Here is a 225,971-nt window from a genome sequence, read left to right as displayed (position 1 = left end):
ATAATCAACGTGCCGCTGTCGCGTTGAATGCCTGTTGCGTGCTGCAACAGAAAACAGGGCAGGCGTTGCTGCGCATGTTGCGATGTGCAATGAATCGGCGTGGTGGTGTTGCGGGATGCAACAGATGGACATCAGTTCACGCTTGGGGCATGTTTCACGAGCACTGCAGCCACAACCGTCTGCCGCAACTGCATCCACAAGACGCATGCCGCGTTCTGGCAAACATGGGCACGCATGGGGAGAGTACGCATGGCACTTTTCAAACGCAGTCCGTCCCAGGAACCGTCTGTCGTTGCACCGCCGGCCACCGCAAGGGATGCCCCGGAGCCGTCGGACGCCTCTGCACCGGATGTGCTGGAATCCCTGCGTATTCGCCTCCAGCAGACCACGCTCCCCGAGGCCGCCCAGGCCGTGGCCCGGCGCGAGTTGCAGCGCCTGCAACGCACCGACCCCTCCCACGGCGAATACACCGTGGGGCTGGGCTATCTGGAATTCATCCTGGACCTGCCCTGGCGCAAAAGTGTCCGGGAGCGGCTGGATCTGGCTGCTGCCGCCAAGATTCTGGAGCAGGAGCACCACGGCCTGGCTGCAGTGAAGGAGCGGGTACTGGACCATCTGGCCGCGGCCATCATGGTCCGCCAGGCTGCGGCCCGCATTCTGGTGGTGGATGACGAGCCCATTGCCCGCGAAAACCTGGCCCATGTGTTGCGCAAGGAAGGGCACGAGGTCCTCGTGGCCGGCAACGGAGAGGAGGCCCTGACCCAGCTGGAGGCCAGCCCCGTGCAGCTGCTGATCACGGACATGAAGATGCAGGGCATGGACGGCCTGGAACTGCTCCAGCGCGTGCAGGAACGCTCCCCCGGCACGGACTGCATCATCGTCACCGGCTACGCCACCGTGGAAACCGCCGTGGATGCCCTCAAGAAAGGGGCCTTCCATTATCTGGCCAAGCCGCTGAACCTGGACCGCCTGCGGGCTGTGGTGCAGGAGGTGCTGGATTCGCAGCAGGATGCCCGCACCCGTCTGGCGCCGGTGCTTTGCTTCAGCGGCCCCCCCGGCACGGGCAAGACGTCTATCGGCCGGGCCATCGCCACGGCCCTGGGCCGGCCTTTTGGCCGGCTCTCCCTGGCAGGCCTGCGCGATGAAGCGGAGCTACGCGGCCATCGCCGTACCTATGTCGGGGCCATGGCCGGTCGCATCCTTCATGAAATCCGCCGTCTTGGCTGCAACAATCCCGTGCTTATGCTCGACGAGCTGGACAAGGTGGGCCAGGATTTTCGCGGCGACCCGGCCTCCGTCCTCCTCGAAATCCTTGATCCCGAGCAGAACAAGGCCTTTGTGGACAACTACCTGGAGACGCCTTTCGATCTCTCCAGGGTCCTCTTTCTGACCACGGCCAACACGCCCGAACGACTGCCCCGCCCCCTGCTGGACCGCATGGAGTTTGTGCCCTTCTCCAGCTACACCCTGGCGGAAAAGGTGGAAATCGGCCTGACCCATCTGGCCCCCCGCCAGCTGGAAGCCGCAGGCCTGCCTCCTGCGCAAGTGCAGATTACCGGGGAGGCCATGGCCGCGCTGGTGCGGGAGTACACGCGTGAGGCCGGAGTGCGTAATCTGGAACGCGCCATCGGCGGTGTCTGCCGCCGGCTGGCCCGGCAGGTGCTGACGGGAGAAAGAACCCTTCCGGCCGTCATCCAGCCCGAGGATGTGGCCCGCACCCTGGGCCGGCCCCAGCGGCCCCTGCCCCAGGGCTGCGGCGAGGCACTGCCCGGCGTGGCCACGGGACTGGTCTGGAGCGAGACCGGCGGTGAGGTCATCCAGGTGGAGGCCGCCCGCATGCGTGGTTCAGGCCGGCTCCTGATGACCGGCTCCCTGGGCCGGGTGCTGCGTGAATCCGCCCAGGCCGCCCTGAGTCACCTGCGCAGCCACGCCCCGGACTTTCTGGTCGATCCGGACTTCTTCCATCAGCACGACATCCACCTGCACATCCCCGCAGGCTCCGTGCCCAAGGACGGCCCCTCGGCCGGAGCCACCATTGCCATGGCCCTCTTGTCCCTGCTCACGGGGCGCCGATTCCGCGCCGACACAGCCATGACCGGCGAGCTGACTCTCAGTGGCCGCCTGCTGGCCGTGGGCGGGGTGAAGGAAAAGATCCTCGCCGCCGCCCAGGCCGGCAAGTCCCGCGTGCTCCTGCCCCGGGCCATGGCCGACGCTGTGGCCGACCTCGACGCCGATGTGCGTGAGGCCGTCACCATCATTTTTGTGGACGACGTGCGCCAGGCCGCCGCGGAGGCGCTGGAATGCATGAGAGAAGGATAGAGAACGGCCGGAGTTGGGGGGCTCCCTTTCTGGAGAAAGGGGTCCTCCCACCCCCCCTCCCCAAAGACTTGTCACAGGGGGTGGAGGGCGAGGCATTCATTGAATAGGTGGCCCGATGAGGCGGTGGCGCGGGATTCCTTTCCTGCAGCAGCAGGGTGCGCGCCACCCATGGCCACAGGAAAAAGTGAGTGGGAGTGGGGGAGGAACTCTTTTTGCAGAAAGTGGTTCCTCCCCCAACATGTTGTCCTGCCTCGTGTTATCCGGCCAGGGCGGCCTGCACTTCGGCCAGTCGGGCGGCGTAGTGGTCGATGTGCCGGCGCAGGTGGGCGTAGTAGTCCTGGGTGAGGAAGTCGAGCGTCAGGGGGCCGTCAGGGGTGCGCCAGGCATTGGCTCGGGCGTGGTCGGGAATGGTGGCGGCCAGGTGGAGGAGCAGGGCGTTGTAGCTGGTCCACAGGGCGCAGAGGGTGCGGAAGTCGCAGCTGGCATAGTCCTGGGCCTGCACCCAGGGTTCGGCGTCGTAGCCGGGAAACTGGTCGAGATCGCCGAAACGCAGCCGGGCGAAGCGCTGGTGATTGTTGCAGGCCGAGTCGATGAGGTGGCCGAGGATTTCACCAAGAGTCCAGACATCCGGGCCCAGGCGCAGCTGGCCGGCCTGGGGGGGCGTGGCGTCCAGCAGGGCCTGCATGTCGGCCACGGCGGCGCGGGCAAGGTCCATATCGAGCATCATGAGGTATCCTTATAGGTTGATGGCGGCTAGTGTTGCGTCCTCTAAGCAGCATGTTCCGTGAGTCAGCCGAAATCCCCGCATTTCGGCTGACGATCTTCCACGAAATCCGATGACATTCTTATCACCTTATTTCGTGGACATCACACTAGTCTTCGCCACCTGGTTCGAGGCCATAGCGTTTGAGTTTGCGCCAGAGGGAAACGCGGTCAATGCCCAGGATCTGCGCGGCGCGGGATTTGTTGCCTCCGGCCTGCTCCAGAACCCAGCGGATGTGCTGGCGTTCCACCTCTACGAGGGTCATGGGCCCATCGGGGGAGGCGGTAACACGGCGCAGCCAGGGGCTTTGCTGTTGCAGATCCACGGGCAGGTGGATGACGCGCAGTTCGTCCTCGCTGCACATGACCAGGGAGGATTCGATGATGTTCTCCAGCTCGCGCACGTTGCCGGGAAAGGCGTATTGATAAAAAATATCCAGGACTTCCCTGGAGATGGCCTCGACCTTTTTCTGCATGCGCGGGGCGTGCTTGTGCAGAAAGTGAGTGGCCAGAAGTTCGATATCCTCGCGTCGGTCGGCCAGGGCGGGGAGCTGCACGCAGATGACGTTGAGGCGGTAGAACAGGTCCTGGCGGAAGGTTTTTTCCTCCACGCAGGCCTTCAGGTTGCGGTTGGTGGCGGCCACGATGCGCACGTCCACGGGAATCTCGCGGCTGCCTCCCACGCGCATGACCACGCGTTCCTCCAGCACCCGCAGCAGCTGGGCCTGCATGGGCAGGGGCATGTCGCCGATTTCGTCCAGAAACAGCGTGCCGCCTTCGGCCTGCTCGAAGAGGCCTTTCTTCATGCTGCGGGCGCCGGTGAAGGCATCCTTCTCGTGGCCAAAGAGTTCGCTGGTGAGCAGGGTTTCGGTAAAGGCAGCGCAGTTCACAGCCAGGAAACGCTGGCTGCGGCGGGGGCTGGCTTCGTGGATGGCCCGGGCAGCCAGCTCCTTGCCAGTACCGGTTTCGCCAAGGATGAGCACCGTGGCGTCGGCCGGGCCAGCCATGGCAATCTGCTGGCGCACGCGCTGCATGGCCGGGCTGCGGCCAACGATGAGGGGCGCGGCATCCCCGGCGCGGGCCTGGCGCAGCAGGCGCAACTCCCGCCGCAAGGCATTCTTTTCCAGGGCCTTGCGGACAATGGCCCGCAGCTCATCCAGTTTGTAGGGCTTGGCCAGATAGTGGTAGGCGCCGCGGTTCATGGCCTCCACGGCCGTTTCCACGGTGGCGTAGCCTGTGAGCATGATCACTTCGGCGTCGGGCGAGAGGCTGCGCACGGCCTCCAGCACGGCCATGCCGTCCATGTGTTCTTCCCCGTCTGGCTCGCCATTGCTTCCGCGAGGCGCGCCGCACAGGCACAGATCAGTCAGGACCACATCATACACCTGCTCCTGCAGCAGGGTCATGGCCGCCGGGCCATCCGCCGCAGCGTCCACCACATGCCCCTCGGGCCCCAGGGTGCGGCCCAGAGCATGCACGAGGTTTTCGCGGGCGATGCGTTCATCTTCCACCACCAGCAGGCGTGTGGGGGGGGCAGTCGTATCCACGGTCATCTCTCAGGCCGCCACGGGATTACGCGGGTTCTTGCGGGGTGGTACAGATGGGAGTTGCCGGCAGGCGGATGGTGAAGGTGGTGCCCGTGCCGGGCGTGCTCTCCACGGTGATCTTGCCCTTGTGCCGCTCGATAATGCCATAGACGATGGACAGGCCCAGCCCGGTGCCGCCGCTCTCACCACGGGTGGTAAAGAAGGGGTCGAACACCTTATCCCGTACTTCCGGTGGGATGCCGCGCCCGCTGTCCTGCACGCGTATGAGCACCTGGCCGTCTTCTTCCTGCGCTTGCAGGGCGATGCGACCATTGCCGGGCTCGATGGCGTGCACGGCGTTGATGATCAGGTTCAGCAGGGCTTCCTGCATGCGCTGGACATCCAGCTCAAGGGTCAGGTGCTCGGGGATGTCGCTCTGGATGACGATGCTGCCGGGAACCTGGCTGGAGACGAGGCGGATGGTCTTGTCCACCACCTGTTTGAGCCGAACGGTGCTGCAGGCGAAGCTGCGTTCGCGTGAAAACTCCAGCAGACCTTGCACGATCTCCTTGGCCCGGAAGGACTCGCTGTCGATATTCGTCAGCATCTTGCGCAAGAAATCCAGGGCCTCGCCAGAAAGCGGCAAAGGGTTGGCGGGATCCGATTGCCTGGCTGTTTCCTCCAGTTCTTCCAGGGCAATCTGGCTGGAAGTGGAGATGTTGTTCAGCGGATTGTTAAGCTGATGGGCAATGCCGGCGGCCAGGGTGCCGATGGAGGAGAGCTTCTTGGCCTGAAGGAGCTGATCCTGCCGGATTTCCAGTTCCTTGACCATGGCGTTTAAGGCCTGGACGATGCGCTGGGCCTCGCGCTGGGGGCCGACCTCCGGCAGGGGCTCGAACACGCCGCGGGCGATGCGCCGGGTGGCGCTGTTGATGATGTGCAGGGCGTTGAACAGCTTGCCGAACATCAGCCAGGCCGCGAAGATGCCCAGGAGAAGAGATGCCGCCACCGCCACGGCCAGCTGGAGCAGCAGTTCATTGATGGTGGCCCGGATGCGGGCGGTTTCGTTGGCCAACAGCCGTTCGGAGCCGTCCACCATCTGCTTGCCGTGCAGGCGGGTCAGCTCAAGCTGTTCTTCATTGAGCCCGTCGGGGGCGTCTGTAAGGTGGGCCAGGGCATTCTTGTAGCCGGTAATGCTGGCGCGCAGGGTGCCGAGCAGGGCACGCTGGGTCACGGCCAGGCCGGAGTCGGCCAGGGTCTGGGCCAGCGCTTCGGCCTTGCCCACAAAGGCCAGACTTTCCCGCAGCTCCTCCGGGTTGTGGTACAGCAGGAAGTTTTTCTCAAACCGCCTGGATTCCAGAAGATCGTTGGAAACAAGCTGCATCTCCTCCACCGTGGAGAGATGGCGCTGCAGGGTGGCCAGATCCGTGTACGACAGATAGCCGACCACGGAAATGCTGATCACATAGCTGGCGATGCTGGCCAGGAATTTTTGCCGCAACGAGAGGCGGACCACGGGGCGTTCCATCGCGTGTGTCTCCCTGTTCTTCCTGGACAGGGGCTGTACACAAAAAACGCCGCCGGGTCACCCCGGCGGCGCAGTGGTTTCAAGGCAGAGGCATTGCGTTATTTTTCGAGCGCAAAGGGCCAGGCCATGAGCCCGCCTTCCATGACCTTGACGTTGGTCCAGCCCAGGTGCTGCAACACGCGCTGGGCCTCGTAGCCGCGCATGGAGATTTTGCAGTAGGCCACGATAGGCGCGTTTTTGTCCTGGGGCAGCTCATTCAGACGCTTGCGCAGCTGGCCCAGGGGGATGAGTGTTTCGCCCTTGCCCAGGCGCATTTCCTCAAACTCGTCTTGCGAACGGGCATCCAGCAGGAAGGGGGTCTCGCCGCGTTCGAGCATGGTATGGACCTCCACATTGGACAGGCCATCCATGAGCCCGCGGCGCTTGTTGTCCAGGATGTGGGCGGTGGCCATGAAGTGATCGATGGCCAGGGAGTAAGGCGGGGCGTAGGGCATGTCGGCCATGCAGATATCATCCACCGTGGCGCCCTGGCCAATGGCCATGGCCATGGCGGACAGCTGGCGGCTGACATCGCCGGGCCCAAGGCACTGGAACCCGAGCACACGGCCGGTGTTGGCGTCGGCCACCATCTTGGAGATAAGCAGCTTGGCGCCCATGAACCCGGGCTTGTCCGGGCTGGCGTTCAGGGCGGTGATGATCTCAAACCCTTCCTCACGGGCCCGGCGTTCGGAGAGTCCCACAGAGCCGGCCCCGAAATCAAAGACCTTGCAGATGCCGCTGTGGATGGTGCCAGGGAAGACAGCCGTGCTGCCCGTGGCCGCATTCTCCCCGGCCACGCGGCCTTCCAGGTTGGCCAGGTCGCCATAAGGCGCCAGGGTTTTCTTGCCCGTGAGGCGCTGCATCACCTCCACACAGTCCCCGGCGGCGTAAATGTCCGGGTCCGAGGTCTGCATGTAGGCGTTGACGGCGATGCCACCGGTCTGGCCGATCTCCAGTTCCGCGCCCTTGGCCAGGGCCGTGTTCGGCACCACACCAATGGCCACCACGGCCACATCGCAGGGCAGCACCGTGCCGTCGTTCAGGCGCACGCCGGTCAGTTTGCCGTCCTGGCCCTGGAATTCGGCCACGCCGTTGTTCAAAATGACTTTCGCGCCCTTGGCCTGCATGTGATTCTCCACATGCTTGGCCATCTCCCAATCCAGGAACATGAGCACCTGGGGCAGCAGTTCCACCACGGTCACGTCCAGACCGGCCTCGCGCAGGGCCTCGCAGGCCTCCACGCCGATGAGCCCGCCACCGACGATCACTGCCCGCCTGGCTGCGCCGGCATCGCGCACGCCGCGCAGGTAATCGGCGTCGCGCATGGCATGCAGGGTGGTCACACCGGCCAGCTCGCGGCCAGGGATGGGGGGAACGCGAGGGCTGGCGCCGGTGCACAGGATGAGCTTGTCATACTCGCGCACCGTGGTTTCGCCGCTGGGCAGGTGGCGGCAAAGCACGGTTTTGGCCTTGCGGTCGATGGACACCACCTCCGTCTCCACCACAGCCTCCACGCCCTTGGCCCCGGCAAAGAAGGCCGGGTTGCGCACCACGCCCGTGGGGGTGCAAATCAGCGCATTCCGGTTATCAAATCGACCGCTCACATAATATGGATACCCGCAGGAGGCCATGGACAGCTCGGGCTCCTTCTGGATGAGCGTGACCTGGGCGTCCTGGTTCAGACGCTTGGCGCGGGACGCCGCCTTGGGACCGGCGGCCGAACCGCCAACAACGATGATGCGAAGCGCAGACATGACAGGAACTCCTCCTGATTGTGGGTGTTTTATGAATGCGCTAGCACTACCACCCCTGCTTTGGGAAGACGTTGATTCCGATCAACAGCAGCAAAAGAAAGGCGAAAAATACGGGAGCAAGATAAGGACGGGGGAACTGAGTTCCCCCGAACCTACCCTCCAGTTGTTTTAAGGCGGCCAATCCCTTTGTGCACAAAGGAACTGGCCGCCAAAAAACGAACAGGGGGGCCAGGGGGGATTATCCCCCCTGGTTTTCTCCTCCCTCTTGTCGTTCCTTCTCCGCCCGCCGTGCTCGCGCAATGGCCGTCAGCGCGTCCACGGCGCGGCGGCCGAGGCCGTCCTGGTGGCCGAGGGAGCGGCTGAAGTCGGTGACAAAGGTCTGGATGTGCGCGTCGAGGACGGTGTTGTCCATGGACTGGGCATGCTGGCGGATGAAGTCCCGGCCGGCATCGGGATGGGCATAGGCGTGTTCCAGACTGCGCCGGATGGCGGTGTCGATGGCCAGGAGGCGGTCCGGGCCCAGGGACCGTCGGGCGAGGATCACGCCCAGGGGCAGGGGGAGGTGGAAGGTGGCCTCCCACCAGGTCCCGAAGTCCAGTACCTTGACCAGCCCGCGCTGCTCCAGGGTGAAGCGCTCCTCGTGAATGCAGACGCCGGCCTCGGCCCGGCCGTCCAGCACGGCGGGGGCAACGTCGTCATAGCGGACGACGAGGGTTTCGGCCGGGCGGATGCCGTATTCCCAGGCCAGGAGCGCGGCGGTGGTCCGCTCGCCGGGAATGGCCAGGGAGCTGACCGATTTGATGGCCTGGGCATCGGGCAGGGGGGGGCGGGCCGTGAGTACGGGGCCGTTGCCCCAGCCCAGGGCCGCGCCGGCGTCCAGCACAACGTATTCCGCTTCCACCTCGGCGATGATGGCTGCGGAGACCTTGATGATGTCCACCTCGCCAGCCAGGGCCAGGCGGTTCAGGGTTTCGATGTCTTCGTACCGGATGGAGGCAGGCGCTGGCGAATCCGGCACCAGCCCGTGCAGCCAGGCATGGAAGATAAAGGTGTCGTTGGGGCAGGGCGAGATGGCCAGGGAGCACGCAGCCAGAGAGGACGGGGATGCAGGCATGGCAGGAGTTCCGGAAAGGGTTGACAGGGAGGGGGGTTCGGTCTACTCGATGACCACCCGGTCATCATAGCCCCTCCGCACTATGTCCGCAACAGAGACCTTCGCCAAAATCGACCCCGAGAAACGCGCCCGCATCCTGGAAGCCAGCCTGCAGGAATTTGCGGAGCACGGCTACGCCCAGGCCAGCATCAACCGCGTGGTGCAGCGTTGTTCCATTGCCAAAGGGTCAATTTTCCAGTATTTTTCCTCAAAGGAAGGGCTCTTCGCCTATGTGTTCGAAGCGGCAGTCTCCCATTTTGGGGACCGCCTGCGCCAGGCCCGGGACCGCAGCGGGGATCTGCCGCTGGAAGCCCGGCTGCATTCCGTGCTCTGTGACGGGCTGGCCTTTGTGGACGAGCACCCCGGCGCCTACGGCCTGCTGCAGAAGGTGCTGCGCGGACGGGAGATTCCCATGCATGCCGAGATGGTCCGCCAGCTGCGGGCGCTGTCGGCCCGCTTCATCATCCATATGGTGGAGGCGGCCCAGGCCAGGGGCGAGGCCGCGGCGGACATTCCCGTGCAGGACGCGGCCTATTTTATCGAGACCCTGGCGGAAGGATTTTTGACGGATTTTCATGAATCCCGCGAGACCGCCGGCGCGAGGCAGCAGGCCGAGACCCGCGCCAGGGTGCTGGCCCGGCTCATGGCCGATGGGTTGGCCGGGGGCCTGGCCGGGGGCCTGGCCGGCACGCCCAAGACCACATCCTCCTAAGGAATGCGCATGTTCAACGAGTCGCTCTACGAGTCGCTGGGGCTGGGATCCGCCTATCGCAAGACGCTGGCCGGCCAGCGTCTGAGCCTGGAGGAGGGCGAGGCCCTCCTTGCCTGCCCGGACCTGCACGCCGTGACGGCCCTGGCGCATCATGCGCGGGTCAAACGCCATGGGGCGGATGTGCATTATGTGGTCAACCGGCAGCTGAATTACACCAATGTCTGCGTGAACCGCTGTCGTTTCTGCAGCTTCCGGCGGGAGGCGGACCAGGAAGGCGGCTACGTGATGACCGTGGACGCGGCCCTGACCCGGCTGCAGCAGAGCGGCCTGGACGACGCGCGCGAGGCGGGCGAGGTGCACATTGTCGGCGGCTGTCATCCCGAACTGCCGCTGGATTACTATCTTTCCCTGGTGGAGTCGGTCAAAACCCGCTGGCCCAATGTGGAGGTCAAGGCCTTTACGGCCGTGGAAATCGCCCACCTGGCCAGGACGCATGGACTGACCCCGGCCGCGTTGCTGGAGCGGCTCAAGGCCGCCGGCCTGGCCATGCTGCCCGGCGGCGGGGCCGAGGTCTTCAGCCCGCGCGTCCGGGCCGAGCTGTGCCCGGAAAAGGTGGATGGCGAGACCTGGCTGGAGGTCAGCCGCACGGCGCACCTGCTGGGCATCCCCTCCAACGCCACCATGCTCTTTGGCCATGTGGAGAGCTTCCGCGAACGAGTGGAACACCTGGACCGCCTGCGGCGCCTGCAGGACGAAACAGGCGGGTTCCGCTGCTTCATCCCCCTGCCGTTCCTCACCAAAAATAATCCCCTGGGCGAGCGCCTGGGCCTCAAAGGGCCGGACGCCACGGACATTCTGCGCACCACGGCCGTCAGCCGGCTGATGCTGGACAATTTTCCGCATATCAAGGCCTACTGGGTCATGCTCGGGGTCAGGCTGGCTCAGATCGCCCTGCACTGCGGCGCGGATGATCTGGACGGCAGCGTGGTGGAGGAGCGCATCGGCCACGAGGCCGGCGCGGGCAGCCCCCAGGGCATGACCGTGGACGAAATCGAGGCCTGCATCCGGGCCACAGGCGGCGCCCCCGTGCGGCGGGACGCCCTGTTCCGCGTGCCTGGAGCCGGCCGCCAGGCAGGATCCGACCGTCAGGCAGGGACCGGCGGCATGGCTGCGCAAAAGGAAGCCATTCCCTTCCACAGCCCGCTGGAAGAGTCGGAGTCCATCGCGGCCCTGGCCCGGAAGGGCGCGGCCGGCGAGCGGTTGTCCCGGGACGAACTGCTCACCCTGGGGGGCGAGGCCTCGCTGCACACCCTGGGCCGGGCCGCCGCCCTGCGCAGTCTGGCCATGCATCCTGAACGGCTGGCCACCTATGTGGTGGATCGCAACATCAACACCACGAACATCTGCGAATGCGGCTGCGCCTTCTGCGCCTTTCACGTCAAGGCCGGGGAGCAGGGCGGCTACGTGCTGACTGCGGATCAGGTGGCGGACAAGATTCAGGAACTTTTTGACCTTGGCGGCCGGCAGGTGCTCATGCAGGGCGGCCACAACCCGGCCTGCGATCTGGCCTGGCACGAGGGGCTTTTCCACGAGCTCCTGTCCCGCTTTCCGACGTTGCACCTGCATGCGCTCTCGGCGCCGGAAATCTTCGCCATGGCCGAGCGCGAGGGGCTGGCCGTAGCCACGGTCATTGCCCGGCTCAAGGCCGCAGGGCTCAGGTCCATCCCCGGCGCCGGGGCGGAAATCCTGGTGGACGCCATCCGCCAGCGGGTCAGCCCCAACAAGTGCAGCACGGCCCAGTGGCTGGGCGTGATGGCCGAGGCCCACCGCCAGGGCATGCTCACCAGCGCCACCATGATGTTCGGGCATGTGGAAACCCTGGCCGACCGGGTGGCGCACTTCCTGGCCATCCGCAACCAGCAGGACGCCACGGGCGGCTTCATCGCCTTCATCCCCTGGACCTTCCAGCCCGGCGGCTCGCAGATTGCCCGCGACCCGGCCGGCCCGGTGGTCTATTTGCGGACCCTGGCCCTGGCCCGACTGGCCCTGGACAACGTGCCCAATCTCCAGGCCTCCTGGGTGACCATGGGGCCGCAGGTGGGGCAGCTGGCGCTCTTCTTTGGAGCCAACGACCTTGGCTCCACCATGCTGGAGGAGAATGTCGTGGCCGCTGCGGGCACGGTGTTCAAGATGAAGGAACAGGAATTGCGGGACCTGGCCACGGCCGCGGGCTTCACCCCCCGCCGGCGCGATCAGGCCTATCGCGTGGCCGAATAGCGGAGCGTTTTTCATGACAGCCAGTACCGCATCCCAGCCCACCAGACTGGGCCGCATCGAATACGTCAACGTGGCCCCCATCTATTATCCGCTGGAGGCCGGCTGGCTGCAGCACGGCTGCGAGATGCAGTCCGGCACGCCTGCGGAGTGCAACGTCTTCATGCGGGCCGGGGAGGTGGACATCTCCTCCGTCTCCTCCATCGAATACGCTCGTGCGCCAGAACGGTATCTGCTCCTGCCCGGCCTGGCCATCGCCAGCTTCGGCCCCGTGGGCAGCGTGCTGCTGTTTTCCAGCGTGCCCCTGGAAGAACTCAAGGACAAGTCCATCCTGGTCACGGCGGCCTCGCACACCTCCGCCGCCCTGCTGCAGCTGTTGCTCACCCAGCGTTTTGGCGCATGTCCGCCCCTGGTGCATGCCGAAGGCGGCATCCGCAAGCACCTGAGCCGAGGCGCGTGCCCGGCCGCGGCCCTGGCCATTGGGGACGAGGCGCTGGTCCTGGCCAAGAATCCCTGCTTTTCCCATACCTACGATCTGGGGGCCATGTGGCGCGAGGCCACGGGCCTGCCCTTTGTGTTCGGTCTGTGGGCCGCCCGGCGGGAATGGGCGCTGGCCAACCCGGCGGAGGCCGCGCGCGTGGCCCGGCTGCTCTGCGTCTCCCGCGATCTGGGCCTGGGTCGGCTGGAAGAGGTAATCGAGGCCACCCAGCACCGGACCAATCGGAGCAAGGAACATCTTTTTAACTATTTCAGATGTTTGAGGTTGTTCCTTTCCGACCTGGAACATGCCGGGCTTAAACGTTTCTTTGAGATGCTGCATGGCTGCGGCATGTTGCCGGCCTTGCCCAGGATTGAGTTTCTGGGCGCTGGACAAGCCCTGAGCCAGAGTGATACCCCGGCCTAATGGCGACTCTGCTGCGGGCAAAACGCGCCCTGACCATGCTGCCGGACCGGCCGGTGCTCGACGACGCTGCTCTGGTGATCGGCGAGGATGGCATTGTCCATGATGTCGGCACCTGGAGCCAGCTGCAAAAGTCCTGGGCCTTCCCCACCGTTTCCGTGCAGGACATGGGCGAGGTGGTGCTTGTTCCCGGCCCGCTGAACTCCCACACCCACCTGGAGCTTTCCCACACCCTGGGCCGCACCCGCCTGGGCGAGGGCTTCATTCCCTGGCTCAAAAGCCTGCTGGCCCTGCGCCAGGAGCCCATCCCCCAGGCTTTTCTGCACGACGCCTGCCACAGCATGACCCTGGCCGGCACCGCCTTTGTGGCGGATGTCTCCTCCAGGTATCCGCAGATGGTCCGGCAGGCGCTGGAGCAAAGCCTGCTGGAAGGACATCTTTTTGTGGAGGGCATTGGCCAACAGCCACTGGCCGGATTGACGGAACAGGTGGAAGCGTCGGGAAATGAATCCGGCCTGGGAACAGGTGCGTCCAAATCCTCCATTCCCGCGAGTCTCATGGGCCATTCGCCATACACCACCAGCGCCCAGCTGCTGCGGGCAGCCAAGGCCTGGGACCGCAATCGCGAGCTGCCCTTCTGCATGCACTTGGCTGAACATGAGGCCGAGCGCGAGATGCTCCGCGAGGGCCGTGGCGAGTTGGTGGACATGGTCCTGGGCAATCTCCTCCCGGCAGACTGGCACCCGCCGGGGCAAAATGCCGTGGCCTATGCCCACACCCTGGGCCTCCTGGGCCAGCGGACCCTGGCCGTGCATTGCGTGCAGCTGGAAGGGGACGATGTGCGGACCCTCAAGGAGAGCGGCACCACCGTCTGCCTCTGCCCGCGCAGCAATGCCGCCATCGGCGTGGGCCGCGCGCCCGTGGAGGCCTTGCGCGCCGCCGGCGTGCCCCTCTGCCTGGGCACGGACGGCCTCTGCTCGGCACCATCCCTCAACGTGCTGGACGAACTGGCCTTCCTTCTGCCCACCATGGACCCGGCCCCTGGCCTGCTGGAAGCGCTTGGCTGGGTGACCACTATTCCGGCACGATTCTTCAACATTTCCCAAAAGCTTGGGATGATCGCCCCTGGCCGGCCCTCGCGGCTGGCCATGTTGCCGGCCTCCCTGCACGACGCGCCCTTGTGACGCGCCCCGTCTTGCACGGCATGTCCCCCTTGCTCATCCTCGCGGCCACGGGCATGGAGCTTGCGGCCTTTCTGCGTCGCAGCGCCATCCGGCTGCCACCCCTGACCCAGGGCCAATGCCTCGCTCATGGCAGCCATCTTTTCGCCGCCTGCGGCGTCGGGCCGGTCAATGCCGCCCTGGCTGCTGGCCAGCTGCTGGAACGGCACCAGCCCCGCGGGGTGCTGCTGGTGGGCATTGCCGGCAGCTTTGATACCACTGCCCATCCCCTGGGCTGCCTGCGGCTGATCAACGAGGAATGCTGGCCAGAGTATGGCATCGCCGGCAGCCATGGCGTTCACGCCCGGGCCCTGGGTTTTCCCCAGGCCGAGATCAACGGCCAGCCAGTCTGGGACCGCCTGGCCTGGGACGCCGCAGCCGACGTCCGCACCCTGGGCCTGCCCTGGGCCGGGCTCCCCATTGCCCGCGGTCTGACTGTGGCCGGCGTCACCGGCACCCCCCGCCGCGCTGCCTCCATGCGGCGGCGGTTTCAGCCTGATTTGGAGCACATGGAAGGCTTCCCCCTCGCCCTGGCCTGCCGGCAGGCCGGCCTGCCCTTTGTCCAGCTGCGCAGCGTCTCCAACCCTGTGGGCGTGCGCGACAAGGCCGCCTGGGACATCCCGGGCGCGCTGCAGGCGCTGGAGGAGGCAGGAGAAAAAGCAGGATTAGGCCAGGGGGGATAATCCCCCCTGGACCCCCTAGATAGTTTGGGCGGCGTGTCCCTTGGTACCAAGAGTCACGCCGCCCAAACATGATTGGAGGGGGCCCGGGGGAACTGAGTTCCCCCGGATTCATGGTCCTGTTGAACTCAGTTCCCCCGGATCGTCCGTCTGCTATTCTTCCTGCATCCGGAAATCCACGCGGATTTTGAAGAGCTTCTTGACGGGCAGGTTGAGGATGGTCAGGCCCGTGGCGGCGGAGAGTTCGTCCAGGGTGCGGCAGACGTCGTCCCAGCTGGGGCCAATGAGGGTGAACCAGACATTGTACTCGTGCTGGCGCAGGTAGTTGTGGGTGGTGCCGGGCAGGGCGTTGACGCGGGCGATGAAGGTATCCAGCTTGTCGGCCGGGACCTTGGCCGCGCACAGGGTGGAGCGGAAACCCAGGGCGCGGGACTGAAAATTCGCGCCCAGCCGGCGGATGATCTTCAGGGCCTTGAGCCGGCGGACGCGGGCCAGGGCTTCGACCTCGGTCAGCCCCAAAGCCTCGCCCAGAGTCTGGTAGGGCCGCGGCGTGAGGGGGAAGGCCGTCTGGATGATGTCCAGCAGCCGCTTGTCCACGTCATCCATCTGGACGGACGGTGTCGTCTTCGTTTCAGCGCCAGCTTCCATGCTACTCACCCAACCCGTATAAAAGTCTTTGGAAGGGGGTTCGGGGGAGAACCTTTCTCCAGAAAGGTTCTCCCCCGATCTTTCCATTCGTTCTCTTCTTCCTCCCCTACAGCGCCTTGCACAGGCGCTTGGGGGTGTAGGAGCAGAGGGGCTCTTCGGCCATATAGTTGCCGGACATGGTGTAGGCCCGGGCCCGGCAGCCGCCGCAGACGCGGTGGAACTCGCAGGGGCCGCACTTGCCCTCGTAGTCCGACGGCGTACGGAACTGCTTGAACTGCGGCGAGGTGCGCCAGATTTCCGGGAAGGGTTTCTGTTTGATATCCCCGCAGTTCAGGTCCAGGTAGCCACAGGGCTGGACGATACCTACGTGCGAGACGAAGCAGAAGCCCGTGCCGCCCAGGCAGCCGCGGGTCATGGCATCCATGCCGAAGTTCTCGCGGTCCACGGGCAGCCCCTCGGCCGCGGCGCGCTGGCGCATGATGCGGTAATAATGCGGGGCGCAGGTGGCCTTGAGGTGCATGCTGGTGGTTTTGCGGAAGTCGTAGAACCAGTTCAGCACCTGTTCATACTCGGCGGCGGCGATGACCTGATCGGCCATGCCGGCGGCGCGGCCCGTGGGCACCAGGAGGAAGATGTGCCAGGCCTTGGCCCCCAGGGATTCGCACAAGTTATAGATATCCTTGAACTGGTGCAGATTGTCCTTGGTGACGGTAGTGTTGATCTGAAATTCCACGCCCGCGTCGGTCAGGTACTGGATGCCGCGCATGGCCGCCTCGAAGGCGCCGGGCACGCCGCGGAAGACGTCGTGGGTGGCGGCATCGGGGCCGTCGATGGAGATGGAGCAGCGCTGGATGCCCGCGGCCTTGAGCCTGGCCACGTTCTCCGGGGTGAGCAGGGTGCCGTTGGGGGCCATGACGCAACGCAGGCCTTGGTCTGAGGCATGCTTGACCAGTTCGAAGATGTCCTTGCGCAGCAGGGGCTCGCCGCCGGTGAAGATGATGATCGGGTCGCCCACCTGCTTGAAGCTGTCGATGAGGGCCTTGGCCTCGTCGGTATTGAGCTCGCCGGGGTAGGGCTCCATGTGCGCCTCGGCCCGGCAGTGCTTGCAGGCCAGATTGCAGCTGCGGGTCAGCTCCCAGGCCACCAGCCGGCAGAGGGGCGAGCCGTCTTCAAGGGTCTTGGGCAGGCCGCCGGGATGGCCGCCCGGATGGCCTTCCGAATGATTGGAGGGATGGCCGGCAGCGTGGCCTGAAGAGGGGTGATTCGAATGCGGATGGCTCATGTCAGCCTCGCAAAGTCTTTGGCAAAGTACGTGAGGATGCCGTCCGCCCCGGCCCGTTTGAAGGCCAGCAGGGATTCCAGGGCCACGCGCTTTTCGTCCAGCCAGCCCAGCTGGGCCGCGGCCTTGATCATGGCATATTCCCCGCTCACCTGATAGACGAACAGCGGCAGGGGGAAGCGGTCGCGCAGCAGGCGGACGATGTCCAGGTAGGGCATGCCCGGCTTGACCATGAGCATGTCCGCACCCTCGTCCACATCGGCCTGGGCCTCGCGCAGGGCCTCGCGCACATTGGCCGGATCCATCTGATACGTGGAGCGGTCGCCAAAGGCCGGAGTGGAGTCCGCCGCTTCCCGGAACGGCCCGTAGAAGCCGGAGGCGTACTTCACGGCATAGGAGAGCACGGGGATCTGGGCAAAGCCCGCCGCGTCCAGGGCCTGACGGAGGGCCGCGATGCGGCCGTCCATCATGTCCGAGGGGGCGACGATGTCGGCGCCGGCCCGGGCGTGGGAGACGGCGGTCTGCTGCAGCAGGCGCAGGGTGGCGTCGTTTTCCACCTCCTCACCGCAGAGCTGGCCGCAGTGGCCGTGGCTGGTGTATTCGCAGCAGCAGACGTCGGTCATCACCAGCAGGTTGGGCGTGCGGGCCTTGATGGCGGCGATGCTGCGCTGGACGATGCCTTCCGGCGCAAAGCCCTGGCTGCCGATGGGGTCTTTTTCCTTGGGGATGCCGAAGAGGATGATGCCGCCCACGCCGGCGTCGGCCAGGCGGGCGGTTTCGTCCAGCAGGGCCTTCTCGCCGTAGCGGAACTGGCCGGGCATGGAGCCGATGGGCGTGACGGCGTGCGGATCCAGCGTCTCATCCACAAAATACGGCTGGATCAGGTCGCCGGCGTCCACGGCGTGTTCACGGACCAGATCGCGCAGGGCCGGGGTGCGGCGCAGACGGCGGCCACGGTGAAAGCGCTCGGGCAGGGGGAATGATTCCAGGGGCACGCCTTTCTCCTTACTCCTCTGGCCGAATCTCGTCGTCGGTCAGGTAGCAGGCCGGATCCTGGGCCCAGACGTCGCCGTAGAAGGCTTCGGCCCGGCAGCGGAAGTTGCCGCCGCAGATGTTCAGGAAGCGGCAGGTGGCGCAACGGCCGCCCACGTAGGGCTTCTTGTCCTTGAGTTTGGCCAGGAGCTCGATGTTCGGGTCGTCCCAGATTTCGGAGAACGGCCGTTCCAGGACGTTGCCGAAGGTGTGGTTGCGCCAGAACTGGTCCGGGTGCACCTGGCCGTCCCAGGAGATGCAGCCGATGCCGCGACCGGTGGAGTTGCCCTCGTTGAACTGCAGCAGCTCCATGACCCGGGCGGCGCGCTCGGGATCTTCCTTGAGCATGCGGAAGTAGACGTAGGGGCCGTCGGCATGGTTGTCCACGGTAAGGACTTCCTTTTCCTTGCCCTTGTCGTGCAGTTCGCGGGTGCGGTCCATGATCAGGTCCACCACGGCGCGGGTCTGGGTGTGGTCCAGATCTTCGTTGATAAGCTCGCTGCCGCGGCCGGCGTATACCAGATGATAGAAGCAGATGCGGGGGATGTCGCGCTCTTCGATGATGTCGAACAGCTTGGGCACTTCCTGCACGTTGCGCTTGTTGATGGTAAAGCGCAGGCCAACCTTGAGGCCTTCCTGCTGGCAGTTCTCAATGCCCTGCATGGCCGCCTGGAAGGAACCGGGCACGGCGCGGAACTTGTCGTGGATCTCTTCGCCACCATCCAGGGAAATGCCAACGTAGGAAAGCCCCACTTCCTTGAGTTCGCGAGCTTTTTCCTTGGTGATGAGCGTGCCGTTGGTGGAGATGACCGCGCGCATGCCCTTGCTGACGGCATGATGGGCCAGTTCCACGAGATCCTTGCGGACCAGGGGTTCGCCGCCGGAAAAGAGCATCACCGGCGCGCCGTAGGCGGCCAGGTCATCGATGATCTCCTTGCCCTTCTCGGTGGAAATCTGATCCTTGCCCTGTTCTTCCAGCGCCTTGGCGTAGCAATGCACGCACTTGAGGTTGCAGCGGCGGGTCATGTTCCAGACCACCACCGGCTTTTTGTCCTTGGAAAACTGGAGCAGGTGCGAGGGAAGTTTGCCGGAATGGCGGCCGTAGCGCAGCGCGTCGGATGGCTCCACCTGGCCGCAGTAGAGTTTCGATATGCCGATCATGAGGTCTCCTTGGGAAAGGTCGTCCTTACCCCAATGCGCCGGAAAACGCCAGCGCCCCAGGGCCGATTCTGACGATAAGGCCCGGGCGGCCGATGGCAAGGAAGACTGGAGAGAACGGCGCAAAGAAAGAAACGGCCCGGGGGAACTGAGTTCCCCCAAACTCCCCCCAAAACGAACAAGGGGTCCAGGGGGGATAATCCCCCCTGGCTTTCTCTTTCTTTTCTGGCGGTTCTTTCCCTCGCCATGCGCTCCTTACATCAGGCTCGGCGGGGGCGGCGGCGGGGCGTCGGTGACGGGCTGGCGCACTTCGCTGCCGTAGAGGTAGTCCTGGGTATCCTGAGAAGTGGGGGACGGGGAGAGCAGGGTGCCGTCAGTGGCGTTGGCCTGGTTGGCCAGCTGCTGCTTGGCCAGATCGCTTGGGGTGGGGTTCAGCCACTTGCGCACGGGAATGGCCATGTTGCGGGCAATGGAGGCGGTAATGGCGTAAGCCGGATCGGCCGGAAGATTGTTCTTCTGGAAGAAGAGCAGGAAATCCTTGGTGATGCCGACTTCCATCTGGCCGGAATGAGCCATGGACCAGACGAGCTGGCCGGAGTGGGCGTCATAGATTTCAATACGGATGGCCAGTTCGCTCTTGCCCACGGAACCGCCGGCGAGGAAGCGGGTCACTCGGCCGGTGATGGCCAGATCGGCCCCTTTCTGGCGGGCCACAGCCACAGCATAGGTCTGGCCGAAGCCTGCCTGCTGGGCGGAGACGCGCTCTTCAAACTCCATGACCGGGAAGAGCTTTTGGGAGAGCCAGGTCTGGTAGAAGAACCGGGCCACCTCGCGGCCGTAGTGGCTGGTGTTGTCCATGGCCTGATCCATGCGGAAGGGCATGAACACGGCAGTGTAGGGCCGCTCCGCGAACTGGGCCGGATGGACGTACACCTGCGGCGAGTAGGCCACGGTGACTGGCGGTTCAACCATCAGGGTTGGCGTGGAGGCCAGGTCGAACGTACTGCCGGAACAGCCGAAAAGACCCAGGGCCAGGGATGTGACAATTGAAATATACAGGAATTTGTGAGACATGCTCGGCTCCCATGCTGGCAATTGCCGGCCCGGATGTCGGGAAGCCGGCAGGGTGCCAGGGGAGAAGCAAGAATCATTCCGCGATGAGGCGAGCTATTGCAGGGTGCTGGTGGGGGCCGGCGCGTTCTGCACCGTTTCCATGAGCTGATCGCGGGACTGGATGAGACTCTTCTTCAGTTCCAGGCGTTTTTGCGGGGAAAGCCGGCGGAACTGCGGGGTGGAGACGAGGCGGTCCAGCTGCTCCATCTCGTCCATGATGCGCTTGATGCGTTCCTGGAAGGTGTGCTGCCGGGGCCACAGGGCGCTGGACATGCCGGCCAGTTCCCGCAGTTCGCGGGCCAGGGCCTGAAAGGATTCGGGGGTCAGCTCGCGCTCGAGTTGCCGGCGGTCGAGCACGGCGTCAAAGGTTCGACGCAGCCATTCTCCCAACCGCCTGAGCATCAGGACGCTCCCTTGAGCATGGACAGCCCCAGGCCAAGGAGCAAGCCAAACGCAAAGAGGATGACCATCAGGACCACGAAGAGCAGCAGCCAGGACAGGAACACCTTGCCATACGTGGTGTTGTGGACGTGCTTGAGGCTGATGAACATCAGCACCAGGCCCCACAGCGCTGCCGCAATGGGCCCAAGGATGGGGACAATGCCCAGCACGCCAACGGCAGTGCCGTATGCCAGGGCGCGGAAGGAGCCTTCAAAGCCGCCATGCGCGGCCTTGAGCAAACGCAAGGCCAACGTGACGAGAAAGGCGTTGATGCACAGGCCCAAGGCGATGATCAGTGGGGTGGCCACCACAATGCCCAGGGACATGCCAAGCAGCATCCCGCCGGCTGCATCAAGCATTTCATTTGATTGCATCGATTGCAGGGAGAGCCCCAGCATTTCCCAGATTACGCTGACCAGGGCGTTGAACGTGCCCAGGATCATGGCAAAGCCCAATGGTTTGGACACGCCATGCCCGATGGGCATTTCGGCAAAGAATTTGCTGGGCTGCAGGAGGACGCGTTTGATGGTCTTGACGATGGCGCTGAAAAAGCCGCCGTGCTCGCTCATGTGTTCCCAGGGAACCTCGCCGTGGCGGCCGCCCCGGCCTGCCTGACCTGCCTGACTGGCCCGCTCCCGGAAATAGGAGGGCTGGGCAAAGGTATCCGCCGAGGGGTGACGGGTGTTACGGGCACGGGTATAGCGCAGGAAGTCCGGATCATTGCCGGCACCTTCGCCATCACGGGCTGCTGCAGCTTCTTCCAGAGGGTTGGGCACCTGCCGGGCAAAGCCCGGGGTGTGGGCCGGCCCATGGGGGGGAGGGCTGGGCTGGCCGGCTGGACCTTCCATATCCAGGGCGTCCGGATCGAATGGCGGCGGGGTGGACTCTGGCGACATGGCCTCCAGGCGGTTCCAGATGCCTTCACCGGGTTCGCCGGGTGCCGCCGGCGGACGCAGGGCCGCGCGGCTGGCGGCAAGCTGCTGCCGGGAACCGGGCAGTGGCGGTGTGGCGGGCTGCTGAGGCTGCGCGGGCGGGGCCGACGGCACGTGCCTCCGCGGGGCAGGCTGCCCGGGCATGGTCTGGGTGGCTGCCTGGGCCGTTGCAGCGGGTGAAGGCGGAGGCGACCCTGCTGGCGGTACCTCTGCCACATCCTCAGGCAATTCCCGGAACTGGAATTTTATCTTGCACTTGGGACAGGTGGCCACCTTGGCGTTGGCAGGCACCTTGTCATCGGGAATCTCACGCGCGAAGTGGCACTTTGGACAGAGGATTTGCATGGATCACCTTTCGTGAGGGCATATTGTCCCTCCATATCCCTCCCTGGTCCGCAAATCAAGACCATCATGCGGGAATCCCCATCAATGGCCTGCATTGGGCGGAAGGTTCGCCAGGCTTTTGGGGCCGGCCAGCCTCGTGGGGCGCCGCGCAGCTTCAGGGCAGGCGCAACGCCCAGGGAGCGCCCTGCAACATGGCATGCAGGCGGGCGCGTTGCAGGGTCGGGTAGTCATCTCCCAGGCGATGCTGCTGGCGGGCATCCAGGGTGTTGAAGCGATCCAGCTTGGCGGCGAGGGCCTCGCGGGTTTTGTGGAGGCGCTGCTCGTGCCGGATGTGCAGGGCGCAGGCAATGGCCTGGCCTTGCCCCGTCTGCTCCAGGCCGCACAACCGTTCATGCACCACCCCTTCAAACCGCAGGCCGGGCAGGCGGCGGAACAGCCGCAGCTGCAGATCGGGCCACAGGCCGTAGCCGATGAGGCAGTGGTCGGCATCGGGATGCAGCGTCTCGCGCGGCAGCCACCAGCCGGCGATATCCGGCGCATGCATACAGGCCGGCAGTGCGGCCCAGGCCTCGGGGGCAAGACGTTCGTCCGCGTCGAGAAAGAGCACCCAGTCGCCCGTGCATTGGGCCAGGGCCAGGGTGCGCTGGTGTCCGAAGCCGCCATCGGTGGTGGCCAGGGGGTGCGCCATCTGCCGGATGGGGAAGGGGAGGTCGGAAAGAGTGGAAAGGGCGGGGAGAGATGCGGGTGGGGATTCGGCGTCCCAAACCAACACCAGCTCCCGCAGCCAGGCCGGAGCGGGAGAGGGAATCTGGGCAAAGAAATGCTCCAGCCCTGGCTCGTCCGGATGCAGGATGGCGGCCAGACTCAGGGAGGGCCAGGCCTCGAGGGCAGGAGACGCCGGCAAGGCCAGGGGCCGCACCGCCTGGACCAGCCGGCTCAGGCGCTGCAGGCCTGTGTCCGTCGTTGTTGCCGCGAGCAGGGGCTGCACATGGCCGCCGAGCCAGCCCGTGGCCGCCAGCAACAGCAGCAGAGACCAGGGGGAGGTGTCCGCCAGCAGGGACAGGGCGGGAAAGGCCTGCCGCAGGAAGCGGGCCTGCTCCAGGCGGGTTTCCACGATCAAGACCGGGGCTGTCTGTAGCTGGGCGTGCTCCAGCAAGGCTGGCTCCGCGCCCAGCAGCAGCAGGTGCGTGCGTCCGGAAGCCTGCATGAGCCGGTCTGCCCTCGCCAGCAGCCGCCGGGCGTCCGTTCCGGAGAGCGGCGCCGCAGGGGCCGGGGCAGGGGCATGCAGGCGATAGGCAAGCACTTCATCTGTCCAGGCCGTCAGTGGCCAAAGGGGCGGGGCGATGGGATCCATTGCGTGAGGGGACACCAGCTTGCCCCGGCTGTCAACAATCGAAACCGGGAACTGCCGTGCAATTTCGGAGAACGCATTGCCAAAGCCAGGAGTTCAGGTGTATTTTACAAGGTAGTAAAGAATCTGCGAACCCTGCGGGAGGTGCGGGCATGCAAGCTGTAACGCGTGTGGCGATTGGCGGACTGATCTGCCTGATGTGCGTCCTGGCCGGGTCGGCGCTGGCCCAGGAGGCCCCCAGCCAGAAAAAGGCCGACGGCCTGGAGCCCAAGGCGGCCGCCGTCTACAGGAACCTTTGCAGCGAGATGAAATCCCTGCGCAATTTTTCCGTTCAGGCAGACATCACTACCGATACCGTGTTCGAGGACGGCACCAAGATTCAGTACCATCGTGAAACCATGCTGGACGTGCGTCGTCCGGCGAACTTCCGGGCCGTCACCCGTGGGGATGACTATACTTTTTCCACCTTTTTCAATGGCAAGACCTTTACCCTGGTGCTGCCAAAAAAGCAGCGCTATGGCCAGCTGCAGGCGGATATGGATACCAATGCCCTGCTGGACAAGCTGTCCGTGGAATATGGCATGGATTCCCCCCTGGGTGACGTGCTCATGAACGATCCCTGTGCCTCCGTGCAGCCGGAGGCGGGTTTTTATGTGGGACGCTCCATGATCGACGGTGTGGCCTGTCATCACCTGCTGCTTCAGGGTGAGGAAGTGGACTGGCAGCTGTGGGTGGAAGACAGCGGCCGTGCCCTGCCACGCAAAATGGTGATTACGGAAAAGCTGCTGCCACAGGCCCCGCAGTTTGTGGCCGTGTTCAAGAACTGGAAGCAGCATCGCGAGGGTGATGCGGCGTTTGTCTACAAACCTTCCCCTGAATGTCTCCTGGATGCCGACATGTTCGCCAAGCCTGCTGCCCAGGCGCAACAGGCCACGCCATAGGAGGCTGCCATGTCCTCTCATTGGTTGCGCATGATCATGACCCTTGCGTTGGCGATTTGTCTGGTTGGCACGGGGATGCCGGTGGCAGAGGCACAACGTCGGGGTGGCGGGCCGCGAGGGCCGGCAGTCTCCGCGCCCAGGGGCGCAGTGCCCAGGGGGAATCCTGGCGTGCATGCACCAGCCGGTGTGCCCCGGCCTCCGGCGGCCAGGCCTCCCATGGCCGGCGCTGGCGTGGCTCCGCGTGGCCGGGTGGCCCCGCCTCCTCCGGCTGTACGCCCGCCAGCCCGTCCCCCAGTCCCGCCGGTGTATCCGGTCCCCCGTTCTCCAGTGGCCCCAGGCCCGCGGCCGCCGGTCTGGCCGTACCCGGTCCCCCCGCGGCCTGTGCCGCCCCTGCCGCGTCCCGTACCGCCCGTGTACGTCACCCCCTACCGCGGTCTGGTGTATGGCATGTTGCTGGCACTGCCAGCCACGGCCATTGCCATCGCCACCGCCACCGGGACGACCTACTACAAGGTGGACACCAAATGTTACGTGGAACAGCGTGACGGTGGGACAACGTATTATGCCGAAGTGGACTGTCCATAATCAAGGACAACACGATCCCTCTCACGCCAGGGCGTGTGCGAGCACATAACAGAAGAGGCCGATCCGGTGGCGGAACGGCCTCTTCTGCATGCAGGGGAACGGGCGCGGGGGCGTTCGCGCCATCAGCGGAACACCATCAGGTGGTGTTCTTGGAGATTTTTTCATACTGCCTGGAGCCGGCCAGACGCTTGGCCATGGGAGGCGGAGTCTCCTTGCCTGGAGCCGGCGCGGGCATGAGCAGGGTAGGCACCGGCCGGGCGGGGTCCTGGTCGGCCTGTTGGCCGCTGGTTTGCGCGGCGCCTGCGGAGGAAGGGCCGCCGGAGGGCTTGTCCGCTGTGGCCTGCGCGGCCGCGCGTCCCTTTTGCAGCCAGAACGAGGCGGAAAGCAGGGAGTTCTGATCCGGTGCAGCGTTTGCCGAGGTTGCGGCAGCGGGCGTGTTCGCTGGCTGGACAGGGGAAGGAGTGGCGGGTTGCGAGGGCGAATGGAGTGGCGCCGCCGTGCCGCGGACCACTTCCTGATACGCGGATTTGAGCCCGGAGAGGATGTTCACCACCTCTTCCACCATGGCCACATCCATATTGATGTTGGCTTGCAGCAGCCGTTTTTGGCAGTAAAAATACAGCTTGTGCAGGTTGCCGGCAATTTCGCCGCCCTTGGTCATGTTCAGGCTGCTCTCCAGCTCAGAGATGATGTCCAGCGCCTTGGAGATGAGAATGCCCTTTTGGGCATAATCCCGTTCCTTGATCTTTTCCTGGGCTTGACGCAGGAATTTGATGGCTCCCTCATAGAGCATGAGCAGGATTTCTCCCTGCGAAGTGGTGCCCACGGAGGTTTGCAGATACGCTGTGGCTGCTTTGTGCATGCACAATCTCCTGCACGGCGCCGCGCCCGTGCGTGCTCATTTTAAGACGACGACGAGGAAAGCTGGCTGATCTGGCTCGACATGGACGTACTGAGGTTTTCATACTCGCCCAGCAAGGCTTCCAGCCGGGAGAATTTGAGCCGCATGTTGGTTTCCATGAGCGCCAGACGGGCTTCTTCGTATTCGATTTTCTTGTCGATGCTCTTGATGATGTCCGTGTAGTTGTCTTCCAGGATGTTCAGCGTGCCGGTTTCGGTGTTCGTCAGGTCTTTGAGGACGTTCACCATCTCGCCGGCTTTGCCCTGCTTGAGACGGACCACGCCCTTGCCCGTGGAATCGGCAGGAAAATCGTTGATGGTCAGGACCATACCGCTGGAATCGCCAGCCATGGAAGTGATGGTGCCTTTGGTATTGTCCACCGAAGCGGCCTGACCGCCGATGTAGGCGTTGGTGATCACCCCTCCGCTGACGGTGTACGAGACATCGTACACCCCGGGCTTGGTCACGTTCTTGACGCTTGAGTAGTAGCTGAAGTTCCCGGAATCCACCCGCTCGCCGCCGACATCGGTGGCGGCAAAGAGCTCGGCCACGGCGTTTGGCTCTTTCTTCAGGACGTCATCAAGAATTTCATCATCAATGACCAGCAGCCCCTGAGTCAGTGAACCTTCATCGGCGTCCGTGAGAATCCCGATCTGGGAAAGGGCGGAAAGTTTGTCCCCTGTGGGCGGTGGTCCGGGGTTGTATCGCAGGAAGCCTTTGCCTATCTCAGCAGTGATGGACTTGAGGCGGCTGTCCACCAGTTGCACGGCATAGTTGCCGGTCATGACCGAGCTGGCGGCAGCTTCATCGTTGACCACGGTGACCTTGGTCATCTCCCTGATCATCGTGCGCACCGTGTTCACGTTGTCCACAAAGCTCTGGATGTTCGCCTTGACCGCGTCGTAGTCCGTGTCCGTGGTGACGGTGACGGTGGTGGGCGGAAACGATCCCAGGCTCTTGAGGTTCAGGGTCAGGCCCTGGACCACATCGGTGATGGTGTTGCTCTTGTATTCAATCCAGGCGTCGGACGCCGTGGGCCAGCCATCGACCTTGATTTTGGAGTTCTGGGCCGCCTGGGTCAGGGCATAGTCCGACGCGTCGTTGAAGGCGGCGTTGGACATGGTGGTAAGCGAGGCATTGAAGGAGAGCGTGGCATTACTGCCCAGGTCAAGGCCGCGCATCTGCAGGTAATATTGCGAACCATCGGTGATGATGGAGGCGCGCACGCCGGCGTTGGCGGGGTCGGCGTTGATGGCGTTGACCATCGTTTCCAGGGTGGCGCCTGCCCCCACCGTCACACTGTAATCCTTGCCCTTGTAGGTGTAGGCAAAGGTCTGGTTGCTGGTGCTGGAGTTCACCTTGGTGGTTTTGCTGGCAACGCCGGACGTGGTGGTGACCACGGAGTTGGTGGCCAGCTGGGCCACGGTGATGGTATGGGAGCCGGATTCCGCCGTGGCGTCTGCCGTGGCGGAGACCACGTCGGAATTACTGGAGGAAACGCTCTTGGTCATGAACTCGCTCATGGTGTCCAAAGACTCCAGCGAGGTCTTCAGGCTGAGCATGGCGGTGTTCAACTCATTGAGCGAATCAATCTTGTTCTGCCAGTCGGTCTTCCATGCCTCCATCTGCTTCTTATGATAGGCTTCCACTTCCATGAGCTTGGTAACCATGGAGTCAAAGTCCGTCCCGTTGCCAAGGCCGGTGAAGGTAATGGAGCCAACATCAACTTCTGTAGACATATGCTCGTCCCGTGTGGTCATAGTTTCCGGATCATGTATGTCGGGAAGGCATTTGCAATTGATGCGCCAAAGCCGGACCAGAGGGTGCAGCTCTGGTCCGGCGATGGGCGGTTATGTTGATTCCTGGGGCCTGGGCTACTAGCCTCCGATGAGCTGCATGGCCATCCTCGGCAGGGAGTTTGCCTGGGAGAGCATGGCGATGGCGCTCTGGGTCAGAATCTGCTGCCGGACGAATTCGGTCATCTCGTTGGCCACGTCCACGTCGCTGATGCGGGATTCGGCGGCCTGCAGGTTTTCGGCCTGAATTTCCAGGTTGGTGATGGTGTTTTGCAGACGGTTCTGCAGGGCGCCGAGGTTGGCGCGGATGTTGTCCTTGGAAACGATGGCTTGGTTCAGGGCCTCCAGGGCCTTCTGGGCGCCTTCCTGGGTGGAGATGGCGAAGCCGTCCTTGCCGATTGCAGCCTGGTTGCCAACGCCCAGGGAAGACGCCGTGGCCGAACCGATCTGGATGTAGTAGTAGTCTTCCGCGCTGTCGTTGGCCGTGCCGAAGTGGACCTTCAGCTTGCCCGTGGGGTTCATGGTGCTGCCGTCGTGGTCGGCGCTGGAAAGGTTGCCGTTGAGCAGGTAGATGCCGTTGAAGTCCGTGGCGTTGGCGATACGGGTGATTTCCGAGGCCATGGCCTGGTATTCGGAGTCGATGATCAGGCGCTGGTCAGAGGTGTAGGTGCCGGTGGCGGCCTGTTCGGCCAGTTCCTTCATGCGGATGAGCTTTTCATCGATGACGCCCAGGGCCCCGTCCGCAGTCTGGATCAGGGAGATGGCGTCGTTGGCGTTGCGCACACCCTGGTTCAGGGAGGCGATGTCCGAGCGCATCAGTTCGCGAATGGCCAGGCCGGCAGCGTCGTCAGCGGCAGTACCGACACGCAACCCGGAAGCGAGGCGACGAACCGAAGTACCCAGCTTGCCGTAATGGCCTCCGAGGGTACGAGCAGCATTGGTGGCCATCAAATTGTGATTGATAGTCAAAGACATGGCGTTTCCTCCGTGAAGTTGCACAGGCGTCCTTGCCTGTGATGGCCGAATCCATGGCCATATTTCCTGCCTCTGCCGTCATGCCAGGAAGATTCCGTTCTTCCATGCTGCCGGAACCGTCCCGGCAGCAGCGGCATGCGGTTTCGCCGTGCAGTTGCCTGTCTTGTCGTCTGCGGGAGGAAATTGTTTAGGGCGATGTCGAAAAAAATCAGACGCCGGCAGCGGTCAGCCGGGTCAGGGCCGCGCGGGCCTCGGCCGGGTCCAGACCTTTGGCCTGGGCGATGGCTTCGAGATTGGCTTCGGCATCGGAGGGGCGCAGGTAGATGGGGGCGAGGGGGGTGTGCAGGAAGTCTGCCCCGGCGGCTGCAGCCAGAAGCGTGGCGGCATCGGGGTGGTCGAACCGCTCGGGCAGGAGGGTGCAGGCGGGGTGCGCGGCCAGGAATCCGGCCAGGCGCTCGGGCGGGAAGCAGGCAGGCCGCAGGGCGCTGCCGCACAGCAGGGTCGGGAGGTCCGCCGCCAGGGCCAGGGCCTCATGGATGGGGAGCACCTGGATGGCCGAGGCATCCGGAAGAGGGGGGGAATCTGCAGCAAACAACCGCGCGTAGCAGAGCCCCTTGCGGGCATGGGTGCAGAACAGCAGGGGCAGGCGGTCGTGGCCCAGGCGCTCCCGGGCGGCGCGGGCCAGGAGCGCAGGATACTCCAGCCCGGCCAGGGGCAGGCTGGCGGAAAGACGCAGCCCTTCGGCAAAGGACAACACCAGACGCAGGCTGGTGAAGCTCCCGGGGCCGGTCACGCAGGCAATGCCGGCCAGATCCCCCGGCCGCAAACCGCAGGCGCGCAGCATTGCCTGCACGGCCGGCGCCAGCAGGGGATTGGCCTTGCCGGGGGCGGTCCATTCCTGGGCGGCCAGGAGGTGCAGGTGGTCGGAGGCATACACGCCGAGGGCCAGCTGCAGCCGGTCCTCGGCGCAATTCAGGGCAAGCAGGGGCCTCACGGCGTGGCGTTGCCTTCAGTCTGGCCAGACATCAGGGTGTTGTTGCCCTGGCGGGTGGCATTGGCCCGGGCTTCCATTTCCTGCTGGGCCACGTCCAGGGGAGTGCCCTTGCGGGTAACGTCATTGTACAGGGCCAGAATCATGATGGAAATGAGCAGCCCCAGGCCGAACTTGGTGGTCCATTCCTGGAACTTGGCATTGACCGGCCTGCCCCGCACCCATTCAATGAGAAAGAACAGGATGTGTCCGCCATCAAGCACCGGGATGGGCAGCAGGTTGAAAATGGCCAGATTGATGGAAAAGAAGCACATGAAGCTGATGACAGCCACTGCGCCCACCTTGGCCGTCTCGTGGACCATCTGGGCAATGCCAATGGGACCGCTGACCTGATTGAACGGAACTTTTCCTTCAATGAGCAGGGCAATGCCGCGGACAGAGTTCTCCACAATGAACCAACAGCGCGTCCAACTGCTGGCGGCGGCTTCAAGCGGGCCAAGGGAAACGGCCTGGTACTGCTCGGGATCGGATTCCACCCCGATGCGCCAGTACTGCTTCTGTTCGCCGAGGATGTCCAGATCCATGACCGGTTCGGGCTTCACCTGCAGCTCGATCAGCTTGTCGTCAGCCCCGCCAGCCCCGCGATCAACAGTCACCCGCAGTTCTCGGCCCTGGCTTGCCTGAATCCGGCGTTCCATCTCCTTCCAGTAGGTGATGGCCTCGCCATCAATGGACACGACCTTGTCGCCAGGGGCAAAGCCGGCCATGGCCGCCGGGCTGTCCGGCCGGACGTTTTTGAAAACCGGCAACAGCCGCATCTCGCCCAGCACAAAGAACAGGCCCCAGAAAAGCAGCAGCGCCAGAAGATAATTGAAGAACGGCCCGCCAAAGACCACCAGCAGCCGCTGCCACGGTGGGCGGGAGTGGAAATGCTCGCGCTCGCTGAAGCCTTCCACCCGTTCGCCGTTATCATCTTCGCCCACCAGGGCCACAAAGCCGCCCAGGGGAATGAGGGAGAGTTTGTATGTGGTGCGCCCGTACTGAAAGCCCAGGAGCTTGGGGCCAAAGCCTACGGAAAAGGTCTTCACCCCCATGCCCAGCAGTTTGGCCACCAGGAAGTGCCCGAACTCGTGAAAGGCAATGAGCACCCCGAGGGTGACGACAATGGCCACAGTGGAATTGAGCAGTTGGGATACGTCCATGCGCAGATCTTTTTACTCGGGCATGCCGGCCGGGAACGTGGCAGGCAGCAGGTCGAGGTTGTTTTCGGTCAGGGTTCTGATTCCGGCGTCCAGCTGCAGGATGGCCTGGAGATCCAGCGGGCCAAAGGGCCCGGCCCCACGCCAGGACTGCATGGCGGCTTCCACCAGCCGGGGAATATCCAGAAAGCGGCAGCGCCCCTTCAGAAAGGCGGCCACGGCCACTTCATTGGCTGCATTCATTGCCACGCAGGCGCCGTTGCCATGCACGCCGTTTGCGTCGGCAGGGGTCGCCATGATCCTGGCCGCGTCCATTGCCAAGCGTAAGCATGGGAATTTTTCTACATCCGGATCGCCAAAAGTCAAGCCGCCAAGCGACGCCAGAGACAGTGACGGGATGTCCAGAGGCAGCCGGTCGGGATAGGCCAGGCAGTAGGCGATGGCCACGCGCATGTCCGCCGGGCCGAGATGCGCCAGCTGGGAGCTGTCTTCAAATTCCGCCAACGAGTGCACCACACTCTGCGGATGTACCAGCACATCCACCATCTCCACGGGCAGGCCGTACAGATGACAGGCCTCGATGACCTCCAGCCCCTTGTTCATGAGCGTGGCGGAATCAATGGAGATTTTGGCGCCCATGCTCCAGTTGGGGTGCTTGAGGGCCTGGGCCGGGGTCACGGTTTCCAGAAAGGCGCGGTCCTTGTCCCGGAATGGTCCGCCAGAGGCCGTGAGGATGAGCCGGCGCAGGCCGTGGCCATCGTGGCCGGCCATGGCCTGAAAGAGGGCGTTGTGCTCGGAATCCACCGGCAGGATGACCGCCCCGGAGGCGCGCGCCTCGGCACGGATCAGGTCGCCGGCCAGGACCAGACTTTCCTTGTTGGCCAGGGCCACGGTCTTGCCGGCCTTGACAGCCGCCAAGGTGGACTCCAGCCCGGCCGCGCCGACCATGGCCGAAAGCACCATCTGGGCCTGCGGCAAGGTGGCCAATGCGGCATATCCTGCTGAACCAAAAAGGATTTCGGGGGCGTATCCTGTGGGGAGCAGGGCAGCCAGGGCGGCGGCGCGTTCCTCGTCGAGCACGGCCAGATACGGTGGCCGGTGTCGTGCGGCCTGTTCAGCCAGCCGGGCCACATTGCGGGCCCCGGCCAGGGCAAGGATGCGGAATTTGTCCAGATGGGATTCCACCACAGAGAGCGTGCTGCAGCCGATGCTTCCCGTGGCGCCAAGCAGGACCAGGGAACGCGGAAAAGGCAGGCCGCCGTGGCCGCCATGGCGGGAAGGAGCGGGCAGTCGGGAGATGTAGTCGATACTGGCCATCGGGGAGGCTTAGAGCATCTTCCACAAAAAGACAAACAGCGCAGCCGCCGGTGCGGCGGCCAACAGGCCGTCGATGCGGTCCAACACTCCGCCGTGTCCAGGCAGCAGGTTCCCGGAATCCTTGACGCCGGCATGGCGTTTAAGGGCAGACTCAAAAAGATCGCCCAGCTGGGCGCTGACGGAGATGGTCGTCCCAAGGGCCAGCCAGGCCCAGAGACTGAACGTTGCCTGCGACGCGTCCAACCCTATCACCTTTCCCCCCAGGCCCAGCCCCGCGCCTGTAACCACGGCCAGGGTGGCCATCAGGCCGCCCAGGCTGCCGGCCCAGGTCTTCTTGGGGCTCACGGTTGGCCAGAGCTTGGGGCCGCCGATGAGGTGCCCGGCATAGTAGGCGCCCACATCCGTGGCGATGACTCCGGCCAGCACCAGGGCGTTCTGCCAGGGGGTCCAGTTCAGGGCGATGGCCAGGGGCGCAGCGGCGTACAGCAGGGTGGACGCCGGCGTCTGCCAGGTGAACCAGTCGGCCTTCTCGTCGGCACTGCGGACCAGAAATCCCAGACTGCCCAGCCACCAGGTGAGCCCGAGCACGGCCAGGGCCACCGCGGGCAGTTCCAGCTGCACGGCCGTCAGGCAGGCCGTGACGGCCAGCAAGGTCAAAATCCGCAAGGGCAGGGCGGTCTTGACGATGGCCAGAAACTCCCAGCTGGCGGCCAGGGCGGCCAGAAGCGCCAGGGCAAAGAGGAACCATCCGCCCAATGCCAGACAGCCCGCTGCCACCACGCCCAGGGTCAGCCCGGTCAACAACCGCGGGCCGTGGGCGCCGAATTTCGCCATGCGATTCACTGCGAAGCTCCCTGTGCAGTCGGTTGCGCCAGATCATCGGCCGGGTCGCCCACCTGTTCGCCCGTGCGACCGAAACGGCGCTGCCGGGCGGTGTAGCTGGCGATGGCCGCGTCCAGTTCCGTCTCGTCAAAGTCCGGCCAGTGCTTGTCCGTGAAATAGAATTCGCTGTAAGCAGCCTGGAAGAGCAGGTAGTTGGAGAGACGCAGCTCGCCGGAGGTGCGGATGATCAGGTCCGGATCCGGCTGGCCGGCGGTATACAGCTCGCGGATGAAGCGTTCCTCGGTCAGTTCGTCCGGGGAGAGGCCGGCTTCGAGCAGCCGGCGGCAGGCGCGCAGGATTTCGGCCCGACCCGAGTAGTTCAGGGCCAGATTGAGGGTCAGCCCGGTGTTGTTGGCTGTTTTGGCCAGGACCATCTTGAGCACCTGGCGCGAGGCAAAAGGCAGCTCCTGCCATTCGCCCAGGATTTTCAGGCGGACGTTATTGGCCAGAAAGGTAGGCAGTTCGCGGGTGAGCAGGCGGGCCAGCAGCTCGAAGAGATGCCCGACCTCATCCTTGGGGCGCGACCAGTTTTCCGTGGAAAACGTGTACAGGGTCAGGTGCCGCACGCCACGATTGGCGCAGGCCGTAACCATGCGGATGGCCGCCTCGGCACCGGCCGTGTGCCCATGGCTGCGGGGAAGCCCCCGGCCCTGGGCCCAGCGGCCGTTGCCGTCCATGATAATGGCGATGTGCGCCGGAACGCCGGCGTGGCGAAGCTCGGAAGTCAGGATTACAGCTCCATGATTTCCTTGTCTTTCTTCTGGAAGATCTGGTCCAGTTTGGCCACGGTGTCGTCGGTGAGTTTCTGCACCTGTTCCTGGGCCTTGTGGACTTCGTCTTCCGAAACGTCCTTGAGCTTCTTGAGCGCGTCATTGGCATCGCGCCGGACGTTGCGCACGGCCACCTTGGCGTCTTCGGTGTACTTTTTGGCCACCTTGACCAGCTCCTTGCGGCGCTCCTCGGTCAGGGGCGGGATGACGATGCGCAACATCTTGCCATCATTGACCGGATTGAGGCCCAGGTCGGACTTCTGGATGGCCTTTTCGATGTCCGAGAAGGCGTTGCGGTCCCAGGGCTGGATGGTGATGGTCCGGCTGTCGGGCACGGCCACGGAGGCCATCTGGGCGATGGGCGTGGGGGTGCCGTAGTAATCCACCTTCAGATCTTCCACCAGGGCGGTGGAAGCGCGGCCGGTGCGGAGTTTGGAGAATTCCTTGTCCAGGTTCGCCACGGCCTTGGCCATGCGATCCTTGGCGTCCGTAATGATAGCCTGCATGTTATTCGCCTCCTTGAACCAGAGTACCGACTGGTTCGCCCATGACGACGCGTTTGATGTTGCCCGGAGCGAAGAGGTTGAATACGACGATGGGCAGCGCATTGTCCATAGCCAGAGAGAGGGCGGTCGAGTCCATGACGCCCAGACGACGGCGCAAGGCCTCCAGATGAGTCACCCGGTCGAACTTCACGGCATCGGCGTGTTTTTTCGGGTCCTTGTCGTAGACGCCGTCCACCTTGGTGGCCTTGAGGATGGCGTCGCACTTGACTTCGATGGCCCGCAGCGCGGCGGCAGTGTCAGTGGTAAAGAAGGGATTGCCCGTGCCGGCGGCGAAAATGACCACACGGCCCTTTTCCAGGTGCCGCACGGCGCGACGCCGAATATAGGGTTCGGCGACTTCGCGCATGGTGATGGCTGAGAGCACACGGGTCTCCAGGCCGAGTTTTTCCAGGGAATCCTGCACGGCCAGGGAGTTCATGGCTGTGGCCAGCATGCCCATGTAGTCGGCGCTGGCGCGGTCCATGCCCTGCTCGGAGGCGGCCATGCCGCGGAAGATGTTGCCACCGCCCACCACCAGGGCAACCTGGCAGCCGAGGCGGACAACTTCGGAAATTTCACGGGCAAAGCCGTTGATGGTGTCGGGATCGATGCCGAAGGCCAAGGGTCCGGCAAGAGCCTCGCCGGAGAGCTTGAGCAGGACGCGGTTGTAGGCAAGGCCGCTCATGATGGGTCGCTCCCGTTGCGATGTGTGGCGCGAATGCGGAAAAAAAGCGGGGGCTGGCGCGTGCCGGCCCCCGCCCGGAGGCTGAATGTCGCAGAACTGAGGAGGCGAGCCTATTCGGCGGCGCCTTCGCCCAGCGCCAGACGCACGAAGCGGCCCAGGGTCAGCGTATCACCCATGGCCTTGCCGGCTTCGGCCAGGAGCTGCTTGATGGACTTCTTGTCGTCCTTGATGAAGGGCTGTTCCTGCAGGCAGATTTCCTTGTAGAACTTCTGCATGCGGCCTTCGACGATCTTGTCCACGATGTTTTCGGGCTTGCCTTCGGCCAGGGTCTGCTCGCGGCAGAACGCACGTTCGCGGTCCAACACCTCGGCAGGTACCTGTTCGGGCAGGCAGCAGACCGGGTTGGCCGCGGCCACCTGCATGGCCAGGTCTTTGCCCAGAGCCTTGAAGGCGTCGGTGGCGGGGGTGTCAGCCTTGGTGCACAGGATTTCCACGAGCACGCCGATCTTGCCATTGGCATGCACGTAGGCCCCGATGCCGCCGGTGGAGGCAGGGGCCAGACGCACGAGGCGGCCAACCTGCATGTTTTCACCCAGCACGGAAATGGAATCGTTCACCAGCTCCTGCACGGTGCGGCCTTCCACTGCGGTGTTGAGGAAGCAGTCTTCGGAGGCGGTGTGGACGAGCTCGTGCCCGGCGGAGCAGGCAGGCGCAGCGGCCACCACGGTTTCGGCCAGCTTGGCAGCCAGGGCCTGGAAGCCTTCATTGCGGGCCACGAAGTCGGTTTCGCACATCAGTTCCACCAGGGCGGCGGCGCCATCCTGGGCGGCGAAGCCCACCAGGCCTTCGCCCGTGGCGCGGCCGGCCTTCTTGGCCGCCTTGGCCAGGCCCTTGGCGCGCAGCCATTCAACGGCTTTCGCTTCATCGCCTTCGCATTCGGCCAGGGCCTTTTTGCAGTCCATCATGCCGGCGCCGGTCTTTTCGCGCAGGTCTTTGACCTGCTGGGCGCTGATTGCAGCCATGTGCGTGTACTCCTTGGTCTTTCGATCAAATTCGGAGGGCAAATCAAAAAAGGGACATCCCGCGCCCGCCGGAGCTGGCAGGCCCCGCCGGGCGCGGAGTAGCGTTCTGTCAGGACGCCTAGGCGTCTTCAGCAGCGTCCTTGGCTTCGTCTTCAGCCTTGGCAGCGCCCTTGGGAGCCGGCTTGCCGTCGGTCGACTTGGCCTTGGCCGGGGCTTCTTCCTTGCGGCGGGCCAGACCTTCCAGGACGGCGTCAGCCATGGCGCCCACGAAGAGCTTGATGGCGCGGATGGCGTCGTCGTTGCCGGGGATGATGTAGTCGATGTTGTCGGGGTCGCAGTTGGTGTCCGTCACCGCCACAATCGGGATGCCCAGCTTCTTGCATTCCTGCACGGCGATTTCTTCGCGCTTGGGGTCGATGATGAAGGCCAGCTGGGGCAGGCCTTCCATATCCTTGATGCCGCCGAGCACCAGGTTCAGCTTTTCCACTTCGCGCTGGAAGCGCAGGATTTCCTTCTTGTGGAAGCGGCGGATGGAGCCGTCTTCGAAGGAGGCTTCCAGCTTCTTCAGGCGGTCAACGGACTGGCGGATGGTGCTGTAGTTGGTCAGCGTGCCACCCATCCAGCGGTCCACCACGAAGTGCATGCCGCAGCGTTCGGCTTCGGTCTTGACGATTTCCTGGGCCTGACGCTTGGTGCCGATGAAAAGCACCTTGCCGCCGGCAGCCGCGGTGTTGGCAATGGCATCGTGCGCGGTCTGGAAGAGTTTGACGGTCTGCTGCAGGTCGATAATGTGGATGCCGTTACGGGCACCGAAGATGTAGGGCCGCATTTTGGGGTTCCAGCGGCGGGTCTGGTGCCCGAAGTGCACGCCGGTTTCCAGCATCTGCTTCATCGTCACGTAGGCCATGGAATTTGCTCCTTTCAGTAGGGGTTGGCCTCCATCCCGGCGGCGGCGCGATGACACACGCAGCCATGGGTCGTGCACGGCACGACACCCCTCGGACCGGGATGTGTGAAGTAGAGAACAGGGGTTTATAGGCGCTTTCCAGGTTAATGGCAAGCGAAAGCTCGACGCCTTCAGGAATTCGCCCTTTGCAGTTTTTCCCAGAATGAGGTAGCGGAAGCTGACCAAGACCGACCGGCCCTCTCGGAAACTTTTTGTACAGAGAGTGTGTCTCAGTCTTCGGGAGCGTACTGACGCGCAAGGGACTGGAGAGACACTGCGAGAGCGTGTGGCACATCTCAAAAGGTTCCGCTCCCTTTGCACCGCCAGGGACCGCCGTGCAAGACCGTCTCCAGAGCATGGCAGAACATACCGCAAGGAACCACAGATACATGGCGATTCCTCCGCTGCGCATCGGCAACGTCACCGCCCGCCTGCCCATCATCCAGGGCGGCATGGGCATCGGCATTTCGCTTTCCGGGTTGGCCTCGGCCGTGGCCAGGGCCGGCGGTGTGGGCGTTATCGCCACGCCGGGCATTGGCTTGGACGAGCCGGACGTTCGCACCAACTGGGTAGAAGCCAACTCCCGCGCGCTGGCTCGTGAAATCCGCGAGGCCAAGGCCAAGGCCGAGGGCGGCGTGATAGGCGTGAACATCATGACCGTGCTCACCAACTCGCCTGAACTCATCGCCACAGCCAGCGCGGAAAATGCGGACCTCATCCTTTCCGGCGCGGGCCTGCCCCTGGCGCTGCCCAAGTACGTGACGGAAGGTTCCACCACCAAACTCGTGCCCATCGTCTCCTCGGGTCGGGCTGCGGCGCTCATTGCCCGCAGCTGGCTCTCCAAGTGCGGGTGCATCCCCGATGCCGTGGTGGTTGAGGGACCGTTGGCCGGCGGGCACCTGGGCTTCAAGCGCGATGAACTCGGTGACCCGGCCATGTGCCTGGAAAATTTGGTGGACGAGACCATCGAAGCCGTGAAGGCCTTCGAGGACAAGGCCGGCCGGGCCATTCCCGTCATCGCCGCCGGTGGCATCTACACCGGTGCGGACATCAAGGCCATCATGGACCGCGGCGCCTCCGGCGTGCAGATGGGCACCCGCTTTGTGGCCACCTATGAATGCGACGCCCATGAGATCTTCAAACAGGCCTATGTGGACGCCACGGTTGAAGACATGGTCATCGTGGACAGCCCCGTGGGCCTGCCCGGCCGCGCCCTGCGCAACAGCTTTGTCGAAGGAGCGCTGCGTGGCGAGAAAAAGCCCTTCAACTGCCCCTACCATTGCCTCAAAAGCTGCGATCCCACCAAAAGCCCCTACTGCATCGCCCTGGCCCTCAAACAGGCCCAGCGCGGCATGGATGACACCGCCCTGCGCTTCGCCGGCGCCAACGCCTGGCGCGTGGACAAGCTCCTGCACGTCCAGGAGCTCATGGACGAACTCGTTGCCGGCTACGAAGCCGCCACGGCGTAAGGGCACAGAAACGGCAATGGAAGGAAAGAAAAAGCATAAGAAATATCAGGGGGGATAATCCCCCCTGGACCCCCTGATTACTTTTTGGGCGGCCATTGCCTTCGCACGCGAAGGCAATGGCCGCCCAACTAATTGGAGGGGGCCCGGGGGAACTCAGTTCCCCCGGATCTTTCTCCTGTCGAACTCAGTTCCCCGGCTCTTCTTTTTTTCCTGCGAAAAAGCTTTGTATCTTTTCCGTCCGCCCGTTGCGTCTGCCGGCGCTTTGCAGTAGCGCTCAGGTCGCGTTGTGACGATATTCCATCATCAGTTCCGGAGCGAACAATGAAGCCCATTTCGAAATCGGTGTTCCGCGCCTACGACCTGCGCGGTGTGGTGAACAAGGACATGGACGGTGACTGGGTCGAGGCCCTGGGCCGGGCCTGCGGCGCCTACTTCCGCAAGCACGGGCAGAGCTCGGCCGTGGTGGGGCATGATTGCCGTCTGAGCTCGCCCGAATACCAGCAGCGCATGGCCGCCGGCCTGGCCGCCGCGGGGGTGGATGTGATCTGCCTGGACATGGTCCCCACGCCGGTCTTTTACTTTGCCTGCAAGCATCTGGGCAAAAAAGCGGGCGTGATGATCACTGCCTCGCACAACCCACCGGAATACAACGGCTTCAAGATCTGGCGCGGCGATTCCACCATCCACACCACGGAAATCGACGCCCTGTTCACCATCATGGAATCCGGCGAATGTCCCGCAGGTCGTGGCGTGATCTCGCATCACAATATCGTGCCGGCCTACCTGGAGCATCTGGCCGCCCAGGTGCCCCAGCCTCTGGACGTGAAAGTGGTGGTGGACGGCGGCAATGGCGCAGGCGGGCTCATCTGCAAGGACTTGCTGGAACGCATCGGCTGTACCGTGATCCCCCTGTACTGCGAGCCTGACGGCCGCTTCCCCAACCATCACCCCGACCCGGTCATCGAAAAGTACATCGGCGATCTCAAGGCCAAGGTGGTGGAGACTGGCGCGGACTTCGGGGCCGGCCTGGATGGCGACGCCGACCGCCTGGGCGTGGTGGACGAGACCGGCGCCCTCATGTACGGCGACCAGCTCCTGGCCATTTATGCCCGCGACATGCTGGAGCATTTTCCCGGCGCGCAGGTCATTGGCGAGGTCAAATGCTCGCATCTGCTGTATAAGGATATCGCCGCACACGGCGGGGACCCGCTCATGTGGATCACCGGCCACTCCATGATCAAAGCCAAAATGGCTGAGACCGGCGCCAAGCTCGCCGGCGAGATGAGCGGTCACATGTTTTTTGCCGACCGCTACTTCGGCTTTGACGACGGCATCTACAGCGCCCTGCGCATCGCCCAGATCGTGGCTGCCAAAAAGCAGCAGGGCCAGAAACTCTCCCAGTTCCTGTCCGACTGGCCCCGCACCGCCAACACCCCCGAACTGCGCGTGGACTGCGCGGACGACCGCAAGTTCACCGTGGTGGAACAGGCCAAGGCCTGGTTCAAGGCTCAGGGCTACGACGTCAACGACGTGGATGGCGTGCGCCTGACCTTCCCCGATGGCTGGGCCCTCATGCGCGCCTCCAATACCCAGCCCTCCCTCGTCTTGCGCTTCGAAGCCGAAAGCCCCGCCAGGCTGGCCGAATACAGGGCCCTCGTGGAATCCAAACTGGCCGAGTGGATTGGCGAGCTGAAGGACAGTGTGCATTAGGAAACGAAAACAACAAGAAAAAGAGCAAGAAATACCAGGGGGGATAATCCCCCCTGGACCCCCTGATTACTTTTTGGGCGGCCATTGCCTTCGCGTGCGAAGGCAATGGCCGCCCAACCAATTGGAGGGGGCCCGGGGGAACTCAGTTCCCCCGATCTTCTTTTCTCCTGTCGAACTCAGTTCCCCCGGATCTTTCTCCTTATTTTCATTTGTCTTTATACACGCGCGGACCCTTTGCGGTGTCTTCGACGCGGTGTCCGGTGGCCTGGAGGGCGTCGCGCAGGCGGTCTGCGGCGGGGTAGTCCCTGGCGCGGCGGGCGGCTTCGCGGTCACGGACCAGGGCGGCGACGTCTGCGGGCCAGGCGGCGGCCGGTAAGGGCAGGCGGGCGTGGTCCAGGATGCCGAGGATGTCGTCCTGGGCCGCGAGGGTTTTCCAGAGGGTGGCGGCATCGCCGGGGAAGAGGGCGCCCTCCGCGGCCAGGGAGAGGATGCGCCGGCAACCGCGCAGCAGGGTGGGCCAGTGGCGATGCAGGCTGCAGTCGGCATCGGTGGCCTGACGGAAGGATCGGTCGAGTTCGTCGCACAGGGTGGCGGCGGTGGGGGAGGGGGCCGGCGCGGTCGGGCTGGTGTCGCTGGCATCAACGAGGGCGCCGGCAGCCTGCTGGATGCGTTGCCAGTTGGCGTTCCACATGCGCAGGCTGTGGGTGGAGATTTGCAGGGGTTTGGCCGGCGCGGCGGAGAGCAGCCAGAGCCGCAGGGCCTGGGGCGAGGCCGCTTCCTGGAACAGCGCCGGATCCGGCGTGCCCGAGGGGGACTGCAGCGTGGTCCAGACCAGGGGCTCCACGCCAGCGCCCAGCCGCCAGATGGCCCGGAAGTTCTCCAGGTGCGGGAAGCTGTGGGCCTGCCCGGCCAGGAAGACGCTCAGGCGCGGCAGGGCCTCCAGGGCCACGGCCGCCAGCTGCAGGAACCAGCTGGGCCGCACGTTGCCCCAGCGGGTGGGGAGGAGATCACCATGCTTGAGATCCTGCAGGGAAACACGTTTGAGCAGGGTGAAATCCTTGGGATTTTCCTTCATGTAGTCGGCCAGATCCACAGTCTTGCCCAGGGAGAGCTTGTCCAGATCCACGTGAGAAAGCTGCCCGTACTCGGGGAAGCGCAGGACGTCGAAGTAGACGGAGCGGAGTTTTTCGTAGGCCGCACCCTTGGAGAGGAGCTTTTCGGCGATTTCCAGGATGCGAGGCACGGCCTTGCTGGCCGGGAAGAACCCCAGGGCCCGGCAGCCCAGGGCCTCCGCCTGCCACGCGAAATGCTCCAGGCGCGATTCGCTGAGGGCCTCGCGGGAGAGGCCGGCGGCGCGGGCGGCGGCCAGGGTGCGGTCATCGAGGTCGGCCACGCCGGCAATGGCCGTGGCCTCCACGCCGCGGGCGCGCAGCAGGCGGGCCAGCACATCCAGGTGCACCATGCGCCGCCAGGGTTCAGGATCATCCATGACATCCGGCGCGTCCAGGGGCGGGGCCATGGTGAACAGTCCCAGCGGCTTGGGAGCGGATTCCAGATAGACCGGCTGGCCGGTCCGCCTGTCCTGCAGGTGCAGGCCGGCCCGGGGGCGGCTGGCAAAGAGCGGGGTGGAAAGGTAGCGCTCGCCGCTGTCGGGGAAGAGCACCACCACCAGGCCTTCGTCCAGCTCCTGGGCGACCTTGAGCGCGCCAACCATGGCCGCGCCGGAACTCATGCCCACCAGCAGACCTTCCTCGCGAGCCAGACGGCGGCACATTTCGAAACTTTCGTCATCCTCCACACGCAGGATGCGGTCAGGGATTTTTTTATCATAGATGCCCGGAGGGTAGGAGGCCTGCATGTTCTTCAGACCCTGGATGGCGTGGCCGGGCCGGGGCTCCAGGGCGATGACCTGGATGGCCGGATTGCATTCGTGCAGGCGCTTGGCCAGCCCCATCACCGTGCCGGAAGTGCCCAGGGTGGCGACCATGTGCGTCACCTGGCCCCCGGTCTGCTCCCAGACTTCCAGGCCCGTGCCTTCGTAATGGGCGGCGATGGAGGCGGGGTTGTTGAACTGGTCCATGAGCACGTAGGTTTCCGGGTGCTCGCGGGCCAGGCGGTAGGCTTCCTCGATGGCGCCATCGGTGGAAAGGTGGCCGGGGGTAAGCTGGATCTCGGCGCCGTAGGCGGCCACGATCATCTGGCGCTCGGCCGAGGCAGTCTCGGGCATGAGCAGGCGGAGCCTGTAGCCCTTGACGGCGCAGACCATGGCCAGACCCACGCCGGTGTTGCCCGAGGTGGCTTCGATGATGATCTTGTCCGGCCCGGCGTCTGGCCCGAGGAGCCCCTGGCGCTCTGCGGCTTCGATCATGGCCAGGGCCACACGGTCCTTGATGGAGCCACCGGGGTTGCGGGCTTCCAGTTTGGCCAGGATGGTCACGCCGGGCTTGTTGAAAATCCGGTTGATCCGCACAAGCGGCGTCTGGCCGACGGCGGTAAGCACGTTCTGATGGTGCATTGATTGAACTCGATTGGGCTGTTCGCGTGCTGGAGTACGTGGTTGCGATGGCACAGAGCATACGGCCGAACGGGGCAGCTGGCAAGGTAGTTGCAGTTTTCCTCGCACCTTGACCCTCTTGCGCCAGGCTTACGACAAGGGCCTGCAAAGGAACGCCGCATGGACATCGCCCCCTTTCTCGACACTAATTTGAAGACCCTGGCTGCGGTTTCCCCTGCCACTTTCTCCTGGCTGATGGCCACGCCCGATGCCCTGGAAGAGGTCGGCAAGCGATTTTTCATGCATCGGCCGGGGCTTGCGGATTGGCGGCTGGAAGACGGTGGCCCGCTTTACGGCGCCATGCCGCCGCATGCCTTTTACCGGGATTGGGCGCCAGGAAAGGATCTGGACAAGGAAGCCCGCGAGCGCCTGGCCCGTTCGGCCACCGTGATTGCCGGCTGCGGGTTGGGATACGGCGTCAATTTTTTGTTGGAACGGCTGCCCGCACCGCATCGCCTCGTGGTGGTGGAGCCCCGGCGGGAGCTGCTGCTGGCCATGCTCGGCTCAACGGACTATTCCATCTTCATCCGCCACAAGAAGCTGATCTTCACCCCCCCGACGCGCGAGGCGGTGGAAAAGACCCTGCAACAGCTGGACATGCAATTTCTCTTTGGCAAGATCGAGCTCAAGGTGGATGTGCCCTGCCGGCAAATCGGCCCTGAATACGCGCAGTTGGCCATCATGTTGCGGCAGATCCTGGAAGGTCTGGCCGTGGAGCTGACCACCATGCGCCTGCGGCAGGATATTATGGTGGGCAACGAACTTGCCAACTTTCAGACCGCCATGGGCCATGGCTCCATCAGCCGGCTGCAGGGCGCGGCCGCGGGCGTGCATGCGGTGATTCTCGGCGCGGGGCCGTCCCTGGCCATGGCCGCCCCGCAGCTGGCCGGACAGACGGACAACGCGCTCATGACCACGGCCCTGCAGACCCTGCCGGCCTTGCAGCGTCTTGGCCTCAGGCCGCATCTGTGCATGGCCATCGACTATTCCGCAGGCATGCGCGCCGTGTTCGATCGGCTCGATCCAGAGTTTGCCCGCGAGATCCCCCTGCTGTACTCCACCAAGATGCAGCCCGACGTGGTGGCGCGGTACCCTGGCCCCAAACTGCCAATCTGGACCCGCGGCGGGCTGGGGACGTTCATCCTGGCCGACCGCGAAATGGTGCTCCATGCCGGCGGCAACGTCAGCGTGGCCCTGTTCCGGCTGCTGTCCTGGTTTGGCGTCAAATCGGTGACCCTGGCCGGCCAGGATTTTGCCTGGAGGGAGGAGCAGTCTCACGTGGCCGGGCACCACGCCAACTGCGCCGCGGCCCACAACCGCGTGGCCCTCAAGGATGCCGACGGCGGGACCATCTGGTCCACCTTGTCCTATACCACCGCGTTGCACGATCTGGCTGCCGATATACAGCGTGGGGATATTCCCGTCCTGAACATTTACGGCGGCGGCGCGGTCATTGCCGGGGCGGAAGTCCTGACACCGGAAGCCTTGGCCCTGGAGGGGCTGCCACCCTCAGATCCCGGCAGCGTGGGGCGGTTCCTCACGGCCCTGGAACAGGCGCGCCGTCCCCTGCCCCGGCCGGTGTACGAGGCCCGGTCGGACCGCTGGGCATCCTCCCTGCGCGCGTTGCTCAAGCACTTGGAAAAATGCTTCAAAAAGGCGGCGCGGGAACAGCAGGCCATTGGTGAGGGTATTTCCAGACTGCATCAGTTCCTGCGGCAGGATCCGCTGTATCTTCCGTATCTCTATAATGAAATTATGGATGTTGGTGGCCTGCTGAATCTTGGCCGCCCCTTCGAGCCCAGGGATTTGCCGGCCCTGCGCCAGATTTGCAGCCGGGTCAACACCAAGGTGCGGGAAATGGACCGCGCCATCTGCACCTGCGGCGCAAACCGGCAGGCAGCCTGACACGGCGGGCAGTCCATGGTCTGATTCATGGATGACAGCGTACCGGTATTAAGATAGATTCAGGGAAAGTCCCGACCCGCAAGGAGACTCCCTGTGACTGATGCGTGCGCCTGCCCTGGTTCTTGCTCTGAACGATTGACCATATTGGTGTTGGCCCAGGAGCAGCACCGCAGAGAGCGCCTGACCGCGCTGTTGGCCTCGGCGTGCGTCACGGTGGCGGATGAACTGGGCGATGCCGTGCGCCTGCTGGGCCGCGGCGGGTTCGATGCCGTGGTGTTTTTTACCTGCGATCCGAACTCGCATCAGCCCATGAGCATGCTGCTGCAGGCCGGGCCGCTCACACCCCTGGTGGCCGTGGTGCCCTATGAGGAGGCCAGCCTGGATTTGCTGGCCCAGGGGGCCCAGGAAGTGCTGGTCTGGGATGGGCTGGACGAATCGACCATGCGCAAGGCGCTCACCCGGGCCATGGCCCGGCAAAAGGCGCACATGCCCTTGACCTTGCAGGAGGAAATCGTCAGCCGCATTGTGGAGCAGGCGCCTGTGGGCATTGCCCTGGTGGGGCTCAACCGCAGGTTGCAGCTGGTGAATGAGGAATTTTCTCGCATTGCCGGGGTGGAGCGTTCCCTGCTCACAAAGCTCTGGGCGTCGGATCTGTTCCCTGAGGAAGACGCCTCGGCCCTGGTGCTGGAAATGGGCCGCCTGCTGGTCAACGATGCCGAATCCACCGTGGCTGAGCAACGCTGCCTGCGCCAGGACGGCTCCCACGTCTGGGTGCACCGGGCCATGCGTATTCTGCGTGACGACAAGGGCCGCCCCCTGGCCTTTTTGCTGATCATGGAAGATGTGGAACACGCCAAGCGCGCCGAGGGGCAGCTCAAGCAGACCTTGCGCGAGCTGGAGGTGATTTACGAAAACAGTCTGGTGGGCATTCTGGAACTGCATGATGACCGGCGTATCTTCCGCTGCAACCGCCGGGCGGCTGAATTGTTCGGCTACATTCCCGAAGAGCTGCTGGGAAAGCCGGACAGGATACTCCACCTGACCGATGAATCGTATGAAGAGGCCCGTGAAAAGCTGTTTGACCAGCTGGCCTGCCGGGATTTGATTCAAGCCGAATTCATGATGCGCAAAAAGAACGGCGACCCCCTCTGGGTGCAGCTCTGGGGCAAGGCCCTGGCCTCGCCACACCTGGAGCGCGGGGTGATCTGGCTCCTGGACGACATTTCCGACCGCAAACGCTCAGACGACCTGCGGCGGGACATGGAGCGCATCACGCAGCACGACTTGAAAACTCCGCTCAACGCCATCATGCCCATTCCGGAACTCATCCGCATGAGCGGCCCGCTCAATGCCGAGCAGTCGGAGCTGCTGCAGCACGTGGAGCGTTCGGCCCAGCAGATGCAGACCATGATCACCCGCTCCCTGGATCTGGTGCGCATTGAGCAGGGGCGCTACACCTTCAGCCCCGTGCCGGTGGATTTGTGCGCCATCCTGCGCAAGGTGGCGGCAGATCTGCAACCCCTGGCCCGCAGCCTGGACGTGCTCCTGCGACTCTTCGTCAACGGTGACCCCCTGGATCATGCCGCGGCGGGGCAACTGGTGGTGGCGGCTTCGGACCCGTTGCTGTGCTATTCCATCCTGGCCAACCTCATCCGCAACGCCCTGGAGGCCAGCGGGCCGTATGATGAAGTGACGGTCCGCATCACTGGCGGCGGAGAGTGCTTCATCAGCGTGCATAATCCCAGCGAGGTGCCTGCGGAAATCCGCTCGCGATTCTTCGAAAAATATGTCACCCACGGAAAACCGCGCGGGCTGGGCCTGGGAGCCTACGCCGTGAAACTCATGGCCGAGGTGCAGGGCGGCACAGTCGCCCTGGAAAGCTGCTGCGGCAGCGGGACCACGGTCACGGTGCAGTTGCCGCGCTGGGATGCCGTGCAGGAGTGACACATCGCAATGAAATTGACCTGGAATGCGCCGGGCACGCTGGGGCTGTGCGGCGCGTCGTTGCTTGTCTATGGACTTTCCAGCCTGGCGCCGGCCCTGGCCGGGGTGTTCGCCTCACCCGCCCGGGTGGATCCGGCGGATCCGCTCTTTTTTGTTCAATGTGTGCTGCATGTCCTCGGGCATGTGGATTTCAGCCACCTATCCAATAATCTGCTGCTCCTGCTGCTGCTCGGCCCCATGGTGGAGTCCCGCCACGGCACGGGCTGGTTCCTCAGCCTGACCGCGCTGACGGCCGTGGCCACCGGCCTGGCCGCCCTGGCCCTGGGGCACCGCGTGCAGGGCCTTTCCGGCGTGGTCTTTGCCTGCATCGGCCTTTCGTCCGCTGCCGGAGCCCGGCGGGGAGAGATTCCCGTGACCATGCTGCTGGTGCTGGGGATCTATCTGGGCGGGGAGGTGATGCGGCTCCTGCGGCCGGACGCCATCTCCCAGCTGTCGCACCTCATCGGCGGTCTGGTCGGCGCGTTGGCCGGGCTGCTCCTGGCCCACCGCGAAGCCTGAGCGTCGGGTCAGCTCTCGTCCCGGCCAAAAACACCCGAAGCCGGGGAAGGTTGCCTTCCCCGGCTTCGGTGTTGTCAGCACGCCTCTTCCGGTGCAATGCGAGACCTCTGCACGGCCACCGCATATTTTCTCTTCAAATCCAGCATGATATCTGCTATTCTTCCTTCACCCCAAGGAGGATAACATGGCAGAGCGCAGCCCCAAGGCCCCGTTGCTTGGCGATTACTTCATGGCCCGGCGCAAGACCAAGCGCACCTTCCTGGACGACATTGACGCCCTCATCGACTGGCGGCCTATCCGTTCGTTTTTGAACAAGAAACTTACCCGCAAGGCCGACGCCGTGGGCAACCCCGCCTACCCGGCCCTGGCCATGTTCAAGATTCTGCTCCTGCAACGGTGGTACAATCTCAGCGACCCGGCCACCGAGCAGGCCCTCTACGACCGCCTCTCCTTCATCCGCTTCGTTGGTCTGTCCTTCGAGGGTGACGTCCCCGACGAAACCACCATCTGCCGATTTCGCAACGGCCTGATCAAGTTGAATATTCTCGATAAGCTTCTGGATCGCCTCAACGAGCAGCTCGAAGCCAAGGGCCTGCTCGTGCGTGAGGGGACCGTGGTCGACGCCTCGGTGGTCGAATCTGCCCGCCGCCCGCGCAAAATCATCGACATCCTGCCCGAGGATCGCGCGGAGGAGGCCGAACAGCAACCTGCATCCCCTGCGAAATCAGACTGTTCGGTCAAGGTCAGCTTTTCAGACGATGCCGACGCGGCCTGGCTCAAGAAGGGGCGTCGCTGTCATTACGGCTACAAAATCCACGCCGCCACCGATGCTCGCGACGGCTTCTTCCTCGGCGGCCACGCCACCTCGGCCAACCGGTCAGACATGCGCGAGTTCGAAACGCTGCTCGATGAAATCCATGTTATTCCAGGGACCTAGGTCTATGGCGACAAGGGGTATTCCAGCGGCGCCAACCGCGACGCGCTGCTGGCCCGCGGCCTCAAGGACGCCACCATGGACAAGGCCACCCGCCACGCGCCGCTCACGGCCTATGAACGATTGCGCAACCGGCTCATCAGCAGCGTGCGCTGCGGCGTGGAGCGGGTGTTCGGGACCTGGAAACGCGGCTACGGCCTGGCCCGGGCGCGCTATCTGGGCCTGAAAAAGGTCTGCGCCGAGCTGTATCTGGTGGGAATGGCCTTCAATTTGAAGAAAGCCGTGCGGTTGATGGGCACTTGAGGGGCTGGTGCGTCCAAAATTTGGAAGGAATGATGAAAATGAGGGAAAAATGATGAAAACGATGACAGATTAGACCAAAATCAGAGGCCGAGAGGGCCATTTCCTCGGCGAAGAGTCGTTCGGGTGGTGTTGTGCAGAGGTCTCAATGCGGAAGGGCTGCGGATGGATTGGATTAGCTGGTGATTTCGATCTTGCGGGCCTTGGCTTCCTCGGCCTTGGGCAGGGTCAGGGTCAGCACACCATTGGTGAAGTTCGCAGTCACCTTGTCCTCGGCCACGGGGGCGGGCAGGGACACGCTGCGGGCAAAGCTGCCATAGCTGCGCTCCACGCGGTGGTATGCGCCTTCCTGTTTTTCTTCCTCGAACTTCTTCTCGCCCTTGATGGTCAGCACGCCCTTGTCGATGGTGACCTCGATGTCCGCTGCGGTCACGCCGGGCAATTCGGCGGTCACTTCCAGGGCTTCGGGCGTTTCACGCACATTCAGGGCCGGCATCACGCCGCCTTCGGCGCCCCGCATAAAAGGCATGCCTTCCAGCGGCGCCTTCCAGAAATCTTCCAGCATGCCAGCCAGATCAGCCATGCTGGCAGGGCGGCGAGGGTCGAGCAAAGAGACCCGGCGACGCTGCACGTCCGGAACAAAAGAACGGAACATAGTGGACCTCCTTGAGTTAAGGTGGATGGATATGCTGTTTACACGATCAAAAATAAGCAGGCGCAACCGGGTGTCAAGATGCTGACTGGGGGTGCCTGAGCCGGGCTAGCCTTTGATTTTCTGCAACTCTTCCAGGACCTTTTGCGCATGCCCGGCAGATTTGGCCACCTTGGGCCAGTAGGCGGCCACGCGGCCTTCGGGATCAATGAGCACTGTGGACCGCACCGTGCCCATGCACTTCTTGCCGCACATGGTTTTTTCCTTCCAGGCATCGTAGGCCTTGATGGTTTCCAGGGATTCATCGGCCAGCAGGCGCACGCCAAGGTTGTGTTTGGTGGCAAACTTGGCGTGAGAGGCGACGGAATCCTTGCTCAGGCCAAGCACGGTGGCGCCCAGCGCCTCAAACTGCGGCAACAGTTCCGTGAATTCCACCGCTTCCGTGGTGCAGCCGGACGTGTTGTCCTTGGAATACAGATACAGCACGGCCCATTGACCGCGCAGGGAAGCCAGGGAAACGCGCGAGCCGTCCCCGCTGGGCAGGTCAAACGCCGGGGCCGGCTGGCCGATGACGATCGGGGAGGCAGGGGAATCGCTCATGGGAAATACTCCTTGGATAGGTGCATATGAAGTGGAAGATTGTTTCATCAAACAAGCCTTCGGCGTCAAGCTGGAATCATGGCCGAAGCAGACTATTTTATCTTGACAGTAAAGATATCATGCTGCAGAGATTCTTGTATGCAAAATAAAAACAGGGAGCACACTCCATGATTGGCAGATTCTCCACCGTGGGAACGTACAAGGAATTGTTTAATCTCAGGGACCTGTCCATATGTCTGGGGGGTGGCCTCCTGGCCTTGGCCAGTGCGGCCTGGGGATGGCTGGGCTGGTCCCCGGCATTGTTGGGCGTAGCCCTGGCTCTGGCTTCCGTGGCCGTGAATGGCTGGCCCATTATCAAGGAGGCCTATGCAGGCCTGCGCGAGCGGCAGGTGAATGTGGACGAGCTGGTCAGCCTGGCCATCGTGGCCTCGCTGCTTCAGGGCGAGTTCCTCACGGCGGCCGTGGTCAGCTTCATCATGACCCTGGGCGCTCTGGCCGAGGAAGCCATCAGCGACTCGGCCCGCCGTTCCATCCAGGCCCTGGCCCGCATGACCCCGGACACGGCCACGCGCATCTCGGACAGCGGCGACCAGGTGGTGCCCGTGGGCGAGGTTCGCGTGGATGATGTGCTGCGCGTCAAGCCCGGCGAGCGCATTCCCGTGGATGGCGTCATCGTCTCGGGGGTCACGGCGGTGGACGAATCGACTATCACTGGCGAATCCATCCCCCGCACCCGACGGGAAGGGGACATGCTCCTGGCCGGAACCCTCAATTATAATGGTGTAGTGGAGATGCGCGCCAGCCGGGTTGGCGATGATACCACCATGGGCCGCGTGGTCCAGCTGGTGACCGAAGCCGAGGCCCACAAGCCCCAGGCCGTGCGGGTGGTGGATCAATATGCCAAATGGTTCACGCCGGTGGTGCTGGCCTGTGCGGCCGTGGCCTGGATTGCCTCTGGCGAAGCCTCGCGGGCCGTGGCCGTGCTGGTGGCCGGTTGCCCCTGCGCCCTGCTCATGGCCGCGCCCACGGCCACGGTGGCCGCGGTGGCCCGGGCTGCCAGGGCCGGGATTCTGGTCAAGGGCGGCCGGCATCTGGAGGCCGTGGCCAAGGCGGATGCCGTGCTCTTTGACAAAACCGGCACCCTGACCATGGGCGAACCCCGCGTGCAGGACGTGGTGGCCGCCACGGACAGCAGCGGCGAGGAAGTGATCGCCTGCGCCGCGGGGGCGGAGCAGAACTGCACCCATCCCCTGGCCCGCGCCGTGCTCAAGGCCGCGCAATATGCCAACATCGTCGTGGGCAAGGCCGAGAGCGTGCTCAGCGAGATTGGCCTTGGCGTGCGGGCTGTGCTCAACGGCAGCGTCATCGAGGTTGGCAGCGCATACATCGGCGCCGGGGAGGCCGCCCTGCCCGCAGGGCTGCAGGCGCCCCTGCAGCGGATGAAGGACGCCGGCGCCACCCCTCTGGTGGTCTACAAGGATCAGAAACCCCTGGGAATCCTGAGTGTGACGGATACCGTCCGCGCCTCGGCCCGGCAGGCGGTGCAGGGGCTGCGGCGGCTGGGATTCACGCGCATCGGCATTCTATCCGGCGATCACGAGAAATCCGTGGCCAGCGTGGCCAGCGCCGTGGATATCCAGGAACGCTGGGCCGGGCTCAAACCACAGGATAAGCTCCAGGTGATTGAGGAATTCCAACGCCAGGGCCGCAGGGTGCTGTTCGTGGGCGACGGCGTCAACGATGCCCCGGCTCTGGCCCGGGCCGATATTGGCGTGGCCATGGGCGCCCTGGGCACGGACGTGGCCCTGGAAACGGCCGGCATCGCCCTGACCCGGGACGAGGTGGGCAAGCTGCCGTTCCTGGTCCGCCTTTCCCGGCGCATGCTGGGACTGATCAAATTCAATATCGGGCTGGGCCTGCTCTTCAACACCGTGGCCATCCTCGGCAGCTCGTACGGACTCCTGAGCCCCATCCTGGCCTCGTTGTTCCACAACGCCGGATCCATCGTCGTGGTCCTGTCCTCGGCCAGTCTGGTGCTGTTCAAGGACGAGCCGGCCGGGGAGGGCGCATGAGCCCGGCCACGCCGCATGAGGCGTCAGACCAGATCGAGCAACTGACCCAGAAGCTGGTGGAATTCTACGAACGGTTCTCCTCCTGGGAGCTGGCCGTGGTCAAGGAAACCGGCCTGACACTGCCCCAGATGCACACCCTGGAGATTCTCGGCTCCTTTGGTCCCTTGCGGATGAAGGAACTGGCGGAAAAAATGGGTGTGACCACCGGCGCGCTCACGGTACACATTGACCGCCTGGAGCGGGCGGGGCTGGTGCTGCGTCAGCCCAACGAACAGGACCGGCGTTCCTACCTGATCCGGCTGAGCGAGGAGGGGGCAGGCCATTTCAGGGACCACCACGCCCTGCATCATCAGCTGTCCACGGAACTGGCCGGGGCGCTGGAGCCTGTGGAAGTGGAACGTCTGATCGGGATTCTGGAAAAGCTGAATTCAAGATTCTGAAAGAACCCGGCCGGCTGCCGGGTCAGTTTTTGGCCTGCACATCACCGGGCTGGGGTGCCTGAAAAATGAGGTGGGCATCCAGGGGATTGCGGGGGGAGTTGGGCAAGAGGTCGAAGATCACGCCCGGCACCTCCCGCCCCGGGGGCAGCTGCCGGCCCTGCACGCCCACCACCCGGCAATCCGAACACCAGATGGCCAGCGGGTTGTGCGATCCCATGAGCCCGTTGCAGGTGCCTTGCACGCAGATCACCCCGGCGTGCTGCAACTGCTCCAGGGCCTGCTCCTGGGCCGGGAATTCCAGAAAGGCTTCGGTCCGCTTGCTGGTACCCTCAATAATGCCGAAGGTGAACTGCCCCGGCGTGCCGGATTCCCGCACCGTGCCATGAATGAGGATGGTCTGGCCGATCAGTTCCCCCACCTGGCGCGCGCTGGCCGAGGCTGTGAGTTTGCTGTGCAGCAGATCCACCTCGGCCACACTGGCGAACTGGGACAGGTCCAGGGAGCCGAACAGGGTGAAGCACAGGCCGCGCATGCCACTCACCTTGACGGCGCGCGGGGCCGGGGGCTGCAGACGGGAGAAGATCCTGAGCATGCCGTCGCGGGCTTCGTCGGCCAGAGCCTGGGGTGTGAAAACGGTCTGGCAGTGCCGACAGGCAGTCGGCTGGCCCGTTTCCTTGGCGCGCAACAAGGCATCCTTGCCGCACGAAGGACAGGCGTACACAAGCACAAATTCAACACGGGCTGGAGCGATGACATCCGGCATGGCCATTCCTGCGAGCACGTTCAGGCTTCTTGTCAGGGGCCTGCAGGAGCTGCATGCCTCCCCTGCAGGTCACGACATTCAAGACTTGCGGATGGTAGCGCAAGAACGGCCATGCTGTCAGCAAAAGAAGTCCTAAAATCGCGCAAGTTTCCCGTGCCCGCGCCTGGGCTGACCCTGCTGGCGCGGCACATCCGGTTCAACTTGAATTTCAATTTTTTCAGCAGGTTGACTGGCGTTGCGCGTGTGCCCGGCGGGCAGGGCGCGGGCGCGCAGGCCGTGATTGCGGTCCAGGACAAAGAAATCCACGGCTTCCTGCATGTGTGTGGCCTGGGAGGCCAGGGTCTGGGCCGTGCTGCTCACTTCCTCGGCTGTGGCCGCATTTTGCTGGATGACCTGATCCAGCTGGGTAATGGCCTTGTTGATCTGCTGCGCTCCGGACTGCTGCTCTTCGGAGGTGGCGGCAATTTCCTGGATCAGGGCTGCGGTGCGCTGAATCTCGGGCACCAGCTGGTCCAGCCGGCGCTGGGCTTCCTCGGCCACGGCCACGCTGGAGCCAGAGAGGGTGCCGATTTCCGCGGCGGCCAGGCCACTGCGCTCGGCCAGCTTGCGCACTTCCGCGGCCACCACGGCAAAGCCCTTGCCCTGCTCGCCGGCACGGGCGGCTTCGATGGCGGCATTCAGGGCCAGCAGGTTGGTCTGTCTGGCTATTTCTTCAATGATATTAATTTTTTCGGCAATCTGGCGCATGGCGGCCAGGGTGTGGGCCACGGCCTCGCCGCTTTGGCGGGCCTCGGTGGCGGTGGAGGTGGCGATGGAGTCGGTCTTCTTGGCATTCTCGGCGTTGTGGGTGATGGCGGCGGACATCTCTTCCATAGAAGAGGAGATTTCCTCGATGGCTGCAGCCTGTTCCGTGGCACCCTGAGCCAGGGACTGGCTGGAGGAGGAGAATTCCTCACAACCGGCAGCCACGCGCTCGGCCGAGCCCTGGACATCCAGGACCACATCCCGAAGCTTGCCGACCATATCCTGCAGGGCCAGGGCCAGTTCGCCGGTCTCGTCGGTGCTGCTGCAGGTGATGTCGTGGAAGAGTTCACCCTGGGCCATGCCTTTGGCGGCCAGCAGGCCTTGCTGCAGGGGACGGGTGATGAGCCGGGCCAGGAACAGCCCCAGGGCCAGGGCCAGGAGGGCGCCGATGGAGATGCCCGTCACCGCCACCACATTGGCAGTGGCCGCACTTTCCCGGGCCTGCAGGGAGGTGGCGGCGGTGCGGTCGGAAATTAGCTGCAGCAGGTCGGCCAGGGCCTTGAGCGCCACCACCTGCTTTTGGCGGGCTTCGACCATGGATTGGTGATACATCTCCTGGTACATGCCCTCGGCTTTTTCCGCCTCAGCCGCGAGCACCCCGAACATGGAGAAGGTGGAGGCCATGGCCGGCAGCAGGGTTTTGTAGGCTTCCACGGCGCCGTACTGGTCCGAAGCCGCCAGACGTGTTTTGATGTCCGCCACGCCTTTGTGAAAGGCGTTGTGGTGGGGGGTGATCTCGTCCAGGGCTTTTTGGATGGAGGTGTTTCGCAGGGACTTGCCTTCGCCCAGCAGCCACTTGCCAAAATTGCAGGCAGTGGGGTCGGTGCCACCTTCCAAGGGCTTTTCCAAATGCAGCAGGTTGTTCACATTGGTGGCAAGGGCGTAATGATCCCCGCGGAAGAGCTCCATTTTGCGCCGCAGCTCCGTAGGGTTGCGCACGTCAATGGCGTCGAGCTGTCTGGAGAGCGCCAGGAACTTTTCGTTGCTGGCGTCCCATTCTTTCCAGGCGTCCTTAAGTGTCTCCACTTCCCGGCTCTGCCCCATGGCCGCGGCCTTGGCCGAAACCATGTCAAAGTCCTTGGCCAGGGCAGCTCTGGACGCCTCGGCGTTCTCATACTGCCGGGCTTTGTCTTCGGCCGAAATGCCGGGCGCCAGCAGGGTCCGGGTGGCCACGCGCAGGCTTTCGGCTTCGCTCTTGATATTGGCCAGTCCGGTGGCGGCCGGGAGCTGCACCGTGGTCAGCTCCTCGACATTGCCGCCAAGAATATTGATGGAGCGCAGGGTCACCAGGCCAACGGCAGCGGTGATTGCAGCAGCGCCCAGGAAGCCGCCAACGAGTTTATGCCGCAATCGCAGTCGCATGCCATTTTCCTACTTGTTATATTGTGCACAAGCTAAGTAGGAGATAGCAGGTTTGCAATTTGAGTCAACGTCTGAATTTTAGGGGTAAATACCTATTTTGGAGGCTAGGAACCGGGTTTGAGCACGTCCAGGATCTGCAGTCTGGAAGCTTGCCAGGCCGGGTATGCTCCGGCGGCCAGACCCAGGAGCATGGAGCCCAGCAGCGCGCCGGCCATGAGGAGCGGGTCGGCAACAAATGGCAGGTTGCCGAAGCGGGCAGCAGCGAGCATGATGGCCATGGCGCCGGCCACGCCAAACAGCCCGCCTGTGCCAGCCATGAGGCCGGATTCCAGCAGGAACTGGCGGACGATATCCCGCCGCCGGGCGCCAGTGGCCCGGCGGACCCCGATTTCCAGCCGGCGGGACCGGACCAGCAGAATCATGATGGAAAGGATGCCCAACCCACCCACGGAAAAGGAAATGCTGGAGCTGATGAGTCCCAGGGTGCCCACCAGATCCAAGGCCTGACGCTGCAGGCGGATGGTATCGTCCGCAGTGAGCACGCTGAAGTCATCCCGCTGCCCGGGGCCGATGCGGTGGCGGGTGCGCAGCATTTCTGCTGCAGCATCCTTCAACGCGGCCTTGTCCGCTTCCGGGGCGAGTTCGAGGTAGACGCCGTTGATCCAGTCCTGGTTGGAAAGCCGCCGCATGAACGTGGAGAGGGGGACAAACACCTGCTCGTCCTGGTTGCTGCCCGTCAGGTCCGCGCCCTTGGGAGCCGCCACGCCCACCACCTGCAAGGTGCCGCGGTACAGGCGCACGGTGTTGCCCAGGGCCCGGGCCGGCACCTCGAAGAGCTGCTTGGCGGTGGTCCACCCCAGGATGCAGACCATGGCCCGGTCATCCTCATCCTGCTGGCTGATGAAGCGCCCTTCAGCCATCTCCAGGCTGCGCACGCGGCCATAGCTGGGCCAGACGCCCACCAGGGTGGCAGACACCTGGACGGATTCGTAGCGCAGCAGACGCGATTTCTGGGCAAAGGGGGAGCCGCCCAGCACGCCTGGCAACGAGCCTTGCAAGGTGACGGCATCATTGATGGAAAAGGTGTGGGACATGGCCCCGGCGCTGACGCCGCTGCGCCGGAAGCGCACCTGGCCGGACAGGGCGGCAAAGAGGTTGGGGCCCAGCTTTTCGGTTTCCAGTTCTGCCTGACGGACCATGGCCTGCGACACATGCTGCACCCCGGTCAGCGCCAGGGCACCCAGGAACACCCCCAGCATGGCCAGCACGGTGCGCAGTTTGTGCACCGCCAGAGACGCCAGGGCGATTTTGAGGCTTAACCACATGGGTTGCTTGTAGCGGCAGGGCCACGCGCAAGACAAGGGTGCGAGGCAATATTTTACGCAGGTTAAAAAATTTGTGACTTTTCGATCCGACCATGACTACTGAAGGGTAGAGAGCCCAGAGACACGCCCAATGGACCAGGAACGCGAACACGCCATCATCCGCCAGGTACTGGCCGGGGACAGAGAAGCGTTTGCCTTGCTGGTGGAGGCGCATCAGGGCCAGCTCTTTCATTTGTCCTACCTGCTCACCGGCAGTGCGGACCATGCCGAGGATCTGGTGCAGGAGACCTTCATCCGCATGTATGACAAGCTCGGCAGCTTTCGGCTGGAACCTGGCACGCGGCTTACGCCCTGGATGTACGCCATCTGCCGGAATACGGCAGCCCGGCAGCGCCGGCGGAGCGGACGTTTGCTCACGGGCCTGGGAGAAAGGCCACAGGGCGAGAGTCCGTCAGAAGGCGAAGGGCTGACCAGTGAGCAGGCAGAAGGCACCTGTGGAGCCGACGGCACGGCGGATGTCGAAACCGCGGTCCTGCGCAGCGAGCAGGGCAGGGTCTTGGCGAGCCACCTGCTGCGCCTGCCCGTGGACCTGCGGGAGGCGCTGGCCCTGCGGTTTACCGAGGATCTTTCCTTCAGGGAAGTTGCAGACGTGCTGGGCATTTCCGAGCAGGCGGCCAAGATGCGGGTGTACCGGGGGCTGGCCAGATTGCGGGATACCCTGCCCAGCCATGTGTGGAGATGAGATATGGATAAGAAGAACGCCACGCCCGTTCACACGGGCGCCTGTGCCGGCCCGGCGGGATTGCTTCCCGAGGCGCTTGCCGAGCTGGACGCCCTGGGCGAATGCCTGCGCCGGATGGAGCGGGCCGCGCCACCTCCCCGGTTGTGCAGTCGGGTGATGGCTGAAATCCCTCTCCGGCGGCCGGGGCTTTCCGGACGGTTGCTGGACTGGTTCCAGGAACAGCTGGGCGTCTCCGCCTGGCTCCCAGGTCGCATCATCGCGGCCGCCTCAGGGAAATGTCACTTTTTCTTTTATTTTGTTGGCCTGTTGCACCTGGCCATGGGCGCGGTGCTGGCCGCGGAGCTGCAGGGGTACGAGCATCTGTTCCCTGCCTGGATTGGCCGTCAGCCGGAGCTGGCCTATGCCCTGGGGGCGTTGGTGCTGATCCTGGGGCTCCTGACGGGACATCGCACCCCCGCCAGCCGGGCTCTGGCCCGGCTGGGGCTGGTGGTCTATCTGGCAGCCGTCCTCGGCAATGGCCTGGGCATTGCCACCAGCTTTGCGGCGCAAGGGACGTTGCTGGCTGCCGTGGCCTTTGTGGGCTGCGGCCTCATCATGGGCTCGTTTTTGGGAACGATCCTGTTCACTTGTGCAGGGGAGCGTCGTCATGTCTGAGCGGTTGCAACTCGCCCGGAAGCGCAGGCTTCCACAGTCCGGCTTCACGTTTATTGAAGTAATGACGGTATTGGTGCTTCTCGGGATCCTGGCGCGTACTGCCTTCATGATGTTTGAAACAGATGATATCAATGCGCGGGCAGAGCGCAAGGTGCTGGAAAGCACCATCCGGTATGCCCAGGTGCTGGCCATGGCGGATGACCAGCCGTGGGGGGTCTCCATTAATGGGGCGAGTTTCGAGTTGCAGCGCGATTGCAATACCCAGGCGGACGATGGCCGCTTGGTGCGCATTCCCGGCAAGGACTCTGCCACCTATACCATTCCAAACGAGTTGAAGGTGTTTGGTTCCGCCAATGTGGTCTTCAACAATCGCGGTCAGCCTAGCGACTGCACTGGGACTGCCCTGACTGCTGATGTCACGGTGCCGGTGGTCATAGAAGACATGGCGAATATCGTCATCACCCAAAACACGGGGTTGATCCAATGACAGGCTCGCAGCACGCAATGCCGGCGCCGTCAATCGCGCGCCCCGCCCGGCAAAAGGCGGGCTTTACTCTGGTCGACGCCATCATGACCCTCACGATGTTGTCTGTGGCATCCATGATGCTGGTGGCCTTTTTCACCTCCTCCTCCGGCCTGGACCTGCCTGTGCAACGGCTGCAGGCAGACAAGGACTTCCAGTACGCCACGGAAAACATCCTGGCGGATTATTACAATAATTTCTGGAGAAGCTGGAATGACTCCCCGCCCGAGGGGTTTGATGTGTGCGCAGAAGGCTCGCCGCTGCCCACGTACACTGCCAGAAAGAACGCCACCCTGCAGCTCGCTTCCCCGCTCATGCTGTTCAAGCAGGAACTTGAGGCCAATGCCAGCAAATACGGCAACGTTACCGTGGTCAGCATCGACTGCCTCAAGATGCAGGATACGGACACGGACGACCTTGCCCAACTGGTGGTTGCCCTGCAAAGCAACAGCACGGTGAACCCGCAGATTCTGACCCTGACCATTGGGAAATAGGGAGGCCACATGCGCACCAGTTCATCTTCTCGCGGTTTTACATTGGTGGAAGTGCTGGCCACCCTGATCATCATCGGCGTGGTGGCTGCTGCCGGCACCCTTGGCCTGGCTGAGGTGATGCGGACGTATGTCATGTCCACAGACCATTCGGACATGGCCCAGAACGCCCAGCTGGCCCTGAACAGGATTTATTTGGAGCTGCAGCATATTCAGACGGTTACTGCTTCCACAGATACCTCCATCACTTATCAGCCCCGGTTCACCTGGAGCGAGGGCGTGCTGCCAGCCACGCAGCTGATCTACAACTCCGCCAATAATGAGCTGACGCTTGATGGTGACATCCTGGCAACCAATGTCATGGATTTCAAATTACGATACTGCAGTAGCAGCGATCTGAGTTGCACCCCCACCACCTCCTTTGACAATGCGGAAACCGAGGTCATTGAGGTCATGCTGGTCATGGGCGGGGCAGATACCAACGGCACCGGGAATCGGGTACAGCGCAGTTTCCAGATGCGCGTGCAGCCCGTGGTCCTTCACTTTTCCTAGTCGCCAGGCCTTCAGGAGCATCCCATGCGACACACCTTTGCTTTTTCCCAGCGTCCAGGCTGCACTGGCCAGCACGGCTTCTCCCTGGTGTATGTGGTTCTCGCCCTCACGGTGGTAGCCACTCTGGCCACCATCACCGTGTCCGTCACATCCACCGCCCAGTTTACCCAGTTGCGGGAACACAACACCATGCAGGCGCGGTACATGGCCATGGCCGGGCTTTCGTACCTGAACAGCCACTCCTCGCAGCATCGCAAGCTCAAAGACCTCAGCGTTGATGTCAAGGACGACGAAGACAACGTTATCGGCAAGTTCACCTTCGTCTCCATCCAGCGGCTGACCAGCCTGAAAGTCCGCGCCGGGATCCGGGGCACCGTGGGGGAGGATACCTCCATGGAGGCAAACTATTATCTGGAAGGTGAAGCCCAGGAAGACTTCTCCGGCATCGCCAGTTCCAACCAGGATGACTTTGACGACTTCACCGTCACCAACTCCAATCCCAACAAACAGGGCACGGAAAAGGTGGACGGTCTGGATGACATCGCCTATAGCAGCCGCGCCAGCCGCGGCTCGGCCTCAAAGTCCTCCGGCCAGACTTCGGATGGGACGGAAGACAACCCATGGGAAGTGGAAGGCCCCAATGCCTTTGCCGTGGGCGCCGGGGAGTACAACAACTTCGGCATTGCCACCTTCACCGGCAACCGCACGTTCAAGTACACCACCTGCGTGGATGGTGAATGCGACTTCTTCCTGGGGCTGCGCTTTTTCATGACTGTGTATTACGAAAAAAACGACGCCGACGGGCTCGTCATCACCCTGTTCAACGGGGACAATAACACCAACAAGGCTGTTGGCGGCGATTCGCAACACGGGGAGATGATCGCCTATGCCGGCGACTCCCGCGTCCTCTCCAGTGGCAACAGCTATCCCATCAGCAAGTTTATCGATCCGGAAGCCAATGGCATTCAGCCTCCCAAGCTGGGGGTGGAAATTGACAACTACGGCAACCCCAACCGCTATATCTGCAGCGATGGTACAAAGTCGCACTACTGGTTCCGCCGCACCAATCCGACTTCCGGCTCGCGCTATGACTACGGCGGCGCCGATGCCGGCAGCGGCACGGACCATGTTGCCTATGTGGGCTGGGGGCTGGACGTGCCCTGGGGCTGTGCCTGGTACAATTCGTATAGCAGCTCTGTGCGCACCGCCAACTCCGGCGCCCAAGCCAACGAAGCCGGCGCGCGCACCTATGATGACAACCAGCACGCCCGGGAAAGCTGGATGTGGAACCCCTGGCAGTACCATTATCCGGTGGAAAAGGCTGATACCAGCTTGCTGATTCAGCAGAACACCCGCCGGGCCGTGGCGCAAACCTTTTACGTGGAAGAGCCGCTTCGCATCACCCAGGCGCATCTGTACCTGAAGAGCAAAACCGGCATCAACAAGAACAGAAATTTCACGGCGTCCATTTACACGACAACCAGCAGTGGGGGGAACCGCATTCCGCAGTCGTCGGTAGTCAGCAGCCTGACGGGTAATGATCAGGTGACGGACGCAACCCTGCCCACCGGATCGGGAGGAACGGATGACTCCATCTATGCCGATGGCATCCCCGTTCTTGTGTCGTTTCAATTCAGCGACAAATGGAATCATGCCTCCAGTAAGGTACTGGCGCCAGGGTGGTATGCCCTGGTGCTGGAATACAGCAATAACAACAGCCATGACGATATATACGTGCAGGCAGACAGTTCCTCCCCCACGCACCCTGGCAACTATGCGTACAAGAATAGCAGCGACAACTGGGTGGCGGATGCAAGCATTGACTTGCCGTTCTACGTGCTCTTCGATCCGCCCCATTACGTCCGCCAGGGGACGCTGGCCAATGGTGACTCGGAGACTTTCTATTCAGGCGTCTTCCCTGTGGTGAATGGCACCAGCTACGACGATGGCGGGGAAACCCAGGGCAATACCACGGCCTGGTACCTGAAAGGTCAGTGGCTGGCCATTCGCGTGGAAGTGCATCGTGGCATCGATAACGACCCCGACGCCACCGTGACAGATGGGAAGCATGGGGATAACAACAACCCCTACCACCCGTACCGCATGCTGACCTGGATGCGGCGCTGTGGCACCGAAAAATATAAGGACGGCTGCGACGCCTACATCAACTCGTACTTTGCCGACACCTCCGGGGACTTGAGCATCCCGAAGAATCCGCCCGCCATGGACCGGACCTTCTACCTGAACGAGTCGAATCACAACAAGTTCGACACCTTCTACCTGGGGATCACCGAAGCCACCGGCGGCTCGACGCAAAAGGCCCATTTCTCAAATATCATCATGCAGTTCCGCGAACCGGACGACCTGCCGCTTAATGTGCGGGCCTGCGAAAACTGCAACGACTTTGACGACTAACCAGAACGCAGCGCCGGCCCGGGGGGACCTCCGGGCCGGCGTTTTCATGGCGCGACTGGCGCGTTGTTACTGCGGGGGCTGCTGGCTGGTTGAGCCTTGCGGCGCAAGCCTGACCAGACGGAAACTTACATCACAGTGGACATGCTGCGCCACGGCCGGGCGACGGCCGGTGCAGCGATCGCCCTTGAGGACTCGGGGATCTCTGGGATCCTCCACGATGGGGGCGGTGCCATTCTCGGTGTAAAAGGTGTCCACCCACTCTTCGGGTTGGCCCAGCATGCCGGTCAGGCCGAGGTCGCCGCGGGTCTGGTCCCGGCAGGCCTTTTCCCACTGCTCTTCGGTGGGCAGTGCAAAGCGCTCGGTGCCGTTGTGCTGGGCATTGAGCTGACGGGTGAAGGCCTGGGCCTCCTCCAGGCTGACCCAGTTCACGGGATTGCCCGGAGCACGGGAGGCATAGCAGGCTTTTTCCTGCTCACCGGTCACGGCAGCCCATTGCGCCTGGGTGATTTCCATGCGGGAGAGCCAGAACCCCTGGGGGCAGGCCTGCCGCTGGGGTTCGTCGGCGAATCGTTTGGAGTAAAACCGTTCGGGAACCCGGGCACGCAATTCGGCTTCCTCTGCGGCGGTCATGCCCATCTGGTAACAGCCGCCGTCGATCCAGATGAATTCGACGCCGCTGACAGGGTCTGTCCAGGAGGCAGAAGAGGACTTGGTGGCATGAAGCAAAATGCCAAGTCCTATGGTGCATATTGCCACAAAGGTGATGATGCGCTTGCTGTTCATGGCGTCTTATCTCTCCTGCAACGATGCGTGTTCGTCTCGTGCTGCGTTATTATGACCAATGAACGCCTGCTGAAGCATTCCTTATTTCGCCTATTGTTCACAACATGCATGCACCATGCGTGATGCTGCGTTACGCGTCTACATTTTTTAACAGTATTAAAGAAAGTTCATCCCTGTTGACAATGGTGCAAGCAGAGAAGTAAATTGCAGGGTGCCGCTGTGATGGCGGCGCACCCGCACCGAGGTGGCCCCCGGTGGAGCCTGTTACGCGCCGCTGGCGAGGAGCGTCCGCATGCCTGGCACAAGCGAGTCTATGAAATTTCAATGTTGCCGCCATATCGCCGGTCTGTCCTGGCGGTCTTGTCTGGCCCGGGCTGCTGCCACGGGGCTGTTGGCTGCAGTGCTCTGCCTGCTTCATCCGCCTGTCTCTATCGCCAAAATGATTGAGGTGGACAAAAAGAACTTTGGCACGCGCGATTTCGGGGTCAGCCAGGGCGGAGTGTTCCGGGGCGTCATTCTCAACGTTTCCACCAACACCCTCGCAGGGCTGGAAGTCGAAATCGTGGCGCAGGATGCGCAAGGCAACGAGCTTTGGACCCGCACGACCCGCCTGCCCACGCTTCGACCCAATCAGCGGGCCCCCCTGGAGTTTGAGGTGGGCATGCAGGGGGTGGGGCAGCCGGCGAGCTATCTCATCACCTATCGCATGGACGACGCCGTGGGCAAGGACCCCGACAGGGTGACCAGCACCCAGCGCCGGCTGGTCGGATTCACGGTCAAGGGTGTTGGCGATTTTCGTACCAGACCATTCTCCCTAGAAGCGGGCGAGAAGACCATCCAGCTGGAATACTCCGGCGAAGACACGCTGGTGGTTACCCTGCAAAAGCCGGACGGCAGCTATGAGCGTCCCTTGTTTGAGCAGCAGGGCGCCGGCAATGCCACGGTGAAGTTTTCAGTTGAGGAGAAAGGGGAGTATGTCTTTCATACGGATGGCGACGGAGGCTGGAGCCTTCAGGTAAGGGATGAAGCCCTGGCCAACATGCCACCGCCTGCCCCCAACCAGGAATTTGCCACGCCCGGCGATGCCACGCCTGGCGCTGCACAACCTGCCGCGCCAGCGCCTGCTCGCCCGAAACGGAACTCGCTTGTTGTCGAATAGCGCATCCTCCATACCGTCGAAGATGTCCCGTCCCCGCCGTGCTGCATGGCTGCCTGTTGCGTACGTTCGCGCTGCGGCCTGGCGGCTCCTGGCTGCGTTGCTGATCCTGCTCGCCTGGAACCCTGCCGCGCAGGCTGGCCTTACGGCCTCCAGCAAGACCGCGGGGCTGTACGGAGAAAATGAATCTCCCGCCGCTGCGGCCATGGAATGCCAGGGAGTGAACGCCCGGCTGCTCCAGGCGGTGGAGAGCATTCCTGCCCAGCTGCTTGTGCGTTTTGGCCTGGAAGTGCTGGTGGAAGGCGGCAAGAAGGGCGCGCCGGCCCGTCTGGACGTGACCCTGACGCACCCCCCATTGCGCCAGCCGGGCAAGGCAGAGCCTGTCACCTCCCGAAGCTGGGAGGTGGGAGCCTGCGCAGGCATCCCTGTGCTGGTGGCCTGGACCTTTCTCAGCGATTGGGAACTGGCGCCCGGTGAGTGGACGTTCATCATCTCCCACGATGGGCAGGAACTGTTGCGCAAGCCGTTTCAGGTGGTGGAGGGGCACTTGCCCGAGCCAGAGGCTCAGCTCTCCATCTCGTTGACGCCCAAACCGCCAACTGCCGCCGAGGTCGCGGCAGGCGGCGACAGTGCGGGTGTTCCGGCCCATCTTGCCCCGGCCGAGGTCATTGCCGCCCTGGCGTCCATGCGTGGGCTGGAGCCCACGGTGGCGGCCATCGCCATGGATGAAGCCGAGGCCAAACGCCTGGCTGCCCGCAGCGTATCCCAGGGCATCCCGGCTGTGGTGCGGACGGTGCAGCACGTCACCGGGCGCTGGAACGCGGTGGTGGTCTGGGATTTTACCCAACGCTCTGCCGATGAAGCAGACATGGTGACCACCCCCGCCGCACAGAAAAAAAATACACCGCACCTCGCGCCATCGCTGGCCATCCAGCTGGCCGCCTACTCGGAACTGGCCGAGGCGCAGGCCTACGCGGGTTCCCTGCTGCAATATGGGCTGCAGGTGTTTATCGAGTCACTACAGGTGGATGGCCGGGTGTTGCACACGGTTCGGGTGGGGCCGTTCGATGCTACCAAATCCGGCAGGGATCAAGCCATCAGGGTCATGGACAAGTTGCGAACCCGTGGGGTGCGGCTGCCGTTGCTGACGCGCACCCCGGAGCCGTTGGTGCATCCCTCCGCTGACAGTGTGCAGCCGGTGACGACACCGCCGGTCCCCGCCGGCCCTGCCGCTCCGGCAAACTCGACCGGGCTGGCGAAGGCCCCTCTGGACATCGGGACTCCGCTTCCCTTGCGAGCCATGGATGCAACGCAGAGCAAGCTGGCGGAACTGGTCGAGCGGGCGCGCCCGGACGAGACCATCCAGGCCGCAACCAGTAAGTTGACAGCCGAACGCAACGAGACAGCTTCCGACGATGCGCCGGATGAAAATGCTGAATCGGACCCCGAGCAGACGGTCGGGAGACGCAGAGGGCCGGAACGTCGGCCCCGGAACGCGCCGGCAGTGGAGGAATTTGCCCAACGAACCTCCCGTGGCGCAGCGGCCATGAGCGTGCAGATTGGCCCGTTCAAAAAGCGCGACACCGCTGAGGCCTTTCGCAAACTCATCCTGCCCTCCGCCAGTGCCGGCACTGGAGCGGAAGCCGGGCGTGGGGGCGGCAATGCCTCGTCCATTGCGGTGGAAGCAGTCGGGAGTGAGTATTTCGTGCGGGCTGGCGGGTTCGCCAACGCGCAGTCCGCCAAGAATGCCGGTGCGGAATGGATTGCCCGGCATGGCCCGGAGGCCGGGCTCTCGGCCATGGTGGTCAAGGATGAATTCGCTTCCCGTCGTGCGCCAGCGGGCACGGCTGTTTCAGGCAAGCGGCCGCCGGGCACGACGGACAGGCCGGAAACGGCAGGCGCAGGCAACAGCAGTGTGGCTGGCAACGCCACCGCGCCAGCGGCTCCGGCCAGATTCGTGCTGCAGCTGGCGTCCACCGCCTCCAAGGACGAAGCGGCCCGCCTGCGGGAAGGCTGGGCAGCCAAGGGCCTGGACGCCAGGGTGACCGAGCTGCCAGGGGCGCTGGGTCGCGTGTATGCTGTACGGGCCGGAATCTACCCCACCATGGCAGCGGCCCAGGCAGCTGCGGAGGCCGTACGCGAGGCGCACGGGGTGCTGCCTGTGGTGGTGGAGGAGCATGAGGGCAGGCCCTGAGCGCAACGCCCCGGTCCGGTGGTTTTGCTCGTGCTGGCCTTTTTTGCCGACTTTTTTTGAAGGTCAAGGAGGGCAGCCGAAGTCACGCCGGGCGGCTGGTCTGTGCGGCGGGGCAAGGCCCCTCTCAGGCAGGGGCCTTGGACAGAAAGCTATTGATGGCGGTGATGAGATCGTCGATGTTCAAGGGTTTTTCCATGATCAGACTGGCACCGAACATGCTGGCCAGTTCCAGATTGCAGCCCGGGGAAAGCTGGGCCGCGCCGCCGGAGATGGCGATGATGGGCAGATGCGGGGACAGGGCACGCAATGCCTTGATGAACTGCAGCCCCTCCATTTCCGGCATCAGAATGTCCGTAATCACCACGTCGGCCGGTTTGGCCTGTTGGCGGTCGAGCCCTTCCTTGCCATTGGCAGCCTGCTCCACGGCAAAGCCTTCTCCGGCCAGGGAATCGACAAGCATGGCGCGAACCTGGGTATCATCTTCCACCAGCAGAACCACGGGGCGGGAGGGGGAGTGCGGAGTTGTCATGGCGCCTCCGGCTTCAGGCCTGCTTGCCGAGCAGGTCGGCGATGGTTTTGAGCAACAAATTGATATCCACTGGTTTTTTGAAGGTTTTCACAGCCCCGAGGGCATCGGCCGTACCGAGCAGGTAATCGCCGCGCACGTTGGGGCTGCCGCCGGAAATGGCGATGATCCTGGCCTGGGGAAAGTCCCGGCGCAGGTTGTGGATGGTTTCCACACCGTCCTGGTCCGGCATGATGATGTCGGTAATGACCAAATCCGCCGGGGAGGCTTTGTAGGCGGCAATGGCTTCGCGACCGTTGACGGCCTCGACCACCTCGTAGCCTTCCTGCCGCAGCGTTTCTGAAAGCATGGTGCGGACCTGGGGGTCGTCTTCAACAAGCAGCAGCTTGGTCATGGAGCCTCCTCGACTTCCTTTCGACTGGCGCAGCGTTCCGGGATTGGCCCGGCAGGGTCGGGGTGCTGGCGGCAGGAGTGCGCAATCGCCACGAACAGCTCAATTGCGCTCCCTCCGCCAGTCCAATCCATCGGCTGGCCGCAGTCACCATGCTATACACCCGGTTGGCGGCTTTGGTCCAGCACATGGCGGATGGTTTGCGCCAACTGTTCTTCCACCACGGGCTTCATGATGAATTCCGCCACCCCTGCAGCCTCCACGGCTTCCCTGGTGACGGACTCGGAGTATCCCGTCAGCAGGATGACCGGCTTGTCCGGCCGCAAGGCCAGCACCTGACGCGCCAGTTCCAGCCCGGTCATGTGCGGCATGGTTTGGTCGGTAATGACCAGATCGAAGCGCTCCGGGGCGTCTCTGAACACCTCCAGCGCCTTGACCGGGTCCGTTGAGCCTGTGACCTTGTACCCCAGCTGGGAGAGCATTTCCCCGGCCATCTGCACCAGCAGGGCTTCGTCATCCACAAACAGCACGTGCTCGGACCCTGTGGGCGCAATGCGGCACAGGCGTTCTTCCTGGCCGGGTTCCTGCAGCAGGCGCGGCAGCCGGACGGTAAAATTCGTGCCTTTGCCGACGGCGCTGTCCACAGCCACGCTGCCGCCGTGGTTTTTGACGATGCCATGCACCACCGAAAGGCCCATGCCCGTGCCCTCGCCCGGGGCCTTGGTTGTGAAGAAGGGGTCGAAAATCTGTTCCAGAATGTCTGGCGGAATGCCGTGGCCTGTATCGCGCACGCTGAGTTCCAGATAATCCCCGGGCACCAGATCCACCATCCCCCTGGCCTGTTGGGGGGAGAGCGTGGAGTGTTTGAGGGAGAGGGTCAGGGTGCCGCCGCGTTCGCGCATGGCGTGCCCGGCGTTGGTGCAGAGGTTCATGATCACCTGATGGATCTGGGTCGGGTCGCCCAGGAGGGCATCGCTCTGCTCATGCACTTCGGGGCTGATGTCCAGGACGATCTCGATGGTCGAGGGCAGGGTGGCCCGGAGCATCTTGACGATTTCCTTGAACAGGGAGAGCAGGTGCACGGGCTTTTTCTCCTGCTCGGTCTGGCGGGAAAAGGTCAGAATCTGCCGCACGAGATCCGAGGCGCGCATGCCTGCGGACTGGATTTGCTGCAGGTATTCGGCGGCCTTGGAGGTGTTGTCCACCTGACGCAGGGCCAGGCGGACAAAGCCCAGGATGGCGAAAATCATGTTGTTGAAATCATGGGCAATGCCCCCGGCCAAGGTGCCCAGGGCCTGCATCTTCTGCGCCTGACGGAAGTGCTTTTCCAGCCGGGCGCGTTCGGTTTCCGCCTCTTTGCGCTCGGTGATGTCCACGGCCACACCCAGGAGCTGGTCCTTGCCCACCGAGGGCAGCACCAGGGGCAGCTTGGTGGTGGAAAACCAGCGGCGCACGCCCGAAGCCGAGGTGAGGGTACGCTGGGGAATGAATAGCGGCTGCTGGGAATCCAGCACTTCCTCATCCTCCAGGCGCATGATGGAGAAATCTTCCTCACCAGGACCAAAATCGCCGCCGATGCGGCCTTCCAGCTCGGCCGGGGTGGCGTTGTACAGATCCGCCAGGGCCTTGTTCACCAGCAGGAACCGCCCTTCGCGATCCTTGACGAAAATGAGCGAGGGCACGGTATCGATAATCTGCCGGAGGAAGACGCGCTGTTCTTTGAGGGCTTCCTCGGCCCGGGTGCGCTCGGTCACGTCCAGCACGCTCACCAGCACCTTGCCCAGCGTCTCCTCGTACCCTGGCGCCACGTTGAGGTGGATGACCACGTTGCGCCGTTCGCCGCTCAGGGTCACGTGCTCGGTCTCTTCGGAAAACGTTTTCTGCCCGCGGGCCAGGGCAATGAGTTCGTCGCGGAAAAAGGCGTAGGTGGAGTCCGAAAACACGGCCCGCAGCCCGCCCAGCAGCTGCTCCTTGCGGGTGGCGCCAAAGAGCCTGAGCGTGGCATTGTTCACGTCCAGCAGACCGACCATGTCCACGCAGCGCTCCACATCCTCAGGATGCTCGTGGAACCAGGCGCTGAAATCCATCACCCCCTGGGAAGCCAGGTGGTCAAAGTGCTCTTTGATGATGGAGAAATCTTCTTCCCACAAGGAGATGGGGGAGTCCTCAAAGAGGCTGCGGTAGCGGCGCTCGCTTTCCATGAGCGCTTCCTGGGCCTTTTTGCGCCGGGTGATGTTGCGGCCAACAGCCTGGTACTCCGTAAGGCGCTGGGCGTGGTCGTAAATGGCGCGGTGGGTCCAGTGCTGCCAGTGGATCTCGCCATCGTCCATGATCACACGGTGCTCAAAGGAGGTGACGGGATTTTCCGGCGAAAGGCCCATGATATGCTGCTGGATGACGACCAGATCCTCACGGGGAATGTGCGGGATGTAGTTTTTGTTGATCAAATCCTGCCGGTTTTTATTGAAAAAACGGGCATAGGCATCGTTGACGTAGGAGAGCTTGCCATCCGGCAGGTAGCGGCAGATGAGTTCGGTCTGGTCTTCCAGGATGGCACGGTAGCGGGCCTCGGAGTCGCGCAGGGCAAGGATGGCCTTTTCGCTGTCTGTGATGTCGCGGGTATAGATGGCCACCCGGACCACCTGGGTCTGGGGGTCAACATAAGGGTGCATGCGGTGGCCGTAGGTCACCCCGCGGTAGCCGTCCTTGAACTGCAGGGGTTTTTTGGTGTCCACGGCCTCGTTGAGCCAGCGGCGGCGATCCGGGACAATCTCCTCGGCCAGAAAGTCGAAGATGCAACGACCCATGAGGGCATCCGGCGTTTGGCTGAGCCGGTGGGCGCCCACTTCGTTGATGGCCAGCACCATGCCCAGGGGATCCAGCACCATGACGGACTCTGCCGCAGCGTTGAGCATGGCCCGGTTCATGGCCCGCTGTTCGGCCAAATCCTCCCGCAGGCGCGACAGCGCCTCGACCTGCTGTTCCAGCTCCTGCACTCGGCGCTCAAGCCGTGCCTGCTCTTCGGCCGCCTCCAAGGATGGGCCGGCCTGAAACTCTGCTTCCACGCAAGGCGCTCCTGACTGAATGGCTCCCCAATACGACAGATCCCGCATTGAAATATATCCCTAAAGAAGCAAGAAAAGTCAATCCCGACTGTGAGTTTTGCCGCTGGGGCGGGGAGCTTCAGCTTTCTAAAGAATCTCTCGCTTTACCTTGAGGAAGAACTTGAGTAGATGATGATGGTACTGCCTGCGTGGCGGGGAATGAGGGACAGGCCGCATGAATGAGTTGCTGACCGACATGGAAGATGCCGAACACGGCAAAACTTCAGCCAAAGCAGCAGGAAAACAAACGCCAGCTGCCCCCCCGGCGCGGGAAATGCATGGCCGCGTCAAGGGCGTCTTCACCACCACAGTCAAAAATACTGTCGGGTTCGGTCACACCAAAAAGCGCACCAACCAGTCCATCCACGTCTACGTGGAAGAACATGAGGGCGGCATCTTCACCCTGCAGCCGCTCAATTCCAATTTCATCCCTTCCGGCACCGCCGAACGCATCACCCGCGAAGAGCTGCTGCGCGACTATATTCCCGAGCCGGCGCTGTTCATGGAACGCATGATCCCGGCCATTCGCGAGTTGAACAAAAGCCTGGAGCAGGGCGAAACTCACTACAACAAAGGTGAGACCTTCAGCGCGGAGTTTGAATTCAAAAAAGCCCTGCGCCTGGATGACGGCAATATCCGCGCCACCTTCGGTCTGGGCTTGACCTATCTGGAGCGCGGGGATCGGGAAAAGGGTTCCTTGGTTTTCAAGCGCTTGGCAAGATTGAATAATCTGTTTGAGCCGCGCCACAAACACTTGTACAATGAATTCGGTATTCAGCTGCGCAAGAACAAACTCTATTCCCAGGCGCTGAAGCACTATGCGCGGGCATTCAAGCTCTGCAAAACCGATGAAAACCTGCTCTATAACATCGCCCGCACGCTGTATGAAAAGGGCTCTCTGCGCGCCTGCGAGCATTACTGCGAAAAAGCGCTTTCCCTGAAATCTAATTTTGTGGAAGCCAAGGACCTTCTTGAAATCACAAAGAAACGGCGGTATCGTGAACAGGAAATCCGCCAGGGTGAGTTGTGACTGTCTTGTGGAGTTCCAGTGACGCGAACTCCGCTTTGCCACAGTGGGCATGCAGTCTTGCATCTGGCAAAGTGTTGGGCATGCTGTAATGCTGTATCGAATCAAAGAGAATTCCCCAGTCCTGCAGGATGCCTTTGGCCGGTTTCTGCTGGACAAAGGCATCATTGCTCCAGACACGCTGGCCAACGCCCAGGCGCATCTGCTGCAGCATAACCAGCGCGTTGGGGAACTGGCCGTGCAACAGGAACTGCTGACCAAAGAGCAGGTCAGCGCCCTGTTGGAGCGGCAGAAGCGTTCCTCCAAGTTCATCGGCGAGCTGGCAGTGGAGGAAGGGCTGCTGACCAGGGATGATCTGGATGACCTGCTCTTCAGCCAGACAGTGCATTCTTTTTCCCTGGGGGAAGTCCTGCTGGAGGAGGGGGCCATCAGCCCCGAATCCTTCGCCGAGGCCATGCAGGAGTTTTTATGGCTGGAGGAAGAGAAAAACCGCGTGGTATGGGACGTGCTCGATGGTTTGCCGGAGCGCGACATCATGCCGGCTGTGGCCCAGTCTCTTGAGCTGGCCTTGCTGCGGTTTACCGGGCAGCGGGTCAAGGCCGAGTGCCTGTGCACCATCTCGCAGGGAGGGCGCCAGGGCAGCTGCTGGGCCATCTGCCTGCTTCTGCGGGGGGCGGAATGGCTGGAATGTGCGCTGTTCCTCTCGCCGGCGCTCATGGCCAGGGTACACGCCAGTCAGATGTTGCACCCGACCATTGCCGAAGCCAGTGGAGACACCCCGGGCAGCCCCTCCGTTGCCGCCCCTGCAAGCGGCCCGGTCTCTGCACTTGACGGAACCCGCCCCTTCATGGAGATTGTGGCCCGGTACCTGAGCGAAGCCCTGAGTGCATGCGGCATTCCCGTGGAAACGTGGAAGGTGGTGGCCTGCGGCGAAGAGCAACTGGCCTCCCGGGCGGCCACATGCCTGACCCTGACCACGGATGCCTCGTCATCGCACACCGGTGCTGTCTGCAGCCCGCCAGAGACGGAGCAGGACCAGCACCGCGGCCGGCTCAAGGTGTTCGTGACTCTTTCTTGTCCCCAATGTCCTTGCCCCTAGGCAAGGCCAGCCCCGCTGCGCATTCCGCCCTTGCGTGCGCCATGGCGGGTAGTGTGGAAGCCCTCCATGGAACAACAGCAGAGTGTCGGCGGCATTGCCGGAGTGTACAAGGGAACGCGGACCATCGTCATCGGCGCCGGGGCAACGCGGCGCAAGTCCACCACCGAAGCCTTTGTGTACGCCGAACAGACCAGTGAGGCCGTGGTGGCCGTGCAGCCGTTGAATAACGCGTTCCTGCCGGTCTCGCCTGTGGAGGAGGTGCCTCTGGATGAGTTTCTGGCCCGGTACACGCCGGAGCCGGAAATCTTCCGCTCCAAAACCCTGCCGGCCATCAGCGCCATGCGCAAAACCCTGGCCAAGGCCGAACGCCTGCGCGGCCAGGGAGAGACCTATTCCGCGGAATACGAATTCCAGAATGCGCTGAAACTGGACGACACCAATATTCGCGCCAACTATGGCCTGGGGCTGACCTACCTGGACCGAGGCGAGCACGACAAGGCGGAAACCGTCCTCAGGAAACTGGTGCACCTCGAAACGGCTTTTGCCAATGAGAACAAGCACCTGTTTAACGAATTCGGCATCAAGCTGCGCAAAAGCGGCATGCTGGAGCAGGCCTTGGCCTATTATGGCCGGGCCATGACCCTTGCCCCAAAGGACGAGAACCTGCTCTACAACATCGCCCGCGTCCTGTACGACAAGAAGGATTTCGCCAAGGCCCTGCAGTTCGCCGGCAAGGCCCTGGCCCTCAATTCCGAACTGGAAGCGGCCGCACACCTCGTCAAGGTCATCAGAAAAGAAACGGGCGACGCCTCACTGGACCCGTCCGAAACGATTGACGCCTTGCGAGACTGATTGCAGCAGCGCCTTGCTCCTGCCGGCGCGGCCTTATGGCGTGGGGCAGGCGCGCACCAGCCCGCGTTCTTCCAGAGTCTGCCGCCAGCCGGCAAAGGCCATGCGGGCGCGTTCCGCATAGAGCAGCTTGCGCCTGGCTTTGGGTGCCTTGCGGCCCAGGGGAGGCGTGAGCCCGAAGTGGACGTTGGAGGGCTGGAAGTCCTTGGCCGCAGTGGCCAGGTGCGTTGCCAGGGCCCCGAGCATGCTCTCCACCGGCGCGGCGGGGCAGGGCAGCCCCTGCAGGGCCGCGGCCAGCCGCAGGGCCGTCAGGTGCCCGTGGGCCATGGATTCGACATAGCCTTCCACCCCGGAAATCTGCCCGGCCAGATGGACCTGGGCATTGCCTTTGAGCCGGAATTCCTCATCCAGCACCATGGGCGCGTTGACGAAGGTGTTGCGGTGCATGCTGCCCAGGCGCAGGAATTCGGCCCGTTCCAGCCCGGGAATGAGCCGGAACACGCGCTCCTGTTCGGGGTAGGCCAGTTTGGTTTGGAATCCCACCAGGTTGCAGGAGGATTTGTCCAGGGTTTCCGGCCGCAGCTGCACCACGGCAAAGGCCTCGGCTCCGGTGCGCGGGTTCGGCAGCCCCACGGGCTTCATGGGACCATGGGCCAGGGTCAGCCGGCCGCGGGAGGCCATGGCCTCAATGGGCAGGCAGCCCTCAAAGTGCCGTTCTTTCTCAAAATCCCGGCTGGGCACCACCCTGGCCGTGGTCAGGGCTTCCAGAAAGGCGTCATATTGCGCCTCGGTCAGGGGGCAGTTGCAGTAGTCTTTTTCTTCGGGATTGTACCGCGAAGCCCACCAGGCCACGTCCATATCCACGCTGTCCATGGCCACGATGGGGGCGATGGCATCGTAGAAGAACAGATGCTCCGCGCCGGTCAGGCTGGCCAGTTCTGCGGAAAGGGATTCCGAGGTCAGCGGCCCCGTGGCCAGGATCACCCGGCCGCCGGCCGCCAGGACCGAGGCGGGCAGCGGGTCGGCCAGGGAGCAGATTTCTTGCCGTACCAGGGTGATGAAGGGTTCCGCCTCGACACGGGACGTGATATGCTCGGAGAAGAGTGTCCTGTCCACGGCCAGCGCCTTGCCGGCGGGAACCCGGGTCGCATCCGCCGCAGCCATGAGGGGGCTGCCCAGGCTGCGCAGTTCTTCCTTGAGCAGGCCCACGGCCATGTCCGGGGTGTCTGCCCGCAGGGAGTTGGAACAGACCAACTCGGCCAGCCGGGTGTCGTGGTGGGCAGGGGACAGGCGGTGCGGCTTCATCTCGGCCAGGGTCACGGGCAGGCCCAGGCCCGCCAGGACCAGCGCGCATTCGCAGCCGGCCAGGCCGCCGCCGATGATCAGCACAGGAACGGAACGAGGGGAGTCTTGCATGATATCCATAATGGTTGGCGTTGTCGCGGCGGTGCTGGCCGGGGCCGGCATCTGGCGCGCGTCCAGGGGGCGGCCGTGGTGCTCGCCCTGACTGGTCATGTACGGCGGGGCCGGGGTCGGCCTCCTGGCGTCATTTTTGTCGAAATACTTCCTTGGCGAATGAAGCGGGGCAATCCATGGCTGCCAAGACGCACAGGCTGCCACGCCTGCAGTATGTTTCTGGGTTCGCTAACAACACCGGCACCCTTGCCGGCTGTGCTCCGGAGGAGATCTTGATGGCCACACCCAAGCAGCAGAGTCAGAGCTTCGATCCCCAACGGGCCTTCGCCTGGTCCAGCGGTCTGTACGACGGCGACAGTGTGGAAGGTCTCAAAAAAGACGTCATCCGCCACATCGTCTCCAGCCTGGGCAGCGACTATGCCAGCAAAAACGCCTACAACTATTACAACGCCCTGGCCCTGGCCGTGCGCGACCGGCTCATCGACAACTGGATCAAAACGCAGCGCAGCTATTACGACGAAAAAGCCAAGCGGGTCTACTACCTTTCCCTGGAGTACCTGCCCGGAAAGTCCCTCATAAACAACCTCCATTGCCTCGGCATTTACGAGACAGCCCGCAAGGCCATGGAAGACCTGGGCTTTTCCCTGGAGGATCTGGCCGAGCAGGAGTGGGACGCCGGGCTTGGCAACGGTGGCCTGGGCCGGTTGGCCTCCTGTTTTCTGGATTCCATGGCCACGCTGGGTATTCCGGGGTATGGCTATGGGATTCGCTATGATTACGGCATATTCCATCAAGTTATTGAAGATGGCCGGCAGGTGGAGCAGGCCGACAACTGGATGCGTGTGGGCAACCCCTGGGCGTTTGAGCGCGGGCAGCACCTCTTCCCCGTTCGTTTTTATGGCGAGGTGAAAAACTGGACCGATGAACACGGCCGCCTGCGCCACACCTGGATTGGCGGCGATACCGTGCTGGCCATGCCCTGCGACATGCTCGTCCCTGGCTGGGACAACCGCCACGTCATCAACATGCGCCTGTGGTCTGCCCGGTCCGACGTGGAGTTCAACCTGGACTTCTTCAACACCGGCAACTACCTGGGCGCTGTGGAAGCCAAGATCTTCGATGAAAAGATCTCCAAGGTGCTGTACCCGTCCGACCAGATTGAAGAAGGCCGCGAGCTGCGGCTCAAGCAGCAGTATTTCTTCGTTGCCGCCACCATCCAGGACATCCTGCGCCGCCACCGCAAGAAGCACCCGGAAATGACCAAGCTGCCGGAAACCGTGGCCATTCAACTCAACGACACCCACCCGGCCATCGCCATTGCCGAACTGATGCGTGTGCTGCTGGATGAGGATCTGCTGGACTGGGACACGGCCTGGGGCATCTGCACCAAAACCTTTGCCTACACCAACCACACCATCCTGCCCGAGGCCCTGGAAACCTGGCCCGTGAGCCTGCTGGAGCGGATGCTGCCGCGGCACATGCAGATTATTTATGAAATCAACGGCCGTTTCCTGCGCGAGGTGGAGCGCACCGCCCGTGGCGAAGACTGCGGCGATTTCTGTGACCGGGATCTGGACCAGCTGAAGCAGCGCGTCTCCCTCATTCAGGAAAAACCGGTCAAGAGCGTGCGCATGGCCCACCTGGCCATCATCGGCTCGCACTCGGTCAATGGCGTGGCCGCCTTGCACACGGACCTGCTCAAGGCCCGGGTGTTCGATGATTTCCACCGGCTGGACTCCAAAAAAATCAACAACAAAACCAACGGAGTCACCCCGCGGCGCTGGCTGTGGTCGGCCAATCAGCCCCTCTCCAGGCTCATTGCCACGCGCATCGGCACAGGGTTTGTGCGCAACCTGCAGGAGCTTTCCCAGCTGGAGCCTCTGGCCGAGGATCCCACCTTCCGCGATGCCTGGCGCGCGGCCAAGCTGGAAAACAAAGAGCGGCTGCAGGCGTACATCAAGCGAAAACTCATGCGCGAGCTGCGGACGGACCATCTTTTTGATGTGCACATCAAACGCATCCATGAATACAAACGCCAGATGCTCAATCTGCTGCACGTCATCACGGCGTACAACCGCATCCGCAGTGGCCGGGGCAGGGACTTCACACCGCGTACGGTCTTTTTTGGCGGCAAGGCCGCGCCGTCGTACTTCATGGCCAAACGGATCATCCACGCCATCAATGCTGTGGCTGCCACAGTGAATGGTGATTCCCGCGTCAATGAGCAGCTCCAGGTGGTCTTTCTGCCCAATTACTGCGTCTCCCAGGCCGAGCGGGTCATTCCCGCCACGGAACTGTCCGAGCAGATTTCCACTGCCGGCATGGAGGCCTCGGGCACAGGCAACATGAAATTCGCCATCAACGGCGCCCTGACCATCGGCACCTGGGATGGCGCCACCATCGAAATGGCCCAGGCCATCGGGCCGGAGCTGCTCTTCATCTTTGGCATGCGCGAGAATGAGCTCCTCTCCCTGCGGCAGCACGGCTACAATCCCATGCTCTACTACCATGGCGACGAAGAGCTGAAGGAAGCTCTGGACATGCTGCGGGGTGACGCCTTCTCGCCAGGGCAGCACGGCCTGTTCGCCCCCCTGGTGGACGCCCTCCTGCACGGCGGGGACCGGTTCTTTGTCCTGGCGGATTATCGCCAGTACCTCGGCGCGCAGGAAGATGTGGGCCGGCTGTATCTGAATCAGGAAGAGTGGACCCGCCGCTCCATCCTGAACACGGCGCGCATGGGGTTCTTCTCCAGTGATCGGGCCATTGCCCAGTATGCCCAGGAGATCTGGGATGTGGCAGCCATCCCGGGCCTTGCGACGCTGCACAGCCAGGACGACCGCCAGACAAAGCAGGCACAGGCGGGCAGGAAACGCTGATATTCCCCGTCCCCAATGGGCTCGACATGGGGGGGATTCCGGGATACAAGCATCGGGCCTGAGGCCGGAACGGCGGGACGACCCGCCGTTCTTGCGTTTTGCCCTGGGGACGACCCCGCAAGCCGCAGGGAGCATGAGAAATGGCCTGGGGCTGGTTGTTGCTTGCCGCCTTATTTGAGGTGTTATGGGCGGTTGGATTGAAGTGGACGGATGGTTTCAGCAGAATTGGCGCCACGGGATGCGTGGTGGTGGCCATGGTGGCGAGCATGGGCTTTCTGGGGCTTGCCGCCAGAACGCTGCCCCTGAGCGTGGCCTATCCCATCTGGACCGGCGTGGGCGTGCTGGGCGTGAGCCTGTGCGGCATGCTGTTCTTCCAGGAGCCGGTCAACGCGGGCAAGGTGCTGTGCATTTTGCTCATCTGCGCCGGCGCGGCCGGTCTCAAGCTGTCCGGAACATGATTCCCTCGTGCAGGGGCTGGGTGTTGGCAGGACTGTGAACGCAATTATCCGTCTGGCGCTACGGGTGCCGTTTGGGTTGGTGGCCACGCTCGCGCTGGTGGCGGCCTTTCCGGTGACTGTTGTACTGCAGGGGATAGATATCCCTACGCATTTGTCCATGCTGCAGCGCAGCATGCTGTCGTTTCGTCCGTTGCTGGAATGGTTGCACCTGAGCAGCCTCGGCGCCGCCGCCGTGGCCCTGGGGGCACTGGTATGGCGTAGCCGGCGGGGGGCAGGGTGGATCCTGTCCATGCGCGGCTGGCGGCCGGCGCTGGTCTGGCTTTTGGGACTCTGCGCCTGCATGGGAGTGGCCAGCTGGGCCTACCCCAATGTGGTGGGCGACGTGGCCATGACCAACCTCGTGTTTGACAGTTCCCTGGTGATTTTCTGGAGCCTGTGGTGCCTGGGGCTGGTGGCCGGGTCGTTTCGTTCCTGCCGTGCAGGCAGCCGTACGGATGCGCCACCGCGGCTGACCTGGCCGGAGAAGGTGCTTGGCGCCGCACTGTGCCTGGTATTTGCGGTGGAGACCGTCGTGACCCTGGTGGATACCAACATCTTCACCATGGCCTTTGTGTACAACACCGAGGACCAGCGCGAATTCAGCACATACCGCGAAGCCCTGCATGGGGAAATGTTCGGCTACCCGTTCAATTCCCAGGGGTATTACGACAAGGAATTCAAGCCCAAGCAGCCTGGGTCGTGCCTGGTGTCCTGGATTGCGGACTCCTTTGGCCTGGGGGTGGTGCCGTACCCGTGGAATGTGGCCACGGTGGTGGAGGACCGGCTGCGGGAGGCCTGGCAGGGCCGTTGCGCCCAGACGGAGGTGCTGAACTTTGCCGTGCCGCAGATGGGCATGAAAGGCTACATCCAGGTGGCCCAGCATGAAGCGCCGGTGTACAAACCGGACTATACGGTGCTGTGCATCTACACGCTGAATGATATCACTGTCCTGGAACCGAACATCCTGAATCATAGCTATGTGCAGAACTGGCGGCTGACGCAGTTCACCCTGCGCCAACTGCGGCCCTATACCCGGCCGGAGCCGTTCATCCGGCTGCCCATCATGCGGGATCCTGCGTTGCCTCCGCGCATAGATGACATGGTGGATGCGCCGCTGCCGGCCCCGCCGCACCTGTTCAATCCGGATCTGGAAAAACCGACCTTTCCCAAGGAGGTGTACCAGGAGCGCCTGGGGCAGCGGCTCAGATATCTGGATCCCGAAAAGCCGTCCATGAAACGGCAGTATCGGCTGTTCTTCCAGGCCCTGGACTATTTCCGCAAGGTGGTGGGCACGCCGCTCCTCATTGTGGTGGAGCCGGACGAGCTGCAGGTGGATGATGCGGTGTGGGATTCGTTGATGGTTGGCCGGGACGCCTCCCGCTATGTCCGCGATTTGCCGCAGCAGCGCATCCGGGAGTATTGCGAGCGCACCGGACAGCCCATGGTGGACCTCTTGCCGCCCCTGCGCGAGGCGCAACGCACGCAGGGCAGGGTGTATCATCTGCAGGATACCCACTGGAATGCCCTGGGCAACAAGGTGGCGGCAGAGGCTGTGGCTGCGGCCATTCAGACGAATTTTTCTCCAGGCGCCGCGGCGGGAACGGCCGGGAACAGCCAGTAGCTGCCAGGGCTGGAGGCACCTTCCGGGACCGGCACGCGGAAATGATATTCCGCCGGCATGCTTCATGTTGCCAAACTCTCATGTTTCTGGCTAGATGAAGCAGAGCTGCCGCCCAGCGTGAACTCATGCGGGACGGCACGCGCCGGCAGTGCATGTTCAGCGAGGGGGTTTGTCATCCTGCCGTCATTTGCCCGCCATGCCGCGTCGCACACGGGTCGACGTGCTGCAGCGCCCGTCCGCGCCAAGGTGCCAAGGTTGCCGAGGCTGCCAAGGTTGCCGAGGCTGCCAAGGTTGCCGAGGCTGCCAAGGTTGCCGAGGCTGCTTGCCCTGTGCTGGACCTTGCCCCCCGGGCTGCTCCTGACACTCTGCGCCGTGCTGTGCCTCGGGTGCGCCGTGTCCACTGCCCGCGCCCAGCAGGGCACGGAGCTGGTGCTGGGCATGTCCGCCCCCTTTACCGGCCCGTCCAGAGGGCTGGGGTATGAGTTTTACCGCGGAGCCATGGCGGCCTTTCAGGAAGAAGCCCGGCTTCGGCCTTACGGCCTGCCTCCCATGCGCCTGATCTGCCGTGATGATGCCTACGACCCCCTGCGCACGCTCCAAAACACCATCGCGTTCATGACGGACGACAAGGTCTTCTGTCTGTTCGGCTACGTCGGCACCCCCACCACGCTGCGCATCCTGCCACTGCTCGCCCGGGACAAGGACGCGGGCCTGCCACTCCTGTTTCCCTTTACCGGGGCATCCAGCCTGCGGCATGGCCGGCAGGTACATCTGATCGCGCATCTGCGAGCCAGCTATGCCGACGAAGCTGAGGCGATGGTGGCCCGGCTGCTGGCCACAGGCCGGCGGCGCATCGCCATCTTCTATCAGGCGGACAGTTTTGGCCGCAGCGGCTGGGAGAGTCTGCGCACGGTGCTGGCCAGGCAGGGCCTGCAGATTTACACCGAAGCCACCTACGCCCGCGGCAGTGACCTTTCCGCAGACTATACGCCTGCAGTGGCGAGGATTCTGCCCGAAGGTGGACAACCCCCGCCGGACGCCGTCCTCTGCGTGGGCCAGTACAGCCCCACGGCCGGCTTTATCCGTGATGCGCGCAAGGCCGGGCTGGACGCACTCATGCTGACCATGTCGTTTGTGGATACGGACAACCTCCTGCTGCTGCTGCGTCAGGAAAGCGTGACCGCGGGCAAGGATCTGACGCGGCGGGTGATTGGCTCGCAGGTGGTGCCCTGCTACGAGGATGAACAACTCCCTGCGGTGCGGGACTATCGGCTGGCCATGGAGCGGGTCGTCGCGCCCACTCCTGCCCTGGCCCTGGTGGAGCAGTATACGCCGCTGCGGTATAGCATGGTGGGCTTCGAGGGGTTTTTGTCTGCCCGGCTGTTCCTGGAAGCAGTGCGGCGCACGGGGACAGATCTGCAACGGGAAGGTCTGCTGGACGCCCTGCGAAGCATGGGGAATTTTGACCTGGGCATTGAAGCTCCTCTGAATTTTGGCCCCACCTCCCTCAGAGCCTCACGGCGGGTGTATTTCACCACCTACGAAAATGGCCGCCTGGTGCCCTTGCGGCAGTGGGAAGCCGTCACGCCATGAGCAAATCCCGCCTGTTCCGCCGCACGCTCAGCTTCATGGTCACCGTGTTCGGGATCATGGCCCTGGCCAGTTCGCTGCTTTCCGGCCTGCACATCAGCCGGGAGCTGCAGAAGGAATATGCCAGCAAGGCCCTGGCCCTGGCCGGCAGTCTGGCCGAGTCCGACATGTATTCGGCCATGCAGTATGATGTGGTCGGGGTGCAGAGCCGTATCGACATCAGCCTGGAAACCAGGGGCGTGGCCTACGTGCTGGTGGCGGACGAGCAGGGCCAGGTGGTGGCGCACACCTTTGCACCAGGGCCGTCCAAAGTGGTGCTGGACGAGGTGGCTGCCTTTGCGGCCATTCCACTCGGCCACAGTGTGCCAAAGGTCGTGGAACTGCGCGATGCCATCATCCCGCAGGATGGCAGGCCCGGGCGCATGGCCATCCATGCCGTCTGGCCCATCCTGCAAGGGGTGGGTGGCGCGGTGCACGTTGGCATGGACATGGACAGCATCCACGGCGAGTTCTGGAATGCCTTCCTTGTGCAACAGGCCATGATTCTTGGATTGTTCCTGGCCAGCACGGCCTTGGCCTGGCTCTTCGTGCGTTCCATATCCGCCCCGCTGACCCGGCTGGCCGAATACTCCAACCGCGTGGCAGCGCATGATTTCTCAGCCTCCCTGGAAGGGCAGGTGGATCTGCGGGCCCAGGATGAGCTGGGGGATCTGGCCCGTTCCATGCATACCATGGCTGGCGAACTGGCCCAGCATTTCCAGACCCTGACCTCCAAGGCCCAGTCTGCCACGGAGGAACTGCAGGACGCCCTGGCCTATCTGTCGGCCATTATCAATTCCATGCCCAACGGCATGCTGGTGGTGGACTCCCACGGCTCCATCACCCGCTTCAACCGGGCCTTTCTGACCATGCTGCAGCTGCATGAGGGCGAGGTGCTGGGCCGCCCCTGCGTGGAAATCCTCGGCCCCAAGACCACGCAGACCCTGGGGCTCCTGGGCCGCGGCGGGCTCCCGGAAGCCTGCAACCTTGATGAGCAGCTCACCTTTGCCGTCAAGGAGGTGGAACTTGTCCGGGACGATGGCGCCCTTGTTCCTGCGGAAGTCTCGTCGCTCTGCCTCCGGTTGCATGAGGATACGGCCATCCTGTGCGTGTTCCGGGACATCACCGAACGCAAGGTGAACAACGAGATTGCCCGCCGGGCCCAGGAGGATCTGGAGCGCAAGGTGGAGGAGCGCACCCGGGAACTCTCCCACGCCAATGCCTTGCTCAAGCTGGAGGCTGCAGAGCGCAGCATGGTGGGCGAGGCCCTGCGCAAGGCCGAGGCTCGCTACCGTTCCATCTTCGAAAAGGCAGTGGAGGGCATCTTCCAGATTTCCGCGGAAGGCCGGTACCTTGCCGCCAACCCGGCCCTGGCGCGCATTTTTGGCTACGAGTCGCCAGATGAATTCATGACCGCCGTGGCGCTTGATCCGAACAAACACTTTGCAGACCCGGAAGCCTATCAGGAATTCCTGCGCCGCATAGAGGTGTTTGGACAGATCAAGGAATTCCAGACCCGTATCCGCAAGGTGGATGGCAGCATCGTCTGGATTTCCGCCAACGGGCACAAGGTGGCCGACCGCACCGGGGAGACCCTGTACTTCGAGGGTTCTGTGGAAGACATGACCGTCCGCAGGGAGATGGAAAACGCCCTGCGGCGCCAGGCCTTTCATGATCCCCTCACCGGCCTGCCCAACCGCATGCTGTTCCAGGATCATCTGCAGCTGGCCCTGGAGCGCTCCAAGCGCCGGAGGGATTATCTCTTTGCCGTGCTGTACATGGACCTGGACCGCTTCAAGATCATCAACGACTCCCTGGGCCACGAAACTGGGGATGAACTGCTCAAGGCCGTGGCCCGCAATCTGGAGATGTGTGTCCGGACCACGGATACCGTGGCCCGTTTTGGCGGTGACGAATTCGCCATCCTGCTGGAGGAAATCGACGCCCCGCGCGAAGCTGTGAAAATCGCCCGGCGCATTCTGGATGAAATCGCCCAGCCGCTGATGATTGCCGGGCATGAGGTCTTTTCCACCGCCTCCATGGGCATTGTGCTCATCACGGACGGCTACGAGCGGCCTGACTCCATCCTGCGCGATGCAGACACGGCCATGTACAAGGCCAAGGAGCAGGGCAAGGCCCGCTTCAAGGTGTTCAACCAGAAAATGCACGAACAGGCCCTGCGGATCATGGAACTGGAATCCGAGCTGCGCCGCGCGGTGGAACGCCGGGAAATCCAGGTCTATTATCAGCCCATCATGGATCTCGCCCGCCAGCGCATCCACGGGTTCGAGGCGCTTTCGCGCTGGATTCATCCCCGCCACGGCTTCATCCCGCCGTCGGAATTCATCCCCCTGGCCGAGGATACAGGCCTCATCGTCCCCCTGGGCGCGGAGGTGCTGCGCACGTCCTGCAGCACACTGCTGGCCTGGCACCAGCTCTTTCTGAGCAACGGGCTCACGGACGAGGAACTGCCGCACATGAGCGTGAACATCTCCGGCAAGCAGTTCCTGCAACCCTCCCTGGTGCCGGATGTGCAGGCTATCCTCACGGAAACCGGGCTTGATCCGCGTTTTCTGACCCTGGAAATCACCGAAAACGTGCTGATGATCAACGCCGAAGGCGCGGGCAGCATGCTCGGCAAGCTCAAACGGCTGGGGGTAAGCGTGTCCATGGACGACTTCGGCACCGGGTATTCGTCCTTGTCCTACTTGCGCCAGTTCCCCATCGATCATATAAAGATCGACCGGGGCTTCGTCAGCTCCTGCGATGAGGATGCGGAAAGCTTCGCCATCATCAAGACGGTCCTGTCCCTGGGTAATGCCCTGGGCATGGAGGTGGTGGCCGAAGGCGTGGAGAGCGTGGGGCAGCTGGGGCTGCTGATGGATAAAGGCTGCCAGTACGGCCAAGGCTATCTGTTTGCCCGCCCGCTGCCGCTTGAGGAGATGAAGACATTTATCCTCAAGCACATGGCCGACCGCCACGAGGCGTTTACCGAGCTGGATCAGTAGGCCGGAGCCCTCACATGCCCGTGACGGTCTGTCACGGTCGCTCGTTCCAATGCCCCGCCGCCAGGATCATTTCACCGCCAACGTAATGAAGGATTGCCCGTCCATGACTCTTCCCCTGCTTCCTGCCGCCGGCTTTCTTCCTGTCTCCCTGCTTGATGACGTGTTCGACTCCCTGGAACACGGCGAACCGTTGTGCTGTCAGGCACGGCCGGGCGGAGGCGGGGAGGCCCTGTTCGGCGAGCTGCAGGCCCGCATGGCAGCCACGAGGCGCGTGGTGCGGATTCCGCTTGCGGACTGCAAGGATATGCTGGATGTGGTGCAGGTGTTTTCGCAGGCCATACAGCAGCCGCGCACCCGGCCCCTTTGCGGCACGGGGCGGGACTGGCGCGAAGTCCTGACCGAACTGCTGGGCCTGTTGACCGGCCAGCCTGACGAGGCCCAGGGTGTCTGCCTGCTGTTTGATGGCCTGACCTCGTTTCTGCAAGCCTGGCAGGGCGGCCTGTGTGCCGGCCAGGACTCTGCCCGGCGCATGGATTTGCGGGTGTTTTTCGACATGCTGGCCCGGGCCGCCTCGCCGCGGCTGGCCGTGGTCATCCTGGCCACACCCGGAATTTCCACCCTGCTCAAATGCCATCGCGTGGAGGACGTGCTCACACCCTTTAACGAGCTGGCCATCAACGTGCCCCAGGCCGAAGTTGCCGACACCCGCTCCGATCCCGCTGCTGCCGCCGCCTGGGCCCGGGAACGCGCCGCCGCCCTTGGGCTGGCGCTTGCCCCCGAGGCGGCGGAACACGCCGTGGCTCTGGCAGGGGCGGCCTATCCGGAACATCTGGCCCTGCTCCTGGAACAGGCCGCCCGGCAGGCCCGGCAGCAGAATGCCAATGTTGCGGATGCCGCGTTTCTGGATGAGGTGGTCGCCACGCGCCTGCTCGGCCCCTTCGAGCACTTGCGCTGGCGCCGGCAGGAAGATGCGCTGTACGCCGGGCTGGATGCGCTCTTTGCGCCCCTGCTGCTGGAACTGCTGCGCCGCGCCGCCGGGGATGGGGTGACGGTGGAGGAGGCCTTCAAGCTGGCAGGCATTGGCTCGCCGTATATTCAGACTGGCGGCTCCATGCCCGTGCATCTGCTCCGCCAGCACCTGGAATGGATGGAGCAGGAAGGATTTCTGGAACGCCGCGCCGATCGGTACGTCATGCCGGATTCGCTATTCGGCCGCTGGCTTGTGGGCATACATCGCCCGTGCAAGCACGTGGAGCCAGAGCCTCGCCAGGCTCAGGAGGCTACTGGAGGCGATTCTGCACTCTGATTCCCAGCCCGCGCACGACACCCCTGATACAGGAGTGGGCACTCCGCACCCCGCGCATTCTGGTGGTGTTCCGGGCCGGTTGCGCCGCGCACTGATCCTGTGCGTGGGCGCCCTGGCGCTGGCAGTGGCCACTGCGGTCACGGTGGCGGCGCTTTGGGTCGCACTGCTTGATCCCACGGCCCACCGCGAGGAGATTGCCGGCTGGCTTTCCCAGGCCCTGGGACGTCAGGTTCAGGTGCATGGGGGGCTGCATCTGGCGGTCTATCCCTGGCTGGGGCTCCACATCGGGCAGGTGACGGTGGCCGATGCGGACCTGCCCGCTCCCATGCCCGCTCCCATGCCCTCTACCATGCCCGGCATTGCCAATGCCACCACCCAGGCAGAAGACCCGTCCCCTGTCCAATCCCCCGCGCTATTTGCCACGGCCCACGCCGCCGTGGTGCAGATGCGGCTGTGGCCCTTGCTTTCCAGAGGGGACGTGGAACTGGACCGGATTATCCTGGTGGATCCCGTGCTGCGCCTGCGCCGGGAAGCCAATGGGACGGCCAACTGGGACGATCTCCTGGCCCTTGCTGGCGGGGATCCGGATGTGGCGGCCCCCACCGACGCCCCCGCGGCGAATCCCGCTGCCCGCAAGCGCATGCGCTGGAGCGGAGTGAGTATTGTCAATGGATTTTTGGTGTTTGATGATGCCATGCGCGACCAGCGGCTGGTGTTGTCGCAAGTCCATTGCATCACCGGCGCGGGCACCCGGTTCAAGATTGCCCTGCAGGCCCAGGCCGACAGCACGCGGTTTGGTGCCGGCATGCTGGATTTGCGGGGCGACTGCGCCGTGGATGTCACCAGCGGCAATGTGCGCCTCAGCAACGCCACCCTGGCCTTCGACGGCCAGATCCCCCCGGATCTTGCCGCCGGCCTGTACAGCGAGCGGCTGGGCAAGGCCATGCTCCCCGTGCATCTGCAGACCGGACTGAGCCTGGACACTGCCGCCGAACTGGCGGAACTCCACGGCGCCAATCTCTTCATCGGGCCGGAACGGCTGCAGCTGGACATCCGGCTGGAACATTTCGCCACGCCCGAGTTGCGCGCCACAGGCACCATCGTCCGTCAGGCTGTCCCCGGCACGCCGCACTCCCGCCCCTGGGAAACCGCAGCCTTTCGCACCGGCTTTGCTGCAGATGCCTCTCGCCTGAGCCTGCAGGATTTCCAGATGACCAGCCGCCATTCCGTCCTGAATGGCAATGCCACCCTGGCCCTGGGCGAGGAACCGGCCCTTTCCCTCCAGCTGCAGGCGCCACGTCTGAACGGCGACGAGCTTGCCGCTGCCTTCGCCACACCGGGCAATGGCACCCTGACCGCGGACGACGTCATCGCTGCCCTGGCTGCAGGCACCATTCCCGGGCTGCCCCAGCCCTGGAACGCCATGCGCGTGGAGGCCGATCTGCGTATTGAGGACGTCTCCTTCAGCGGTCGTCGTTTCCAGCATACCGCGGCCCACGCCGTGCTGAACCGGGATGGGCTGGACATGCGCCTGGGGCTGGGCGAGGTGTGCGGCAGTGCGGTGCAGGGGCAGGCCGGATTGAACGCCAAGGGACTCACCGTCTCCCTGGCGGCGGAAAAAACCTCCCTGGCGCGTTGCCCGGATCTCAAGGGCGCGCTGGCAGCCGGACTGGTCCGTTCCGGCGAGGTGACGCTCTCTTTGAATGCCACTGCCGCCGGGCATTCGGTGGAGACCTGGCAGGAGGACTGGGAGCTGGCTGCCTCCCTGAACATTGAGCATGGTTCCCTGGACTGGGATCGCGTGCAACACGCCACCGGTGTTACCTCTCCGGCGGGCAATTCCGATATCGGGACCTTTGATGCGCTGTCCGTGCAGGGCAAGGCCGGGTCGGCCAAACGCGCGCGCGGTGCTGCCGCCCAGGACCCCCAGCCTGTGCAGGCCGATCTGTCCCTGCGAGCCAAGGGTCTGGTGGTGGAGGCCGGGAAGCCTGTGGATGTTGTGCTGCGCAGCACAGGCACGGCCGGCATGGCCCCGCGCAGCCTGGCGCTGCGCAGCACCTCGGGCCTGCAGATAGATCTCGCCGCCGCCCTGCCCGCAGGCCTGTTGGGCAAGGCCGCCACCACGGCAACGCTCAAGGCCCGCGGGGATTGGGACGCCTCCAAGGCCCGCCTGTCCCTCTCTTCCCTGGCGCTCAAGGCGCACAATGTGCAAGCCACCGGCAGCGTGACGGCCACCAGACTCGGCAGTTCCCCGGTATTCCAGGGCTCGGCCAGCATCGAACCGGGGACAGGGGGGCTGGCCACCCTCTGCCAGGCCCTTGGCCTTTCCCTGCCGGCCACGCGCAAGGCCGATGCCTTTTCCCGCGTGGAACTGAACACGGACTGGAAGCTGGAGGGGGATCGCCTCTCCCTTTCCCGGCTCACGGCCAGGGTGGATGACACCACTCTGCGCGGCGACATTTCCTGTTCCCTGGGCGGCAACAATCAAACCGGCCCGACGGGATGGCGGTTTCAGCTGCAGGCAGACCGGCTGACCCTGGACGATTACTTTGCGCCATCCGCAGCGGACAAATCCGCCGCTGCCGAGCCGGCCCGCCCCTGGGAAGGCCGTTCCCTGCAAGGCCTCCAGCTCAAGGGGGCGCTGCATGTGGGCTCCCTCAGGCTGTTTGATCTGCACCTGGAGCAGCTGGATATGAACCTGGAAGGCCTGCCCGGCCAGCTCCGGGCCGAGCCGTTCACCTGTCGGCTGGCGGGAGGACGGGTCAAAGGCCACCTCTCCCTGCTGGCGGACCGGAAACAGCCCGGCGTGCAGCTGGTGGTGGGCGCGGACATGGCGGACTTTGAGCTGAACACCGTGGCCCAGGCCCTGGGGGTGGGCGAGCGGCTGGGCGGCCGGACCAATCTTTCCTTTCAGCTGTACAGCAGTGGCAGCTCCATGCAGGAGCACGTGAGCCAACTGGGCGGTTCGGCCTCCCTGAAGGTGGTGCGTGGCTTCTATGGCTACTACCGGACCATCAAGCCCGATACCACCCCCTCAACCGAAAGCCATCTCATCCGCCGGGATAGAAAACCCGCCCCGCCGGAAAAGCCGCGCCGGGAGCTGACCATCCTGCCTATCATCGACGCCGCAGGGACCATGCAGTTCACCGACGGTGTGGTCCGCAACAGCGACTCCCGCATAACCAGCGACCGCTTTACCGCCACCGGCTCAGGCTGGCTGAGCTTTCCACAGGAACGCATGGAGTATGTCCTGCAGATTGATCCACGGATCATCCCGAGCTTCCCTGTGATTATCAAAGGGGCCATGGACGATCCGGACGTGGATGACAGCCAGGGCGGCACCCTGGCCTCGGCCGTCACCGAGCTCACAGGTACGGTCTTCCGCACCGTGCTGGATGTGCTGACCCTGCCCCTCAAGACGCTGGAGAACATGAAGCCCTCGGGCAAGCCGTAAGCAGGCCGCGGCACATCAGCATCCCGCCATGCAGTCGGTATCGTTGGAGATCTGCAGGGAACGCGGGCAGGGCCGGCGGTTCAACGCCCGAGAGGGGCAGCCGTCAACTCGCCAAGATCAAAGCTCATGGTTGCACAGGGGCTCCCGGGGCTGATGCTGCCCAGCAGACAGCGCACCGTCAGGTGCACCATCAGGGAGGCCGCCAGGGTCACGGCCCAGGGGGGCGCATCCTGCCCGCGGTGTGCCTCCGGAAGCGCTGCCGCCGGATCCTGATCCAGCCAGAGAACGGCCACCTGGCCGCGCTCTCCGGTTATTGACGCTGTGACCAGCGGCATGCCGGCTTCCCGCGCGGCCCGGCGCAGGGCTGCCCGCGCGTCCTCCTCCCCGAGGGTGTCGATGGCCAGATCCGCCCCTGGCAGCAGCCGGGCCATGCCTTTCTGGTCCAGCATGCGCGGGCAGGCCACCAGGGTGACGCTGGGATTGATCTCCCCCATGCGGGCCACGGCCGCTTCGATTTTGCGCCGGCCCAGCGTGGATTGCGTGGCCAGGAACTGGCGGTTCAGGCTGGCAGGGCAAAACACCTCGCCGTCTGCCGCCCTGATGAAGCCGACGCCGGCCCGGGCAAGCTGCTCCAGCACCAGTCCGCCCAGACCACCCAGACCAGCCAACGCCACACGGGCATTGCACAACCGGCGCTGATCGGCCAGGCGCAGACTGTGGGCCTGGGAAAGGTAGCGTTCCGGCAGAATGTCCACGTCCAGGGCGGCGCGGTCCACGTCCCCGGGGTGTTGGTCCAGGGTACTCGCCAGCGCCAGGGTGGCGGCATGGGGCAGCAGGCGCACGGTGCTGCCATCGGGCAGGGTGCGCCACTGGAAGAGCTGGCCCAACCGGTCGCGCAATTCAAGCATGCCGGCCTCAGCCCTGACGCTCCTGCGAGAGCTTGGGGCAATCTTCCCGGACGTGGCAAATGTCGCAGCTGCCCTTGAAGGGCGCATACGTGAGCATGGCGTACTGGCGCCCGAGCATGGCGCCTTCTTCCCAGGGCACGCCGGCTGCCTGCAGGGCCGCGCGCAGGGCCTTGGTGGGGGCGGGGACAGGGGCGCAGGCCGAGGCCGAGATGTCCGGCACGGCCTCGCGCAGGGCGGCCATGAGCAGGGCCTGGGCCAGGGAATTCAGCGTGAAGGCGCGGGAAGGAGACTGCTCCCAGGCGGTGTTGACCTCGGCCTCGACCGGAGTGTCCAGCCAGACGAGCACATAGCCTTCGGGCTTGTTCCTGTCCTGGGTATTGATGCGCAGGGCCTTGAGATGTGGCCCCCAGCCAGGAAGCACCTCTTCAATGATTTCGCCGCTGTTATGATCCACACGACGCGAACGGGTCAGCATCATGTAGTCTTCCAGGCCGAATTCAAAGGCCAGGGGAAGCTCCTCAAGCGTGAATTGCTGCTCAACGTCGGCCATGGTCCATCCTTGACAATGAAAAAGTGGAAGTGGCTGAATGGGCGAGTTCTTTACGACAGGAAACCCCGCGGCGCAAGGGCAGCCGCTGGCGCGGCGCGGGCCGCTATTGCTGCATCCTGGCGCGGTGACTGCTTTACTTCAGCATTCGAAACGCGTAGATGTGAAAAAGGACGAGCCGTTCGCTCAACATGTGTGCAGCGGGAGGGGCGCATGGGCATCTTTGCCAGGACAATGGAAGTCAGCAAGTACGCCCAGTGTATCTATACAATGCTGGAGAACTCGCCGGGCCATCCCATCCTGGGCCCGGAGGATTTGCCCCAGACACCGCCGCCCTTCCGACCCCTGCTGGACAAGGCCGCAGACATCAGCGCCGACATCGAAGCCTCGGGCGAGGCCAAGTACTCGGACGCCGCCTTTGCCGCCAGGCATGCGGCGGATATCCCGGTCATCTCGGAAACCGTGGTCAATCCTCGTCCCGAGGCCACGGACGGCACCCTGGTGCAGCTCCGGACCTGACTTTTTTATACAACCCGATTCAACCCCTGTCCGGCACGGACAGGGACGACAAGGTGACGGCGCCATGGCTGAGGGTCCCAAGTACCCCCTCAAGATCAAATACGAATACGTGGGCGCGCAGGACGTGCGCCCCTCGCTGGTACACGGCGTGTGGGGCGGCATTAACGCCCACGGCGAGATTGAGTTGAACTTCTACACCGAATCCGACAAGCTGCCCGAAACCTCCGAACAGCTGGTGCATCCCGATGGCCAGGTGGGACCGGAAATCGCGGCCATGGACGAAGAAACCCGCACCGTGGTCCGCCGCATCGACCAGCGGATTATCGTCAGCTACCAGACTGCCCGCGCGCTGCTCGACTGGCTGGATGAAAAAGTCCAGGCCCTGGAGCTGGAAGGCGAGGGCGCTCCCTACTACTTTGATGAAGGCAAAGGCCCGGCGCAGTAGCGCCGGGCCAGTAGTCCGGGCAATACCGGCGCAGTAGCGCCGGGCTGTCGCCCGGGCTTACACTTTCCGGCTGCCTTTCTGTCCGCGGTATCCGAACAGCAGCCTGAGGGCGCGGGGGGCTATGCCCTCGAAGAGCCGTGGCGCAAGCACTGCCCCGGCCAGGCGTTTGCCGATTTCGCCCCGCGTTGGATAGGGCCGGACCACTGACGCCAGCGTGCCCAGGCCCACCCTGCCGCCCAGGGCCACGGCCCATTCCCCCAACAGTTCCGCAGCCTGCTGGCCGAACACCTGCACGGCAAGCGGACGTTGCCGACCATCCAGGATGACCTTCAGCACCCCTTCGGTCTCGCCTTCCGCCTGGCTGCGGTCGTTCTGGGCAAAGGACTCCTTCCAGACGGTATGCTCCACCCCGGCGGCTGTCAGCGCGGCCTCGGTGGGGCCCAGGGCGGCGAACTCAGGCGCGGTGAAAGTGGCCCGCGGCATGCGCGTGTAGTCCGCCCGGCGTGGCAGGCGGAACACGGCATTGACCAGGGCCACCCCTGCCTCATAGCCTGCGGCGTGCGTGAACTGGTACGCGCCGGTGATGTCGCCGATGGCCAGGATGTGCGGCTGGGAAGTACGCATGCGGGAATCGACCGCAATACCGTTCGGCCGATACCGCACCCCAGCCTGTGAAAGCCCCAGCCCTTCCACATTGGCCTGCCGCCCCATGGCCAGCAGCAGGGCGTGGGAGGCAAAGCGACAGCGCTGGCCCAGCGCGTTGGTGGCAATCGCCACGGTCTGATCCTGTTCCTGGCTGACGGCGTCGAGGGTCATGCCCGTATGCACGGCCACGCCGTCCTGCTCCAGCGCAGCGCGGACCAGGGCGGCCATGTCCGGATCCTCTTTGGAGAGCAGCTGTTCCCCACGCTGCAGCAGTGTCACCTTGCTGCCGAGCCGCTGGAGCGCCTGGGCCAGCTCCACGGCAATGGCCCCGCCGCCAAGGATGAGCAGGGAGGGGGGCAGGGTGTCCATGGAAAAAAGCGTTTCATTGGTCAGGTACCGCACCGTCTCCAGCCCGGGAATGGCCGGCAGTGCCGGACGGGCGCCGGCGGCCACGATCCATCGTCTGGCAGTGAGGCGGCGGCCCGCAAGCTGGATGGTATGCGGATCCGTAAAATGGGCCTGCCCGAACAAGACGTCCGCACCAAGGCTGCGGAACCGTTCTGGCGAATCATGCGGCTGGATTGCGGCGATGACCTGCCGGATGCGCGCGGCCACCTGGCGGAAGTCCACGGGCTGGAGCTGGACGGCGGGCAGGCCGTAGCGCGGCGCGTTTTGCAGGAGATGATGGACGTGCGCGGATTTGATAAGCGTTTTTGAGGGCACGCAGCCGAAGTGCAGGCAGTCCCCACCCAGTACCTCGCGCCGTTCGATGAGCGCCACCTTGACCCCCAGCCGGGCCGCGCCGGCGGTGAAGGACAACCCCGCCGCCCCGGCGCCGATCACGCCGATGTCATAGTCAAAGCGTGGCATCATGAACCTCCTGTTGCCGCGTGCGCCTTGTTCAGCCGCCAGTCCCAGTCCGTGAACCTGATCCGCAGCCTGTCGCCGGCGGAGCGGAGTCCCTGGGCCAAAGGAGGCTCGGCGTGGTGGAGGAGGAAGGCCCGGATGCCGGCCTCATCCCCCCAGTCTTCGGCAAACCAGTCAAACACCCGAATGGCGTGGAAGGTGTTGCCTTCCAGGCGATTGAAGGCGGGATCGTTGATGTTGGCGCGGGTCAGGCGGTCCAGGGTCGCCTGGAGCGTGGCAGCCTCGAACGGCGCATTGTGGAGCCTGGGGCAGCCCATGGACGCGCAGTTGACAGCAAAGTGCAGCCGGGGATCCCGGAAGCGGGGCCGGAGGATGCCATGCTCGATGTGATCCAGGGTGACGAGGGTGGTGGCTGTGCCCGAACGCAGGCGCACCACTGTCTGCTGCCAGGGCGTCCGCCAGAGTGTTCCAAGATCCTTGATGGAATCGATGTTGGGATACCGGGTGAGGATGAGCTTGAGGGTCCAGGCGTTGTACACATTCAAATAGAAGGCGAACGCCTCATCCCGGGACAGGGCGTCGGCGTCGATATCGGCCAGCGCCCGCAGGTATTGGTCCAGCACGGCCTCGTCCCGCTGCAGGCCGGCATAATCCACGAGGCCATTGTGCACATGGGCCGAGAGGAGTGTGGCGTAGGGGCGATTGTCCACAGCCAGGGCCGGCGTCGCGCTAAAGCACAGCCCGACGATACAGTACGCCAGCAGGGCAAGGCGACGCATGGCGGTACCTCCCGTGCGCTTCAGGGCATGGCAGCCTCGAAGCGGTTGCAGGTCAGGGCATAGCCTTCCGGGGTGCCCATGTCGTAGACGCGGCCCGGCAGCTGGAAGGCGAGCAGGGGCAGGCCATCGGCCAGCATGCGGCGGCGGCCGTGGCCGTCGGTGCGTTCCTGGCCGGGAGGCAGGGCGCGGTGGCAGTGGGCCAGGGCATCCAGAAAGCGCGGGGTGGCCACGCTCAGGCCGCAGGCGCGGGCCTCGCCGGGGCGGCGGGGCATGAAGGTGCCGGGGCCTTTTTCATACACGCGGGTGATCTGCCGGAGGTCGGGGATGCAGTCCGGGTGCGGGGCCAGATCCAGGCGGCCGGAGTTGGCGTAGCCGGCCAGCTCCTGCTGCTCGGGCCGGTGCAGGGCCAGGGTGTCGGTGCATTGCCCTGTGCCGTTCTGGCTGCGGCAGGCGATTGCACGCAGGATGGCCAGGGGCGGGCGGGTGTCGGCTCCCGCCAGCCCCGGCGTGGGATCTGCTGGCGGGCGGGTGTCGGCTCCCGCCAGCCCCGGCGTGGGATCTGCTGGCGGGCGGGTGTCGGCTCCCGCCAGCCCCGGCGTGGGATCTGCTGGCGGGCGGGTGTCTGCTACTGTCTGACCCGGCGCGGGATCTGCTGGCGGCAGGTAGAGATTGTCCGGGTACAGCACGCCGAAGCAGGGGGCGCCGTCCACCACATCGCGGCACTGCAGGATGGCGTGGCCCTCTCCCAGGGGCCCCTGGGAGAAATCCTGCCAGCGATAGACCACCTCGCAACCCGGCGCGAGAGCGGCTTTTTCCTGGTCAATCAAATCCTTGAGCAGTTCCTTGCCCGGACGAAGCACCACGGCGATGGTGTCTGCCCCGGCGGCTGCAGCCTGGGCCAGGGCGTGGAGGATGACCGGCCGGCCGGCCACGGGCAGGAGTTCCTTGAACGGCGCCATGGCCATCAGGCCTGGGGCCAGGAGCGGAGCCAGACGCGAGCCCAGGCCGGCCGCGGGGAGGATGCAGGGGAAGCTGGTCATAAGGGCTAGCGATGCCCGAGGCTGAGGAGGAGGTCAAGTCCCGGCCTGATGCGCAGGCAGGTCCGCAGCCACCCCGTCAACTGCCAGCCGGCAAAGACTATTCATTGTCCGCATCCAGGATCTGGCTTTGACAGTTTTGGCGTCCGGTCGTACAAGGTCTTGATATGCTGTCGGGTGCGCCGCCTTGGGCGCCCGGTCTTCGGGCGAGGCAGCCGCCCATTCAAGGAGAGCCCCTTCATGAACCAGGAAATGTTTTCGCGCATGCACCGTCTGCCACCGTACGTGTTCGCGATGGTGACGGAGCTCAAAACCCAGCTGCGGCGGCAGAATGTGGACATTGTGGACCTTGGCATGGGGAACCCGGACATCCCCACGCCCCAGCACATCGTGGACAAGCTCTGCGAGGCATCCCACAAGCCCGTGAACCACCGCTATTCCATGTCCCGCGGCCTGCCCAACCTGCGCAAGGCCATTGCAGGCTGGTACCAGCGCCGCTACGACGTGCACCTGGACCCCGAAACCGAATGCATCGTCACCATGGGCGCAAAGGAAGGCCTGTCCCACCTTGCCCTGGTCATGCTCTCCCCGGGCGACGTGGTCTTCGCCACCGACCCGGCATATCCCATCCATCCGTACGCAGCCATCATTTCCGGGGCGGACGTGCGCCGCATTCCCGTGGGGGTGGACCGGGACTTTTTTGAAGATTTGCAGGTCGCCATGCAGCAGACCTGGCCCCGGCCCAAGCTGCTGGTGATCAGCTACCCGCAAAACCCCACCGCTGCCACCGTGGACCTGGCGTTCTTCCAGAAGATTGTGGATTTCGCCAAGGAAAACAATATTTACGTCATTCATGACCTGGCGTACGCCGACCTGGTGTTCGACGGCTACACCGCGCCGTCCTTCCTGCAGGCCAAGGGCGCCAAGGACGTGGGGGTGGAGTTTTTCTCCCTCTCCAAAAGCTATTCCATGGCCGGCTGGCGCGTGGGCTTCTGCTGCGGCAACCGGGAAATGGTGTACGCCCTGCAGCGCATCAAGAGCTACCTGGATTACGGCATCTTCCAGCCCATCCAGATTGCCGCCATTGTGGCCCTGAACGGACCGCAGGACTGTGTGACCGACATCTGCAACATCTATAAAGAACGCCGCGATGTGCTCTGTGAAGGCCTGAACCGCGCCGGCTGGGAAGTGACCCCGCCCAAGGCCACCATGTTTGTGTGGGCCAGGATTCCCGAACCCTTCCGCCACCTGGGCTCCGTGGAATTCTCCAAGCTCCTGCTGCGCGAAGGCCACGTCGCTGTTTCGCCCGGTCTGGGCTTTGGCCACTACGGCGACGAGTACGTCCGCTTTGCGCTCATCGAAAACAATCATCGCATCAACCAGGCCGTTCGCGGCATCAAAAAAGTACTCTCCGGAGGCTAGCCATGATCGAATCCAGCGGCAAGCCGCCACTGCGCCTGGGCCTCGCCGGCCTGGGCGTGGTGGGCGGGGGCGTGGCCCGGCTCCTTCACGACAATCGCGAGATGATCCAGGCCCGCACCGGGCGGGAAATCATCCTCAAGACCGTGGTGGACCGCACCATGTGCAAGCCCAAGATGGGCGCGGCCCTGACCGCCCACTGCACGCCCTCGCTGCTCGACATCGCCACCGATCCCGAGATCGACGTGGTGGTGGAGCTTATCGGCGGCGCCACGGATGCACGCACCCTGATCCGGACGGCCCTGGAAAATGGCAAGCACGTGGTGACGGCCAACAAGAAGCTCCTGGCCGAGCATGGGCGCGAGCTGTTCACCCTGGCGGCGGAAAAGGGCCTGCATCTGGGATTCGAAGCCAGTGTCGGCGGCGGCATTCCCATCGTCCAGACCCTCAAGGAAACCCTGGCGGCCAACAAGCTGCATTCCCTGATGGGCATTCTGAACGGCACGGCCAACTTCATCCTCTCGCACATGAGCGAGACCGGGATGGCTTTTGATGACGCCCTCAAGCTGGCCCAGGAAAAAGGCTTTGCCGAGGCAGACCCCACCCTGGATATCGAGGGCATCGACGCTGCCCACAAACTGGTGCTGACCATCATGCTCGCCTTTGGGGTGCACTTTCCGCTGGAAAAGCTGCGCATCTGGGGCATCACCATGGTCCGGCCCATGGATATCGCCTTTGCCAGGGAGCTGGGCTACACCATCAAGCTCATCGCCGGAGCCCGCAAGGTGGCCGGGGCTGTGGAGGCCGGGGTATATCCTGCCCTCATCCCCAACCATTATCTGCTGGCCTCGGTGACCGGTTCCTTCAACGCCCTGCGGGTGAACGGCAACGCCGGTCCGGTCATGCTGTATGGCCACGGCGCGGGCGATCTGCCCACGGCCAGCGCCGTCCTGGCCGACGTCATGACCATTGCCCGCGGCGTGCCGGCGCAAAACCTGGGCTTCCCCACGTCGTTTCTGCCCGAGGCGGAGATTCACGATCTGGATGAAGCCGTCTCTCCGCACTACCTGCGGATCATGGTCCCGGACCGGCCGGGCATGCTCCGGGACATTGGCGGCGTGATGGCGGATTTTGGCATCTCCCTCAAGCAGGTGGTTCAGAAGGGCGACGATGCCGGCGGCGGCGTGCCCATCGTCTTTCTGACTCACGAAGCCACCGCCACGGCCGTGCATGCCGCCATGCGCAGCCTGGAAAAGATGGGCCTGCCCAAAGCGCCCATCATTCATTACAGGATCTTGTAAATGGCTGACACCTCCTCGCGCAAATTCCTGTTCCTCATTGCGGATGGCATGGGGGACTGGCCCATGCAGGAGCTGGGCGGCAAGACCGTGCTCGGCGCGGCCAAAACGCCCGCCATGGACGCCATGGCCCGCAAGGGGATGGCCGGCCTGTGCCGGACCATCCCCCCGGGCATGCCGCCGGGTTCCGACGTGGCCAACATGAGCCTCTTGGGCTACGATCCGGCCGCCAACCACACCGGCCGCGGCCCCATCGAGGCCGCCGCCCAGGGGCTGGCCCTGGACCCGGACGACCTCGTCTGGCGCTGCAATCTGGTGAACCTGACGGCCCTGGAGCCCGATGGCATCATGCTGGATTACTCTTCCGGCCACATTGCCACCGAGGCCGCCCGCGCGCTCATCAAACAGATGAACGCCGAGCTGCCTTCGCTACAGCGCGGGGATCTGCAACTCGTTCCGGGGATCCAATACCGGCACCTGCTGGTGCAAAAGGGCGGGGCCACCGGCAAGGACGCCAGCCTGCACATCCGCCCGCCGCACGACCTCACGGACAAGTCCATCAAGGACGACGTGGCAGCCTACGCCGGCTCCGCCGCCCTGCAGCCGCTCATGCAGGAGGCCGCCGCCTTTCTCGGCGGGCCGAACAATCCCACCAAGGCCCGCTCCCTCTGGCCCTGGGGGCAGGGGCGGCCGCTGCATCTGGAGGATTTCCACACCAAAACCGGCCTCAAGGGCGCGGTGATGAGCGCCGTGGACCTGATCAACGGCCTGGGCCGCGCCGCAAACATGGCCGTGCTGCAGGCCGAGGGCATTACCGGCCTGCTGGACACGAACTACGAAGGCAAGGTCCAGGCGGCCATGGAATTTCTGGATGCCGGCGGCGAGTTCGTGTTTCTGCATGTGGAAGCGCCGGACGAATGCGGCCATGCCGGCAATGTGGATGACAAGATCGAATCCATCGAACGCTTCGACAGCCGCGTGGTCGCGCCGCTGTTTGAGCGCTATGGCCAGACGGACGCCGTGTTCCTCATCGCCTGCGACCACCTCACGCCCCTGGTCAAGCGAACCCATGTGCCGGAGCCGGTGCCGTTTTTGCTGTACTGGAAGGGCTGCCATTGCTGCGCCGGGCTGTCGATCTTTACCGAAGCCACGGCGGCCAACACCGGGCTGGTCATCGAACCGGGGCACATGCTCCTGGACTGGATCATGAATCTGGTGGGCAGCAAAATGGGCGGCAAGGAATCGCTGGCATGAGCGCCCCCGAATTTCCGGCCAACGACAGCTGGTACGCCCACCGCGTCTCCTATGGCGAGACCGATCAGATGGGTATCGTCTATTATGGCGAATACCTGCACCTGTTTGAGCGGGCCCGCAGCCAGTTTATCCGGGAACGAGGCATGAGCAACGCCGACATCGAACGCCGCGGCCTTATGCTGCCCGTGCGCGAGGCCTCCGTACGCTACCGCGCCCCTTCCCGCTATGATGAGCTGATTTACGTGCGCACCGGCATCAGCGTCTGGAGCCGGGCCTCCATGACCTTTGTGTACGAAGTGCGCGACGAGGCAAAGCAGAAAATCCTGATCACCGGCCATACCCAGCATGCCTGCGTGGGGCCGGATTTCAGACCGGTGGCCGCGCCGGCCTGGCTCAAGGAACTGCTGGGATTCTAGCCCCCCTGAATCTGATCAGATAGCGGGCCAGCTATTTGGCCCGGCAGGCCATGACGTCAGCTCAAGACGTCAGGCCGGGTCGTCATCCAGTTCCTCGGCGGGGCCGGCAGGGTTCAGCCGTTCCCCAAGGCGCAGCATGCTGTACAACTCAAAGCTTTCCAGTGCATTGGCGCAGCTTTTGAGGATGATGGTGGTCAGGGAAAGGACCAGGCTGGGCACATTGGGCTCGCCGCGGGGCACAAAGCCCAGGAACATGCCCCGGGTGCGCGAGGACGTGGCCAGCACATGATACACCAGCCGCATATGGCCCTCCTGCGAGTAAATGACGATGGGCCGGTTTTCCCGCAGGGCCACGGCAAAGAAGCCGTGCTCAATGGCAATTTTTGTCTCGTGTTCTACCATGCCACGATATTCCGGCGGGTTGCAGTAGACGAGGGCAAAGTCTGAAGTCGGTTCGTCCACCAGCCAAAAAGCCATGCCGGTGAAGTTCGTCAGCGTGGCGATGCGGCTGGCCGTCTCTTCCAGCAGCATGTCCGGCGTGTGCAGCTTGTTGATGGAGGTCTGAAAGTCACCCAGGGTGGCGGCAAGTTCCAGAATATCATGAGTAAAGCGGGCCTGCTCTTCCAGGGCGCGCAGGCGCTGTTCCAGTTCTTCCCGCGTGGGTATGGAGGCTGGGTTGAGTTCCATGCGCGTCTTCCCCAAAGGTGCCCGGCAGTCAGCCACGGGCCGGCGGTTGCAGGATGCCGGGACGGTTGCAGCAGTGCGGTCCGGCCCGATCAGAGATCTTCCAGAAAGAACCGAAACACGTCTTCCACCTGCCGTTCCATCTGCTGCATGGTCTCGCGCAGGCAGGTGGTGGTCAGCCCCAGGGTCTTCCAGGCTGCCATATCCAGGGGGGTGAGGCAATGGTCGCCACTGCCGCCCAGTTCCAGGGCGTTGGCCATGCAGTCCGCCACGTGGACACAGGCAGCCTCCTTGAAGGCGTCCGCATGCTCCAGGTCATGGTGGCAGCGCACGCTGTTCACCAGCAGGGGCGGCAGCAGCCAGGCTTCCAGCAGCAGACCGCCCAGAATATCGTGGGTAAAGCCCAGGCAGCGTTTTTCCGCCGTCCGCAGGAGAATGCCTTCGGCGTGGGCATGGGCGATGGCCTGGCGGGCCTGCTCCGGGGCAAGTTTGTAGAGGGCCAGCCGGCCGATATCGTGCAGTAGCCCGGCGACGAACAGCTGTTCGGCCTGGCGCAGGTGCAGCATGTTGGCCAGAAGCCGGGCCCCGATGGCGCACGCCAGGCTGTGCCGCCAGAAATCCCGCATGTTCACCACTCGTGCCGGGATGCCCTTGAAGGTAGACACCACGCACACGCTCATGGCCAGGGAGGTCAGCTGTCCTTCGCCCAGGATGGCCACGGCACGGGAAACGGTATCGATGCGGCTGGAAAGGCCATAGAGCGGCGAGTTGACCACCCGGAGCACCCGCGCGGCGAGGTCTGTATCGGTGGTGATGATTTCCGCCACGTCCGCGGCAGAGCTATGATCGTCGTTGATGACCTGGACAAGGCGCTGAAAGATTTGCGGCAGGGAGCCCAGGGAGAGATCGTCCCGCACAAACCGGGCAGGATCCACCTTGACCCAGTTCCCCGGCGTGACTTCGCCGGCGGTGCGGTCGTTGTTTGGGAAGATGGAATCCCTGGCGGTCCTGGTGCCCCTGGAGTCAATTGTCCTGGTTCCCTTGATGTCGCCCAGGGGGAGGTCCGTCGGCGGGCCGGTGAGGGCATACCGCATGGCAACCCGGCGAATGGCGGCGCGCATGAGTTCCCTGACCGGCGGCAGGGTGGTGTTCATGTGCCGGAACCGTTCAGTCACATGACAACGCGCCACTTCCACCAGACGTGGGTCCAGGGTGGCGAAGTCCCGGTCGCTGCAAATGAGGCTGGAGGGGTCTTCGCCATGGCCGGCCACCTGGGCTTCGGTCACGCCCCAGATGCGCATCACCCGCAGGGAGCGTTCCGTGAGCGTTTCGCCAGCGCGCAACAGCATGCGTCCGCACCCGTCACGGAGATCGGCTTCCAGAACCATGCCTGGCGCCAAGGAAGAAACCGCCACTCTGCCCATCGTGCCATCACCTCTTGCCTGTTTTTTAATTCTACCGGCAGTTTGAGGCCAAGGCAAGGGCATGCTTTCAACAAGAAGCTCCTGATACTGCAAAATTGGCAATTGGCTAGAAATAATACCGCCAACTGCGGCCGCTGCGGAAGAGATCCTTGAGGGTGACGATGCCACCCTGCCTGAGGCTGCGCAGGAGAAAGAGGAACAGATAGGCGGTTTGCAAGGCATCCTGCAGGGATTCATGCCGTCCGAACAGGGGCAGCCCATAGCGCACGGCCAGGTCGTGCAGCTGGTAGGAGACATTGCTCTGGAAGCGGTCGTAATAATTCTCCCATTGTTCGGCTTCGTACACCTGGGCCAGGCGCAGGGTGTCGATGCAGGGCGAGGCCAGCTCGCCGCCGAGGGTCCGCCGCAGGGCACGGTTGAGGAACTGCATATCCAGCCCGATATGATGGCCGACAATCAGGCTGCCGTTCAGGTACTCCACCAGGCCGGGCAGCACCTCTTCCAGGGCCGGCCGGCCCTGGACCGACTCGGGCGTGATGCGGTGCACCAGGGTGGAGGCCTTGGGCATGGCCCGACCGGGATTCACCACGGCGGCAAAGGAATCCGCCGGGGCCAGCCGCATGCCGCGGATGCGCACCGCGCCGATGGAGACAATGGCGTCCTGCGAGGGCGAGAAGCCTGTCAGTTCCGTATCCAGGACCACAAAATCATAGTCTTCAATGGGGCGGTCCTGGTCGAGCTGTCTGAAACGGGCATTGTTGGCGGCAATGGCCGGGTGCATGCGTTGTTCGCGACGGCTGCCAAACAGGCGGTGCAGAAAGGGCAGGGCGAGGGGATGGGTGTGCATGGCAGCTCCTTTAGGCGATGTGCAGCTGGAATTCTTCCTTCACGTGTGCCTGGGCCTGGCTGACGATCTGGAAACTTTGCTTGAGGGTGCGCTGTTCCAGGGCAGAGAGGGAATCCGGGGCGATGTGGTTGTCCGGCGTGTGACCGGACTCCTGTTGCTCCAGCTGGTGCACCAGACGGACCTGCATCATGAACTCGTAGGCTTCCAGCGCCTCGCGGCCCAGATCCGCGGGCAGGACCTCCTGTTCGGTCAGCAGGCGCAGGCGGGCAAAGGTGTTCGTTTCCCGCAGCCCGGCGCGCAAGGCCAGTACGCGGGCAAAATCCACCATGGGCATGATGCCCTTGGCCTTGATGTCCAGGGTGTTTTTGCGGGCCCCATCCTTTTCCACCAGAAAGCCGCGAAAGAAGGACAGGGGCGGCCGGGCCTGCAGGCAGTTGGCCGCCAGATGCCGCAGAAACACATCCTGTCGCGGGCAGCGTTCCACCAGATGCGTACGCAGGGCCTCGCCCAGGGTTTCTTCGCCAGACCCGGGCCGCAGGTCGAAGAAAATGGCTGCCTGCATGATTTCCTGCGGGCCGGGCCGGTCTATCCATTGATCAAAGACGGCCTTCCAGCGCGTGAGGCTCAGCCGCCAGGCCGGGTTGGCGGCCATGACCCCGCCGGGGCAGGGCGGGTAGCCGCAGGCGGCCAGGTGATCGCGCATGCGCTCGGCCAGGGCTTCGAAGTAAATGGCTGCGGCGCGGGCGATGATCTCGTCGCCGATGTCCGCATGCACCAGGGCGTTGTCTTGATCCGTGCGCAGGGTCTGCTCCCGCCGGCCCTCGCTGCCCAGGTACAGCCAGCCCCAGGCCGCAGGCGCGGGCCCCAACTGGCGGGAGAGGAGGTGCAGAAGCCGCTGGGCCAGGGCATCGTTGAGCACGCTGAGCAGGGAGGTGATGTGTCCGGCCTTGGCGCCTTCCTCCACCAGGGTTCTGGCGACCAACGGAATGCGTTGCCCCAGGGGATGCAGCCCCTCTGGCGTCTGCTGGGCCAGGATTTCCCGAAACAGGGCCATGGGCGACTTGCCCTGCAGCACCATGATGTCGTGGGAAGTGATCATCCCCAGCACGCGACCGTCGCGGGTCACGGCCAGATGGTGGATCTGGCGGCGCATCATGGTCATCAGCGCGGCAAAGACGCTTTCGCGCCAGTCCACGCGCTCCACGGGCGAGGACATGATCACCGCCACCGGCGCTTCGGCGTCCATGCCAAAGGCCACGGTCCGGCGCAGATCCGAATCCGTGACGATGCCCACGGCCTCGCCGGAGGGATCCTCCACCAGCGCGGAGCCGACCCGCTGTTCCATCATGCGCAGGGCGGCCTGACGGATGCTGGCCGAAAGCCCGACGCAGACGGGCGGGCCGTGCATGAAATCCCCCACGGTGGAGCCGAACAGGTACGGGCCGCCGCCCTGGCTGCCACATTCAAGGCCACCGCCGCGATGCCGCAGCGATTCAAAGGCCTTGCCCAGAAACTCATCCGACAGGCGCTGCAGGTAATGCGTTGCCAGCAAGGGATGCTGCTCCACCTGCGCCAGAAAGGCTTCCAGCGGCAGGAGCAAAAGGAAGGTATCTTCCACGGTGACGGCGTTTGTCCGGGCCAGCCCTCCCTGGAAAATGGTCAGGCCTCCCACGCTGGCCCCTTCGCCCAGCCAGTCCAGCAGGTGTTCTTCCCCCTCGGCATCGCGCAAAAACACCCGCACGCCGCCCTTTTGCACCAGCATCAGATGGGTGATGCTGGTTACCCCCTGCTGCAGCAGCACGGTCCCTTTGGGAGCAAAGTCGACCACCATCGCCTTGGTCAGCTCCCGCAGGGCCGCTTCGGGCAACTCGCTGAAGGGCAGGGTCTGACGCAGAAACTCCAGAATCATTTCGCTGGTGTGTGCATCGTGCATGCCTTTTCTCCACGACAAGGGGATCTGGGGAGACTTGCCCCCAGATCCCGTTTCCTGCCATGCTGTTAGTGGTCCGCTGCCGCGCCGGCTCCACGCGGGATGCGCACCGAGTCAACCAGATCCTGCACTTCCTGCGGCGGCGGGGCGGTGGCCAGGGAAACAGTCACGGTAACCACCAGATTCACCAACATGCCCACGGCGCCGATGCCCTCGGGGCTCACACCCAGGAACCAGGGCGCCACGCCGAGGAATTTGGTCTGGATGATATAGAAGAGGGTGAAGCCCATGCCGGCGATCATGCCGGAGATGGCGCCCGGCTTGTTGGCCTTTTTCCAGAAGATCCCCAGCAGCAGGATGGGGAAGAAGGACGAGGACGCCAGCCCGAAGGCCAGGGCCACCACCTGGGCCACGAACCCGGGCGGGTAGATGCCAAAGAGCCCGGCAATAACCACGGCTACGCCGATCATCACCCGTCCGAGCAGGAGCCGCTGGCGCTCCGAGGCCTTGCGGTTGATGATGCGGTAGTAGAGGTCATGGGAGATGGAGGACGCGATAACCAGCAGCAGGCCCGAGGCTGTGGAGAGCGCCGCGGCCAGCCCGCCGGCAGCCACCAGGGCCACGACCCAGGGCGGGAGGTTGGCGATTTCCGGGTTGGCCAGCACCATGATGTCCGGGTCCACAAAGAGTTCGTTGGGGCTGTCCGTGGGGGTGTTGGAAACGAGCTGCTGCCCGAGTCCGCCGACAGAACCGGTAAAGGCAGGCTTGCCCTTGAAGGCCTCGCCGGCGCGGTATTGCATGATGCCGTCGCCATTCTTGTCCATCCAGGCCACCAGCCCGGTGGATTCCCAGTTCTTGAACCAGGATGGCACGGCGGCGTAGGGCTTGTCATTCAGGGAATCCACAAAGTTGTACCGCGCAAAGCTCGCGATGGAGGGCGCCGTGGTGTACAGGATGCCGATGAAGAACAGGGCGTAAAAGGCCGAAAGCCGCGCGCCGCGCACGCTGGGCACGGTGTAAAACCGGATGATCACATGAGGCAGCCCGGCAGTGCCGGCCATGAGGCAAAGGGTCATGGCCAGGACGTCCAGCATGGGTTTGGAGCCCTTGCCAAAGGCCGAGGTGTATGCCGCAAAGCCGAGGTCGGTGTTGATCTGGTCCAGCGTTTCCAGCAGGAACTGCCCGGCCCGGGGACCTTCCGCCACCGTACCACCAAAGCCGAGCTGGGGCACGGGGTTGCCGGTGATCTTCAGGGAAATGGCCACAGCCGGGATGACGAAGGCCAGGATGAGCACGCAATACTGGGCCACTTGCGTCCAGGTGATGCCCTTCATCCCCCCAAGGCCGGAATACAGGAAGACGATGATCATGCCGATGACCACGCCGGTTTCCACGTCCACCCCCAGGAAGCGCGAGAACACGATGCCCACCCCGCGCATCTGGCCGGCCACATACGTGAAGGACACGAAAATGGCGCAGACCAGGGCCACGATACGGGCCGTGGTGGAGTAATACCGGTCCCCCACAAAGTCCGGCACGGTGAACTTGCCGAACTTGCGCAGGTACGGGGCCAGGAGCAGGGCCAGGAGCACATAGCCGCCGGTCCAGCCCATGAGGTAGATGCAGCCGGAATAGCCCATGAAGCTGATGAGCCCGGCCATGGAGAGGAAGCTGGCCGCGCTCATCCAGTCCGCCGCGGTGGCCAGGCCATTGGCCATGGGCGGCACGCCCCCTCCGGCCACGTAAAAGCCCTTGGTGTCCTTGACGCGGGAGGCCCAGGCAATGCCCATGTAGAGCGTAAAGCTCAGGCCAACGATGATGTATGTCCAGGTCTGGATAGACATTGTCAGTCTCCGTTCTGCTGTTATTCGTGCACGTCGAAGCGTTTGTCCAGGCGGTCCATCAGCAGGAAGTAAATGAGAATCAGCAGAATGAAGATGTAAATGGATCCCTGCTGGGCAAACCAGAAGCCAAGGGGAAAGCCGCCAAGATGGAATGCATTGAGCTCGCGGACAAAGACGATGCCACACAAATACGATGCAGTGGCCCATACGGCCAGGAGGATGGTCATGTATCGGACATTGGTCTTCCAGTACGCGTGCATGGCCCGGGCGTTGTCGGGATCGTGCATGGCCTGCTCCTGTGTCTGCGAAGGCGGCGGGATGCCACGTTCAATTCACAGTCAGCATACCAGGATCAACACAGGCTGCACGCGAAGACCAGACAGGCGAGAGGATGGGAGCTGTCAACGGCGAATGGCGGAATGCCAGCACAAATCAATGCCATTCGCCGGGATCAATGGTGGGGGGAAGTGCCCTGAGCCTGACCGTTCACCGGACGGAACGTGCCGCTTGCCGGTCAGGGCGTGGGGAGAGGTGCAGCGCGGAGACGAAGAGGGAGAGGGTCGAGGCAGAAAAAAACGCGCCCCCGGAACCCTGCCCGATTCCGGGGGCGTTGCGACCCTTGCACAGCGCGGGTCGCGCTGCGGCCGCAGCATGCTGCGACCGGCTCAGGATGTGGTAGGCTCAGCAAAAGGAAAGACTGGATCCGGCAGTGATGAACCGGTCGGTGCATTGGGCCTGCCCGGCGCCCCCGGAATTCGCAGCTGGGACTGCGGTGCCAACTGCGTGCATGTGGCGAGCGCCACCCGTGCCGTCCGGAGCGGAGAACTCGAACCCGCCCTGCCTTTCAATGAGTCTATTCAACCTGTTCATCTGGCTTATCGGATTGCACAAGAGGGAACTTTAGGGCGCTTGGAAAAAAAGTTACCACTTGAATTCCAGCCCGGCATAGGGGCCGGTATCCCCTGCGGACGTGGTGGCCACGCCCGGCGTCAGCGCCACGCGGCCGTTGTCCGCCCGCAGCCCCACATAGACCCGATCCTGCCCGAAGACGAAGCTTGTGTTCGGCTGGCCGGGCACGGCGCCGGCGGTGACCTTGAAGTGCCCGTTGGAAGAAAGGGCGGGCGGGTGCTGGCGTTCCGCCACCATGGCGTCCTGCGGCGCGCCGGCAATGGCCAGCTCGATGGTGCGGGCCGTGGCTTCGTCATCCACCACCACATTCAGGCGCAGCAAGGTGCCGGCCCCGGTCTGCACCGGCTCAAGTTCGGGCAGATGCCCCTCGAGTAGTTCAGGAAAATGGGATTTCAGCAGCTGCCAGCCGTCCACAGCGGCGGATTCCTGACGGTACAGCCCCAGCTGCACGCGATAGCTGCCGGCATGCAACGTGCCTGGAAGTAGTAAGAATGTGAGGAGGATGATGGCAATGGCCGTGCGCATGGCGGGCTCCTTTCCCTGCGGGTGACCGGATGTTCAGGGAGTGAAAGCAAGGGGCATGCCACGCATTGTGCTTGCCAGGGGGCCCGCAGTCGGCCATCATGAGATGGACTGTAAATACCGTTCGCCCCACATCGCCGGACAAGGAGGAGGCCATGCTGCAGCCGGAAAAGGACGCCCGCTTCAAATATTGCCCGTTTCTGACCACTTCGGACAACAAACTCAAATTTTGTCTGGGCAGTCAGTGCATGCTGTTCCGCTGGAAACATCCAGAGCATCGCAGCGAAGACGACCTGGGCTACTGCGGCCTGGCCGGAAAGCCCATGGGCGCGATGTGAGGAGAGGGAAAAAGAACAGGCCTGCAGAATGGGGGAACCCGGTTCCCCCAAGCCCTCTCCGGCTGAAGGGAGGTATTATTCCGGACAGCTGGAGAGAAGATTCAGGGCGCAGCAAATGGGGTGTGGCCGGGGGACGGTGCGTTGGACGATAGTCGGCTGGGGGGAGCTGGCCGGCCCGGCCTGCGCCGGTTCCGCAATCACCTCGGCCGTCACCCGGCAGCCCAGGCCATACGGTGGCAGGAGCGCCGGCAGGTCGGGGTGGTCGCCCGGAATGACCAGCCCGTCCAGCCGTGAGCAGTCGCCGCAGGCCCCAGGGGCCGCATGCAGCCGCACCGCCGCAGGCCGGCTGTTCAGCAGGGCAGCCAGGGAGGTCTTGCCGGCTTCGAACAGGTCCAGGAGCTCCTGAATCCGCGCCTCGGGCACATCCTCTTCCTGCAGCAGATAAAACAGCGCCTGCCCGGTCACTGCGCCGTAAAATGGATGCGGACGTTTGATGCTCGACTCGTCCCAGGGCTGGAAATCATTGGTGGAAGCAGTCATTGTGGCAGGTTCCAGGCAGGCTTGACGATGTCCACCAGCATGGCGTGCACCAGATGGCAATCTTCCAGGGGATAGAAAAAGCAGTGCACCATGTCCCGGCGCTGGAAGGCCCGGTACATCATGGTGTTGATTCTGCAGATGGGTTGATGCTGCGGCTGGTTGCTGTCTGATTTGCAGATTTCAGCGTACTGCTGCAGGCGGGTGGTGAAATTGCTGCAGTGGCCAAAATAGGCGATTTTGGCATTCACCAGAAAGAAATACACGCCCGGGCCGGCAAGGTCCTGCCCGGTGTCGTAGTTGATAAAGCAGAACGGCCCCCAGGTGCGCCGCTGCTGCCGCTCGTCTTCCAGGTAATATTCGATGGAATCGATGACACCCTCGCGCGTGCGCGCCGTCAACCGGCTGACATGGCGAAAGTTGCAGACCAGCCTGGCATCCACGTCGAGCACAAAGCCGGCGTCGTCCCGGCTGGTGGTGGCGTTGGAATAGAGCAGCATGGGCGTCTCGGGTATCCTTGGGGAAAGCGGCCCGTCCGCCGTGCCTGGGCAGGGCGGACGGGCCTGGCTGGCCAGAATGGTGAAGTTAGAGGTTGGCCTATTGGGCTGATGCGTTGTCAGGCAGAGGCCTCAGCCGGTGCGGCAGGTTCCCCGGCGGCCTGCGCTGCCACAGGGGCTTCGGCCAGGGTCAGCGACCAGACATCCCCGATGCGCTCCAGCGGGTGCACGGTGATCTTGCGGCGCAGCTCCGTGGGAATGTCTTCAAGATCCTTCATGTTTTCCTTGGGGATGGCCACATGCCCCAGGCCCTGGGCCACGGCGGCGAGGATTTTTTCCTTGATGCCGCCCACGGGCAGCACCCGGCCGCGCAGGGTTATTTCGCCGGTCATGGCCATGTCGCCGTTCAGGGGGCGGTTGGACAGGGCGCTGACCAGGGCGCTGACCAGGGCAATGCCCGCCGAGGGGCCGTCCTTGGGCGTGGCCCCGGCCGGGACGTGGATGTGAATGTCCACCTTGTCCGGGAATTCTGGGTCGATGCCCAACTCGCCGGCATGGCCTCGGGCGTAGGAGAGCGCCGCCTGGGCGGATTCCTTCATCACATCGCCAAGCTGGCCGGTGAGGATCAGCTTGCCCTTGCCAGCCATGGTGGTGGCTTCGATGTGCAGGATTTCACCGCCATACGGAGTCCAGGCCAGCCCCAGGGACACGCCGGGGGGCAGGTCCTTCTCGGCCTTTTCGTCGGTAAAGCGCGGCACGCCCAGGAGCTTGCGCAGGCCCTGGCTGGTGACCTTGAAGGGGCCGCTCTCACCTTCGGCTTTTTTGCGGGCCAGCTTGCGGAAGACCGCGCCGACCTCCCGCTCCAGGTTTCTGAGTCCGGCCTCGCGGGTGTAATCCTTGATGACCTGCTGCAGCACGGCGTCGGAGAATTCCACTTCCTTGGAGGTCAGGCCGTTTTCCCGGGCCTGCCGCGGGATGAGGTACTTGCGGGCGATCTTCAGTTTTTCCTGCATGGTGTAGCCAGGAATGCGGATGACTTCCATCCGGTCCATGAGGGCCGAGGGGATGGTATCCAGCTGGTTGGCCGTGCAGATGAACATGACCTTGGAGAGGTCGAAGGGCACGTTCAGGTAGTGGTCCTGGAAGCTGAAGTTCTGTTCCGGGTCCAGCACCTCCAGCAGTGCGGAGGAGGGGTCGCCGCGGAAGTCCGTGCCCACCTTGTCAATCTCATCGAGCATGATGACCGGGTTTTTCGTCTTGGCCTGCTTGATGGCCTGGATGATCCGCCCCGGCATGGCGCCGATGTACGTGCGGCGATGGCCGCGGATTTCGGCTTCATCCCGCATGCCGCCCAGGGACATGCGGTGGAACTGCCGGCCCAGGGAGCGGGCGATGGAGCGGCCCAGGGAGGTCTTGCCCACGCCGGGAGGCCCCACGAAGCAGAGGATGGGGCCTTTCATCTTGGGGTTGAGCTTGCGCACGGAGAGGTATTCGAGGATGCGGTCCTTGACCTTGTCCAGGCCAAAGTGGTCCTCGTTGAGAATGCGTTTGGCTTCCTTGATGTCCAGCCGGTCGCGGCTCTGCTTTTTCCAGGGCAGTTCCACCAGCCATTCCAGGTAAGTACGAATGACCGAGGCTTCCGAGGACTCGCTGTGCATGGTGGAGAGGCGTTTGAGCTGCTTGTCAGACTCGGCCTTCACCTCCTTGGGCAGGCCGGCCTTTTCCAGGGCCAGGGCCAGCTCTTCCAGCTCCTCGTTGTCGCCCTCCATCTCGCCCAGTTCCTTGCGGATGGCCTTGAGCTGCTCGCGCAGGTAGTAGTCCTTCTGGGCCTTGTCCATGCCTTCGCGGGCGCTGGTCTGGATTTTGGCCTGCATGGCAGCCAGCTCCAGTTCGCGGGCCAGCTGGGTGTTCACCAGATGCAGACGGTCGATGGGGTCGCGGGCTTCCAGAATCTGCTGGGCTTCCTCCACCTTCATGCGCAGGTTGGAGGCCACGAGATCGGCCAGCCGGCCGGGCTCATTCACGCTGTTCAACACGCCCATGATGTCGCCGGGGGCGATGCCGCGCAGGGAGAGAATCTTCTCGCTCTGCTCGCGGGCGGCGCGCATCAGGGCCACGTGCTCCAGGGAGAGTTCCTTGATGTCCGGCTCTTCCAGAAGCGAGATGCCGGCGCTCAGGTGTCCTTCATGCTCCTGGAAAGATTCCACCTTGGCCCGGGTGACGCCCTGCACCAGCACCTTGAGCCGGCCATCGGGCATCTTGAGCATGCGCATGATCTGACACACGGTGCCCACGGTGTAGAGGTCTTCCGGACCGGGTTCGTCCACCTGCTCATCGCGCTGGGAGAGCACCAGCAGGTAGCGGTGGGTGTTCAGGGCTTCATTGACGGCGGCCACGCTCTTGTCCCGCCCCACAAAGAGGGGGAGGATCATGTACGTGAAAATGACGATATCCCGCACAGGCAGCACGGGCATGTCCAGGGGCACTTCCTGGAGACCGCCGACGGGTTGTTCGGAGAGTTCGGGATCGTTGGGGGTGATGGGATGGTCCTGACTCATGTGGATGGCTCCTCGCCGGGTCAAAACAGGTCTGGGCGCACGCGCCGTGCCAAATTCCAAAGCAGACAGGGCGATGCAACGCCATTTGTATGCATCACAGGGCCACCTGTCCATACCGGCAGGGAAAAAATGGCGGAAACGTCGAAAAATCTCAGCGCAGGATACGAAAACCCCGCAGGGAAGGGGCTTCCGGGATGTCGCTGCAGGCCAGATTGGTCACCCGGGCCCGGGAAGGGCCGATAGAAAGAGCCTCGCGAGCCAGGGCGAGGGCGGCAGCATCGCCCTGCAGCACCGCCTCCACGCGGCCATCAGGCAGGTTCTGCACCCAGCCCACAAGGCCCAGACGCTGGGCCGTCTCCCTGACGAACCAGCGAAAGGCCACCCCCTGAACCAGACCGGTGACGAGGCAGTGTTGCGCGGGCATGGGCGGCTCCTTGGAACGAGGTGCTACAGCAAGCCTTCCTGTTGCAGGCTGAGATAGTCCTGCTGGGTGACGATGAGGTGATCCAGTACCTGCAGGCCCACAGCCTGGGCGCCCTGGCGCAATTCCTGGGTGAGGTCGATATCCTCGCGCGAAGGGCGCGGATCACCGCCGGGGTGGTTATGGACGAGGAAGATCCCATAGGCCTGGCGCTCCAGGGCCAGTTTGAGCACCTCGCGCACGTACACCGGCGCATGGCCCACGGTGCCCTTGCTGACCTGCTCCCAGCTGATCAGCCGCAGTTTGGCGTCCACCAGAGCTACCCAGAATTCCTCGGTTTTGAGGGCGCCCAGCCGGCTGATGGCCATGTTTGCCACCACCGACGGATGGCTCAGGGGAATGCGCGCTTTATGGGGCTGCTGGTCCGCGCGGGCCCGGCACTCCTGCAGCAGTTTCCAGAACAGCTCCGCGCCCTGGCCCAGGCCCTCTATGCGCCGCAGATCCTCGGGCTGGGCGGCCAGCACATCGGCCATGCTGCCCAGGCGGGTGAGCATGGCCTTGGCGATGGGCTTGGTATCCCGCCGGGGCAGGATGTAAGTTAGAAGCAGCTCCAGAATTTCATAGTCGGCCATGCCCGAGGGCGCACTCAAAAACCGTTCCCGCAGCCGCTGGCGGTGGCCGTGATAGTGCGGCGCGTTGCTCACCGGCGGCCTCCACCAGGGGCGGGTCTGCCGCCAGCTCCGGGCGAGCCAGGTCCACCAGATGAACCGGCCGGGCCGGGCGCAAAGGCCCGGGCCAGGCCGGCGATGAGCAGTTCCAGGGCCTGGCTTTCATCCTTTTCGCCGCTTTTGATGCTGCGCTCGGTCTCGTGCAGCAGCTCCAGCCCCTGGGCCAGGACCGCCGGGGCAAGGCGGCGGGCCAGGGGTTCCTTTTTGTTCAGGATAAACGGCGGCAGGCTCACGGACTCCCCATGGCGGATCTGCCAGAGTGTCCGCAGCTCCCGGGCAGTGACGGCCAGGACGCCAAAGGTGATGGACTGCCCGCCCAGGGCGCTCTCCAGGACGTGCTTCCACATGGAAACGGCCTTGGCACCGCCGCCACGCTGGACCATTTCCAGAAAGGCGAAGAGATCGAACTCCGCCGTCTCATGCACCAGGGCGGCCATCTCCGGCGTGATGGTGGGAACGGGGGCAGAACCGTCCTCGGCCACGGCCGCAGCCCGCGCGGCCAGGCGCAGCTTCTCCAGTTCGCCTTCCAGGGCCGAGGCGTTCAGGGGCAGCACGGCCTGCAATGCCTGGATTGCGCCGGGGGCCAGGCCCAGCCCTTCGGCCTTGGCCCAGTCCTGCAAGCGGCGGGTGACGTCATTGGGGGAGAGACCAGGAGACTGCCAGCTCCAGCCGCGTTCCACAGCCAGGGTCCAGCAGGGCAGCGGCGGCTTGCCGCGAAATTCCTTGAGCTGTTCCGGGAGCTTGGGCTTGCCGCGGTCCCAGTCGGCCTCCAGGCAGAACAGGGGGAAGGCCTGGGAGGAACAGCGGTTAAGGGCGGCATTCAGATGATGCCAGGCCTCGGCCTTGAGTTTTTCCGCATGCCGGATGACGAGCAGGCGGGAGGTGCCCAGGAGGTTCTCCAGGGTCAGGAGGCTCCAGAACCGCTCGCCCAGGCCCTCCTCACCCCAGAACACATGGCGCTCCCAGCCGCTGCCCGCGGGGGCATGGCGGCTGGCCAGCTGCTCCACGCGTTCCTGCAGCAGCCGGCTGTCCGGGCAGACAAGGAAGAAATATGGCGGGCGTGCGTTGGCCATGGGGATAAGGACTCGGCCCGTGTGGCCCCGGGGAGAGGGTGGCGGAGTGCAATCCGGAGGAGCGACCTGCAAGTCAGAAAGGCCGCCCCTCCGGAATCATCTCACGAAGGAAACTACCTGGCCACCACACTGACCAGTTTGCCCGGCACGTAGACCACCTTTTGCACGGTCTTGCCGTCCAGGTGCTTTTGGACATTGGGTTCGGCCAGGGCCTGGGCCTTGATGACGTCATCGGCGATGTCCGGCGCCACGTCCAGGCGGGCGCGCAGCTTGCCATTCACCTGGACCACCACGGTGATGGCGTCCTTGACCAGGGCCGCGGGATCCAGCGTGGGCCAGGGGGCGCTGGCCAGCAGGTCCGTGTGGCCAAGGCGGGTCCAGCACTCCTCGCACAAATGCGGGGTGACGGGCGAAAGCACCGTCAGCATGGTGGAGACGGCCGAAGCCAGCACGCGCGCGCCAGCCGGGGTGGCCAGCAGGGCATCCTTGCTCTGGTAGATTTGGTTGACCAGCTCCATGACCGCGGCGATGGCCGTGTTGAACTGGAATTTGTCCCCGATATCCTCGGCCACCTTCTGGATGGTCACGTGTTCCTTGTGCCGCAGGTCGGCCGCGTCGGGGAGAGAGGCCTCGGCCACGTCCGCCGCAGTGGAGGCTGCCGCGGCCATGGCAGGCAGGCTGCCCTTGAGCTCGTCGATGAGCCGCCAGATGCGCTGCACAAAGCGGAAGGAGCCTTCGATGCCCGTGTCGCTCCAGTCGAGGTCGCGTTCCGGCGGGGCGGCGAAGAGCAGGAAGCAGCGCACGGCATCGGCGCCGTAGCGGGCAGTCATCTCATCCGGGGAGACGACGTTCCCCTTGGATTTGCTCATCTTGGTCCCGTCCTTGAGGACCATGCCCTGGGCCAGGAGGGCCTTGAAGGGCTCGTCGAACTGCAGCCAGCCCAGGTCGCGCAGGGCCTTCACGAAGAAGCGGGAATAGAGCAGGTGCAGGATGGCATGTTCCACACCGCCGATATACTGATCCACGGGCAGCCAGTACCTGAGGGCTTCGGGGTCAAAGGGCCGGCCATGCTCCCAGGGGGCGCTGTAGCGGATATAATACCAGGAAGACTCCACAAAAGTGTCCATGGTGTCGGTTTCCCGGCGGGCCATCTTGCCGCATTTGGGGCAGGGAGCCTGGACAAAAGGCATGTACTCCGGCAGGGGGGAGCGGCCATCGGGGCGGGTCTTGACGTCCAGGGGCAGCACCACGGGCAGGTTTTCTTCCTTTTCGGGAACCACGCCGCAGTCGTCGCAGTACAGCACCGGGATGGGCGCGCCCCAGTAACGCTGGCGGGAGATGTTCCAGTCCCTGAGCCGCCAGGTGACGGCAGGTTCGGCCTTGCCCTGGCCCTGCAGATGCTCGACGATGGCCTTTTTGGCGTCCTCGTTGGCCATGCCGTCGAAGGAGCCGGAATGGATCAGGAAACCGGGATCCACGTAAGCCTCGGCCATGGCGGTGGGGTCCAGGGTTTCCCCTTCGGGCTGGATGACGACCTGCTTGGGCAGATCGTACTTGCTGGCGAATTCAAAATCGCGCTGGTCGTGAGCCGGCACGGCCATGACCGCGCCGGTGCCATAGCCCATGAGCACAAAATTGGCCACCCAGATGGGCATGCGCCGGCCGGTGAGGGGGTTGACGCAGTAGGCTCCGGTGAAGATGCCTTCCTTTTCCTGATCCTCCGCGCCGCGCTGGAGCCGGTCAGTGTTCTTGACCCTGGTGCAGAAGGCCCGCACCTCGTCTGCCTTGGGCGAGCCGGCAATGAGTTGTTCCACCAGCGGATGCTCGGCAGCCAGGGACATGAAGGTGGCGCCGAAGAGGGTGTCCGGCCGGGTGGTGAAGACGCGCACCTGGCTCGTGCCGTCGGCCACGGGCGTTTCCAGATCAAAGCTGACAAAGGCCCCGGTGGAGCGACCGATCCAGTTGCGCTGCATGGAGACCACGCGCTCGGGCCAGCCCTGCTCCAGGGAGTCCAGGTCGTCCAGCAGTTCCTGGGCATATTCCGTGATGCGCAGGAACCACTGGGTCAGATCCTTCTGCACCACCTGGGAGTCGCAGCGCCAGCACTGACCATCAATGACCTGTTCATTGGCCAGCACGGTATGGCAGGTTTCGCACCAGTTCTGGGGGGCCTGCTTGCGGTAGGCCAGGTCTTTTTCCAGGAATTTCAGGAAGAAAAGCTGCTCCCAGCGGTAGTATTCAGGCACGCAGGTGGTCACCTCGCGTCGCCAGTCCAGGGAATAGCCCATGCGCTTGAGCTGGCTGCGCATGGTGTCGATGTTCTCAAAGGTCCAGCCGGCGGGATGCACGCCGTGCTTGATGGCGGCGTTTTCCGCAGGCATGCCGAAGGCGTCCCAGCCCATGGGGTGCAGGACGTTGAAGCCCTGCATGCGCTTGAAGCGGGCCAGCACATCGCCAATGGAATAAACCCGTGCGTGGCCGATATGAATGCGGCCTGAGGGATACGGGAACATCTCCAGGACGTAGTATTTGGGTCTGGAGGGGTCAGTCTCGCAATGAAAGACCTTGTGTTCTTCCCAAATGCCTTGCCATTTGGCTTCAATTGCCTCTGGAGAGTAACCTTCCTGCATGTGAGGGAACCTTTGCACGGGCGGAGTTGCGCCCGCGTTTGCTTATTTTTTGAACAGGGAAGAGAGCAGTCCGCTGGATTTTTTGGGGGCAGCAGCGAGTTCCAGTTCGCGCTTGTCGAAATCGAATTCCGGCGCGATGCGCACGTGGGGAAACTGATGTTCCCAGAAGGCCACGGCCTTGGAGATCTCCTGGCGCTCTATGCCCACCTGGACGAGGATGATGCTCTCCAGATGATAGCGGGGCCAGAAGGTCAGGCCCCAACGCTTCATGGCCTCCACAATGTAGCGGTTGAGCGCCCGGCCGATGGAGTGGCTGTCCAGCCACCAGTGCATCCAGCCCATGCGTTCGAGGGTGAGGGCCATGTGCGGCGCCCACTCCTCGATGCGGTCCACCTCGGGCGGGATCTCGCAAGCCAGCTCAAAGGACTGGCCGCCGCTGGCAGTGGGGGAGGAATAGGCCGTGGTGCTGAATTGCTTCAGCCCTGGCACGGCCTTGACGTACACCCGCCGGAATTCTGGGGGGGCTGTGAGCCCGTCCTTGATGAAGCCGATTTTCGCCATGCGTCATGCCTTTGCAGCGGCATCGAGAATGCCGTTGACGAATGCGCCGGAGTTGTCGTCCCCGAAGGATTTGGCCAGTTCCACCGCTTCGTTGATGGCGACTTTTTTGGGAATGTCGCTGCGATGGAGTATCTCATGCAACGCAAGCCGCAAGATGGTCAACTCAATCTTGGCGATGCGGCCCAGTTTCCAGTGCTGGGAATGGCGGGTGATTTCCTCGTCCAGCTCTTTCATGCGGGACCAGACGCCATAGGTCAGCTCCCAGCCGAATTCCTGCGACTGCGGGCCGAGCTGCAACAATTCCTCGGCCGGGTCGTCGGCCTTGAGTTCGCCCAGGGGCGCGTGCAGGTAGCGGCGCTTGAGCTCCAGCTCGCTGTTCACCGGGGCGAAATTGAGCCCGTAGAGCACCTGAAAGGCGCGCTGGCGGCCCAGCCGCCGGGATTCCTGTTTGCCGCCAGATGCAGCGTTCGGGGTGCTCCCTGAGGAGCCGGACATGGTGGTCATTGCCTACAACTGCTCCAGCACGCGAACGGTTTCCAGCACGGCATGAGCGGCTTCCACGCCCTTGTTGCCGGCCTTGGAGCCGGCGCGTTCGATGGCCTGCTCCAGGGAATCCACTGTCAGCACGCCAAACCCCGTGGGCACGCCCGTGTCCAGCGCCACGGAGGCCACACCTTTGGAGACTTCGGCAGAGACATAGTCAAAATGCGGGGTGGCCCCACGAATGACTGCGCCCAGGCAGATGACGCCATTGTATTTGCCGCTGGCTGCGACTTTTTTGGCCACCAGAGGCATTTCGAATGCACCGGGGATGCGGATGATGGTCAGATCTTCCCTGGCCGCGCCGTGGCGAACCAGGTAATCCACTGCCCCGCCCACCAGCTTGTCCACAATGAAATCATTGAAGCGGCTGGCCACCAGGGCGAACTTGAGGCCCTTGGCGTCCAGCATGCCTTCCACGGTCTTGATGTGCATCATGTGCGTATCCTTTGAATATGCTCAAAAAGGTGCGTTGTGCGCCATTATTTGGCCCCGTTGGTTCCGTTGGAACCGTTGGGATCGATATGCAACAGGTGGCCCATTTTTTCCTGCTTGGTCAACAGGTAGTCCACATTGGTTTCGCAGGCGTTCATCTCGATGGGCACCCGGTCCACAACCTCCAGGCCGTAGCCTTCCAGGCCCACGATTTTCTTGGGGTTGTTGGTCATCAGACGCATTTTGCGGACCCCGAGATCCACCAGAATCTGGGCCCCGAGGCCGTATTCGCGCAGGTCGGCCTTGAAGCCCAGGCGCTCGTTGGCCTCCACGGTGTCCAGCCCCTGGTCCTGCAGGGCATAGGCCTTGATCTTGTTGGCCAGGCCAATGCCGCGGCCTTCCTGGCGCATGTACAGGAGGACACCCTTGCCCTCGCGACCGATCATGCGCATGGCCTGCTGCAGCTGGCCGCCGCAGTCGCACCGCATGGAGCCGAGCACGTCGCCGGTCAGGCACTCGGAGTGCACGCGCACCAGCACCGGCTCCTCGCTGTTGATTTCGCCCTTGACCACGGCCAGATGGGTGCGGTTGTCGATGTCGGATTCAAAGGCAATGGCCTTGAAATCGCCACCAAAGCAGCTGGGCAGCTTGGCCTCGGCCACGCGACGCACGCTCAGAGAGCCGGGGCGCATGCGGTAGCGGATCAGGTCGCGGATGGTGGCGATTTTCAGATCCCACTTTTTGGCGAATTCGATGAGGTCGGGCATGCGGGCCATGTTGCCGTCCTCGCGCATGATCTCGCAGATCACACCCGCGGGCTTGAGGCCGGCCAGCCGGGCCAGATCCACGCTGCCCTCGGTCTGCCCGGCGCGGGTCAGCACGCCGCCAGCCTGGGCCTTGAGGGGAAAGATGTGCCCGGGGGTGACGATGTCTTCGGGCTTGGCGTCATCCGCCACGGCAGTCAGGATGGTGGTGGCCCGGTCGTAGGCGGAAATGCCTGTGGTCACGCCCACACGCGCCTCGATGGACACGGTGAAGGGGGTGCCGAACTTGGAGGCATTGTTGGAGGACATCATGGGCAGTTTCAGACGGTCCACCATCTGGGGCCCCATGGCCAGGCAGATCAGCCCGCGGCCGTGGGTGGCCATGAAGTTGATGACTTCCGGGGTGACCTTTTCCGCGGCAATGGCCAGGTCGCCTTCGTTTTCGCGATCTTCATCATCCACGAGGATGAGCATGCGGCCTTTGCGGAACTCTTCAATGGCCTCTTCTGGCGTGCAAACTGGCATGGAATACTTCCCTTTTCTCGGAGATCTGAGGCATGCGGCAGGCGGCCGGAGACGGCTCGACGGGATCAAAACCCGTGGCTGCGCAGGAAGTCCTCGGTAATGGATGGTTGGGCCGGCGCGCCGTTCCAGGCGGCCAGCATCTTCTGCACGTATTTGGCGATGACGTCCGTCTCCATATTCACCTTGGAGCCCGGAGTCCAGCGACTGATGGTCGTTTCGGTGATGGTGGCCGGGATGATGTTTACGGCCAGCCAGTCATTTCCGCAGCCGGTGATGGTCAGGGAAATGCCGTCCAGGGCCACGGAGCCCTTGTCCACCACCTGCGGTCCGAATGCGGCGGGAAAGCTGAGGGTAAAGCGGGTGGACTCGCCATCGGGCCGGCGTTCGGTCACGGTGGCAATGCAGTCCACATGCCCGGCCACCATGTGCCCGCCCAGCCGGTCGCCCATGGCCAGGGCGCGCTCCAGATTGACCACATCCCCCTGACGCAGCGCCCCCAGCGTGGTCAGGGAAAGCGTCTGCCCGGAGGCATAGACGCCAAAACGATGCTGGCCCGCAATGGTTCCGGCTTCCACGGTCAGGCAGGCCCCATTGACGGCGATGCTCTCGCCCACGGCCAGGGCAGGCATGGCTGCGGCGGATTCGATGAATAAACGGCGCTCGTCCCCGCGGGCCTGGATCTGCGTCAGGCGGCCGGTGGTTTGCACAAGTCCGGTGAACATCAGGCAGCACCCGTGGTCTGTTGGCTGTTCGGGCGCAGGCGCGGCTTGCAGGTGAGCAGCAGATCCTCGCCCATGGGCTGGACGTCCGTGTACCGCAGGGGAATGGCGTCGTCCATCACCTGCGGGGCGCGGCCGGCAAGCACGGGGGCGGCATTGGCATCGCCAAGGACCTTGGGAGCCAGGAAGAGCAGCAGTTCGTCGGCCACTTCCTGCTCCAGCAGGGAACGGCCCAGGCTGCCGCCGCCTTCGCAGAGCACATGATGGCAGCCGAGTTCCTTGCGCAGTAGGGTCAGGCCGGCGCGCAGGTCCAGCCCGCCCACGGCCCCGCGCGCCAGAGGCAGCCCCCACACCGTGGCTCCGCAATCGCGCAGGAGTCCGGCGGCGTGTCCTTCGGCGATGGATTCCGGGGTCAGGAAAATAGTCTGGCTCGGCCGTTCGCTCAGCAGCTGGCAGGTGGAGGAGGGCGGCGGCAGGGAGGAGGTGACCACCACGGCAAAGGGCTGACAGCACAGATCATGCCCTTCCAGCCGGCAGGTGAGCAGGGGATTGTCCACCCGGAAGGTCTGCCCGCCGATGAGCACCGCCTGCACCTGCGAGCGCAGCCGATGCACATGGGCCCGGGACTCCGGCCCGCTGATCCACTGGGAATGCCCAGTGCGGGTGGCGATGCGGCCATCCAGCGTGGAGGCCAGCTTGAGCAGGCACACGGCGCGGTCCTGCTGCTGCCAGACGAGAAAATCGGAAATGAGATCAAGACATTCCTGCCGGCAGGAGTCCGAGTCAATCACCTCGGCCGTCACACCGCGGGCCTGCAGGAACTCCAGGCCTCCGGCTGCCACGGGATTGGGATCCCGCGTTCCCACGATGACGCGGGTGATGCCTGCCTCCAGGACGGCGAGGGTGCAAGGTGGGGTTTTCCCGTGGTGATTGCAGGGCTCCAGGGTGCAATAGAGGGTGCAGCCGGCAGGATCGTCGCCATTGGCGCGGGCGTCGGCAATGGCTTCCACCTCGGCGTGGGGCTTGCCATAGGCCGTATGCCAGCCGCGGCCGACGATCTGATTGCCCCGGACGAGCACCGCGCCCACGCAGGGGTTGGGGGCGGTGACAAAACGACCGCGCCGGCCCAGGCGCAGGGCCTCGCGCATGAAAAAGACGTGGGGATCGGTCTCCGAAAGGCTGGTGGTCATGGCCGCTCCGAGGGTGGTACCTGGGGCTCGCTGCGCATGGCGAAGGGCCGGCATTCCACGCCGGCTTCCCTGAGCATGGCTTCGGCCAGCTCATCGGGGTAAGGCTGGGCGTAATGGATGGTGGTCACGCCACAGTTGGCCAGCAATTTTGAGCAGATGAGGCAGGGCTGGGTGGTGCAGTACACCTCCGCGCCCCGGATGGAGACACCGTGCATGGCTGCCTGGACGAGAACATTTTGCTCGGCGTGCAGGCCGCGGCAGATTTCATGCCGCTGACCTGAAGGCACGCCGAGCTGTTCGCGCAGGCAGCCGACATCCAGGCAGTGTGGCGTGCCCGAAGGCGCGCCGTTGTATCCCGTGGCCAGGATGCGTTTGTCCTTGACCGCAATGGCCCCCACCTTTCGCCGCAGGCAGGTGCTGCGTTCGGCCACCAGAAAGCAGATGCGCATGAAGTACTCCGGCCATGGCAGGCGCGGATCCTTCTCGTCGGCGTGGGGCAGGGGATGCATGGGTCAGCACCAGGTAAAGAGGGGATACTCTCGGGCGAACTTCTCCACATCCTTGCGGATTTCTTCCAGGCGCGTCTCGTTGGAGGCGTTGCCCAGCACGTCCACAATCCAGCCGGCCACCTTTTCCATTTCCGCTTCCTTCATGCCGCGGGTGGTCAGGGCCGGGGAGCCGATACGCACGCCGGAGGTGACGAAGGGCGAACGCGTCTCAAAGGGCACGGTGTTCTTGTTCACGGTGATGCCGGCCAGATCCAGGGCATGTTCTGCATCCTTGCCGGTAATGTCCTTGGTGGTCAGGTCGATGAGCATCAGGTGGTTGTCCGTGCCGCCGGAGCACAGGGCGTAGCCGGCGTCGGTCAGGCATTTGGCCAGGGTCTGGGCGTTCTTGAGCACCTGTTCCTGGTAGCACTTGAACTCGGGGCGCAGGGCCTCGGCAAAGGCCACGGCCTTGGCGGCGATGACATGCATGAGCGGACCGCCCTGGATGCCGGGGAAGATCTGTGAATTGAGCGTCTTGCCGAATTCCTCGGACGAGAGGATCAGGCCGCCGCGGGGGCCGCGCAGGGTCTTGTGGGTGGTGGAGGTGGTGAAGTGGGCATGCGGGATGGGATTGGGATGCAGGCCCGCGGCCACCAGACCGGCGATGTGGGCCATGTCCACCATCAGCTGCGCGCCGACCTCGTCGGCAATGGCCCGGAAGCGGGCGAAGTCCAGGGTGCGCGGGTAGGCGCTGGCCCCGGCCACGATCATCTTGGGCTTGTGCTCCTTGGCCTGGGCCAGGACCTGATCGTAATCGATGCAGCCGGTCTCCTTCTTGACGCCATAGAAGACGATCTTGAAGAGCTTGCCGGAGAAGTTCACCGGGCTGCCGTGGGTCAGGTGGCCGCCGTGGGAGAGGTCCATGCCCAGGATGGTATCGCCGGGCTTGAGCGCGCCGAAGTAGACGGCCATGTTGGCCTGGGAGCCGGCGTGGGGCTGGACGTTCGCATAGTCGGCGCCGAAGATCTGCATGACGCGGTCCCGGGCCAGATTCTCGGCCACGTCCACGTATTCGCAGCCGCCGTAGTAGCGCTTGCCGGGGTAGCCTTCGGCGTATTTGTGGGTCAGCACGCTGCCCATGACCTGACGCACGGCCGGGGAGGTGAAGTTCTCGGAAGCGATGAGCTCCAGCTTGCCGGTCTGGCGTTCCACCTCAAGCTGGACCGCGCGGGCGACCTCTGGGTCTTGAATGAAGAGTTCTTCCATGAGGCTCTCCCCTTTATCCTTCGTAGCGTTGGAAGAGGATGGACGCGTTGGCGCCGCCGAAGCCGGCCGAGTTGCAGAGCACGTTCTGCACGGCCAGGGGGCGGGCCTTGTGCGGCGTGTAATCCAGGTCGCACTCGGGATCCGGCGTGTCCAGGTTGATGGTCGGGGGGATGATGTTCCTGGCCAGGGTCATGACGCTGAAGACGCTTTCCACGCCGCCGGCCGCGCCCAGGAGGTGCCCGGTCATGCTCTTGTTGCCGGTGATGGGCATCTTGTAGGCATGGTCGCCAAAGACGCGTTTGATGGCCCGGGTCTCGCACAGGTCATTGAGGGGGGTGGAGGTGCCGTGAGCGTTGATGTGCTCCACCTGTTCGGGCTTCAGGCCGGCCTCGCGCAGGGCGGCCTGCATGGCCAGGGCCAGACCGGAACCGTCGTCCGGCGGGGCGGTCATGTGGAAGGCATCGCCCGAGGCGCCGAAGCCGATCACTTCGGCATAGATCTTTGCCCCGCGCGCCCTGGCATGCTCCAGCTCTTCCAGGAGCAGCACGCCGCAGCCCTCGCCCATGACGAAGCCGTCGCGGTCCTTTTCAAAGGGGCGGGATGCCTTGGCGGGCTCGTCGTTGCGGGTGGAGAGGGCCTTGAGGGCGTTGAAGCCGGCCACGCCCAGGGGGGTGACCACCGACTCGGTGCCGCCGGTGAGCATGGCCTCCGCACGACCGAGGACGATGTCGGAATAGGCGTAGCCCAGGGCGTGCAGGCCGGAGGCGCAGGCCGAGGTGGTCACGAGGTTCGGGCCGCGGACCTTGGTGAAGATGGAAACCTGCCCCGGGGCCATGTTGGAGATGAGCACCGGGATGAAGAAGGGGGAGATGCGCTTGGGGCCTTCCTGCAGGAGCTTGGTCTGGGAGGCTTCCAGCGAGGAGAGGCCGCCCAGGCCGCAACCGAGCAAACAGCCGACGCGGTCCAGCTCTTCCTCGGCAATTTCCCAGGCCGCATCCTTGAGGGCCATCTGGGCGCAGGCCACGGCGTATTTGGTGAAATTTTCCAGCCGTTTAGCAGTCTTGGCCGGCATGTAAGGGTCGGAATTGAAGCCCTTGACCTCACCGGCGATGGTGGTGACATGGTCTTTGGTGTCAAAGGTCGTGATCGGGGCGATGCCGGACACGCCAGCCACCAGATTGTTCCAGCTGGTTTCCAGATCGTTGCCAATGGGCGTCACGGCGGCAAGGCCGGTGACGACGACTCGTCTGCGTGTCATCGAATCACCTCATGGGAAAAAATACTTCCTCGACGCCGTAAAGCAGGCACGCAGGAGAAAGATCGGCGCTGCGAGGGAAACGCGTGGTTGCGAACAAAGCGGACGTCCAGCGCCCGGCGTCGGCCATGGCCGGGCCGCCGGGGCTGGGCGTCTCCAGGGATCTTGCGTGGCAAACAGACGAAGGCGGGCTCCGCTTACTGCTTGCTTTCGATGTAGGCGATGGCGTCCTGAACCTTGAGCAGCTTCTGGGCGTCGTCGTCGTCGATTTCAATGCCGAATTCTTCTTCCATGGCCATGATCAGCTCGGTCAGGTCCAGGGAGTCGGCCCCGAGATCTTCCACGAAAGCAGCTTCCGGCTTGACTTCGTCCTCGGAGACGCCAAGCTGGTCGACGATGATCTTTTTGACTTTATCTGCTACGGACATAGGATTCTCCATGCTGCACACGACGTTTGAGGGTGAAAAAGGATAAGAAGCAAAAAACGTTACATGAACAGGCCACCGTTGACAGACAGCACCTGCCCGGTGATGTAGCGCGCCTGAGCGCTGGCCAGGAAGGCCACCGCGGCAGCCACATCGCCCGGGGTGCCCACACGCTTGAGGGGCACACGGGAGAGGAAGGCATCCTTGGCCTGATCCGAGAGGACCCCGGTCATGTCAGTCTCAATGTAACCCGGAGCCACCGCATTCACGGTGACGTTGCGGGAGGCCAGTTCCTGGGCGGCGGTCTTGGTCAGGCCGATGAGCCCGGCCTTGGCGGCCACGTAGTTGGCCTGGCCTGCGTTGCCGGTCTGGCCGACCACGGAGGCGATGTTCACGATGCTGCCGGCGCGCTGCTTGGTCATGATCTTGGCAGCTTCCTGCAGGCACCAGAAGGCGCCCATGAGGTTCACCTGCAGCACCCGTTCGAAATCGCTGGGCTTCATGCGCAGGATGAGGCCGTCCTTGGTGATGCCGCCGTTGTTCACCAGCACATCCAGCTGGACCTTGTCCTTGATGTGCTCGGCAAAAAACGCAGCCACGGCGGGCTGGTCGGAAACGTCCAGGGCAAAGGCCTGGGCCTTGCTTCCGGCGGCGGTGATTTCATCCACCACCGCGGCGGCCAGTTCGGGCTTGGACACGTAGGTCAGATAGACCTGCAGGCCGGAGGCGGCCAGTTCCAGGGCCACGGCCTTGCCAATGCCGCGGGATCCGCCAGTCACCAGTGCGGTCTTGGGCAATTCGCTCATGCGCTATCCAGTGGTTGTCGAGTTCGATGGGTTCCGGCTGTGGAATGCGAGCAATGCCGGTGCGAAGCGCAGTGTGTCGAGCGTGTTGGGGTGAAAGACCACCTCGCGCAGCGACAACGGAACCGGCTGCGTGGAATCACGTTGCTCCTACCTCAAACATCCGCGCTTCGCAAACAAAAAATACCGTGCCGTGCTGGCCTGGGCTAATACTGCACCAGGCCGGCGCCCCAGGTCAGGCCGCCGCCGAAGGTGGTGAGCAGCACCAGATCACCCTTCTTGATGCGGCCCATGCGGCGGGCCTCGCCCATGGCCAGGGCCACGGAGGCGGCAGAGGTGTTGCCAAAGCGGTCCACGTTCACGAACACCTTTTCCCGCGGCACGCCCATGCGGTCTCCCAGGGCTTCGATGATGCGCAGGTTGGCCTGATGCGGGATGAACAGATCCACCTCGTCCAGGGTCTTGCCGCAGTTTTCCAGCACCTTGTTGCAGATGCTGTCCATGTTGCGCACGGCGTGCTTGAAGACCTCGCGGCCGTTCATCTGCACAAAATATTCAGGGCCCACCACATGCCCGGCCCGGTACGGATGCCGGGAACCGCCGCCAATGACGGTGAGGCTCTCGCCCACGCCGCCATCGCAGCAAAACTCCATGCCCAGGATCAGCCCCTCATTCTCCGAGCCGGTAGCCCGGGTGAGCACGGCCGCCCCGGCGCCATCGCCGAAGAGCACGCAGGTGGTGCGGTCTTCCCAATTGGTACGGCTGGTGAGCACATCCACGCCGAAAACCAGCACCACGGCCTTTTCCACCAGACAGGCCAGCCCGCGGCCCACCTGCAAGGCATTCAGGTAGCCGGAGCAGGCGGCGTTGACGTCAATGGCCATGACGCCCTGCATGCCCATCTTGTGGGCCAGGGTGGTGGCGCAGTTGGGGCAGACGAGATCCGGCGTGAAGGTGGCAACCACCACATGGGTGACGTCCCTGGCAGTCAGCCCGGCTTCGGCCAGGGCCTGTTCCGCGGCCGGGATGGCCAGGTCCGATGCGGCTTCGCCCTCGGAAACCACGTGACGCTCCCGGATGCCGGTGCGGGTAACGATCCACTCGTCGCTGGTCTCGACCATGGCCTCCAGATCCGCATTGGTCACAACGCGGGCAGGAACATGGAACCCAAGGCCACGGACGACGATGTCCATGCTGCAGGAGGCGGGAGCGGGGGAAGTATGTGTCATGGCGATCCTGATGAGGGCTTGTCCGCAAAGCGGGAGGCCGCGCCGACGCTGGGCGCAGGGACCATGGGGACGGCAGGTGCGGCTACAGCTTCATGGCCGCCTTGCCGAAACGGGAGAGCTCCTCGTTGGCCGACAACTCGGCAATGAGGTGCTCGTTGGCTTTTTTGCGGATGAAAGTGGCGGCCATGTCGATGGCGCTGGTGATGGCGCCCGCGCTGGAGGAGCCGTGGCAGACAACCACGATCTCCTTGAGACCCAACAGCGGAGCGCCGCCATATTCGGAATAGTCCACCACGCGCTTCAGGCGGCGCATGGCATCCTTGATGAGCAACCCGCCGATCTTGGAGATCAGGTCGCGCTTGAGCTCGTTTTTGATCATCCGGGCAATGGACATGGCCAGGCCTTCGGAAAGCTTGAGGGCGATGTTGCCCACAAAGCCGTCGCAGACGATGACGTTGACATTGCCCGTAAAAATGTCCCGACCTTCAATGTTGCCGACGAAGTTCAGGGAGTTGGTCATCTTGAACAGTTCGAAGGCTTCCTTGACCTGGAGGTTGCCCTTGCCTTCCTCCTCTCCAATGGAGAGGAGCCCCACGCTGGGGTTGGGAATGCCGAGCACATCCCTGGCCAGCACGTCGGCCATGAGCCCGAACTGGAAGAGGTGGTACGGCTTGCAGTCCACATTGGCCCCCACATCAATGAGGGTGATGGGCTGCTTTTCGGTAAAGATGATGGAGGCCAGGGCAGGACGCTCCACCCCGTTGATGCGGCCGAGAATGAACATGCCACAGGCAACGGTGGCGCCGGAATGGCCGGCGCTCACCACACCTTGGGCGCGGCCTTCGCGCACCAGCTCGAAGGCCACCTGAATGGAGGAATCTTTCTTGCGGCGCAGGACTTCGGACGGCTTTTCCCCCATCTCCACCACCTGGGAGGTGTGGACGATGGAAATCTTGCCGAGCTCGCCCTTGTACTTGGCAAGCTCCGCCTGGATCTTGGCTTCATCTCCCACGAGAATCAGCTCGACGTTGCAGGCCGTACTGGCTGCAAGCGCGCCGGGCACGATCACCGCGGGGCCGTAGTCCCCGCCCATGGCATCAACCGCAATGGTGGGGACGATCGCGTCCTGCGTCGTCGGCTCCACACGGCTCCAGGGCTGGTCCTTGCGCCGAAGGCTGGTCACGCAGCGCTCTCTCCGGCCTGCAGCAGCTGACGCCCCTTGTACGTGCCGCACGCGGCGCACACGGTGTGGGGGCGGGTGGGTTCGCCGCAGGAGCAGAACACAACGGCAGGAATGGCCACACGCTGGTTGGCGCGGCGCATGCCTTTGCGGGACTTGGACTTGCGTTTCTTGGGCACAGCCATGGTGCTTCCCTCTCTTGAATCCAGAGCGTTTGAGCCGCTACGGGCGACGCCGGCACTGCCGCGTCCTTGCCCGGAGCATGCCATACATTGTTGTCAGGAGCGTTTCAACTGCCGCAATACGGCCAGACGCGGATCGCCTTCGTCCTGCGTACAGTTGCACTGCTCCACGTTCCAGTTCGCGCCGCACTGCGGGCACAGGCCCTTGCATTGCGCCGTGCACAGGGGCTTGGTGGGCAGCGCCAGCACAAACTGCTGCCACAGGTACCCCTGCACGTCGAATTCCAATCCCGCAGCGCCCTGACGCAGCAGGTCGGGTTCGGGATCCTCACTTGCCTCGACGGATTGCGCCGCCGTGCGGCCCTTGCGTCCGGCGGGGGCAGGGGCTTCCGCCTCGTCCCAGTCGTCCTCACTCTCTTCGCTTTCGTAGTCGTCGAGGGCCACATCCAGGACGGTTTCGCAGTCCTCGGCGCAGCGGTCGCACGGAAAGATGACCGATCCCTGCAGCCGGCCCCGGATGTGCACGCCGGCCCCGCCCGCACCTTCGTGCACCGTGAGGTGCAAGGTCGCGCGCAGGGGCTGGCCCATCCGGCAGGGCATGCCGAAATCCTCCCAGATGTCCGACCATAAGGTGGCGTCTGGAAAAGAAAAGTCCCGGCCTTCAGCCGGGAGGTCGTGAAGAGGCAGCCAAGTGGAACGCATATTCAACCCCGTAAGAGAGGATGCTGTACCCGCGGGAGGCGAGCGTTGTCAAGCGAAAAAGGAATGGCGGCGAAAAAACTGCTTGCTTTTTTGTGCCGAAGGGACTACTGAAACTGCTCTTCGAGTGGTTGGCTCGGCCGAAACAAGGCCGGATGCCTGCCGCCCAAGCCAGCGCGGCGAGGCCGGCGGCATGGCCGTCAACCTTATAGAGAACCTTTCGAGCCGTCATCCATAAAAAGAGGCCGGCGCTCCAGGAGCAGATACATGAGCAAGGTGTGCGAATACTGCGGCAAGGGTCCTGCCACGGGCAACAACGTGAGCCATGCCAACAACAAGAGCCGTCGTCGGTTCATGCCCAATCTGCAGCAGGTCCGTGCGGTGCTCGGCCCTGGCAAGGTCCGCAAGGTGTGCGTGTGCACCCAGTGCCTGCGTACCGGCGTGGTTGCCAAGCCCGGTCCTGCCACCCAGGCCTAAGGGCGACTTTTTTCGCGAGACGCGACAAAATGGGGGCCATCTGGCCCCTTTTTTATTGCGTCTCCCCTCGAAGTCCTGGAACTTGGAACCGGGAACTTGAACCGGGAGGCTGCCATGCTCATGCGATTGTTCCTGCTGTTCACGCTGGTCCCGGCGCTGGAATTGTATCTGTTGATCAAGATCGGCTCGGCGATCGGCGTGCTGCCTACGGTGGCCATCGTCATTGGCACGGGTGTGGCCGGTGCCTGGCTGGCCCGTCGGGAAGGCGCGGGGGTGGTCATGCGCATTCGGCAACAGATGCAGCAGGGGATCATGCCTGCCGGGGAGCTGCTGGATGGCGCGTGCATCCTGGCGGCCGGGGTGCTGTTGATCACGCCGGGCTTTCTTTCCGATCTGCTGGGCATTGCCCTGCTGGCGCCGCCCACGCGGGCCCTGCTGCTGGGTCTGGTGCTTCGGTGGTACCAGCGCGCCGTGGAGCGCGGGCAGATTCGGGTGTTTCGTGGCGGGCCGGGTGGCCGTCCGACGGAACCGCCGCCTTACGACATCGACGTCTAGTGTGATGTCCACGAAATAAGGTGATCAGAATGTCATCAGATTTCGTGGAAGATCGTCAGCCGAGATGTGCGGATTTCGGCTGACTCACGGAGCATGCTGCTCCGGGGCCGCTGTGCCAGCGGCCCGGTGTTGCGTCTATTCTGTGCGGATCATTTTAAAGGACGCAACACTAGACAAGCTGCGCCCAGGCATGCCGTTGCTGTTGCGTCCTCTTCGTTCCCGGCGGTTGCCTCGCGAGGCCTCGCGTCGTACTTCCGCAGCACCTCCTCCTGCGCCCTCCCGGCCTGTGCCGTATGTGGATATCCTGCCCGCCGTGCTGGAGCACGCCACGGCGCAGCGCCCCTTGCGCGAAAGTGTGCGTCTCTGGACGTTGGTACTGGAGGCGCGCGGAGTGGACTATCGGCTACGGGACCGGACGGCTCCGTCCGAGGATGCCGCGCTGGACTGGAGCCTGGAGGTGCTGGAGCCGGAGGCAGACCGGGCTCGAGACGAGATTTTGGCCTTTGAGCGGGAAAACCGCAGTGGCCGGCCGATGGTGCTGGCCGATCCCTCTCCCTGGGCCGTGCCGGGGGCCCTGGCCGTGGTGCTGGGGCTGATCTGCCTGCACGGATTGAGCACCGGTGCGGGCAGCGCCTGGACGGGCCTGCCGGCCGAGCATGGGCAATGGGTGCATCTCGGCGCGGCGGATGCCCGGCGGATGCTGATGTATGGGGAGTGGTACCGGGCCGCCACCGCCCTGACCCTGCACGCCGATGCCGAGCACCTGGGCGCGAATGCCTGCCTGGGTGGGGTGTTTCTGGTCCTGTCTGCGCGGGAACTGGGCCTGGGCGTGGCCCTTTGCGCCACGATCCTCTCCGGGGTGCTGGGCAATGCCTGCAACGCCTGGTTCCATGGTGGGTTCCATGGCGGGATGCATCTGAGCCTGGGCGCCTCCACGGCGGTGTTCGGCCTGCTTGGCGCGCTGACCATGTTCCGCACCCTGGCACTGCATTCGCTGGAGGCCTCGATCAGAGCCCACGAACGGCCGATGATGGCCTGGATTCGCGTCTTCGGGCCGCTGGCGGCCGGGATCATCATGCTCAGCTTTTTTGGCACGGGCGGACAGGAAGGGGCGTCGCGCACGGACCTGCTGGCACATCTGTTCGGGTTTCTGGCCGGGGTGGGGCTTGGGGCGGTGGTGCATGCCGGAGGCCAGCGGCTGCGCAGGCTGCCCTGGGCCGTGGCGTTGGGGTGGGGAAGCCTGCTCCTGGTGGCCTGGAGCTGGTGGCAGGCGTTGCAGGCGGCGTGAGGGAGGCAGTTTTTGCTGGTTCGAATCTTGCTAGAATGAGTCAGACGTACGGGGCGTTGACGCGGACCAGGAAGGCGCTGGTCCTGGCCTGATACGGGCCGGAAGCTGGCCGGAAGCTGGCTGTAACCGGGCCGTTCCGTGTGTCAGGCGATGTGTTCGGGTGGATAGCAAGGACGGAATCATGACGGGCAATGCTGGCAAGGTCGATGTGCTCATCAATGTGTGCGGCAAGCCGTATCAAACGGCGCTGGCCCTGCTCACACTGGAGCGCGAATGCGGACAACACATCGACACCATCTATTTTGTGGAAGAAAATACCGCCACGCGCCAGGTGGACGCGGATATGGGCCGTCACGGCTATATCCTGGAAGCTCTGCGCCATAAAATCGTCCACTTCATCCCGCCGCAATGGCACTACTGCTTTGCCCTGGAGCCGGAGAAACTGCAGGAAACGGCCTACCGCCATTCCATCCGCTATCAATACGGCTGGGAGATGACGGACAAGGAGCACATCCTGATTATCCACAATGACATCACCTTTCACGGCGATGTCATCGGGGCCATGCTCAACGCCATCGGGGACCACGCGGCCATCGGCCATGTGGGGCAGTGCTGGTACTGCCCGGCAGCCTTTGCCGGACTGTGTGATTCCACGCGCCACATGGAATACCGCCCCTCGTTTCGGGAGCTTGCCGATCTGTACAAGCGCACGGACCCGCCGCCCGGCAGCGTGAAGCGCGCCTACCAGCTGCCGCGCTGGCATACCATGTTTGTGCAACAGCCCTGGCCCTTGCCCGAGTGCCGGGTGAACGAGTGGTGCGCACTGGTGAACATGAAGCTGGCCCGGCGGCTGACCATTCCCCAGGGCAGGGTGACCCCCTTCGGGGCCATTGTGAATGTGGGCAAGCAGATTCTGGATGTCGGCTGCCAGTGGTTCCGGGAATTGCATCTGCGCGGACACCACTGTGCCCATTTTGATATCTCGCCATACGCCTACCACGACGTGCCGCCCACGGGGCAGCCTACCCTGTTGGATCAGGGCCGGTATCTGGACCGGGAACAGGCGGCCCTGGAACGATTGCGCACGGAATTCGGGCTCCTGACGGTGCCGGAAGTTGCGGGAGAGCAGGGCGGGGCTGCATTGCAGCAGGTGATGAATTGAGATAGGCGGACAGGACGTTCCGCACAATGCAGCAGCAAAACGTTTCCCGCGTGGTCAGGAAGGTCGGTTGGATGCGATGTGTGACTGACATGCGCGCAGATATACGCACTGGAATGCGCACTGGGGCCGCCAGACGGCCACGGCATTGGGGTTAAGGAACAGCAGGCATCAAGAGGGACGAGCATGAGCAAGATTCTTGCCCAGGACGAAGTCGATATTTTGTTGCGGGGGCTCTCCGGCGGGGAGATCGAAGTAGAATCCGATGTGGTGGAGGATGACTCCGGCATCGTGCCCTTTGATTTGGCCAACCAGGACCGCATCATCAGCGGCCGCATGCCGGTTCTGGAAATCGTCAACGACCGCTTCGCCCGCCTGTGCACCAACGCGCTCTCCAACTCCGTGCGCAAACGCGTGGAGTTGAACCCCATCTCCATCGATATGACCAAGTTCGGGGACTTCATGCGCTCCCTGCCCGTGCCCACCTCCATCAATATCTTCAAGATGGAGCCCCTGCGGGGCAACGCCATCATGGTGGTGGACTCCCGGCTGGTCTTTGCCCTGGTGGAGAATTTCTTCGGCGGTGCGGGCTCTCAGCCCAAGATTGAAGGCCGGGAGTTCACCCGCATCGAACAGGCCATCATCGACCGCGTCATCAAGATTGCCCTGGAAAACATGGAAGAAAGCTGGCGCCCCGTGCACGAGGTGCACCTGGAGCTGGTGCGCAGCGAGATCAACCCCCAGTTTGCCGCCATCGTGCCGCCTTCGGATGTGGTCGTGGTCATCACCTTTGAAGTGGAACTGGAAAACGCCATCGGCTCCATGGTCATGTGCCTGCCGTACGCCACAGTGGAGCCCATCCGTTCCAAGCTGCACGCCAGCTTTCAGACGGAACGCCTGGAAGTGGACCACGCCTGGGTCTCCCGTCTGCGGGAGCGGCTCATGGAAACCAGCGTGGAGATGGTGGTGCGCTTTGGCCGCTCCAAGCTTTCCGGCCGCCAGCTGATGAATCTGGCCGAGGGCGATATCATCATGCTGGATACCGATACCGACGATCTGCTGGAAGCCGAGGTGGAAGGCGTGCTCAAATATCATGGCATCTGTGGGTCGGTGAAGGCCAACAAGGCCTTCCAGATCATCACCGAAGAGGAACTTCGCACCACATAATGTCTCAGTGTCCTTTATAATGACAACCGCTCGCCCGGTATGGTATCCGCTCAGATGGCCGGCGCAGTGCCGGCTCTGGGCACATTGACCGGGGCGAGGGGGGACATGACAAGGCGAGACGTGCTGGTCCCAGCGGGAATCTTACTGGCCTGGACGCTGGGCATTGCCCTGGCCTCTCATCAGTTGGCTCATGTGCAGCGGCAAGCCGGCATGGACATGCTCCTGCAAGAGGGGCGTGCCCTGTTCGAGCAGGTCACGCTGGCCCTGGCCTGGAATGCCGGCCATGGCGGCGTGTATGTGTCACTGCCTCCCGCGGCAAGCCAGCACATGCCTGCGGATGGCCATGTTGCGTTGCCGGACGGGCGCGCGCTGGTGCTGGTGGATCCCCCGACCATGGCCCGCCAGCTCTCCGCGCTGGCCCAGGCCAGGAATGCCGGTCACAACGTGGTTATTTACGGAACAGAGGAGACAGGGCCAGGCCATGGCGCCAACTCCCGGCATTCGCCTGATGCCTGGGACCGAGAGGCCCTTGCGCGCCTGACTGCCGGTGCCGGGGAACACTGGGGGATGGTAGCCCAGGATAACGGCACACTCTGCTTCCGCTACATGGCTCCGTTAGTTGCGGATGCCAGTTGCAGCCCCTGTCATCCACACCACTGCGCCCCGAACGAGCGCTGCGGCGTGGTGCGCATCTCCCTGCCGGCAGCGCTGTCCAGCGGAGCGGCCGGCAAGGCCATCGACAGCATGCTGCGCTGGTTTCTGATCATCTGGCTGGCGGGAGGAGTGGGCCTGGTGGCAGGATCCTGGCTGCTGCTGCGCGGCCGGCGGGCAGCCCTGGAAGCCGTGCGGGCCAAAAGTGATTTCCTCGCCGCCATGAACCACGAGCTGCGCACGCCCCTCAACGGGATTCTCGGCCTGACGGACCTGGCCCTGGCAGAGGCCGAATCCGACACCCAGCGCGAGTACCTGCAGACCACCCGCCAATCCACACAGCGACTGTTGCGACTGTTCACCTTCATGCTGGAATACGCTCGTCTGGATGTGCGAGAGCGCAAGACCGGCCTGGGTGAGCCGTTTTCGCTGGACGATTGCCTTGGCATGCTGCGGCATGAGTTTCTGCCCCTGGCCCGGGCCAAAGGGCTGACGCTGACAATGGAGGTAGCCCCCGGGGTGCCGCCGGTGCTTGCGGGCGATATGAACATGCTGGCGGTGGCGGTTTCCCAGTTGCTGGACAATGCGGTGAAGTTTACGGAAACCGGCAGCGTACGGCTGTTGCTCGAAGTGCGCGCCTGTCCGTTCCCCAGATTCCGGCGTTTCCTCAAAGGTGAAGGCGCCGTGTGCTGCCTGCAGGTCACGGTGGCAGACACCGGCCCAGGCATTCCGAAAGACCTGGAAGACAAGCTCTTTACGCCATTTTTCCAAGGGGATGCCACCCTGGCCCGCAAGCATGCCGGGGTGGGGCTGGGGCTGGCCCTGGCGCGCAGGCTGGCCCGGGCCATGGGCGGCGATGTGGTGCTCCGTCGCGGTGTTGCCCAGGGAACCACCGTGGTGCTGACGGCGCAGTTTGCCTTGCCGGAGTAAGGAGAGAGCCGCGTGAAGAGGGGCCGCTTTTTCAAAAGAGGTTGTCCCCTTTGAAAAAAACGTGCATAGGTCGAACATCTCAATCCCTTTTTTCTTCAGGAGTCGACCATGCGACGCATTCGATTGTTTTCCCTATGGAGCTGCCTGTTGACGATGATCTTCTCTTCGGCAGCTTTTGCGCAATCGGCAAAGCCATTTGATATTTTTACGCAATCCACCCTCAATCAGGTTGTCCAGCGCGGCACGCTGCGGGTGGGCATGGAAGTGGAGTTCTGGCCCTTTGAATTTGCCGACGAGCAGGGCAAGCCCACGGGATTTGATGTGGAAATCGCCACGCTCATGGCCCAGGAGCTGGGCGTGACGCTGGAAATCAAGGACATGGAGTGGACGGGCCTTATCCCGGCGCTCCAGGGCGGGCAGGTGGACATGGTCATCTCCGGCATGACCGGCACCCTGGAACGGGCCAAGTCCATCACCTTTTCGGACCCTTATTTCGTGACCGGCCTGTGCGCCCTGGTCTCCACCAAGAAATCCCCCGAGGTCACGGACGTCAAACAGCTGAACGCCAAGGGCAAGGTCCTGGCGCTCAAGACCGGCACCACGGCGGATCTGAAGGCCGCGGCCCTGTTCCCTGAGGCCGAAATCCGGCGCTTCAAGGACGAGACCGCCTGCGTGCGCGAAGTGGTCACCGGCAATGCCGACGCCTTCTTTTATGACCAGATTTCCATCAACAAGCACCAGAAGCAGAACGCCGGCGCCACCAAGGCCCTGCTCAAGCCCTTCACGTATGAGCCATATTCCATTGCCATGCGCAAAGGCGATTTCGACTTCTGGAGCTGGACCAACAGGTTCCTGCAGACCATCAAGGCGGACGGCCGCTATGAGGCGCTGTTTGAGAAATACTTTGCCGATCTGCCCAAGCCTGCAAACTAACCGGGACTGCGGACCTGCCACGTGAAACCATTGCACAAGCGCCTGCTGGTGCGCGCTCTGCTGGCCGCGGCCCTGCTTATCGGGTTGTGGCAGCTCCTGGGCGGCATCGAATATACCTGGAATTGGGAAGTGCCCTGGCGGTACCGGTCCCTGTACATGCAGGGGATGGTGTACACGGTGGTGGTGTCCCTTGCGGCCATCTGCCTGGGTCTGGTCGTCGGCATTGCCGCCGGCCTGGCCCGGGTCTGGCCGAGCCTCTTGCTGCAGGAGGTGGCCGCATTGTACGTGGCCTGCTTCCGCGGCACGCCCCTACTGGTGCAGATTTACATCTTCTACTTCTGCCTGGCGGCGGTCATTCACTTGCAAAATGCCCTGGTGATCGGCACGGTCTGCCTGGCCTGCTTTTCCGGGGCCTACATTGCGGAAATGGTCCGCGCCGGGGTGGAGTCCATCGATGCCGGGCAGTGGGAAGCCGCCCGCTCCACAGGCATGCGCTATGATCAGGCCATGCGCCACGTGATCTTCCCGCAGGCCTTCCGCCGGATCATCCCGCCGGTAACAGGGCAGTTCGTCTCCCTCATCAAGGATTCCTCCCTGCTCTCGGTCATTGCCGTGCGGGAGCTGACCAAGGCCTCGGAAGTGGTCAATGCCACCACCTACAAAACCTTTGAGGCGTATCTGCCCCTGGCCGTGCTCTATCTGCTGCTGACGTACCCGCTTTCCCTGCTGGCCCAGCGCCTGGAGCGCAGCGTGGGCAACGGCGCGCGGCAGTAGGGTGGGGAGGATGTTGTGGCGGCCAGTGGTGGTGCTTTTCCCGGAAAGGTGCGGAGAGAGGGTTTGTCAGCCGCGCGGATCTGCGCTACACAGTCACCGAATCGGCATTTTGGTCGCGACCGCAGCACTCCGGCTGCAACCTGAATCCAGAAGGAAGGCATTGCCATGCAACCCAAGGTCATGCTTTACGCCTTGTCCACCTGCATCCACTGCAAAAATGCCAAGAAGTTTTTGGAAGACAATGGCGTGGAATATGATTTCATCTATGTGGACAAGCTGGAAGGCGACGAACGCAAGGCGACCATTGAGCTGATCAAGGCCCACAACGCCGCCTGCTCCTTTCCCACCATTCTCCTGGATGACGGGCAGCGGGTGATCATCGGGTTCAAACGCGATGAACTCAAGGAGGCGCTCGGGATATGACGCCGGAAAATCTCTACGAAACCCTGCGCAAGCTGCAGGAGCCCAAGGGCTTCTATTTCAACAATGACAAGGAAATGACCCTGGCCTTGATGAACAGCCTGCTGGAGAACAAAAAGACCTACGGCTACATGAGCTGCCCCTGCCGTCTGGCCTCCGGCGACTATGAAAAGGACAAGGACATCATCTGCCCCTGCGTGTACCGCGAGCCAGACGTGCGGGACTACGGCGCCTGCTTCTGCTGGCTGTACGTCTCCAAGGCCTGGAACGAGGACAAGATCGAAAAGCAGTACGTCCCCGAACGCCGGCCGCCGGAAAAAGTGATCTAACCCCGGCCCGCCCCGGAAGACGTGTTGCAAGAACGCCAAACAGCCGGCCGGCGCCTCCCCTCGGAGTTGCGCCGGCCGGCTGTCTTATTGCTGCGCGATGCCCACGTCCCGCGTGGGAGTTACACGCCTCACGTCCCCCCAAAGCCCATGGTCACGGTCTCGCCATCCACAATCACGGGCACCTGCCGGACTCCCTTGGTGACATCCAGCAGTTTGGAAAGATGCCTGGGATCCGCCTTGACGTCTATGTACTGATGGTCCTGATAGGCCGCACGGGCATTTTCCGTGTACGGTCACCCAGCCTTGCCATAGATGGTGATGCGCGCAGTGGCCATGATGTCCTCCAGGAAAGCAATCGATTGAATTACCTTGAGAGATTTCTAATATAGAATAGATAGTCTCGATATGTGCGTCAAGGCCCGAGTGGGCAGCTCGCTTGGGTGTGCGCGACAATACCTCTCTCCATTGGCCGATTGACGGGGTGGCGCAATCGTTACGCCTGCGGCGGACCAGAACGTGGGGGCGCGGCACCTTCCTCTTCGGCAGCAAGGACCAGAAAAACTGGTTCGATTCCTTGCGCAAGTAGCGGACAGCAACCGGCCTGTGTATGCGTTGTCCTGCGCATTAGGCCGCACAAACTCCCAGTTGATTGACTCGCCAATCAACCGGGTGTAGGCCACGCGGCATGCGTACCGATTTTCATACCCACGCCTTTCATCCCAAGATTGCGTCCAAGGTTTGCGAGCAGTTGCATCATCATTACGGCGCCAGGCCTTCGGGCGATGGCACGGTGGATGATCTCCTGGCCCGCGCCGAGGCCGCCGGTATCGAGCAGGTGGTGGCCCTGTGCGCCGCCACGGTGCCGGCCCAGATGGCCCCGGCCAACGACTTTGCCATCCATCTGCAGACCACCTACCCGCAGATCTGCGCCTTCGGCACCCTGCATCCCTATGCGCCAGGCTGGGAAGGCGAACTGGACCGACTGCGGGAGGCAGGGGTGAAGGGCCTGAAATATCATCCGGAATTCCAAGGCTTCTGGATGGACGATCCCAAGCTGCACCCGTTGCTGGAAGCCAGCCAGGACTTTATCTGGATGTTCCACGTGGGGGACGTGCTGCCGCCGGAGAAGAACCCGTCCTGCCCCATCAAGATGGCCAAGATTCTGGACATGTTCCCCAAGGCCCGCGTGGTGGCCGCGCATCTGGGCGGATACCGGCAGTGGGATGTGGCGGCGGAATATCTGGCCGGCCGGGACGTCTGGTTCGACACATCCTCGTCCATGCCCTTCATCCGGCAGGAGACGCTGGAAACGATCCTGCGCAAGCACGACCCCGAGCGCCTGCTCTTTGGCAGCGATTACCCGCTCTTCGACCCCGTGGAGTCCATGGAGGCGCTGCAGCAGCGGGCCGGCGTGGACGACGCCACCCTGGAACGCTACTGGAACAACGCGGACAGGCTGCTGGCCAGCTGAGGGGCGAGGCGACGATTGTTTTCGGGGGGAAACCTTTCTTCAAGAAAGGTTTCCCCCCGAGCCCCCCATCCAAAGAGAACAAGGGGGCTGCGGCCCTGCCAGCGTCTCGCGTCGGGCCGTGTCGTTATTCTTTACCCAACTGCTTTCACTAAGAAAAATCTTGTGAAAGAGGGGTGGGGGAAGAACCTTTCTTCAGAACGGTATTCCCCCGAAAGCCTGCTTCTTACTTGCCCAGCCAGGCCTTGACCTTGTCCGGGTGCTCGCCGAGCCACTTCCTGGCGGCAGCGTCCGGGGCCATGCCGTCTTCGATGGCAATCATCACGGCGGCCATGTCGTCGGCAGTCCATTCGAAGCGGTCCAGGATGGCGTGGACCTCGGGCTTGTCCTTCTTCAGATCCTTGCGCACGATGGTGTGGATGAACTCGTCGCCACCAAAGATGTTCTTGGGATCCTTCAGGTACTTCAGCTTCCATTTGGCGAACATCCAATGGGGGGTCCAGCCGGTGACCACCACCCACTGCTTGTTCTTTTCGGCATCGGCCAGGGCGGCGGTCATGGTGGCGCCGGAGCCTTCCATCAGGGTCAGCTTGTCGAGCTTGTAGTCCTTGATGGCGGCTTCGGTTTTGGACATCAGCCCCGCGCCGGGATCGATGCCCACGATCTGGCCCTTGAACTTGTCGGCATTGGCGTTGAGCTGGTCAATGGAGTCGATGGTCACATACTCCGGGACGACGAGGCCGATGCGCGTGCCCGTGAGGTTGGGGCCGAGATCTTCGACCTTGTCCTTGACCTTGTCCAGGTAGTGGCCGTGGGTGGTGGGCAGCCAGGCGGCAACAAGGCCGTCCACGGATTCATCCGTCGCCAGGGCCTGCCACATGGCGGCGGCGCTGACCGGGGTGATCTCCACGGTATAGCCGGCCTGCTCCAGCAGGGCCTTGGCCACGTTGGTGGAGGCCACTTCGGAAGACCATTCCACATAGACCAGATTGACGGCCCCCTTGCCGGCCGCCTTGGCCGGTGCGGGGAAGGACAGTGTCAGGGCCAGGGCGGCCACGAGCAGCGTAAAGGCAATACGTTGCATGCGTTCTCCTGTGTTTTTCGAGTGGATAAAAAAATCTGCGCAGCCGTGAGGTTTTCTTGAACCCGGGCCATCAGGGCTGGGTTTTGCGGCCCACGCGCTGAAGGATGCGATCCAGAATCACGGCCACGATGACGATGCACAGCCCGGCCTCGAAGCCCGCGCCCATCTCCAGGCGCTGGATGGCCTTCCAGACCTCGCCGCCCAGGCCCTTGGCGCCGATCATGGCTGCAATGACCACCATGGAAAGGGCCAGCATCACGGTCTGGTTCACGCCGGCCATGATGGTGGGCGCGGCCAGGGGCAGTTGGAGTTTGACGAGCTTTTGCCAGCGGGTGGAGCCGAAGGCCTCGGCGCATTCCACCAGCTCCTTGGGCGTTTGCTGAATGCCCAGGCAGGTCAGCCGGATGGCTGGCGGCATGGAAAAGATCACCGTGGAGAAAATGGCCGCCACCTTTCCCAGGCCGAAAAAGGGAATGGCCGGGATGAGATAGACAAAGGCGGGCATGGTCTGCATCATGTCGAGGACAGGCATGATGCTCTTGTTGGCCGTCTGGTACATGGCCGCGGCAATGCCCAGGGGCACCCCCAGGCCAATGGCCAGGCAGGTGGCCACGCTGACCAGGGCCAGGGTGGAGATCATGGCTGCCCAGAGGCCGAGGTTCCAGATGAGCGCCATGCCCGCGGCCGAGGCCAGGGCCAGCCGGGGGTTTCTGGTGAGCCGCCAGATGCCCGCCGTGGCCAGCAGCAGAAAGGCCCAGGGTGGCAGCCACAAGAGGCCGAGTTCCAGCCAGCTGAGGGCCTGGCCGGCCACCACGGAAAAGGCTTTGGTGGCAAAGGCACAATGGGTGGCAAACCAGTCCAGCAGGTGTTCGATGCCATCGCCAAGCGGCAGTCTCCAGCTCATGCGGCCCTCCCGCGTTCAGCCATGGCCCCCAACAGCGTGCCCCGGACGATGACGCCCTTGAGCCGCTGGTCCTCATCCACCACGGCCAGGGGGTAGGGCAGGTTGTAGATGATCTGGATCAGTTCCGTGGCCGGGGTGTTCAGGTGCACGCGCTTGCAGTCCAGGCAGATGATCTCGCCCAGGTCCTTCTTGCCTTCCTCCACCAGCCGCACACAGTCCTCGGCCTTGACCACGCCCACCAGCCGGTGTTCCCTGTCCAGGACAAAGAGGTTGGAGAGCCCGCTCTGGCGCATCTTGCGCAGGCAGCTGCGCGGGCCATCGTGGTGGATGTAGGCCAGGGCTTCGGTACGTTTCATCACGCTTTCGGCGGTAAGCACCTTGGTGATGTCCACTCCTTCCACAAACCGCTCCACGTATTCGTTGGAGGGATTGGTCAGGATGTCTTCCGGCGTCCCCACCTGGACGATGGCGCCGTCCTTCATCAGCACGATGCGGTCGCCAAGTTTGAGGGCTTCATCAAGGTCATGACTGACGAAGACGATGGTCTTCTGCATGGCTTTCTGCAGGGTGATCAGTTCATCCTGCATGTCGCGCCGGATGAGGGGGTCCAGGGCGCTGAAGGCCTCGTCCATGAGCAGGATGTCCGGGTTGAGGGCCAGGGCCCGGGCCAGCCCGACGCGCTGCTGCATGCCGCCGGAAAGCTGGCGGGGCAGGGAATCGCCATAGGCGCCCAGGCCCACCTGCTCCAGGGCGGTCTGGGCCAGATCGCGGCGTCTGGCCGGGGCAATGCCTTGTATTTCCAGGCCGTATTCGGCGTTCTGGCGCACGGTGCGGTGCGGGAAGAGCGCAAAATGCTGGAAGACCATGCCCAGCTTGGCCAGGCGCATCCGGCGCAGGGCCTCGCGGTCCAGACCGGTGATGTCTTCGCCGTCAATGAAGATGCGGCCGGAGGTGGGCTCGATGAGCCGGTTGAGACAGCGCAGGAGGGTGGATTTGCCGGAGCCGGAAAGGCCCATGACCACGACAATCTCGCCGGCATCCACATGAAAGCAGGCGTCTCGGACGCCAACTGCGCAGCGGGTTTTCTGGAAGACCTCGTCCTTGGACGCGCCCTGCTTGAGCAGGGCGAGGGCCCGTTCGGGGTGGTGCCCGAAGACCTTGAACACGTGTTCGATGTGCAACTTGTGCATGGTGTCGTCTCGGGAAACGCGTTCGGCGTGCCTGGGCGCGAAGAAAAAAACGGGGCAGGCCGGGAGCGTCTCGGGGCGCGCAATGCACCAGGATAGCAGTGAATAAAAGAGCCACGCAGCACCGGAAGCTACGAATGCAATACCGGTGCAGCAAAATCGCGCCATGTGGCATGGCCTGTCTATAACTCAATAAGATTAGCATAAACTCGATTCATGTCAAATGTGGCGAGTAGTATTGGTATAAACTATGATGGTGTGATGATACTGGACAGGTTTGAAAAAATGTTTTGCAAATCTACAATTGCAGTCTCATGCGTCAGACGTAGTTTAGTAAAAGTGAATGATGAGCAAAAAAAATATTACGGTATCCAAGGAATGTACTTTGTTACGTTGATTTCAGAATCACTATTGAGTAGTGCACCACTACCTATGCATCGCGGGTTTCTCGCCAGGGTTTCCACATAGACAGATTTAGTAAGTTCAAAAATGTCAGCTAGTTATGGCGTTGCACAACAATGTGCATCTGATTGCACAGGCTGCTGGGTTTAGAAACCCGTCAGGGGGCGTCCCAGCTCGGCAAGGGAAGCCGGTGGGCGGTGCGGCGCAGCAGTGGCCACCCCCCTCGCGGTTTGGCCGGAAAGTTGCTACCAGTTCACCCATGCAGTTCCTCCCCGCCAAAAACAAAGGCCCGCTGCTGCTGGCCCTGGCCACCCTGTTGCTCATCGCCCTGGTCCTGGCCGCCTCCAGTCTGCAGGCCCTGCGGCAGCAGCGGCAGTCCCTGGACAGTCATCTCCTGCTGGCTGCCCGTTCCGTGCATGCTGCCCTGGCCGTGGCCCTGCGCCGCCGGCCGCTCCAGGAAGGGGAATTGCAGCTCATCCCCGGCGCGGCCGCTCTACTGCAAGAATTTCGCAACGATAACGGCGTGCATTTTCTGGGCGTTTACTCCCCGGATGGCGAACGGCTCTTTGCCCCTGTTTTTGATGAAGATGCCCGCCGCTTCCGGCTTCCGGAAGAGGCCCTGGAGCGCATCGTCGAGGAGGGTGAGTTCAAGGGCGTGCAGCCGGCCGGCGATCTGCAACTCTTCGTCTACGGGCGGGACATGGGGCCAGGGCCGTTGCGGGAGCGCCTGGAGCGTCATTTGAACCCGCAAGACCGCCTTGACGATGGCCTGCCGCCACAGCCCCCCCCTGAAGGTGCGCGGGCGCTGTCCCTGCGTCCGCCAAGGGATCGCCGGTTTCTGCTGGTCGGGCTGGACATGTCCCCGCATCTGGCCACCTACCGCAGCTTCATGCGCGCCGCGCTGCTGCAGTCCGGTTTGATTTTCCTGGCTGCGGCCGGGGTCTGGGTGCTGGGGGTGGTCCTGCTCAACCGCCGCGAGCTGGCCCGCAAAACCGTGACCCTGGAACGGCTCCAGTCCCGGCTGCTGGACCATCTTCCCGATGGTCTCGTGCACCTCGACGGCCACGGCGCCGTCCTGGCAGCCAACCCCGCAGCGCATGTGTTGCTGGAGGTGGAGGAGGGCGCGCTGGTCGGGCGCAACACCTTGAGCCTCGGGCCCAGGGCGGCCGCCTTGCTGGCGGATGCGACCCACGCCCCCCTGGCCGGGATCCAGCCAGGCCCGCAAGCTCCATCTGGCCAGCACAACGCCCCCTTGCCGGTCATCTGGCGGCAGCAGCAGAGCGGGGATCTGTTCATGGAAGTCCTCTCCCTGCCCATGGATGACCCGGCGGAGACGGCGGATGCGCCTGAGGGACAGGGCGCGTCCGGAGAGCGGCTGGTTCTGCTCCGGGACCGCACCGAGCTGAAAAAGCTGGAAGAACGTCTCTCGGACGCCCGGCGGCTGGCCACGGTGGGCGTGCTGGCTGCCGGCGTGGCGCATGAGATTCGCAATCCCTTGAGCGCGTTGCGTGGATTTGCCCAGTTCTTTGCCAAAAAGCTGGCTGGCAGGCAGCCAGAGGAGCAGTACGCCAACACCATGGTCAGCGAGGCCGACCGCCTCAACCGTGTGGTGGGGGATCTGCTGAACCTGGCCCGGCCCCGGGTGCTCTCGCCCACCATGGTCGATCTCCCCGCCCTGGGCGAGGAGCTGGCCCAGCTGGTGGAGCAGGATGTGGCCGCCGTGGGGGGCTCCTTTTCCACTGATTTCCAGACCACCCTGTGCTATGCCGATGCGGACGCCATCAAGCAGTGCCTGTTGAATCTCATCCTGAACAGCCTGCAGGCCATGCGGCCGGAGCGGATGGCCGGCACGCCCGCCGTGTGCCTGGGCGCTGCGATTCAGGAAAATACCGAGGGCCGCGGTGTGGAGGTCTGGGTCCAGGATAATGGGCCGGGCATGAGCGAGCTGGACCGCCGTCACGCCTTTGACCCGTTCTACACCTCCAAACCCAAGGGGGCCGGGCTGGGCCTGGCCATCGTGGAGAAAACCATGCGTGAACACGGCGGCAGCGCCCGCATCGACACCCCCCCGACCGGCCAGGGCGTCATGGTGCGGCTGGTGTTCCCCAGCCCTTCCCCTGAACACGCTGGCCGCAACGACGCAAGGGAGCCCGCGGCATGAAGCGGTTGTGTATCATCGACGACGAACCCGGCCACCGGCTGATGGTCCGGGCCATCATGGAAGACGCCGGCTGGAAGGTGGTCGAGGCTGGCAACGGCGAGGAAGGCCTGACCCTGCTGCGCGACGAGGCGGCGAACGAACGCGCCGGCGTGGTGCTCCTGGATATGCGCATGCCCGGCATGGACGGCCGGGAGACCCTGCAGGCCCTGCAGCGAATCCGCCCGGAGTTGCCCGTGGTCATGCTCACGGCTTATGGCAGTGTGGATTTGGCCGTGGAAGCCATGAAACGCGGCGCTTACGACTTTCTGACCAAGCCTGCGGACAATGAGGAACTGCTCTCCACCCTGGAAAAAGCGCATGAATACGGTCGCTTGCTCCAGGAAAGCGCCGTTCTGGCCCGTGGGGCGCTGGGGAGCCTGGAGGGCCTGGCCGAAGGGGTTGCCCGCCCCCTGGTGGGTGAGAGTCCGGCCATGCGCGAGGTGCAGGAACTCATCGCCAGGGCCGGCCCCAGCGAGGCCACCATCCTCATTCTGGGCGAATCCGGCACGGGCAAGGAGCTGATTGCCGAGGCCCTGCACGCAGCCAGCCACCGGGCGGGCATGCCGCTGATCAAGATCAACTGCGCCGCCCTCCCGGAACAGCTGCTGGAAAGCGAACTCTTCGGCTACAAGAAGGGCGCCTTCACCGGAGCCATGAAGGACAAGCCCGGCCGGTTTGCCCTGGCGGAAGGCGGCACGCTCTTTCTGGACGAAATCGGCGAACTGCCCCTGACCCTGCAGGCCAAGCTCCTGCGCGCCTTGCAGGAACGGGTGGTGGAACCCCTCGGCGCGGTCAAACCCGTGCCCGTGGATGTGCGGGTGCTGGCCGCCACCAACAAGGATCTCAATCAGGCCATCGCTGAAGGATCGTTCCGCGAGGATTTGTATTTTCGGCTGAACATCCTGGAAATCACCGCACCGGCCCTGCGGGACCGGCTGGAGGATCTCCCCCTGCTCACCAGCCATCTGCTGGACAAACTGGCCAGAAAAAACCGCCGGGCTGCGCCGGCCGTCTCCGGACTGTTTCTGGATGCGTTGCGTTATTACCCCTGGCCCGGCAATGTCCGGGAACTGGAGAACGTGCTGGAGCGGGCGCTTATCCTTTCCGGGGCAGAGACGCTCCAGCCGGCGCAGTTGCCCCCGCGGGTGCTTGAGGCCAAGGAGAGCATGGGGTTTCGCTCGGCGCGCTCTGGCGACCCCATGACCGGTCCGGCGGCTATTTCTCCGGCCCTGTTGGAGGAAGCGGAGCGCGAAGCCATCGTCAAGGCCCTGGACGCACACGGCGGTCACCGTGAACGTACGGCCCAGGCCCTGGGCATCAGCCGGCGCACCTTGCAGTACAAAATTTCCCGGTTCGGCCTTGCCAAACGCCGCGACACCGCGGACAGCGAGTCCTCGTCATGAAGTCTGCCAATTCTGCCAAGCTGTTGCAGTGTCTGCCGTTCACCCTGGATGAGCGTACTTTTGCCGTGCCGCTGGACATGGTGGAGCGGGTGGCCAGAATGGTGGCCGTCACGCCACTGCCCGGTGCGCCGGAGGTAGTGCGGGGGATCATCGATATTGCCGGGGAGTTCGTGCCGGTGGTGGACCCGCGCCGCCGTTTCGACCTGCCTTTGGTGCGCATCCTGCCGTATCAGCAGCTGGTGGTGCTGCGGACGCCGCGCCGGCGCATGGCCATGCAGGTGGATGGCACGGGGGAGGTTTTCGAGTGGACCGGCAGCATGCCAAGTATCGAGGATTGCACCACCTTGTGGCCCGGGCTGGAGCTGGTGGCCGGGGTGGCCCGACTGGGAGAGGAAATGGTCATGCTGCATGATCCCGACCGCTTTTTCCTTCCGGAAGAAGAGGAAATGCTGGACGCGGCCATGGCCGGGACGCAGGCGGAGAACAGCTGATCCGGGAGAAGAGCCGGGGTGGCTGTTTGTCCGCATAAAAAGGAGGGAATTCCCGGCGCAGGTAGCTGTTTCGGCTGGCTTTTGGCAGGCGCGTATGGTAGCGGAAATCCATGCCGCGAGTACAGGAGAATTCCTCAAAGCCACGTCCCGCATCGCCTCGCTGCCAGCTTGCGCCGGTGCTGTATCGGCAGGTCGCCAAAAAGATCGCCGACCACACGGGCATGGCTTACCTGACAGAGCGGCAGCTGGACTTTGAACGCCGTCTGGGCGCCGCGGCGGCAGATCTGGGACTGGAGCTGCAGCCTTTTGCCGCGGCTGTGGTGGCCGACACCCTCACCCCGGCCCAGTGGGACGTGCTAGCGGATCATCTGGCGGTGGGGGAGACGTATTTTTTCAGGGAAATGCGCACCCTGTCCATGTTGGAATCCCATGTGCTCCCCGGCCTGGCTGAACGCGCCGAGAGCCAGGGGCGCGGCCTGCGCATCTGGAGCGCCGGCTGCTGCACCGGGGAGGAGCCGTACACCCTGGCCATGATGCTGCACCGGGCCGGGCTATGGCGGAAGGGACGGGAGAATCTGCTCCTGGCCACGGACCTGAATCCGCGTTTTTTGCATAAAGCCAGAGAAGGCGGCTACCGGCCTTGGTCCTTTCGCGGTGCGCCGGATTGGTTGCTGGAGTATTTTGTGGAGGAGCCGGGCGGCCTCAGGCGCATCGCCCCGGCCATTCGCAAGATGGTCCGCTTTGAGCAATTGAATCTGGCGCATGCGAGCTGGCCAATCGAGCCGTATCGGGATCTCGATCTTATCCTGTGCCGCAATGTCCTGTTGTACTTTACCAAAGAGGGCATGCGCGCCGTCACCGGCCGCTTTGCCGAGCGGCTGTTCCAGGGCGGCTGGCTGGTCACGGCCCCGGCTGAGGCAGCGCATGTGCTGGATTTGGGGCTGTTGGCCCCAGTCCGCCTCGAAAGCACGCTGTTGTTTCAAAAAGAGGGCACCGGCACCGACCGGTACGGGCTCTCGGCCCACCCTTCGCAGCCAGCTGCGCGGCCGGGCACTGCACCTATGCCCATGGCGTCATCACCGGAATCAGGGCCGGAGGAGGGCAGGCCTGGGGCGCCGGCGTCCGTCTGCTTCCTGGCGGAGGGCGCGCCGGCACCTGCCGCACCGTCCCAAACCATGCCGACAGGTGTGCGCGGTGCGTCGGAAACGCAGGCCCTGCCCTTACAGGAACGCATTTCCCAGGCCGCAGCCCAGGCCAGCCGTCTGGCTGATGCCGGATGTCTGGAAGAAGCGCGGCGCTGGGTGGAGCTGGCCCTGGCGGAGGCGTCCATGACCCCTGCCTTGCATCATCTGGATGGCGTCATCCGCGCCGCCGCGGGCGAGCCGGATGCGGCGCGCAAGGCCTGGCGGCGGGCGCTGTATCTCGATCCCGGGCTGCTGGCCACGCGGTATCTGCTGCTCTGCCTGGAGCGCGAGGCCGGCAATGCGCCGGCTGTGGCCACCCATGGGCGGGTGCTTCTGGAGCAACTGCGGGATATGTCGCCGGATGCTCCGGCGCCCGGCACGGAGGGGCTTACGGCCGGCCGGCTCAGAGAGCTTGTGGAACAGGTCCTTTTCATGGAATAGTGCATCCGCATGTCTGCCACACTTTGCCTGCTCACTTCCAATGCCGATGCCGTGCTCGCCCGGCGTGCCCGAGAGCTTGCGCGTTCCGGAATGCCGGATGACCTGCAGCCGCATACGCTGACGGACGATACGACGCAGATGGCGCTTTTTTTTCGGCTGGGCGAAGAGTACTTTGCTGTGGATGTGCGGCATGTGCTCGGGGCCGGGCATGAGGCGCATGTGCTGCCCCTGCCGGGTACGCCATCGTTCATTCTGGGGGTCATGCTTTGGGAAGGCCGCATTCTGGCGGTGAATGACCTGGCGCAACTGCTTGGCCGGGCAGGAGAAACCTCATCCGAGACCACCGAAGGGGACCAGAGCCGGCACACACGGCTGGTGGTGGCACTGCAGGGGCCTGATCCGGATGCGCCGCAGTTGGAACTCCTGGTGGAGGTGGATGCCTTGCTGGGCGTGGGCGGGCTGCGCAAGGATGTGCTGCCCGGCGGGGAGCGCTGGCGGCCACCGCCCCCGGCTCCGGGCCGGCTGGGCCACTGTCGCTGCGCCCTGGTGACGCAGGAAATGGTTCTGGAACTGCCTCCTCCGCCTGCGGCTATTTCTGTGCTCGACATGGTCACGCTTCTTTCGGACCCGGAATTGCAGCCAGGCGGTTGGAGCTGAGCACACCGCCTGTGCGGTCTGCGCCCACAATTCGGCTTGTCCGCAGCGAGGAGAGCTTGCATGCATTGGAAAAATCTGTCCATCGGCTCCAAACTTGCCCTGGGCTTCGGCCTGGTGCTTTTGCTGCTGGTGCTTTTGGGCTTCAGGGCCGTGCGCAGCACCGAGGAGGTGTTGTCCGGCATGCACGACGCCATTGATTCCGCTGCGGATGTGTATGCGCTCAAGGCCGTGGAAGCGACCCACATGGCCTGGTCCGCCGAGGTGAATCAGGGCCTCATCCTGGGACGGCTGGACACGGTGCAGGCGCAGACTGATCACACCCTGTGCGAATTCGGCAAGTGGTATTACGGCCCGGACCGCAAAACCCTCGAAGCGGATCATCCGGAACTGGGGCCGGCCCTGCTGGCTCTGGAAGGCCCGCACCGCGCGGTGCATGAATCCCTCATCGAGATGCAGGAACTGTATGCCAGGGAAGGCGAGGCTGGCTTGCCCCGGGCGCGCGAGATTTTTCTGAGTCAGACCCTCGTCTCCCTCGAAAAATTCAGGGGTGGCCTCAAGGCCCTGGAAGGACAGGTGATGGGCATTTCCCACTCCGTGCGGCAGCAGGTGGAGAAGGAAGCCCAGCAGGATCTCTGGCTGATGCAATATGGTGCGCTGATTGCCGTGGTGCTTGGCGTGATCATGGCCATTGGCATCGGCAAGAGCATTGCCGGCCCGCTCACCCGCGTGGTGACCGCCGCCGATGCCATCTCCCTGGGCCACCTGCACCCCGAGGTGGGCGACATGACCCGCAAGGACGAACTGGGGCTTCTGGCCCAGTCGTTTCAGCGGATGATTGGCTCCTTGCAGCACATGGCCAAGGTCATGGAAAGCATTGCCTCCGGGGATTTGCGGCATGAAATCCCCATCCGTTCCGCGCAGGACGAGTTCGGCAACAGCCTCAAAACCATGAACGGCAAGCTGAGGGAGCTCGCCAGTCAGATTCAGCAGGCCATGAGCACCCTTGGCGCATCCATCAACCAGATTTCTGTCACCACGGCAGAGCTTTCCTCCAGCGCTGCGGAAACCGCCGCAGCCATGAGCGAAACCACGGCCACGGTGGAGGAGGTCCGCCAGACGGCCGCCCTGACCCACCAGAAAGCCAGGGGCGTTTCCGAACGCTCCAAAGACGCCGTCCGCGTGGCCCTGGAAGGCAAAACAGCCACGGACGCCGTGTTCCAGGCCATGTTCCAGATTCGGGAAAAGATGGATTCCATCGCCCAGGGAATCATCGTGCTTTCCGAAAAAAGCCAGCGCATTGGCGATATCATCCTTGCCGTGAATGACCTGGCCGACCAGTCCAACGTGCTGGCTGTGAACGCGTCCATAGAGGCCTCGCGCGCGGGCGAGGAAGGCCGCGGCTTTGCCGTGGTGGCTCGGGAGATTCGCAGCCTGGCCGAGCAGTCCAAGCAGTCCACGGCAGAAATCCGCGCCATTCTGGAAGAAATCCGTAAGGCCACCACGTCCGCCGTGCTCAGCACCGAGGAAGGCGGCAAGGCTGTGGCCCGCGGGGAGACCCAGGTTTCCCAGGCCGCGCAGGCCATCCAGGGGCTGGTGGACGTGGCCAGCAAGGACGCCCAGGCTGCGGCGCAGATTGCCGCCTCCAGCCAGGAAGAACTCGCCGGCATGGAGCAGGTGGCACAAGCCATGGAGAGCATCCGCCTGGCCTCGGACCAGAATGTGGAAAGCGCCCGGCAGCTGGACCAGTCCCTGCACGATCTCGGAACCCTGGCCGAGCAGATGACCTCGCTGCTGGCCAAGTACAAGATTTAGGGACCGGAACCCACCGGCATGGACGAGGCACGGTTTTTTCAAAAACTCAGGGCTGCGTTTCAGGCGGAAGCCGCGGAACGCATCGCCTCCCTGGAGGCGGCTCTGGACGTGCTGGACGATGCCCTGACCCTTTCGGATTATCGTCAGCATCCCGAGGCCCGGCCGCGTCTGGAGGCCATGTACCGGGAGTTGCACAGCCTCAAGGGAGCCGGGCGCACGGTGGAGTTGCCTGCGCTGGAGTCCCTGTGCCAGGGGCTGGAGTCGGCGCTGTGGCGCATCAAACGTGATGAGGCGGTGCTGGAATATCCGCTGTTGCAGCAGCTGCGCGAGGCCGTGGTGCTCATTCGCAGCATTGTTGCCGCAGCGGCCAGCGAAGCCGCCGGTCCGTCCGTGGCCATGGTGAAGACCTTTTTGGGGCGGTTAGAATCTCCAGAAAATTCAGCTGTTTCTGTGGTGGGCGCATTTGCCGTCCCCCCGCCTGCGAGCGCAGAGGCGCCAGACAGCTGCTCCGCCTCGGGGCCCGAGCTGGTCGGTCCGCCTTCTCTTGCCTCCCCGCCGCAACCCCTGGGTTCTCTGGATACCGCCACCGTCCGGCTGCCCACCGCCGCCCTGGAAGCGCTGCTGGGCCAGGTGGAGGGCCTGCTCACCTCCAAGAGTGCTGCCAGCCTGCACACGGCGGTGGCGCGCTCCTTGCGGGAAGATCTCGGCGGCTGCCTGCGCGCGGCGGAGGGGACAGGCCATCAGGCAACGCTGGAGCATCTGGTCCGGGAGAGCGAATCCCTGACCAAGGCCCTGACGGTGCATCAGCGGACCATTGCCGCGGTGGTGGACGAGTTGCTGGAATCCATCACCCAGACCTTGCTGCTGCCCTGGAATGCCTTGCTGGAGGCCTACCCGCGCATGGTGCGGGAAATTGCCGCATCACAGGGCAAGCAGGTGCAGCTGGTGGTGCAGGGGGCAGATGCCTCCATTGACCGCCGTATCCTGGAACAGCTTGGGGATGCGTTTTTGCATCTGCTGCGCAACGCCGTGGATCATGGCATCGAAACGCCGGAAGCGCGACTGGCTGCCGGCAAGCCGGCCCAAGGGCGCATCGACATCCGCATAGAGGTCCTTGGCGGCGACCGTACCCGCATCGTCATTTCCGACGACGGCCGGGGGGTGGATTTCGAGGCCATCCGTCGCAAGGCCGTGCAGCACGGGATTTTTTCGGCGGAAGAAGCTGCCCAACTGGATGAATCCTCCCTGCTGGAGCTTATCTGGCGGCCGGAGTTCAGCACCAGGGATCATGTGGACAGCATATCCGGCCGTGGCCTGGGCATGGATATTGTCCAGAGCAAACTGGCCCGGGTGGGCGGATCGGCCCAGTTGCGGTCCACCCGTGGTCGGGGCAGCGTGGTCTCCCTGCATCTGCCCCTGACCCTGATGCGCTTTGAGGGGCTCGTCATCATGAGTGGCGGGCGGCGTTTTGTGGTTCGCAAAAGCGAGGTGCTCCGGGTGGTCCAGGCGCCACGCGCCCTGGGAGAGGCCACGACAGAGACCGGAAGCTCCACCTCCTGCGCTGCCTGCAGTGGCATGCTGGTGCTTGATGGGGCCTTCATTCATGTGGCGTCCATGGCCAGACTGCTGGGACTGGAGCAGGAGACGGCCCAGCGGGAAGGGCGCACCCTGGCCGAGGAGCGCCGGCCCGTGCTCATTGTGGGTGAAGATGCAGATGCCCGCGCCGCCGGTTCGGCCGTGAGCCATGGCGCCGATGCCATGGGCTTGATGGTTGATGCCATCATCGGGGAAACCGACGTCACCTTGCGCGGACTGGGCCCCCAGCTGGCCGGTTTGCGCGGGGTGCGGGGCGTGGTGCTCATGGGCGATGGCGCCCTGGCGCCCGTGCTGAACATGATCGACCTGCGCCGCATGGCCAGGGAAGGGGTTGCCGTGGGACGCCGGCCAGCCAGGATACCCGGCCGGCCGGGTGCCATGGCCGACCCGGCCCGTCCGCGCCGGCCGCGGCGGATCATGGTGGCGGAAGACTCCATCACCTCCCGCATGCTGCTGAAAAATGTTCTGGAAACAGCAGGGTATGTGGTGCTCACCGCCGTGGATGGCCAGGAGGCCCTGGAACGCCTGCACAGCGCAGCCAGACGGCAGGACGCTGCCGGCACGCCAGAGGCTGTGGACGCATTGGTAAGCGATGTGGAAATGCCGCGCATGGACGGCTTTGAACTGGTGCGCCAGCTTCGCGCTGATGCCCAGCTGGCCGCCCTGCCTGTGGTGCTGGTGACCTCCCTGGCCGATCCTGCCCATCAGGAGGCCGGCATGCAGGCCGGGGCGGATGCCTATATCGTGAAAAGCCGGTTTGATCAGAGCGATCTCCTGCAGACCTTGGCCAGGCTGCTGCCGGCCGGTTGATTGATCCTTTGCTTAAAGGATGGTGGGTGATGATATCGGCTTCACCGGCCCCTCGGGGCGACTCCACATCTGGACGCGGTTCTTCTGCAGAAACGCCGCCCGTTCGCGTGCTTGTGGTGGACGATTCCGCCTGTGTGCGCCAAGCCCTGTCCGACATGCTGGAACAGCACGGCCGCATGACCGTGGTGGGCCAGGCGGCCAGCGGCGTGCAGGCCGTGGCCCAGGTCAAGGCCCTGCACCCCGATGTGGTGACCATGGATTTCCAGATGCCGGACATGGACGGCCTGGAAGCCACCCGGCACATCATGGAGGAATGCCCCACGCCCATTGTACTGGTGAGCGCCGTGCTCAATCCCCAGGAGGCGACCTCCCTGTTCATGGCCCTGGACGCCGGCGCGCTGACCCTGCTGCAGAAACCGCGGCTGGGGGAGGCGGAATACGCTGCCTCCGTGGCCCATCTGGTGGAAACTGTGCAGCTCATGAGCGAGGTGCGGGTGGTGCGGCGTTTGCGGCGCAGCACACGCGGGGGGACGAAAGGACGAGACGTCCGCCCGCCCGCCCGTACGCCCGCCCAAAGGCCTGCCCATGTCCCCGGCGGCGTTTCCGCCGGCATCTCCGGCCAGTCTGTGCTGTCCGAATCAGGTCGGCAGGAGCCTCCGCCCGCCCACTATTTCGATGTGCTGTGCATCGGCGCCTCCACCGGCGGTCCCCAGGCGCTGGAGCAATTGCTCTCCAGGCTGGATCCTGGGTTTCCCCTGCCCGTGTTGGTGGTGCAGCACATTGCCCCGGGATTTTTGCCAGGGCTGGTCAACTGGCTGAATCAGACCTCCGCCCTGCCGGTGCGCATTGCCCAGGCAGGCATGCCGCTGCGTCAGGGGGTGGTGTATTTTGCTCCGGATACCCGGCACATGGTGATTTCACGAGCCATGACCGTGGCGCTTGAAGACACCGCGCCGGAGGAGAGCGTCAAACCAGCCGTGAACAGACTGTTCCGCTCGTGTGCATCGCTGTTTGGCAAACGCGCCATTGGAGTGCTGCTGACCGGCATGGGACGCGACGGCGCTGTCGGCCTGAAGGAACTGAAAATTGCCGGGGCCATGACCATTGCCCAGGACGAGGGCAGCTGTATCGTCTTTGGCATGCCCGCCCAGGCCGTCAAGCTGGGTGCCGTGCAGAAGGTGCTTCCGCTACAGGAAATTCCCGGCTTTCTGAACTGGCTGACGTTGGGGCGGTAGCGCGCAGTGACTTGCCTGCTGCTGCCAGCCAGACTTGCCAGCCAGCCATGCCATGGCGCCACCCCGCGGCATGTTCTCCCCCGAGTGGCACGCAACCGATGAGCCGCAGAGAATGAACACACACTCCACATCAGCATCAGGATCAACGCAATGCCCGGCGCCCGTTGTCCTGCTGGCAGAAGACAGCCCCACCCAGGCGCTCAAACTGCAGTTTCTTCTTGAAGACGCCGGGTACACCGTGCTGCAGGCCAGCGATGGCGAACAGGCACTCGCCCTGGCCCTGGACCGGGAGGCGCCGCATCCTCCCTCCATCGTGGTCACGGATATCCTCATGCCCTGGCTGGATGGCTACCAGCTGACCAAGGCCCTGCGTCAGCATCCGGCCACCGCCAGGCTGCCGGTGCTCCTCCTGACCACCTTGCGCGACCCTAAAGACATCGTCCAGGGCATGGAATGCGGGGCCGACGCCATCGTCACCAAACCATATGATGATGAGCACCTGCTGGATCAGATCGCCCGACTCCTGGAAAACGCCAGCACACAGGCACCTCCCTGCTTTGAAGGGCGCGAGCTGGACGTGCCGGCGAATCCGAACCGGCTCTTTTCCCTTCTGCTGTCCACCTACGAAAGTGCCATGGCCCAGACCCGCAAGCTGGACATGGCCTACAGCACCCTGCGGCAGCAGGAGATGCTGCTGCGGGAAATTCTGCGCTCCCTGCCTGCCGATCTTGCCGTGCTGGACAAGGAAGGCCGGGTGCTGGCCTCCAATGTCAATCCGGATCGTTCCTGTTGCGAGGCCGGCTGGTGCGCCATTCTGGGCCGGCAGGGCGTCAACGTCCTGGAGCGGTGGTCCGAATTGGATTCCTCGGCCACCGCTGCCGAGGCGGGAGACGCAGGCGACAGTACGTTAGCCAAATCTTGCCTCATGTGTCGTGAATCCCGCAGCCTGACCGAGGAAATGCAGCACTTGCTCCAGGGGCAGCTGGCCTCGGTGTCCCGGGAGGTCGCCTGCCTGGCGCCCGGCCTGTCCGGCCGTGCCTGGACCCTGCTGCGCGCCGCGCCCATGGCCTGGGACCAGGGCGGCGCCGTCATCTCCCTGACGGACATCACGGATATCAAGAGCGCCCAGCACGAAATGCAGGCCCAGCGCTCCCTGATGGAAACCATTCTGGCCAACACGCCCGATGGCATCGCCCTCAAGGACCAGCAGCTCGTCTATCGTGTGGCCAACAAATCCTTTTGCGACATGGTGGGCAAGCCCAGCGAGGAGATCATCGGCAGGACCGATCGTGAGATCTTCCCGCTTCCCATGGCGCTGTTGTTGGAGGCCGCGGATGAACGGGCCATGGCCCGGGCCGGCGCAGCCCCATCAGATGAGGACGTGGAGGATCTGGAACTGCCCGCCGCAGCCGAAGGCCAGCCGCCGCGCTGGGTACAGCTGCTGCGCGCGCCCATGCTGGACGGTTCTGGCAAGCCGGGCGGCGTGCTCTGCTCCATGCGCGATGTCTCACAGCGCAAACGCATGGAAGAGGAGCTGACCCAGGCCAAGGAGCTTGCCGAACGGGCCGCCCTGGCCAAAAGCGAATTTCTTTCGAACATGAGTCATGAAATTCGCACCCCGTTAAGCGGCGTCATCGGCATGGCCGATCTGGTGCTTGCCGGTTCCCTGGACATGGAGCAGCGCGGGTACATGGGACTGCTCCGGCAGTCCGCCCAGGGGCTGCTGGTGTTGCTGAATGATATTCTGGACTTGTCGAAGATTGAAGCCGGCATGCTGGAGATACGGGAGGCACCGTTCAACCTCTCGGAACTGCTGGAAATGGTACGTCAGGCCTTCGAGTTGTCTGCGCGCACCAAGGGGCTTTCGCTGGAGGTGACTGCCGCGCCGGAGCTGCCCTCCCATCTGGTGGGCGACCCGGTCCGGCTCCGCCAGATTTTGTTCAATCTGGTCGGCAATGCCCTCAAGTTCACTCCGGCCGGGCGCGTGTTACTGCGGGTGCGCTGCGAGCCGGCAGAAGCCCCCTCGTCTGAAGAGGGCCTTTCCGACTCCCTGGCCCTGATTCTGGAAGTGGAGGATACGGGCATCGGCATTCCGGAATCCATGCTGAACAAACTGTTCCGCCCCTTCTCCCAGGTGGATGCGTCGCTGACCAAAAATCATCAGGGCGTGGGATTGGGGCTGACCATCAGCCGGCAGCTGGCCCTGCTCATGGGTGGCGACATTTCGGTCCAAAGCCGGGAGGGGCAGGGCAGCCGGTTCTCCGCCCGGGTGCTGGTACGCGAGGCAGACACGGCGAACCTGCCCGCCACTCGCAGCGGGCAGGATGCGGCAGGGAGACATGCCGCGGTCACCCTGGAAGAAGTTGACCAGCTTGAGGAATTTGCCGCGGCCATGGCCGGGAAGGCCAGGAGTTCCCGGGAGGAACGGCCTCCCTCCCGCCGCCTGGCCGTGCTCCTGGCCGAGGACCACATGGTCAACAGTCTCCTGGCCGCACGACTCATTGAACGCCAGGGCCACACCGTGGCCACGGCCGCCAATGGGGCCGAAGCCTTGCGTCTGCTGGAAAAGTACGACTTTGACTGCATTCTCATGGACATCCAGATGCCCATCATGGATGGCCTGGAAGCCACCCGCCGGATTCGCGCCGGCAAGGGGGCGTTTGCCGATCGTCCGGGCTTTGACAGAAACCTGCCCGTCATCGCCTTGACGGCCCACGTCATGCGCGGCGACCGGGAGCGGTTTATCGAAGCAGGAATGGATGACTATTTGGCAAAACCCCTGGACAGACTACAGCTTCTCAATATATTGGAAAGAATATCATTGCGACGGGCTGGTGATGGTCGGTTTCTGGATGCATCGAGAGACGGAGCGCTGCAAAAGCATGGTACTGCAGCCTCACCTGGGGAGGGCATTCTTTCGGGGCACGAACACAAGATTCCTTCACTTCGCCATGCCCCGGCAAAGGGGGAGGATGCTATGGATACAAATGCTCCCAGGGAACAGGCTCCGCAAGGAGAACAACCCCTGGTGCTGAATGTTGCGGCCACGTTGGCCCGCATTCATGGGGACGACGAGTTTCTTGCACTGTTGTACAAGACTTTTCTTGACGACTTGCAAACACGCATTGCCAAATTCCAGACCACCCACGCGCAGGGGGATTTCGCGGCACTGCAAAAGCAGGCGCATTCCCTCAAAGGTGCGGCGGCCACGGTGGATGCCGAGGCCGCCCGGCTGGCGGCCCTGCAACTGGAACTGGCCGCCAAACAAAAAGACGACGCCGGCACATCCGAGGCACTGCAGGAACTGGTGCTGCAACTGGAGCTGTTGCAACAGGCCATGCGCGACATGCTGGCGAAATTGCCACTCCCATGAACACGCCGTCCTGAGGTGGAGTTTGTCCCGCGTTTCTTGTCCAGGGGGCCAGGAAGCGCGGGGTGAAGCGCCTGGGAATACTGTCCGGCGAACTGGACGTGCATATGGAATGTTGCCTTGTTCTGGAAGAGAGTGTGGTGGCTGCCGCAGTGCCGATGTTGCGGCAGCGCATCAGTCAGGCGCTGGAATCCGGCACCACGCAGCTCGTGTTGGACATGCGGCAGGTGCGGGATCTGGATTCCATAGGGCTTTCGATGCTCATTGGTGTTGCCGTTGCCCTGCGGCAGGCTGACGGCGGGCTGATGCTCCGGAATGTTCAGGACGATGTCTTCAATATTCTGCATTCCATGCGTCTGGATCAGCACATCCTTGTGCAGCGTCTGCAGGCATCCTCGAATGCAGTGGACGCCGCTGCTGCCGCAATGGACGCGGACTTGCTGTGAGACATCAGCTGGCTGCGCATTTTCCGCTCTTATATCTGGACCCGAAGCAGTGCCATGTGGCCCGCAGCCCCACGCTCATCAGCACGGTACTGGGCTCCTGCGTGGCCATTACCATGTTTGATCCTGTCAGCCAGATCGGGGGCATGGCCCACGCCTTTCTCCCCACCAGGGCGGATTATCCCAATGACCGCGAAGCCCCGTGCAAGTTCGTGGACGATGCCGTGGAGCGATTGCTGTCACATCTGGCCAAGGGCGGGGCGGAGTTGGACTGCGTGGAGGTCAAGCTCTTTGGCGGCGGAGAGATCATGAACCGGGACGCAGGTCCCCAGGCTCGCTCCACCATACAGATCGGGGCGCGGAATGTGGCGATGGCCCGCAAGCTGGTGGCCAGGCACGGCCTGACCCTCGCCGCGCAGGATGTGGGAGGCAAGCAGGGCCGCAAGCTCTTGTTTTTGAGCCACACCGGCGGTGCGTGGGTCAAAAAGCTCTGACGTGATGCAGGGCGGGCGCATTGGCCGTGTCGCCGATGCGCCCGCCCTCATGTGATCAGGTTCTTGCGATCAGGCCATCACTCAGAAGGCCGCCACCAGTTCGCGCGCTGCGGTCATTGCTGCATCGCGGGAGGCTTCGGCAATGTCCTTGCCGGCCAGGGTGGGTTCCACAAACAGGCTGGTCACGTCCGTCACCCCGATGAATCCCAGGATGAACAACACATATTTGCTCTGAAAGTCGTAGGCTTCGGCCGGGGTGCCTGCCGGATAGGCTCCGCCGCGGGCAAACACGCACAGGGCCTTCTTGCCCGTGGCCAGGCCCTGGTACTGCCCTTCGGGGGTGACGGTGAAGGTCAGGCCCGGCTGGCAGAGCAGATCCAGGTACTGCTTGAAACGGTACGGAATGGAAAAGTTCCACATGGGGGTGGCGATGACGATGCGGTCTGCCGCCTTGAACTCGTCGGCCACGCAGGAAACCCTGGCCCAGGCTTCGCGTTCGTCGGCGGTCAGCAATTCTGGCTGCCGGGCGTGGTAGCGGGCGTTCAGGGCGTGCCCGTCAAAGGGAAGCAACTCCGCATCAAACAGATTTTTGACGGTCACGGTCGCGCCAGGGTTTGCGGCGCGCCAGGCGTCCACAAACATGTCGGCCACCTGGGTGGAATAGGAGCGCTCCTTGCGCGGGGAGGCTTGCAGATACAGTAACGACGCCATGTTGCTAGCTCCTGCAGGATGATGGGTGAAACAGGAACTCATCATAGCACAGGGATAAAGAAAATCCCAGCCCTGGCGAAAAGCAGGCTGCGCCCTGCAAAAAACAGCAGCAAATCGAGAAGCATGATCTTTGCAGGATGCTAAGGAAGCCGTGTGCGACGGGGAAAACCGTCACACCTTCGACACCACCAGGAGTGCTGCCATGCGAATCGAAACTGCTCCCCTTCGTCCTGTTCCCCTGTTTCTGGGTGCCTTGGTCATGGCGGCCACGCTGTTCTGGGCCGGGTGGAAGTACTCAGAGAACATTGCCCGCATCAGCCAGGGGGCTGAGGGCGCGCCACAGGCGCAGCAGGAGGGTGTCAGCAAGATCTGGTCCGACACCCTGGCCTGCGCAACAATGCCTGCCCCCCGCTTTTAACGGCCGGCCATGGCCCGGAGCCGGCGCACGCGCTCTTCCATGGGCGGGTGCGTGCTGAAGAGCGAGGCCAGCCGCGAGGCGGTGAACGGGTTGACGATGAACATATGCGCCGTGGCCTCGCTGCCCAGGTGCATGCGGCCCCGGGCATTGTAGGCCGCCAGTTTTTCCAGGGCCCTGGCCAGGGCCAGCGGATCATGCGAAAGCTCGGCGCCCGTGCTGTCGGCCAGGTATTCCCGGGAGCGGGAGATGGCCATCTGGATCAGCGAGGCTGCCACCGGGGCGATGAACGCCAGCAACAAGCCGACGATGGGGCTGGGGCGGTCCTCGTCATCGCTGGATCCAAATCCTCCAAAAATGGCCGCCCACTGGGCCATGTTCGCCAGCATCATGACCACCGAGGCCAGCACGCCGGCCACAGTCTGCACCAGAATATCCCGATTCCTGATGTGCCCGATCTCATGGGCCAGCACGGCCTTGAGTTCATCTCGCGAAAGCAGGCTGACGATGCCTTCGGTCACGGCCACAACGCCATTGGCCGGGTTTCTTCCTGTGGCGAAGGCGTTGGGCGTTTCCTCGGGGACCACACACACGCGGGGCTTGGGAATACCTGCTTCCCGGGCAAGTTCGGCCACCATCTGATGCAGGCCCGGTGCCTCGCTGGGAGAAACCTCCCGCGCCCGGTACATGCGCAGGACCAGCTTGTCGGAAAACCAGTAGCTGCCGACGTTCATGGCCAGGGCGAAGACAAAGGCGATCATCAGGCCGCCTCGGCCACCCAGGGCGCCACCGATGAACAGAATCAGCCCCGTGAGCAGCCCCAGCAGCAAAATGGTTTTAAGTTGGTTCGCCATGCGAAGCAAGACCTCCTGTCTTGATGAAGTGCAGTGCGATGAATCACTGTTCAGGTAACACAGCCTGCCAGGCTGGCAAGGTGCTCCAACCGGGATTACCACATTGTAACCTGCCGCCATGGTACGAAATTGCCGCACCTCAGCATTTGGGGATCTGCCGGCCATGGTGCGGGACTGTTCACCCTGCCCGCGGAATGGCTTGCAGTTTTCACGCAGGTATGCAAAGCTGATACACAGTATTATGTATGTTGTACTGCTGCAAGGCAGGCTTGGCGTGTTGCCATCTGCCGCATCCGCTGCGTACCGTGAGGAGGCCCACATGCCCAACCAGTATTTCCCTCTGATGTATCACCCGCACCGGATGCAATGCACTTGTCTTCCGCTTTTTCTTTTGCTGGTTCTGGCTGCAGGTGTTTTCTGTGGCGCTCCGATTGCCGTGGCCCAGCAGCGCGAGCACTTCAGGCAGGAATACAACGGGTTAAAGTATGATGTGGACCCGTATCTCGAAGGAAACTGCCGGGAGGGCGATTGCATGAACGGCCGGGGCGTGGTGCAGCTGGAGGATGGCGCGTTGTTTATTGGCGAGTTTCGCAACGGGCTCAAGGATGGAGTGGCGGTGCGGATCGGCCCCAACGGGGATCGCTACCATCAGGTCTGGAGCAAGGGCGAACTCAAGTATAACAAACGGATGAACGCCCTGCGGGAACAGGCCATGCAGGAAAAGTATGGCGAAACCCGGGGCGGCCGGCGGGACACCAATCGCAAACGCCAGACCGACAGATCTCCGGGCATTTACTGAACAGCCTGGATCAGCCTCAAAATTGACAACGAGCCAGCCGCGCTTGAAGTGCAGCTGGCTCGTTGTCGTATGGAACACTGGGTCAGGAGAGGAGCTGTTCAATCATCTGCCGCAGCCGGAGCAGCATGCTGTGCACATCCAGCCCCAGCTGCGGACCATAGAAATGCAGGCTTGCCAGCAGGGTGGCCAGGGATGCGGCCAGCAGAAACAGCGGAGTCAGCCATCCGCGGCGATGGCCGGATGATCTGGATGCGGATTCCACCTGCGGAGAGGCCGCCGGTCTTGCCGGCACGGCAATCCTGGTGCGCGCGGTGGGCTTGCCCGCTGCGGGGGCTCGTTCCTTGGGCTGGTCCTTCGCAGAGGTGGCAGGCGCCGGGCCTGACGCGTTTTCCGCGGAAGAAGGCGCGCCACTTTGCCGGACTTCCAGGGCCACTTCGGCACGGATACGCGAAGCCCAGGCTTCCAGATCCACTTCCTTCAGGGCTTCCAGCTGTTCCGCACCGGACACGTTGATCAGGTGATGCAGGGCCTCTGTGCCCAGGCCCAGCTCCTCGGCAGCGCGGAACACTTCCTCGTAATCCACCGTGGTGGCCCGCCTGATGAAAGCATTGCGCAGGGCGATGTTGCACAGGGTGTTCACCAGCCTGGGCGCGCCACTGGAAACATGGGCCACGGTGTCCAGGGCCAGGGGGGTGAACAGGTCCTTGCTGCCGCCGGCCAGTTCCAGCCGGTGCTCCACATAGGCCCGGACCATGGGTGGGGTCATCTGGCCGAGGTTGATGATAGTGGAAATGCGCTGCCGCAAGGGACGCATGGCAGGCGCTTCCAGGGTCGCCAGCAACTCGTCCTGGCCGATGAGCAGCATGTGGACCAGCTTGTCCGCACCCTGCTCGAAATTGTTCATGATGCGCACCCCTTCCAGTACTTCCGGGGTCATGAGGTGTGCTTCATCCACAATAATCAATGTTCTTTTCCCCTGGGCGCGCAGTTCCACGAGGCGGTTCACCAGATCGCGGATAATGAACAACCGCTTTTCGTGCGAAAAGGGGATGCCCAGCTCATGCGCCACAAAGAGCACGAAATCCCGCGCGGTGGAGGGGGGCTCCACCAGCCAGATGAGCTTGATGTGTTCTGGCAGCTTGCGCACCAGCATCTGGCTGAGGGTGGTCTTGCCGGTGCCGATGGGCCCGGCCACCACCAGCAGCCCGCGGTGAGCCGCAAGAAAATCCTTCATGAGATCGAGAACTTCCGCATGTCGGCCGTGGTTGAAGAAAAAGTCGGGATCCGGGGAGTTCTCAAACGGAAGGTTTTTCAGGCCAAAGTGCGTGGTATACATTTGCTCCCTCCAGCCGGTTGCCGCAGGGCGTGCGGCAGGGCGGGACATGTGTTCAGGGCATGACCAGCCAGATCTCCACCCGACGGTTGCGGGCGCGGCCTTCGGGCGTGTCGTTGGAGGCCAGGGGCGACCCGGACCCATAAGCAGTCACCGTGACGGCAGTGGCATTGACACCGCCGGAAATCAGCCGGTCCGCCACGGCCTTGGCCCGCTGGTAGGAAAGATTGAGATTGTCGCCAAACTGATCAAGCCCGGTCCCGGTCAATGGAGCGCTGTCCGTGTGGCCTTCCACGGAGACCCGGCTATTGGGAGCTTTTCGGATGGCAGCCAGAGCCCGGTCGATATTCCGGCGGGATGTTTCCTGAAGCGTGGCATTCCCTGGGGCAAAAGTCCCTTCATTGAGGGAGATGACCAGAGACCTTCCGGAAGGTGCCGTGCCGGCGCCTTCGGGGCTTGCCGGCACGGCGCGGCCAGCGCGGCCAGAACCATTGGGCAAGGCTCCTTCCAGGGCCGCCAGGGCCAGCCTGGCGCGTTCCTCCAGGGAGCGCAGCCGTTCATCAATCCCCGGAAGCTGGGATTGATACGTGTCCCGGTCCTGTTCAAACCTGGCAATCTGCAGTTCGGCCTCGGCCAGGGCTGAGTCAATTTCATCAAGCTCGGCGAGATAGATATCTGTTTTGGCAAGGGATTCTGCCTGGCTGGCGCGGGCCTTGGCATTGGCGTTCAGGGCCTCCTGGGCGGTCTGGCGCTGGGCTTTGGCCTTGGCGAGCGCGGTTTCCAGCGCAGAGAGAATGTCCTTGCCAGGAGGAGGAGCGGACTGCAGGGCCCTGGCGTCGTCGATTTCCCGTTGCAAGGCCTGCTGCTCGGTGGTGTGCTTGTGGATGGTGTCTTCCTGAGTGGCCAGGGAGGCCTCCAGCTCCTGGAAGGCGCGAACGGCCTGCTCCTTGGCCAGCTGCTTCTGCACCAGGGTGGCGGCTGCCTTCTGCGCTTCGGCGGTCGAGGGGCGCGCGGGCTCTGCGGTTGCTGGGGGAGTCGTGCCATTGGCGGGAACAGCCTGGGCCGCAACGGGCTGCAACAGGGCGATTGCATCTTCCAATACAGCAATTTCTTTTGTTTTTTTGTCTATGGCAGCCAGCAGTTCGGCGCGGCGTTTGGCGCTTGCCTCAATTTTGGGTTTGAGTTTGTCCAGTGCCACTGTGGCGGTTGCGGCGCGTTCCCTGGCCTGTGCGTGGCGGGTCTGCGTATCGCGCGCCGTGTCCAAGGCATGGGCCTTTTCCACCACCTCTTGCTCGGCGGCGTGCAAGGCTTCCTCCAGGCGTGTGCGTTCGGCATCCAGCGTGGCCAGTCCCTCACGCTGCCGGGCTGCCTCGGCGCGATGTCCCTGCAGGGATTCCCGGCGTGCCAACAGCGCCAGCCGTTCGGTGAGTATCGGCTCCAGGGCTGCGGAAAGCTCCTCCACCTGCCGGGCATAGAGAGCGCGTTGCTCGGCCAGGGCAACCAGTTGCTCCAGCTCGCCAGACGCTCCGGGCGCCGCGTCGCTGGTGCGATTAGCCCGCGGCAATTGCCCGACTGCCATTTTGCGAAACACTTCGTCCGTATCCACTGGTGGCTCGTCCGGAAGGGGCACTGGTGTGGCTGAGGCGCCATGCACACCAGTGGGAGAGGCCTGTACTGCTGGAGGTGGCGCGGTGCCGGCATGTGGGACCTCCAAGGCAGAACCGAACAACACGCCGGAGAGATGCTGTTCCAGAGAAGCCTTGTAAAACACAAAGCCTGCAGCCAGAAAGATGCTGATGGACAACACCAGAATGCAATTTCGAATCATCGCATCGAACCCTCACGTGGCGTCCCTGGTGCGGGCGCGGCGGAAGTCGTCTGGTAGGGCCGGGCAGGGCGCAGCAAAATGGCCCGGACCAGCCCCGCGCGCTTGCGAGATGCAAGACAATCCTATGCTGCTATGGTGAGCGGGGCAGCATCAGGCTTCGCTGCAGTGGGAATCGCTACATATTCTGTCCGTTTTTCCAGCAGTTGGCAAGGCTGCGTTGCACTGCGCGGGAACCAATTGCGTTGGCGCAGGTTCTTGCGGGATACCGCCAGAAAAAATGCGCTAAGGAGATAGTGTTGCGAGCGGATTATGATTGGAGGCTAGATGTAAAGACGCGCAACTGGCAAGACTGACGGATTTCGTTGCAGCGTCATCAAAGGCAATGCACTTGCCTGCAATGCGCCATGACCAAAAAATGCGGAGGAATGTTGTTTGGATCGTCGCTCATGCACTGACAGTACGATGAAACAGGTCTCGTATCATCAGTTTTGTCTCAGTCTGGAGTGATTGTTTTTTCTGTAATGGTACATTTTCCGCATGAAAAATCTCTGTAAAAATGTCCATGTTTATGCAATTGCAATACATAATGATTGTCATGCTGGCTGTAATGCTGTTCTGTATCTTCATTAGATAAAATCTAGATTTTTTGCACCATGCAATATTTCCTTTTAGCTGAATGCGATGAGGTAAGTGTTGCTTGTTTTCAGTGATGATGTGCTTTTCAAAATATTTTTTTGCATTTGAATGCATACAATTAAATAAAAAAATCCTGTACCCTGTTGACTCAAGAGTTTGAATTGATGTATTGCAATCAAAATTACCCTCGGAAGGTAGTGTTTCAACGTGCCTGGCTGGGTAAGCTGAAGCAGGATTGCGAGCGCGAGGGGATGTTGTCGGCGGCTCTGCTCGGAAGGTCAGAGTGAGCCCATCAGAGGCAGGCCCTGCCAGGGCAGGCAGCAATATAAACGCCTGCAGTATGACGAAGTGGCCTCTGTAGCGCAGGTGCACGATGTCGGGGGAGTGACGAGGGCGAAGCGGAGACGTGGTGTGGGAGCCCGAGGGGTGGAAGCTCTGCATGTCATCACCACGTGTTTGCTGTTCTGGAAAGAGCAAAAGAAGGAAGGAGTCATGGCTGCACAAACTATTGGGAGACTCCCTGAAGCCATCAAGGCAAGGCTCGTCAAAAACATGCGAGAAATGTCCATGGTGGAGGGAAATCTCTTGAGCGCAGGCAAGGGGGCCCGCTCGTTGTTCGTCACCAGCAGCTTCAAAGGTGAGGGGAAGACCACCGCAGCGCTGTCGCTGGCCTATGGCCTGACCATCAACGGCTCATCCACCGTGCTGCTTGTGGACGGCAACTCGTGCTCACCGGTGCTGAACCAGCTGTTTCAGCTCGATAATTCACCGGGTTTCACGGAATTCCTGCAGGGAAACGCACAGCTGGCCGATCTTATCCACGGCACGGAAATCCGCAACCTGGCCGTGATGTCGTTTGGCGCCAGCGGATTTGACCTTGCCTCCATTCTCAAGGGCAACCTGCTGCAGGATCGGCTCGCCTCCCTTCTGGAGCACTTTGACTACGTTATCATGGATGGCTGCTCAGTCATGACTTCCTCTGAAGCCAACGTCATGGCCGGGCAGTTTGACGGCATTGCGCTGGTAGTGGAATGCGAAAAGACCAAGTGGGAGGTGGTGCAGAGTGCTGTGGAGCGGCTGCGCCTCACCAATGGCAGAGTGCTGGGCGTGATTCTCAACAAGAGGCGCTATTACATCCCTGCCTCACTCTACGGTAAAATCTAGGCGACAGCACGGAGGAATGCCATGACCATGCACCGCCGAATCCATGTCCTCTCACTTTGTCTTGGACTTGCACTGCTGGCCATGGGGCTTGCCAGTTGCGGCCCCAGATTGAGCGACGGGCAGGAACGGGTGATGAATTCCACCACCTTTGACAAAGACAAAGCCAACTATCCTGCGCCGGACTTTATCTTTAAAGAATACCGGCTCAAGCCCGGGGATCAGTTGGATGTGCTTTTTCAGATTCGCACCTGGGAGCTCAAGGAAAAGTTTACGCTGACCGTGGATGATCTTGTCCAGGTCAAGTTCGTGGATTTGCCCGAGTTGAATGAAGAACAAAACGTCACCCCGAACGGGTACATCTATTTGCCATACATTGGCGGCGTGCTGGTGGCTGGCCGTACCGTGGATGACGTGACTGCGGAGATTCGCGGCAAGTACAAGTCCGTGCTGCGCAGTCCGCAAATCTACGTCACCGTGCCGGAATTCAGCTCCCACATCCGCGAACTCAAGGCCGACCTGCATACCGCACCTCGCGGCTTGTCGCGACTGGTGACCATTCGGCCCGACGGTATTGTCACGTTCCCCCTGGTCGGCGACGTGATGGCGGCGCACAAGACCATTCCCGAACTGCACAAGGAAGTTGACAAATTGTATGACAGCTTCCTGGCCGGCCTGCATGTGGATTTGTTCCTGGAACAGTCCACCGGTGCGGTGGTGTACATCATGGGTGCGGTGAACACCCCGGGATCCATCGAAATTCGCACGCCCATCACCGTGCTGGATGCCGTGGCCCGCGCCGGTGGCCTGGAGAATACGGCGCGGCCCTCCAAGGTGGTTATCTTCCGCAAGCCGCTGCCCAACCGCCGCGTGGAGGAAATGCCTCCGGCCGAACAACCCAAGCGGCTGGTGCTCTGCTGCCCGGGCAACGACGTGGAAATGCCCGAAACCCGCGCCGTGCAGCCCCAGGAAGAACTCCCCGAACGCACCCTTGTTGCTCGCGGGTATGATCTGGAAAACGCCATGAACGGCCGCGAAGGCGGCGAGCACTTCTGGCTCAAGCCGGACGACATCGTGTACATCCCCCGGCGCGAGACGGCCAAATGGGCAGAAATCATGCGGGAAGTGGCCAACATCTTCCTGTTCAACGGCTGGGGCATTGGCTTTGGCGCGGACCTGCTTGATGATCCGCTGTTCGATCTGGTGCCTGGCAAGTCGGAGTACTATTCGCAGTCTCCTGACGGCAAGACGGAAAGCAACCAGAACGTGATTAACAACCAGGGGCTTTAGGACTGGTGCGTTGTGGCAAGGAAGCCCCAGGGCGATTCACCCTTGGGGCTTCCCCCCTGGGCGCAGTTGTGCTAAGAGAAATTTATCCCTGCAACATCAGGCGGGTTCGAGCATGATACGCACGGAAGATTACCTGAGGGAGTTTGTGCAGATTTGTTTCGCCCAAAAGCGGATCATCATCGGCACAACCATCCTGTTTACCCTGGCTGCCGTCGCCATCTGGCAGTTTTATCCTCCCACGTATGCCGCAGACGGCTCCATCCTGGTGAAGAGCAACCGCGTGCAGACTGACCTCGGCACGCTGGAAAACGTGCAGGCCCGGGTGATGGAAATCACCATGCGGGAGCTGAACACGGAAAAGGAAATGCTGCTTTCGCCCGACGTGGTGGGGGAAACCATCAAGCGCATGGCGGCGCAAAACCTGTACTTTACCCAGGACGACACCAAGGGCGATATGCTCAAGGAGCGCGTCTACCAGGTACAGACCGGGCTGCGGACGGAAATTCTGCCCGAAACCAGTGTGCTGAAGGTGCGTTTTCTGGACAAGGATCCGCAGCGCGCCCAGAAAATTCTGGATAACCTGTTTGCGCAGTACATTGCCTTCCACACTGGCGTGTACAGCCCTGCCGGCGCCGAAGGATTTTTTGACGATACCGCCAAGGGCTTCAACACCGAGCTCAAGGTCAAGGAAGATCAGCTGCTCAAGCTGGCCAAGGAAGGCAACACCGCCAATCCGGTGGCTGAAATCCAGAACAACATGGAAATCAAGCGCGCCGTGGAACAGCAACTGGACGTGGCGCGTGGCCAGTGGATCGAAAAGGATCTGTTTGTCAAACACTTGCGCGAAGTGCTGGCTTCGCCTGAAGTGCAATTCTATTCCTTCATCGACAACCAGTCCATCCGCATTCTGGGTGACAAAGTGCAGACCCTGGTGCTCGAACGCGGCCAGCTCCTGCGGATCTACAGCGAAAATAGTGAAAAAGTGCAGCGGATTGACGAACACATCAAGACCGCTTATGCAGCGCTCAAGGCCGAGGTGGTCGATTATACCAGTGGCCAGGAAACCCAGCTGAACACCTTGCGCGATCAGATTGAAACCCTGGAAGCGCGCGTGGATGAAATCAACAAGCGCAATCTGGCCCTGCAAGAGACGGTCATTGCCAGCCAGCGGGTGCAACGCGAGGCTGATCTGCTCAAGCTTTCGTACGACACGTTTGCCCGTCGCCGGGAGGAAGCCAAAGTGTCCGACGCAGGCGGGGATATGCTGTTCAGCGTGAGTGTGCTCTCGCGTCCGTTCTTTGGCGGCGCTCCTGTGTTTCCGCGTTCGAACATTGTGTTCGTGGGCGCGCTGGTGGGGCTTATTACCGGGTTCAGTCTTGGGTTTTTGCGGGAATACTTTGACCATACCTTCAAAAAGCCTGAGGACGTGGCCAAGTTTGCGGATTTGCCAACCCTCATGTCTATCCCGCAGTGGAATGGAAAGTAGGCTGGCCCAACACTGCTTGAAAAGTTGAGAGAATCCTGTGCGGCGCGCCCTGGCAACGTGCCTGGGCGCGCCGTCATGCTTGAAAAAGGACCTTTTCCATGCCGTCGTCGTACATACAGGCCGCCACACAGAACAGCCCGCGCCCCTTTGCCAGCCCGGCCGGAGTCCGGCAGTTCGGCTATTCCAAGGGGTCCTTTCTGACGATCACCGCGTTCAACATGGTGCTCGCCAGTGTGCTGCTTGTTGTGGCTTTGCCGATTATGTGCCTCATTGCCGTGGCCATCAAGCTGCGCGACTACGGCCCCGTGCTGTATTTCGGGACCCGCATGGGCCTTGGTGGCCGGACGTTCAAGATGATCAAATTCCGCACCCTGCCAGTGGGGGCGGAACAGCTCATCGGGGGCGACCTGCTTTCGCATAAGCATAAGCTGACCACACCCTTCAGCCGCCTGCTGCGGGATACGCGCCTGGATGAGTTGCCGCAGCTGTTCAATGTGCTCAAGGGCGACATGGACTTTGTTGGCCCGCGTCCGGAGCGCCCGGAAGTGTATGCCAAGCTGTGCAAGCAGATTCCCAATTACGAACAGCGCTTCACCGTGCGTCCAGGGCTCATCGGCTATGCCCAGCTCTTTACCCCGCACAGCTGTCCCAAGCGAATCCGTGCGTTTATCGACAACAAATATGTGCACCTGAAGCGCAGCCTGGTCTGGGATTTGATCATCGTCGCCTTCACCGGGCTGGTGCTGACCCGTTCCGTGTTCATCAAGGGTGGGGCATATTTCTGGCGCAATGTCGTCAAGGGGTGGCTGCTGCGCGAGTATCTGGAGCGCCGGGAGCTGGAGCGTGTCCGACAGCAGCATGCCTCCATCTGCCTGCGTGTTTTCGGCAATGATCGGGAATCCTGCCAGGGGCAATACCTTCTGGCGGATATGAATGAGGAATGCCTGAAAATGCATTCCGATGTGGACCTGGCCGATCAGAGTATCCGCATCTACCGTCTTGAAACGATTTCCCGCCGCCTAGGCAAGAAAAAGACCAAGCGTTGCACCGTGATGGGTGAGGTTGTCCGAAAGCGGATGGTTCCCGGCGAGGAACTCCCCTTCATTTATATTATCCGGTACAAACCCATCAGCCAGCTCAATCAGTATTTGGTGGATCAGTACTTTCTGCACAAAAGTATTGTCTGAGGAGCCGCCCCATGCATCGCTCGCCGCGTTTCTCTGTTGTTATTCCATGCTGGAACGAGGCTGCCAATCTGGCTCGCTGCATCGAGGGGATTCGGGCTGCTGCTGCAGACAGGCATGCCGTGGAAATTGTCCTGGCAGACAACGGCTCCAGTGACAGCTCCCCCGCCATCGCCCGCTCCCTGGGGGTGCAGGTGCTGGAAAACCACGCCGGACGGGTGGCCATCGCCGCCCTGCGCAACCGCGGCGCCGCGGCCAGCCAGGGAGAGATGCTGTGCTTTTTGGATGCGGACATGCGCGTGCCGCCCAACTGGCTGGATATGGTGGAGAAAATCTTTCGCGCCGGGCATGCCGGGCTCCTGGGATTTGTGGAAACAACGCCAGACACCTCGGTGCCAGGAGCCCCGTCTGTTCCCTGGGTGGCCCGCGTCTGGGGCGAACGGTATCGCCTTCGCCGGCCAGGAGTGCGGGCTGTGGATTTTCTTCCCGGCCGCAACATGAACATCCCCCGCGCCTCGTTTGTGCAACTTGGCGGGTTTGATGAAACCCTGCGCACCAGCGAAGACAAAGACCTGACCCTGCGCGCCCTGGACGCCGGGTTGGGCGCCATTTCCTCCGACGAAGTGGTGCTTGTGCACACTGGGTATGAAAAGGGCCTGGGCGAATTTGTACGCAAGGAATTCTGGCGGCAGAGCGGCAGCCTGGCATTTGCCAGGAAGCACCATTTCCGCAGTCGCGTGCTGCGCCAGCCGCTCATGTCGGCCTGGCATCTGTGGTGTCTGGTGGTCATGTTTGCCTGTCTGCTGGGGTTGGGATCCGCGCTGGGGATGGCGTGGCTGGCACTGCTGTGGGTGGCGCCCTCTGTCCTGACCACCTGGACCGGTCCGGCGCGGCGGCACCCCTGGCTGGCCACCCAGCTGACCGCCCTGGTGTTCTTGCGCTGGAACGTGGCGGCGGCGGCCCTGGTGCGGCAGTTGTATCAGGAGTTTGATCCCAGCAAGCGCCGGAGCTGAGTGCCCAGGCCATGAGCAGCACGCCATCGTTCACCATTCGTCGGCTCCCCAGTTTTGAGGCGGCCCGTCCCCTTGCCGCGAGCTGGGATGCCTTGGTGGCCCGCAGCGGCGGGCATATTTTCATGACTTTTGACTGGCTGGACTGCTGGTGGCGCCACTTTGGTCAGGAAGGGGGGCTGCGGCTGTATGTCGTCGAATCCTCCGCAGGCGACGTGCTGGCCGTGGCGCCGTTGCACGTGGCGCGCAGGCGGGTGGGGGGCCTGCCCGTGCAGGTGCTGGCTCTGCAGGGCGACCGCGACGCTGCCGGGGATTTTCTGGGCATTCTCATCACCCCAGGACAGGAAAAGGCCATCGCCCGCCAGCTGGCCGAGACGATCTGGCAGGAGGCGGACTGGGATCTGTTGGACTATGCCAATGCGGACCCAGGAGACCTCCCGCTGACTCACCTGCGGCACTGGCTCTTCGCCAATGACCTCCCGTTTCAGCTCTCGCACTGCCACATCTGCCCCGTACTGGCCGTGCAGCCGGCCACGGTGGAGAGCTTCCGGGCCATGCCCGACATGATCTACAAGAAGATCATCCTGAAAGACCGCGACCGCTACGCCAAAAAGCATGGCATGGTCCTGTGCCGGGCTGAGGCGGCTAGCCTGGAGCAGGATTTGTCACGTTTTTTCGAACTGCATGCCGCCCGCTGGGAGGCCCTGGGGCTGGCCAATACTTTTGTGGAACCGCGCCGCCGTCAATTCTTTGAGGACATTGCCCGGCGGTGCATGGAACAGGACCGCCTGCGGCTCTTCGGCATGCAGGTGGACGGGCAGGTGGAGGCCATGGAATTTGGCCTGGCCTTTGCGGGCCGGCATTACTTTCTGCAGTCCGGCCGGAGCGAGGCCGGCTCCAGGGTCAAGGCCGGGAACATGCTGCAGATGGAAATCATCGAAAGCTCCCTGGGTGAGATTCGGGAGTTTCATTTTCTCTGGGGCGACGAGCCGTACAAATACCAGACCGGCGCAATGCCGCGCATGACCGTGACCCTGCAGGCTGCCCGCAGCCGGCGTGGTCGGCTGGCCCTGGCTGCCATGCAATGCCGCACGGCGGGCAAGGCGCTCGTCAGGGCGCTCTTCAGGCCAGGACCCAGGCCCGCGAACCGCTAGTCTTCTGGCGCTCCCCAGGCGCCCCCAGGCAATCCCCCTTGATCTTTTCGCCATCCAGCGCGTACAACCCTGGACGGTTATGCGCCCATGGTCGTCTCACGGGCGGATTCTGCATCGCACCAAACACAAGGCAGGACGTCATGCACGGCGCTGCGCTCATCGAAGGCATCGGCCTTTCCATCATTGCCGCCACGGGCCTGGGCATTGCGGCCAAAGCCCTCAAGCAACCGCTTTTGCTGGCGTATATCGCCGCCGGCATCCTGCTTGGCCCCAGGCTGGGGCTGGGGCTGATTGAGGACGAGGCCAGCATCCAGACCATTTCGGAAATCGGCCTGATCCTGCTGCTGTTCATCATTGGTCTGGAGATCGACGTCAAAAAGCTGCTTTCCTCGGGCTCCAGCCTCATTGCCGCCGGGGTCAGCCAGTTTGCTCTCTGTGTCCTTATGGGGCTGGCCCTCTTTCCGCTGCTAGGCTTTGCCCTGGGCGGCGGAAAATTCGACGCGCTGTACATGGCCGTGGGGTTGGCGCTTTCTTCGACCATGATTGTGGTCAAACTCTTGTACGACAAGTTTGAGCTTGGCGCGCTGCCAGGGCGCATTACCCTGGGCATTCTCGTTTTTCAGGACATCTGGGCCATTCTTTTCCTGGCAGTGCAGCCAAACCTGCACGATCCTGGCCTTGGGGTCATTCTGCTGAGTTTTCTCAAGGGCGGGTTGCTGGTGGTGGCGGCCCTGGCCGCCAGCCGGCATCTCCTGGGCCGGCTGTTTGCCTTTATTGCCAAGATGCCGGAGCTTGTGCTGGTAACGGCTGTGGCCTGGTGCTTCCTGGTCAGCGAGGCGGCCGGCGCGGTGGGGCTGTCGCGGGAGATGGGCGCGCTCATCGCCGGGGTGTCCCTTTCGACGTTTCCCTACAATATTGACGTCATCGCCAAGGTAGTGAACATTCGGGATTTTTTTGTCACGCTGTTCTTCGTTGGCCTGGGCTTGCAGATTCCCATGCCCAGTGTGGGCATGTTGGCTCTGGCCGTGGTGGCCACGGTATTCCTGGCGCTTTCGCGATTTGTGTCCATCTTTCCGGTGCTGTACCTGCTCAAAAACGGCATGCGAACCAGTCTGCTGCCGCCCATCAATCTTTCCCAGATGTCCGAATTCTCCCTGGTCATCGCCAGTATCGGGCTGGGGCTGGGGCATGTGCAGGCCGAAACCGTGGGGGTGCTGACTTTCGTGTTTGCCATCGCCGCCGTGGGGTCCACGTATGCCATCAACGCCAACCATCTGCTGCAGCAGCGTCTGGCCGTTCGGCTGCGGCGGCTGGGCCTCAAGGACCTGGACGAGCGGGACGAGACCCAGGATGACGGCGGCAAGGATGTGATCTTTCTGGGATTTTATCGCGAGGCCAGCTCCCTGTTCCATGAACTGGAGCAGATGGATATCGCCAATGCAGCCGCAGACACCGAAGGCGCCGGCATCCTGCGGCGCAGCCTGGTCATCGACTTCAACCCCCAGGTGCATGCCGAACTCAAACGCCGTGGACTGGCCTGCATGTATGGGGACATTGCCAGTCTGGACACCCTTCACCACGCCCACATGGGGCATGCCGCGGTGATTGTGGCCACCATCCCGGATACCATCCTGCGCGGGGTCACCAACATGCGGCTGCTGGCCGCAGCCCGGCGCGTGGCGCCGCACGCCAGGGTGATCGTGACGACCAATACCCTGGCCAAGGCCACGGCCCTGTACGAAGCCGGGGCGGATTTCGTCTTTATTCCGCGCATCCACAGCGTGCGTGAGCTGGCCCTGGCCATTGCCGAAGCCCTGCATGACAGCGGCGCGGACGGGGTGGCAGGGCAATTGGCCCTGCGCCGCGAAGCCGAGCAGGAGAGCCTGGCCACGCGGCGCGAGGTGTTGGGATAACTCCGGGAATCAATCAATCCCGGCAGAGCACCTCAAAGCCAAAGGCCGGGTCCACACGGCGGGTCATGGGCACGTCCACCAGTTCCAGCAGCACCACTTCCGCCAGCTTCCAGATATCCACCCCGCGGCGGGTGCAGCCGACCACGGTCTCGTCACCGCGGCCGGCGGCCAGGTGCATGTGCAGCCTGGGCGCGCCTTCGGCATCTGGAAACAGAGTGCCCAGGGCCGCCACTTCATGCACATTGCCCAGGGCCTTGAGCAGGGGGGTGATGATTGCCGCCGTGCCATCCTGTGGCCCCACCACCAGCGAGCCGGAGCCAACACCGCCCAGCAGGGCGCACAGCGCACGGGAAAGCCCGCGTTCCGCCGCGAAGGCTTCGATGATGTCGGGGATGCGATCCCCATCCTCCAACCGCAAGACAAACACCCGACCAAGCCGGCCTTCTGCCGCCTGCATGCTGCGCTCCAGTTTTTTGGGTTGAGACAGGATGGTACAGCTGGCGTTCTTCTCTGGGATTCCCGCACGCCTGCACAACTGCTACTGCATGACGGGCATGTCCACATAAAAGACGCTGCCCTGGCCCTGGACGGACTCCATCCAGAGCTTGCCACCATAATGCTCTACAATGGTTCGACAAATGACCAGCCCCAGGCCCGCGCCCTGGGGTTTGTCATGATCCTGCGTGTCGATGCGGCCCTGGTAGAATTTCTCGAAAATGTGCGCTGCGTCGTCAGGATGTATCCCCCGGCCAGTATCGCGCACCGTGAAGCGGATCCAGGATGTTTGGGGAACGGGACGGGCTGCGTCCGCTTGATTGCTTTGAATGGCCTGCACGCCCAGACGGACTTCGCCACGGTCCGTGAACTTGTGGGCATTGGAGAGCAGATTGATGAGCACCTGCTGCAGGCGGTCCGGGTCGGCCACGATCCTGGGAAGATCAAGTGGCGCGTCCACACGCAGCGCCACTTTGGGTTTTTCCAGGAACAACGCGCGCATGGCCTGGGCCGCATGGGTGACCAGCTCGGCAGGGTCCAGTGTTTCGCAGCGCCAGTCCATGCGTCCGGCTTCGATGCGGGTGATATCCAGCACATCGCTGATGATGCGCGTCAGGCGTTGGCCTTCCTTTTCAATAACGCCCAGATTTTCCTGGATCCGTAACCCCTTGGCTTCGAGGGATGGGGTGCCGTCGCAAAACGGCATAAAATGGCGCAAAAAGTCCTTGCGGATGAGTTTGGCGAAGCCGAGCACGGAGGTCATGGGGGTGCGCAGTTCGTGGGAAACAAGGGACAAAAAGGCGGACTTCATGGCATCCAGCTCGGTCAGGCGCCGGTTGGTGGCTTCCAGCTCCAGATTTTTCGCAGCCAGCTCACGGGTGCGGGAGTCCACGAGCGTTTCGAGATCCTTGTTCAGGATTTCCAGGGCATGTTCGGCCTTGCGGCGCTCCTCCACCTCCTGAAGCAGGTCGGCATTGGCCTGATTGAGGGCCATGGTGCGGGAGCGGATGAGTTCTTCAAGATTGTGGCGGTAGAGGCGGTTTTCCTCCTCCAGGCGCATTTTTCGATCCAGAAGCGCCTTATGTCCCAGGGCCTTTTCCAGCACCAGAAAGAGCACTTCCTTGCGGACAGGCTTTGCCAGATAGTCGAACGCTCCCTGGCGCACCGCCATGGCGGCACTTTCGAAGTTGGGTTCGCCGGTAATGAGGATAACCGGCACATTCAGCTGCATGGTGTTGATTTCTATGAGCAGGGCCAGGCCTGACCGTTCGCGGAGCAGGATGTCGCACACCACGGCATCCACGTGTTCGCGTTGCAGGATGGTCAGTGCAGAGCCAACGTCTTCTGCCGTGAACGTGTGGAAGCCCTCCTTTTCCAGGAGCAGCTTGAACGATTCACGGATGTGTTCCTCGTCTTCTACGACCAGAATGACGCCAGCCATCTACAGAATTCCCCCCAGGCTGGTACCCGTGCAAAGGGCAGACTGCTAAGACTTTCTGTGTCGCGCTGCACGAATACGATGTAGCCACCCTGATAACGCACCCTTCAATAAAAATGAAGCCCGGAGCGAATTCTGCCCAGCCATGCCCAGGGCAGATGTGTTCCCGCAGAACAGACTACTTGAACACGATGGAATCGATAATCTGCTGCATTTCCGCCTTGGCATTCTGGAAGTTGGCAGGTTCCGTGGAAACCATGAAGTTAAAGTAATAATTATCCTGGTCGTAACATTGCCAGATGATGCGCTGGAATCCTCCGGAGCCTTTTTCGGATTCTGTCACTTCCCATCCGATAACCCTGGGAGAGCCAGGGGCTTTGACACCACCATCACGCCGTTTGGCGGAAAGCAACTTGCGAATCTGAATTTCTTCCTTGGCCTGCTTGAGTGAGGCGGAAACGCTGGCCTCCGCAGGAAAACTGGGGACCATTTGCGTCATATGAAAGAGGAATGACACGGAGCGGTCGCCCTTTTGGAACACTGCGCCGGATTCATCCTGCACATTGCCGGATTCCTGCATCCAGCCAGCGGGAAGCGTGAACTCGAACCGTCTGCCGGTATTCCGGAATGTGGTGGGCTGGGAGAAGGTTTTGGCGGTGGTGACAGCCGCCCCGCCTTTTGGTTTGGCCAGGGATTTGAGGTCGGGTATGGGCAACCCGAGTTGCGCGTGCGCGATGCAAACAGGCGCAAGCATTGCGAGGCAGACGAGGAGTGCCGGAATCTTCAATTTCGAAGTAACCATACGTTTCTCCTGTGGTGTAATGTGTCTTCGAAAAAGCACACCGCCTTCTTGCAACAGGATTTTGGACAACCCTGGTCCACTATGGGCTATATATCACATGAAGCGGAGTTGCTACAATGGGGTCATCATACTGTTGCGATGGAGCAAAATTAATAGAAACCCCCACTTGCTCAGGCCCTGGGGCCATGCTATAAAGGAGCGTCCTCGTTGTTGGGTAGGGAGAGGAGAGATTCTAGAGAATCTCAAGAAAAATGTTGCCAATCCCAGACCCCTTGCAGTACTGTAACAAGCTGTTGATGCAGCGCGTTATGTGTTGAACATGAGGGCTTTTTGCTCGAATACAAGTTTGGTCAAGGAGAACTACCATGAAGAAATTGATCCTGCTCGCCTGTCTGGCCCTCGCCCTCTTGCCGGGCGCCGCGCTGGCTCAAGGCACCACCGCCACCCAGGCAGAACGCTTCTACATTCAGCCTGAGGTCGGCCTGTACGGCACCAGCTCCAAGGACGTGTCCACGGTCTTTACCTACGGCCTGTCCGCCGGTGTCTTTGTTGTGGACGGCTTGTCCCTGGGCGCCGAATTCCTGGGCTATTACATGTCCATGGATGGCAGCGGCGGCGATTACGACTTTGCCAATGGCTTCGGCTTCAACGGCTTGATCCGCTACTATCCTTTCTCTGCTGAACAGGCTTCCTTCTATGTTGGCACCGGCCTCGGCGGCTTGTTCACCGATGATGAAATCTCCTACGGCGGCTACCAGAGCAATCTTACCCTGCCTGTGGATCTGGGCGTGGTGGTGCACATCACCGACCAGTTTTCCCTGGATGTTGGCGGCCGGTACCAGCGCATCGGCTTCAACCGCCATGGCTTCGACACCTGGGGCGGCAACGTTGGCCTGAGCATCGGCTTCTAACTGTGCCCCTTGTGGCTGGCCTGGCCACCTGAGTTGTCCCATAAGCGCCTCTTCTTTGACGGAAGGGGCGCTTTTTTATAGGGTGTCTGACACAGTTGCCGGGCACAGCCAACAGGAACAGTTAACAGGCCCAATGAACAGGCCCAATTGCCTGACCCGCATCCTTCACACGCGTGGTCTGTCCGGAGGCATCGCGCCTGCCCACTCATGCGACCTTTTGCCATGCAGGAGTATTCCCGTGCGTTTTACGGAAGAGGATTTGCTGCACATCGCCGCCAGCTGCCGGGAAATGGCCGCCGGTCTGGCCGCCATTCTCGAAGACGAGTCGTTGGAAGAGGCGGATCGCCTGGAGCTCATGGGACGCCGGGAGCTGCTGCACCAGTTCAGCGAAGCCGTCATGCCCGTTTCCGGTGCAAGTCTGGTGGACTTTGAAAGCGAGGATCGCTTTGAGCACCCGCGCCGCACCCGGGAAGCCTTTCAGACCATGGCCCGGGATCTCAGTGCCTGCCGCATGCTGGCCATGCGCAAAATGCTGGCCCACGGCGCCGTGTCCCTGGCGGCAATCCTGGCCGACGGCGACGTGAACGCCCTGGAGGATCTGCTGACCCGGCTCGGGTTCCTGACGTTCAACGCCTAGGGCGACGTCCCCGTAATAAGGTGATGCTTGCATCATCTTATTACGTGGAGGATCGCCCGACAAAATGCGTGGATTTTGGCGGGCTCACGGAGCCTGCGGCTTCGGGGCCGCGGCGGAACCGCAGCGGGCGCGGCACTCAGCTTCTGCTCAGGCACCCTGCGCTGACCGGGCAGTGCCGGCAGCCATCGCCGGGCAAGGCGGGGAAGATTTCGGCGCGCAGCAGGTGGCGGACGAGAAAGGTCAGCAGGGTGGGGATGTGTGACTCCAGAATGCGGTCCCGTTCCTCCTCGTCCACCTTGGGGCCAAAGAGAGCCAGCTCCTGCCCGCCGCGAGCCAGATCCACCAGGGCTGCATCCAGCAAGGCGCGGTCGCCGTGGCCGGATTGCCGGGCGCAATGCAGGTAGAAGGGCAGCTGCACGCTGCGCACCTGACTGGCCAGAGTCTGCAACAGGGCGTCCCCTGCTGCCTGGCGTTGCGGGGCCTGGGCGTCTTCTTCATTCCCCCAGGATTCCAGGGCCTGCCAGTCCAGCGTCTCCCACATGCGCCGGACAGGCAGCTTGAGGCTGCCACCGGTCTTGTAATCCAGAATCCGCAGCTCCTCGCCCGCAATATCTGTGGCGCTGCGCTGGTCCAGCCGATCCAGACGGCCCATCAGGCGGAATGTTTCGCCATCCACCTCCAGGGAGCCGAAGAGATCGGTTTCCAGTGACAGGATGGTCGTGTCCGGGAACACGGCGGCATAGTCCCGGAGGCGTTTTCGGCCGGCCAGCTCCGTGGCGGTGCGGTGGTCGAACCGCAGGACCGTGGCCAGCTCGTGTCCGGCCAGGGTCTGGACGAACAGCTCGCCCAGCTCGTCACCATCCACATCCGCCGCAGTCAGGGGGCGGTTCAGGCGCGGTTGGAAATAGTGTTGCAAGGCGCTGTGGACGATTTCGCCAATGGCTTTCATGTCCCCCTCTTCCTTGACTTCTTCCTGCGGCTTGAGCCCGAGCACCTTTTCCTGCAGGCAGCGCGCCGGGCAGTGCATGTAGGCGTCCAAAAAGGTGGGGGAGAGGGGGCGGCTGTGCAGCCGGCGCTTCAACCGCGCCCGCAGGGCCGGGGTGGCCGGCAGACCGCGGCGGGTCCGCGGCGGCGCCACGGCCGGAAACTGCACCTGCACCAGGGGCGGTTCACCGGGTTTCAGGAGCCGGCCGAGTTGCTGTTCGCGGGCCCAGAGGGCTTCTTCCACAAACCGGCTGCGGCGTTTTTTTTCGTCCATCAGCCCGGAAGAGGCCGCGCCTGTTTGCGTATAAAGGGTGGCTGCTCTGGCTCCCTCCACGCAGCGGAAAAACACCGCCGCCTGCCGTCGTTCCAGCTGCCAGGCATCGGGAAGCTGCAGCAGGTGTCGCAGGGCGTCTGGCAGGAGCGGATCCGCGCCGGGCCGGCCGGGCAGGGCGTCATCCGTGGCGCCGATCAGATGCAGACGGGACACGGGCAGGAGCCGGGATTCCAGCACGCCCATGACCTGCAGCCCGGTCAGCGGTTCGGCCTCAAAGGGCACGCGTTCCTCGGCCAGCATGGTTTTGAGGATGGCGAAGAGCAGGCTCTCGGGCAGGGGCTCGTGGCAGAGCGTGGCTCCGGAGAGGGTGGGCAGGATCTGGTGCAGCAGCCGGTGCAGGCACTCGCCATCCACGGGAAAGCGCCGCCAGAGGGCCAGGCCGTGACGCAGCAGCAACTCCACGCAGCCGTGCAGGGTCTCGGCCAGTTGGGCCAGGGTACGGCGGCCTTCCCAGGCGGTCAGAAAGGTGGAGCAGACCTGTGCCAGAAATTCGAGATGCGCCGCAGGTGGCGCGGCGCCCTCGCCAAGCCCCCGAGTGGCCAGGGTGGTCAGGTCCTCGCGTCGGACCATGGGCGATCCCAGCCGCAACTGGCGTTCCAGGGCATGGAAGAGGGGCCGCAGGGCCTGATCCGGCTCGCTGGTCTCGTCCTCAGGATCCTCCAGGGAGAGCATTTTGAGGTAGGGATGGCGGATGAGGGCCAGCAGGTCGCGCCAGTGGTACAGCCCAGGGCCGGCGGCGGTTTCCTGCAGGGTCATGCACAGTTCGAGCAGCTGGGCCAGGGTGGAACGGACCAGAGGATAGCCGAGGCTGACGTTGACATCCACACTGCCGCCATCGCGGGTGGGGGCGCCCAGGGGCAGGTGGTGCAACACGGGCAGGAGCATGGCCGGCTCTGAGATGACCACAGCCACGCCGTCCAGGGAGCCATGCTCTCGCAGTTCCTGACGCAGATTCTCACCCAGGGCGGCCAGCTGGGAGTGCAGGTCATAGCCTTCATACAGCATGGGGACGAGCATGGGCGCGGCGGCCGGCGGTGTATTCATCGGGCCCTCGGGCGCCCCAGGGGTGCCGAGCAGTTCGGGAGCCGGCGCGCCCCAGCGGGCCAGCAGGGCCTCCATCTGCCCCTGGGACCAGTGTGGGCGGCGGGAGGAATCCTTGGCCAGGGCCGGATCGCCATGCAGGATGAGGTCGGCCCGGCCTGTTTCCCAGAGGTGCCTGAAGAGCAGCTCTTCCACCCCAAAGCAGTCGTCAAAGCCAACGAGCAGCACCGAAGGCTCTTCGATCAGGGCCGCGGCTTCCTCCACCCGGTCTGCCAACAGGAGCGCGTCCCGGCCGGGCGTGGACCAGTTGCGGGCGTCCAGGGTCTCCACATAACGGGCATACACCGTGTCCAGGGCGGAGAGAATGCCGGCCGCGAAGGGCTGGACCTCCTCTTCCATGTACCCCAGGGCGCGAGGTGGTGTGGCCGCCAGGAAGCATTCCTCCAGCAGGGATTCCAGCCGCACCCCCCAGGGGAAGAACTGCTCGGCCGAAACGCCTTGCAGCGCGGCAATACCGGCTTCGCCCAGCTCCTGGATAATCTGTTGCAACAGGTGGATGCGGTCCAGCCGGCTCACGGTTTCGGCAGGCGGGGCGTCGAGCCCGGCCCGCAGGCGGGCCAGCAGCTCGCCACCGGCCAGCATGCGCGGGGTGCGCACGGGGGGGGCGTCCGGTCCCAGGGATTTCGCCAGGATGCCCAGCAGGTGCCGGGCTGGCCGGCGGTGCGGAAAGACGAGCAGATGCTCGTGCAAAGGCCGCGAAGACGCTCGCAGATACGCAGCCATGGCCTCCATGGCATCAATATTCCAGGGAATCAGTAATGTCCGGCCATGCGACGCCATCATGCCTGCACCAGCCTCACGGGTTGAATGACCTGCATATCCAGGTAGATCAGCCGTCCCTCAGGCTGCGGCAACTCCGGATGCATGGCCGCCAGAAGCTGCAGATACCGGCGGACCTGGGCGGTGTCCTTGTCGCGCGGCAGGCCGGATTTGTAATCCACGGCCAGGGGCGCGGGGGCCTCAAGAACGATCAGGTCCGGCTTGTGCAGGTCGCCCTGGTTGTCCAGAAGGGTGATTTCGCGCAGCCCATGGCACAGCCAGGGCCGGGCTTCTTCCTGGGCCAGAAGCCATTCCAGCCGCTCGCGGACCTCCCCGGCCACGGTGTCGCGATCCCGGGCAAAGGCCGCGGGGTCGTGGGGGTTGGCCAGGCCGCGCAACCCGGCGTCCAGGGCCCGCTGTATGGCCTGGGCCGCCTCCTGGGGCGTTGGTGCAGGGGAGGGCAGGTGCAGATGCTCCAGGCACCGGTGCAGCATGGTCCCGCGGCGGCGGTTGGCGAAGTTGGCCGGGGCCAGCTCGTTGCGGAAGACCTTCAGGCGCGGCAGCCAGTCCATGGGCCGGAACGCTGCAGCCGGCTCGGTTGATGCAGGCGCGAAGGGCGCGGAATCCAGTGAAGCGTCCGGTTGTTCCACCGTGCCAGGCCCATCGGCCAGTTCCCTGGTCGGTTCCGGCGTTTGGCCCATGCGCACGACGCAGGCTTCGGTCCCGGCGTTTTCCAGGATACCCAGACAGGGCAGCAGGGTCAGCAGGGCCTTGGTCATGGGCGACTGGGAAGCTCGCGACGGGGCCACGACGCAATGCAGCTCTTCGGCCGCACGGGTCCAGGCCACGTACAGCACGTGCAGGGCCTCCATGAGCGAATCCCGCCGGGCCTCCTGGAACACCGGCCCCAGCTCCCGCCGTCGCCGGGCCAGCAGCGCCGCTCCCTCGGGCTCGGGGGGGCGGCTGGGCTCTTCGGGATCCACCAGGAGCAGATCCTTATCCAGGCGGGCGGTATCGTGGTGAAAGGGAATGAGCACGGCCGGAAATTCCAGCCCTTTGGCCTTGTGGATGGTCAGGATGCGCACGGCGTCGAGACCATCGGGCAGAGGGGCGCGCTCGGTGTCGCCCTTGGAGATCCAGTATTCGAGGAAGGCGGAGAGGGATTGCTGGCCGGACGTCTCGGCCAGATGGGCCACCTCCAGCAACCGCCGCAGGAAGAGCTGGTCCCCGGGACGGCGATCCAGGAGCCGGAAGCGTCGGCAGAGCTCGGCCAGGCAGTCATACGGGCCGAGGATGCCAGCCTGCCGATGGAAGGGCTGCAGCCAGCGTTGCCAGGCCTCGGGGAAATCGCGCCGAAAGCAGATGAATAACGGCGGCTTGGGGAGGGGGGCAGAGCCGCCGGAGGCATCGCCTCCCTCGCGCTCGCTGCGGACCCGGGCCAGCCAGTCCACCATCTCGCGATGCGTCAGGCCGCTGGCGTCCAGAAAAAGTTCCTGGCCGGAGATGACTTCCCAGAAGGCCAGATCATCCGGTGGAAATTCCAAAAAAGCCAGGAATTGGAGCAGTTGCCTGATGAGCGGATGGGCATTGAGGAGCAGGCTGTTCTCCGTCACCACGGGCACGCCGCGGTCCAGCAACCACTGGGCCACGGTCTGGGCCTGATCGTTGCTGCGGACCAGCACGGCGACTTCGCCATAGGGCCGGCGGGCCAGGACATCATCCAGCACGGTTTCCACAGCCTCGCGCGTGGCCTGGAGCACGGCGTCGGCATCCTCACCGGTGACCGTCAGCAGCTGGAAGAGGCCGGCGTTATTGCTGCGGTAGGGGGTGGGAACGTGCTGGGCGGTGTTGTGGAAGGAGGTCTGGATGTCCCGGGCGAGTTGGGGAGCCAGGTCGGCATCGGCCTTGGGGAGCATGGCCGTGGCCACGTCCAGGGCCACATCCGCATCTTCCAGCAGGGAGAAGAGCTGGTTGTTTATATCCACCACCACCGGGGCGCTGCGCCAGTTTTTGTCCAGGCTGCAGGGCTGAAAGACCGAGCGGAAGCCTTGCAGTTCCTCGCGGTGGGGGAGTTCGTCGAAGAGCCTGGCGTCCCCGCCGCGCCAGCCGTAAATAGCCTGTTTGACGTCGCCCACATAAAAGAGTGAGCCGCCCTTGGCCAGGGCTTCCACGGCCAGGGGTTCCAGGGCCTGCCACTGGCTGCGGCTGGTGTCCTGGAATTCGTCGATGAGCAGGTGCGTGAGCCGCACACCCAGGCGGCAATACGCCTCGCTGACGCCAAAGCCGTCCTCAAACAGCCGGCAGACCAGCGGTTCCCAACGGCTCTTGGGCAGCAACGACAACCGGCGCTCCATGGCCTGCAGTTCCGGAGCCAGGATCCCGGCCAGGGCGGCCATGGGCAGGAGTTCCCGGGCATCCTTATAGATGGGCTGCCGCTCCCGGTACCGCCGCAGGCGGGCCTGCAGTGCGGCAAAACTGGCCTCGGCCGCGGAACCGGCGTGGCCTTTGCTGGCCTTGTTCAGGCAGTCATCCAGGGTGTCCTTGTCCGGCCAGACGCCGGAGGGCAGGGCCTCAAAGACAGACATGCCTTGCACTTTGTCAAGATAGTTAAGAAAATTCTTTTGGGCATTCAGGCCGGCGGCGGCGATGTCGTCAACCATGCGCCGGGCGGCTTCCTGGCAATCCAGCCGCATGGCCTCCAGCCGGCGGACCAGGGATTCCTCATCGGCATGCAGGTCAAAAGGCTGGGGCGAGGCAGCCAGGAAGGAGAGGATCTCAGCCAGACGTTCCTTGAGGCTCAGGGCCGGGGCAAAGCCTTTGGCCGTGCCGTAATCCAGGGCGTTACGGCAGGCTTTCTCGAAACGAGCGGCCAGGGCAGAATCTTGCCGGGCGCGGTCCACGAGACGGTCGTAGAGGGGTTCAAACAGCGCATCCTCTTCAAACACCGGCTCAATGTCCGGCGCCAGACCCAAGGGCAGGGCAGAGAGCCGCACCAGCTGAAAGAGCAGGCTGTCGATGGTGCGGATGTTCAGCCGGCTCATGCGATGCAGGATGATCTCGCACCAGCGGCGGGCCTCGGACGGGGTCCAGGCCTGGGCGGGATGGTCCGGATGCTGGCTTTTTTCGAGGTTGAGGGCGCGTTCCTTCAGGGCCCGCAGCACGCGTTCCTGCATTTCCGCGGCGGCCTTGTTGGTGAAGGTCACCGCCAGGATGGCGGACCAGTCCAGCGGCCCGGTCTGCCGGGCGCAGGCCTGGGAGGGCGCAGCGACGGTATCTGGAGACGCACCGTGCAACAGCCGTAGAAACCGGCTGGTCAGGGCGTAGGTTTTGCCAGAGCCGGCGCTGGCGCGCAGGGCCAGGAATTCCAGACCGCCTGCGGCGGAAGGGAAAGCGGAAGGAGAGGACTGCATGCCCAGGTTATAGGCCAAGCGCCGGGGCAGGTAAAGCCGGTGGTTGCGGCAGCGGTGGGCCGGGAGCGGGCGGGATGGAGCGGGCGGGGATCAGTCGCCGCAGTAGATATCCTGCAGAATCCAGCCCTCCACCCCTTCGCCTTCGCGCAGGCCGGGCATTTTGGCCAGGACAAAGCGGCAGTCCACCGGGGAGAGGGTTTGCGTGGCGTTGACGAATCCATGCACCCCGGCCACCTCCACTTCATGCCAGAGCAGGGGCTCGCAGCCTTCGGCCGTGGCGTTTGGGGCTTCGCCAAACACAGAGGATTTCACGGCCACGGCTTCATGGGACAGCTGGCCCACCACTGGCGAGTCGGCAGAGGGCTCCGCATGCATGGGGACGCTTGCGTCCACAGCCACCACCGTTTCGAACAAATCCATGGATTCCGGATAGTCCGAGGCAATGAGATACGGACAGAGATAGACCTTTTCCGGCCGCGGCCCCTCGGATTCCTCATCGGGCAACACGGCATCGGTGATGCAGCCCAGGGTGACGGCGCGGGCGAGTTCATTCCAAACACCCTGGCCGCAGGGGTCGGCCGTGAAAAAATCCATGATGGGAGTGAGGCCGAAGCCGGTGGGACGGTTCTCCACCACCAGGCGGGAGAGAAACTGCTGGTCGCGCTGCTGCATGGCCGGCACAAGCTGGGCCTTGAGGGCCTGAAAGGAGGCGTCCTGTGCTGCATCATCCACGGGAGGCACGGGAACGCGCGCGGGCTGCGACATGGCCCGGGCGGGCGCAAGCAAGGCGATCAGGCACAGGGCGGAGCACATCATCCGCACCAGCCCGCTGTGCACGGGCGCGGTGGCGGGCAGGCCGGGCTTCGTGCGGACAGTCCGGCGGGGGAGGCCACGAAAATGTCGCCGAAGAAAACACCATGGGCGCATGCGCTTCTCCTGGGTACGGCCGTGTCACGAACCGGGCCGATGGGGCAAGGGCGTCGCAGGCACGAGCTTCTCGGCGCGATGTACTCTCAGCCATGGCTGCTGGCAAGGGGCAGGATGGGGGAAAAGGGCGTAGTGGTCTGGGATAGGGCAGGGCAATCACAAGACAAAAAAGATTCACCCCAGGTGTGCGCGGTGTCCGATGCCAGGACCTCGTCTGAGGAAGGAAGCCTGCAGACGCGTGGCGCTCCAGGGTGAATCTGCTTGGAATCCCAAAGGATTCCTGGGCATGCATCAGTATGGCTGCATCCTGACGACGCGTTGCCGACCGCGCATGCAGGGCTCGCAACAGCCCGCTATGGGGTTGAAAGTTAACGAGAAATACCCTCCGTTGCAGTGATGGCGTTTTCCAGAGGGAACTGCGCCGGGAGGTGAGCAGGGCCGTCCTGCTCTTGACTTCACTCTTACTGGGTTGTGATCTTCTTGTAAAGATGGTCAACTGTGAATAATACTTCATGAAATCAATGTTGCGCCGCTTGATCGGCGCAACAGGGCGCAGCTGCGGATGTTTTTGCATGAAGATTGTGTGAAATCTGTTTGAAGCGCGATCCCAGGACCTCAAGGGGCGGACCAGCGCCAGGTGGGCCGTAACCGGGGCGGCAGCCGGGGCAGCGCCCCTGGTGCTGGTGTCCGATGCACAAAGGCCAGCACCGCTGCGGCGCGGGTCCGGCAGTCCTGCACATCCAGGCCCTGGCAGGCAGGGACAAAGGGCGCAAGATAGCCCGGCCCCTTGGCCAGCAGGGAGCACGCCCCGGCCCGGTTGCCGCGGTCAACGTGGTACAGCCCGCCGGCCACCTGGATCAGTCCTTTATAGAAGTCTCGCGCCGGGGATGGCTCGGCCAGCCAGAGCGGCTCAAGGATGTTGTGGCAATCCCAGTATGCTGCGGTATTAAAAGCCGCCACGGCCTCAACAAAGGCGGGAACCGGCGAACGCCGGCAAAACATGGTCAGGCAGTGGGGGATTGGGGAAGACACAAGCTGCGCTGGCAGGAGCGCAGCTGCAGCTCCTGAAGGATGATACGCTCGTATTCGAGGGATTCCTCGATTTCGACGGTGTATTCCTCGTCCAGGAAGCGTTCCAAATATTGGGTTTCTTCCCAGAAATCCAGGAGTTCATCGTCGGCAAGCGTTTTGAGCTGGTCGGCCAGAGGATATTCACCGGCCAAAAGGAAAAATCGAGCCATGGAAAGCCTCGCGAAAGGGAGCTCCGGGATCGTGTCGGGCCTTGCCCCCCGGGTTGTTCGTGTTGTACGCGATGCCTGAGACGAAGACAACCGGCAATGCGGGAAGACCCTTAAACAACTGGCCAGTTGACGCATGACACAACAGGCGGTTGCCATTCGGATAGGATGTGAGTATAACCGGTTGCATCAAGAGCCCGACGTCAGAGGCCGCTGCAGCAACCCGGCAGCAGCAACCCGGCAAGCCGGGAATGACCGCGCCCTGTTATGAGGTGTGCCTTGCCGTGGCAGGCATGACAGCACCCAAGGGGAGCTGGCAACCGCGATTTTTCGAAGAGGGCAATTCATGGAAGAGCTACACAAGCGTCAGGACGCCGAGCTGCTCCAGCTCGTCACGTTCAGCATCGGGGACGAAGAGTTCGGCGTGGACATCCTCAAGGTGCAGGAAATCATCCGCACCATGGAAATCACCAAAGTGCCTCGCGCGCCGGAGTTCGTGGAAGGCGTGATCAACCTGCGCGGCAAGGTGATTCCCATCCTGGACCTGCGCAAGCGCTTCGGGCTGTCCTCCCGGGAGCACGACAAGCACACCCGGATCATCGTCATTGAAATCAACAATATGATTGTTGGTTTTGTGGTGGATTCCGTTTCCGAGGTGCTGCGTATTCCTGCCAGCACCGTGGAACCGCCGCCGCCGGTGGTGGCCGGGTTGGAGTCCGAATACATCAGCGGCGTGGGCAAGCTGGAAGACCGGCTGCTCATCCTGCTGGATCTGGACCGCCTGCTCTCCCGAGAAGAGAAATCTGCCTTGAACAAGATTTAGTCTGTTTCTGCGGCGGAATGCCGGATGTGGAGCAAGGGGGGCGGCCGTGCAGGCCTCACCCCCCTTGGTTTTCCCCTGTGGCGCCGATGTGGCAGTGGCAGGGGTGCGGTGTTTCCGTTTGACCAGGAGGGCTGCCCGATGCAGGCCCTTCCGGTGTTTTTTGTGTTGCTGGTCCTCGCCTCCGGACGGCGCATCACGCCGTTGCGGGGCTCTTTTGCGTCCCTGTATTTCCTGATGCACCACCATGATGTCTCCCAGCTTCCCGTCCAGTCCTCCTCCCGGTTCCTCCTCCGGCGTCTCCTCCATTGCCGACACCTCCGCCCCGGTGGGACGACTGATCCGGGCCCTTTCCGGTCGCGGCAAGACCGAGGCCGCCCTGTACAAGACCGGTCCGGCCACACGGGCGTATCTGGCCCATGAACTGCTGCTGGCCGGTGCGCGGCCCGTGCTTGTGGTCCGCGGTGCAGCGGAACTGCATGAAACCATGGCGCTGTTGCAGCTGTTTCAGACGCAGGAAGAGTTCATCCGCCAAAAAGCACGCTGGATTGTGCTGCCGGCCTTTCTCCTGGGCGGTAGCCGGGAGCAGGCCGCCTTGCGCAAGGACGCCTGGGCCCGGCGCATCGCCGCCCTCTGGGCCCTGCAGACCCACGAGGGCCGGGTGGGGGTGGTCTGCACCGTGGATAACTTCCTGCCCTGGTGGCCACCGCGTAATTTTCTGGACGCCAATCACCTGGTCATCAAATCCGGAGAAGAACTCTCTTCGGAGCTGGTCATCGAACAGGCCATCGCCTGGGGCTATGAGCGGTCCACCCTGGTCTCCCGGCCCGGCGAGCTCTCCCGCCGCGGGGACATTCTGGACATCTTCACCCCTGGTCACGACTACGCCCTGCGCCTGGAATTCTTCGGGGACACGGTGGAGGAGATGCGTCTCTTCGACCCGGTGAGCCAGCGGTCCCACGCCATGCTCAAGGAAGCGGTGCTGCTGCCCGTGCGCCCGGTCGCCGTGACGGCCCAGGCCCTGCAGGAGGCGCGTTCGCGCTTCCGGACCCTGCGGGTGGAGAAACGCATTGACACGGAAGAGGAAAAGGCCCTGCGCGTGGCCCTGGAAGATGGCGGCGCAGGGCTGACGCCCGGCCTTTTTTACGAAACGCCGGCCGCCTTCGAGGACTGGCTGCCCGCGGACCGCACCTGTCTGCAAGCCTCGCCGGAACTGTTCCCGGCCGTGCTGGAGGAGCAGGCCTGGGCCTGGGAAAAGCGGGCCGAGGAAGGGGCCATGCCCGTGCTGCTGGCCAGGCGGCGTGGCCTGCACCTGCGCACGCCGGAACAGGCGCTCAAGGGCCTGCAGGCCTCGCGGACCCTGGCCTTCCAGTCCCTGGTCATGGGCCTGGAACGGCGGGGGGACGAGGCTCCGGAACGGGCCATCGACAGCTTTGAAGAGCTGATGCGCCTGGAGCGGACCGAGCGGGCCGACCTCCCCGAAACCGAAGACGCCCGCCAGCTGGAAGAACAACGCCTGCGCGACAGACCCTGGCAGACCCTGGTGGAGCGACTCAAGGAATGGGGCCGCAGCCGGCGGCAGACGCTTTTGTGTTTCTCGTCCGAACAGGGCCGCAAAAAATTCCTGGCCCTGGCTGCCCAGGAAGGCGTGACCCCGGCCACTTCCTACGCCGCCACGGGACACGGGCTCTTTGCGCTGTTGTCTTCCTTTGCCAAGGGTGCGGAGTTGCAGTGGAACGGCATGCGCGTCCTGGGCGAGGATGTGCTCCAGCCCCGCGGGGCCGTGCGCCCCGGCGTCTCGCGCAAGGAGTTCATCGGCCTCAAACAGTATGAGGAATTGACCCCGGGTGATCTCCTGGTGCATCGCGATTACGGCCTCGGCCGTTTTCAGGGACTCATCCGGCTGGATCTGGCCGGCGTGGGCAACGATTTTCTGCTCATGCACTACGCCGGGGACGACAAGCTCTACCTGCCCGTGGACCGGCTGGGGCTGGTCCAGCGCTTCAAGGGACCCGAGGAAATCGAGCCGGCCCTGGACAAGCTGGGCGGCCTGGGCTGGACCCGCACGCGGGAGAAGGCCCGCAAGGCCGTGGAGCAGATCGCCGGGGAACTGGTGGAGATGTACGCCTGGCGCAAGGTGGCCAAGGGCTTCACCTACGGGCCGGAGAACGAACTGTTCCGCGAATTCGAGGCTTCCTTTGGCTTTGAGGAAACGCCGGATCAGGCCCGGGCCATTCAGGATGTGCTGGACGACATGGCCAGGCCGGAACCCATGGACCGTCTGGTCTGCGGCGATGTCGGCTTCGGCAAGACGGAAGTGGCCATGCGCGCTGCCGTGCGCGCAGCCCTGGAAGGCCGCCAGTCGGCCCTCCTGTGCCCCACCACCGTGTTGGCCGAGCAGCACTACCAGAATTTCAAATCCCGGTTGAAGGACCTGCCCATCAACGTGGCCATGCTCTCGCGCTTTGTCACGGCCCGGCAGCAAAAGGCCATCCTGGAGCAGGCCCGCCGCGGCCAGGTGGACATTCTCATTGGCACCCACCGTCTGCTTTCCAAGGATATCGAACTCCCCAACCTCTCCCTGCTTGTCCTGGACGAGGAGCAGCGTTTTGGCGTCAAGCACAAGGAACGGCTGAAGGAATTCAAAAAAAACGTGGACGCCCTCACGCTGACGGCCACGCCCATTCCCCGCACGCTGCAGCTCTCCCTCTCGGGCATCCGCAGCCTTTCGGTCATTGAGACTCCGCCGCGCGAACGCAAGCCCGTGGAAAGCGCCCTCATCGAGCGCGATCCCAAGCTGCTCAAACGCATCCTGGAGCAGGAGCTTTCCCGCGAAGGTCAGGTCTTCTGGGTCTACAACCGAGTGCAGGGCCTGGAGCAGGTGGGCGATTTCGTCAAGCAGCTCGTGCCTGGCGCGCGGGTGGCCATGGCCCATGGGCAGATGGCCGAAAAGCAGCTCGAGGAAACCATGCACGCCTTCTGGCATGGCGAGCTGGACATTCTCGTGTGCACGTCCATTGTGGAGTCCGGCCTGGATTTTCCCCGCGCCAATACCATGGTGGTGGATCAGGCCCAGCTCTTCGGCCTGGGGCAGCTGTATCAGCTGCGTGGCCGGGTGGGGCGCTCGGACCGGCAGGCGTACGCCTATTTTGTCACCCCTTCCATAGACCGGCTGGCGGAAAAGACCCGCAAGCGGTTGCAGATTGTCATGGATATGGACTACCTGGGCGCGGGATTTCAGGTGGCCATGGAGGATTTGCGGCTGCGCGGCGCGGGCAACATCCTGGGCGAGAGCCAGTCCGGGCACATTGCCAAGGTGGGGCTCGATCTTTTCCTGGAAATGCTGGAACAGGAAGTCTCGCGCCTCCGGGGCACGGTGCAGGAAGAGGTGGTGGAGCCGGAACTGCAGATTGGCTTTGCGGCGCATATTCCAGAGCAATACATGCCCGACGCCCGCGAGCGGCTTAAATATTACAAAGGGTTCACTTCCCTTCACGCTGCCGAGGTGCGACAGGAGCTTGAAGCCGAAGTCCGCGACCGCTTCGGCCCCATGCCCGAGGAGCTCAGAAATTTTCTGGCCGTTCTGGACTTCAAGCGGCATCTGGGGCGGCTGGGCGTCATCAAGGCGGATTTGTTTCCCGGCAAGGTCAAACTCGTCTGGGGTGAGAAGTCCAGAGCCCTCGACCCCGGGCGGCTCGTGGCCTGGGTGGCCGAGCAGGCTGGCAAGGCACGCCTTTTGCCGCCTTCCACCCTGGAGTTGCGCCTTGACGAAAACGTGGATATGGTCCGGCGTCTGCAACTCGTTGGCGATGCCCTCTATTCCCTCAAGGCCTGAATCCGGATGCAGCCTTTGTCCCGCACTTTCGTTTCTTCCGTTTCCCCCCTCGCGATCGGGGCCGCCGGCTCGTCCGCAATGCTGTGGCGTGCCCGACAGTATTGCGGAGCCTTTTTTCTGTTGAGCTGCCTGCTGCTGGCCGCCTGCAGCATGGACACCAAGCCCGAGGGCGTGGTGGCCGAAGTCAACGGCCAGCCCATCACCGTCAAGGAACTGGAAGCTGCATACGATCTGGTCAGCCTCGGCTGGGGCGGGCAACCCGCCGTCACCGTGAGCGCCTTGCGCGAGCAATACGGCGAGGTGCTTGGCCAGATGGTGGTGCAGACGGTTATCGAGCAGGAATTGGCCCGACGGGGGGCGGAAGTGACCCAGGACGAGCTGAACAAAGCCGAGGCCCTGGTTCGCATGGACTATCCTCCCGGCGAGTTCGAACGCATGCTCCTGGAAGAGTACATTGATCTCGCCGTGTGGCGCAGGCTGCTCAAGGCCAATCTGGCCCTGGACAAGTTCATGCGCAAGGTGCTGCGCGCCGAGGTCCGGCTGGATCCTGCGGAAGTGATGGCCTACTACAAGGCCAATCAGGAAAAATTCATCCAGGCGGCCCAGGTGCGCGTGGTGCACGTGACCGGCCCGGGCAGAACCCAGGTGCGCGATGCGGCCCTGGCGTATGTGAAAAATCCGCAGCCCGCCGCCATCCAGGCGGTGCTCCCCAAGGTGTTCCTGCAGGAAATGACCATGCAGGAAAACCGGCTGCCCAAGATTTGGGTAGAAGACCTCGCTGCCGCTCCACTGTTGACCCCCACGGTGGTTCGTGCCAATCAGGCCGGGTTCGAGAGTCTGATTCTCCTGGAACGGCTGCCGGCCAAAAAGCTTGATGCAGGGCAGGGCGCCCCCCATGCGGAACGGCTGCTGCTTGAGGAGCGGCTGGATACCGCCTTTCAGGACTGGCTGGCAGCAGCGGTGAGTCAGGCGGATATCAAGGTCAGTGCGCATCTGCTGGCCAAGGCCCGCGAACGTGAACGCCTTGAGGAACAGGCGGAGCAGGCCGAGCAGGCCAAAGCCCAACAGGAAAGCGCCTCGGGCAATGCCTCCCTCTCTCTGGAAACCATCCAGGAACAGGGCCTGCCCATGGGTGAAGAGGAAATGGATCTCGGCGAAAACGCCACCCTTGATACGGTCATGCCAGAGGCGTCAGACCCCTCGGAGACTTTGGAAGACGGGGACGAGGCCATGAAGCCGGACCAGTTGCAGGACGAAGTCCCGGTGATCGCCCCCAAGACGAAGAACGGTTCGGGCACACACAATTGACCACAAGCCCGGCAGGCAGAGCCTCTCCCGCTGCCGCCGGGCAACATGCTTGAGGAACAAGGAGCCGATCGTGGCGTACCGCACCCTTTCTTTGATGCTGTTTTTCCTGTTGCTGGCTGCCCCTGCCGCGGCCCAGCAGGTGCTGGACAAGGTGGTGGCCGTCGTCAATGGTGAGATGATCACCCTGGGCGAAATCAATGGCAAACTGGCGCAAATCGAAGACCAGCTTCCCATACAACCCAGCCCGCAGGCACAGGCGGCCATGCTGCAGCAGGTTCGCGAATCCTTGCTGCAGGCGCGCATCAACGAAATCCTTGTCCGCCACGAAATCGAACGGCTCAAGCTGACTGTGGAACCCGCGGATATCGAGAGCCATATCCGGGCCATGCGTGAGGAACGCGGCATCACGGAAGAAGAACTGCGCTCCCAACTGGCCCTGCAAGGCAAGACGCGTCAGCAGCTCATGGATGAGATCAAACAGGAAATCCTGAAAAACCAGCTCATCAACTATATGGTGCACCGCAAGGCCATGGTGACGGATCAGGATATCGACAATTTCATCGCTTCCGGCGGCCGGGCCTCGGCGCTGCCTTCCAGCGCGTCTTCTCCGGCCGCCCAGATGAACACCTCGCGGGTGCATCTGGCCGTGATTATGCTCAGGGACGAAGCCACGGCCACCCGCCTGCACAAGGAAGTGACCGGCGGCAAAATTTCCTTTGCCGAGGCTGCCCGTAAAAACACCGTGGGCCCGGCGGCGGAATCCGGCGGCGACCTCGGCGTGCTGGCCCTGGTGGATCTTGGGCCCGAGCTGCGCAATGCCGCCCAGAACATGAAGCCCGGTGACATCTCCAAACCCTTCAGACTGGGTGATGGCTACGCCTTCGTGCAGATGCTCGACCAGGGCAGTGCTGCAGGCTCCCCTGCAACCTCCCCCTCGATTCCTGCATCGAACTATGATAGAGATGCCATCCGCGCACAGCTGAAGAAAATGAAGACGGAAGAACTGTTGCTTGAGTACCTTGCCAGACTCAAAAGCAAGGCCCTCATCAAAATCAACTGGTAGTCGAGAGAGACGGGCAAGAGAGACATGACACACGGCGACGATTTCGACAGCCAAGCCCCGAGCCTCCCTGATCTTACGGATTTCAAGGACGTAGGGCAGGCGCTCATGCGCCGTCGTATGGAGCTTGGTCTCTCCATCGATGACGTCATGGCTCGTACAAAACTCGGCAGACGTACCCTGGAAATGCTGGAGCAGGGCGATTTGCAGGAGCTGCCGCATCCGGTCTACATCAAGGGCTTCATCAAAGCCTACATTGCTGTGCTCAATGTCGAGATGGAAGACCTGCTGCCCGGGCTCGACGGGGTGCTGGACAGTTCCGCCCCGGCTGAGGCGCCGCCCCGCGTCAAGCCGGTGCGTTCCCTGCAGAATGTCCAGCCCTACAGCGTGCCCTTGCCCAGCGCCAAGCGCGTCAAATCCATCATTCTTGTCCTGCTGTTGCTCCTGCTCGCCCTGGGCGGGCTCATCTGGTATTCCCTGGAAGAGGAACCGGCCCTGGACAGCGGCTCGCTTCTGCCGCGCGAGGAGAATTCCACCCAGGCCCTCGGCGCTTCCAATGTCACGAGCCCGATGCCTGCGGCGAAGCTTGAGGAGGATCAGCCTGAAGTCGCCGAGTCGGCCGAAGAGGCGCTGCAGGCCCAAAACGCGCAAGGAAGCGCTGCAGCGGGACTGCAGGAATCCAACACGTCGGATGCACCGCAGGCTTCGGCTGCGCCTGGCGCCCCCCTGGCCAACAACAGCACTGCAGCCGGTGTCAACGCCACCCCTGGCACTGCAACTGGCACAAATGCCTCCAGCCCGCTGGCGGCCGTGAATGCCACCAACGCCCTGGGGGATCTGGGATCCGAAAAACCCTCGGTGGAGCTCAAATCCCCGGCCGGTACAGGCAAGACCCTGATCGTCAGGGCCAAGGATCAGTGCTGGGTGGGCCTGACGCTGGATCTGGAAACGGCCAAGGATTTCTACCTCTATCCCAACCAGTACGCAGTGATTCGCTTCCACGAGACCGTGACCCTGCGGCTGGGCAATGCCGGCGGCGTGAGCTTTGTCTACAATGGCAAGGAGTTCCCCACCAGCTTCGAGAAAGGGGTGGTCAAGACCCTCACGTTCCCGCCCGGCAACTGACGCGGGCAGGCGAGCCATGGAGTACACCGATCAGGCGCTCGTGCTGCGGGTGGGCCGGTTCAAGGAGGCCGACTGCTGGGTCAAGGCCTATTCCCCGACCCAGGGCGTCTTCACGGCCTTTGCCTTTGGCGGCATGAAAAGCCGGCGGCGGTTCTGCGGCTGCCTGGACCCCCTGAACATGCTGAGCCTGCGGCTCAAAAAAGAAAAGGGCGGCCGCTACCTGAGCCTGATGGAAACCGGGCTCATCGCTGCCCCGCGCCGCCTGCGTCGGGACTCCTTTCGCCTGGGGATGATGATGAACTGCCTCAAGTTCATGGAAGCCCTGGCCCCTGGCTCGGAAAACGCCGCCGCCGCCTTTGCCCTTGCCGCGCAGACGCTGGAGGCCTTTGAGCAGTGTGCCACTCTGCCCCGCGTGTTCCCGGCGCTGTTCCGCTGGCGCATGACCCTGGAGCAGGGCTACCAGCTGGGTCTGGACTCCTGCCAGGGCTGTGGTTGTTCCCTGCATGAGGGCGAGGAGAGCATCCGTCTTTCCCTGCGCGACGGCCGCGCCTTCTGCATCCGCTGCGGCTGGACCCGCGGGGCCGAGGCCAGCCACTGGCTGGCCCGCCCGGCCTGGGAGGTACTGTGCCAGGCGGCCGTGGCGCCGCCCGCCCGCTGGGGCATCCGCAATGCGTCGACGCCCCCCGACCAGCCACCGGGATCCCAGGCCGCTTTGGAATCCACATCCTCCATCGAACTCTTTACCGTTGATGCGCTTTCCGCCGCAGCCCGCGCCGCGGACCGGTACGTGGTCATGCATACCGGCGTGCACTGGGACCGCTTCGGATACCGCCGGAGCTGACGGCTTTTTTTCCCTTTCAAGGAGATTGGCATGCATTTTCAGGATGTTATCCTTACCCTTCAGCAGTTCTGGACCTCCCGCGGCTGCATCCTGCAGCAGCCTTTTGACGTGGAAGTGGGCGCGGGCACTTTCAATCCTGCCACCTTCCTGCGCTCCCTGGGGCCGGAACCCTGGAATGTCTGCCATGTGGAGCCTTCCCGCCGCCCGGCTGACGGCCGTTACGGCGAGAACCCCAACCGCCTCCAGCATTACTATCAGTTCCAGGTCATCCTGAAGCCATCTCCGCCCAATGTCCTTGAATTGTATCTGGAAAGCATGGCCGCCCTTGGCATTCGCCAGGAAGAGCACGACCTGCGCTTTGTGGAAGACGACTGGGAATCCCCGACCCTGGGCGCCTGGGGCCTGGGCTGGGAAGTCTGGTGCAATGGCATGGAAATCACCCAGTTCACTTACTTTCAGCAGGCCGGGGGCATTGACTGCAAGCCCGTCTGCGCCGAAATCACGTACGGCCTTGAGCGTATTTGCATGTATCTCCAGGAAAAGGAATCCGTGTACGACCTGACCTGGAACGACAAGGTCACCTACGGCCAGGTCCATCACCAGAACGAAGTGGAGATGAGCCGCTATAATTTTGAAGCCAGCAATGCGGACATGCTCCGCCAGCTCTTCGACATGTTCGAGGCGGAGAGCAAATCCCTGGTGGAAAAGAAGCTCCCCTGGCCGGCCTACGATTATTGTCTCAAATGCTCGCATGCCTTCAACATGCTCCAGGCCCGCGGTGTCATCTCCATCACCGAGCGCGCCGGCTACATCGCCCGCGTCCGGGCTCTGGCCTCGGGTGTGGCCCGGCTCTATGCCGACCAGCGCGAAGCCATGGGCTGGCCCCTCCTCAACGCCTAAGACTGTGAAGGATCACGAATATGTCCTGCTTTGTGCTTGAAATCGGGTTTGAGGAGATGCCGTCGCGCTTTCTGCCAGGGATTGTGGAACAGCTGACGCAGTACTTCAGCGCCGCCCTGGCCGAGGCCGAGTTGGCCCACGGTGCGTTGACCTGCCACGCCACCCCCCGCCGCGCCGCCATCCTGATTCAGGATCTGGCCGATTCGCAGCCCCTGCGTGACGAAACTGTGATGGGGCCGCCGGTCAAGGTGGCCCTGGACGGCACCGGTGCGCCCACCAAGGCCGGCCTGGGCTTTGCCAAGTCACAGGGGGTGGAGTTCGAGCAGTGCATGGTGGTGCCCACGGACAAGGGCGACTATCTGGCCGTGCAGAAAACCGTGGGCGGCAAGCCCACCCTTGACGTGTTGCCCCAGTTGTGCGCCACTGCTCTTGAATCATTCCACTTTCAAAAGAAAATGCGCTGGGGCGATGGCGACTTTACCTTTGGCCGCCCCGTGCGCTGGCTGCTGGCTCTGCTGGATGCGCAGGTTGTGCCGTTTGAGGCGGCCGGTCTCAGCTCCGGCCGCCAGACCCGCGGCCATCGCGTCCATGGCATGGGCCCCTGGGAGGTTCCGGCGGCTGGGGAGTATCTCCGCATCCTGTCCGAGCAGGGCAAGGTGGTCTTGGAGCCCGCACGCCGTAAGGAAATTGTCCGGAACGAGGGCGACACTCAGGCCGCGGCGGCGGGCGGCAGGGTTGTCTGGCGGGAGCGGCTTCTGGATGAGGTCTCCGGCCTGGTGGAGCACCCCAAGGCGCTGCTGGGCAACTTCGATCCCGCCTTCCTGCAGCTCCCCCGGGATGTGCTCCTGACCAGCATGGAGACCCACCAGAAGAGCTTTGGCGTGGAAACACCCACCGGCGAGCTGCTGCCGCACTTCCTCTGCGTGCTGAACCTGGAACCCAAGGAGCTTGGCAAGGTCCGCGCCGGCTGGGAGCGTGTGCTCAAGGCCCGGCTTTCCGATGCCATGTTCTTCTGGAATACTGACCTCAACAGCTCCCTGGAACTCTGGAGCGAGAAGCTGGAAAAGGTCACGTTCCTGAAGGGGCTGGGCTCCATGGCCGACAAGTGCCGGCGCATCGAGGCCCTTTGCGGGTTTATTGCCGGGCAGGTGGATCCCTCCCTCAAGACCATCACGGCCACGGCCGCCCGCTTTGCCAAGGCCGATCTGGTTTCGGAAATGGTTGGTGAATTCGCGGAGTTGCAGGGCGTAATGGGCGGTATTTATGCTGCCGAGTTCGGTGAGGATGCCGCCGTGTGCCAAGCCATTGCCGAGCAGTATCTGCCCGCCGGGCCGGATACCCCCGTGCCCTCCGGCACCGCCGGGGCCGTGTTGGCCCTGGCCGATCGCATGGACACCCTGGCCGGCTGCTTCGCCCTGGGCAAGATTCCCACCGGCGCGCAGGATCCCTTTGCCCTGCGCCGCGCCGCCCTGGGCGTATGCCGCATCTGCATTGAGCATGCGTTTCGTCTGCCCCTGGGCGAGCTGGCCGCCCAGGCCCTGCAGTGCTACACCGGACAGGCCTGGACCCGCGAACCGGCGGACATCATCAAGGATCTGATGGAGTTCCTCCGTGAGCGGCTGCGGCAGATGTTCATCGGCCAGGGGGCGGACACCCTGGTGGTGGAAGCGGCCCTTGGCGCCGGCTTCGACGATCTGCGTTGCCTGAAGGATCGTGTGGACGCCTTGCAGAACTTCCGCCAGGAAGCCGACTTTAACCAGGCCGTGCTCACCTTCAAGCGCGCCGCCAACATCATCGCCAAGAGCGGGCCCGTGGATGCGGCCTTTGATCCGGCCCTCCTGCAGCAGGAGGAGGAAAAGGCGCTGGCCGCGGCCCTGCAGGAAGTCGCCCCCCGCTTCGACGCCCTCTGGGACACCGAGGACTATCCGGCCCTGCTGGGCCTGCTGCGGGAACTGCGTCCTGCCGTGGACGCCTTCTTTGATCACGTGATGGTTAACGTGGAAGACGTCGCCCTGCGCGCCAATCGTCTGGCCCTGCTGGCCGCCCTGGTGGCCATGCTCGGCCGCGTGGCCGACTTTGGCGCACTGCAAGTCTAGGAAAGGGTGAGGGGGACGCTGCTCCCCCTCACGTCATCCCTCCTTCTTATGAGGTGCGGGTGGGGCAAAAAGGATTCTGTATTCAGAGCTCGCGAAGGCGGGTTTTTCGGGAGTAGCATGAGTGCATGAACACTCGACATCGCCAGATTCTTGAGGCCATCCGCACGGATTTGCATGCGGTTCCCGAGGTCTTTGTCCAGCGCAGCGCCTGTGCGGCCATGGGGCATGGGCAGATGGTGGGGATTCTGGCCGAGCATGCCGGTCTGGGCGCCATTGCGCCAGAGGTACAGGGCTGGCCCTGCACGCCGCCTCCTGCCGGGGAGTCCTGCCGGGAGTTGGGGCAGGCCTTGCTTTCGGGCGAGGCGGTGACCAGTCATGCGGCCAGCTGGGGCCTGGCGGCCGTTAACGCCAGCTTGTCCACACCACCCGCAGCCCTGGAGCAGAAGGGCCAGGAGGTGATGCACCGTCTGGGGGCTGGCATGCGCGTGGCCGTGGTGGGACATTTTCCGTTTGTGGAGCGCATGGCCGGGGAGTTCGCCAGTTTTCAGGTGCTGGAGCGCAAGCCGCGCCCCGGAGATGTGGACAATCGGGACGGGCAGGCAGCTGCGGCGATTCTTCCGGAGGTGGATGTGGCGGTTATCACCGGTACATCCCTGCTGAATGGGACGCTGGGGGAACTGCTGGAACTGGTGCCTCCGGGCTGCAAGGTAATCCTGTTGGGCCCGTCCACCCCCTTTGCGCCGTCCTTGTTCGACTGTGGCATTGATGTGCTGGCTGGTGCCGCCGTGTGCACGCCTCGGGAGACACTGGACGCCGTGACCCGTGGCAGCTGCTTCCGCAGCCTGCCGGGCGTGGTGCATCTGGCCTGGGAGGGCCGGGGGTAGGGGCTTTTCGAGAGGGCGCGGGCGCCCCGGCAAGCGCGCAAGGTCTCTTTCGCTCCCGGCGGCGCGTCCTCGGGCCGCCGGGGGGAGTCTTTTCACATCCACAAGGCCGGGGGATGCCTCCGCGCACATGCCCCCGGCAGTGGGAAGAGCGGGCTACACCGTGATGTTGGCCAGGGCGCCGATGCCGGTGGCGTAAGACCCGAGCACATCCTTGTTGAAGGAGTAGCTCTGGGACATGGAATCCATGCCCCCGCCTGAGCCAAACGAGGGGGCGTTCATGTAATCCAGGGTCTTGGAGACCACGGCCGCGCCGAAGGTCTGCTTGTCCACGGGCGCGAAGGTGCTGGACGAACCTTGATTGTTCATATAGTCCAGCGTCTTGGATACCACACCTGCACCGAAGCTTTGCTGGTCCCACACGGTGGCGGAGCTGGCGCCGCCAAGAGAACTGATGGACATGAGCGCCTCCTTGGAAAGTGGGTGGATGGATGGCCGGAACTGGCGGTTCTCCGCTCATCAGTGCTTATCGGCAGCATGGCATAAAATGATGAGGGTGACGAGGGGCGGAAAAGAAATTTTAGAAAAATGAAACCGTCTGCTTGACAGATGAGGCTGATCTCTGTAGACCCACTTTCTCTGCACGCGGGAGTAACTCAGTGGTAGAGTGCAACCTTGCCAAGGTTGAAGTCGCGGGTTCAAATCCCGTCTCCCGCTCCAGCAGAAAGGCGGCATAGCCAAGTGGTAAGGCAGAGGTCTGCAAAACCTCCATCCTCCGGTTCAAATCCGGATGCCGCCTCCAGGGCGGGAGTAACTCAGTGGTAGAGTGCAACCTTGCCAAGGTTGAAGTCGCGGGTTCAAATCCCGTCTCCCGCTCCACTCCCTGAAGCGTGCGCAGCCGGTCCAAAAGACCGGCTGCCTTTTTTTATGCCCTTTTGAGTTTCAGATTAACCAGGTAGGAAATCTGCCCATGCATCAGACCACTGACCTCGACGTCCTGCTTGCCGAGCTGGGCCGGGCCTACACCGTGGCCTTTGAACCTGTGACCCTGGATGGACTGACCCTGCAGGTGCTGCAGATTGCCGATTTGTCCGCCTATCTGGACCGCATGCTGGAACAGCCCGGCGTGCAGCCCGGGGATCTGCCGCTCTTTGCCAAGCTCTGGCCCGCGGCGGTGATGCTGGGCTTTCTGGTCAAGCGCATGCCGCTGCCGGAAGAGGCGCGGGTGCTGGAGCTGGGCGCAGGCATCGGCCTGTGCGGCATGGCTGCTGCGGCGCGGGGGCTGAAGACGGATCTGGCGGACGCGCACCCACAGGCCCTGGGCTTTCTGCAGGCCGGGGTGCTGAAAAACGGGCTGGCCGACACGGCCCGCGTGCTGCCCCTGGATGGCAGCTTTGACGCCATGCCCGACCGCTATGACCTCATCCTTGCCGTGGAGCCGGACCTGGACGACGGCTCCCAGCGCGGCCTGGCCAAGCGCCTGGCGCGCAAGCTCGCACCCAGGGCCACGTCCCAGTGCATCCTGGCCTTCAATTACAGCCGTAACGTCAGGAAACTCCTCAATCATCTGGAAGCGGACTTCCACATCCAGCAGCAGGTGGTGGGCGCCAAGGCCGGGGAAAAGGTCGAGGACAAGCGGCTGGTGGCCCTGTATCGCTGCACCCCCCGCAAGGTGATTGCCTAATAGTCTTTCCCAAGGAGGCCGGCATGACGAGCTCCATCAAACATATCCGCATCGGTGCCTCGCCCAAGGGCGTTTCCAAGGATCTGGACAAGGCCGTGCCACCCGCCGAAACCGTGGCCCGCGTGCTGGGGCTGCTGGAAGGCAAGGCCATTTTGCAGGAACTCAAACGCATTGACGTGGGCCGACTGGGCATTCCCGTGTACCTGAGCGTCTGCGGTGCGGCGGCCAAGGACGTCATGCCCACCAGAAAGCAGATGGGCAAAGGCTCCTCGCCGGAGCAGGCCCAGGCTTCCGCCCTGATGGAGCTGGTGGAGCGCTACAGCTTTTTCAGCTACTGGGACGATCCGGCCAACCTGCTCGTCGGGCGGTACAGCCAGGCCCTGGCCGGCACCCTGCCGGGCCAGACGCCCGCGCATGGCAAGGCCCTGCCCATCGCGCAGGTGCTGGCCAGTGTGGGCGAGCCCCTGGAACGGTTCGGCGATGAAGCTGCCGTGCTGGCGCTTTTGGATTTGGTAGACATGCAGTTCGGCACGGCCACGGATCTGGTCACGGGCGAGGACGTGCTCGTGCCTCTGTCCTGGTTCCGACGACTGGGTGAATTCAATGGCACCTCGGCCGGCAACACCCCGGAAGAATCCATCCTCCAGGGCCTGTGCGAACTGGTGGAGCGGCATGTCTGCTGCCTGGTGGACCGTGAACGCCCCACGACCCTGCCGACCATTGATATGAGCGATCCGGCCAGTGGTGAGGATCCTGTTTTGGCAGAACTGCTGCGGAAATTTGCGGACAATGGCATCGAGATTCTGCTGAAGGATTTCTCCATGGGCCTGCCCGTGCCCACAGTGGGGGCGGCGGCCTGGGATCCCGAAACCTTTCCGCAGCTGTCCGAAGTGGTCTTCACTGCTGGCACGGCCACTTCGCCAGCCAAGGCCGCGGTGCGCGCGCTGACGGAAGTGGCCCAGCTGGCCGGGGATTTCATCACCGGCGCCTGCTACGAGGCCTCGGGCCTGCACAAGCCTGCCAGCTGGGACGAACTGGCCTGGCTGCGTCAGGGCCCCGTGGCGCCGCTCAAGAGCCTGCCGGACATCCGCAGCAATGACATGGGCGAGGAACTGCGCACCCTGGTGCAAGGCCTGAACGCCCAGGGCTGGCAATGTCTGAGTGTGGACCTGACCCTGCCCGGGCTGGGGCTGCCGGCGCATTACAACATCGTGCCCGGCATGGCCTTCCGCGAACGCGACCGGCATGCCAGCGTGGGGATGTTCATTGGCCGGCAGCTGGCCGAGGAGGCCCCGGCTGATGAGGCCCGCGAGGGGCTGGCACTGCTGGAGCAAGCCTATCCGGACGCGCACTTTGTGCCCTTTTTTCAAGGGTTGTTCCATTTGCGGGAAGGGGAGTTCCTGGCTGCGGCAGGCTGCTTTGAGGAGGCCGAGCCTCTGCAGCCCGACGAGGAAGCCCAGGCCCTGGCGGCGTTTTACCAAGGCTACGTCTGGACGCTGCTGGAGGACTGGTCCGGCGCCGTGCCCTGCCTGGATCGGGCCCTGGGGCTGACGGACGAGGTGAAAGAGTATTTCAACCTGCGCGGTGTCTGCCACTTCAAGCAGGGGCGGTACGAGAGTGCGGCGACGGATTTCGAAGCGGCCCTGCGCCTGGACAAGGGCTCGGCCATTGATCTGGCCAATCTGGGTTTGTGTAAAAAACACCTGGGATTGCAGGAAGAAGCCTGCGAGCTGCTCCGGGCGGCGGTGGCCCTGGATGCCGGATTGGACTTTGCCGCCAGGGCACTTCAGGAGCTTGAAAGCGCTTCCAGGTAATGGAACCGCATAATATTGCGTCGATTGGCTGATCTAGTCCGTGCTCTCACAAATTCGTTGACAACTGCAGGGTGCTCCCAGTAAATACGCATGACTGCAGGGCGGTTCCGTGAAATTATCAATGGGACTGCGTTGCGTCGCAGGGGCAGGGGGAATTCCCGCATCATCTTGATGAAGTCCCTGATGCTCTTTCCGTTGTGTTCTTGGTCCCGGTACTGGGGCCAGACCATACAAGTGTCGTGGCAGCATGACGTCACCCTGGTTGTATCGTGGCGGCGTCGTCTCCCAACCATTCCAGCGTCCCTAAGGAGGACCCTACATGGCTACTGTCGAATACGCCGGCAAGTCTTTTGAAGTGGATGAAGACGGCTTCTTGCAGCGCTTTGAAGACTGGAGCCCCGAGTGGGTTGACTACGTGAAGGAGTCCGAAGGCATCAAGGAACTGACCGACGACCACCAGAAGGTCATCGACTTCCTGCAGGACTACTACAAGAAGAACGGCATCGCCCCCATGGTGCGCATCCTCTCCAAGGTCACCGGCTTCAAGCTGAAGCAGATCTACGAACTGTTCCCCTCCGGCCCCGGCAAGGGCGCCTGCAAAATGGCTGGCCTGCCCAAGCCCACCGGCTGCGTCTAGGTCATACCGGATCCGATTCAAAGCCGGGTGCTTCGCAAGAAGCACCCGGCTTTTTTTATGGCTCTTGAACAATACAACAAACGAGCCGGCTTCCAACAAAAACGGGAGGGAACATGCGTTCCCTCCCGTCCCTCTCGCCTGAGTGCGTAGCTGTTGCCTGTGCACAATACGGTTACAGGGCATTGATCAGCATGCGCGTGCCCACCACATACAGCAGGATGGCAAAGGCCTTCTTGAGCTTGCCCACGGGCAGGCTGTGCGCCAGTTTTACGCCCCAGGGAGCGGTGATGACGCTGACGATGACAATGCCCAGCAAGGCCGGCAGGTAGATGTAGCCCAGGGAATAGTCCGGACGCGCCTCCACGCCGGCGCCGTTCACAATGTAGCCCAGCGTGCCGGCCACGGCGATGGGGAAGCCAATGGCCGCAGAGGTGCCAATGGCCCGGTGCAGGGGCACGTTGTGCCAGACCATGAACGGCACGGAGAGGGTGCCGCCGCCGATGCCCACCAGGGCAGATACCACGCCAATCACTCCGCCTGCGCCCAGGAGCTTGCCAAGGCCCGGAATTTCCCGGGTGGCCTTGGGCTGCTTGCCCAGCAGCATTTGCGTGGCCACATAGTACAGGAAAATGACAAAGAATACTTTCAGCGTTGCGGTGGGCAGGGCAGAGGCCACGAAAGACCCCAGAAAGGTGCCCAACAACACGCCGCCGGCAATGCCTTTGACGATGTTCCAGTCCACGGCGCCGCGGCGATGGTGTGCCCGAAAGCTGGAAACCGAGGTGAAACAGATGCTGGCCATGGACGTGGCCAGGGCAATCTGCATGATCACATCATTTGGAATACCCTGCCGCGCAAAGCAAAACAGCAGCATGGGGACAATGACCAGCCCGCCGCCAATTCCGAACAAGCCTGCCAGCAAACCCGCCAGCGCACCGACAATGACGTACATGATGATGAGTTCGAACACGAGGTAACTCCTTGCAGTTTGGCCCACGCACCGGGGCTATCTTGTGCTGCGGAGATCGTCAAGAACTCGCGACGGTTGCCCCCTCGGGGCGAGGCTTTACTTTTGTACTCGAATTGGGCTATGAACACCGATTCTTTCCAGGCTGCAATTGGAGTGTGTACATGGACCCGAAAGATATTGAGTACTTCCGGAATCTTCTCCAGAACATGCTTGAGGAGGCCCAATCCAAGGGGGAAGCCACCTTGGAAGACATGAACGAGGTGGAAGTGTTTGCTGATCCGGCTGACCGCGCCACCGTGGAATCGGATCGGACCTTCACCCTCCGCCTGCGCGAGCGTGAGCGCTATCTTATCAAGAAGATTCAAGAAGCGATTCAGCGCATCGAGGATGGCGAGTTCGGCGTTTGCGAGGAATGCGGGGAGGACATCGGCGTGCCCAGGCTCAAGGCCCGGCCCGTGACCACCCTGTGCATCCACTGCAAAAGCAAGCAGGAAACCGAGGAGCGCCTGCGCGGCGAGTAGTTGCCTGGCTTCTGCTGGCTTCCCTGGCCGCGCGGCCTTCCGTGATGAAGGAGCGTTGCGACAATCATGGATGCCAGTTTTTTTCGTTGCCTGATCCGGGGCCTGCCCGACCTGTTTCACGGCGCGCTCATCCGCAAGGTGTTCGGACCTGCGGACGGTGTGTTTGTGCTGGCCTTCGATCGCGGGGGGCTGGCGTCCTCGCTGGTGCTCCGGGTGGGCCGGCGGGAGCCATGGCTGTTTCCCTCCGTGGCCACGCCGCCAAATCCCCCCTCGCCCTCGGCCCTGGTCATGTGGTTGCGCCGGCAGCTGCAGGGGCGGCGGTGCATGGAATTTCTGGCCGACTGGCCAAACCGGTCCCTGGCCATCCGGCTGGGCCCGGATGCCGGCGAGGGTTGGTGTGTCCTTGACCTGCGGCACGGCATCTTTCTGATGCTCGATCCGCAGGAACCGCCGGAGCAGTGGACCATTCCGCCCCAATCCGGCTTTGTCCCCCCTGCTGCAATGCCGGCCTGGGGCAGGGAGCCGCTCTGGCCCTCCCTGGCAGACGTGCTGCACGAGCCGGACATCTGGCGCACCTTTCCGCAGATATCGCCACCCTTGCGCCGGATGCTGCTGGCCTTGCCGGAGGAGGTGGCGGCGCCGGTGTATGCCACTGTCCAGACTGGCGGCTGTGGGGCCTTCTATTTATATGATGCTGCAGGCCCCTTCGTCTGGGCCGACCCCACCGCGGAAACACCGCCGCAGGTGTTCACCTCGGCTGCCGAGGCTGCGGCCGAGGGCGGTCGGCTCTCGGTGTTGCCGGCGGTGGTCACCGCGCAGCACAAATCCGAGACTGACGCCGCCAACGCCCGCCGCAAGCGGCTCACGCGCAATCTCAAATCCCTTGAACAGGAAGAACGCCGCCTGGAAGGATTGCTGGCCCAGCGGGACGAAGCGCTGTTGCTGCAGGCCAATCTGTTTGCGCTGAACAGTCAGGACAAATGCAAGGTGCTCAAGCTGCAGGATGCAGACGGGGTGGAGCGCCTGCTGACCCTGGACCCGCGGCTGACCATTGCCGAGAACATGGCCCGCCGCTTCCGTCAGGCCGCCAAGGCGGAGCGGGGGCTGGAAATCGCCACCCTGCGCCGGGCCACACTGGAGGCGGAACGCGCCCAGATTTTGGCCACCGGCGAACTGCCGGCAACCTCGCCCAGGCCCGCCGCTGCCCCGGAGCCACCGGCCAGACGCGGCCGCAAAGCGCAACAAAAGGTGGATGCCGGCGGCTTCAGGGTGTTCCGTTCCTCGGATGGGTTCCGCATTTTGCAAGGAAAAAATGCCAGGGCCAACCACGCCCTGGTCACCCGCGAGGCCAATCCTTTTGACTATTGGCTGCACGCCGCCGATGGGCCCGGCAGCCATGTGCTCATTAAGCGTGACCACGCCGGCCAGGAGGTGCCCCGCCGGACCATCGAGGAAGCCGCCATCCTCGCCGCCTTGCGCAGCTGGCAGGCCGGGGAGGGCAAGGGACGGGTGATGCTGGCCCTGGCCAGGGACGTCCGTCCGGTCAAGGGAGGGCCGCCGGGCATGGTGCATGTGGACAAAATGGTGGAGACGGTGCAGGTAAGAATTGAGCAAGGGCTTGAGTCGATTCTGCAAGCCGGATAGGGCGTTCTCAAGCCTCCTTACCACCAACCCGCCGCCGGCGGGCCTCCGCCACTGGGAGAAGCCATGGCCCGCACCCCGTTGCCCACCCTTCCGTCGCTTAGCCTCCGGGCTCTGCTTGTCGCCATCTCCGTCTCGCTGGTGTCCCTGTGCGCCGGGCTGCTTCTGCTCATCGTGAGTCACATTGCCACGTCGCAGGTCAAGGACGATGTGGGCCGGTATCTGGCCGAACAATCCTATGCCTATGCCGACAAGCTGGACCGCGACATGTGGTCCAGGGCCAAGGAAATCGAAGTCCTGTCCCGGCTGGAAGTGTTCCAGGAACTGACAGATCTGGATGAGCTGGAAACCATCATCCAGCAGCTGCATGCCGCCATCCCGGCGTATGCCTGGATTGGCGTTCTGGATATGCAGGGCAGGGTGCTCGTTTCATCAAACAATATCCTCAAGGGGCAGAGCATCGCCAGCCGCCCCGTGTTCCACGAGGCTCTGGACGGCCTGTTTGTGGGCGACGTGCATGATGCCGTGCTGCTGGCCAATCTGCTGCCCAACCCCACGGGCGAGGCCATGAAGTTTGTGGACATCGCCATGCCCATCCAGGACGAGGCAAACCGCACCATCGGCGTCCTGGCCACGCATTTGAGCTGGAGCTGGGTCAACGAGATCGACAAATCCATTTTTCAAAACGCGCGGGATGATCAGATCGAGCTCTTCGTTGTCGCCAGTGATGGCACCGTGATTCTGGGACCCAAAGAGAGCATGGGGCACCGGCTTGATTTTCCCATCCTGCAGGCCAATGCCTCCAGTGGCCGGCAATGGACGATTCAGCAATGGCCCGATGGCGGGCAGTACCTCACCGGCGCGGCCCTGGCAGACGGGCACCTTTCCTACGCCGGGCTGGGTTGGACGGTGCTGGCCCGGCAGCCCCTGGTACAGGCCTATTCGCACGTGGCGCGGATGGAGTATGTCATCCTGGGGATCGGGCTGTTTTTCGCGGGCCTGGTAGCCGCTCTGGGCGCGGCATCGGCGCGGTGGGTCACGCGGCCGTTGAGCGGCTTGGTGGAAGTGGCCCGGCGCCTCAGGCGCGGGGTGGCGGTGGTGTTTCCGCCATACGCCGGCATCCGGGAAATTGAGGAGCTGTACGCCGCCCTGCAGGAAATGCTGAGCAACCTGACCTCCACCAGGGCCGAGCGCGACGACATGATGTCTCTGGCCTTTGAAGACAAGCTGACGCGCCTGCCCAACCGCCGGGCCTTTGAGGACCGCATTGCCCGCCTCCAGAGCCAGCCCCCGCGCCGCAACCAACTCCAGGCCATCCTGTTTCTGGATTTGGACGGCTTCAAGCACGTCAATGACACCCTGGGCCACGATGCGGGCGACCTGGTACTGCAGGCGATCGCCATCCGCCTTCAGGGAAGCCTGCGCACGGGAGACACCGTGTACCGCCTTGGCGGGGATGAATTTGTCATCCTCTCCACCGTGGAGTACACGCAGGCCGAGGCCGAGACGAACACCCTGGCGGACCGTATCCTCCGGGCAGTCAACCTGCCACTGCACATCAAGGATACCCCGGTGCACGTGGGGTGCAGCATGGGGGCGTCTTTTTTTCCGGCGCACTCACCGCACGCTGCCGAAGTGGTGCACTTTGCGGACGCCGCCCTGTACACCGCCAAACTCGCCGGAAAGAACCGCCTCAAACTGCACGAGCCAGCCGCAGCGCAGGTCGCAGCCCGGGAATCCATGAGCCGGTGACCCGCCCGTTGCAGGCTCTCGTGAGGGTGTCTGGCAAGAAAAAAGAGTTTTTTACAGCGCGACTCGATTTTTGCTTGACTCTCCCCGCCCCCGGGGATAGACACGTTTTCTCGCGTCGGGATGTAGCGCAGCTTGGGAGCGCACCTGAATGGGGTTCAGGGGGTCGGAGGTTCAAATCCTCTCATCCCGACCAGAAATTTCAAGGGCTTGCGGTGAAAATCGCAAGCCCTTGGTTTTTTGCGCACTACAGATTTGCACTACAAGCACCTTTGGATTTGAGCTCACAGAATAGAACGCGCAACTTACTTTGAGAATTTGCGTAAGTTAGTTTGAGAATTCGCCGCTTATCCGTTCATCCCCTCTTCCGCCTGTCTAATGCGGTCTGCCGCCAGGGCCGCGTACTCTGGTGACAGCTCCACGCCCACGAACTGCCTGCCGGTCTCGATGCAGGCCAGGGCCGTGGTACCGCCGCCCAGGAAGGGGTCCAGGACGGTGCCGCCTTCGGGCGTCACGGCCAGGAGGTCCTTGAGCAGGGCCACGGGCTTGCCCGTGAGGTGCACCTTGCGTGAGGTGTCCACGGCGTGGCGCAGGACGCCGGGGTGGCAGGTGCGGTTGAAGGTTTTGGCCGGGGGCTTGGCGGCGTGCACGATGAATTCCGCGTCGCGCCGGAAGCTGCCCAGCATGGGGCGGGCGCTGGGCTTGTGCCAGACCACCACGCCGCGCCACTCGAAGCCTGTAGCCTGCACGGCGTCGGTCATGGCCGGGAGCTGCCGCCAGTCGCTGAAGACCAGGGCCGGCGCGCCGGGCCTGAGCAGCCGCCAGCACTCGGAGAGCCAGAGCGTGGCCCAGGTGATGAAGCTGCGCTGGTCCTTGCAATCCCCCAGCATGGGCGGGTAGCTGCGCTTGGTGCCGGTGGTTTGGTATTTCTTGGCCGGATCGGCGCACCGGGTCGAGGCATGCAGGCCGCCGCTTGAGTACGGCGGGTCCGTGACCAGGGCGTCTACGAAGGAGTCTGGCAAGGTGCGCAGCACGGCCAGCGCGTCGCCCTGATACACGGTTCCGAGGTCAAATTGAATGCTCACGTGATGTCCCCTGGTGGGCCTCTCGGGCCTCGGGGCTGGGGCTCGCGGCCCGCACGTGATTCATGGCCCCACAGCGGGGGCATTTGATGGCGAGGTTCAGGGCCTCGCCCTTGGCCAGCAATTTGTTACAGCATCCGCATCGTATGTCCTGCATGTGTCCTGGTTGTGGGTTTGGCTTGATCCTGCTACGTCCATGCGGCCCTGGGGTTGCCACTCCGGGCTCTCATGGCGCAGCGGTTTGAAGCCGTGGTCCGGTGTTTGCGCACCGGGCCGGTGGGGTGTGCGACCACCCCGCCTGCGCCTCCGTTTTTGGGGCGTTAACTCCCTGCTAACGCCCCTAACACGCCTCGCATCATGCCAGCACCTGCGCGGCCCTTGCTTCGGTCAGCACACCGGCTTGCACGGCCACCTGCAGTCCCGCCTGGGTTTGGGCGTCGTCCAAGTCAATCTCCGCTGCTGCCAGCACCAAGTCGGTGAAATACATCACCTCCGGGACGCTGCTCGTCTTGGCCGTGGCCCATTCCTGGGGCGACAGACGGCGGATGAATTCCACGCGCGTCAGGATGCGCGAGCGGTCTGCGGGTGCTGGGGCGGTCGTTTCGGGCTCTGGCTCCGGCTCCGGAATGGCTTCCAGGATCCAGGCCCCGCCGTTCTCTCCGGCCTCCCCATTCTCCCCGGCCTCCCCGGCCGCCCAGCGCGCCCGCTGGCCTTCGGGGATGGCCGGCGGGGGCGTTGCCACGCAGCCGGCCGGGATGAGCCATACGCCAGGCTCCAGGGGCGATTCGTCGGCCACGGCCTTGCCGAGGTAGCAGCCGGCGGCGTCCAGTTGGTAGACGATCATAAGAGGCTCCTTGAAGAAGAGAGATTGGGGAAACTGAGTTTCCCCAAACCCCTTCCAACTATGGGTTCACGTACAACACTTGCCTTTCCTTCCCCCCCTATCCGGGGGGTTCGGGGGGACAGTGTTCCCCCGATTATCCTTCTTCTGCCGTTTCTTCTCTTCCTGCGCCGCTTCCTCAGTATTTCACACAAAACAACAATGCGACGTTGCGGGGGCGGGTTTCAGTGGCGGCATTGCCGGTGGCGATGTTGCCGGTGTTGTACGTGCCGTAGCTGCCGCCGGTGCCCATGAGCAGCCCGTTTGGGCCACCGTTATAGCCCAGAGTGTTAAAACAAAACGTCTGGCTGCTATGCACGTGGTTCTGCAGCGCATGGGCCTGGGCGCTGCCCAGCGTGCGGGAGGCGTCCACGCCGCGGCCGTCGTCGAGACCGCGGACGAACTCGCCGCGCAGGTCGGGCAGGTTGAAGGTGGTGGAGCCGTCGCCCGCGCCGAAGGTGGTGCCCAGGGCCGCGAACAGGGCGGCGTAGGTGGTGCGACTGACGGCCGCGCCGTTGCACTTGAGCCAGCCGGCCGGGGCGGCGGGCATGGCGAAGGCCAGCACCGCGCCAGCGGGCAGGATGGCGGCCAGGGCCGCGGCGGCGGCCTCTGTTGTGGCAAGCGCGGTGGTGACGGCGGCGGCCACGTCCTGCCGGGCCTGGTCCACGCAGGCGGCCACGTCGGCCTGGGCCTGGGCGGTGGCTGCGGCCAGGTCCGCCGTCAGCTGGGCCTGGGCGGCGTCCACCTCGGCCAGCCTGGCGTCCACAGTCGCGCCCCAGGCGGCCAGGGAATCGGTCACGGTGCCGTTCCAGGCCTCCAGGTTGGCGTTGCCCACCTCGATGAGGGCGTCCAGGTCCGCGGCCAGATCGTCCACCAGGGGGATGACGGCGGAGTTGATGCGTTCCAGGCCGGCGTTTTGCAGCTCGGCCACGGCGGCCTCCCAGTCCACCTTGAGCTGTTCCAGGTCGTGGAGCCGGCGGACCAGGCTGTAAAAGCGCCGGTTCAGCTCCTCGGCACTGAGGGGCGTCTTGCCGTCGATGAAGACGAATTTTTCCAGGTCCAGCGTCATCGTGGCCTCCTACAGCGCCACGTCCATGCGCTGGGCCACGTGGAAGCAGCTCAGGGGCGTGGTGGTGGTGCCTTCGATCTGGATCTTGTAGGAGGCGATGCCCGCCGGGGCGTTAGGGGTGAAGGTCACGGTGCGGCGGATGGGTGGTGGCGTCCAGGGCCTGATCCTGCACCGTGCCGGTGTAGGTTTCCGCGCCACTGCGCAGTTTGACCTCGCAGGTGTGCCTGGCCGCGTCCCAACCTTCCAGACGCAGGATGACCTGGATTTCCGCGCTGGGTTGGGTCAGCGCCCGTTCGGTGGAAATGTGCCGGAAGGAGGTCCCGGCGCGCCTGGCCCTGAGCTTGCTGCCGGAGCAGCCCAAGGCCGGCATGACGTCGGAGGAGCCATTGAACACGGCCCGCAGGCGGCACATGGCCGGCAGGCCCAAGAGGCCGTCGGTGGTGCCGTCCACCAGGCGCACCCATTCGGCGCTGCCGCTGGCCTGGTATTCCAGGGTCAGGTCCGTGGCGTCGGGCACGATGGCCTCGTGCAAGAGCGAGATCACGGCGATGCCGTCGGACAGGGAGACCGGGGTCAGGTCCAGCACCGTGCGCGGGTTCTTGAACTGTGCATAATACAAGGAGAACATCAGATCCTTGGTGAAGTCGCCCTGGAAGTATTCGCCGTCGGTGCTGTAAAACAAGGTCCCCTGACTGTACTGGGTGCCCGAGACCAGGGCCACGTAATGGTTGCCGCCGGTGACCAGCACCAGGGCGTAGCGCCGGCCGTTCTGGAGATACACGGGTTCGGCGAACTCGAAGCGCGTCTCGCTGCCGAGCTTGATGGCCTCGGGCTGGACCACGGCCCGGCCGATGGTCCGGTGGTGGTTGGGCAGGCCGTTAAGCGTATCCATCAGATAGAGGTAGACCGGGCCGCTCGCGGCCTTGGCCGTGAAGGTCAGCCCCACGCCGGTCAGCCAGCCGTTGGACGAATTAAGGAAGGTCTGGGCATTGGTGCTGCCATTGACGCTCTCGGTCACCGAATCGATGACCGTGTACTGCTCCTGCCAGGTGTGCACCCAGACCTGCCGGCCCTGGGTCAGCTCATGGCCCGGGCTGCCGCCCGCGCCCCAGGCCTCCATGTAGGTGGCATCGCCCAACGTGACCCCCGCGGGCACCGAGCCTTCAAAGACTTCCTCCACCACCCGCGCCTGGTCCACCTCGGCCCAGTACTGGCCATTGGTGCAGCTCTGCCAGGTGGGCGAGTACTCGATGCGCCGCCGGGTGCGGGTGCACTGGCGGGTGGTCACGGTCTGGAACTGGTACTGGCTGAGCGCCAGGCTGCCGGATTGGCCCGTGAGCTGCACGCGGGGCACCACCTCGTAGGCCGGCAGGATCAGGCCGTTGTGGGATTTGATGCCGGTATCGTTGGGGTTGAAGGGGGCCAGCTGCATCTCGGTCTCCCCGGCCCAGGGGAAACGCGCCCCCATCTGCACCAGGGCGTGGAACTCGGGATTGGTGGTGTCGGATTCGTCCTTGACCAGGAAATTGTCGGCCTCGTACTCCATGAACGTGGCCGGCAGGGCCAGCTTGTCCCGGATCACGGCCACTTCGGCGGCCAGTTGGGCCAGCAGGGGGCTGGTGGACTGGCTCTTGATCAGGGCGGCCAGGGCGGCCAGGTCGCTCATGATGGCGGCCAGCTTGGGGCCGGCCTCGGCAATCCAGGCGGCATTGGCCAGGGTCGATTGCCAGACGTCGAAGAGGCGCATGAGCCGGGTATTGTCCGCAATGCGCACGTCCTGGATGCCCGAGACAGAGAGCAGCACGGCGGCCACCTCGGTGTACCCCGTGGGGGCCACGGGCTGCTGCGGGTCCGTGGACTCCAGGCCCGGCGTGACCAGCACGGCGATGGTCCGGGCGCGCTCCATGGCCACCACGCTGGGCTCGGTCTGGCCGCTTTGCAGATCGATGAGGAAATCCCGCGGCTGCAGGTCGGTTTCCACCTCCTGGCCAATCACGGAGAGGGTCAGCCAGCGGGAATCCTGCAGGGGCAGGTGGCTAAAAATGCTGATGGTCTCGGCCTGATCCTTGCGGTAGATGATGCCGGCCTGGCCGTCCCAGAGGCGGCCGGCGGCCATGTCCAGCTCCGTGGCGCTCTTCTTGGAAACGGTCAGCCCGACGAACATGCGCTCGGCGGTGATGGCGTCCATGACCAGATGCTGGTGCATCTCATCCATGAAGGTCTGGGCGTTGTTGAGGTCTGCGGCCTGGAACTCCTGGCGGTCCCGGAAGACAACGAATCGGGATGGCATGTTAGACAACCTCCAGTTGTCGCTCGCCCACCACCGTCGCGCCGGCCTTGAGGCTGGCGCTGCAGGTCACGGTGCGGCGGTTGGTGATACGGACGTCAATTTTGTCCGAGAGGCGCACGGCCTCGCGGCCCACGCGGCGCATGCGGTCAATCCAGCCCTGCGCGTCCAGCCCGGCCAGGAAGCGCCGGCCGGAAAAATGGCGGCCCACAAAGGCAGAAGTGGCCCCGGAAAACTGGACCACACACTAAGGTGGACATAAACTCGCCCCAGGAGGGCTTGCATGTCCAAGAGGAGAAGACGGTTCACGGCTGAGTTCAAGGCGCGGGTCGCGTTGGAGGCCCTGTCTGGCGAGCACACCCTGGCTGAGCTCGCCAGCAGGCACGGCGTGCACTACAACACCGTGCGCCCCCACTCCAGCCTGGGCAACATGCCCCCGACGGCCTACAAGGAAACAGCCGCGGCAGGCCAAAACCGGAGTGCCACTCTCAAGTAATCTGTGGTCCGAAGAAAGCCGGCAGGTCAACACCTCGGGGCATGTTTCAATGCGATCAGCAAGGCGGGTATTCCGATGGCGGCGGAGATTGGCATTATCGACCACGGTCCGACGTGATCGACAATCACCCCCCCGGCCAGGGCTCCAGCGGCGATGAGACCTCTGCACGGCCACCGCATATTTTCTCTTCAAATCCAGCATGATATCTGCTATTCTTCCTTCACCCCAAGGAGGATAACATGGCAGAGCGCAGCCCCAAGGCCCCGTTGCTTGGCGATTACTTCATGGCCCGGCGCAAGACCAAGCGCACCTTCCTGGACGACATTGACGCCCTCATCGACTGGCGGCCTATCCGTTCGTTTTTGAACAAGAAACTTACCCGCAAGGCCGACGCCGTGGGCAACCCCGCCTACCCGGCCCTGGCCATGTTCAAGATTCTGCTCCTGCAACGGTGGTACAATCTCAGCGACCCGGCCACCGAGCAGGCCCTCTACGACCGCCTCTCCTTCATCCGCTTCGTTGGTCTGTCCTTCGAGGGTGACGTCCCCGACGAAACCACCATCTGCCGATTTCGCAACGGCCTGATCAAGTTGAATATTCTCGATAAGCTTCTGGATCGCCTCAACGAGCAGCTCGAAGCCAAGGGCCTGCTCGTGCGTGAGGGGACCGTGGTCGACGCCTCGGTGGTCGAATCTGCCCGCCGCCCGCGCAAAATCATCGACATCCTGCCCGAGGATCGCGCGGAGGAGGCCGAACAGCAACCTGCATCCCCTGCGAAATCAGACTGTTCGGTCAAGGTCAGCTTTTCAGACGATGCCGACGCGGCCTGGCTCAAGAAGGGGCGTCGCTGTCATTACGGCTACAAAATCCACGCCGCCACCGATGCTCGCGACGGCTTCTTCCTCGGCGGCCACGCCACCTCGGCCAACCGGTCAGACATGCGCGAGTTCGAAACGCTGCTCGATGAAATCCATGTTATTCCAGGGACCTATGTCTATGGCGACAAGGGGTATTCCAGCGGCGCCAACCGCGACGCGCTGCTGGCCCGCGGCCTCAAGGACGCCACCATGGACAAGGCCACCCGCCACGCGCCGCTCACGGCCTATGAACGATTGCGCAACCGGCTCATCAGCAGCGTGCGCTGCGGCGTGGAGCGGGTGTTCGGGACCTGGAAACGCGGCTACGGCCTGGCCCGGGCGCGCTATCTGGGCCTGAAAAAGGTCTGCGCCGAGCTGTATCTGGTGGGAATGGCCTTCAATTTGAAGAAAGCCGTGCGGTTGATGGGCACTTGAGGGGCTGGTGCGTCCAAAATTTGGAAGGAATGATGAAAATGAGGGAAAAATGATGAAAACGATGACAGATTAGACCAAAATCAGAGGCCGAGAGGGCCATTTCCTCGGCGAAGAGTCGTTCGGGTGGTGTTGTGCAGAGGTCTCGGCGATTGCCCCGTTATAGGCAGCAACATACATAGATGAAGAAGCTTCTGGCCCATTCAGGTGCGCTGCCGCCTTGAATACCCATGTCTGCATCAGCACCGGCAAGGCCGTGTATGCGGCTCCCCAGAGCAGAAGAAGCGTGATGACTAGTGACTGGCTTGTTCCAGCAAAGGTTAACACCGCAAGACTGCCGATCAATACAATCATCGTCGTGAACAGTGTTGGCCGGTATCCGTGCGCCATAATCGGGGCAATGCCAAAATTACCAAACAATCCCGCTACACCATAAGCAAGTAACAGGCCGCCAATCCACCGGCTATCAAAGCCGCTGACCTGCTCAAGGAAGGGAGCGATATACGTAAATGCGAGGAAATTAGACATCATGATAAGTGCTGTTACATAAACCGCTGCGCGCAGCTGACGTTCCCGCCAGGCTTCGGCAACCGTGCTGTGTTTACCCTCGTGCCCCGCTGCCAGGCTGGGCAGTGTCAGCCACATTTTGATGAACACCGCGAAGGCAAGAATCGCGAGCGCGACAAAGACAATCCGCCAACCTGAGTAACTTCCCAAAAAAGTACCCGCGGGAATGCCAAGCACGGAAGCAAACGCAAGCCCACCGTAGACTGCTGAAGTCGCACGCACGGCGTGCTTTTCGGGCACGATCCGTACCGCTATGCTGGCGGCCGTCGACCAGAAAATGCCGATTGCCGCCGCCACGATGAGGCGACCAGCCAAAAGAGTCACGTAGTTTTGGGCAAGACAAGTCAGGATGTTGCCGAGCGCGCAGGCTAAAAGAAGGCCGAGCATCAAGCACTTACGGTTCCAGCGCCGTGTGGCTGCGGTGAGCGGGGTCGCCGCAATCGCGACAAGCACCGCGAATCCCGTGACCAGGAAGCCCGCCTGGCCAAGCGAGACGCCGATGCCCTCCGCCAGCTGGGGCAGGATGCCGATTGGCATCAGCTCCGTGCTGACAAAAGCAAAGGTTCCGAGGGACAAGGCGACAACAGCAAGCCCCCCACAAGTGGAAAACGCTGTTTACCCTCACAGGCAACTGCAACGGATTGTACAGCTTGCTCGTGTGGCTGTGTAGCAATAATTTCGCTCATGCTGCTCTCCTGTTTCAAGTTTGACCCTGATATACAGAAGCGGTATTGATGCTTCAAGCGACCATGTGTCGTATCATTCATGACAAAAAATCATGTGAACCTGGAATGTGACCAGTCACAACACATGGGGTGTTTCAATGAGTTTTGATGGACGCATTCTGTCTGGGGTGGGCGTGCTGGCTGCCGTTGTTGAAAGGGGATCGTTCGCAGGTGCCGGCGACCTGCTTGGGCTGACTCCATCTGGGGTCAGCCGGTCAATATCGCGGCTGGAGAATCGGCTGGGAATCCGCTTGTTTGACAGAACAACCAGAGCTGTACACTTGACAGATGAAGGGGCGCGCTTTTACGAAGCCGTCGTGTCGCACCTGGAAGGCATAGAAGAAGCTGCAAACGACGCCTCGGGTTCCGCCAACATGGTTCGTGGTCGCTTGCGGATCAATGTTGATCCTTTTTTTTCTGGCCTTGTCCTCGCTTCGCATTTGTCAGCATTCACCGCGCGCCACCCGGAACTCCAAATAGAGATACATACTCGCGACGATGTCGGAGATCTGGTTTCAGACGGTATGGATGTCGCTGTCCGTTTCGGTCCCCAACCATCTTCTTCACTCATTTCCCGTCTTTTGTTGAAGACGAGAATTATAACGGTAGCAGCACCTTCCTATCTCAAGGCGCATGGCACACCACAAAAGCCCCAAGACCTGGCCAATCATGCCTGCATACAGTTCCGCAATCCGCAGACGGGCCGACCTTTTGAATGGGAGTTCCAGCGTGGGGCCACGATCCTTCCAGTTCAAACGAAAGGGCAACTTCTGCTGACAGATGTCAACACCATGCTGCAGGCATGCCTTGCCGGTGCCGGTGTGGCGCAAGTCATGTCACTCGGAGTCGAGCAATGGCTTGCCAGCAGCGCACTGGTCGATCTCTTTCCCGACTGGCCGGACGAGATCTTCCCGCTTTACGCGGTGCATCCTTCTCGGCGCCATCCCGCGGCAAAGGTCCGAGCCTTTTTGGATTTCTGCACAGAGTTGGGGAGACAGGCCGCTCCCTAGTGTGATGTCCACGAAATAAGGTGACAAGAATGTCATCAGCTCTCGTGGAAAATCGTCAGCCAAAATGCGCGGATTTCGGCTGACTCACGAAGCACGCTGCTCCGGGGCCGCCTTGCAGGCGACCCAGTGTTGCGTCTTTCATATATGGACATATGTTGAGAGCGCAACACTGGGGCCAGGATACACCGGCGCTCGTGGAGGTGGCTGAAGATTGAACCACCGTTGGAGCAGGTGAGTCGAGAACAGGAGAATCGGCGGGCAGGCTGGTTACCGGCGGTATTTGCAACTAGAGACCTCCGCACAACACCACCCGAACGACTCTTCGCCGAGGAAATGGCCCCCTCGGCCTCTGATTTTGGTCTAATCTGTCATCGCTTTCATCATTTTTCCCTCATTTTCATCATTCCTTCCAAAATTTGGGCGCACCAGCCCCTCAAGTGCGCATCAACAGCACGGCTTTCTTCAAATTGAAGGCCATCCCCACCAGATACAGCTCGGCGCAGACCTTTTTCAGGCCCAGATAGCGCGCCCGGGCCAGGCCGTAGCCGCGCTTCCAGGTCCCGAACACCCGCTCCACGCCGCAGCGCACGCTGCTGATGAGCCGGTTGCGCAGTCGCTCATAGGCCGTGAGCGGCGCGTGGCGGGTGGCCTTGTCCATGGTGGCGTCCTTGAGGCCGCGGGCCAGCAGCGCGTCGCGATTGGCGCCGCTGGCATAGCCTTTGTCGCCATAGACATAGGTCCCTGGAACAACATGGATTTCATCGAGCAGCGTTTCGAACTCGCGCATGTCTGACCGGTTGGCCGAGGTGGCGTGGCCGCCGAGGAAGAAGCCGTCGCGAGCATCGGTGGCGGCGTGGATTTTGTAGCCGTAATGACAGCGACGCCCCTTCTTGAGCCAGGCCGCGTCGGCATCGTCTGAAAAGCTGACCTTGACCGAACAGTCTGATTTCGCAGGGGATGCAGGTTGCTGTTCGGCCTCCTCCGCGCGATCCTCGGGCAGGATGTCGATGATTTTGCGCGGGCGGCGGGCAGATTCGACCACCGAGGCGTCGACCACGGTCCCTTCGCGGACGAGCAGGCCCTTGGCTTCGAGCTGCTCGTTGAGGCGATCCAGAAGCTTATCGAGAATATTCAACTTGATCAGGCCGTTGCGAAATCTGCAGATGGTGGTTTCGTCGGGGACGTCACCCTCGAAGGACAGACCAACGAAGCGGATGAAGGAGAGGCGGTCGTAGAGGGCCTGCTCGGTGGCCGGGTCGCTGAGATTGTACCACCGTTGCAGGAGCAGAATCTTGAACATGGCCAGGGCCGGGTAGGCGGGGTTGCCCACGGCGTCGGCCTTGCGGGCAAGTTTCTTGTTCAAAAACGAACGGATAGGCCGCCAGTCGATGAGTGCGTCAATGTCGTCCAGGAAGGTGCGCTTGGTCTTGCGCCGGGCCATGAAGTAGTCGCCAAGCAACGGGGCCTTGGGGCTGCGCTCTGCCATGTTTTCCTCCTTGGGGTGAAGGAAGAATAGCAGATATCATGCTGGATTTGAAGAGAAAAGATGCGGTGGCCGTGCAGAGGTCTCGATGGGGCGAGCACTCTCGTTCAGGAAGCAACCATTATGGTTGCGGTGAGCGACAACCTCATCAGCAATACTGGAGAACTGCGTTCGTAGCCAGAAAGGCCGGGCATGCCCGGCCTTTCTTCAATCAGAGAGGACAATTCCTGAGTACTGAAAGCAAATATCCAAAATCTGTTCTTGTAACCCCTCGTTCATAGCGCCTGGGTTTGGGTCGATCTGCCGCATATGGTAGAAATAACGGCCTGAGACTCGAGCCGACGCAGCTTCGCTGACGGCTAGCCACGCTTGGGTGCGGTACCCCTGATTCAGGTCGTCCCGCGCTCCCGGGCCGCCCATGCGTGTGGGAACCCAGCCCGGTTCCAAGGCGTTCGAGAGCGTTGACGGCCATCGTCTGGCAACGGCGAAGGCGATCATGGCGTCGTAAAGCTTGCTTTCCGCGTATGCATCCGCCCCGTTCCAGCGTCGTTTCTCCCACACCGGGTCCTCCAGACAGGCAGTTGCCCCCCTGTGCATGCCCGAACTAAGGTACACCAGCCTGTCCGGTTTTTCGAGCATTGCGGTGAGGACGTACGGGGCCAGGACATTCACGGCAAAAACATGGGAGAGACCGTCGGCAGTGACGATGCGCTGAGGTTCGCGGTAGCCGACGCCGGCGTTATGGATGATTGCATCAAATCGGCCAAGCCCGGCCGCTTGGTCTGCAACTCTTCGCATGCCGGCAATCTCGGTGAGATCTCCCGTGACGACGGCTTCCACCCGAGGCATGGCTTGACGGGCGTCCTCGGCCCGGGCCCGATTGCGGGCATGCAGGACGACTTGATGGCCTTCCTCGGCAAGCAACTGGCCGGCCATAAGCCCAAGCCCCGTAGATGATCCAGTGATGAAAACCCTGGGCATGGTCGCTCCTTATGTTTTCGCATGCAGCCGGTTACGCTCTCCAGCCCTGGCCTTGCTCCCAAGCCTCCTGCATTCGCACTGCCAAGCCTTCGGGGTCTGTCAGCACCTGATGACGAAGTTGCACGGCATGGTCGTCGGCATAGACATGATGCTGTCCCCGCCGGATTCCTTCAAGGGTGCGTTCGGCCACTTGGCGGGGCGGTGTCTTGGCCCCGCTGACCTGAGCAGCCATATCGGTGTCGAGAAAGCCCGCGTAGACGCCGACGACGAGCGTTCCCTGGCGGTGCAGCTCTATGCGCGCCGCCTCGGTAACAGCCAGGGCTGCTGCCTTGGAAGCACAGTACGTGGCGTTGAAAGGATAGACATACCAGCTGACCACGGACAGCATATTGGCCATAGCGCCACCGCCGTTGGTGGCAAGCACAGGCGCGAAGGCCTGGATCATGGCCCGCAATCCAAGGACATTAACCTCAAGCTCTTCACGCAGGGCCGCCTCACCCTCTTCGACTAAGAGAGGGGTGCTGCGCATTATGCCGGCATTGTTGATTAAGAGATTCACATCTCGACAGGCGACAGATGCCGCCGCGACCTGTTCAGCGTTGGTAATATCCAGGCGCACGGGGAAAAGCCTCGGGTCCGTGATGGCCGAAGGATCTCGGCTGGCTGCATAGACCTTCGCCGCCCCGGCGTCGAGCAGCGCTTGAGCATATGCTTGTCCCAGCCCGCGATTGGCCCCGGTGACCAGAGCGATACTTTCTTTGATTTCCATGACGCACCTCCATTTTGGCGTTCCCGCTTGCTATACGGCTTGTGCCGTGATGCTGGAAGCACCACCCAAGAAAAACACTCGTGACTAAAAATCATGAATATTGCGCATACGGTGCGGTTCGCGCCGCTGGTAGTGGCGTTGCCGCTGCGTGCGCATGCGGGCCAAGGGCGAATCTCGAACCGGGAGTCAGTATGGATTCTTCCGATCAGTGCGCCGTCGTCGCCTTGTCCGAGGCAGACGTCATGAGCGCCATGCGTTCCATGCAGAGTTATGTGGATATCACACCCGGCACCTTTCGGGAGATATATCAGCTGGCTTACAACCATGCGGTGCAGCGTCTGCGCGAGGCGGTGCCGGCGCGGAAGCTCATGAGCGTGCCTGTGCACTGTCTGCAGTATGACATGCTCGTCGTGGACGCCATCGGCATGCTGGCTGCCCATGGCATCAGCGGGGCGCCGGTGCTGGACGCCGACGGCGTCGTGTGCGGGGTGCTTTCGGAAAAGGACGTGCTGCGCAACATGGGCGTGACCGGCAAGGCCACGTTCATGAGCATTCTTGCGGCCTGCCTGCGGACCCCGGGCTGTGCTCTGGCGAGCATGAAGGGGGTGCGCGTGGAGGCGTTCATGAGTACACCGCCCCTCACTGCGACAGAGGACACATCCGCGGCGCAGCTCATGGCCGTGTTTCGGGAAAAATCCATCAACCGCATGCCAGTTTGCGATGCTGCCGGACGTCCCCTGGGCATCGTCACGCGGACCGATCTGCTGGAGGCGGCCTCCCGTCAGGGGGGCGGGCTATGAACTTCCTGGACAAACTGCGCTGCACGTCCCAAAGCCCGCCGCGGGTGAGCACGCGTGAGGTGTTGTTATCCTGGCTTGGATCGTTTCTGGGCATCGCAGCTCTGGGGGTGATGCAGCAGGCATTGTTGGATCCTACCGCTCAGACATTGTTGATCGGCTCCTTCGGGGCCACTGCCGTGCTGGTGTATGCGGCCTTTCGCAGCCCCCTGGCTCAGCCCCGAAACGTGCTTGGCGGGCATGTGCTCTCTGCAGTGGTGGGCGTGCTCGTCCAGCAGCAGCTGGACGCCGTCCCCTGGCTGGCCGCGGCCATGGCTGTGTCCCTGGCCATTGCCCTCATGCATGTGACCAAGACCCTGCATCCACCCGGGGGTGCCACGGCGCTCATTGCCGTGATTGGCGGGCCCTCCGTGCACCGGCTTGGCCTGTGGTTTGCGCTGTATCCGGTGGGCCTGGGCGCGGTGGTGTTGCTGGGCATTGCCCTTGCGGTGAACAATATTCCACGGTCCCGACGATATCCCGAGTTCTGGTGGTGATCCCTGGGGGAATCGAGGGCTCGCGGGACAGCTGAAACGTCCGGCCGTCTGGCGCCTTCTGGTTCCCGATTGGCGTGATGCCGACACGATGCCGCAGCGCGGTGGCGCGGCTGGCCGCGATGTTATTGTCCACCTGCTGGCTTTTCCGCGCACAGTGCGGTGTAGGCTGCTTCCAGCCGTTCAAGCATCGCGGCCAGCAGGGCGGATCGTGAAAGGGGAGCGCCTGCTTCGATCAGGATGGAGGTGGTGGTTTCACGCACGGCGTCCGGGAAGTCGTCCGGCAGGGAATTGACGTTGCAGCCGACGCCGATGACGGCCCATTCGGGGTCTCCGCCGCGATAGCCGGTCTCCACCAGCACACCGGCAATCTTCTTGCCGTGTATCAGCACGTCATTGGGCATTTTGAAGACGGCATCCAGCCCCGTGAGCGCGCGCACGGCATCGGCAACTGCCGCCGCGCCCTGCTGCATGCAGGCTTCGGCATTCCAGCATGCGGCCTCCGGATAGAGCACCACAGAGCACTGGATGCCGCGCGGCACGGATATCCAGGTGCAGCCTTTCCGCCCCCGTCCCTGCGTCTGGGTCTCGGCAAACACCACATGCCCTTCCCGCGCGCCTTCCCCGGCCAGGCGGGCCGCCACCAGATTGGTGGAGGGGGTGCTCGTCAGATGCGTCCAGCCATGCTTGCCAAAACTGCGGGTCTTGAGCGTGGCTGCCAGCGCTTCGCCATCCAGCCCGTCACGCCTGGCCAGCAGTCTGTAGCCCTTGCGTGTGGCTGCCTGGATGGCGTTCCCGTCATTTTTAAGTATTCCCACATGCTTGGCCACCGCGGCCCGGCTGATGCCGAGTTCGCGCGAAATGGCCTCTCCGGAAATCCAGGCCTGCGCCTGCTCCAGAAGCGTAAGGATTTTTTCTTTTGTATTCGGTATGTTCAATCTATTGTAAACCGAATTGATAAGATTGAAGGTTTACAAAACAAAGGCGATTCTCTACCACAGGCAGCGGATCAGGGAGAACGCCATGCCAATGCCCCATACCCAGGCCGAACGAGCGGATACCGCCCAGGTTGCGAGAAAGAACTCTAGCAGGAGGACCATGGGCCGGTCCATGCCCGAATGCGCGCCCGAATCTGCGTCTAACCGCCTGCCCCCGATGCTATGCATCACCGGCACAGATACCGACGCCGGCAAAACACTGGTCACGGCGGCGCTGGCCAGGGCGGCCACGGCGGCGGGTAAGACGACGGGCAAGGCGGTACTGGTCATCAAGCCGGTGCAGACAGGCTGCACCAAAGATAGCGCCGGCCAGCTCCAGGCGCCGGATGTGTATGTTTGCCGCGAGGCCGCTCCAGAGGCCGGCGCATGCGCCCTCGTCCTGCTGGAACCGGCCTGCTCGCCCCACCTGGCAGCGCGCTCGGCCGGGCTCAGGCTTTCTCCAGGCGAGCTGGCAATCCGCGTGCGTCAAACAGTGCTGGCCGGGGAGGCGGATCTTGTCCTCATAGAAGGCGCTGGCGGGCTCATGACCCCCCTCAACGAAAAGGATGTGCTGGCCGACCTGTTTGCCGAGCTGGATTGCCCTCTGCTGCTGGTTGTGGGCAATCGGCTTGGCGCGGTGAATCATGCCTTGCTGACCATTGAAGCTGCCCGGGCCCGAGGCCTATGCCTTGCCGGATTTGTGACCACGGAGCCCACAGCAGCGGTAGATGACGCGGAACGGGCACTGCGTCAGGACAATCTTGCCTGTATCGAGAGACTGGGCGGCCTCCCGCGTCTGGCGGCCATTCCATATCTGGAAGGCATGGCCGGTACCGGGGCACAGCGTGTGGCGGCCTGGGCGCAGGCTGCCCGGGCGGTGGAACCTGTCCTGGAAGCTCTGGGGAAACAAGGTCCGCAGCATGCCGGGCGGGACTCCGCCGAAACGCTGCTGGCCTTTGACCGGGCGCACCTCTGGCACCCCTACACCTCGGCCCTGAACCCCCAGCGGACCTGGCAGGCCATCAGGACACGCGGCACCCGCATCACCTTGCGCGACGGCCGCGAACTGGTGGACGGCATGGCCTCCTGGTGGTGCGCCATCCATGGCTACAACCATCCCGCCCTGCTCACAGCCCTGCGGCATCAGGCCGCACAGATGCCCCACGTCATGTTTGGCGGATTGACCCACGAGCCTGCCGTGGCCTTGGGGCAGGCCTTGCTGGGTGCGGTTCCGCCCGGGCTGGAGCACGTGTTTCTGGCGGATTCCGGGTCAGTGAGCGTGGAAGTGGCCGTCAAAATGGCGTTGCAATACCAGACGGCTCTGGGCAGGCCCGGGAAAACGCGGCTGCTGGCCCTGCGCGGGGGCTATCACGGCGACACCCTCGGCGCCATGAGCGTCTGTGATCCGGAAACAGGCATGCATCATCTTTTCCGTAATGTCCTGCCGGCCCAGCTCTTCGCCCCCCGGCCCGCGTGCCGCTTTGATGGGCCATACGATCCCGCTCCGTTCCATGCCTTTGCCGCCCTGCTGGAGGAGCACGCCGCCACCCTGGCCGCGGTGATTCTGGAGCCCATCGTGCAGGGGGCAGGGGGGATGTGGTTCTATCACCCGACATACCTGCGTCAGGTGCGGGAAGCCTGCGACAGACACGGCTGCCTGCTGATAGCCGACGAGATCGCCACCGGCTTCGGCAGGACGGGCAGGCTTTTTGCCTGCGAGCACGCCGGGATCACGCCGGACATCCTGTGTGTGGGCAAGGGACTCACGGGCGGGGTGCTGAGTCTGGCCGCCACCCTGACCACCCGCACGGTGGCCGAAGGCATTTCCCATCGTAGCGGCGTACTCATGCACGGCCCTACGTACATGGCCAATCCCCTGGCCTGCGCCGTGGCCTGCGCCAGCCTGGCATTGCTCGCGGACGGAGCCTGGGCTGCGGAGGTGGCCCGCCTGGAAGCGGGGTTGCGGCAGGGGCTGCTGCCCTGCGCCAGCTTGCCGGGGGTACGGGATGTCCGGGTGCTCGGGGCCATTGGCGTGCTGGAAATGGACACGCCGGTGAACACCACTGCGTTGCAGGCGTTTTTTGTGCAAAAAGGGGTGTGGATACGTCCCTTCGGGCGGCTCATCTACGTGATGCCTCCCTATGTGTCCACCGACGAGGATATCACACTGCTGACCCGCGCCATGCGCGAAGCCGTGGAGGAGGGCGCATGGCGCTGACCTTGCTTGGGGTATATGTCCTGCTGGTGTTAGGCACTGGAGTGCGAGCCCGCTCTCACAGTGTGGAGTCGTTTTATGTCAACAATCGGGCAAGTGGCGCCTGGGCCGTGGGGCATTCCATCATTGTCTCCTGCGTGGGGGCCTCGGCCACCGTGGGCGTGATCGGCCTTGCCTTCACTGCGGGCACTCCGGCTTTCTGGTGGCTGGGGGCGGGGGCCATCGGGCTGTCCCTCCTGGCGGTGCTCTTGGCCCGGGCCGTACGCAGAAGCGGTGCCTACACCTTGCCGCATCTGGTGGAAACCATTCTTGGCCCGCAGGTGCGTCCCGTTATTGCGGCGGTGATTGTGGTGGTCTGGACCGCCATTCTGGCCGCGCAGTTCTCCGCGCTGGGCAAGGTGCTGGGTTCGCTTTCGGGACTGCCGCCCCTGGCTTGCCTGGGCCTCGGGCTGGTGCTCATTTGCGGGCATACCATGAGCGGGCAGGCCGCC

At 63.4% G+C, this 225,971-nt stretch carries 194 protein-coding genes, 4 tRNA genes and 1 pseudogene (1 of these 199 cut by a window edge); 100 read left to right on the top strand and 99 right to left on the bottom strand.

All coding sequences use genetic code 11. From position 1 onward, the window contains the following. The first annotated feature begins 249 nt into the window (after positions 1-249). On the top strand, positions 250-2,319 hold the full coding sequence (locus ACYQ00_RS01510; RefSeq protein WP_460030468.1) for a S16 family serine protease: 2,070 nt from the start codon (positions 250-252) through the stop codon (positions 2,317-2,319). 256 nt (positions 2,320-2,575) lie between these two features. Here ACYQ00_RS01510 and ACYQ00_RS01505 read toward each other — a convergent pair whose 3' ends face one another. The 5 genes from ACYQ00_RS01505 to ACYQ00_RS01485 all read right to left on the bottom strand — a co-directional run bounded on the left by ACYQ00_RS01505 (position 2,576) and on the right by ACYQ00_RS01485 (position 9,042). Continuing rightward, entirely contained in the window at positions 2,576-3,046 is a 471-nt protein-coding gene (locus ACYQ00_RS01505; RefSeq protein WP_460030467.1) for a DinB family protein, read from the bottom strand. Between the two features lie 145 nt (positions 3,047-3,191). Then, complete coding sequence (locus tag ACYQ00_RS01500) at positions 3,192-4,634, bottom strand: sigma-54-dependent transcriptional regulator (RefSeq protein ID WP_460030466.1); 1,443 nt, start codon at positions 4,632-4,634, stop codon at positions 3,192-3,194. Between the two features lie 19 nt (positions 4,635-4,653). Then, on the bottom strand, positions 4,654-6,135 hold the full coding sequence (locus tag ACYQ00_RS01495; protein ID WP_460030465.1) for an ATP-binding protein: 1,482 nt from the start codon (positions 6,133-6,135) through the stop codon (positions 4,654-4,656). Positions 6,136-6,233: 98 nt separating this feature from the next. After that, positions 6,234-7,928: an FAD-dependent oxidoreductase gene (locus ACYQ00_RS01490; RefSeq protein WP_460030464.1), complete on the bottom strand. Its 1,695-nt coding sequence runs from the start codon at positions 7,926-7,928 to the stop codon at positions 6,234-6,236. 238 nt (positions 7,929-8,166) lie between these two features. Beyond that, positions 8,167-9,042: a 1,4-dihydroxy-6-naphtoate synthase gene (locus tag ACYQ00_RS01485; RefSeq protein WP_460030463.1), complete on the bottom strand. Its 876-nt coding sequence runs from the start codon at positions 9,040-9,042 to the stop codon at positions 8,167-8,169. Positions 9,043-9,124: 82 nt separating this feature from the next. Between ACYQ00_RS01485 and ACYQ00_RS01480 the strand changes: the two genes are divergently transcribed. The 5 genes from ACYQ00_RS01480 to mqnB are packed head-to-tail and all read left to right on the top strand — an operon-like array spanning position 9,125 to position 14,871. Further along, on the top strand, positions 9,125-9,793 hold the full coding sequence (locus tag ACYQ00_RS01480; protein WP_460030462.1) for a TetR/AcrR family transcriptional regulator: 669 nt from the start codon (positions 9,125-9,127) through the stop codon (positions 9,791-9,793). Between the two features lie 9 nt (positions 9,794-9,802). Continuing rightward, the gene (mqnC, locus tag ACYQ00_RS01475) at positions 9,803-12,070 is read left to right on the top strand and encodes a cyclic dehypoxanthinyl futalosine synthase (protein WP_460030461.1); all 2,268 of its coding nucleotides are present in this window, start codon (positions 9,803-9,805) and stop codon (positions 12,068-12,070) included. 13 nt (positions 12,071-12,083) lie between these two features. Next, positions 12,084-12,971 (top strand): menaquinone biosynthetic enzyme MqnA/MqnD family protein, encoded by an 888-nt coding sequence (locus ACYQ00_RS01470; protein WP_460030460.1) that lies wholly within the window; start codon positions 12,084-12,086, stop codon positions 12,969-12,971. Continuing rightward, positions 12,971-14,152, top strand: a complete 1,182-nt coding sequence (locus ACYQ00_RS01465) for an amidohydrolase family protein (RefSeq protein ID WP_460030459.1) — start codon at positions 12,971-12,973, stop codon at positions 14,150-14,152. The genes ACYQ00_RS01470 and ACYQ00_RS01465 overlap by 1 nt, the downstream gene beginning before the upstream one ends. Further along, entirely contained in the window at positions 14,149-14,871 is a 723-nt protein-coding gene (gene mqnB / locus ACYQ00_RS01460) for a futalosine hydrolase (protein ID WP_460030458.1), read from the top strand. The genes ACYQ00_RS01465 and mqnB overlap by 4 nt, the downstream gene beginning before the upstream one ends. Positions 14,872-15,021: 150 nt before the next feature. On the opposite strand, the gene ahbA is transcribed toward mqnB, so the two are convergent. The 8 genes from ahbA to ACYQ00_RS01420 all read right to left on the bottom strand — a co-directional run bounded on the left by ahbA (position 15,022) and on the right by ACYQ00_RS01420 (position 23,119). Then, a complete protein-coding gene (gene ahbA, locus ACYQ00_RS01455; RefSeq protein WP_460030457.1) occupies positions 15,022-15,516 on the bottom strand; it encodes a siroheme decarboxylase subunit alpha in 495 nt (164 codons plus the stop codon). A gap of 106 nt (positions 15,517-15,622) precedes the next feature. After that, positions 15,623-16,798 carry a heme b synthase gene (ahbD, locus tag ACYQ00_RS01450; protein WP_460030456.1) on the bottom strand — a complete coding sequence of 392 codons (1,176 nt, stop codon included), beginning with the start codon at positions 16,796-16,798 and terminating at the stop codon, positions 15,623-15,625. Beyond that, on the bottom strand, positions 16,795-17,790 hold the full coding sequence (gene hemB, locus ACYQ00_RS01445) for a porphobilinogen synthase (RefSeq protein WP_460030455.1): 996 nt from the start codon (positions 17,788-17,790) through the stop codon (positions 16,795-16,797). The genes ahbD and hemB overlap by 4 nt, the downstream gene beginning before the upstream one ends. 10 nt (positions 17,791-17,800) lie before the next feature. Then, positions 17,801-18,988: a 12,18-didecarboxysiroheme deacetylase gene (ahbC, locus tag ACYQ00_RS01440; RefSeq protein ID WP_460030454.1), complete on the bottom strand. Its 1,188-nt coding sequence runs from the start codon at positions 18,986-18,988 to the stop codon at positions 17,801-17,803. Between the two features lie 252 nt (positions 18,989-19,240). Further along, a complete protein-coding gene (locus tag ACYQ00_RS01435) occupies positions 19,241-20,059 on the bottom strand; it encodes a hypothetical protein (RefSeq protein WP_460030453.1) in 819 nt (272 codons plus the stop codon). Between the two features lie 93 nt (positions 20,060-20,152). Further along, complete coding sequence (locus ACYQ00_RS01430; RefSeq protein ID WP_460030452.1) at positions 20,153-20,500, bottom strand: hypothetical protein; 348 nt, start codon at positions 20,498-20,500, stop codon at positions 20,153-20,155. Continuing rightward, positions 20,500-21,816, bottom strand: a complete 1,317-nt coding sequence (locus ACYQ00_RS01425; RefSeq protein WP_460030451.1) for a YIP1 family protein — start codon at positions 21,814-21,816, stop codon at positions 20,500-20,502. Before ACYQ00_RS01425 ends, ACYQ00_RS01430 begins: the two co-directional genes overlap by 1 nt. Positions 21,817-21,970: 154 nt before the next feature. After that, on the bottom strand, positions 21,971-23,119 hold the full coding sequence (locus ACYQ00_RS01420; protein WP_460030450.1) for a glycosyltransferase family 2 protein: 1,149 nt from the start codon (positions 23,117-23,119) through the stop codon (positions 21,971-21,973). A gap of 200 nt (positions 23,120-23,319) precedes the next feature. Here ACYQ00_RS01420 and ACYQ00_RS01415 point away from each other — a divergent pair, with 200 nt between their 5' ends. Both ACYQ00_RS01415 and ACYQ00_RS01410 read left to right on the top strand, forming a co-directional pair. Beyond that, positions 23,320-24,108 (top strand): DUF2092 domain-containing protein, encoded by a 789-nt coding sequence (locus tag ACYQ00_RS01415; protein WP_460030449.1) that lies wholly within the window; start codon positions 23,320-23,322, stop codon positions 24,106-24,108. 447 nt (positions 24,109-24,555) lie between these two features. Further along, positions 24,556-24,693, top strand: coding sequence for a hypothetical protein (locus ACYQ00_RS01410; protein ID WP_460030448.1), 138 nt, complete (start codon positions 24,556-24,558; stop codon positions 24,691-24,693). Positions 24,694-24,829: 136 nt separating this feature from the next. Here the strand turns inward: ACYQ00_RS01410 and fliS are convergent, their stop codons facing one another. The 12 genes from fliS to rpsB form a co-directional block, all read right to left on the bottom strand. Continuing rightward, positions 24,830-25,555, bottom strand: a complete 726-nt coding sequence (gene fliS / locus ACYQ00_RS01405; protein ID WP_460030447.1) for a flagellar export chaperone FliS — start codon at positions 25,553-25,555, stop codon at positions 24,830-24,832. A gap of 41 nt (positions 25,556-25,596) precedes the next feature. Then, positions 25,597-27,333: a flagellar filament capping protein FliD gene (gene fliD, locus ACYQ00_RS01400; RefSeq protein WP_460030446.1), complete on the bottom strand. Its 1,737-nt coding sequence runs from the start codon at positions 27,331-27,333 to the stop codon at positions 25,597-25,599. A gap of 138 nt (positions 27,334-27,471) precedes the next feature. Beyond that, a complete protein-coding gene (locus tag ACYQ00_RS01395) occupies positions 27,472-28,365 on the bottom strand; it encodes a flagellin N-terminal helical domain-containing protein (RefSeq protein WP_460030445.1) in 894 nt (297 codons plus the stop codon). A 208-nt stretch (positions 28,366-28,573) separates the two neighbouring features. After that, entirely contained in the window at positions 28,574-29,359 is a 786-nt protein-coding gene (tsaB, locus tag ACYQ00_RS01390) for a tRNA (adenosine(37)-N6)-threonylcarbamoyltransferase complex dimerization subunit type 1 TsaB (protein ID WP_460030444.1), read from the bottom strand. Next, positions 29,356-30,558, bottom strand: a complete 1,203-nt coding sequence (gene rseP, locus ACYQ00_RS01385; protein ID WP_460030443.1) for an RIP metalloprotease RseP — start codon at positions 30,556-30,558, stop codon at positions 29,356-29,358. Before rseP ends, tsaB begins: the two co-directional genes overlap by 4 nt. Before the next feature lie 12 nt (positions 30,559-30,570). Next, entirely contained in the window at positions 30,571-31,872 is a 1,302-nt protein-coding gene (dxr, locus tag ACYQ00_RS01380; RefSeq protein WP_460030442.1) for a 1-deoxy-D-xylulose-5-phosphate reductoisomerase, read from the bottom strand. 9 nt (positions 31,873-31,881) lie between these two features. Further along, the gene (locus ACYQ00_RS01375; RefSeq protein WP_460030564.1) at positions 31,882-32,706 is read right to left on the bottom strand and encodes a phosphatidate cytidylyltransferase; all 825 of its coding nucleotides are present in this window, start codon (positions 32,704-32,706) and stop codon (positions 31,882-31,884) included. A gap of 5 nt (positions 32,707-32,711) precedes the next feature. Then, positions 32,712-33,482 carry a polyprenyl diphosphate synthase gene (gene uppS, locus ACYQ00_RS01370; protein WP_460030563.1) on the bottom strand — a complete coding sequence of 257 codons (771 nt, stop codon included), beginning with the start codon at positions 33,480-33,482 and terminating at the stop codon, positions 32,712-32,714. A 2-nt stretch (positions 33,483-33,484) separates the two neighbouring features. Next, positions 33,485-34,030 (bottom strand): ribosome recycling factor, encoded by a 546-nt coding sequence (gene frr, locus ACYQ00_RS01365; RefSeq protein WP_460030441.1) that lies wholly within the window; start codon positions 34,028-34,030, stop codon positions 33,485-33,487. Between the two features lies 1 nt (position 34,031). Next, positions 34,032-34,754, bottom strand: coding sequence for a UMP kinase (gene pyrH, locus ACYQ00_RS01360; protein ID WP_460030440.1), 723 nt, complete (start codon positions 34,752-34,754; stop codon positions 34,032-34,034). A gap of 110 nt (positions 34,755-34,864) precedes the next feature. Further along, positions 34,865-35,776 (bottom strand): translation elongation factor Ts, encoded by a 912-nt coding sequence (tsf, locus tag ACYQ00_RS01355; protein ID WP_460030439.1) that lies wholly within the window; start codon positions 35,774-35,776, stop codon positions 34,865-34,867. A gap of 118 nt (positions 35,777-35,894) precedes the next feature. Then, positions 35,895-36,683, bottom strand: coding sequence for a 30S ribosomal protein S2 (gene rpsB / locus ACYQ00_RS01350; RefSeq protein WP_460030438.1), 789 nt, complete (start codon positions 36,681-36,683; stop codon positions 35,895-35,897). A 428-nt stretch (positions 36,684-37,111) separates the two neighbouring features. Between rpsB and ACYQ00_RS01345 the strand changes: the two genes are divergently transcribed. After that, on the top strand, positions 37,112-38,191 hold the full coding sequence (locus ACYQ00_RS01345; RefSeq protein ID WP_460030437.1) for an NAD(P)H-dependent flavin oxidoreductase: 1,080 nt from the start codon (positions 37,112-37,114) through the stop codon (positions 38,189-38,191). Between the two features lie 321 nt (positions 38,192-38,512). Then, positions 38,513-39,901, top strand: a complete 1,389-nt coding sequence (locus tag ACYQ00_RS01340; RefSeq protein ID WP_460030436.1) for a phosphomannomutase/phosphoglucomutase — start codon at positions 38,513-38,515, stop codon at positions 39,899-39,901. Positions 39,902-40,106: 205 nt separating this feature from the next. Here the strand turns inward: ACYQ00_RS01340 and ACYQ00_RS01335 are convergent, their stop codons facing one another. Then, positions 40,107-42,416, bottom strand: coding sequence for a cysteine synthase (locus ACYQ00_RS01335; protein ID WP_460030435.1), 2,310 nt, complete (start codon positions 42,414-42,416; stop codon positions 40,107-40,109). A gap of 159 nt (positions 42,417-42,575) precedes the next feature. On the opposite strand from ACYQ00_RS01335, the gene ACYQ00_RS01330 reads away from it, so the two are divergent. From ACYQ00_RS01330 to ACYQ00_RS01315, 4 genes and pseudogenes are all read left to right on the top strand, one after another. Then, complete coding sequence (locus ACYQ00_RS01330; RefSeq protein WP_460030434.1) at positions 42,576-44,360, top strand: motility associated factor glycosyltransferase family protein; 1,785 nt, start codon at positions 42,576-42,578, stop codon at positions 44,358-44,360. Between the two features lie 93 nt (positions 44,361-44,453). After that, complete coding sequence (locus tag ACYQ00_RS01325; protein WP_460030433.1) at positions 44,454-46,304, top strand: PAS domain S-box protein; 1,851 nt, start codon at positions 44,454-44,456, stop codon at positions 46,302-46,304. A 9-nt stretch (positions 46,305-46,313) separates the two neighbouring features. Beyond that, on the top strand, positions 46,314-46,862 hold the full coding sequence (locus ACYQ00_RS01320) for a rhomboid family intramembrane serine protease (protein WP_460030432.1): 549 nt from the start codon (positions 46,314-46,316) through the stop codon (positions 46,860-46,862). 184 nt (positions 46,863-47,046) lie between these two features. After that, positions 47,047-48,099: pseudogene (locus ACYQ00_RS01315) on the top strand (IS5 family transposase). A 172-nt stretch (positions 48,100-48,271) separates the two neighbouring features. Here ACYQ00_RS01315 and ACYQ00_RS01310 read toward each other — a convergent pair. After that, positions 48,272-48,751: an Hsp20/alpha crystallin family protein gene (locus ACYQ00_RS01310; protein WP_460030431.1), complete on the bottom strand. Its 480-nt coding sequence runs from the start codon at positions 48,749-48,751 to the stop codon at positions 48,272-48,274. Positions 48,752-48,856: 105 nt separating this feature from the next. Further along, positions 48,857-49,348, bottom strand: a complete 492-nt coding sequence (locus ACYQ00_RS01305; protein WP_460030430.1) for a peroxiredoxin — start codon at positions 49,346-49,348, stop codon at positions 48,857-48,859. A gap of 167 nt (positions 49,349-49,515) precedes the next feature. Here ACYQ00_RS01305 and ACYQ00_RS01300 point away from each other — a divergent pair, with 167 nt between their 5' ends. Both ACYQ00_RS01300 and ACYQ00_RS01295 read left to right on the top strand, forming a co-directional pair. Beyond that, complete coding sequence (locus ACYQ00_RS01300; protein WP_460030429.1) at positions 49,516-51,420, top strand: heavy metal translocating P-type ATPase; 1,905 nt, start codon at positions 49,516-49,518, stop codon at positions 51,418-51,420. Continuing rightward, entirely contained in the window at positions 51,417-51,860 is a 444-nt protein-coding gene (locus tag ACYQ00_RS01295; protein WP_460030428.1) for a MarR family winged helix-turn-helix transcriptional regulator, read from the top strand. Before ACYQ00_RS01300 ends, ACYQ00_RS01295 begins: the two co-directional genes overlap by 4 nt. Before the next feature lie 22 nt (positions 51,861-51,882). Here the strand turns inward: ACYQ00_RS01295 and ACYQ00_RS01290 are convergent, their stop codons facing one another. The 3 genes from ACYQ00_RS01290 to ACYQ00_RS01280 all read right to left on the bottom strand — a co-directional run bounded on the left by ACYQ00_RS01290 (position 51,883) and on the right by ACYQ00_RS01280 (position 56,114). After that, positions 51,883-52,623, bottom strand: coding sequence for a TFIIB-type zinc ribbon-containing protein (locus ACYQ00_RS01290; RefSeq protein WP_460030427.1), 741 nt, complete (start codon positions 52,621-52,623; stop codon positions 51,883-51,885). Positions 52,624-52,755: 132 nt separating this feature from the next. Next, on the bottom strand, positions 52,756-54,789 hold the full coding sequence (locus ACYQ00_RS01285; protein WP_460030426.1) for a methyl-accepting chemotaxis protein: 2,034 nt from the start codon (positions 54,787-54,789) through the stop codon (positions 52,756-52,758). Positions 54,790-54,893: 104 nt separating this feature from the next. Then, positions 54,894-56,114, bottom strand: coding sequence for an ABC transporter permease (locus tag ACYQ00_RS01280; protein ID WP_460030425.1), 1,221 nt, complete (start codon positions 56,112-56,114; stop codon positions 54,894-54,896). 130 nt (positions 56,115-56,244) lie between these two features. On the opposite strand from ACYQ00_RS01280, the gene ACYQ00_RS01275 reads away from it, so the two are divergent. The 6 genes from ACYQ00_RS01275 to ACYQ00_RS01250 all read left to right on the top strand — a co-directional run bounded on the left by ACYQ00_RS01275 (position 56,245) and on the right by ACYQ00_RS01250 (position 61,491). Then, entirely contained in the window at positions 56,245-56,856 is a 612-nt protein-coding gene (locus tag ACYQ00_RS01275; protein WP_460030424.1) for an RNA polymerase sigma factor, read from the top strand. A gap of 3 nt (positions 56,857-56,859) precedes the next feature. Then, positions 56,860-57,510: a hypothetical protein gene (locus ACYQ00_RS01270; RefSeq protein ID WP_460030423.1), complete on the top strand. Its 651-nt coding sequence runs from the start codon at positions 56,860-56,862 to the stop codon at positions 57,508-57,510. Beyond that, on the top strand, positions 57,503-57,997 hold the full coding sequence (locus tag ACYQ00_RS01265; protein ID WP_460030422.1) for a pilus assembly FimT family protein: 495 nt from the start codon (positions 57,503-57,505) through the stop codon (positions 57,995-57,997). The genes ACYQ00_RS01270 and ACYQ00_RS01265 overlap by 8 nt, the downstream gene beginning before the upstream one ends. A gap of 83 nt (positions 57,998-58,080) precedes the next feature. Next, positions 58,081-58,527, top strand: coding sequence for a hypothetical protein (locus ACYQ00_RS01260; RefSeq protein ID WP_460030421.1), 447 nt, complete (start codon positions 58,081-58,083; stop codon positions 58,525-58,527). A 9-nt stretch (positions 58,528-58,536) separates the two neighbouring features. Continuing rightward, entirely contained in the window at positions 58,537-59,076 is a 540-nt protein-coding gene (locus ACYQ00_RS01255) for a type II secretion system protein (RefSeq protein ID WP_460030420.1), read from the top strand. Between the two features lie 24 nt (positions 59,077-59,100). Then, the gene (locus tag ACYQ00_RS01250; protein ID WP_460030419.1) at positions 59,101-61,491 is read left to right on the top strand and encodes a hypothetical protein; all 2,391 of its coding nucleotides are present in this window, start codon (positions 59,101-59,103) and stop codon (positions 61,489-61,491) included. 66 nt (positions 61,492-61,557) lie between these two features. Here the strand turns inward: ACYQ00_RS01250 and ACYQ00_RS01245 are convergent, their stop codons facing one another. Then, complete coding sequence (locus tag ACYQ00_RS01245) at positions 61,558-62,274, bottom strand: formylglycine-generating enzyme family protein (protein ID WP_460030418.1); 717 nt, start codon at positions 62,272-62,274, stop codon at positions 61,558-61,560. Positions 62,275-62,566: 292 nt separating this feature from the next. Between ACYQ00_RS01245 and ACYQ00_RS01240 the strand changes: the two genes are divergently transcribed. Further along, positions 62,567-63,433, top strand: coding sequence for a hypothetical protein (locus ACYQ00_RS01240; RefSeq protein ID WP_460030417.1), 867 nt, complete (start codon positions 62,567-62,569; stop codon positions 63,431-63,433). 22 nt (positions 63,434-63,455) lie between these two features. Next, positions 63,456-65,624, top strand: a complete 2,169-nt coding sequence (locus ACYQ00_RS01235) for a DUF3859 domain-containing protein (protein WP_460030416.1) — start codon at positions 63,456-63,458, stop codon at positions 65,622-65,624. Positions 65,625-65,748: 124 nt separating this feature from the next. Here ACYQ00_RS01235 and ACYQ00_RS01230 read toward each other — a convergent pair whose 3' ends face one another. The 3 genes from ACYQ00_RS01230 to ACYQ00_RS01220 form a co-directional block, all read right to left on the bottom strand. Further along, complete coding sequence (locus ACYQ00_RS01230) at positions 65,749-66,153, bottom strand: response regulator (protein WP_460030415.1); 405 nt, start codon at positions 66,151-66,153, stop codon at positions 65,749-65,751. Between the two features lie 13 nt (positions 66,154-66,166). Then, positions 66,167-66,544 (bottom strand): response regulator, encoded by a 378-nt coding sequence (locus ACYQ00_RS01225; protein ID WP_460030414.1) that lies wholly within the window; start codon positions 66,542-66,544, stop codon positions 66,167-66,169. 152 nt (positions 66,545-66,696) lie between these two features. Continuing rightward, positions 66,697-69,606, bottom strand: a complete 2,910-nt coding sequence (locus ACYQ00_RS01220; RefSeq protein ID WP_460030413.1) for a hybrid sensor histidine kinase/response regulator — start codon at positions 69,604-69,606, stop codon at positions 66,697-66,699. Between the two features lie 214 nt (positions 69,607-69,820). On the opposite strand from ACYQ00_RS01220, the gene ACYQ00_RS01215 reads away from it, so the two are divergent. The 3 genes from ACYQ00_RS01215 to ACYQ00_RS01205 all read left to right on the top strand — a co-directional run bounded on the left by ACYQ00_RS01215 (position 69,821) and on the right by ACYQ00_RS01205 (position 72,623). Then, positions 69,821-70,675 (top strand): tetratricopeptide repeat protein, encoded by an 855-nt coding sequence (locus ACYQ00_RS01215; RefSeq protein WP_460030412.1) that lies wholly within the window; start codon positions 69,821-69,823, stop codon positions 70,673-70,675. An 88-nt stretch (positions 70,676-70,763) separates the two neighbouring features. Next, positions 70,764-71,771, top strand: coding sequence for a hypothetical protein (locus tag ACYQ00_RS01210; protein ID WP_460030411.1), 1,008 nt, complete (start codon positions 70,764-70,766; stop codon positions 71,769-71,771). Between the two features lie 66 nt (positions 71,772-71,837). Next, entirely contained in the window at positions 71,838-72,623 is a 786-nt protein-coding gene (locus ACYQ00_RS01205) for a tetratricopeptide repeat protein (RefSeq protein ID WP_460030410.1), read from the top strand. A gap of 33 nt (positions 72,624-72,656) precedes the next feature. On the opposite strand, the gene trmFO is transcribed toward ACYQ00_RS01205, so the two are convergent. After that, entirely contained in the window at positions 72,657-74,036 is a 1,380-nt protein-coding gene (trmFO, locus tag ACYQ00_RS01200) for a methylenetetrahydrofolate--tRNA-(uracil(54)-C(5))-methyltransferase (FADH(2)-oxidizing) TrmFO (RefSeq protein WP_460030409.1), read from the bottom strand. Positions 74,037-74,311: 275 nt separating this feature from the next. Between trmFO and ACYQ00_RS01195 the strand changes: the two genes are divergently transcribed. From ACYQ00_RS01195 to ACYQ00_RS01165, 7 genes are all read left to right on the top strand, one after another. Further along, on the top strand, positions 74,312-76,912 hold the full coding sequence (locus ACYQ00_RS01195) for a glycogen/starch/alpha-glucan phosphorylase (RefSeq protein ID WP_460030408.1): 2,601 nt from the start codon (positions 74,312-74,314) through the stop codon (positions 76,910-76,912). A 140-nt stretch (positions 76,913-77,052) separates the two neighbouring features. After that, the gene (locus ACYQ00_RS01190) at positions 77,053-77,370 is read left to right on the top strand and encodes a DMT family transporter (protein ID WP_460030407.1); all 318 of its coding nucleotides are present in this window, start codon (positions 77,053-77,055) and stop codon (positions 77,368-77,370) included. A gap of 34 nt (positions 77,371-77,404) precedes the next feature. After that, entirely contained in the window at positions 77,405-79,030 is a 1,626-nt protein-coding gene (locus ACYQ00_RS01185) for an alginate O-acetyltransferase AlgX-related protein (protein ID WP_460030406.1), read from the top strand. A gap of 309 nt (positions 79,031-79,339) precedes the next feature. Continuing rightward, positions 79,340-80,623, top strand: coding sequence for an ABC transporter substrate-binding protein (locus tag ACYQ00_RS01180; RefSeq protein ID WP_460030405.1), 1,284 nt, complete (start codon positions 79,340-79,342; stop codon positions 80,621-80,623). Beyond that, positions 80,620-83,667: an EAL domain-containing protein gene (locus ACYQ00_RS01175; protein ID WP_460030404.1), complete on the top strand. Its 3,048-nt coding sequence runs from the start codon at positions 80,620-80,622 to the stop codon at positions 83,665-83,667. Before ACYQ00_RS01180 ends, ACYQ00_RS01175 begins: the two co-directional genes overlap by 4 nt. Positions 83,668-83,770: 103 nt before the next feature. After that, complete coding sequence (locus ACYQ00_RS01170) at positions 83,771-84,973, top strand: hypothetical protein (protein WP_460030403.1); 1,203 nt, start codon at positions 83,771-83,773, stop codon at positions 84,971-84,973. Positions 84,974-85,052: 79 nt separating this feature from the next. Further along, the gene (locus ACYQ00_RS01165) at positions 85,053-88,427 is read left to right on the top strand and encodes an AsmA family protein (protein ID WP_460030402.1); all 3,375 of its coding nucleotides are present in this window, start codon (positions 85,053-85,055) and stop codon (positions 88,425-88,427) included. 80 nt (positions 88,428-88,507) lie between these two features. Here ACYQ00_RS01165 and ACYQ00_RS01160 read toward each other — a convergent pair whose 3' ends face one another. Next, complete coding sequence (locus ACYQ00_RS01160; protein ID WP_460030401.1) at positions 88,508-89,335, bottom strand: HesA/MoeB/ThiF family protein; 828 nt, start codon at positions 89,333-89,335, stop codon at positions 88,508-88,510. 7 nt (positions 89,336-89,342) lie between these two features. Then, positions 89,343-89,885, bottom strand: coding sequence for a hypothetical protein (locus tag ACYQ00_RS01155; protein WP_460030400.1), 543 nt, complete (start codon positions 89,883-89,885; stop codon positions 89,343-89,345). A gap of 210 nt (positions 89,886-90,095) precedes the next feature. Here ACYQ00_RS01155 and ACYQ00_RS01150 point away from each other — a divergent pair, with 210 nt between their 5' ends. After that, positions 90,096-90,401 carry a hypothetical protein gene (locus tag ACYQ00_RS01150; protein ID WP_460030399.1) on the top strand — a complete coding sequence of 102 codons (306 nt, stop codon included), beginning with the start codon at positions 90,096-90,098 and terminating at the stop codon, positions 90,399-90,401. A gap of 64 nt (positions 90,402-90,465) precedes the next feature. Continuing rightward, positions 90,466-90,846: a hypothetical protein gene (locus tag ACYQ00_RS01145; protein WP_460030398.1), complete on the top strand. Its 381-nt coding sequence runs from the start codon at positions 90,466-90,468 to the stop codon at positions 90,844-90,846. A gap of 57 nt (positions 90,847-90,903) precedes the next feature. On the opposite strand, the gene ACYQ00_RS01140 is transcribed toward ACYQ00_RS01145, so the two are convergent. Genes ACYQ00_RS01140 through ACYQ00_RS01130 form a run of 3 tightly spaced genes read right to left on the bottom strand, consistent with a single transcriptional unit; the run spans position 90,904 to position 94,177 of the window. Continuing rightward, positions 90,904-92,364 (bottom strand): dihydrolipoyl dehydrogenase family protein, encoded by a 1,461-nt coding sequence (locus tag ACYQ00_RS01140; RefSeq protein ID WP_460030397.1) that lies wholly within the window; start codon positions 92,362-92,364, stop codon positions 90,904-90,906. Next, a complete protein-coding gene (locus tag ACYQ00_RS01135) occupies positions 92,361-93,137 on the bottom strand; it encodes a DUF547 domain-containing protein (RefSeq protein WP_460030396.1) in 777 nt (258 codons plus the stop codon). The genes ACYQ00_RS01140 and ACYQ00_RS01135 overlap by 4 nt, the downstream gene beginning before the upstream one ends. A 20-nt stretch (positions 93,138-93,157) precedes the next feature. After that, positions 93,158-94,177 carry an NTP transferase domain-containing protein gene (locus ACYQ00_RS01130; RefSeq protein ID WP_460030395.1) on the bottom strand — a complete coding sequence of 340 codons (1,020 nt, stop codon included), beginning with the start codon at positions 94,175-94,177 and terminating at the stop codon, positions 93,158-93,160. A 237-nt stretch (positions 94,178-94,414) separates the two neighbouring features. Here ACYQ00_RS01130 and ACYQ00_RS01125 point away from each other — a divergent pair, with 237 nt between their 5' ends. The 4 genes from ACYQ00_RS01125 to ACYQ00_RS01110 are packed head-to-tail and all read left to right on the top strand — an operon-like array spanning position 94,415 to position 98,561. Continuing rightward, positions 94,415-95,596: an aminotransferase class I/II-fold pyridoxal phosphate-dependent enzyme gene (locus ACYQ00_RS01125; RefSeq protein ID WP_460030394.1), complete on the top strand. Its 1,182-nt coding sequence runs from the start codon at positions 94,415-94,417 to the stop codon at positions 95,594-95,596. 2 nt (positions 95,597-95,598) lie between these two features. Beyond that, on the top strand, positions 95,599-96,894 hold the full coding sequence (locus ACYQ00_RS01120) for a homoserine dehydrogenase (protein WP_460030393.1): 1,296 nt from the start codon (positions 95,599-95,601) through the stop codon (positions 96,892-96,894). Continuing rightward, positions 96,895-98,145, top strand: a complete 1,251-nt coding sequence (locus ACYQ00_RS01115; protein ID WP_460030392.1) for a cofactor-independent phosphoglycerate mutase — start codon at positions 96,895-96,897, stop codon at positions 98,143-98,145. It begins immediately after the preceding gene. After that, positions 98,142-98,561: an acyl-CoA thioesterase gene (locus ACYQ00_RS01110; protein ID WP_460030391.1), complete on the top strand. Its 420-nt coding sequence runs from the start codon at positions 98,142-98,144 to the stop codon at positions 98,559-98,561. Before ACYQ00_RS01115 ends, ACYQ00_RS01110 begins: the two co-directional genes overlap by 4 nt. Before the next feature lie 69 nt (positions 98,562-98,630). On the opposite strand, the gene ACYQ00_RS01105 is transcribed toward ACYQ00_RS01110, so the two are convergent. The 7 genes from ACYQ00_RS01105 to ACYQ00_RS01075 all read right to left on the bottom strand — a co-directional run bounded on the left by ACYQ00_RS01105 (position 98,631) and on the right by ACYQ00_RS01075 (position 106,724). Then, complete coding sequence (locus ACYQ00_RS01105; protein WP_460030390.1) at positions 98,631-99,248, bottom strand: hypothetical protein; 618 nt, start codon at positions 99,246-99,248, stop codon at positions 98,631-98,633. An 89-nt stretch (positions 99,249-99,337) separates the two neighbouring features. Further along, the gene (locus ACYQ00_RS01100; protein WP_460030389.1) at positions 99,338-100,594 is read right to left on the bottom strand and encodes an HDOD domain-containing protein; all 1,257 of its coding nucleotides are present in this window, start codon (positions 100,592-100,594) and stop codon (positions 99,338-99,340) included. A gap of 181 nt (positions 100,595-100,775) precedes the next feature. After that, entirely contained in the window at positions 100,776-101,516 is a 741-nt protein-coding gene (locus ACYQ00_RS01095; protein ID WP_460030388.1) for a 3'-5' exonuclease, read from the bottom strand. Between the two features lie 10 nt (positions 101,517-101,526). Next, entirely contained in the window at positions 101,527-103,449 is a 1,923-nt protein-coding gene (locus ACYQ00_RS01090) for a putative nucleotidyltransferase substrate binding domain-containing protein (protein WP_460030387.1), read from the bottom strand. Positions 103,450-103,514: 65 nt separating this feature from the next. Beyond that, the gene (locus tag ACYQ00_RS01085; protein ID WP_460030386.1) at positions 103,515-105,290 is read right to left on the bottom strand and encodes a sodium:solute symporter family protein; all 1,776 of its coding nucleotides are present in this window, start codon (positions 105,288-105,290) and stop codon (positions 103,515-103,517) included. A 20-nt stretch (positions 105,291-105,310) separates the two neighbouring features. Then, positions 105,311-105,577: a DUF4212 domain-containing protein gene (locus tag ACYQ00_RS01080; RefSeq protein ID WP_460030385.1), complete on the bottom strand. Its 267-nt coding sequence runs from the start codon at positions 105,575-105,577 to the stop codon at positions 105,311-105,313. 634 nt (positions 105,578-106,211) lie between these two features. After that, the gene (locus ACYQ00_RS01075) at positions 106,212-106,724 is read right to left on the bottom strand and encodes a hypothetical protein (RefSeq protein ID WP_460030384.1); all 513 of its coding nucleotides are present in this window, start codon (positions 106,722-106,724) and stop codon (positions 106,212-106,214) included. Positions 106,725-106,876: 152 nt separating this feature from the next. Between ACYQ00_RS01075 and ACYQ00_RS01070 the strand changes: the two genes are divergently transcribed. Continuing rightward, positions 106,877-107,059, top strand: coding sequence for a hypothetical protein (locus tag ACYQ00_RS01070; RefSeq protein ID WP_460030383.1), 183 nt, complete (start codon positions 106,877-106,879; stop codon positions 107,057-107,059). 75 nt (positions 107,060-107,134) lie between these two features. Here ACYQ00_RS01070 and ACYQ00_RS01065 read toward each other — a convergent pair whose 3' ends face one another. The 22 genes from ACYQ00_RS01065 to ACYQ00_RS00960 form a co-directional block, all read right to left on the bottom strand. Next, positions 107,135-107,599, bottom strand: coding sequence for a hypothetical protein (locus ACYQ00_RS01065; protein WP_460030382.1), 465 nt, complete (start codon positions 107,597-107,599; stop codon positions 107,135-107,137). Continuing rightward, positions 107,596-108,096 (bottom strand): GIY-YIG nuclease family protein, encoded by a 501-nt coding sequence (locus ACYQ00_RS01060; RefSeq protein WP_460030381.1) that lies wholly within the window; start codon positions 108,094-108,096, stop codon positions 107,596-107,598. Before ACYQ00_RS01060 ends, ACYQ00_RS01065 begins: the two co-directional genes overlap by 4 nt. A 116-nt stretch (positions 108,097-108,212) precedes the next feature. Then, positions 108,213-110,651, bottom strand: coding sequence for an endopeptidase La (gene lon, locus ACYQ00_RS01055; RefSeq protein ID WP_460030380.1), 2,439 nt, complete (start codon positions 110,649-110,651; stop codon positions 108,213-108,215). Positions 110,652-110,802: 151 nt separating this feature from the next. Next, positions 110,803-111,075 (bottom strand): acylphosphatase, encoded by a 273-nt coding sequence (locus tag ACYQ00_RS01050; RefSeq protein WP_460030379.1) that lies wholly within the window; start codon positions 111,073-111,075, stop codon positions 110,803-110,805. A gap of 23 nt (positions 111,076-111,098) precedes the next feature. Beyond that, complete coding sequence (locus tag ACYQ00_RS01045) at positions 111,099-111,776, bottom strand: JAB domain-containing protein (RefSeq protein ID WP_460030378.1); 678 nt, start codon at positions 111,774-111,776, stop codon at positions 111,099-111,101. Beyond that, positions 111,773-112,873, bottom strand: coding sequence for a DNA polymerase III subunit delta (locus ACYQ00_RS01040; RefSeq protein ID WP_460030377.1), 1,101 nt, complete (start codon positions 112,871-112,873; stop codon positions 111,773-111,775). The genes ACYQ00_RS01045 and ACYQ00_RS01040 overlap by 4 nt, the downstream gene beginning before the upstream one ends. A gap of 113 nt (positions 112,874-112,986) precedes the next feature. Next, complete coding sequence (leuS, locus tag ACYQ00_RS01035; RefSeq protein WP_460030376.1) at positions 112,987-115,503, bottom strand: leucine--tRNA ligase; 2,517 nt, start codon at positions 115,501-115,503, stop codon at positions 112,987-112,989. 42 nt (positions 115,504-115,545) lie between these two features. Further along, positions 115,546-116,064, bottom strand: coding sequence for a hypothetical protein (locus ACYQ00_RS01030; protein WP_460030375.1), 519 nt, complete (start codon positions 116,062-116,064; stop codon positions 115,546-115,548). A 3-nt stretch (positions 116,065-116,067) separates the two neighbouring features. Then, positions 116,068-116,559 carry a transcription antitermination factor NusB gene (nusB, locus tag ACYQ00_RS01025; RefSeq protein WP_460030562.1) on the bottom strand — a complete coding sequence of 164 codons (492 nt, stop codon included), beginning with the start codon at positions 116,557-116,559 and terminating at the stop codon, positions 116,068-116,070. A gap of 12 nt (positions 116,560-116,571) precedes the next feature. Next, on the bottom strand, positions 116,572-117,042 hold the full coding sequence (gene ribH / locus ACYQ00_RS01020) for a 6,7-dimethyl-8-ribityllumazine synthase (RefSeq protein WP_460030374.1): 471 nt from the start codon (positions 117,040-117,042) through the stop codon (positions 116,572-116,574). A 44-nt stretch (positions 117,043-117,086) separates the two neighbouring features. Further along, on the bottom strand, positions 117,087-118,328 hold the full coding sequence (locus ACYQ00_RS01015) for a bifunctional 3,4-dihydroxy-2-butanone-4-phosphate synthase/GTP cyclohydrolase II (protein ID WP_460030373.1): 1,242 nt from the start codon (positions 118,326-118,328) through the stop codon (positions 117,087-117,089). A 65-nt stretch (positions 118,329-118,393) separates the two neighbouring features. Then, entirely contained in the window at positions 118,394-119,050 is a 657-nt protein-coding gene (locus ACYQ00_RS01010) for a riboflavin synthase (protein ID WP_460030372.1), read from the bottom strand. Beyond that, a complete protein-coding gene (gene ribD / locus ACYQ00_RS01005; protein WP_460030371.1) occupies positions 119,050-120,237 on the bottom strand; it encodes a bifunctional diaminohydroxyphosphoribosylaminopyrimidine deaminase/5-amino-6-(5-phosphoribosylamino)uracil reductase RibD in 1,188 nt (395 codons plus the stop codon). The genes ACYQ00_RS01010 and ribD overlap by 1 nt, the downstream gene beginning before the upstream one ends. Beyond that, entirely contained in the window at positions 120,234-120,746 is a 513-nt protein-coding gene (locus ACYQ00_RS01000; protein ID WP_460030370.1) for a deoxycytidylate deaminase, read from the bottom strand. The genes ribD and ACYQ00_RS01000 overlap by 4 nt, the downstream gene beginning before the upstream one ends. A 3-nt stretch (positions 120,747-120,749) precedes the next feature. After that, complete coding sequence (gene glyA / locus ACYQ00_RS00995) at positions 120,750-121,991, bottom strand: serine hydroxymethyltransferase (RefSeq protein ID WP_460030369.1); 1,242 nt, start codon at positions 121,989-121,991, stop codon at positions 120,750-120,752. A 13-nt stretch (positions 121,992-122,004) separates the two neighbouring features. Further along, positions 122,005-123,249 (bottom strand): beta-ketoacyl-ACP synthase II, encoded by a 1,245-nt coding sequence (gene fabF, locus ACYQ00_RS00990; protein WP_460030368.1) that lies wholly within the window; start codon positions 123,247-123,249, stop codon positions 122,005-122,007. Between the two features lie 194 nt (positions 123,250-123,443). After that, positions 123,444-123,674, bottom strand: a complete 231-nt coding sequence (acpP, locus tag ACYQ00_RS00985; RefSeq protein ID WP_460030367.1) for an acyl carrier protein — start codon at positions 123,672-123,674, stop codon at positions 123,444-123,446. A gap of 59 nt (positions 123,675-123,733) precedes the next feature. Then, positions 123,734-124,477 (bottom strand): 3-oxoacyl-[acyl-carrier-protein] reductase, encoded by a 744-nt coding sequence (fabG, locus tag ACYQ00_RS00980; protein WP_460030366.1) that lies wholly within the window; start codon positions 124,475-124,477, stop codon positions 123,734-123,736. A gap of 203 nt (positions 124,478-124,680) precedes the next feature. Continuing rightward, positions 124,681-125,703, bottom strand: a complete 1,023-nt coding sequence (locus ACYQ00_RS00975; protein WP_460030365.1) for a beta-ketoacyl-ACP synthase III — start codon at positions 125,701-125,703, stop codon at positions 124,681-124,683. 82 nt (positions 125,704-125,785) lie between these two features. Continuing rightward, positions 125,786-126,823 (bottom strand): phosphate acyltransferase PlsX, encoded by a 1,038-nt coding sequence (gene plsX / locus ACYQ00_RS00970; RefSeq protein WP_460030561.1) that lies wholly within the window; start codon positions 126,821-126,823, stop codon positions 125,786-125,788. Positions 126,824-126,882: 59 nt separating this feature from the next. Next, complete coding sequence (rpmF, locus tag ACYQ00_RS00965) at positions 126,883-127,068, bottom strand: 50S ribosomal protein L32 (protein ID WP_460030364.1); 186 nt, start codon at positions 127,066-127,068, stop codon at positions 126,883-126,885. Positions 127,069-127,161: 93 nt separating this feature from the next. Further along, on the bottom strand, positions 127,162-127,665 hold the full coding sequence (locus tag ACYQ00_RS00960) for a YceD family protein (protein WP_460030363.1): 504 nt from the start codon (positions 127,663-127,665) through the stop codon (positions 127,162-127,164). A gap of 366 nt (positions 127,666-128,031) precedes the next feature. Here ACYQ00_RS00960 and rpmB point away from each other — a divergent pair, with 366 nt between their 5' ends. The 11 genes from rpmB to ACYQ00_RS00905 all read left to right on the top strand — a co-directional run bounded on the left by rpmB (position 128,032) and on the right by ACYQ00_RS00905 (position 137,918). Continuing rightward, positions 128,032-128,241 (top strand): 50S ribosomal protein L28, encoded by a 210-nt coding sequence (gene rpmB, locus ACYQ00_RS00955; RefSeq protein ID WP_460030362.1) that lies wholly within the window; start codon positions 128,032-128,034, stop codon positions 128,239-128,241. Between the two features lie 114 nt (positions 128,242-128,355). After that, positions 128,356-128,796 carry an FxsA family protein gene (locus ACYQ00_RS00950; RefSeq protein WP_460030361.1) on the top strand — a complete coding sequence of 147 codons (441 nt, stop codon included), beginning with the start codon at positions 128,356-128,358 and terminating at the stop codon, positions 128,794-128,796. A 190-nt stretch (positions 128,797-128,986) separates the two neighbouring features. Beyond that, entirely contained in the window at positions 128,987-130,084 is a 1,098-nt protein-coding gene (locus ACYQ00_RS00945) for a rhomboid family intramembrane serine protease (protein WP_460030360.1), read from the top strand. Between the two features lie 181 nt (positions 130,085-130,265). Beyond that, positions 130,266-131,246, top strand: coding sequence for a death domain-containing protein (locus ACYQ00_RS00940; protein WP_460030359.1), 981 nt, complete (start codon positions 130,266-130,268; stop codon positions 131,244-131,246). 183 nt (positions 131,247-131,429) lie between these two features. Beyond that, positions 131,430-132,410: a flagellar motor switch protein FliM gene (gene fliM, locus ACYQ00_RS00935; RefSeq protein WP_460030358.1), complete on the top strand. Its 981-nt coding sequence runs from the start codon at positions 131,430-131,432 to the stop codon at positions 132,408-132,410. Between the two features lie 105 nt (positions 132,411-132,515). Next, complete coding sequence (locus ACYQ00_RS00930; RefSeq protein ID WP_460030357.1) at positions 132,516-133,991, top strand: ATP-binding protein; 1,476 nt, start codon at positions 132,516-132,518, stop codon at positions 133,989-133,991. Between the two features lie 108 nt (positions 133,992-134,099). Further along, the gene (locus tag ACYQ00_RS00925) at positions 134,100-134,924 is read left to right on the top strand and encodes a transporter substrate-binding domain-containing protein (protein WP_460030356.1); all 825 of its coding nucleotides are present in this window, start codon (positions 134,100-134,102) and stop codon (positions 134,922-134,924) included. Positions 134,925-134,945: 21 nt separating this feature from the next. After that, a complete protein-coding gene (locus ACYQ00_RS00920; protein ID WP_460030355.1) occupies positions 134,946-135,698 on the top strand; it encodes an amino acid ABC transporter permease in 753 nt (250 codons plus the stop codon). A 165-nt stretch (positions 135,699-135,863) separates the two neighbouring features. After that, a complete protein-coding gene (locus ACYQ00_RS00915) occupies positions 135,864-136,121 on the top strand; it encodes a glutaredoxin family protein (RefSeq protein WP_460030354.1) in 258 nt (85 codons plus the stop codon). Beyond that, the gene (locus ACYQ00_RS00910) at positions 136,118-136,447 is read left to right on the top strand and encodes a ferredoxin-thioredoxin reductase catalytic domain-containing protein (RefSeq protein ID WP_460030353.1); all 330 of its coding nucleotides are present in this window, start codon (positions 136,118-136,120) and stop codon (positions 136,445-136,447) included. The genes ACYQ00_RS00915 and ACYQ00_RS00910 overlap by 4 nt, the downstream gene beginning before the upstream one ends. Before the next feature lie 685 nt (positions 136,448-137,132). After that, positions 137,133-137,918, top strand: coding sequence for an amidohydrolase family protein (locus ACYQ00_RS00905; RefSeq protein ID WP_460030352.1), 786 nt, complete (start codon positions 137,133-137,135; stop codon positions 137,916-137,918). Positions 137,919-138,141: 223 nt separating this feature from the next. Here the strand turns inward: ACYQ00_RS00905 and ACYQ00_RS00900 are convergent, their stop codons facing one another. The 3 genes from ACYQ00_RS00900 to ACYQ00_RS00890 all read right to left on the bottom strand — a co-directional run bounded on the left by ACYQ00_RS00900 (position 138,142) and on the right by ACYQ00_RS00890 (position 141,093). Beyond that, a complete protein-coding gene (locus ACYQ00_RS00900) occupies positions 138,142-138,999 on the bottom strand; it encodes a glycine betaine ABC transporter substrate-binding protein (protein WP_460030351.1) in 858 nt (285 codons plus the stop codon). A 70-nt stretch (positions 139,000-139,069) separates the two neighbouring features. Continuing rightward, positions 139,070-139,903 carry an ABC transporter permease gene (locus ACYQ00_RS00895; protein ID WP_460030350.1) on the bottom strand — a complete coding sequence of 278 codons (834 nt, stop codon included), beginning with the start codon at positions 139,901-139,903 and terminating at the stop codon, positions 139,070-139,072. Then, a complete protein-coding gene (locus tag ACYQ00_RS00890; RefSeq protein ID WP_460030349.1) occupies positions 139,900-141,093 on the bottom strand; it encodes a quaternary amine ABC transporter ATP-binding protein in 1,194 nt (397 codons plus the stop codon). The genes ACYQ00_RS00895 and ACYQ00_RS00890 overlap by 4 nt, the downstream gene beginning before the upstream one ends. A gap of 658 nt (positions 141,094-141,751) precedes the next feature. Here ACYQ00_RS00890 and ACYQ00_RS00885 point away from each other — a divergent pair. The 11 genes from ACYQ00_RS00885 to ACYQ00_RS00835 all read left to right on the top strand — a co-directional run bounded on the left by ACYQ00_RS00885 (position 141,752) and on the right by ACYQ00_RS00835 (position 157,628). Beyond that, entirely contained in the window at positions 141,752-143,653 is a 1,902-nt protein-coding gene (locus tag ACYQ00_RS00885; RefSeq protein WP_460030348.1) for a two-component system sensor histidine kinase NtrB, read from the top strand. Continuing rightward, the gene (locus tag ACYQ00_RS00880; protein ID WP_460030347.1) at positions 143,650-145,095 is read left to right on the top strand and encodes a sigma-54-dependent transcriptional regulator; all 1,446 of its coding nucleotides are present in this window, start codon (positions 143,650-143,652) and stop codon (positions 145,093-145,095) included. The genes ACYQ00_RS00885 and ACYQ00_RS00880 overlap by 4 nt, the downstream gene beginning before the upstream one ends. Then, the gene (locus tag ACYQ00_RS00875; protein WP_460030346.1) at positions 145,092-145,586 is read left to right on the top strand and encodes a chemotaxis protein CheW; all 495 of its coding nucleotides are present in this window, start codon (positions 145,092-145,094) and stop codon (positions 145,584-145,586) included. Before ACYQ00_RS00880 ends, ACYQ00_RS00875 begins: the two co-directional genes overlap by 4 nt. A 110-nt stretch (positions 145,587-145,696) precedes the next feature. After that, positions 145,697-147,211 carry a CheR family methyltransferase gene (locus ACYQ00_RS00870; protein ID WP_460030345.1) on the top strand — a complete coding sequence of 505 codons (1,515 nt, stop codon included), beginning with the start codon at positions 145,697-145,699 and terminating at the stop codon, positions 147,209-147,211. 9 nt (positions 147,212-147,220) lie between these two features. Continuing rightward, entirely contained in the window at positions 147,221-147,868 is a 648-nt protein-coding gene (locus ACYQ00_RS00865) for a chemotaxis protein CheW (protein WP_460030344.1), read from the top strand. A 60-nt stretch (positions 147,869-147,928) separates the two neighbouring features. Further along, positions 147,929-149,680, top strand: coding sequence for a methyl-accepting chemotaxis protein (locus tag ACYQ00_RS00860; RefSeq protein ID WP_460030343.1), 1,752 nt, complete (start codon positions 147,929-147,931; stop codon positions 149,678-149,680). 18 nt (positions 149,681-149,698) lie between these two features. Then, positions 149,699-152,086 carry a hybrid sensor histidine kinase/response regulator gene (locus ACYQ00_RS00855; protein WP_460030342.1) on the top strand — a complete coding sequence of 796 codons (2,388 nt, stop codon included), beginning with the start codon at positions 149,699-149,701 and terminating at the stop codon, positions 152,084-152,086. Positions 152,087-152,115: 29 nt separating this feature from the next. Further along, positions 152,116-153,321 carry a chemotaxis-specific protein-glutamate methyltransferase CheB gene (gene cheB / locus ACYQ00_RS00850; RefSeq protein WP_460030341.1) on the top strand — a complete coding sequence of 402 codons (1,206 nt, stop codon included), beginning with the start codon at positions 152,116-152,118 and terminating at the stop codon, positions 153,319-153,321. A gap of 112 nt (positions 153,322-153,433) precedes the next feature. Beyond that, the gene (locus tag ACYQ00_RS00845; RefSeq protein WP_460030340.1) at positions 153,434-156,694 is read left to right on the top strand and encodes a response regulator; all 3,261 of its coding nucleotides are present in this window, start codon (positions 153,434-153,436) and stop codon (positions 156,692-156,694) included. Positions 156,695-156,756: 62 nt separating this feature from the next. Continuing rightward, positions 156,757-157,137, top strand: a complete 381-nt coding sequence (locus ACYQ00_RS00840) for an STAS domain-containing protein (RefSeq protein ID WP_460030339.1) — start codon at positions 156,757-156,759, stop codon at positions 157,135-157,137. 56 nt (positions 157,138-157,193) lie between these two features. Continuing rightward, the gene (locus ACYQ00_RS00835; RefSeq protein ID WP_460030338.1) at positions 157,194-157,628 is read left to right on the top strand and encodes a chemotaxis protein CheD; all 435 of its coding nucleotides are present in this window, start codon (positions 157,194-157,196) and stop codon (positions 157,626-157,628) included. A gap of 81 nt (positions 157,629-157,709) precedes the next feature. Here ACYQ00_RS00835 and ACYQ00_RS00830 read toward each other — a convergent pair whose 3' ends face one another. Beyond that, a complete protein-coding gene (locus ACYQ00_RS00830) occupies positions 157,710-158,339 on the bottom strand; it encodes an FMN-dependent NADH-azoreductase (RefSeq protein ID WP_460030337.1) in 630 nt (209 codons plus the stop codon). 202 nt (positions 158,340-158,541) lie between these two features. On the opposite strand from ACYQ00_RS00830, the gene ACYQ00_RS00825 reads away from it, so the two are divergent. Then, positions 158,542-158,757, top strand: a complete 216-nt coding sequence (locus ACYQ00_RS00825) for a hypothetical protein (RefSeq protein ID WP_460030336.1) — start codon at positions 158,542-158,544, stop codon at positions 158,755-158,757. On the opposite strand, the gene ACYQ00_RS00820 is transcribed toward ACYQ00_RS00825, so the two are convergent. Continuing rightward, complete coding sequence (locus tag ACYQ00_RS00820; RefSeq protein ID WP_460030335.1) at positions 158,754-159,608, bottom strand: zinc metalloprotease HtpX; 855 nt, start codon at positions 159,606-159,608, stop codon at positions 158,754-158,756. The two genes, ACYQ00_RS00825 and ACYQ00_RS00820, sit on opposite strands and share 4 nt — an antisense overlap. A 319-nt stretch (positions 159,609-159,927) precedes the next feature. On the opposite strand from ACYQ00_RS00820, the gene ACYQ00_RS00815 reads away from it, so the two are divergent. Then, complete coding sequence (locus ACYQ00_RS00815; protein ID WP_460030334.1) at positions 159,928-160,407, top strand: MORN repeat-containing protein; 480 nt, start codon at positions 159,928-159,930, stop codon at positions 160,405-160,407. A gap of 82 nt (positions 160,408-160,489) precedes the next feature. On the opposite strand, the gene ACYQ00_RS00810 is transcribed toward ACYQ00_RS00815, so the two are convergent. The 3 genes from ACYQ00_RS00810 to ACYQ00_RS00800 form a co-directional block, all read right to left on the bottom strand. Continuing rightward, entirely contained in the window at positions 160,490-161,743 is a 1,254-nt protein-coding gene (locus ACYQ00_RS00810; RefSeq protein WP_460030333.1) for an ExeA family protein, read from the bottom strand. 52 nt (positions 161,744-161,795) lie between these two features. Further along, positions 161,796-163,568 carry an OmpA family protein gene (locus ACYQ00_RS00805; RefSeq protein WP_460030332.1) on the bottom strand — a complete coding sequence of 591 codons (1,773 nt, stop codon included), beginning with the start codon at positions 163,566-163,568 and terminating at the stop codon, positions 161,796-161,798. Between the two features lie 444 nt (positions 163,569-164,012). Then, the gene (locus ACYQ00_RS00800) at positions 164,013-164,528 is read right to left on the bottom strand and encodes a hypothetical protein (RefSeq protein WP_460030331.1); all 516 of its coding nucleotides are present in this window, start codon (positions 164,526-164,528) and stop codon (positions 164,013-164,015) included. Positions 164,529-164,630: 102 nt separating this feature from the next. On the opposite strand from ACYQ00_RS00800, the gene ACYQ00_RS00795 reads away from it, so the two are divergent. From ACYQ00_RS00795 to ACYQ00_RS00765, 7 genes are all read left to right on the top strand, one after another. After that, positions 164,631-165,368 (top strand): CpsD/CapB family tyrosine-protein kinase, encoded by a 738-nt coding sequence (locus tag ACYQ00_RS00795; RefSeq protein ID WP_460030330.1) that lies wholly within the window; start codon positions 164,631-164,633, stop codon positions 165,366-165,368. Between the two features lie 21 nt (positions 165,369-165,389). Beyond that, positions 165,390-166,655 carry a polysaccharide biosynthesis/export family protein gene (locus ACYQ00_RS00790; protein ID WP_460030329.1) on the top strand — a complete coding sequence of 422 codons (1,266 nt, stop codon included), beginning with the start codon at positions 165,390-165,392 and terminating at the stop codon, positions 166,653-166,655. A gap of 112 nt (positions 166,656-166,767) precedes the next feature. Continuing rightward, positions 166,768-168,141, top strand: coding sequence for a GumC family protein (locus ACYQ00_RS00785; protein ID WP_460030328.1), 1,374 nt, complete (start codon positions 166,768-166,770; stop codon positions 168,139-168,141). A gap of 98 nt (positions 168,142-168,239) precedes the next feature. Further along, positions 168,240-169,328: a sugar transferase gene (locus ACYQ00_RS00780; protein ID WP_460030327.1), complete on the top strand. Its 1,089-nt coding sequence runs from the start codon at positions 168,240-168,242 to the stop codon at positions 169,326-169,328. A gap of 11 nt (positions 169,329-169,339) precedes the next feature. Next, a complete protein-coding gene (locus ACYQ00_RS00775) occupies positions 169,340-170,338 on the top strand; it encodes a glycosyltransferase family 2 protein (protein ID WP_460030326.1) in 999 nt (332 codons plus the stop codon). Positions 170,339-170,349: 11 nt separating this feature from the next. Further along, positions 170,350-171,489 (top strand): GNAT family N-acetyltransferase, encoded by a 1,140-nt coding sequence (locus ACYQ00_RS00770; protein ID WP_460030325.1) that lies wholly within the window; start codon positions 170,350-170,352, stop codon positions 171,487-171,489. 140 nt (positions 171,490-171,629) lie between these two features. Further along, complete coding sequence (locus tag ACYQ00_RS00765) at positions 171,630-173,402, top strand: cation:proton antiporter domain-containing protein (protein ID WP_460030324.1); 1,773 nt, start codon at positions 171,630-171,632, stop codon at positions 173,400-173,402. Between the two features lie 13 nt (positions 173,403-173,415). Here ACYQ00_RS00765 and ACYQ00_RS00760 read toward each other — a convergent pair whose 3' ends face one another. The 3 genes from ACYQ00_RS00760 to ACYQ00_RS00750 all read right to left on the bottom strand — a co-directional run bounded on the left by ACYQ00_RS00760 (position 173,416) and on the right by ACYQ00_RS00750 (position 176,206). After that, positions 173,416-173,859, bottom strand: coding sequence for a PPC domain-containing DNA-binding protein (locus ACYQ00_RS00760; RefSeq protein ID WP_460030323.1), 444 nt, complete (start codon positions 173,857-173,859; stop codon positions 173,416-173,418). Positions 173,860-173,940: 81 nt separating this feature from the next. Beyond that, complete coding sequence (locus ACYQ00_RS00755) at positions 173,941-175,338, bottom strand: ATP-binding response regulator (protein WP_460030322.1); 1,398 nt, start codon at positions 175,336-175,338, stop codon at positions 173,941-173,943. Between the two features lie 175 nt (positions 175,339-175,513). Next, positions 175,514-176,206, bottom strand: a complete 693-nt coding sequence (locus tag ACYQ00_RS00750; RefSeq protein WP_460030321.1) for a hypothetical protein — start codon at positions 176,204-176,206, stop codon at positions 175,514-175,516. A gap of 296 nt (positions 176,207-176,502) precedes the next feature. On the opposite strand from ACYQ00_RS00750, the gene ACYQ00_RS00745 reads away from it, so the two are divergent. Continuing rightward, positions 176,503-177,048 carry an outer membrane beta-barrel protein gene (locus tag ACYQ00_RS00745; RefSeq protein WP_460030320.1) on the top strand — a complete coding sequence of 182 codons (546 nt, stop codon included), beginning with the start codon at positions 176,503-176,505 and terminating at the stop codon, positions 177,046-177,048. 238 nt (positions 177,049-177,286) lie between these two features. After that, entirely contained in the window at positions 177,287-177,685 is a 399-nt protein-coding gene (locus tag ACYQ00_RS00740) for a hypothetical protein (protein WP_460030319.1), read from the top strand. 136 nt (positions 177,686-177,821) lie between these two features. Here the strand turns inward: ACYQ00_RS00740 and ACYQ00_RS00735 are convergent, their stop codons facing one another. The 5 genes from ACYQ00_RS00735 to ACYQ00_RS00715 form a co-directional block, all read right to left on the bottom strand. Further along, positions 177,822-180,887: a PD-(D/E)XK nuclease family protein gene (locus ACYQ00_RS00735; protein ID WP_460030318.1), complete on the bottom strand. Its 3,066-nt coding sequence runs from the start codon at positions 180,885-180,887 to the stop codon at positions 177,822-177,824. Further along, positions 180,884-184,273, bottom strand: a complete 3,390-nt coding sequence (locus ACYQ00_RS00730; RefSeq protein WP_460030317.1) for a UvrD-helicase domain-containing protein — start codon at positions 184,271-184,273, stop codon at positions 180,884-180,886. Before ACYQ00_RS00730 ends, ACYQ00_RS00735 begins: the two co-directional genes overlap by 4 nt. A gap of 90 nt (positions 184,274-184,363) precedes the next feature. Beyond that, positions 184,364-185,200, bottom strand: coding sequence for a hypothetical protein (locus ACYQ00_RS00725; RefSeq protein WP_460030316.1), 837 nt, complete (start codon positions 185,198-185,200; stop codon positions 184,364-184,366). Positions 185,201-185,815: 615 nt separating this feature from the next. After that, positions 185,816-186,160: a DUF309 domain-containing protein gene (locus ACYQ00_RS00720; RefSeq protein ID WP_460030315.1), complete on the bottom strand. Its 345-nt coding sequence runs from the start codon at positions 186,158-186,160 to the stop codon at positions 185,816-185,818. Between the two features lie 44 nt (positions 186,161-186,204). Beyond that, positions 186,205-186,441, bottom strand: coding sequence for a hypothetical protein (locus tag ACYQ00_RS00715; protein ID WP_460030314.1), 237 nt, complete (start codon positions 186,439-186,441; stop codon positions 186,205-186,207). 343 nt (positions 186,442-186,784) lie between these two features. On the opposite strand from ACYQ00_RS00715, the gene ACYQ00_RS00710 reads away from it, so the two are divergent. The 9 genes from ACYQ00_RS00710 to ACYQ00_RS00670 all read left to right on the top strand — a co-directional run bounded on the left by ACYQ00_RS00710 (position 186,785) and on the right by ACYQ00_RS00670 (position 199,307). Beyond that, positions 186,785-187,261: a chemotaxis protein CheW gene (locus tag ACYQ00_RS00710; RefSeq protein ID WP_460030313.1), complete on the top strand. Its 477-nt coding sequence runs from the start codon at positions 186,785-186,787 to the stop codon at positions 187,259-187,261. Positions 187,262-187,505: 244 nt separating this feature from the next. Further along, a complete protein-coding gene (gene mfd / locus ACYQ00_RS00705; protein WP_460030312.1) occupies positions 187,506-191,093 on the top strand; it encodes a transcription-repair coupling factor in 3,588 nt (1,195 codons plus the stop codon). 120 nt (positions 191,094-191,213) lie between these two features. After that, positions 191,214-192,401: a SurA N-terminal domain-containing protein gene (locus tag ACYQ00_RS00700; RefSeq protein WP_460030311.1), complete on the top strand. Its 1,188-nt coding sequence runs from the start codon at positions 191,214-191,216 to the stop codon at positions 192,399-192,401. Between the two features lie 49 nt (positions 192,402-192,450). Continuing rightward, entirely contained in the window at positions 192,451-193,464 is a 1,014-nt protein-coding gene (locus ACYQ00_RS00695) for a peptidylprolyl isomerase (protein ID WP_460030310.1), read from the top strand. A 105-nt stretch (positions 193,465-193,569) separates the two neighbouring features. Next, positions 193,570-194,586, top strand: coding sequence for a RodZ domain-containing protein (locus ACYQ00_RS00690; RefSeq protein WP_460030309.1), 1,017 nt, complete (start codon positions 193,570-193,572; stop codon positions 194,584-194,586). 16 nt (positions 194,587-194,602) lie between these two features. Continuing rightward, on the top strand, positions 194,603-195,427 hold the full coding sequence (gene recO / locus ACYQ00_RS00685; RefSeq protein WP_460030308.1) for a DNA repair protein RecO: 825 nt from the start codon (positions 194,603-194,605) through the stop codon (positions 195,425-195,427). Between the two features lie 30 nt (positions 195,428-195,457). Further along, positions 195,458-196,327, top strand: a complete 870-nt coding sequence (gene glyQ / locus ACYQ00_RS00680; protein WP_460030307.1) for a glycine--tRNA ligase subunit alpha — start codon at positions 195,458-195,460, stop codon at positions 196,325-196,327. A 20-nt stretch (positions 196,328-196,347) separates the two neighbouring features. Beyond that, entirely contained in the window at positions 196,348-198,423 is a 2,076-nt protein-coding gene (gene glyS, locus ACYQ00_RS00675; protein WP_460030306.1) for a glycine--tRNA ligase subunit beta, read from the top strand. Positions 198,424-198,548: 125 nt separating this feature from the next. Then, positions 198,549-199,307 carry a Rossmann-like domain-containing protein gene (locus ACYQ00_RS00670; RefSeq protein ID WP_460030305.1) on the top strand — a complete coding sequence of 253 codons (759 nt, stop codon included), beginning with the start codon at positions 198,549-198,551 and terminating at the stop codon, positions 199,305-199,307. Between the two features lie 153 nt (positions 199,308-199,460). On the opposite strand, the gene ACYQ00_RS00665 is transcribed toward ACYQ00_RS00670, so the two are convergent. Next, complete coding sequence (locus ACYQ00_RS00665) at positions 199,461-199,766, bottom strand: hypothetical protein (RefSeq protein ID WP_460030304.1); 306 nt, start codon at positions 199,764-199,766, stop codon at positions 199,461-199,463. A gap of 183 nt (positions 199,767-199,949) precedes the next feature. Between ACYQ00_RS00665 and ACYQ00_RS00660 the strand changes: the two genes are divergently transcribed. From ACYQ00_RS00660 to ACYQ00_RS00635, 6 genes are all read left to right on the top strand, one after another. After that, positions 199,950-200,024: transfer RNA gene (locus ACYQ00_RS00660), tRNA-Gly, on the top strand. A 7-nt stretch (positions 200,025-200,031) separates the two neighbouring features. Beyond that, positions 200,032-200,106: transfer RNA gene (locus ACYQ00_RS00655), tRNA-Cys, on the top strand. Positions 200,107-200,108: 2 nt separating this feature from the next. Then, a tRNA-Gly gene (locus ACYQ00_RS00650) sits at positions 200,109-200,183 on the top strand. A 91-nt stretch (positions 200,184-200,274) separates the two neighbouring features. Continuing rightward, a complete protein-coding gene (locus ACYQ00_RS00645) occupies positions 200,275-200,988 on the top strand; it encodes a class I SAM-dependent methyltransferase (RefSeq protein ID WP_460030303.1) in 714 nt (237 codons plus the stop codon). A 23-nt stretch (positions 200,989-201,011) separates the two neighbouring features. Next, on the top strand, positions 201,012-202,802 hold the full coding sequence (locus ACYQ00_RS00640) for a YcaO-like family protein (RefSeq protein ID WP_460030302.1): 1,791 nt from the start codon (positions 201,012-201,014) through the stop codon (positions 202,800-202,802). A 319-nt stretch (positions 202,803-203,121) separates the two neighbouring features. Next, positions 203,122-203,439, top strand: coding sequence for a TusE/DsrC/DsvC family sulfur relay protein (locus ACYQ00_RS00635; protein WP_460030301.1), 318 nt, complete (start codon positions 203,122-203,124; stop codon positions 203,437-203,439). Between the two features lie 172 nt (positions 203,440-203,611). Here the strand turns inward: ACYQ00_RS00635 and ACYQ00_RS00630 are convergent, their stop codons facing one another. Then, a complete protein-coding gene (locus tag ACYQ00_RS00630; RefSeq protein WP_460030300.1) occupies positions 203,612-204,409 on the bottom strand; it encodes a sulfite exporter TauE/SafE family protein in 798 nt (265 codons plus the stop codon). A 161-nt stretch (positions 204,410-204,570) separates the two neighbouring features. Here ACYQ00_RS00630 and dksA point away from each other — a divergent pair, with 161 nt between their 5' ends. From dksA to ACYQ00_RS00610, 4 genes are all read left to right on the top strand, one after another. Then, complete coding sequence (gene dksA, locus ACYQ00_RS00625) at positions 204,571-204,930, top strand: RNA polymerase-binding protein DksA (RefSeq protein ID WP_460030299.1); 360 nt, start codon at positions 204,571-204,573, stop codon at positions 204,928-204,930. Positions 204,931-204,996: 66 nt separating this feature from the next. Next, complete coding sequence (locus ACYQ00_RS00620) at positions 204,997-206,574, top strand: NFACT RNA binding domain-containing protein (RefSeq protein WP_460030298.1); 1,578 nt, start codon at positions 204,997-204,999, stop codon at positions 206,572-206,574. A 63-nt stretch (positions 206,575-206,637) separates the two neighbouring features. Next, positions 206,638-208,323 (top strand): diguanylate cyclase domain-containing protein, encoded by a 1,686-nt coding sequence (locus tag ACYQ00_RS00615; protein ID WP_460030297.1) that lies wholly within the window; start codon positions 206,638-206,640, stop codon positions 208,321-208,323. 116 nt (positions 208,324-208,439) lie between these two features. After that, positions 208,440-208,516 (top strand) — tRNA-Pro (locus ACYQ00_RS00610). Positions 208,517-208,667: 151 nt separating this feature from the next. Here ACYQ00_RS00610 and ACYQ00_RS00605 read toward each other — a convergent pair. The 6 genes from ACYQ00_RS00605 to ACYQ00_RS00580 all read right to left on the bottom strand — a co-directional run bounded on the left by ACYQ00_RS00605 (position 208,668) and on the right by ACYQ00_RS00580 (position 213,882). After that, positions 208,668-209,405, bottom strand: a complete 738-nt coding sequence (locus ACYQ00_RS00605) for a DNA-methyltransferase (protein ID WP_460030296.1) — start codon at positions 209,403-209,405, stop codon at positions 208,668-208,670. Then, positions 209,389-209,559, bottom strand: a complete 171-nt coding sequence (locus tag ACYQ00_RS00600; protein WP_460030295.1) for a Com family DNA-binding transcriptional regulator — start codon at positions 209,557-209,559, stop codon at positions 209,389-209,391. The genes ACYQ00_RS00605 and ACYQ00_RS00600 overlap by 17 nt, the downstream gene beginning before the upstream one ends. 198 nt (positions 209,560-209,757) lie before the next feature. After that, a complete protein-coding gene (locus tag ACYQ00_RS00595) occupies positions 209,758-210,246 on the bottom strand; it encodes a hypothetical protein (protein ID WP_460030294.1) in 489 nt (162 codons plus the stop codon). A gap of 175 nt (positions 210,247-210,421) precedes the next feature. Further along, positions 210,422-211,351, bottom strand: a complete 930-nt coding sequence (locus ACYQ00_RS00590; protein ID WP_460030293.1) for a tail fiber protein — start codon at positions 211,349-211,351, stop codon at positions 210,422-210,424. A 112-nt stretch (positions 211,352-211,463) separates the two neighbouring features. Next, positions 211,464-213,641, bottom strand: a complete 2,178-nt coding sequence (locus ACYQ00_RS00585) for a hypothetical protein (protein ID WP_460030292.1) — start codon at positions 213,639-213,641, stop codon at positions 211,464-211,466. 1 nt (position 213,642) lies between these two features. After that, on the bottom strand, positions 213,643-213,882 hold the full coding sequence (locus ACYQ00_RS00580) for a hypothetical protein (RefSeq protein ID WP_460030291.1): 240 nt from the start codon (positions 213,880-213,882) through the stop codon (positions 213,643-213,645). 39 nt (positions 213,883-213,921) lie between these two features. Between ACYQ00_RS00580 and ACYQ00_RS00575 the strand changes: the two genes are divergently transcribed. Both ACYQ00_RS00575 and ACYQ00_RS00570 read left to right on the top strand, forming a co-directional pair. After that, positions 213,922-214,134, top strand: a complete 213-nt coding sequence (locus ACYQ00_RS00575) for a transposase (RefSeq protein ID WP_460030290.1) — start codon at positions 213,922-213,924, stop codon at positions 214,132-214,134. A 239-nt stretch (positions 214,135-214,373) separates the two neighbouring features. Further along, the gene (locus ACYQ00_RS00570; protein WP_460030289.1) at positions 214,374-215,426 is read left to right on the top strand and encodes an IS5 family transposase; all 1,053 of its coding nucleotides are present in this window, start codon (positions 214,374-214,376) and stop codon (positions 215,424-215,426) included. Positions 215,427-215,495: 69 nt separating this feature from the next. Here ACYQ00_RS00570 and ACYQ00_RS00565 read toward each other — a convergent pair whose 3' ends face one another. Continuing rightward, complete coding sequence (locus ACYQ00_RS00565; protein ID WP_460030288.1) at positions 215,496-216,566, bottom strand: MFS transporter; 1,071 nt, start codon at positions 216,564-216,566, stop codon at positions 215,496-215,498. A gap of 247 nt (positions 216,567-216,813) precedes the next feature. Between ACYQ00_RS00565 and ACYQ00_RS00560 the strand changes: the two genes are divergently transcribed. After that, positions 216,814-217,725: a LysR family transcriptional regulator gene (locus ACYQ00_RS00560; RefSeq protein ID WP_460030287.1), complete on the top strand. Its 912-nt coding sequence runs from the start codon at positions 216,814-216,816 to the stop codon at positions 217,723-217,725. A gap of 433 nt (positions 217,726-218,158) precedes the next feature. Here the strand turns inward: ACYQ00_RS00560 and ACYQ00_RS00555 are convergent, their stop codons facing one another. From ACYQ00_RS00555 to ACYQ00_RS00545, 3 genes are all read right to left on the bottom strand, one after another. Then, positions 218,159-219,211, bottom strand: coding sequence for an IS5 family transposase (locus tag ACYQ00_RS00555; protein ID WP_460030286.1), 1,053 nt, complete (start codon positions 219,209-219,211; stop codon positions 218,159-218,161). 204 nt (positions 219,212-219,415) lie between these two features. Next, the gene (locus tag ACYQ00_RS00550) at positions 219,416-220,189 is read right to left on the bottom strand and encodes an SDR family NAD(P)-dependent oxidoreductase (protein WP_460030285.1); all 774 of its coding nucleotides are present in this window, start codon (positions 220,187-220,189) and stop codon (positions 219,416-219,418) included. Between the two features lie 31 nt (positions 220,190-220,220). Continuing rightward, positions 220,221-220,958, bottom strand: coding sequence for an SDR family oxidoreductase (locus ACYQ00_RS00545; RefSeq protein ID WP_460030284.1), 738 nt, complete (start codon positions 220,956-220,958; stop codon positions 220,221-220,223). Positions 220,959-221,149: 191 nt separating this feature from the next. On the opposite strand from ACYQ00_RS00545, the gene ACYQ00_RS00540 reads away from it, so the two are divergent. Beyond that, complete coding sequence (locus ACYQ00_RS00540; RefSeq protein WP_460030283.1) at positions 221,150-221,758, top strand: CBS domain-containing protein; 609 nt, start codon at positions 221,150-221,152, stop codon at positions 221,756-221,758. Then, positions 221,755-222,291 (top strand): HPP family protein, encoded by a 537-nt coding sequence (locus tag ACYQ00_RS00535; RefSeq protein ID WP_460030282.1) that lies wholly within the window; start codon positions 221,755-221,757, stop codon positions 222,289-222,291. Before ACYQ00_RS00540 ends, ACYQ00_RS00535 begins: the two co-directional genes overlap by 4 nt. Before the next feature lie 122 nt (positions 222,292-222,413). Here the strand turns inward: ACYQ00_RS00535 and ACYQ00_RS00530 are convergent, their stop codons facing one another. Beyond that, the gene (locus tag ACYQ00_RS00530) at positions 222,414-223,226 is read right to left on the bottom strand and encodes a biotin--[acetyl-CoA-carboxylase] ligase (RefSeq protein ID WP_460030281.1); all 813 of its coding nucleotides are present in this window, start codon (positions 223,224-223,226) and stop codon (positions 222,414-222,416) included. 160 nt (positions 223,227-223,386) lie between these two features. On the opposite strand from ACYQ00_RS00530, the gene bioA reads away from it, so the two are divergent. Together bioA and ACYQ00_RS00520 are read left to right on the top strand one after the other, a co-directional pair. Continuing rightward, complete coding sequence (bioA, locus tag ACYQ00_RS00525; RefSeq protein WP_460030280.1) at positions 223,387-225,483, top strand: adenosylmethionine--8-amino-7-oxononanoate transaminase; 2,097 nt, start codon at positions 223,387-223,389, stop codon at positions 225,481-225,483. Further along, on the top strand, positions 225,474-225,971 hold the start of the coding sequence (locus ACYQ00_RS00520; protein ID WP_460030279.1) for a sodium:solute symporter family transporter. Its footprint extends 825 nt past the window's final position; only the first 498 of its 1,323 coding nucleotides appear in the window; its start codon is at positions 225,474-225,476; the stop codon falls past the right edge of the window. The genes bioA and ACYQ00_RS00520 overlap by 10 nt, the downstream gene beginning before the upstream one ends.

It is taken from the genome of Megalodesulfovibrio paquesii (genome assembly GCF_054653055.1).
This window is presented reverse-complemented; position numbering and strand designations above follow the sequence as displayed.

What these genes read in the sequence shown, in the direction of transcription:
- ACYQ00_RS01510 (WP_460030468.1), top strand. Translation starts at nt 250, where the DNA reads ATGGCACTTTTCAAACGCAGTCCGTCCCAGGAACCGTCTGTCGTTGCA.
- ACYQ00_RS01505 (WP_460030467.1), bottom strand. Translation starts at nt 3,046, where the DNA reads ATGATGCTCGATATGGACCTTGCCCGCGCCGCCGTGGCCGACATGCAG.
- ACYQ00_RS01500 (WP_460030466.1), bottom strand. Translation starts at nt 4,634, where the DNA reads ATGACCGTGGATACGACTGCCCCCCCCACACGCCTGCTGGTGGTGGAA.
- ACYQ00_RS01495 (WP_460030465.1), bottom strand. Translation starts at nt 6,135, where the DNA reads ATGGAACGCCCCGTGGTCCGCCTCTCGTTGCGGCAAAAATTCCTGGCC.
- ACYQ00_RS01490 (WP_460030464.1), bottom strand. Translation starts at nt 7,928, where the DNA reads ATGTCTGCGCTTCGCATCATCGTTGTTGGCGGTTCGGCCGCCGGTCCC.
- ACYQ00_RS01485 (WP_460030463.1), bottom strand. Translation starts at nt 9,042, where the DNA reads ATGCCTGCATCCCCGTCCTCTCTGGCTGCGTGCTCCCTGGCCATCTCG.
- ACYQ00_RS01480 (WP_460030462.1), top strand. Translation starts at nt 9,125, where the DNA reads ATGTCCGCAACAGAGACCTTCGCCAAAATCGACCCCGAGAAACGCGCC.
- mqnC (WP_460030461.1), top strand. Translation starts at nt 9,803, where the DNA reads ATGTTCAACGAGTCGCTCTACGAGTCGCTGGGGCTGGGATCCGCCTAT.
- ACYQ00_RS01470 (WP_460030460.1), top strand. Translation starts at nt 12,084, where the DNA reads ATGACAGCCAGTACCGCATCCCAGCCCACCAGACTGGGCCGCATCGAA.
- ACYQ00_RS01465 (WP_460030459.1), top strand. Translation starts at nt 12,971, where the DNA reads ATGGCGACTCTGCTGCGGGCAAAACGCGCCCTGACCATGCTGCCGGAC.
- ahbA (WP_460030457.1), bottom strand. Translation starts at nt 15,516, where the DNA reads ATGGAAGCTGGCGCTGAAACGAAGACGACACCGTCCGTCCAGATGGAT.
- ahbD (WP_460030456.1), bottom strand. Translation starts at nt 16,798, where the DNA reads ATGAGCCATCCGCATTCGAATCACCCCTCTTCAGGCCACGCTGCCGGC.
- ahbC (WP_460030454.1), bottom strand. Translation starts at nt 18,988, where the DNA reads ATGATCGGCATATCGAAACTCTACTGCGGCCAGGTGGAGCCATCCGAC.
- ACYQ00_RS01435 (WP_460030453.1), bottom strand. Translation starts at nt 20,059, where the DNA reads ATGTCTCACAAATTCCTGTATATTTCAATTGTCACATCCCTGGCCCTG.
- ACYQ00_RS01430 (WP_460030452.1), bottom strand. Translation starts at nt 20,500, where the DNA reads ATGCTCAGGCGGTTGGGAGAATGGCTGCGTCGAACCTTTGACGCCGTG.
- ACYQ00_RS01425 (WP_460030451.1), bottom strand. Translation starts at nt 21,816, where the DNA reads ATGCAAATCCTCTGTCCAAAGTGCCACTTCGCGCGTGAGATTCCCGAT.
- ACYQ00_RS01415 (WP_460030449.1), top strand. Translation starts at nt 23,320, where the DNA reads ATGCAAGCTGTAACGCGTGTGGCGATTGGCGGACTGATCTGCCTGATG.
- ACYQ00_RS01410 (WP_460030448.1), top strand. Translation starts at nt 24,556, where the DNA reads ATGTTGCTGGCACTGCCAGCCACGGCCATTGCCATCGCCACCGCCACC.
- fliS (WP_460030447.1), bottom strand. Translation starts at nt 25,555, where the DNA reads ATGCACAAAGCAGCCACAGCGTATCTGCAAACCTCCGTGGGCACCACT.
- fliD (WP_460030446.1), bottom strand. Translation starts at nt 27,333, where the DNA reads ATGTCTACAGAAGTTGATGTTGGCTCCATTACCTTCACCGGCCTTGGC.
- ACYQ00_RS01395 (WP_460030445.1), bottom strand. Translation starts at nt 28,365, where the DNA reads ATGTCTTTGACTATCAATCACAATTTGATGGCCACCAATGCTGCTCGT.
- rseP (WP_460030443.1), bottom strand. Translation starts at nt 30,558, where the DNA reads ATGGACGTATCCCAACTGCTCAATTCCACTGTGGCCATTGTCGTCACC.
- dxr (WP_460030442.1), bottom strand. Translation starts at nt 31,872, where the DNA reads ATGGCCAGTATCGACTACATCTCCCGACTGCCCGCTCCTTCCCGCCAT.
- ACYQ00_RS01375 (WP_460030564.1), bottom strand. Translation starts at nt 32,706, where the DNA reads ATGGCGAAATTCGGCGCCCACGGCCCGCGGTTGTTGACCGGGCTGACC.
- frr (WP_460030441.1), bottom strand. Translation starts at nt 34,030, where the DNA reads ATGCAGGCTATCATTACGGACGCCAAGGATCGCATGGCCAAGGCCGTG.
- pyrH (WP_460030440.1), bottom strand. Translation starts at nt 34,754, where the DNA reads ATGAGCGGCCTTGCCTACAACCGCGTCCTGCTCAAGCTCTCCGGCGAG.
- tsf (WP_460030439.1), bottom strand. Translation starts at nt 35,776, where the DNA reads ATGGCTGCAATCAGCGCCCAGCAGGTCAAAGACCTGCGCGAAAAGACC.
- rpsB (WP_460030438.1), bottom strand. Translation starts at nt 36,683, where the DNA reads ATGGCCTACGTGACGATGAAGCAGATGCTGGAAACCGGCGTGCACTTC.
- ACYQ00_RS01345 (WP_460030437.1), top strand. Translation starts at nt 37,112, where the DNA reads ATGGCGATTCCTCCGCTGCGCATCGGCAACGTCACCGCCCGCCTGCCC.
- ACYQ00_RS01340 (WP_460030436.1), top strand. Translation starts at nt 38,513, where the DNA reads ATGAAGCCCATTTCGAAATCGGTGTTCCGCGCCTACGACCTGCGCGGT.
- ACYQ00_RS01335 (WP_460030435.1), bottom strand. Translation starts at nt 42,416, where the DNA reads ATGCACCATCAGAACGTGCTTACCGCCGTCGGCCAGACGCCGCTTGTG.
- ACYQ00_RS01330 (WP_460030434.1), top strand. Translation starts at nt 42,576, where the DNA reads ATGGACATCGCCCCCTTTCTCGACACTAATTTGAAGACCCTGGCTGCG.
- ACYQ00_RS01320 (WP_460030432.1), top strand. Translation starts at nt 46,314, where the DNA reads ATGAAATTGACCTGGAATGCGCCGGGCACGCTGGGGCTGTGCGGCGCG.
- ACYQ00_RS01310 (WP_460030431.1), bottom strand. Translation starts at nt 48,751, where the DNA reads ATGTTCCGTTCTTTTGTTCCGGACGTGCAGCGTCGCCGGGTCTCTTTG.
- ACYQ00_RS01305 (WP_460030430.1), bottom strand. Translation starts at nt 49,348, where the DNA reads ATGAGCGATTCCCCTGCCTCCCCGATCGTCATCGGCCAGCCGGCCCCG.
- ACYQ00_RS01300 (WP_460030429.1), top strand. Translation starts at nt 49,516, where the DNA reads ATGATTGGCAGATTCTCCACCGTGGGAACGTACAAGGAATTGTTTAAT.
- ACYQ00_RS01295 (WP_460030428.1), top strand. Translation starts at nt 51,417, where the DNA reads ATGAGCCCGGCCACGCCGCATGAGGCGTCAGACCAGATCGAGCAACTG.
- ACYQ00_RS01290 (WP_460030427.1), bottom strand. Translation starts at nt 52,623, where the DNA reads ATGCCGGATGTCATCGCTCCAGCCCGTGTTGAATTTGTGCTTGTGTAC.
- ACYQ00_RS01285 (WP_460030426.1), bottom strand. Translation starts at nt 54,789, where the DNA reads ATGCGACTGCGATTGCGGCATAAACTCGTTGGCGGCTTCCTGGGCGCT.
- ACYQ00_RS01280 (WP_460030425.1), bottom strand. Translation starts at nt 56,114, where the DNA reads ATGTGGTTAAGCCTCAAAATCGCCCTGGCGTCTCTGGCGGTGCACAAA.
- ACYQ00_RS01275 (WP_460030424.1), top strand. Translation starts at nt 56,245, where the DNA reads ATGGACCAGGAACGCGAACACGCCATCATCCGCCAGGTACTGGCCGGG.
- ACYQ00_RS01270 (WP_460030423.1), top strand. Translation starts at nt 56,860, where the DNA reads ATGGATAAGAAGAACGCCACGCCCGTTCACACGGGCGCCTGTGCCGGC.
- ACYQ00_RS01265 (WP_460030422.1), top strand. Translation starts at nt 57,503, where the DNA reads ATGTCTGAGCGGTTGCAACTCGCCCGGAAGCGCAGGCTTCCACAGTCC.
- ACYQ00_RS01260 (WP_460030421.1), top strand. Translation starts at nt 58,081, where the DNA reads ATGACCCTCACGATGTTGTCTGTGGCATCCATGATGCTGGTGGCCTTT.
- ACYQ00_RS01255 (WP_460030420.1), top strand. Translation starts at nt 58,537, where the DNA reads ATGCGCACCAGTTCATCTTCTCGCGGTTTTACATTGGTGGAAGTGCTG.
- ACYQ00_RS01250 (WP_460030419.1), top strand. Translation starts at nt 59,101, where the DNA reads ATGCGACACACCTTTGCTTTTTCCCAGCGTCCAGGCTGCACTGGCCAG.
- ACYQ00_RS01245 (WP_460030418.1), bottom strand. Translation starts at nt 62,274, where the DNA reads ATGAACAGCAAGCGCATCATCACCTTTGTGGCAATATGCACCATAGGA.
- ACYQ00_RS01240 (WP_460030417.1), top strand. Translation starts at nt 62,567, where the DNA reads ATGCCTGGCACAAGCGAGTCTATGAAATTTCAATGTTGCCGCCATATC.
- ACYQ00_RS01235 (WP_460030416.1), top strand. Translation starts at nt 63,456, where the DNA reads ATGTCCCGTCCCCGCCGTGCTGCATGGCTGCCTGTTGCGTACGTTCGC.
- ACYQ00_RS01230 (WP_460030415.1), bottom strand. Translation starts at nt 66,153, where the DNA reads ATGACAACTCCGCACTCCCCCTCCCGCCCCGTGGTTCTGCTGGTGGAA.
- ACYQ00_RS01225 (WP_460030414.1), bottom strand. Translation starts at nt 66,544, where the DNA reads ATGACCAAGCTGCTGCTTGTTGAAGACGACCCCCAGGTCCGCACCATG.
- ACYQ00_RS01215 (WP_460030412.1), top strand. Translation starts at nt 69,821, where the DNA reads ATGAATGAGTTGCTGACCGACATGGAAGATGCCGAACACGGCAAAACT.
- ACYQ00_RS01210 (WP_460030411.1), top strand. Translation starts at nt 70,764, where the DNA reads ATGCTGTATCGAATCAAAGAGAATTCCCCAGTCCTGCAGGATGCCTTT.
- ACYQ00_RS01205 (WP_460030410.1), top strand. Translation starts at nt 71,838, where the DNA reads ATGGAACAACAGCAGAGTGTCGGCGGCATTGCCGGAGTGTACAAGGGA.
- trmFO (WP_460030409.1), bottom strand. Translation starts at nt 74,036, where the DNA reads ATGCAAGACTCCCCTCGTTCCGTTCCTGTGCTGATCATCGGCGGCGGC.
- ACYQ00_RS01195 (WP_460030408.1), top strand. Translation starts at nt 74,312, where the DNA reads ATGGCCACACCCAAGCAGCAGAGTCAGAGCTTCGATCCCCAACGGGCC.
- ACYQ00_RS01190 (WP_460030407.1), top strand. Translation starts at nt 77,053, where the DNA reads ATGGCCTGGGGCTGGTTGTTGCTTGCCGCCTTATTTGAGGTGTTATGG.
- ACYQ00_RS01175 (WP_460030404.1), top strand. Translation starts at nt 80,620, where the DNA reads ATGAGCAAATCCCGCCTGTTCCGCCGCACGCTCAGCTTCATGGTCACC.
- ACYQ00_RS01170 (WP_460030403.1), top strand. Translation starts at nt 83,771, where the DNA reads ATGACTCTTCCCCTGCTTCCTGCCGCCGGCTTTCTTCCTGTCTCCCTG.
- ACYQ00_RS01160 (WP_460030401.1), bottom strand. Translation starts at nt 89,335, where the DNA reads ATGCTTGAATTGCGCGACCGGTTGGGCCAGCTCTTCCAGTGGCGCACC.
- ACYQ00_RS01155 (WP_460030400.1), bottom strand. Translation starts at nt 89,885, where the DNA reads ATGGCCGACGTTGAGCAGCAATTCACGCTTGAGGAGCTTCCCCTGGCC.
- ACYQ00_RS01150 (WP_460030399.1), top strand. Translation starts at nt 90,096, where the DNA reads ATGGGCATCTTTGCCAGGACAATGGAAGTCAGCAAGTACGCCCAGTGT.
- ACYQ00_RS01145 (WP_460030398.1), top strand. Translation starts at nt 90,466, where the DNA reads ATGGCTGAGGGTCCCAAGTACCCCCTCAAGATCAAATACGAATACGTG.
- ACYQ00_RS01140 (WP_460030397.1), bottom strand. Translation starts at nt 92,364, where the DNA reads ATGATGCCACGCTTTGACTATGACATCGGCGTGATCGGCGCCGGGGCG.
- ACYQ00_RS01135 (WP_460030396.1), bottom strand. Translation starts at nt 93,137, where the DNA reads ATGCGTCGCCTTGCCCTGCTGGCGTACTGTATCGTCGGGCTGTGCTTT.
- ACYQ00_RS01130 (WP_460030395.1), bottom strand. Translation starts at nt 94,177, where the DNA reads ATGACCAGCTTCCCCTGCATCCTCCCCGCGGCCGGCCTGGGCTCGCGT.
- ACYQ00_RS01125 (WP_460030394.1), top strand. Translation starts at nt 94,415, where the DNA reads ATGAACCAGGAAATGTTTTCGCGCATGCACCGTCTGCCACCGTACGTG.
- ACYQ00_RS01120 (WP_460030393.1), top strand. Translation starts at nt 95,599, where the DNA reads ATGATCGAATCCAGCGGCAAGCCGCCACTGCGCCTGGGCCTCGCCGGC.
- ACYQ00_RS01115 (WP_460030392.1), top strand. Translation starts at nt 96,895, where the DNA reads ATGGCTGACACCTCCTCGCGCAAATTCCTGTTCCTCATTGCGGATGGC.
- ACYQ00_RS01110 (WP_460030391.1), top strand. Translation starts at nt 98,142, where the DNA reads ATGAGCGCCCCCGAATTTCCGGCCAACGACAGCTGGTACGCCCACCGC.
- ACYQ00_RS01105 (WP_460030390.1), bottom strand. Translation starts at nt 99,248, where the DNA reads ATGGAACTCAACCCAGCCTCCATACCCACGCGGGAAGAACTGGAACAG.
- ACYQ00_RS01100 (WP_460030389.1), bottom strand. Translation starts at nt 100,594, where the DNA reads ATGCTGTTGCGCGCTGGCGAAACGCTCACGGAACGCTCCCTGCGGGTG.
- ACYQ00_RS01095 (WP_460030388.1), bottom strand. Translation starts at nt 101,516, where the DNA reads ATGCACACCCATCCCCTCGCCCTGCCCTTTCTGCACCGCCTGTTTGGC.
- ACYQ00_RS01090 (WP_460030387.1), bottom strand. Translation starts at nt 103,449, where the DNA reads ATGCACGATGCACACACCAGCGAAATGATTCTGGAGTTTCTGCGTCAG.
- ACYQ00_RS01085 (WP_460030386.1), bottom strand. Translation starts at nt 105,290, where the DNA reads ATGTCTATCCAGACCTGGACATACATCATCGTTGGCCTGAGCTTTACG.
- ACYQ00_RS01080 (WP_460030385.1), bottom strand. Translation starts at nt 105,577, where the DNA reads ATGCACGATCCCGACAACGCCCGGGCCATGCACGCGTACTGGAAGACC.
- ACYQ00_RS01075 (WP_460030384.1), bottom strand. Translation starts at nt 106,724, where the DNA reads ATGCGCACGGCCATTGCCATCATCCTCCTCACATTCTTACTACTTCCA.
- ACYQ00_RS01070 (WP_460030383.1), top strand. Translation starts at nt 106,877, where the DNA reads ATGCTGCAGCCGGAAAAGGACGCCCGCTTCAAATATTGCCCGTTTCTG.
- ACYQ00_RS01065 (WP_460030382.1), bottom strand. Translation starts at nt 107,599, where the DNA reads ATGACTGCTTCCACCAATGATTTCCAGCCCTGGGACGAGTCGAGCATC.
- ACYQ00_RS01060 (WP_460030381.1), bottom strand. Translation starts at nt 108,096, where the DNA reads ATGCTGCTCTATTCCAACGCCACCACCAGCCGGGACGACGCCGGCTTT.
- lon (WP_460030380.1), bottom strand. Translation starts at nt 110,651, where the DNA reads ATGAGTCAGGACCATCCCATCACCCCCAACGATCCCGAACTCTCCGAA.
- ACYQ00_RS01050 (WP_460030379.1), bottom strand. Translation starts at nt 111,075, where the DNA reads ATGCCCGCGCAACACTGCCTCGTCACCGGTCTGGTTCAGGGGGTGGCC.
- ACYQ00_RS01040 (WP_460030377.1), bottom strand. Translation starts at nt 112,873, where the DNA reads ATGGCCAACGCACGCCCGCCATATTTCTTCCTTGTCTGCCCGGACAGC.
- leuS (WP_460030376.1), bottom strand. Translation starts at nt 115,503, where the DNA reads ATGCAGGAAGGTTACTCTCCAGAGGCAATTGAAGCCAAATGGCAAGGC.
- ACYQ00_RS01030 (WP_460030375.1), bottom strand. Translation starts at nt 116,064, where the DNA reads ATGGCGAAAATCGGCTTCATCAAGGACGGGCTCACAGCCCCCCCAGAA.
- nusB (WP_460030562.1), bottom strand. Translation starts at nt 116,559, where the DNA reads ATGTCCGGCTCCTCAGGGAGCACCCCGAACGCTGCATCTGGCGGCAAA.
- ribH (WP_460030374.1), bottom strand. Translation starts at nt 117,042, where the DNA reads ATGATGCACATCAAGACCGTGGAAGGCATGCTGGACGCCAAGGGCCTC.
- ACYQ00_RS01015 (WP_460030373.1), bottom strand. Translation starts at nt 118,328, where the DNA reads ATGCCAGTTTGCACGCCAGAAGAGGCCATTGAAGAGTTCCGCAAAGGC.
- ACYQ00_RS01010 (WP_460030372.1), bottom strand. Translation starts at nt 119,050, where the DNA reads ATGTTCACCGGACTTGTGCAAACCACCGGCCGCCTGACGCAGATCCAG.
- ribD (WP_460030371.1), bottom strand. Translation starts at nt 120,237, where the DNA reads ATGACCACCAGCCTTTCGGAGACCGATCCCCACGTCTTTTTCATGCGC.
- ACYQ00_RS01000 (WP_460030370.1), bottom strand. Translation starts at nt 120,746, where the DNA reads ATGCATCCCCTGCCCCACGCCGACGAGAAGGATCCGCGCCTGCCATGG.
- glyA (WP_460030369.1), bottom strand. Translation starts at nt 121,991, where the DNA reads ATGGAAGAACTCTTCATTCAAGACCCAGAGGTCGCCCGCGCGGTCCAG.
- fabF (WP_460030368.1), bottom strand. Translation starts at nt 123,249, where the DNA reads ATGACACGCAGACGAGTCGTCGTCACCGGCCTTGCCGCCGTGACGCCC.
- acpP (WP_460030367.1), bottom strand. Translation starts at nt 123,674, where the DNA reads ATGTCCGTAGCAGATAAAGTCAAAAAGATCATCGTCGACCAGCTTGGC.
- fabG (WP_460030366.1), bottom strand. Translation starts at nt 124,477, where the DNA reads ATGAGCGAATTGCCCAAGACCGCACTGGTGACTGGCGGATCCCGCGGC.
- ACYQ00_RS00975 (WP_460030365.1), bottom strand. Translation starts at nt 125,703, where the DNA reads ATGACACATACTTCCCCCGCTCCCGCCTCCTGCAGCATGGACATCGTC.
- rpmF (WP_460030364.1), bottom strand. Translation starts at nt 127,068, where the DNA reads ATGGCTGTGCCCAAGAAACGCAAGTCCAAGTCCCGCAAAGGCATGCGC.
- ACYQ00_RS00960 (WP_460030363.1), bottom strand. Translation starts at nt 127,665, where the DNA reads ATGCCCTGCCGGATGGGCCAGCCCCTGCGCGCGACCTTGCACCTCACG.
- rpmB (WP_460030362.1), top strand. Translation starts at nt 128,032, where the DNA reads ATGAGCAAGGTGTGCGAATACTGCGGCAAGGGTCCTGCCACGGGCAAC.
- ACYQ00_RS00950 (WP_460030361.1), top strand. Translation starts at nt 128,356, where the DNA reads ATGCTCATGCGATTGTTCCTGCTGTTCACGCTGGTCCCGGCGCTGGAA.
- ACYQ00_RS00945 (WP_460030360.1), top strand. Translation starts at nt 128,987, where the DNA reads ATGCCGTTGCTGTTGCGTCCTCTTCGTTCCCGGCGGTTGCCTCGCGAG.
- ACYQ00_RS00940 (WP_460030359.1), top strand. Translation starts at nt 130,266, where the DNA reads ATGACGGGCAATGCTGGCAAGGTCGATGTGCTCATCAATGTGTGCGGC.
- fliM (WP_460030358.1), top strand. Translation starts at nt 131,430, where the DNA reads ATGAGCAAGATTCTTGCCCAGGACGAAGTCGATATTTTGTTGCGGGGG.
- ACYQ00_RS00930 (WP_460030357.1), top strand. Translation starts at nt 132,516, where the DNA reads ATGACAAGGCGAGACGTGCTGGTCCCAGCGGGAATCTTACTGGCCTGG.
- ACYQ00_RS00925 (WP_460030356.1), top strand. Translation starts at nt 134,100, where the DNA reads ATGCGACGCATTCGATTGTTTTCCCTATGGAGCTGCCTGTTGACGATG.
- ACYQ00_RS00915 (WP_460030354.1), top strand. Translation starts at nt 135,864, where the DNA reads ATGCAACCCAAGGTCATGCTTTACGCCTTGTCCACCTGCATCCACTGC.
- ACYQ00_RS00910 (WP_460030353.1), top strand. Translation starts at nt 136,118, where the DNA reads ATGACGCCGGAAAATCTCTACGAAACCCTGCGCAAGCTGCAGGAGCCC.
- ACYQ00_RS00905 (WP_460030352.1), top strand. Translation starts at nt 137,133, where the DNA reads ATGCGTACCGATTTTCATACCCACGCCTTTCATCCCAAGATTGCGTCC.
- ACYQ00_RS00900 (WP_460030351.1), bottom strand. Translation starts at nt 138,999, where the DNA reads ATGCAACGTATTGCCTTTACGCTGCTCGTGGCCGCCCTGGCCCTGACA.
- ACYQ00_RS00895 (WP_460030350.1), bottom strand. Translation starts at nt 139,903, where the DNA reads ATGAGCTGGAGACTGCCGCTTGGCGATGGCATCGAACACCTGCTGGAC.
- ACYQ00_RS00890 (WP_460030349.1), bottom strand. Translation starts at nt 141,093, where the DNA reads ATGCACAAGTTGCACATCGAACACGTGTTCAAGGTCTTCGGGCACCAC.
- ACYQ00_RS00885 (WP_460030348.1), top strand. Translation starts at nt 141,752, where the DNA reads ATGCAGTTCCTCCCCGCCAAAAACAAAGGCCCGCTGCTGCTGGCCCTG.
- ACYQ00_RS00880 (WP_460030347.1), top strand. Translation starts at nt 143,650, where the DNA reads ATGAAGCGGTTGTGTATCATCGACGACGAACCCGGCCACCGGCTGATG.
- ACYQ00_RS00875 (WP_460030346.1), top strand. Translation starts at nt 145,092, where the DNA reads ATGAAGTCTGCCAATTCTGCCAAGCTGTTGCAGTGTCTGCCGTTCACC.
- ACYQ00_RS00870 (WP_460030345.1), top strand. Translation starts at nt 145,697, where the DNA reads ATGCCGCGAGTACAGGAGAATTCCTCAAAGCCACGTCCCGCATCGCCT.
- ACYQ00_RS00865 (WP_460030344.1), top strand. Translation starts at nt 147,221, where the DNA reads ATGTCTGCCACACTTTGCCTGCTCACTTCCAATGCCGATGCCGTGCTC.
- ACYQ00_RS00860 (WP_460030343.1), top strand. Translation starts at nt 147,929, where the DNA reads ATGCATTGGAAAAATCTGTCCATCGGCTCCAAACTTGCCCTGGGCTTC.
- ACYQ00_RS00855 (WP_460030342.1), top strand. Translation starts at nt 149,699, where the DNA reads ATGGACGAGGCACGGTTTTTTCAAAAACTCAGGGCTGCGTTTCAGGCG.
- cheB (WP_460030341.1), top strand. Translation starts at nt 152,116, where the DNA reads ATGATATCGGCTTCACCGGCCCCTCGGGGCGACTCCACATCTGGACGC.
- ACYQ00_RS00845 (WP_460030340.1), top strand. Translation starts at nt 153,434, where the DNA reads ATGAACACACACTCCACATCAGCATCAGGATCAACGCAATGCCCGGCG.
- ACYQ00_RS00830 (WP_460030337.1), bottom strand. Translation starts at nt 158,339, where the DNA reads ATGGCGTCGTTACTGTATCTGCAAGCCTCCCCGCGCAAGGAGCGCTCC.
- ACYQ00_RS00825 (WP_460030336.1), top strand. Translation starts at nt 158,542, where the DNA reads ATGCGAATCGAAACTGCTCCCCTTCGTCCTGTTCCCCTGTTTCTGGGT.
- ACYQ00_RS00820 (WP_460030335.1), bottom strand. Translation starts at nt 159,608, where the DNA reads ATGGCGAACCAACTTAAAACCATTTTGCTGCTGGGGCTGCTCACGGGG.
- ACYQ00_RS00815 (WP_460030334.1), top strand. Translation starts at nt 159,928, where the DNA reads ATGCCCAACCAGTATTTCCCTCTGATGTATCACCCGCACCGGATGCAA.
- ACYQ00_RS00810 (WP_460030333.1), bottom strand. Translation starts at nt 161,743, where the DNA reads ATGTATACCACGCACTTTGGCCTGAAAAACCTTCCGTTTGAGAACTCC.
- ACYQ00_RS00805 (WP_460030332.1), bottom strand. Translation starts at nt 163,568, where the DNA reads ATGATTCGAAATTGCATTCTGGTGTTGTCCATCAGCATCTTTCTGGCT.
- ACYQ00_RS00790 (WP_460030329.1), top strand. Translation starts at nt 165,390, where the DNA reads ATGACCATGCACCGCCGAATCCATGTCCTCTCACTTTGTCTTGGACTT.
- ACYQ00_RS00785 (WP_460030328.1), top strand. Translation starts at nt 166,768, where the DNA reads ATGATACGCACGGAAGATTACCTGAGGGAGTTTGTGCAGATTTGTTTC.
- ACYQ00_RS00780 (WP_460030327.1), top strand. Translation starts at nt 168,240, where the DNA reads ATGCCGTCGTCGTACATACAGGCCGCCACACAGAACAGCCCGCGCCCC.
- ACYQ00_RS00775 (WP_460030326.1), top strand. Translation starts at nt 169,340, where the DNA reads ATGCATCGCTCGCCGCGTTTCTCTGTTGTTATTCCATGCTGGAACGAG.
- ACYQ00_RS00770 (WP_460030325.1), top strand. Translation starts at nt 170,350, where the DNA reads ATGAGCAGCACGCCATCGTTCACCATTCGTCGGCTCCCCAGTTTTGAG.
- ACYQ00_RS00765 (WP_460030324.1), top strand. Translation starts at nt 171,630, where the DNA reads ATGCACGGCGCTGCGCTCATCGAAGGCATCGGCCTTTCCATCATTGCC.
- ACYQ00_RS00760 (WP_460030323.1), bottom strand. Translation starts at nt 173,859, where the DNA reads ATGCAGGCGGCAGAAGGCCGGCTTGGTCGGGTGTTTGTCTTGCGGTTG.
- ACYQ00_RS00755 (WP_460030322.1), bottom strand. Translation starts at nt 175,338, where the DNA reads ATGGCTGGCGTCATTCTGGTCGTAGAAGACGAGGAACACATCCGTGAA.
- ACYQ00_RS00745 (WP_460030320.1), top strand. Translation starts at nt 176,503, where the DNA reads ATGAAGAAATTGATCCTGCTCGCCTGTCTGGCCCTCGCCCTCTTGCCG.
- ACYQ00_RS00735 (WP_460030318.1), bottom strand. Translation starts at nt 180,887, where the DNA reads ATGATGGCGTCGCATGGCCGGACATTACTGATTCCCTGGAATATTGAT.
- ACYQ00_RS00730 (WP_460030317.1), bottom strand. Translation starts at nt 184,273, where the DNA reads ATGCAGTCCTCTCCTTCCGCTTTCCCTTCCGCCGCAGGCGGTCTGGAA.
- ACYQ00_RS00725 (WP_460030316.1), bottom strand. Translation starts at nt 185,200, where the DNA reads ATGCGCCCATGGTGTTTTCTTCGGCGACATTTTCGTGGCCTCCCCCGC.
- ACYQ00_RS00715 (WP_460030314.1), bottom strand. Translation starts at nt 186,441, where the DNA reads ATGGCTCGATTTTTCCTTTTGGCCGGTGAATATCCTCTGGCCGACCAG.
- ACYQ00_RS00710 (WP_460030313.1), top strand. Translation starts at nt 186,785, where the DNA reads ATGGAAGAGCTACACAAGCGTCAGGACGCCGAGCTGCTCCAGCTCGTC.
- mfd (WP_460030312.1), top strand. Translation starts at nt 187,506, where the DNA reads ATGATGTCTCCCAGCTTCCCGTCCAGTCCTCCTCCCGGTTCCTCCTCC.
- ACYQ00_RS00690 (WP_460030309.1), top strand. Translation starts at nt 193,570, where the DNA reads ATGCGCCGTCGTATGGAGCTTGGTCTCTCCATCGATGACGTCATGGCT.
- recO (WP_460030308.1), top strand. Translation starts at nt 194,603, where the DNA reads ATGGAGTACACCGATCAGGCGCTCGTGCTGCGGGTGGGCCGGTTCAAG.
- glyQ (WP_460030307.1), top strand. Translation starts at nt 195,458, where the DNA reads ATGCATTTTCAGGATGTTATCCTTACCCTTCAGCAGTTCTGGACCTCC.
- glyS (WP_460030306.1), top strand. Translation starts at nt 196,348, where the DNA reads ATGTCCTGCTTTGTGCTTGAAATCGGGTTTGAGGAGATGCCGTCGCGC.
- ACYQ00_RS00670 (WP_460030305.1), top strand. Translation starts at nt 198,549, where the DNA reads ATGAACACTCGACATCGCCAGATTCTTGAGGCCATCCGCACGGATTTG.
- ACYQ00_RS00665 (WP_460030304.1), bottom strand. Translation starts at nt 199,766, where the DNA reads ATGTCCATCAGTTCTCTTGGCGGCGCCAGCTCCGCCACCGTGTGGGAC.
- ACYQ00_RS00645 (WP_460030303.1), top strand. Translation starts at nt 200,275, where the DNA reads ATGCATCAGACCACTGACCTCGACGTCCTGCTTGCCGAGCTGGGCCGG.
- ACYQ00_RS00640 (WP_460030302.1), top strand. Translation starts at nt 201,012, where the DNA reads ATGACGAGCTCCATCAAACATATCCGCATCGGTGCCTCGCCCAAGGGC.
- ACYQ00_RS00635 (WP_460030301.1), top strand. Translation starts at nt 203,122, where the DNA reads ATGGCTACTGTCGAATACGCCGGCAAGTCTTTTGAAGTGGATGAAGAC.
- dksA (WP_460030299.1), top strand. Translation starts at nt 204,571, where the DNA reads ATGGACCCGAAAGATATTGAGTACTTCCGGAATCTTCTCCAGAACATG.
- ACYQ00_RS00620 (WP_460030298.1), top strand. Translation starts at nt 204,997, where the DNA reads ATGGATGCCAGTTTTTTTCGTTGCCTGATCCGGGGCCTGCCCGACCTG.
- ACYQ00_RS00615 (WP_460030297.1), top strand. Translation starts at nt 206,638, where the DNA reads ATGGCCCGCACCCCGTTGCCCACCCTTCCGTCGCTTAGCCTCCGGGCT.
- ACYQ00_RS00600 (WP_460030295.1), bottom strand. Translation starts at nt 209,559, where the DNA reads ATGCAGGACATACGATGCGGATGCTGTAACAAATTGCTGGCCAAGGGC.
- ACYQ00_RS00595 (WP_460030294.1), bottom strand. Translation starts at nt 210,246, where the DNA reads ATGATCGTCTACCAACTGGACGCCGCCGGCTGCTACCTCGGCAAGGCC.
- ACYQ00_RS00590 (WP_460030293.1), bottom strand. Translation starts at nt 211,351, where the DNA reads ATGACGCTGGACCTGGAAAAATTCGTCTTCATCGACGGCAAGACGCCC.
- ACYQ00_RS00585 (WP_460030292.1), bottom strand. Translation starts at nt 213,641, where the DNA reads ATGCCATCCCGATTCGTTGTCTTCCGGGACCGCCAGGAGTTCCAGGCC.
- ACYQ00_RS00575 (WP_460030290.1), top strand. Translation starts at nt 213,922, where the DNA reads ATGTCCAAGAGGAGAAGACGGTTCACGGCTGAGTTCAAGGCGCGGGTC.
- ACYQ00_RS00570 (WP_460030289.1), top strand. Translation starts at nt 214,374, where the DNA reads ATGGCAGAGCGCAGCCCCAAGGCCCCGTTGCTTGGCGATTACTTCATG.
- ACYQ00_RS00560 (WP_460030287.1), top strand. Translation starts at nt 216,814, where the DNA reads ATGAGTTTTGATGGACGCATTCTGTCTGGGGTGGGCGTGCTGGCTGCC.
- ACYQ00_RS00555 (WP_460030286.1), bottom strand. Translation starts at nt 219,211, where the DNA reads ATGGCAGAGCGCAGCCCCAAGGCCCCGTTGCTTGGCGACTACTTCATG.
- ACYQ00_RS00550 (WP_460030285.1), bottom strand. Translation starts at nt 220,189, where the DNA reads ATGCCCAGGGTTTTCATCACTGGATCATCTACGGGGCTTGGGCTTATG.
- ACYQ00_RS00545 (WP_460030284.1), bottom strand. Translation starts at nt 220,958, where the DNA reads ATGGAAATCAAAGAAAGTATCGCTCTGGTCACCGGGGCCAATCGCGGG.
- ACYQ00_RS00540 (WP_460030283.1), top strand. Translation starts at nt 221,150, where the DNA reads ATGGATTCTTCCGATCAGTGCGCCGTCGTCGCCTTGTCCGAGGCAGAC.
- ACYQ00_RS00535 (WP_460030282.1), top strand. Translation starts at nt 221,755, where the DNA reads ATGAACTTCCTGGACAAACTGCGCTGCACGTCCCAAAGCCCGCCGCGG.
- bioA (WP_460030280.1), top strand. Translation starts at nt 223,387, where the DNA reads ATGGGCCGGTCCATGCCCGAATGCGCGCCCGAATCTGCGTCTAACCGC.